This is a genomic window from Bradyrhizobium sp. CCBAU 53421 (assembly GCF_015291625.1).
Taxonomy (GTDB): Bacteria; Pseudomonadota; Alphaproteobacteria; order Rhizobiales; family Xanthobacteraceae; genus Bradyrhizobium.
In genome coordinates, this window is sequence record NZ_CP030047.1 from 5,711,217 (window position 1) to 5,941,902 (window position 230,686).

210 protein-coding genes, 1 tRNA gene and 3 pseudogenes (2 of these 214 only partly in view) are annotated in these 230,686 nt (G+C 64.5%); 83 read left to right on the plus strand and 131 right to left on the minus strand.

Annotated elements, in window-relative coordinates; all coding sequences use genetic code 11:
- From XH92_RS27370 to XH92_RS27420, 11 genes are all read right to left on the minus strand, one after another.
- Positions 1–1,031, minus strand: the 5' portion of a protein-coding gene (locus XH92_RS27370) for a CaiB/BaiF CoA-transferase family protein (RefSeq protein WP_194454889.1). It extends 169 nt beyond the left edge of the window; only the first 1,031 of its 1,200 coding nucleotides appear in the window; its start codon is at positions 1,029–1,031; its stop codon lies off the left edge, out of view.
- 272 nt (positions 1,032–1,303) lie between these two features.
- Positions 1,304–1,504 carry a hypothetical protein gene (locus XH92_RS27375; protein WP_028334995.1) on the minus strand — a complete coding sequence of 67 codons (201 nt, stop codon included), beginning with the start codon at positions 1,502–1,504 and terminating at the stop codon, positions 1,304–1,306.
- A 100-nt stretch (positions 1,505–1,604) separates the two neighbouring features.
- Entirely contained in the window at positions 1,605–3,137 is a 1,533-nt protein-coding gene (locus XH92_RS27380; protein WP_194454890.1) for a class I adenylate-forming enzyme family protein, read from the minus strand.
- Between the two features lies 1 nt (position 3,138).
- Complete coding sequence (locus tag XH92_RS27385) at positions 3,139–4,311, minus strand: acetyl-CoA acetyltransferase (RefSeq protein WP_194454891.1); 1,173 nt, start codon at positions 4,309–4,311, stop codon at positions 3,139–3,141.
- Between the two features lie 160 nt (positions 4,312–4,471).
- Positions 4,472–5,122 carry a bifunctional 4-hydroxy-2-oxoglutarate aldolase/2-dehydro-3-deoxy-phosphogluconate aldolase gene (gene eda / locus XH92_RS27390; RefSeq protein WP_194454892.1) on the minus strand — a complete coding sequence of 217 codons (651 nt, stop codon included), beginning with the start codon at positions 5,120–5,122 and terminating at the stop codon, positions 4,472–4,474.
- Positions 5,119–6,075, minus strand: a complete 957-nt coding sequence (locus XH92_RS27395) for a sugar kinase (RefSeq protein WP_194454893.1) — start codon at positions 6,073–6,075, stop codon at positions 5,119–5,121. The genes eda and XH92_RS27395 overlap by 4 nt, the downstream gene beginning before the upstream one ends.
- 26 nt (positions 6,076–6,101) lie before the next feature.
- Positions 6,102–7,088, minus strand: a complete 987-nt coding sequence (gene denD, locus XH92_RS27400; protein ID WP_194454894.1) for a D-erythronate dehydrogenase — start codon at positions 7,086–7,088, stop codon at positions 6,102–6,104.
- A 52-nt stretch (positions 7,089–7,140) separates the two neighbouring features.
- A complete protein-coding gene (locus tag XH92_RS27405; RefSeq protein ID WP_194454895.1) occupies positions 7,141–8,064 on the minus strand; it encodes a carbohydrate ABC transporter permease in 924 nt (307 codons plus the stop codon).
- Positions 8,065–8,130: 66 nt separating this feature from the next.
- Positions 8,131–9,087, minus strand: coding sequence for a carbohydrate ABC transporter permease (locus tag XH92_RS27410; RefSeq protein WP_194454896.1), 957 nt, complete (start codon positions 9,085–9,087; stop codon positions 8,131–8,133).
- Positions 9,088–9,196: 109 nt separating this feature from the next.
- On the minus strand, positions 9,197–10,516 hold the full coding sequence (locus XH92_RS27415) for an ABC transporter substrate-binding protein (RefSeq protein ID WP_194454897.1): 1,320 nt from the start codon (positions 10,514–10,516) through the stop codon (positions 9,197–9,199).
- Positions 10,517–10,593: 77 nt separating this feature from the next.
- A complete protein-coding gene (locus tag XH92_RS27420; RefSeq protein WP_194454898.1) occupies positions 10,594–11,661 on the minus strand; it encodes an ABC transporter ATP-binding protein in 1,068 nt (355 codons plus the stop codon).
- A 206-nt stretch (positions 11,662–11,867) separates the two neighbouring features.
- On the opposite strand from XH92_RS27420, the gene XH92_RS27425 reads away from it, so the two are divergent.
- The 5 genes from XH92_RS27425 (at position 11,868) to XH92_RS27445 (ending at position 17,535) form a co-directional block, all read left to right on the plus strand.
- Complete coding sequence (locus XH92_RS27425) at positions 11,868–12,896, plus strand: LacI family DNA-binding transcriptional regulator (protein ID WP_194454899.1); 1,029 nt, start codon at positions 11,868–11,870, stop codon at positions 12,894–12,896.
- Positions 12,897–13,109: 213 nt separating this feature from the next.
- Entirely contained in the window at positions 13,110–14,948 is a 1,839-nt protein-coding gene (locus XH92_RS27430; RefSeq protein WP_194454900.1) for an IlvD/Edd family dehydratase, read from the plus strand.
- Between the two features lie 112 nt (positions 14,949–15,060).
- Positions 15,061–15,792: an SDR family oxidoreductase gene (locus tag XH92_RS27435; protein ID WP_194454901.1), complete on the plus strand. Its 732-nt coding sequence runs from the start codon at positions 15,061–15,063 to the stop codon at positions 15,790–15,792.
- Between the two features lie 191 nt (positions 15,793–15,983).
- Positions 15,984–16,730: an SDR family NAD(P)-dependent oxidoreductase gene (locus XH92_RS27440; RefSeq protein WP_194454902.1), complete on the plus strand. Its 747-nt coding sequence runs from the start codon at positions 15,984–15,986 to the stop codon at positions 16,728–16,730.
- Positions 16,731–16,917: 187 nt separating this feature from the next.
- Complete coding sequence (locus tag XH92_RS27445) at positions 16,918–17,535, plus strand: glutathione S-transferase family protein (protein ID WP_194454903.1); 618 nt, start codon at positions 16,918–16,920, stop codon at positions 17,533–17,535.
- A 102-nt stretch (positions 17,536–17,637) separates the two neighbouring features.
- On the opposite strand, the gene XH92_RS27450 is transcribed toward XH92_RS27445, so the two are convergent.
- On the minus strand, positions 17,638–18,507 hold the full coding sequence (locus XH92_RS27450; protein ID WP_194454904.1) for a LysR substrate-binding domain-containing protein: 870 nt from the start codon (positions 18,505–18,507) through the stop codon (positions 17,638–17,640).
- Between the two features lie 93 nt (positions 18,508–18,600).
- Between XH92_RS27450 and XH92_RS27455 the strand changes: the two genes are divergently transcribed.
- The 4 genes from XH92_RS27455 (at position 18,601) to XH92_RS27470 (ending at position 22,186) form a co-directional block, all read left to right on the plus strand.
- Positions 18,601–19,503, plus strand: coding sequence for a DMT family transporter (locus tag XH92_RS27455; RefSeq protein ID WP_194454905.1), 903 nt, complete (start codon positions 18,601–18,603; stop codon positions 19,501–19,503).
- 83 nt (positions 19,504–19,586) lie between these two features.
- Positions 19,587–20,267, plus strand: coding sequence for a site-2 protease family protein (locus XH92_RS27460; RefSeq protein WP_194454906.1), 681 nt, complete (start codon positions 19,587–19,589; stop codon positions 20,265–20,267).
- Between the two features lie 76 nt (positions 20,268–20,343).
- Entirely contained in the window at positions 20,344–20,772 is a 429-nt protein-coding gene (locus XH92_RS27465) for a hypothetical protein (RefSeq protein WP_246787649.1), read from the plus strand.
- A gap of 193 nt (positions 20,773–20,965) precedes the next feature.
- Complete coding sequence (locus XH92_RS27470; protein ID WP_194454907.1) at positions 20,966–22,186, plus strand: ABC transporter substrate-binding protein; 1,221 nt, start codon at positions 20,966–20,968, stop codon at positions 22,184–22,186.
- Between the two features lie 62 nt (positions 22,187–22,248).
- Here the strand turns inward: XH92_RS27470 and XH92_RS27475 are convergent, their stop codons facing one another.
- The 7 genes from XH92_RS27475 to XH92_RS27505 all read right to left on the minus strand — a co-directional run bounded on the left by XH92_RS27475 (position 22,249) and on the right by XH92_RS27505 (position 28,901).
- Positions 22,249–23,043 (minus strand): TonB family protein, encoded by a 795-nt coding sequence (locus tag XH92_RS27475; RefSeq protein ID WP_194454908.1) that lies wholly within the window; start codon positions 23,041–23,043, stop codon positions 22,249–22,251.
- Positions 23,044–23,055: 12 nt separating this feature from the next.
- Positions 23,056–23,520, minus strand: coding sequence for a TonB system transport protein ExbD (gene exbD, locus XH92_RS27480; protein WP_194454909.1), 465 nt, complete (start codon positions 23,518–23,520; stop codon positions 23,056–23,058).
- Positions 23,521–23,523: 3 nt separating this feature from the next.
- A complete protein-coding gene (gene exbB / locus XH92_RS27485) occupies positions 23,524–24,543 on the minus strand; it encodes a tonB-system energizer ExbB (protein WP_194454910.1) in 1,020 nt (339 codons plus the stop codon).
- Positions 24,544–24,546: 3 nt separating this feature from the next.
- Complete coding sequence (locus XH92_RS27490; RefSeq protein WP_194454911.1) at positions 24,547–25,236, minus strand: Fe2+-dependent dioxygenase; 690 nt, start codon at positions 25,234–25,236, stop codon at positions 24,547–24,549.
- 20 nt (positions 25,237–25,256) lie between these two features.
- On the minus strand, positions 25,257–27,812 hold the full coding sequence (locus XH92_RS27495; protein ID WP_194454912.1) for a TonB-dependent siderophore receptor: 2,556 nt from the start codon (positions 27,810–27,812) through the stop codon (positions 25,257–25,259).
- Positions 27,813–28,072: 260 nt separating this feature from the next.
- Positions 28,073–28,312 (minus strand): hypothetical protein, encoded by a 240-nt coding sequence (locus tag XH92_RS27500; RefSeq protein WP_194454913.1) that lies wholly within the window; start codon positions 28,310–28,312, stop codon positions 28,073–28,075.
- A gap of 127 nt (positions 28,313–28,439) precedes the next feature.
- The gene (locus XH92_RS27505) at positions 28,440–28,901 is read right to left on the minus strand and encodes a MarR family winged helix-turn-helix transcriptional regulator (protein WP_097672420.1); all 462 of its coding nucleotides are present in this window, start codon (positions 28,899–28,901) and stop codon (positions 28,440–28,442) included.
- A 181-nt stretch (positions 28,902–29,082) separates the two neighbouring features.
- On the opposite strand from XH92_RS27505, the gene XH92_RS27510 reads away from it, so the two are divergent.
- The 3 genes from XH92_RS27510 to XH92_RS27520 are packed head-to-tail and all read left to right on the plus strand — an operon-like array spanning position 29,083 to position 34,026.
- Entirely contained in the window at positions 29,083–30,252 is a 1,170-nt protein-coding gene (locus tag XH92_RS27510; protein WP_194454914.1) for an efflux RND transporter periplasmic adaptor subunit, read from the plus strand.
- The gene (locus XH92_RS27515; protein WP_194454915.1) at positions 30,249–33,395 is read left to right on the plus strand and encodes an efflux RND transporter permease subunit; all 3,147 of its coding nucleotides are present in this window, start codon (positions 30,249–30,251) and stop codon (positions 33,393–33,395) included. Before XH92_RS27510 ends, XH92_RS27515 begins: the two co-directional genes overlap by 4 nt.
- A gap of 58 nt (positions 33,396–33,453) precedes the next feature.
- On the plus strand, positions 33,454–34,026 hold the full coding sequence (locus tag XH92_RS27520; RefSeq protein WP_194454916.1) for an invasion associated locus B family protein: 573 nt from the start codon (positions 33,454–33,456) through the stop codon (positions 34,024–34,026).
- 216 nt (positions 34,027–34,242) lie between these two features.
- On the opposite strand, the gene XH92_RS27525 is transcribed toward XH92_RS27520, so the two are convergent.
- Together XH92_RS27525 and XH92_RS27530 are read right to left on the minus strand one after the other, a co-directional pair.
- Complete coding sequence (locus tag XH92_RS27525) at positions 34,243–34,650, minus strand: GNAT family N-acetyltransferase (RefSeq protein WP_194454917.1); 408 nt, start codon at positions 34,648–34,650, stop codon at positions 34,243–34,245.
- Between the two features lie 185 nt (positions 34,651–34,835).
- Positions 34,836–34,909, minus strand: a tRNA-Gln gene (locus XH92_RS27530).
- A gap of 532 nt (positions 34,910–35,441) precedes the next feature.
- Between XH92_RS27530 and XH92_RS27535 the strand changes: the two genes are divergently transcribed.
- Entirely contained in the window at positions 35,442–36,662 is a 1,221-nt protein-coding gene (locus tag XH92_RS27535; protein WP_194454918.1) for a glycosyltransferase family 87 protein, read from the plus strand.
- On the opposite strand, the gene XH92_RS27540 is transcribed toward XH92_RS27535, so the two are convergent.
- Positions 36,643–36,846, minus strand: a complete 204-nt coding sequence (locus XH92_RS27540) for a hypothetical protein (RefSeq protein WP_194454919.1) — start codon at positions 36,844–36,846, stop codon at positions 36,643–36,645. The genes XH92_RS27535 and XH92_RS27540 overlap by 20 nt on opposite strands.
- Before the next feature lie 169 nt (positions 36,847–37,015).
- Positions 37,016–39,496, minus strand: coding sequence for a penicillin-binding protein 1A (locus XH92_RS27545; RefSeq protein WP_194454920.1), 2,481 nt, complete (start codon positions 39,494–39,496; stop codon positions 37,016–37,018).
- A 550-nt stretch (positions 39,497–40,046) separates the two neighbouring features.
- Here XH92_RS27545 and XH92_RS27550 point away from each other — a divergent pair.
- A complete protein-coding gene (locus XH92_RS27550) occupies positions 40,047–40,397 on the plus strand; it encodes a hypothetical protein (RefSeq protein WP_028344609.1) in 351 nt (116 codons plus the stop codon).
- A gap of 65 nt (positions 40,398–40,462) precedes the next feature.
- On the opposite strand, the gene ggt is transcribed toward XH92_RS27550, so the two are convergent.
- The 6 genes from ggt to XH92_RS27580 form a co-directional block, all read right to left on the minus strand.
- On the minus strand, positions 40,463–42,199 hold the full coding sequence (ggt, locus tag XH92_RS27555; protein WP_194454921.1) for a gamma-glutamyltransferase: 1,737 nt from the start codon (positions 42,197–42,199) through the stop codon (positions 40,463–40,465).
- A 110-nt stretch (positions 42,200–42,309) separates the two neighbouring features.
- Positions 42,310–43,923: an ABC transporter ATP-binding protein gene (locus XH92_RS27560; RefSeq protein ID WP_194454922.1), complete on the minus strand. Its 1,614-nt coding sequence runs from the start codon at positions 43,921–43,923 to the stop codon at positions 42,310–42,312.
- Positions 43,920–44,732, minus strand: coding sequence for an ABC transporter permease (locus XH92_RS27565; protein ID WP_194454923.1), 813 nt, complete (start codon positions 44,730–44,732; stop codon positions 43,920–43,922). The genes XH92_RS27560 and XH92_RS27565 overlap by 4 nt, the downstream gene beginning before the upstream one ends.
- 16 nt (positions 44,733–44,748) lie before the next feature.
- Entirely contained in the window at positions 44,749–45,693 is a 945-nt protein-coding gene (locus XH92_RS27570; protein ID WP_194454924.1) for an ABC transporter permease, read from the minus strand.
- Between the two features lie 16 nt (positions 45,694–45,709).
- Positions 45,710–47,278: an ABC transporter substrate-binding protein gene (locus XH92_RS27575; protein WP_194454925.1), complete on the minus strand. Its 1,569-nt coding sequence runs from the start codon at positions 47,276–47,278 to the stop codon at positions 45,710–45,712.
- Positions 47,278–48,438, minus strand: a complete 1,161-nt coding sequence (locus tag XH92_RS27580; protein ID WP_194454926.1) for a C45 family peptidase — start codon at positions 48,436–48,438, stop codon at positions 47,278–47,280. The genes XH92_RS27575 and XH92_RS27580 overlap by 1 nt, the downstream gene beginning before the upstream one ends.
- Before the next feature lie 56 nt (positions 48,439–48,494).
- Between XH92_RS27580 and XH92_RS27585 the strand changes: the two genes are divergently transcribed.
- Positions 48,495–49,436 carry a GntR family transcriptional regulator gene (locus XH92_RS27585; protein WP_194454927.1) on the plus strand — a complete coding sequence of 314 codons (942 nt, stop codon included), beginning with the start codon at positions 48,495–48,497 and terminating at the stop codon, positions 49,434–49,436.
- Positions 49,437–49,448: 12 nt separating this feature from the next.
- Positions 49,449–50,798 (plus strand): annotated as a pseudogene (locus XH92_RS27590) (aspartate aminotransferase family protein).
- 261 nt (positions 50,799–51,059) lie between these two features.
- On the opposite strand, the gene XH92_RS27595 reads toward XH92_RS27590, so the two are convergent.
- The 8 genes from XH92_RS27595 to XH92_RS27630 form a co-directional block, all read right to left on the minus strand.
- The gene (locus XH92_RS27595) at positions 51,060–52,547 is read right to left on the minus strand and encodes an amino acid permease (protein WP_194461442.1); all 1,488 of its coding nucleotides are present in this window, start codon (positions 52,545–52,547) and stop codon (positions 51,060–51,062) included.
- Between the two features lie 145 nt (positions 52,548–52,692).
- Entirely contained in the window at positions 52,693–52,998 is a 306-nt protein-coding gene (locus tag XH92_RS27600) for a BA14K family protein (protein WP_194454928.1), read from the minus strand.
- 132 nt (positions 52,999–53,130) lie between these two features.
- Positions 53,131–53,628 carry a c-type cytochrome gene (locus XH92_RS27605; protein ID WP_371818094.1) on the minus strand — a complete coding sequence of 166 codons (498 nt, stop codon included), beginning with the start codon at positions 53,626–53,628 and terminating at the stop codon, positions 53,131–53,133.
- A 34-nt stretch (positions 53,629–53,662) separates the two neighbouring features.
- Positions 53,663–54,940, minus strand: coding sequence for a sulfite dehydrogenase (soxC, locus tag XH92_RS27610; RefSeq protein WP_194454930.1), 1,278 nt, complete (start codon positions 54,938–54,940; stop codon positions 53,663–53,665).
- A 132-nt stretch (positions 54,941–55,072) separates the two neighbouring features.
- Complete coding sequence (locus XH92_RS27615; protein ID WP_194454931.1) at positions 55,073–55,555, minus strand: DUF1801 domain-containing protein; 483 nt, start codon at positions 55,553–55,555, stop codon at positions 55,073–55,075.
- 149 nt (positions 55,556–55,704) lie between these two features.
- Entirely contained in the window at positions 55,705–56,661 is a 957-nt protein-coding gene (locus XH92_RS27620; protein WP_194454932.1) for a catechol 2,3-dioxygenase, read from the minus strand.
- A gap of 156 nt (positions 56,662–56,817) precedes the next feature.
- Positions 56,818–57,003 carry a hypothetical protein gene (locus XH92_RS27625; protein ID WP_194454933.1) on the minus strand — a complete coding sequence of 62 codons (186 nt, stop codon included), beginning with the start codon at positions 57,001–57,003 and terminating at the stop codon, positions 56,818–56,820.
- Between the two features lie 96 nt (positions 57,004–57,099).
- Positions 57,100–58,992 (minus strand): putative bifunctional diguanylate cyclase/phosphodiesterase, encoded by a 1,893-nt coding sequence (locus XH92_RS27630; protein WP_371817827.1) that lies wholly within the window; start codon positions 58,990–58,992, stop codon positions 57,100–57,102.
- 396 nt (positions 58,993–59,388) lie between these two features.
- Between XH92_RS27630 and XH92_RS27635 the strand changes: the two genes are divergently transcribed.
- The 3 genes from XH92_RS27635 (at position 59,389) to XH92_RS27645 (ending at position 62,333) form a co-directional block, all read left to right on the plus strand.
- On the plus strand, positions 59,389–61,137 hold the full coding sequence (locus XH92_RS27635) for an ATP-binding protein (protein ID WP_194454935.1): 1,749 nt from the start codon (positions 59,389–59,391) through the stop codon (positions 61,135–61,137).
- 96 nt (positions 61,138–61,233) lie between these two features.
- A complete protein-coding gene (locus XH92_RS27640) occupies positions 61,234–61,812 on the plus strand; it encodes a peroxidase-related enzyme (protein ID WP_194454936.1) in 579 nt (192 codons plus the stop codon).
- Positions 61,813–61,820: 8 nt separating this feature from the next.
- On the plus strand, positions 61,821–62,333 hold the full coding sequence (locus XH92_RS27645; protein WP_194454937.1) for an MgtC/SapB family protein: 513 nt from the start codon (positions 61,821–61,823) through the stop codon (positions 62,331–62,333).
- Here XH92_RS27645 and XH92_RS27650 read toward each other — a convergent pair.
- Positions 62,294–62,920, minus strand: a complete 627-nt coding sequence (locus XH92_RS27650) for a ParB-like protein (RefSeq protein ID WP_194454938.1) — start codon at positions 62,918–62,920, stop codon at positions 62,294–62,296. The genes XH92_RS27645 and XH92_RS27650 overlap by 40 nt on opposite strands.
- Positions 62,921–63,007: 87 nt before the next feature.
- Here XH92_RS27650 and XH92_RS27655 point away from each other — a divergent pair, with 87 nt between their 5' ends.
- The 7 genes from XH92_RS27655 to XH92_RS27685 all read left to right on the plus strand — a co-directional run bounded on the left by XH92_RS27655 (position 63,008) and on the right by XH92_RS27685 (position 68,739).
- On the plus strand, positions 63,008–63,889 hold the full coding sequence (locus tag XH92_RS27655) for an ion channel (RefSeq protein WP_194454939.1): 882 nt from the start codon (positions 63,008–63,010) through the stop codon (positions 63,887–63,889).
- 87 nt (positions 63,890–63,976) lie between these two features.
- Entirely contained in the window at positions 63,977–64,333 is a 357-nt protein-coding gene (locus tag XH92_RS27660) for a hypothetical protein (protein ID WP_194461443.1), read from the plus strand.
- 181 nt (positions 64,334–64,514) lie between these two features.
- On the plus strand, positions 64,515–64,814 hold the full coding sequence (locus XH92_RS27665; protein WP_194454940.1) for an acyl carrier protein: 300 nt from the start codon (positions 64,515–64,517) through the stop codon (positions 64,812–64,814).
- Positions 64,815–64,823: 9 nt separating this feature from the next.
- Entirely contained in the window at positions 64,824–65,300 is a 477-nt protein-coding gene (locus tag XH92_RS27670; protein ID WP_194454941.1) for a 3-hydroxyacyl-ACP dehydratase FabZ family protein, read from the plus strand.
- Positions 65,293–66,477, plus strand: coding sequence for a beta-ketoacyl-ACP synthase (locus XH92_RS27675; RefSeq protein ID WP_194454942.1), 1,185 nt, complete (start codon positions 65,293–65,295; stop codon positions 66,475–66,477). The genes XH92_RS27670 and XH92_RS27675 overlap by 8 nt, the downstream gene beginning before the upstream one ends.
- Before the next feature lie 27 nt (positions 66,478–66,504).
- Positions 66,505–67,782, plus strand: a complete 1,278-nt coding sequence (locus XH92_RS27680; RefSeq protein ID WP_194454943.1) for a beta-ketoacyl-ACP synthase — start codon at positions 66,505–66,507, stop codon at positions 67,780–67,782.
- Between the two features lie 21 nt (positions 67,783–67,803).
- Positions 67,804–68,739: a lipid A biosynthesis lauroyl acyltransferase gene (locus XH92_RS27685; RefSeq protein WP_194454944.1), complete on the plus strand. Its 936-nt coding sequence runs from the start codon at positions 67,804–67,806 to the stop codon at positions 68,737–68,739.
- A 143-nt stretch (positions 68,740–68,882) separates the two neighbouring features.
- On the opposite strand, the gene XH92_RS27690 is transcribed toward XH92_RS27685, so the two are convergent.
- The 7 genes from XH92_RS27690 to XH92_RS27720 form a co-directional block, all read right to left on the minus strand.
- Entirely contained in the window at positions 68,883–69,953 is a 1,071-nt protein-coding gene (locus XH92_RS27690; RefSeq protein WP_194461444.1) for a polyamine ABC transporter substrate-binding protein, read from the minus strand.
- A 45-nt stretch (positions 69,954–69,998) separates the two neighbouring features.
- Positions 69,999–71,168, minus strand: coding sequence for an aminotransferase (locus XH92_RS27695; protein ID WP_194454945.1), 1,170 nt, complete (start codon positions 71,166–71,168; stop codon positions 69,999–70,001).
- Between the two features lie 8 nt (positions 71,169–71,176).
- Entirely contained in the window at positions 71,177–71,506 is a 330-nt protein-coding gene (locus XH92_RS27700; RefSeq protein WP_194454946.1) for a rhodanese-like domain-containing protein, read from the minus strand.
- Positions 71,507–71,643: 137 nt separating this feature from the next.
- Positions 71,644–73,569, minus strand: coding sequence for a potassium transporter Kup (locus XH92_RS27705; protein ID WP_194454947.1), 1,926 nt, complete (start codon positions 73,567–73,569; stop codon positions 71,644–71,646).
- A gap of 154 nt (positions 73,570–73,723) precedes the next feature.
- A complete protein-coding gene (locus XH92_RS27710) occupies positions 73,724–75,634 on the minus strand; it encodes a potassium transporter Kup (RefSeq protein ID WP_194454948.1) in 1,911 nt (636 codons plus the stop codon).
- A 114-nt stretch (positions 75,635–75,748) separates the two neighbouring features.
- Entirely contained in the window at positions 75,749–76,579 is an 831-nt protein-coding gene (locus tag XH92_RS27715) for a flagellar motor protein MotB (protein WP_194454949.1), read from the minus strand.
- Positions 76,580–76,621: 42 nt separating this feature from the next.
- The gene (locus XH92_RS27720) at positions 76,622–77,395 is read right to left on the minus strand and encodes a motility protein A (protein WP_076860523.1); all 774 of its coding nucleotides are present in this window, start codon (positions 77,393–77,395) and stop codon (positions 76,622–76,624) included.
- Between the two features lie 373 nt (positions 77,396–77,768).
- On the opposite strand from XH92_RS27720, the gene XH92_RS27725 reads away from it, so the two are divergent.
- The 4 genes from XH92_RS27725 to XH92_RS27740 all read left to right on the plus strand — a co-directional run bounded on the left by XH92_RS27725 (position 77,769) and on the right by XH92_RS27740 (position 80,751).
- The gene (locus XH92_RS27725; protein WP_194454950.1) at positions 77,769–78,746 is read left to right on the plus strand and encodes an NADPH:quinone oxidoreductase family protein; all 978 of its coding nucleotides are present in this window, start codon (positions 77,769–77,771) and stop codon (positions 78,744–78,746) included.
- Between the two features lie 294 nt (positions 78,747–79,040).
- Entirely contained in the window at positions 79,041–79,928 is an 888-nt protein-coding gene (locus XH92_RS27730) for a haloalkane dehalogenase (RefSeq protein ID WP_194454951.1), read from the plus strand.
- A gap of 110 nt (positions 79,929–80,038) precedes the next feature.
- The gene (locus tag XH92_RS27735) at positions 80,039–80,227 is read left to right on the plus strand and encodes a hypothetical protein (protein ID WP_194454952.1); all 189 of its coding nucleotides are present in this window, start codon (positions 80,039–80,041) and stop codon (positions 80,225–80,227) included.
- Positions 80,228–80,517: 290 nt separating this feature from the next.
- Positions 80,518–80,751 carry a hypothetical protein gene (locus XH92_RS27740; RefSeq protein WP_194454953.1) on the plus strand — a complete coding sequence of 78 codons (234 nt, stop codon included), beginning with the start codon at positions 80,518–80,520 and terminating at the stop codon, positions 80,749–80,751.
- A gap of 16 nt (positions 80,752–80,767) precedes the next feature.
- Here the strand turns inward: XH92_RS27740 and XH92_RS27745 are convergent, their stop codons facing one another.
- Positions 80,768–82,039 carry an FAD-binding oxidoreductase gene (locus XH92_RS27745; RefSeq protein WP_194454954.1) on the minus strand — a complete coding sequence of 424 codons (1,272 nt, stop codon included), beginning with the start codon at positions 82,037–82,039 and terminating at the stop codon, positions 80,768–80,770.
- Complete coding sequence (locus tag XH92_RS27750) at positions 82,039–83,703, minus strand: thiamine pyrophosphate-binding protein (protein WP_194454955.1); 1,665 nt, start codon at positions 83,701–83,703, stop codon at positions 82,039–82,041. Before XH92_RS27750 ends, XH92_RS27745 begins: the two co-directional genes overlap by 1 nt.
- Before the next feature lie 851 nt (positions 83,704–84,554).
- Here XH92_RS27750 and XH92_RS27755 point away from each other — a divergent pair.
- Complete coding sequence (locus XH92_RS27755) at positions 84,555–86,045, plus strand: methyl-accepting chemotaxis protein (protein ID WP_194454956.1); 1,491 nt, start codon at positions 84,555–84,557, stop codon at positions 86,043–86,045.
- A gap of 23 nt (positions 86,046–86,068) precedes the next feature.
- Here XH92_RS27755 and XH92_RS27760 read toward each other — a convergent pair whose 3' ends face one another.
- From XH92_RS27760 to XH92_RS27780, 5 genes are all read right to left on the minus strand, one after another.
- Positions 86,069–87,214 carry an acyl-CoA dehydrogenase family protein gene (locus XH92_RS27760; RefSeq protein WP_194454957.1) on the minus strand — a complete coding sequence of 382 codons (1,146 nt, stop codon included), beginning with the start codon at positions 87,212–87,214 and terminating at the stop codon, positions 86,069–86,071.
- Between the two features lie 12 nt (positions 87,215–87,226).
- Complete coding sequence (locus XH92_RS27765; protein ID WP_194454958.1) at positions 87,227–88,054, minus strand: SDR family NAD(P)-dependent oxidoreductase; 828 nt, start codon at positions 88,052–88,054, stop codon at positions 87,227–87,229.
- A 189-nt stretch (positions 88,055–88,243) separates the two neighbouring features.
- Positions 88,244–88,648 carry a MaoC family dehydratase gene (locus tag XH92_RS27770; RefSeq protein ID WP_194454959.1) on the minus strand — a complete coding sequence of 135 codons (405 nt, stop codon included), beginning with the start codon at positions 88,646–88,648 and terminating at the stop codon, positions 88,244–88,246.
- Complete coding sequence (locus tag XH92_RS27775; RefSeq protein WP_194454960.1) at positions 88,645–89,076, minus strand: MaoC family dehydratase N-terminal domain-containing protein; 432 nt, start codon at positions 89,074–89,076, stop codon at positions 88,645–88,647. Before XH92_RS27775 ends, XH92_RS27770 begins: the two co-directional genes overlap by 4 nt.
- An 8-nt stretch (positions 89,077–89,084) precedes the next feature.
- On the minus strand, positions 89,085–90,269 hold the full coding sequence (locus XH92_RS27780; protein ID WP_194454961.1) for a lipid-transfer protein: 1,185 nt from the start codon (positions 90,267–90,269) through the stop codon (positions 89,085–89,087).
- 95 nt (positions 90,270–90,364) lie between these two features.
- Here XH92_RS27780 and XH92_RS27785 point away from each other — a divergent pair, with 95 nt between their 5' ends.
- From XH92_RS27785 to XH92_RS27805, 5 genes are all read left to right on the plus strand, one after another.
- Complete coding sequence (locus tag XH92_RS27785) at positions 90,365–91,138, plus strand: TetR/AcrR family transcriptional regulator (protein WP_194454962.1); 774 nt, start codon at positions 90,365–90,367, stop codon at positions 91,136–91,138.
- Positions 91,068–92,624 (plus strand): long-chain fatty acid--CoA ligase, encoded by a 1,557-nt coding sequence (locus tag XH92_RS27790; RefSeq protein WP_194454963.1) that lies wholly within the window; start codon positions 91,068–91,070, stop codon positions 92,622–92,624. Before XH92_RS27785 ends, XH92_RS27790 begins: the two co-directional genes overlap by 71 nt.
- A gap of 225 nt (positions 92,625–92,849) precedes the next feature.
- Positions 92,850–93,446 (plus strand): DUF2889 domain-containing protein, encoded by a 597-nt coding sequence (locus XH92_RS27795; protein WP_194454964.1) that lies wholly within the window; start codon positions 92,850–92,852, stop codon positions 93,444–93,446.
- A 55-nt stretch (positions 93,447–93,501) separates the two neighbouring features.
- On the plus strand, positions 93,502–94,053 hold the full coding sequence (locus XH92_RS27800; protein WP_194454965.1) for a GrpB family protein: 552 nt from the start codon (positions 93,502–93,504) through the stop codon (positions 94,051–94,053).
- Positions 94,054–94,155: 102 nt separating this feature from the next.
- The gene (locus tag XH92_RS27805; RefSeq protein ID WP_194454966.1) at positions 94,156–95,073 is read left to right on the plus strand and encodes a DMT family transporter; all 918 of its coding nucleotides are present in this window, start codon (positions 94,156–94,158) and stop codon (positions 95,071–95,073) included.
- A 31-nt stretch (positions 95,074–95,104) separates the two neighbouring features.
- On the opposite strand, the gene XH92_RS27810 is transcribed toward XH92_RS27805, so the two are convergent.
- Entirely contained in the window at positions 95,105–95,572 is a 468-nt protein-coding gene (locus XH92_RS27810) for a carboxymuconolactone decarboxylase family protein (RefSeq protein ID WP_194454967.1), read from the minus strand.
- Positions 95,569–95,976 carry a cupin domain-containing protein gene (locus tag XH92_RS27815; protein WP_194454968.1) on the minus strand — a complete coding sequence of 136 codons (408 nt, stop codon included), beginning with the start codon at positions 95,974–95,976 and terminating at the stop codon, positions 95,569–95,571. Before XH92_RS27815 ends, XH92_RS27810 begins: the two co-directional genes overlap by 4 nt.
- 88 nt (positions 95,977–96,064) lie before the next feature.
- On the opposite strand from XH92_RS27815, the gene XH92_RS27820 reads away from it, so the two are divergent.
- Entirely contained in the window at positions 96,065–97,507 is a 1,443-nt protein-coding gene (locus XH92_RS27820) for a PLP-dependent aminotransferase family protein (RefSeq protein WP_194454969.1), read from the plus strand.
- Here the strand turns inward: XH92_RS27820 and XH92_RS27825 are convergent.
- A complete protein-coding gene (locus tag XH92_RS27825) occupies positions 97,485–98,312 on the minus strand; it encodes an SDR family NAD(P)-dependent oxidoreductase (protein ID WP_194454970.1) in 828 nt (275 codons plus the stop codon). The genes XH92_RS27820 and XH92_RS27825 overlap by 23 nt on opposite strands.
- Positions 98,313–98,614: 302 nt before the next feature.
- Here XH92_RS27825 and XH92_RS27830 point away from each other — a divergent pair, with 302 nt between their 5' ends.
- Both XH92_RS27830 and XH92_RS27835 read left to right on the plus strand, forming a co-directional pair.
- Positions 98,615–98,899: a hypothetical protein gene (locus XH92_RS27830; protein WP_194454971.1), complete on the plus strand. Its 285-nt coding sequence runs from the start codon at positions 98,615–98,617 to the stop codon at positions 98,897–98,899.
- Positions 98,900–99,177: 278 nt separating this feature from the next.
- On the plus strand, positions 99,178–99,798 hold the full coding sequence (locus XH92_RS27835; RefSeq protein WP_194454972.1) for a TerC family protein: 621 nt from the start codon (positions 99,178–99,180) through the stop codon (positions 99,796–99,798).
- Between the two features lie 64 nt (positions 99,799–99,862).
- On the opposite strand, the gene XH92_RS27840 is transcribed toward XH92_RS27835, so the two are convergent.
- The 4 genes from XH92_RS27840 to XH92_RS27855 all read right to left on the minus strand — a co-directional run bounded on the left by XH92_RS27840 (position 99,863) and on the right by XH92_RS27855 (position 104,628).
- A complete protein-coding gene (locus tag XH92_RS27840) occupies positions 99,863–100,582 on the minus strand; it encodes an RraA family protein (RefSeq protein WP_194454973.1) in 720 nt (239 codons plus the stop codon).
- Between the two features lie 347 nt (positions 100,583–100,929).
- Positions 100,930–101,808: a CDP-diacylglycerol--serine O-phosphatidyltransferase gene (pssA, locus tag XH92_RS27845; RefSeq protein WP_194454974.1), complete on the minus strand. Its 879-nt coding sequence runs from the start codon at positions 101,806–101,808 to the stop codon at positions 100,930–100,932.
- Positions 101,809–101,887: 79 nt separating this feature from the next.
- Positions 101,888–102,586, minus strand: a complete 699-nt coding sequence (locus tag XH92_RS27850) for a phosphatidylserine decarboxylase (protein ID WP_050404685.1) — start codon at positions 102,584–102,586, stop codon at positions 101,888–101,890.
- A 53-nt stretch (positions 102,587–102,639) separates the two neighbouring features.
- On the minus strand, positions 102,640–104,628 hold the full coding sequence (locus XH92_RS27855) for an ABC transporter ATP-binding protein/permease (RefSeq protein ID WP_246787652.1): 1,989 nt from the start codon (positions 104,626–104,628) through the stop codon (positions 102,640–102,642).
- Positions 104,629–104,841: 213 nt separating this feature from the next.
- Here XH92_RS27855 and XH92_RS27860 point away from each other — a divergent pair, with 213 nt between their 5' ends.
- Entirely contained in the window at positions 104,842–105,447 is a 606-nt protein-coding gene (locus XH92_RS27860; protein ID WP_194454975.1) for a TIGR00730 family Rossman fold protein, read from the plus strand.
- 156 nt (positions 105,448–105,603) lie between these two features.
- Here XH92_RS27860 and XH92_RS27865 read toward each other — a convergent pair whose 3' ends face one another.
- The 4 genes from XH92_RS27865 to cysS all read right to left on the minus strand — a co-directional run bounded on the left by XH92_RS27865 (position 105,604) and on the right by cysS (position 109,605).
- Positions 105,604–105,981, minus strand: a complete 378-nt coding sequence (locus XH92_RS27865) for a VOC family protein (protein ID WP_194454976.1) — start codon at positions 105,979–105,981, stop codon at positions 105,604–105,606.
- A gap of 110 nt (positions 105,982–106,091) precedes the next feature.
- The gene (gene cimA / locus XH92_RS27870) at positions 106,092–107,690 is read right to left on the minus strand and encodes a citramalate synthase (protein ID WP_194454977.1); all 1,599 of its coding nucleotides are present in this window, start codon (positions 107,688–107,690) and stop codon (positions 106,092–106,094) included.
- Positions 107,687–108,193, minus strand: coding sequence for a GNAT family N-acetyltransferase (locus XH92_RS27875; protein ID WP_194454978.1), 507 nt, complete (start codon positions 108,191–108,193; stop codon positions 107,687–107,689). The genes cimA and XH92_RS27875 overlap by 4 nt, the downstream gene beginning before the upstream one ends.
- Complete coding sequence (gene cysS / locus XH92_RS27880; RefSeq protein ID WP_194454979.1) at positions 108,190–109,605, minus strand: cysteine--tRNA ligase; 1,416 nt, start codon at positions 109,603–109,605, stop codon at positions 108,190–108,192. Before cysS ends, XH92_RS27875 begins: the two co-directional genes overlap by 4 nt.
- A gap of 293 nt (positions 109,606–109,898) precedes the next feature.
- Here cysS and XH92_RS27885 point away from each other — a divergent pair, with 293 nt between their 5' ends.
- Positions 109,899–110,222, plus strand: coding sequence for a hypothetical protein (locus XH92_RS27885; RefSeq protein WP_194454980.1), 324 nt, complete (start codon positions 109,899–109,901; stop codon positions 110,220–110,222).
- A gap of 143 nt (positions 110,223–110,365) precedes the next feature.
- Positions 110,366–111,541 carry a DUF2865 domain-containing protein gene (locus XH92_RS27890; RefSeq protein WP_194454981.1) on the plus strand — a complete coding sequence of 392 codons (1,176 nt, stop codon included), beginning with the start codon at positions 110,366–110,368 and terminating at the stop codon, positions 111,539–111,541.
- A gap of 3 nt (positions 111,542–111,544) precedes the next feature.
- Here the strand turns inward: XH92_RS27890 and XH92_RS27895 are convergent, their stop codons facing one another.
- From XH92_RS27895 to XH92_RS27910, 4 genes are all read right to left on the minus strand, one after another.
- On the minus strand, positions 111,545–113,296 hold the full coding sequence (locus XH92_RS27895; protein WP_194454982.1) for an NAD+ synthase: 1,752 nt from the start codon (positions 113,294–113,296) through the stop codon (positions 111,545–111,547).
- A gap of 90 nt (positions 113,297–113,386) precedes the next feature.
- A complete protein-coding gene (locus XH92_RS27900; RefSeq protein WP_210345480.1) occupies positions 113,387–114,532 on the minus strand; it encodes an FAD-binding oxidoreductase in 1,146 nt (381 codons plus the stop codon).
- Positions 114,533–114,534: 2 nt separating this feature from the next.
- Positions 114,535–114,888 carry a diacylglycerol kinase gene (locus XH92_RS27905; protein WP_194454983.1) on the minus strand — a complete coding sequence of 118 codons (354 nt, stop codon included), beginning with the start codon at positions 114,886–114,888 and terminating at the stop codon, positions 114,535–114,537.
- A gap of 56 nt (positions 114,889–114,944) precedes the next feature.
- On the minus strand, positions 114,945–116,333 hold the full coding sequence (locus XH92_RS27910; RefSeq protein ID WP_194454984.1) for a class II 3-deoxy-7-phosphoheptulonate synthase: 1,389 nt from the start codon (positions 116,331–116,333) through the stop codon (positions 114,945–114,947).
- A 146-nt stretch (positions 116,334–116,479) separates the two neighbouring features.
- On the opposite strand from XH92_RS27910, the gene XH92_RS27915 reads away from it, so the two are divergent.
- The 3 genes and pseudogenes from XH92_RS27915 (at position 116,480) to XH92_RS27925 (ending at position 119,603) form a co-directional block, all read left to right on the plus strand.
- Positions 116,480–117,406 (plus strand): alpha/beta fold hydrolase, encoded by a 927-nt coding sequence (locus XH92_RS27915; protein ID WP_194454985.1) that lies wholly within the window; start codon positions 116,480–116,482, stop codon positions 117,404–117,406.
- A 167-nt stretch (positions 117,407–117,573) separates the two neighbouring features.
- Complete coding sequence (locus XH92_RS27920; protein WP_246787656.1) at positions 117,574–118,815, plus strand: IS30 family transposase; 1,242 nt, start codon at positions 117,574–117,576, stop codon at positions 118,813–118,815.
- 27 nt (positions 118,816–118,842) lie between these two features.
- Positions 118,843–119,603: pseudogene (locus tag XH92_RS27925) on the plus strand (IS5 family transposase).
- Between the two features lie 205 nt (positions 119,604–119,808).
- Here the strand turns inward: XH92_RS27925 and XH92_RS27930 are convergent.
- From XH92_RS27930 to XH92_RS27955, 6 genes and pseudogenes are all read right to left on the minus strand, one after another.
- Positions 119,809–120,162: a cupin domain-containing protein gene (locus XH92_RS27930; RefSeq protein WP_194454986.1), complete on the minus strand. Its 354-nt coding sequence runs from the start codon at positions 120,160–120,162 to the stop codon at positions 119,809–119,811.
- Positions 120,163–120,219: 57 nt separating this feature from the next.
- Positions 120,220–120,429, minus strand: coding sequence for a DUF2934 domain-containing protein (locus XH92_RS27935; RefSeq protein WP_194454987.1), 210 nt, complete (start codon positions 120,427–120,429; stop codon positions 120,220–120,222).
- A 483-nt stretch (positions 120,430–120,912) separates the two neighbouring features.
- Positions 120,913–122,299, minus strand: a pseudogene (gene gor, locus XH92_RS27940) (glutathione-disulfide reductase).
- A gap of 152 nt (positions 122,300–122,451) precedes the next feature.
- Positions 122,452–122,985 carry a DUF2059 domain-containing protein gene (locus XH92_RS27945; RefSeq protein ID WP_194454988.1) on the minus strand — a complete coding sequence of 178 codons (534 nt, stop codon included), beginning with the start codon at positions 122,983–122,985 and terminating at the stop codon, positions 122,452–122,454.
- A 23-nt stretch (positions 122,986–123,008) separates the two neighbouring features.
- Complete coding sequence (gene rpiA, locus XH92_RS27950; RefSeq protein ID WP_194454989.1) at positions 123,009–123,707, minus strand: ribose-5-phosphate isomerase RpiA; 699 nt, start codon at positions 123,705–123,707, stop codon at positions 123,009–123,011.
- Positions 123,708–123,814: 107 nt separating this feature from the next.
- The gene (locus XH92_RS27955; RefSeq protein WP_194454990.1) at positions 123,815–124,648 is read right to left on the minus strand and encodes an SDR family NAD(P)-dependent oxidoreductase; all 834 of its coding nucleotides are present in this window, start codon (positions 124,646–124,648) and stop codon (positions 123,815–123,817) included.
- A gap of 75 nt (positions 124,649–124,723) precedes the next feature.
- Here XH92_RS27955 and XH92_RS27960 point away from each other — a divergent pair, with 75 nt between their 5' ends.
- The 6 genes from XH92_RS27960 to XH92_RS27985 all read left to right on the plus strand — a co-directional run bounded on the left by XH92_RS27960 (position 124,724) and on the right by XH92_RS27985 (position 131,289).
- Complete coding sequence (locus tag XH92_RS27960) at positions 124,724–125,404, plus strand: HAD hydrolase-like protein (protein ID WP_194454991.1); 681 nt, start codon at positions 124,724–124,726, stop codon at positions 125,402–125,404.
- Between the two features lie 160 nt (positions 125,405–125,564).
- Positions 125,565–126,053, plus strand: coding sequence for a hypothetical protein (locus tag XH92_RS27965; protein WP_194454992.1), 489 nt, complete (start codon positions 125,565–125,567; stop codon positions 126,051–126,053).
- Positions 126,054–126,328: 275 nt separating this feature from the next.
- On the plus strand, positions 126,329–127,363 hold the full coding sequence (moaA, locus tag XH92_RS27970) for a GTP 3',8-cyclase MoaA (protein WP_194454993.1): 1,035 nt from the start codon (positions 126,329–126,331) through the stop codon (positions 127,361–127,363).
- 347 nt (positions 127,364–127,710) lie between these two features.
- Entirely contained in the window at positions 127,711–128,250 is a 540-nt protein-coding gene (locus XH92_RS27975) for a TRAP transporter small permease subunit (RefSeq protein WP_194454994.1), read from the plus strand.
- A complete protein-coding gene (locus XH92_RS27980) occupies positions 128,247–129,848 on the plus strand; it encodes a TRAP transporter large permease subunit (RefSeq protein ID WP_194454995.1) in 1,602 nt (533 codons plus the stop codon). The genes XH92_RS27975 and XH92_RS27980 overlap by 4 nt, the downstream gene beginning before the upstream one ends.
- A 151-nt stretch (positions 129,849–129,999) precedes the next feature.
- The gene (locus XH92_RS27985; RefSeq protein WP_194454996.1) at positions 130,000–131,289 is read left to right on the plus strand and encodes a M20/M25/M40 family metallo-hydrolase; all 1,290 of its coding nucleotides are present in this window, start codon (positions 130,000–130,002) and stop codon (positions 131,287–131,289) included.
- A gap of 41 nt (positions 131,290–131,330) precedes the next feature.
- On the opposite strand, the gene XH92_RS27990 is transcribed toward XH92_RS27985, so the two are convergent.
- Together XH92_RS27990 and XH92_RS27995 are read right to left on the minus strand one after the other, a co-directional pair.
- Entirely contained in the window at positions 131,331–132,665 is a 1,335-nt protein-coding gene (locus tag XH92_RS27990) for a HAMP domain-containing sensor histidine kinase (protein ID WP_194454997.1), read from the minus strand.
- Between the two features lie 2 nt (positions 132,666–132,667).
- Positions 132,668–133,342 carry a response regulator transcription factor gene (locus XH92_RS27995; RefSeq protein WP_194454998.1) on the minus strand — a complete coding sequence of 225 codons (675 nt, stop codon included), beginning with the start codon at positions 133,340–133,342 and terminating at the stop codon, positions 132,668–132,670.
- 388 nt (positions 133,343–133,730) lie between these two features.
- Here XH92_RS27995 and XH92_RS28000 point away from each other — a divergent pair, with 388 nt between their 5' ends.
- The 5 genes from XH92_RS28000 (at position 133,731) to XH92_RS28020 (ending at position 140,475) form a co-directional block, all read left to right on the plus strand.
- A complete protein-coding gene (locus XH92_RS28000; RefSeq protein ID WP_246787658.1) occupies positions 133,731–134,930 on the plus strand; it encodes an efflux RND transporter periplasmic adaptor subunit in 1,200 nt (399 codons plus the stop codon).
- A gap of 44 nt (positions 134,931–134,974) precedes the next feature.
- Complete coding sequence (locus XH92_RS28005) at positions 134,975–138,232, plus strand: efflux RND transporter permease subunit (protein WP_194454999.1); 3,258 nt, start codon at positions 134,975–134,977, stop codon at positions 138,230–138,232.
- Complete coding sequence (locus XH92_RS28010) at positions 138,232–139,827, plus strand: efflux transporter outer membrane subunit (RefSeq protein ID WP_194455000.1); 1,596 nt, start codon at positions 138,232–138,234, stop codon at positions 139,825–139,827. Before XH92_RS28005 ends, XH92_RS28010 begins: the two co-directional genes overlap by 1 nt.
- Before the next feature lie 39 nt (positions 139,828–139,866).
- Positions 139,867–140,079, plus strand: a complete 213-nt coding sequence (locus XH92_RS28015) for a hypothetical protein (RefSeq protein WP_194455001.1) — start codon at positions 139,867–139,869, stop codon at positions 140,077–140,079.
- A gap of 63 nt (positions 140,080–140,142) precedes the next feature.
- On the plus strand, positions 140,143–140,475 hold the full coding sequence (locus XH92_RS28020) for a hypothetical protein (protein ID WP_194455002.1): 333 nt from the start codon (positions 140,143–140,145) through the stop codon (positions 140,473–140,475).
- A 49-nt stretch (positions 140,476–140,524) separates the two neighbouring features.
- Here the strand turns inward: XH92_RS28020 and XH92_RS28025 are convergent, their stop codons facing one another.
- From XH92_RS28025 to XH92_RS28050, 6 genes are all read right to left on the minus strand, one after another.
- Positions 140,525–140,797, minus strand: a complete 273-nt coding sequence (locus tag XH92_RS28025) for a hypothetical protein (RefSeq protein WP_194455003.1) — start codon at positions 140,795–140,797, stop codon at positions 140,525–140,527.
- 142 nt (positions 140,798–140,939) lie between these two features.
- On the minus strand, positions 140,940–142,028 hold the full coding sequence (locus tag XH92_RS28030) for a TRAP transporter substrate-binding protein (RefSeq protein ID WP_194455004.1): 1,089 nt from the start codon (positions 142,026–142,028) through the stop codon (positions 140,940–140,942).
- Between the two features lie 239 nt (positions 142,029–142,267).
- A complete protein-coding gene (locus tag XH92_RS28035; RefSeq protein WP_194455005.1) occupies positions 142,268–143,356 on the minus strand; it encodes a TRAP transporter substrate-binding protein in 1,089 nt (362 codons plus the stop codon).
- Positions 143,357–143,671: 315 nt separating this feature from the next.
- Positions 143,672–143,908, minus strand: a complete 237-nt coding sequence (locus XH92_RS28040; RefSeq protein ID WP_194461448.1) for a hypothetical protein — start codon at positions 143,906–143,908, stop codon at positions 143,672–143,674.
- Between the two features lie 199 nt (positions 143,909–144,107).
- Entirely contained in the window at positions 144,108–145,238 is a 1,131-nt protein-coding gene (locus XH92_RS28045; protein WP_194455006.1) for an Mrp/NBP35 family ATP-binding protein, read from the minus strand.
- A gap of 110 nt (positions 145,239–145,348) precedes the next feature.
- Complete coding sequence (locus tag XH92_RS28050; protein ID WP_050400268.1) at positions 145,349–145,786, minus strand: VOC family protein; 438 nt, start codon at positions 145,784–145,786, stop codon at positions 145,349–145,351.
- 204 nt (positions 145,787–145,990) lie between these two features.
- Between XH92_RS28050 and XH92_RS28055 the strand changes: the two genes are divergently transcribed.
- The 5 genes from XH92_RS28055 to XH92_RS28075 all read left to right on the plus strand — a co-directional run bounded on the left by XH92_RS28055 (position 145,991) and on the right by XH92_RS28075 (position 151,503).
- Positions 145,991–146,863, plus strand: a complete 873-nt coding sequence (locus XH92_RS28055) for an NAD(P)-dependent oxidoreductase (RefSeq protein ID WP_194455007.1) — start codon at positions 145,991–145,993, stop codon at positions 146,861–146,863.
- A gap of 731 nt (positions 146,864–147,594) precedes the next feature.
- On the plus strand, positions 147,595–149,202 hold the full coding sequence (locus tag XH92_RS28060) for a HAMP domain-containing sensor histidine kinase (protein ID WP_194455008.1): 1,608 nt from the start codon (positions 147,595–147,597) through the stop codon (positions 149,200–149,202).
- 154 nt (positions 149,203–149,356) lie between these two features.
- Complete coding sequence (locus tag XH92_RS28065) at positions 149,357–149,560, plus strand: DUF1289 domain-containing protein (RefSeq protein WP_028334232.1); 204 nt, start codon at positions 149,357–149,359, stop codon at positions 149,558–149,560.
- A 25-nt stretch (positions 149,561–149,585) separates the two neighbouring features.
- Entirely contained in the window at positions 149,586–150,170 is a 585-nt protein-coding gene (locus tag XH92_RS28070; RefSeq protein ID WP_194455009.1) for a TIGR02281 family clan AA aspartic protease, read from the plus strand.
- A 349-nt stretch (positions 150,171–150,519) separates the two neighbouring features.
- Entirely contained in the window at positions 150,520–151,503 is a 984-nt protein-coding gene (locus XH92_RS28075) for a cysteine synthase A (protein ID WP_194455010.1), read from the plus strand.
- A 47-nt stretch (positions 151,504–151,550) separates the two neighbouring features.
- Here the strand turns inward: XH92_RS28075 and catC are convergent, their stop codons facing one another.
- On the minus strand, positions 151,551–151,841 hold the full coding sequence (gene catC, locus XH92_RS28080) for a muconolactone Delta-isomerase (protein WP_194455011.1): 291 nt from the start codon (positions 151,839–151,841) through the stop codon (positions 151,551–151,553).
- A 134-nt stretch (positions 151,842–151,975) separates the two neighbouring features.
- The gene (locus XH92_RS28085; RefSeq protein WP_194455012.1) at positions 151,976–153,553 is read right to left on the minus strand and encodes a 4-hydroxyphenylacetate 3-hydroxylase N-terminal domain-containing protein; all 1,578 of its coding nucleotides are present in this window, start codon (positions 153,551–153,553) and stop codon (positions 151,976–151,978) included.
- A gap of 260 nt (positions 153,554–153,813) precedes the next feature.
- Between XH92_RS28085 and XH92_RS28090 the strand changes: the two genes are divergently transcribed.
- From XH92_RS28090 to XH92_RS28110, 5 genes are all read left to right on the plus strand, one after another.
- On the plus strand, positions 153,814–154,443 hold the full coding sequence (locus XH92_RS28090; RefSeq protein ID WP_246787660.1) for an FAD synthetase: 630 nt from the start codon (positions 153,814–153,816) through the stop codon (positions 154,441–154,443).
- Positions 154,440–154,964: a flavin reductase family protein gene (locus XH92_RS28095; RefSeq protein WP_194455013.1), complete on the plus strand. Its 525-nt coding sequence runs from the start codon at positions 154,440–154,442 to the stop codon at positions 154,962–154,964. Before XH92_RS28090 ends, XH92_RS28095 begins: the two co-directional genes overlap by 4 nt.
- Before the next feature lie 72 nt (positions 154,965–155,036).
- The gene (locus XH92_RS28100) at positions 155,037–155,906 is read left to right on the plus strand and encodes an intradiol ring-cleavage dioxygenase (protein ID WP_194455014.1); all 870 of its coding nucleotides are present in this window, start codon (positions 155,037–155,039) and stop codon (positions 155,904–155,906) included.
- Positions 155,907–155,974: 68 nt separating this feature from the next.
- On the plus strand, positions 155,975–157,153 hold the full coding sequence (locus XH92_RS28105; protein WP_194455015.1) for a muconate/chloromuconate family cycloisomerase: 1,179 nt from the start codon (positions 155,975–155,977) through the stop codon (positions 157,151–157,153).
- A 161-nt stretch (positions 157,154–157,314) separates the two neighbouring features.
- The gene (locus XH92_RS28110) at positions 157,315–158,232 is read left to right on the plus strand and encodes a LysR family transcriptional regulator (RefSeq protein ID WP_371817828.1); all 918 of its coding nucleotides are present in this window, start codon (positions 157,315–157,317) and stop codon (positions 158,230–158,232) included.
- 7 nt (positions 158,233–158,239) lie between these two features.
- Here XH92_RS28110 and dusA read toward each other — a convergent pair whose 3' ends face one another.
- Entirely contained in the window at positions 158,240–159,199 is a 960-nt protein-coding gene (gene dusA, locus XH92_RS28115) for a tRNA dihydrouridine(20/20a) synthase DusA (RefSeq protein WP_246788588.1), read from the minus strand.
- Positions 159,200–159,850: 651 nt separating this feature from the next.
- Between dusA and XH92_RS28120 the strand changes: the two genes are divergently transcribed.
- A complete protein-coding gene (locus tag XH92_RS28120) occupies positions 159,851–160,360 on the plus strand; it encodes a ParB N-terminal domain-containing protein (protein WP_194455017.1) in 510 nt (169 codons plus the stop codon).
- A gap of 105 nt (positions 160,361–160,465) precedes the next feature.
- Here XH92_RS28120 and XH92_RS28125 read toward each other — a convergent pair whose 3' ends face one another.
- The 18 genes from XH92_RS28125 to XH92_RS28210 form a co-directional block, all read right to left on the minus strand.
- Entirely contained in the window at positions 160,466–164,815 is a 4,350-nt protein-coding gene (locus tag XH92_RS28125) for a translocation/assembly module TamB domain-containing protein (RefSeq protein ID WP_194455018.1), read from the minus strand.
- Complete coding sequence (locus tag XH92_RS28130; protein ID WP_246787662.1) at positions 164,815–166,836, minus strand: autotransporter assembly complex family protein; 2,022 nt, start codon at positions 166,834–166,836, stop codon at positions 164,815–164,817. The genes XH92_RS28125 and XH92_RS28130 overlap by 1 nt, the downstream gene beginning before the upstream one ends.
- 544 nt (positions 166,837–167,380) lie before the next feature.
- Entirely contained in the window at positions 167,381–167,566 is a 186-nt protein-coding gene (locus XH92_RS28135; RefSeq protein ID WP_028345431.1) for a hypothetical protein, read from the minus strand.
- A gap of 48 nt (positions 167,567–167,614) precedes the next feature.
- Complete coding sequence (locus XH92_RS28140; RefSeq protein ID WP_194455019.1) at positions 167,615–168,724, minus strand: WD40 repeat domain-containing protein; 1,110 nt, start codon at positions 168,722–168,724, stop codon at positions 167,615–167,617.
- A gap of 8 nt (positions 168,725–168,732) precedes the next feature.
- Positions 168,733–169,041 carry a hypothetical protein gene (locus tag XH92_RS28145; protein ID WP_194455020.1) on the minus strand — a complete coding sequence of 103 codons (309 nt, stop codon included), beginning with the start codon at positions 169,039–169,041 and terminating at the stop codon, positions 168,733–168,735.
- Positions 169,038–169,487, minus strand: coding sequence for a hypothetical protein (locus XH92_RS28150; protein ID WP_194455021.1), 450 nt, complete (start codon positions 169,485–169,487; stop codon positions 169,038–169,040). The genes XH92_RS28145 and XH92_RS28150 overlap by 4 nt, the downstream gene beginning before the upstream one ends.
- Before the next feature lie 14 nt (positions 169,488–169,501).
- Positions 169,502–171,541: a sigma-54-dependent Fis family transcriptional regulator gene (locus XH92_RS28155; RefSeq protein ID WP_246787664.1), complete on the minus strand. Its 2,040-nt coding sequence runs from the start codon at positions 171,539–171,541 to the stop codon at positions 169,502–169,504.
- 121 nt (positions 171,542–171,662) lie between these two features.
- Positions 171,663–172,157 (minus strand): hypothetical protein, encoded by a 495-nt coding sequence (locus XH92_RS28160; RefSeq protein WP_194455023.1) that lies wholly within the window; start codon positions 172,155–172,157, stop codon positions 171,663–171,665.
- 140 nt (positions 172,158–172,297) lie between these two features.
- The gene (locus XH92_RS28165; RefSeq protein ID WP_194455024.1) at positions 172,298–172,978 is read right to left on the minus strand and encodes an MIP family channel protein; all 681 of its coding nucleotides are present in this window, start codon (positions 172,976–172,978) and stop codon (positions 172,298–172,300) included.
- A 110-nt stretch (positions 172,979–173,088) separates the two neighbouring features.
- Positions 173,089–174,720, minus strand: coding sequence for a molecular chaperone GroEL (locus XH92_RS28170; protein ID WP_194455025.1), 1,632 nt, complete (start codon positions 174,718–174,720; stop codon positions 173,089–173,091).
- 122 nt (positions 174,721–174,842) lie between these two features.
- Entirely contained in the window at positions 174,843–175,646 is an 804-nt protein-coding gene (locus tag XH92_RS28175) for a metal-sulfur cluster assembly factor (protein ID WP_194455026.1), read from the minus strand.
- A gap of 6 nt (positions 175,647–175,652) precedes the next feature.
- Positions 175,653–176,675, minus strand: a complete 1,023-nt coding sequence (locus tag XH92_RS28180; protein ID WP_194455027.1) for an amidohydrolase family protein — start codon at positions 176,673–176,675, stop codon at positions 175,653–175,655.
- A gap of 117 nt (positions 176,676–176,792) precedes the next feature.
- The gene (locus XH92_RS28185) at positions 176,793–177,164 is read right to left on the minus strand and encodes an MmoB/DmpM family protein (RefSeq protein WP_028345441.1); all 372 of its coding nucleotides are present in this window, start codon (positions 177,162–177,164) and stop codon (positions 176,793–176,795) included.
- Positions 177,165–177,170: 6 nt separating this feature from the next.
- On the minus strand, positions 177,171–178,241 hold the full coding sequence (locus tag XH92_RS28190; RefSeq protein ID WP_194455028.1) for an aromatic/alkene monooxygenase hydroxylase subunit beta: 1,071 nt from the start codon (positions 178,239–178,241) through the stop codon (positions 177,171–177,173).
- Positions 178,242–178,300: 59 nt separating this feature from the next.
- The gene (locus tag XH92_RS28195) at positions 178,301–179,341 is read right to left on the minus strand and encodes a 2Fe-2S iron-sulfur cluster-binding protein (protein WP_194455029.1); all 1,041 of its coding nucleotides are present in this window, start codon (positions 179,339–179,341) and stop codon (positions 178,301–178,303) included.
- A gap of 82 nt (positions 179,342–179,423) precedes the next feature.
- Positions 179,424–181,094 carry an aromatic/alkene/methane monooxygenase hydroxylase/oxygenase subunit alpha gene (locus XH92_RS28200; protein ID WP_194455030.1) on the minus strand — a complete coding sequence of 557 codons (1,671 nt, stop codon included), beginning with the start codon at positions 181,092–181,094 and terminating at the stop codon, positions 179,424–179,426.
- 862 nt (positions 181,095–181,956) lie between these two features.
- The gene (locus XH92_RS28205; protein WP_194455031.1) at positions 181,957–182,133 is read right to left on the minus strand and encodes a hypothetical protein; all 177 of its coding nucleotides are present in this window, start codon (positions 182,131–182,133) and stop codon (positions 181,957–181,959) included.
- A gap of 239 nt (positions 182,134–182,372) precedes the next feature.
- Positions 182,373–183,425, minus strand: a complete 1,053-nt coding sequence (locus XH92_RS28210) for an NAD(P)-dependent alcohol dehydrogenase (RefSeq protein ID WP_194455032.1) — start codon at positions 183,423–183,425, stop codon at positions 182,373–182,375.
- A gap of 588 nt (positions 183,426–184,013) precedes the next feature.
- Here XH92_RS28210 and XH92_RS43675 point away from each other — a divergent pair.
- Complete coding sequence (locus XH92_RS43675; RefSeq protein ID WP_256437485.1) at positions 184,014–184,136, plus strand: hypothetical protein; 123 nt, start codon at positions 184,014–184,016, stop codon at positions 184,134–184,136.
- A 26-nt stretch (positions 184,137–184,162) separates the two neighbouring features.
- On the opposite strand, the gene XH92_RS28215 is transcribed toward XH92_RS43675, so the two are convergent.
- The 10 genes from XH92_RS28215 to XH92_RS28260 all read right to left on the minus strand — a co-directional run bounded on the left by XH92_RS28215 (position 184,163) and on the right by XH92_RS28260 (position 193,520).
- Complete coding sequence (locus tag XH92_RS28215; protein WP_194455033.1) at positions 184,163–185,167, minus strand: formate dehydrogenase subunit gamma; 1,005 nt, start codon at positions 185,165–185,167, stop codon at positions 184,163–184,165.
- 31 nt (positions 185,168–185,198) lie between these two features.
- Entirely contained in the window at positions 185,199–185,795 is a 597-nt protein-coding gene (gene fdh3B / locus XH92_RS28220; protein WP_166204147.1) for a formate dehydrogenase FDH3 subunit beta, read from the minus strand.
- 13 nt (positions 185,796–185,808) lie between these two features.
- Positions 185,809–188,754: a formate dehydrogenase subunit alpha gene (locus XH92_RS28225; protein ID WP_194455034.1), complete on the minus strand. Its 2,946-nt coding sequence runs from the start codon at positions 188,752–188,754 to the stop codon at positions 185,809–185,811.
- Between the two features lie 11 nt (positions 188,755–188,765).
- A complete protein-coding gene (locus XH92_RS28230; protein WP_194455035.1) occupies positions 188,766–188,975 on the minus strand; it encodes a twin-arginine translocation signal domain-containing protein in 210 nt (69 codons plus the stop codon).
- A gap of 27 nt (positions 188,976–189,002) precedes the next feature.
- Positions 189,003–189,779 (minus strand): Cro/CI family transcriptional regulator, encoded by a 777-nt coding sequence (locus XH92_RS28235; RefSeq protein ID WP_194455036.1) that lies wholly within the window; start codon positions 189,777–189,779, stop codon positions 189,003–189,005.
- A gap of 118 nt (positions 189,780–189,897) precedes the next feature.
- Positions 189,898–190,545, minus strand: a complete 648-nt coding sequence (locus XH92_RS28240) for a DUF3306 domain-containing protein (RefSeq protein ID WP_194455037.1) — start codon at positions 190,543–190,545, stop codon at positions 189,898–189,900.
- Positions 190,542–191,057, minus strand: a complete 516-nt coding sequence (locus tag XH92_RS28245; RefSeq protein ID WP_194455038.1) for a DUF3305 domain-containing protein — start codon at positions 191,055–191,057, stop codon at positions 190,542–190,544. The genes XH92_RS28240 and XH92_RS28245 overlap by 4 nt, the downstream gene beginning before the upstream one ends.
- Positions 191,054–192,061 (minus strand): DUF6352 family protein, encoded by a 1,008-nt coding sequence (locus XH92_RS28250; RefSeq protein WP_194461452.1) that lies wholly within the window; start codon positions 192,059–192,061, stop codon positions 191,054–191,056. Before XH92_RS28250 ends, XH92_RS28245 begins: the two co-directional genes overlap by 4 nt.
- An 11-nt stretch (positions 192,062–192,072) precedes the next feature.
- Positions 192,073–192,609: a DUF6505 family protein gene (locus tag XH92_RS28255; protein ID WP_194455039.1), complete on the minus strand. Its 537-nt coding sequence runs from the start codon at positions 192,607–192,609 to the stop codon at positions 192,073–192,075.
- Positions 192,606–193,520, minus strand: a complete 915-nt coding sequence (locus tag XH92_RS28260; RefSeq protein WP_371817829.1) for a biotin/lipoate--protein ligase family protein — start codon at positions 193,518–193,520, stop codon at positions 192,606–192,608. Before XH92_RS28260 ends, XH92_RS28255 begins: the two co-directional genes overlap by 4 nt.
- Position 193,521: 1 nt before the next feature.
- Here XH92_RS28260 and XH92_RS28265 point away from each other — a divergent pair, with 1 nt between their 5' ends.
- On the plus strand, positions 193,522–195,507 hold the full coding sequence (locus XH92_RS28265; protein ID WP_194455040.1) for a 4Fe-4S binding protein: 1,986 nt from the start codon (positions 193,522–193,524) through the stop codon (positions 195,505–195,507).
- A gap of 45 nt (positions 195,508–195,552) precedes the next feature.
- Positions 195,553–195,861 carry a hypothetical protein gene (locus tag XH92_RS28270; protein WP_246787666.1) on the plus strand — a complete coding sequence of 103 codons (309 nt, stop codon included), beginning with the start codon at positions 195,553–195,555 and terminating at the stop codon, positions 195,859–195,861.
- Positions 195,862–195,886: 25 nt separating this feature from the next.
- Here the strand turns inward: XH92_RS28270 and XH92_RS28275 are convergent, their stop codons facing one another.
- Both XH92_RS28275 and XH92_RS28280 read right to left on the minus strand, forming a co-directional pair.
- Positions 195,887–197,179: a c-type cytochrome gene (locus XH92_RS28275; protein WP_194455041.1), complete on the minus strand. Its 1,293-nt coding sequence runs from the start codon at positions 197,177–197,179 to the stop codon at positions 195,887–195,889.
- 542 nt (positions 197,180–197,721) lie between these two features.
- The gene (locus tag XH92_RS28280) at positions 197,722–197,937 is read right to left on the minus strand and encodes a hypothetical protein (protein ID WP_194455042.1); all 216 of its coding nucleotides are present in this window, start codon (positions 197,935–197,937) and stop codon (positions 197,722–197,724) included.
- Positions 197,938–198,400: 463 nt separating this feature from the next.
- On the opposite strand from XH92_RS28280, the gene XH92_RS28285 reads away from it, so the two are divergent.
- Positions 198,401–198,574, plus strand: a complete 174-nt coding sequence (locus XH92_RS28285; protein ID WP_194455043.1) for a hypothetical protein — start codon at positions 198,401–198,403, stop codon at positions 198,572–198,574.
- 393 nt (positions 198,575–198,967) lie between these two features.
- Here the strand turns inward: XH92_RS28285 and XH92_RS28290 are convergent, their stop codons facing one another.
- The 3 genes from XH92_RS28290 to XH92_RS28300 form a co-directional block, all read right to left on the minus strand.
- Positions 198,968–199,447 carry a Crp/Fnr family transcriptional regulator gene (locus tag XH92_RS28290; RefSeq protein WP_194455044.1) on the minus strand — a complete coding sequence of 160 codons (480 nt, stop codon included), beginning with the start codon at positions 199,445–199,447 and terminating at the stop codon, positions 198,968–198,970.
- Positions 199,448–200,409: 962 nt separating this feature from the next.
- Positions 200,410–200,640, minus strand: coding sequence for a Blp family class II bacteriocin (locus XH92_RS28295; RefSeq protein ID WP_194455045.1), 231 nt, complete (start codon positions 200,638–200,640; stop codon positions 200,410–200,412).
- Between the two features lie 378 nt (positions 200,641–201,018).
- Complete coding sequence (locus tag XH92_RS28300; protein ID WP_246787668.1) at positions 201,019–201,546, minus strand: hypothetical protein; 528 nt, start codon at positions 201,544–201,546, stop codon at positions 201,019–201,021.
- A 107-nt stretch (positions 201,547–201,653) separates the two neighbouring features.
- On the opposite strand from XH92_RS28300, the gene XH92_RS28305 reads away from it, so the two are divergent.
- From XH92_RS28305 to XH92_RS28315, 3 genes are read left to right on the plus strand one after another with little or no spacing between them, the layout of a single operon-like run.
- Positions 201,654–202,964 carry an NHLP bacteriocin system secretion protein gene (locus XH92_RS28305; protein ID WP_194455046.1) on the plus strand — a complete coding sequence of 437 codons (1,311 nt, stop codon included), beginning with the start codon at positions 201,654–201,656 and terminating at the stop codon, positions 202,962–202,964.
- On the plus strand, positions 202,957–205,158 hold the full coding sequence (locus tag XH92_RS28310) for an NHLP family bacteriocin export ABC transporter peptidase/permease/ATPase subunit (protein ID WP_194455047.1): 2,202 nt from the start codon (positions 202,957–202,959) through the stop codon (positions 205,156–205,158). Before XH92_RS28305 ends, XH92_RS28310 begins: the two co-directional genes overlap by 8 nt.
- Positions 205,155–208,043, plus strand: a complete 2,889-nt coding sequence (locus tag XH92_RS28315) for an NHLP bacteriocin export ABC transporter permease/ATPase subunit (protein ID WP_194455048.1) — start codon at positions 205,155–205,157, stop codon at positions 208,041–208,043. Before XH92_RS28310 ends, XH92_RS28315 begins: the two co-directional genes overlap by 4 nt.
- 128 nt (positions 208,044–208,171) lie before the next feature.
- Here the strand turns inward: XH92_RS28315 and XH92_RS28320 are convergent, their stop codons facing one another.
- Entirely contained in the window at positions 208,172–208,408 is a 237-nt protein-coding gene (locus XH92_RS28320) for a hypothetical protein (protein WP_194455049.1), read from the minus strand.
- Between the two features lie 369 nt (positions 208,409–208,777).
- On the opposite strand from XH92_RS28320, the gene XH92_RS28325 reads away from it, so the two are divergent.
- A complete protein-coding gene (locus tag XH92_RS28325) occupies positions 208,778–209,284 on the plus strand; it encodes a MarR family winged helix-turn-helix transcriptional regulator (protein WP_194455050.1) in 507 nt (168 codons plus the stop codon).
- Positions 209,285–209,369: 85 nt separating this feature from the next.
- On the opposite strand, the gene XH92_RS28330 is transcribed toward XH92_RS28325, so the two are convergent.
- The 6 genes from XH92_RS28330 to XH92_RS28355 all read right to left on the minus strand — a co-directional run bounded on the left by XH92_RS28330 (position 209,370) and on the right by XH92_RS28355 (position 215,136).
- The gene (locus XH92_RS28330) at positions 209,370–210,527 is read right to left on the minus strand and encodes an ABC transporter substrate-binding protein (protein WP_194455051.1); all 1,158 of its coding nucleotides are present in this window, start codon (positions 210,525–210,527) and stop codon (positions 209,370–209,372) included.
- A gap of 56 nt (positions 210,528–210,583) precedes the next feature.
- Entirely contained in the window at positions 210,584–211,366 is a 783-nt protein-coding gene (locus tag XH92_RS28335) for a cyclase family protein (protein ID WP_194455052.1), read from the minus strand.
- 33 nt (positions 211,367–211,399) lie between these two features.
- Positions 211,400–212,641, minus strand: coding sequence for an SDR family NAD(P)-dependent oxidoreductase (locus XH92_RS28340; RefSeq protein ID WP_194455053.1), 1,242 nt, complete (start codon positions 212,639–212,641; stop codon positions 211,400–211,402).
- Positions 212,638–213,816, minus strand: a complete 1,179-nt coding sequence (locus tag XH92_RS28345; protein WP_210345481.1) for a thiolase family protein — start codon at positions 213,814–213,816, stop codon at positions 212,638–212,640. Before XH92_RS28345 ends, XH92_RS28340 begins: the two co-directional genes overlap by 4 nt.
- A gap of 135 nt (positions 213,817–213,951) precedes the next feature.
- A complete protein-coding gene (locus tag XH92_RS28350; protein ID WP_194455054.1) occupies positions 213,952–214,734 on the minus strand; it encodes an aspartate/glutamate racemase family protein in 783 nt (260 codons plus the stop codon).
- 81 nt (positions 214,735–214,815) lie between these two features.
- Positions 214,816–215,136: a hypothetical protein gene (locus XH92_RS28355; protein WP_194455055.1), complete on the minus strand. Its 321-nt coding sequence runs from the start codon at positions 215,134–215,136 to the stop codon at positions 214,816–214,818.
- A 224-nt stretch (positions 215,137–215,360) separates the two neighbouring features.
- Here XH92_RS28355 and XH92_RS28360 point away from each other — a divergent pair, with 224 nt between their 5' ends.
- From XH92_RS28360 to XH92_RS28375, 4 genes are read left to right on the plus strand one after another with little or no spacing between them, the layout of a single operon-like run.
- Positions 215,361–216,512, plus strand: coding sequence for an ABC transporter substrate-binding protein (locus XH92_RS28360; RefSeq protein ID WP_194455056.1), 1,152 nt, complete (start codon positions 215,361–215,363; stop codon positions 216,510–216,512).
- Between the two features lie 42 nt (positions 216,513–216,554).
- The gene (locus XH92_RS28365) at positions 216,555–217,598 is read left to right on the plus strand and encodes a branched-chain amino acid ABC transporter permease (RefSeq protein ID WP_194455057.1); all 1,044 of its coding nucleotides are present in this window, start codon (positions 216,555–216,557) and stop codon (positions 217,596–217,598) included.
- Positions 217,595–219,364, plus strand: a complete 1,770-nt coding sequence (locus XH92_RS28370) for an ATP-binding cassette domain-containing protein (RefSeq protein ID WP_194455058.1) — start codon at positions 217,595–217,597, stop codon at positions 219,362–219,364. Before XH92_RS28365 ends, XH92_RS28370 begins: the two co-directional genes overlap by 4 nt.
- Positions 219,361–220,074, plus strand: coding sequence for an ABC transporter ATP-binding protein (locus tag XH92_RS28375; protein WP_194455059.1), 714 nt, complete (start codon positions 219,361–219,363; stop codon positions 220,072–220,074). The genes XH92_RS28370 and XH92_RS28375 overlap by 4 nt, the downstream gene beginning before the upstream one ends.
- A 180-nt stretch (positions 220,075–220,254) precedes the next feature.
- Here XH92_RS28375 and XH92_RS28380 read toward each other — a convergent pair whose 3' ends face one another.
- The 5 genes from XH92_RS28380 to XH92_RS28400 all read right to left on the minus strand — a co-directional run bounded on the left by XH92_RS28380 (position 220,255) and on the right by XH92_RS28400 (position 225,015).
- Entirely contained in the window at positions 220,255–220,986 is a 732-nt protein-coding gene (locus XH92_RS28380; protein ID WP_194455060.1) for an EthD family reductase, read from the minus strand.
- On the minus strand, positions 220,983–221,414 hold the full coding sequence (locus XH92_RS28385) for a thioesterase family protein (RefSeq protein WP_194455061.1): 432 nt from the start codon (positions 221,412–221,414) through the stop codon (positions 220,983–220,985). Before XH92_RS28385 ends, XH92_RS28380 begins: the two co-directional genes overlap by 4 nt.
- Entirely contained in the window at positions 221,414–222,322 is a 909-nt protein-coding gene (locus XH92_RS28390; protein ID WP_194455062.1) for a fumarylacetoacetate hydrolase family protein, read from the minus strand. The genes XH92_RS28385 and XH92_RS28390 overlap by 1 nt, the downstream gene beginning before the upstream one ends.
- A gap of 36 nt (positions 222,323–222,358) precedes the next feature.
- Positions 222,359–223,465 carry a cupin domain-containing protein gene (locus XH92_RS28395; RefSeq protein WP_194455063.1) on the minus strand — a complete coding sequence of 369 codons (1,107 nt, stop codon included), beginning with the start codon at positions 223,463–223,465 and terminating at the stop codon, positions 222,359–222,361.
- Between the two features lie 521 nt (positions 223,466–223,986).
- Positions 223,987–225,015, minus strand: coding sequence for a carbon-nitrogen hydrolase family protein (locus tag XH92_RS28400; RefSeq protein WP_194455064.1), 1,029 nt, complete (start codon positions 225,013–225,015; stop codon positions 223,987–223,989).
- A gap of 117 nt (positions 225,016–225,132) precedes the next feature.
- Here XH92_RS28400 and XH92_RS28405 point away from each other — a divergent pair, with 117 nt between their 5' ends.
- From XH92_RS28405 to XH92_RS28420, 4 genes are read left to right on the plus strand one after another with little or no spacing between them, the layout of a single operon-like run.
- Positions 225,133–227,292: an indolepyruvate ferredoxin oxidoreductase subunit alpha gene (locus XH92_RS28405; RefSeq protein ID WP_194455065.1), complete on the plus strand. Its 2,160-nt coding sequence runs from the start codon at positions 225,133–225,135 to the stop codon at positions 227,290–227,292.
- Positions 227,293–227,316: 24 nt separating this feature from the next.
- Positions 227,317–228,882, plus strand: coding sequence for an indolepyruvate oxidoreductase subunit beta family protein (locus tag XH92_RS28410; protein ID WP_194455066.1), 1,566 nt, complete (start codon positions 227,317–227,319; stop codon positions 228,880–228,882).
- Positions 228,879–229,376 carry a MarR family winged helix-turn-helix transcriptional regulator gene (locus XH92_RS28415; RefSeq protein ID WP_246787671.1) on the plus strand — a complete coding sequence of 166 codons (498 nt, stop codon included), beginning with the start codon at positions 228,879–228,881 and terminating at the stop codon, positions 229,374–229,376. Before XH92_RS28410 ends, XH92_RS28415 begins: the two co-directional genes overlap by 4 nt.
- A complete protein-coding gene (locus XH92_RS28420) occupies positions 229,376–229,858 on the plus strand; it encodes a MarR family winged helix-turn-helix transcriptional regulator (RefSeq protein WP_194455067.1) in 483 nt (160 codons plus the stop codon). The genes XH92_RS28415 and XH92_RS28420 overlap by 1 nt, the downstream gene beginning before the upstream one ends.
- A 9-nt stretch (positions 229,859–229,867) precedes the next feature.
- On the opposite strand, the gene XH92_RS28425 is transcribed toward XH92_RS28420, so the two are convergent.
- The gene (locus tag XH92_RS28425) at positions 229,868–230,596 is read right to left on the minus strand and encodes an SDR family NAD(P)-dependent oxidoreductase (protein ID WP_194455068.1); all 729 of its coding nucleotides are present in this window, start codon (positions 230,594–230,596) and stop codon (positions 229,868–229,870) included.
- A gap of 2 nt (positions 230,597–230,598) precedes the next feature.
- A protein-coding gene (locus tag XH92_RS28430) for an ATP-dependent acyl-CoA ligase (RefSeq protein ID WP_194455069.1) crosses the window boundary here: on the minus strand, positions 230,599–230,686 show its final stretch. The gene runs 1,529 nt beyond the window's last position; the window shows 88 of its 1,617 coding nt (coding positions 1,530–1,617); the start codon falls outside the window, past its right edge; the stop codon is at positions 230,599–230,601.

Consider the following 230,686-nt stretch of genomic DNA (forward strand, 5'->3'; position numbering starts at 1 on the left):
ATACGGCCCTCGGTCGGGTGATCGACCACGGGGAACACGCCGGTCGCGACCATGTGCGGATCCTCCAGCAGGCTCTCCAGATCGTGCATCGGCATCACGGGCACGTCGGCCTTCTCGAGGATCGCATTCCACTCGGCCGTGGTCTTGGTCTGCAGGATGCGCGCGAGCTCGGCATAGACGACGTCGATATTGGTGGCGCGGCCGGCGAAGGTCGCAAATTTCGGATCGCTGCGCAGATCGTCGCGGCCGGTCGCCTTGAAGAAATTCTCCCACTGCTTGTCGTTATAGACGATCACGCAGATATAGCCGTCGAGCGTCTTGTACGGTCGCCGGTCCGGCGACAGATGCCGCGCATAGCCGCCCTTGTCGAGCGGCGGATCGTAGGTCAGCCCGCCCATGTGGTCGCCCATGACGAAGCCGGCCATGGTCTCGAACATCGGAATGTCGACGCGCTGGCCCTGCCCGGTGCGGTCGCGATGCACGAGGCTCGCGCAGATCGCGCCGACCGCGGTGAGGCCGACGATGCGATCGACCAGCGCATTCGGCACGTAGCGCGGCACGCCGTCCGAGGTCTGCGCCATCAATGCCGGCAGCGCGGTGGCGCCCTGGATCAGATCGTCATAAGCGGGCTTGGCGGCATAAGGTCCCTCCTGGCCGAAGCCGAACACGCCGGCATAGATCAGCCGCGGATTGACCTTGGCGACGACATCGTAGCCGAGTTGCAGCCGCGCCATCGCTTGCGGCCGCACATTGTAGACCAGCACATCGGCCTGCGCGATCAGCCGCAGCACGGCCTCGCGCCCGGCCGGCTTCTTCAGGTCGAGGCAGACCGAACGCTTGCTGCGGTTGGTATTGAGGAACACCGGCCCCATGCCGGGATGCCGCGTCGGACCGATCTGCCGCGTCACGTCGCCGTCCGGTGATTCCACCTTGACGACGTCGGCGCCGTAGTCGCCAAGCATCTGGGTGGCGTAGGGCCCCATCAGCACGGTCGTCATATCGACGACCTTGATACCTTGCAGTGGTCCCATCGTGCTGTTCGCTCCCGGATGTTCTGGATTGAATCCTGGAGCGCGATGAGACCAGGCTGAAGCGTCATCGCGCTCAAGCTTCTTGTTTGAGCATGATCTTTTCGGAAAACCGCTTCGCACTTTTCCGGATCATGCTCTAGTAACGGGAGGTCTTTGCCGAGATCAAGCTGCGCCGGGCGTATGGGCGTATGCGCGGCGGCGGCCGGATCGTTTCCGCGCGGCGGAACGCTGGGCGGACAAACGAAGCCTGCCCATCGCCGGCCCGATGCCGATTACTGCCCGGTCATCACCTCGCGCGCCTTCAGGAGCTTCTCCAGTTCCGCATTCTGCTGCTCGAGCCGCTCGGCGATGCGCTCCTCGACTTCGGCACCCGCAGCGCCCGCGGCCTGCTCGATCAGCTGCCTGATATTGTCCCGGAGGATTGCGATGCGATCGTTCACTTCCGACAGCGACAGAGACGTCTCGATTCCCATGGTCCGTTCTCCCGTGACAGGCGCTAGCAGCTTAGCGCGGCGGGAGGCCGTGGACTATCCCTTGACGCCTCCCTTGACGGATCCCTTGGCTATTCCTTGGCTATCCTTTGGCCATCATCACCCGCAGCGCGGTCTTCAGCACCTTGCCATAATTGTTCTTCGGCAGGGCATCGAGATAGACATAGCGCTTCGGCCGCTTGAAGCGGGCGATCGAGGCAAGGCAATGCGCGTCGAGCCTGCCGTCGTCGGCGGCGGCCCCCTCCTCCAGCACGACGCAGGCGACGACGATCTCGCCCCATTCCGGATCCGGCACACCAATCGCCGAGACCTCGCGGACGTCGGGATGCGTCAGCAGCGCTTCCTCGACCTCGCGCGGATAGATGTTGGTGCCGCCGGAGATGATCACGTCCTTGGAACGGTCCGACAGTGTCAGGAAGCCGTCGGCATCGAGCCGGCCGACATCGCCGGTGCGCAGCCAGCCGTCCTTCAGCGTCTCGGCATTGGCCTTCGGATTGTTCCAGTAACCGAGCATCACGCTGGCGCCCTTGACCTCGATCTCGCCGGTCTCGCCCGCGGGCAGCGGCTGGCCGTCCTTGCCGGTGATGCGCACGGTGACGACGCTCTGCGCTGACCCGACGGATGCCAGCCGTTCGAGATAGCGCGGATGATCGCTCGCCCGGTGGCAGCCGCGCGAGAGCGCCGTGATCGTCATCGGCGACTCGCCCTGGCCGTAGATCTGCACGAAGCGCTGGCCCATCGTCGCCATCGCATCTCTGATGTCGGCCGTGTACATCGGGCCGCCGCCATAGATGATGGTGCGCAGCCCCTCGCCGTTCTCGCCGCGCCTCTTCGCGGCATCGACCAGGCGGCGCACCATGGTGGGCGCCGCGAACATCACGACGTTGTCGAGCTGGCGGCCGAGGTTGAGCACCTCGTCCGGATCGAACCCGCCGGACTCGGGAACCACGTGGCGGCCGCCCATCCGGACATGCGGGAAATTGTAGAGGCCGGCGCCATGCGAGATCGGCGCGGCATAGAGCGAGGCATCGTTCGGCGTCGCCGGATCGACGTCGGCGAGATAGCACAGCGACATCGCAAGCAGATTGCCGTGGCTCAGCATCACGCCCTTGGGACGGCCGGTGGTGCCGGAGGTATAGAACAGCCAGGCGAGATCATTGCTTTCGCGCGGCAGCGGCGCAGCTGGCCCCTCGCCGCTTCGCATCGCCTTGTAGGCGTCGCCGTCGACCGACAGCATGGTCATGCCGGCGGGGCAATCGTCCTTCGCCTCGGTCAGCGCGCCGATCGTATCATCGGACACGAAGGCCAGTTTGGCGCCGCCATTGCCGCAGATCCACGCCGCCTCGCGGCCGTGCAGCTTGGCGTTGATCGGGATCGCGGCAGCGCCGATCCACCAGATGCCGTAGAGGCATTCGAGATATTGCGTGCAGTTTGACGCAAACAGCGCGATCCGGTCACCGGCGGCAACCCCGTGATCGCGCGCCAGCGCCGCCCCGATCGAGGCGGCGCGGCGGGCGAAGGTTGCGTAGTCGGCGTCGAGGTCGAAGCCGGTCAGCAGCGCCGGCGCGTCGGGACGCGCCCGCGCCGTCGCCGCCAACCATTCGGCAATGTTCAAGCTACTTCGCCGGCTCGAGGATCGAGACGTAGTTGGCGACCGCAGCACCACCCATGTTGAAGATGCCGCCGATCTGCGGGTTCTTGAGCTGCATGCCCTCGGGCGCCTGGCCCGCGAGCTGCATCGCGCTCATCACGTGCATCGAGACGCCGGTGGCGCCGATCGGATGACCCTTGGCCTTGAGGCCGCCAGACGGATTGACCGGCAGCTTGCCGTCCTTCTGGGTCCAGCCTTCCATGATCGCGCGCGCACCCTGCCCCTTCGGCGTCAGGCCCATCGCTTCATATTCGATCAGCTCGGCGACGGTGAAGCAGTCATGGGTTTCGACGAAGGACAGATCGGAAAGCTGCAGCCCGGCCTTCTGCAGCGCGCGCTGCCAGGCGGTGGTGCAGCCTTCGAACTGCAGGATGTCGCGCTTGGACATCGGCAGGAAATCCTGCGCATGGGCGGTGGCGCGGATGTTCACCGCCTTGCCCATGGTCCTGGCGGTCTCGTCATCGGTCAGCACCAGCGCGGCGGCGCCGTCGGAGACCAGCGAGCAATCGGTGCGCTTCAGGGGACCGGCGACGAACGGGTTCTTGTCGCTCTCGGCGCGGCAGAACTCGAAGCCGAAATCCTTGCGCATCTGCGCATAGGGGTTGGCGACGCCGTTCTTGTGGTTCTTGGCGGCGATCATCGCCAGCGCATCCGACTGGTCGCCGTATTTCTGGAAATAGGCCTGCGCGATCTTGCCGAACACGCCGGCGAAGCCGCCGACCGTGTCGCCGTCCTCGGGCAGATACGATGCCTTCAACAGGTTCTTGCCGATCTCCGGACCCGGCGTCTTCGTCATCTGCTCGACGCCGACGACGAGCACGATCTTCGCGGCGCCGGCCTCGATGGCGCGAATGCCCTGGTGCACGGCGGCCGAGCCGGTGGCGCAGGCGTTCTCGACCCGGGTGGTCGGCTTGAAGCGCAGCGCCGGATTGGCCTGCAGCACCAGTGAGGCCGTAAAGTCCTGCGGCGAGAAGCCGGCGTTGAAATGGCCGAGCATGATCTCGTCGACGTCGGAGGCGGCAATGCCGGCATCGGCGAGCGCCTCGTTGGCGACCTTGACGACGAGACCCTCGACGGTCTCCGCGTCAAATTTTCCGAATGGCGTGTGCGCCCAACCGACAATGCTGGCTGCTGTCATGGCCGTATCTCCCTGTTCCTGTTCGGAAGTTATGTAGCGTATCTCGAGAGCGTTTTCGAGCGAAGCCTGTCCCGGACTCGATCCGGGATGGATACCGGTTCGCGTGAAGAAAACGCGTCAAAACCAGAAGCTAGAACCCCGTTCCGATCGGAACGGAGTTCTAGCCGGCTTTCAGGGTTTTCATCGCCTTCGCGCACATGGCAGTTATGCCGGCCCAGTTGCCGGCGCGGATATCGGCCGCCGGGCACAGCCAGGAGCCGCCGACCGCCAGCACATTGGGCTCGGCAAGCCAGGTCGCGGCATTAGCCTCGCCGATCCCACCGGTCGGGCAAACCCTGACATTCGGGAATGGACCGGCCAAGGCTCGCAGTGCCTTGATACCGCCGGCCTGCTCGGCGGGGAAGAATTTGACGACGTCGAAGCCGTGGCTCAGCGCCTGCATCAGCTCGGAGGCGGTCGCGATCCCCGGCGCGAAAGGCAGCCGGCTCTTGGCCACCGCCTTCAGCAGCTCGGGCGTCGCGCCCGGGCTGATGCCGAATTTGGCGCCAAGCGCCTCGGCGCGCGCCAGATCGTCGGCGTTGAGGATCGTGCCGATCCCGACCACCGCATCGGGCACCTCTGATATGATGGCCTTGGCCGCGTCGACCGCGACCGCCGTCCGCAGCGTCACCTCGAGCGTCCGCACGCCGCCGGCGACCAATGCTTTGGCGAGCGGCACCGCGTCCTCAAGCCGCTCGATGGTCAGCACCGGGATCACGGTGGCCTGGCGGATCAGCTCGGCGATCCGGTCCTGTTTCGATGTCGTTGTCATTGCGCGGCCTTGCGGGATGGTGGGGGACGCGGCGCCTTCTTCGGCGGCATGGCGTAGCGTGGAATGATCGCACCGGGATAGCACACCACGACGCCGGCCAGACGATGGCCGGCGCGCGCCGCCTCCTCGGGCTCGGCGCCGCCGAGCCGCGCGGCGAGATAGGCCGCGGCAAAACTGTCGCCGGCCGCCGTGGTATCGACCACCGGCTTGGTCAGCGGCTCGGCCCTCACCTCGCGCGTTCCGCCGGCGGAGCGCACGATGCAGGCGGGCTCGGCAAGCTTCAGCACCACTTCGGGGCTGCTGATGCCGGCGAGCAGTGCCGTGTTGCTTTCACCGGGATAGAGCGGCGCCAGATCCTCGGTCGAGGCAAGCACGATATCGGCGGCCTCGAACGCGCTGCTGAAGACTTTTCGCGCGACGTTCAGGTCCGGCCAGCCGCGGGCGCGGAAATTGGTGTCGAACGCAAAGCGCGTGCCGAGCAGCCGCGCCCGCTTCAACGCCGCCACCAGCCGCTCCCGCCCCTCTTCGCGCAGGATCGAGAGCGTGATCGCCGAGAGATAGACGAGGTCGTAGGTCGCGAGCGAGTTCAGGAGATCTTCCGTATCGGGCAGATCCATCAGCTCACGGGCGGCCGCGCTGTCGCGCCAGTGGAAGAAGCGCCGCTCGCCTTTGTCGTCGGTCTGGATCAGATAGAGCCCGGGCAGCTTGCCGGCCAATCGCACGACATGCTTGGTGCCGATGCCTTCGCTCGCCCAGCCCGCGATCATCTCATCGCTCAGCCCATCATCGCCGAGCGCCGTGATATAATCGATGTGGACACCGAGCCGCGACAGGTAGACGGCGGTGTTGAGCGTGTCGCCGCCATAGGCGCGCGAATACAGACCTCCGGGCTGGCCGCCCGGAGCCTGGCGCAGTTCGATCATGCATTCGCCGATGCTGGCGACCCTGGTCATGCCAAGACCCGCGTGCCTGAGCGGAGCTAGGCGGCGAACTTGCCGCCGAGCTCGTCCTCGATATGGATGCGGATGATGTCGTCGAACGTCTTCTCGGCCGTGGTGAAGCCGAGCTTCAGCGCGCGGTCGGTGGCGAAATCGCGCGGCCAGCCCGAGACGATGCCGATGATGGTCGGATCGGGCACCCGCTTGATCCGCGCGGTGACGTTCTTGCCGGCGACGCGCTCCAGCGAGGCGATCTGCTCGCCGACGCTGACGGACATCCCGGGCATGCTGAGATTGCGCCGCGGTCCGATCGCATCGAGATCCATGGTGCCGGCGTGCACCAGGAAGCCGACCGCCGATTTCGGCGAGGCGTGCCAGTGCCGCACGTCCTCGGAGACCGGCAGGATCGCCTCCTCGCCCGCCAGCGGCTCGCGGATGATGTTGGAGAAGAAGCCCGACGCCGCCTTGTTCGGCTTGCCCGGACGCACGCAGATCGTCGGCAGGCGGATCGAGATCCCCTCGAGCAGGCCCTTGCGGGTGTAGTCGTTGATCAGGAGCTCGCAGATCGACTTCTGCGTGCCGTAGCTGGTCAGCGGCGTATGGAAGAACTCGTCGCCGATCTTCTCCGGGAATGGCGCGCCGAACACCGCGATCGAGGAGGTGAACACCAGCCGCGGCTTGTAGCCGCCGCCGACGGCGCGGATCGCGTCGATCAGATAGCGGGTGCCGTCGAGATTGATCCGGTAGCCCTTGTCGAACTCGGCCTCCGCCTCGCCCGAGACGATCGCGGCGAGATGGAAGATCACGTCCGGGCGCTCGGCGATCAGCGGCGCCGCAGCGCCGGCATCGGCGAAATCGGACGCGACGACATTGACCGGGATCGAGGCATTGGCGGGCTTGGCCGGCGCGACCACGTCCTGCAAGGTCATCTTGCTGATGTCCTGCTTGCCGAGACGGCCCTCACGCAGCAGACGCTCGGTCAGCTTGCGGCCGACCATGCCGGCGGCGCCCAGAATCAGAATATGCACGACCCTGCTCCTTTTCTTGTCTTGTTCGAATTCAGTTGCGGGCCTTGCGCGCTTATTCCTTCACGGCACCCGTCATCGCCGAGACATAATGCTCAACGAAGAAGGCGTAAAGAATAACCAGCGGCAGAGAGCCGCATAGCGCCCCTGCCATCAGGGAACCCCAGCGATAGATGTCACCGTCAACGAATTCGTTGACGATGGCGACCGGCACGGTCTTGTTCGGGGTCGATTGCAGGAACGTCAGCGCGTAGATGAATTCGTTCCAGCACAGCGTGAAGCAGAAGATGAAGGCCGAGATCAGGCCGGGAACGGCGAGCGGCAGCACGATCTTGATCAGGATCTGCCAGCGGCTGGCGCCGTCGATCAGCGCGCACTCCTCGAGCTCGAACGGGATGGTCTTGAAATAGCCCATCAAGAGCCAGGTCGAGAACGGGATCAGGATCGTCGGATAGGTCAGGATCAGCGCCAGCGGCGAGTCGAACAGGCCGTACTGGAACACGACGGTCGCGAGCGGAATGAACAGGATCGACGGCGGCACCAGATAGGCCAGGAAGATCAGGCCGCCGACGAGGTTGGCGCCCTTGTAGCGCAGCCGCACGATCGCATAGGCCGCGAGCACGCTCGCGATGATCGACAGCACGGTGGCGCCGATCGCCACATACATCGTGTTCCAGAGCCAATGCGGATAGTAGCTCTCGAACAGCAGCTTGTGGATGTGCTTGAAGGTCGGATTCCAGGTCCAGAACGGATTGTACTTGTCGAGGTCGAGCAGCTGGTCGTCCGGCTTGATCGCCGTCAGCCCCATCCAATAGAACGGGAACAGCAGGATGATGACGATGATCGACAGCGGGATGTAGAGCGTCACGATCCGCCGCGGCACCGACTGCAGATAGCTCATGCCCTCGCTGTTGTCGACGCGCGCCGACGTCGACAGGATGGACTTGAGATCGACCTTTTGGGCGGGGAGATCAGTCATTGCTCTCTCCTTGGCGCGCGCGGGGCCTGCCCCGTTCGCGCAAAGAAACCGGCCCGGCGGCAGAGATCAGTCATTGCTCTCTCCCTGTTGCCACTTCCTGCGCTGCAAGCCGAACCAGGACACCATGATCGCGGCGAGCAGGAACGGGATCATCGCGCTCGAGATCGCCGCGCCCTCGCCCAGCTGCCCCGCGATGATCGCGCGCTGGTAGGACAGCGTCGCCATCAGATGCGTGGCGTTGACCGGGCCGCCGCGGGTCATTGCCCAGATCAGCTGGAAATCGGTGAAGGTGAACAACACCGAGAAGGTCATCACGACCGCGATGATCGGCGTCAGCAAGGGATAGGTGATGAAGCGGAACATCTGCCAGCGCGAGGCGCCGTCGAGCGTCGCCGCCTCATAGAGCGAAGGTTGCACGGTCTGCAGGCCGGCCAGCAGCGTGATCGCGACGAACGGCACGCCGCGCCAGATGTTGGCGAAGATCACGCAGATGCGGGCCCAGGTGGTGTCGCCGAGGAAATTGATGTTCTGGGTGATCAGGCCGAGGTGCTTCAGCGACCATGAGATGATCGAGAACTGCGAATCGAAGATCCACCAGAACGCCAGCGCCGACAGCACGGTCGGCACGATGAACGGGATCAGCACCGCGGCGCGCAGCAGCGCCTTGAACGGCATGCGCTCGTTCAGCAGCAGCGCGAGATAGAGCCCGACCGCAAATTTTATCGCGCTCGCGATGAAGGTGTAGAGCAGCGTGTTGAACACCGACAGCCAGAAGATTGAATCGTCCCACAGCCACTCATAATTCTCGGTGCCGATGAAATGACCGACGCGGCCAATGCGGGTGTCGGTGAAGGACAGCCAGACCCCGAGCCCCAGCGGATAGGCCAGGAAGAAGATCAGGAACGCCAGCGCCGGCAACATGAACCAGAAGCCGAGCCAGTTCTTGTTGTGGCGCAGCTGATCCCAGGCGGTCGCTTCGCGGATTTCCGTCTTCGCACGCGGCGCAAGGGCGATGTCAGCCATAGGCGATGTCCCGATTGCTCAAAGGATTGAGCATGACTACGCAATATTCCAGTGATGGCATTCCAATGATGGCGCGGGCGGCGGTGCTCCGCCGCCCGCGGCCATCACATCAGCGATAGATGCGCTTCAGCTGCCGCTCGGCCTCCGCCATCGCGGTCTTGCCGTCCTTGGCGCCGGTGCAGTAGTTCGCGAACATGTCGACGACGATGAAGTCGGCGATCGCGGTCGCCGCCTTCTCGCCCGGCGTGCCGATGCCGGAGGCCGGCAGCGCGCGCTTCGAGGCCTGGCCGAACACCGCGTTCTTCGGATCTTCCTTCCAGACCGGCGCCGCGTCATAGGCATTGAGCGTGTGGGTGAGATAACCCCGCGCGCCCGACAGCCACTTCTCGAAATTCTCCTTCTCCAGCATGAAGGCGATGAACGCCTTCGCCGCGTTCGGATATTTGCAGAAGTTGAAGGCGAGGATCGGAACCGCGAGCTGCAGCTCGGTCGGCTTGCCGATCGGCCCGACCGGCCACAGCGCGTGGTCGATGTCTTCGGCGAGCTCCTTCTTGCTCGGGTCGTCCTTGGCCGCGACGTAGATCGAGATGCCGTTCGAGGTCAGGTACAATTCGCCGGACAGGAACGCCTTGTTGTTGGAGGAGTCGTTCCAGGATGCGACACCGGGAATGAAGGTCTCCGACAGCGCCTTGGCGTATTCCAGCGCCTTCATCGTCTCTGGCGAGTTGATGATGACCTTGTCGTCCTTGTCGACGGTCCAGCCGTTGAAGCCCCACAGGATGTTGTGCACCCAGGCATTGGCGTCGCCGGTGGCGTGGCCGAGCGCGAAGCCGGCCGGCGTGTTGTTCGCCTTCAGCGCCTTGCAGAGTTCGAGATAGGCCGGGAAATCGGACGGCACCTGCTTGAAGCCGGCCTTCTCGACCGCCGACTTGCGATAGGTCAGATAGCCGCCGATGGTGGCGACGGGAATGCCGAGCCAGTCGTTGCCTTGCTTGCAGGTCTTGGCCGCGGCCTCGGTCCAGCCGCCGTATTTGTTGCCGAGATAATCGGCAACGTCGTTCATCTTGAGGACCTTGGTCGGGAACAGCTGCGGCAGCGTGTGCAGGCCCCAGGCAAGGTCGAGACCCGAGCCGGTGTTGGCGGCGACCGACGCCTTCGGCTGCACGTCCTCGAAGGATTCGCTGAACACGTTCATCTCGGTGCCGGTCGCCGCCTTGAAGGCCGCCACCATGGCATTGAAGGCATCGTCTTCCGCGGGCACGAAGCGCTTCCAGCGCATCACGGTGAGCTTGGCACCGGGCTCCGCCTTCCAGGGCGCGCTCTGCGCCCAGGCCTTGGCGAAGTCAAACAGCGCCGGACCGGTGAGCATCCCGGATGCGGCCAGCGCGGTGCCGCCCTGAAGTAGCGAGCGGCGAGTCAAATCGTGCATCGTCCTTCCTCCCAATGAATGTGTTCTTATTGTTTTTGATCTGGCCTGTTGGTCGGCCATTAGGATCAATCGGTCCGTCAGCTATTCAGTCGTTTCCCCGTCGAATCGTCGAACAGATGGACCAGCGCCGGATCCGGCTTGAGCCGAACCTTGTCGCCGGGGTTGAACAGATGACGCTCGCGGAATACCGCGACGACCTGCTCGCCGCCGAGCTTGGCGAACACCTGGGTCTCCGAGCCGGTCGGCTCGACTACCACGATCTCCGCCTCGGCGCCGTCATCGGCGATGGTGAAATGCTCGGGCCGCACGCCGTAGACCGCGGGCTTGCCATCGGAATTGGCCGGCGCCGATTTCAGCGGCAGCTTGACGCCGTTCGGTCCCTCGAAATACGCCGAGCCGTTCACCTTCACATTGCCCTTGAGGAAATTCATCGCGGGCGAGCCGATGAAACCGGCCACGAACTGGTTCGCCGGCGTGTCGTAGAGTTCGAGCGGCGAGCCCATCTGCTCGACGATGCCGTCGTGCATCACGACGATCTTGTCGGCCATGGTCATGGCCTCGATCTGGTCGTGGGTGACGTAGACGGTCGTGGTCTTCAGCCGCTGGTGCAGCTCCTTGATCTCGGTGCGCATCGCAACGCGCAGCTTGGCGTCGAGGTTCGACAGCGGCTCGTCGAACAGGAACACCTGCGGATCGCGCACGATGGCGCGGCCCATCGCGACGCGCTGGCGCTGGCCGCCGGAGAGCTGGCGCGGATAGCGCTCGAGCAGCGGCGTCAACGCGAGGATTTCCGCGGCGCGCTTGACGCCGGTCGAGATCTCCTCGGGCTTGGCGCCGCGCAGCTTCAGCGAGAAGCCCATGTTGTCGGCGACCGTCATGTGCGGATAGAGCGCGTAGTTCTGGAACACCATGGCAATGTCGCGCTCTTTGGGCTGGACATTGTTGACGACGCGGTCGCCGATCGAGATCGTGCCGGAGGTGATGTTCTCAAGCCCGGCCAGCATGCGGAGCAGGGTCGACTTGCCGCAGCCGGAGGGGCCGACCAGGACGACGAACTCGCCGTCCTCGATCGGGATCGACACGCCGTGCAGGACCTCAAAATTGCCGAACGATTTCCGCACGTCGCGAATCTGGACCGACGACATCCACTTCCCTCCCTCAAGCTCCCGGCGGCGTACGACGAGTGCCGCCACCGCTCTGTTTTGTTCCGGCCGCGCTGGGAGCGCGGCACTGTTAGACCTGCGTTATTGTCCGCAGTTTATCCGGTTTTGGCAATCGTTCGATTAGCAATCGCTTGGTAGCGCTGTCAATATCGGTTTGTCTGCGACGAACGTCGTGATATGAGCGGCAAATGGCCCGAAAGCGCATCACGCCAGGCAAGATCCGGCTCGCCGAAGTCGCGAAGCTCGCCGGTGTCAGTCCGATTACGGCCTCGCGCTTCTTCAGGAATCCGGAAGCACTGTCGGCCGGCAAACGCGCCCGGGTCGAGAGTGCGGCAAAAGAACTCGGCTACGTGCCCAATCTCGCGGCACGCGCGCTTGCGTCGCAGCGCACCGAGGTGATCGGTGTCCTGATCCCGTCGCTGACCAACAACGTGTTCGCCGACGTGCTGCGCGGCATCTATGACGCGCTCGACGGCAGCCGCTACAGCATCCAGCTCGCCAACACCCGCTACAGCATCCTGCAGGAAGAGCGCCTGCTGCGTCTTTTTCTGGCACAGAAGCCGGCCGGGCTGATCATCACCGGCATCAACCAGACCCCAGATTCCCGCCGCATCATGGAGACGGTCGATTGCCCGATCGTGCAAATCATGGAGATCGGTCCCTCTCCGATCGACATGATGATCGGATTCTCGCATTTTGACGCGGCAAAAGCCGCAATCGCCCACCTGCTCGCGCAGGGCAACCGGCGGATCGGCTTCCTCGGCGCGCGGATGGATCCGCGGGTGCAGCGGCGGCTCGACGGCTATCGCGCCGCGATGACCGAGGCCGCGCTGTTCGACCCGCAGCTCATTGTCACGACCGCTATTCCAACCTCGGTGACATTAGGCGGGACGCTGTTTGCCGACCTGCTCGCCAAGGCGCCCGACATCGACGCGGTGTTCTGCGTCAACGACGACCTTGCGCTCGGCGCGCTGTTCGAATGCAAGCGCCGGCACATGGCGGTGCCGGAGCAACTTGCGATCGTCGGCTTCAACGACCTCGAATTCATGGCGTCGAGCGAGCCGACGCTGAGCAGCGTACGCACCAATCGCTACGAAATGGGCAGAAACGCTGCCCTGATGGTGATCGAAACGCTCGAAGGACGCCGGCCGGCCGAGCCTGTCGTCGATCTCGGCTTCAGCGTCATGGAACGCCAAAGCTCGGCGCGACGCAGCTGACATCCACCTGACACCAACCCGTCACAACGGACGCGAAAGATGACAAAATGATAGCGCAACCAAGCCTCTTCAACTAAGGTCCAATCCATCCACCGAAACACCTGTGCGTGATCGCTTCGGTTTGTAAAGCGCGGCGATTTGCGCAAGGTAGAACGACGTTGAACCAGAGCCCTTGAATGGGCCCATCAAGAGTTTGCATTGCGGGAGAAACCAATGACAAAACCCCACACCAACGGGCACAGCGCCGCAGGCGAGACCAGCAAGGGCAAGGGCCGCAGGCTCCGCTCCCAGGAATGGTTCGATAACCCGCACAATCCGGGCATGACCGCGCTCTATCTCGAGCGCTACCTCAATTACGGCCTGACCCGCGAGGAATTGCAGTCGGGCAAGCCGATCATCGGCATCGCCCAGACCGGCAACGACCTGTCGCCGTGCAACCGGCATCACCTCGAGCTTGCGCACCGCGTCCGCGAGGGTATCCGCGCCGCCGGCGGCATCGCGATGGAATTTCCGACCCATCCGATCCAGGAGACCGGCAAGCGCCCGACCGCGGCGCTCGACCGCAACCTCGCCTATCTCGGCCTGGTCGAGGTGCTGTTCGGCTATCCGCTCGACGGCGTGGTGCTGACCACCGGCTGCGACAAGACCACCCCGGCCTGCATGATGGCGGCGGCGACCGTCAACCTGCCGGCGATCGTGCTGTCGGGCGGGCCGATGCTGAACGGCTGGCACGAGGGCCAACGCACCGGCTCCGGCACGGTGGTCTGGAAGGCGCGCGAGCGGCTCGCCGCCGGCGAGATCGATTATGAACAGTTCATCGAGATCGTGGCCTCCTCGGCACCGTCGGTCGGCCATTGCAACACGATGGGCACCGCCTCGACGATGAATTCTCTAGCGGAGGCGCTCGGCTTCTCGCTGCCGGGCTGCGCGGCGATCCCGGCGCCGTATCGCGAGCGCGGCCAGATCGCCTACGAGACCGGCAAACGGATCGTCGACATGGTCTGGGAAGATCTGAAGCCGTCGGACTTCCTGACCCGCGAGGCGTTCGAGAACTGCATCGTGGTCAACTCCGCGATCGGCGGCTCGACCAATGCGCCGATCCACATCAATGCGCTGGCGCGCCATGTCGGCGTCGAGCTGTCGATCGACGACTGGCAGAAATACGGCCACGACGTGCCGCTCTTGGTGAACATGCAGCCGGCCGGCTTCTATCTCGGCGAGGAATATCACCGCGCCGGCGGCGTGCCCTCGGTGGTGCGCGAATTGATCAAGCACAAGCGCATCCATGAAGGCGCCCTCACCGTCAACGGCCGCACCATGGGCGAGAACTGCAAGGAAGCGCCGAAGCCCGACGGCGACGTGATCTGGAGCTTCGACAAGCCGCTGGTGAAGGATGCCGGCTTCATCGTGCTGCGCGGCAATCTGTTTGATTCCGCGATCATGAAGACCAGCGTGATCTCCAAGGAATTCCGCGACCGCTATCTGTCCAACCCGAGGGACCTCAACGCCTTCGAGGGCCGCGCCATCGTGTTCGAGGGTCCGGAGGACTATCATGCGCGGATCGAGGATCCCGCGCTCGACATCGACGAGCACTGCGTGCTGTTCGTTCGCGGCACCGGCCCGATCGGCTATCCCGGCGGCGCCGAGGTCGTGAACATGCAGCCGCCGGCGGCGCTGATCAAACGCGGCATCCTGTCCCTGCCCTGCATCGGCGATGGTCGGCAGTCCGGCACCTCGGGATCGCCCTCGATCCTCAACGCCTCGCCGGAAGCCGCCGCCGACGGCGGGCTCGCGATCCTCAAGACCGGCGACAAGGTGCGCATCGACCTCAACAAGGGCAGCGCCAACATCATGATCTCGGAGGATGAGCTGCGCACCCGCCGCGCCGAGCTGAAGGCCAAGGGCGGCTTCCCGCACCCGGCCAACCAGACGCCGTGGCAGGAGCTCTACCGGCAGACCGTCGGCCAGCACGCCACCGGCGCCTGCCTCGAGCTCGCCACGCGCTACCACGATATCGCGGGCAAGGTCGGCGTGGCGCGGGATAATCACTGAAGCATCACCGTCATTCCGGGATGGTGCGATAGCACCAGACCCGGAATCTCGAGATTCCGGGTTCGCGCTGCGCGCGCCGCAGAATGACAGGCAAGAGAAAAGGAAGAATTGCATGTCCAATCGACTGAAGGGCAAACGCGCCGTCGTAACCGCCGCGGCGGCGGGTATCGGGCGCGCATGCGCGATCGCATTCGCGCGTGAAGGCGCGACCGTGATCGCCACCGACATCAACGAGAGCGGCATCGCCACGCTGGGCAAGGACGGCATCGCCGAGACCGCGCGGCTCGACGTACGCAGCACCGCTGAGGTCAACAGCTTCGCCAAGCGCGTCGGCAAGATCGACATCCTGCTCAATGCGGCGGGCTTCGTGCATCACGGCACCATTCTGGAGTGCTCCGACGAGGACTTCGACTTCTCGTTCGATCTCAACGTCAAATCCATGCACCGGACCATCAAGGCGTTCCTGCCTGCGATGCTGGCGGGCGGCGGCGGCAGCATCGTCAACATCTCGTCCTGCGCGGCGTTGCGGCCGCCGGCCAATCGCTACGTCTACAGCGCATCGAAGGCGGCGGTTTCGCTGCTGACGCGCGCGGTCGCGCTGGACTTCATCACCCAGGGCATCCGCTGCAACGCGATCTGCCCCGGTACCGTGGAGACGCCCTCGATGCTGGACCGCGCAGCTGCCGCAGGCCCGGACGGACGCGAGAAATTCGTCGCCCGCCAGAAGATGGGCCGGCTCGGCACCGCCGAGGAGATCGCTGCCATGGCGGTCTACCTTGCGAGCGACGAAGCCGCTTTCACCACCGGCGTCGACATGGTCGTCGACGGCGGCTTCATGCTCTGACCTTCAAACCTCTCCCCGCTCTTTGCGGGGAGAGGTCGGAAGCGAAGCTTCCGGGTGAGGGGCGAGGCACAATACCTCCGCACCAGTATGTGGAGACAACCCCTCACCCCACCCTCTCCCCGTAAGAACGGGGCGAGGGAGCAGATTTCCGCCGCGGCTGCACCTGAGGCAAACGTCAAAGGACTGAAACAATGAACAAGATCGATCTCGACGGCCGCTGCGCCGTCGTCACCGGCGGCGCGCAAGGGTTCGGCCGGGCCATCACCGAGCGCTTCGTCGCCTCCGGCGCCAGGGTCGCGATCTGGGATTTCGATCAGCCGCTGGCGGAGAAGACCGCCAAGGCGATCGGCGAGAACGTGATCGCGATCAAGACCGACGTCACCGATCCCGCCGCGGTCGACGCCGCGCGCGACCAGACGCTGCGGGCATTCGGCAAGATCGACATCCTCGTCAACAACGCCGGCATCACCGGAGCCAACAAGCCGGTCTGGGAAACCGATCTCGAAGACTGGCGCAGGGTGATCCGCCTCAATCTCGAGGGTCCCTTCATCTGCTGCAAGGCGATCGTGCCGACCATGATCGGCCAGAAATACGGCCGCATCGTCAACATCGCCTCGATCGCCGGCAAGGAAGGCAACCCGAACGCCGCGCATTATTCCTCGTCGAAGGCCGGCCTGATCGCGCTCACCAAGTCGCTCGGCAAGGAGCTCGCGCAGCACGACATCCTGGTCAACGCGGTGACGCCGGCCGCAGCGAAGACCGCGATCTTCGACCAGATGACGCAAGCGCACATCGACTTCATGCTGTCGAAGATTCCCAAAGCCCGCTTCGTGCTGGTCGAGGAGCTCGCCGCGATGGTGGCCTGGCTGGCCTCGGAGGATTGCGCGTTCTCGACCGGCGCGGTGTTCGACATTTCCGGCGGACGGGCGACGTACTAGGCCGTGTACCTGTAAACCCAGCGGCGTCATGTGACTGGTGACTACGTCCGCTTTGCTCCAATAGCGATCCGGCAGCGCAATATGTCGCGGCAGACAATGGTGCGCGCCTGCATAGTGGTTGTCGCCCCGGATGGCGCAAGGTATCGTTTCGGTTTGCAGAGTGGTCCTATCCGGCGGAGAAGATCGCATGCTCAAGATTTTTGGAGCCCCTCATTCCCGCGCGTTTCGCGTCATTTGGCTCGCAAACGAGATCGGCATTCCCTACGAACACATCCCCGTAACATTCAGCGTACCGAACGCCCAATGCAAGGAACCCTGGTATCTCGAGCTGAACCCGAACGGGCTTGTGCCCACTATCGATGACAGCGGCTTTGTCATGTGGGAGACTGCCGCGATCAACCTCTATCTCGCCGAGACTTACAAGAATTCGCTTTATCCGTCGACGCCGCAAAGCCGAGGCCGGATTCTCCAGTGGTCGTTCTTCGCGACCACCGAAGTTGAACCGGCGCTGATAACGCTGTTCCGAAATCGGGTTTTCTATCCGCCCGAGCAGCGGAACGAGACCTTGGCCGTTCAGGCAGAACAAACTCTGCGCGTGAAGCTGGCGGTCCTCGAGGATCAGCTCGCCAAAACCCCGTTTCTCGGCGGCGATACGTGGAACATGGCTGACTTTATGGTTGCGTGCGTGCTGTATGTCCTCACCCGTTTAAAGTTAGACCTCACGGCTTACCCGAAACTTGAGGTTTGGCTGGCTGCCAGTCTCGATAGACCGGCCGCGCAGGTGGCCCGCAAACTTCGAGAATAGAATTGTCGCGCCACTGCAGATGCTTGATCCGCTCCAGCGCCCTACCTTGCCTTCACCCCGCATTATCCGGCCATGGCTGGCCGCGCGTTATGGGTCCACGCCCTAACTCCCTCGCCTTGCCGGTTGCCGAAGCGCCGTAACGAGATGATCCGCAAGCAATGATGCTGCCCGCGAAAGATTTTGCGCGCGATGCAACCGGATCTCGGCTCGCGGCAGTCGCGGCATGCCGTCGCGTGCGGAGAGGCGCCGCAACGTCGGCGGAAAGGTCCCTGACTTCACGACGGTCACGGCAAGGCCCTGCGCCGCGATCGCCTCGACCGCGGACAGGCTGTGGCTGACAAAGGCGAGCCGCCACGGCCGGTCCGCCGCGTCGAGCGCCTGCATCGCCCAGCTCCGGAACAGACAGCCCTGCGGATAGAGCGCAACCGGCAGCGGATCGAGCTCCTCGACACGATGCGTGGCGCTCGCAGCCCATACCGCCTGCTCGGTGCGCAGCAACTCGCCCTCGCCGCGCCCTTCGGGGTGCATCGCGATCACGAGGTCATAGGCTTCCCCGAGCCGGTCGGTCATCCCTGACGTCAGCCCGGTCTCCATCTCGACATGGATCAGCGGATAGTTGCCGACAAATTCCTTGAGCAGCGGCGGGACGACCAGCGTCCCGTAGTCGTCCATCACGCCAAGGCGCACCCGCCCGTCGATGCCGTGCTCGCGCACCCGGCCGACCGCCTCCGCATTGAGGCTCAGAATGCGACGCGCGTAACCGAGCAGTCCCTCGCCGGCCGCGCTCAGATCGACGCTGGACGTGCTGCGGTGAAACAGCTCGGCCTGCAGCCGCTCCTCCAACCGCTTCACCTGCATGCTGATCGCGGATTGGGTCCGGTTCAGTGCCGCGGCGGCGCGGGTGAAGGAGCGATGGTCCGCCACTGCGACAAAGGCCTGCAACAGATCCGGGTCGAGGACGGGCGCACTCATAACGATCCGTGATTTGATGGATCAAATCTATTCCATTCCCTGATTATGTCGCGTTCCCTAGATTGCGCAAGCAAAACAGGGGGATCGAGGCGGATGGGCGAAATCTGGGGGGTATTGGCCGCGGTCGCGTCGAGCGCGATCGGCGGAACCTCGATCGGGGCGACGCGGTACCTGGTCGGGGCGATCGATCCGCTGGCGATCGGCGCGTTTCGTTTCGGCATCGGCGTCCTGCTGCTGCTGCCGCCGGCGCTGCTGCAACGTGGCAGCTGGCCGCCGCGGCGCGACTGGCCTGGCGTTGCCGGCCTCGGCCTGCTGTTCTTCGCGGCGTTCCCGATCCTGTTCAACGCTTCCCTGATCTTCACCACGGCGGCGCGCGGCGCGCTCGCGCTCTCGACGCTGCCGCTGCTGACCATGCTGATCGGTGCGGCGCTTGGCGCCGAACCGCTGACTGCGCGAAAGACAACAGGCGTATTGGTCACCATCCTCGGCGTCTCGATGGCGCTGCTCTCCGGCCTCGCCACAGCGCCGGCGGGCGCCTGGCGCGGCGATCTGTTGATGGTCGCAGCCGCGCTCTGCATGGCGCTCTACAGCATCTGGTCGAAGCCTTATATCCGCCGCTCCGGCCCGATCCCCTTCACCACGCTCGCGATGGCTGCCGGAGCTGCGGTCCTCATAACAGGCTCGCTGCTGCGCGGCAGTTTCGCGCGGGTCGCCGGGTTCGGTGCGCCGCAATGGTTCGGCGCGATCTATCTCGGCGCGTTCGGCGCAGCACTCACCTTCTACCTCTGGGCCTTCGCGCTGGAGCGGACGACGCCGACCCGGGTAGCGATCTCGGTCACGGTCAATCCGATCGCCGCCTCGCTGGTCGGCGCGGCGCTGCTCGGCGAGCCCTTGAGCTGGAATCTGATGGCCGGCATCGTCACGGTGTTCGCCGGGATCTGGATCGCGACCACCCAGCCCCACCAGGCCCGCGTCGTCGCGCCGGATGCACGCTGACGCGCGGCCGCTCACCGGCAAAGCCGTGAGCGAATCCGTGCTAGCCTGACGTCCGGTCCCAAGCGAACCCGAGGCGGCAGGCATTGAACATCTCCCTCTACGACGTCTCCGTCTGGGTGCTGCCGCTGGTGATCGCCATCACGTTTCACGAAGCAGCGCACGGCTTCGTCGCGCACAGGCTTGGCGACGACACCGCGTGGAAGCTCGGCCGCGTCAGCTTCAACCCGCTGAAGCACATCGATCCGTTCGGCACGCTGATCCTGCCCGCGGTGCTGCTGTTCGCGCATTCGCCGTTCCTGTTCGGCTACGCCAAGCCGGTGCCGGTGAACTTCCGCAAGCTCAACCATCCCAAGCTCGACATGGTGTGGGTGGCCCTGGCCGGCCCGGTCACCAACATCATCCTGGCGACTGCGGCGGCCCTGGCATTCCACGCGCTGCCACTGGTTCCCGCCGATGCGGCAAAATGGACCGCTGACAATTTGAAAAACGCCTTCCTGATCAACATCGTGCTCGCGATCTTCAACATGATGCCGATCCCGCCGCTGGACGGCGGCCGGGTCGCGGTCGGGCTACTGCCGCGGCCGCTGGCGATCCCGCTCGCCCGGCTGGAGCCCTACGGCATGCTGATCCTGATCGGGCTGTTGATCCTGCTGCCCGTGATCGGCAGGCAGGTCGGCCTAAATCTTGATGTTATTTCAATGATACTGCGAACTCTGACCGGCTATGTAATCAACGCCCTTCTCCTCATTACCGGAAACACATAGCCTTGATTTGCGCATGACCCGATTGGAAGATCAGAACCCAATCTTTCATGCTCAGGGACGGGAATGCTTCGAGGCCATGGTGATCAAAGCTGCCGACATGCTGATTGCACGACGCGCCGACACCCGCGCGCGGGCTGACTTTGCAACCTGGAAGATGATGGCGAAGCTGAACGGCGCCTCCGCCCTGCCGCCGGAGGCGCAGAATTTCCTGGCCATCTACAAGAAGCTGCTGGAACAGATGAGCGATGCCGACGCCAGCGAGGCGACGATCCAGGAGATGTACCGCACCTACTATGCGGAGATGGGCGGCGCCGGCAAAGCGCCCGAGGTTCCGGCGCGCACGCGCGAACCGGTTGCCGACACCGGCAATGTCACCGCGTTCCGCCGCCTGCCTGCCAAGAAGGCGGCGACCTCCGCTCCGAACGCCAAGCGTCCGATGCCGGTGGCGCTGATCTTCGCCTGCCTCGTCGTGGTCTACGTCGCGATCCGCTACTACTGGAAATAGCGCGACCGCGCTTCAAGCCATTCCCGCTTTCATCATCGACGCGCGTGCCGCGGCATCGCGTCGCGCGCGACTAGCCGCTCAATCGCCGCAGCGTGGAATATCGCGCGCGATCGATCGCGCCTGTGCCCTAGGCGATGCGCCCGATGCCGGGCATAATGAGGAACTCAAGAACAAAAATCATACTGGAGGACAGATGAAGCGTTCCATTGCAGCCTTGATCATGACGACAAGCCTCGTTTTCGCGGGCGGTGCATCGGCGCAGACGATGGACAAGGTCGCCAAGGTCGGCGCCCTCGGCGATCAGTCCGGTCTCTATCAGGATATCGGCGGTCCCGGTTCGACGGTGGCGGCGCAGATGGCGATCGAGGATTCCGGGCTGCTGGCCAAGGGCTGGAAGATCGACCTGGTCTCGGCCGATCACCAGAACAAGCCCGATGTCGCCGTCAACATCGGCAAGCAGTGGATCGATGTCGAGAAGGTCGACGTGTTCGTCGATCTCGCAGCTTCCAATGTCGGGCTTGCGATTGCGAACCTCGCCAAGGAGAAGAACGTCGTCAACCTGAACTCGGGCTCCGCCTCGTCCGACCTCACCGGGGCGCAATGCTCGCCGAATACGGTGCATTGGGTCTACGACACCTACATGCTCGCCAACGGCACCGGCAAGGCGCTGGTGAAATCCGGCGGCGACAGCTGGTTCTTCCTCACCGCCGACTATGCGTTCGGCCAGGCGCTCGAGCGCGACACCTCGGCGGTCGTCACCGCGAATGGCGGCAAGGTGCTCGGCAGCGTCAAGCATCCGCTCAACAACGCGGATTTCTCGTCGTTCCTGCTGCAGGCGCAAAGCTCGAAGGCCAAGATCGTCGGTCTCGCCAATGCCGGCGGCGATACCACCAACGCGATCAAGCAGGCCGCCGAATTCGGTATCGTCTCGGGCGGCCAGCGGCTTGCGGGCATGCTGCTGTTCATCACCGACATCAACGCGCTCGGCCTCAACGTCGCGCAGGGCCTCAACTTCACCGAGACGTTCTACTGGGACATGAACGACCAGACCCGCGCCTTCACCAAGCGCTTCATGGAGCGGTTCAAGAAGAACCCGCCGACCATGGTGCAGGCCGGCGTCTATTCGTCGCTGATCCACTATTTCAAGGCACTGGAAGCGCTCGGTGGCAATCCGCATGACGGCCGCGTCGTCGTCGCCAAGATGAAGGAGTTGCCGACCGACGATCCGCTGTTCGGCAAGGGTTCGATCCGCATCGACGGCCGCAAGATCCACCCCGCCTATCTGTTCGAGGTGAAGAAGCCACAGGAATCGAAATATCCGTGGGACTATTACAAGCTGGTGGCAACCATCCCGGCGGATGAAGCCTTCCTGCCGCTCGAGAAGAGCGTCTGCCCGCTGGTGAAGAAGAGCTGAGACGACCTCATTCCGGGGCTCGCCAACGGGTCCGCGCAAAGCGCGGCCCGGAATGACAGCGGCTACTTCTTCGGCTTGTTGAAGGTGACGGGAAGCGTGAAGGAGAACTGGTCCTGCGTCAGTCCGGCCGGCGGCGCGGGAACCGGATCGGAACGGTGGACCATCGAGACCGCGGCATCGTCGAACGCGGCATCTCCGGAGGTTTCCATCACGGCGACCGACAGGACCTTGCCGAGGCGATTGAGCACCAGGGCAAGCTTGACCTTGCCCTCCTTGGCCTTGACGTTCTCCGGGAATTTCTTGTGCTGGTCGAGATAGGCGCTGATCTTCTTGCCCCAGTTGGCCGTCAGCGCGAGCTTGTCCTTGCCGATCCCGGGATTGGGCGCCTTGGTGGTCTCCGACTGACGCGTTGCGTCCTCCAGCTTGGTTGGCGATTGGTCTTGGTGCCTCTCGGCGGCCTCGCTGGTCTCGGTCTGCACCTTGGCGACCTGGGCATCCTCCTCCTTCGGCTTCTTGCTGTTGTCTTCCGTGACGATGCGGTCGGCGTCCTCGGTCTCGGTCGGCTTGGCCTGCGGAAGGTCGGTCTCCTTGACCTCCGCCTTCTGCTGGGTCATTTCCGGCGAAGCTTCCTGTGCGCGGTCCTCCGGTCCGGGGGGCGCCGAGTTATCCTCGTCGGTTGCTGAGGCAAGCTCGATGGCGTACTCCGCGCCGGCAGCGCCAAGCCCCTCGTCGCCGTCGTCGCGCAAATTCGTCAGCGCCAGCGCCGCGCCGCCGAGATGCAGCCCGACCGCCGTCACCGCGGCAATCACCCAGAGCCGCTTCGACGTCCGCAGATCGAGATCGGGGTTGGTGGACATCGCTGCTCGCCGTCAGGGTTTGGCCGGCTCGGCCTGCGCCGCCGCGGGCGCGCCCGGCACGCCCTCGAGCGCGACCAACTTGACATGCGTGTAGCCACCGGCGCGCAACAGCTCCATCACGCCCATCAGCTCGCCATAGGGCACCATGCGATCGGCGCGCAGGAAGACGTATTTGTCCCTGGTCATGTCGGGCACCGCATCGAGCGAATTGACGAGGTCGGCCCGCTTCACCGCGTTCTCGCCGATCGCCAGCGTCAGGTCGGGCTTGATGCTGACATAAGTCGGCTTGTCCGGCTTCTTCTGCGGCGTCGCGCTGGAGGTCGGCAGATCGATCGGCAGGTCGACGGTCGAGAGCGGCGCCGCCACCATGAAGATGATCAGCAGCACCAGCATCACGTCGATGAACGGCGTGACGTTGATCTCGTGGGATTCCGCGAAATCGTCGTCGCCGTCGTTCTCGGAGATCGAGACTGCCATCGCCTACTCCGCCGCCGCGGCACGCGGATGTGCGGCGCGCGGAACGTCACCATGGGTGCGGTCGAGATCGCGCGACAAGAGCCGTCCCGCCGCGCCCGAGGCGCGGTTGACGAGCTCGAGATAGACCTTCGTGACGCGCGAGAAATGGTTGTAGATGATGACCGCGGGGATCGCCGCGACGAGGCCGATCGCGGTGGCGAGCAGCGCTTCCGCGATGCCCGGCGCCACCACGGCAAGGTTCGTCGTCTGCGACTTCGAAATGCCGATGAAGCTGTTCATGATGCCCCAGACCGTGCCGAACAGGCCGACGAACGGCGACGTCGCACCGATGGTCGCGAGCAGGCCCATGCCGACGCGGATCTTGCGGGCCTCGGCGCGCACGATCTCGGCAAAGCTCGACGCGGCACGCTCCTTGATGCCGGCATCGCTGGAGATGCCCGCCGACAGCCGTCCCTCGCGCATCGCCGCCGCAATGAACGACGACAGCACGCTGCCCTTGGCACCGAGCGCGAACTGCGCCTCCGCCAGCGACCGCGATTCAGCGATCTTGGCGAGCGCGCCGCGCAGCTTGCTCTGCGCCACGGTCAGCTCGACCATCTTGGCGATGAACACCGTCCAGGTCACGAGCGAGGCGAACGCAAGACCGAGCATCACCGCCTTCACGATGATGTCGGCGTTCAGAAACATGTTCCACGGCGACAATTCGTGCAGGCCGGTCGAGGTCGACTTCAGCACCTTGCCATCGCCGCTCGCCGGCGCGGCCGGCGACGCATCGATCGCGGTCGGTGCCGGAGCCGCCGCGGCAGGTGCCGGCGCGGCCTGAGCTTGCGGGGCCGCGGGCGCGGTCGAGGCAGCCGCCACTGGAGCGGCAGCCGGTGGTTGCGCCACGGGGACCGACTGAGCCCGGGTCACGGGCTGCCCGGCAGGCGCCGTTTGCTGCTGCGCCGAAGACGGCGCGGCCAGCATCAGCATCGCCAGCGAGGCGATCAGGGCGGATGCGGCGGGGAACTTGAATGTCATCATCAGTTACACTTCAGCCCAGTGACGGATCAGGTTGTGATAAATCCCGGTCAATTTGACCGTTTCAGGGTCGTCGCGGCCCAGCCGCTCCACCAGAGCCTGGATCGCTGTATCGAGATCGAAGATCAGGCTGCGCGCGTGGGCATCCCGTACCATGCTCTGTAGCCAGAAAAAAGACGCTACCCGCGTCCCCCGCGTGACCGGCGTGACCAGATGCAAGCTGGACGCAGGATAAACCACGAGATCGCCTGCCGGCAGCTTGATTTCATGCGACCCGTAGAGGTCTTCGATGACGAGCTCGCCGCCATCATAGTCCTCCGGCTCCGATAAAAACAGCGTGACCGACAGGTCGGTGCGGATCCGCATGCCCGTCAGCCTGTCGCCCCGCACCGCATTGTCGACATGCAGGCCGAAATGGTGCCCGTCGCTTGCGGCATAGCGGTTGAACAAGGGTGGAAAGATTTGAAGCGGAATCGCCGCCGAGATGAAGCGCGGGCTCGCCGACAGCGCCGACAGGATCCGGTTGCCGAGCAGCCTGGCGACCTCGCTGTCGGGCGGCAACTGCTCGTTGCGCTTGACCATCGCGGACGCAGCCCCCGCGGTCGAGCGGCCGTCCTCCCAATCGCTGGCGTCCATGATGCGGCGGAAGTCCGCCACATCAGCCTTGTCCAATACGTTGGGAATACAGACCAGCATCTTGTGCCGCGAAGCCTCCGTCAGTAACGCGCAGAAACGACCAGATACGCCGCGCGTCCCGGCGCTTCGAGCACGAACGGCGCCGCGCTCTGGTACAGCGCGTCATAGTAGCGCTTGTCGAAGATGTTGTTGACGAACAGCTTCATGGTCCAGTGCTTGTCGATCTTGGCCTCGGCAAAGGCGTCGAAGCGCCAGTAGCTCGGGATCGACGTGCCCTGGTTGGCCGCGAGCAGCGTGCCGCCATAGACCTTGGAGCGATACACCGCCTGCCCGCCGAGCTCCCACATGTCGGTGAGCTGGTACTTCGTCAACATGCTGAATGACTGATGCGCGACGTTGGCGAGCGGCAGTCCGACGTTGCTGGAATACAGGATCGTATTGGCCGGCGGTGCCAGCGACCGCGTCACCTCCGACTGCATCAGCACGAGGCCGCCGAACACGCTCCACTTGTCGGTGATCTTGCCGCCGACGCCGAGATCGATACCGCGGATGCGGTATGCGGCACCCGCCGTGATGCAGGATACGTTGCCGGTCGTTCCGGCCGGATAGACGCATCCCGGGATCGCAACAGCTGCAGTGGTGCTGTTGACGTTTTGCGCTTCGCGGGCGTTTTCCTTCTCGGTCTGGAACAACGCCGCGGTCACCAGAAGATGGCGGTCGAACAGCTCCCACTTGGTGCCGACCTCGATCGCCTTGTTCTTCTCCGGCCCGAAGATCTGGTTGTTGCCGCCGTTGAGAACCGGATTGATGCCGCCATAGGCGGTGCTGGTGCCGTCGAACTCGGCGCCGACCGGATTGGACGAGGTCGCGTAGGCCGCATAGACGCTGCCGTTCGGCAGCGGCTTCAACGTCAGGCCGACGTTGAAGTTCGGCATTCCGAACTCGGCCGACTGCTGACCGAAGGCGCCACTCGATGCGTAGCCGGACGTGTTGATCTTGTAGTCGTCGTAACGGACGCCGCCATTGAGGATGACGAAGTCGTTGTAGTTGGCGGAATCCATCACGTATCCGCTCACGGTGTCGATCCCGATCCTGGTCGGCCTGCCGCTGAGGCTCGCGCTGTTCGTAAACGGGATGTTCGTGTATTGCGGGTTGAAGACGCTGACGCCGGAGAGCGAGCCGTTTCCGCTGAAAGTCGACGTGCCGGTCGTGATTTCGGAGGCCAGACCGGAATAACTGTCGATCGAAGACCGCTCGTTGTCGTATTCGACGCCGGCCGTTGTGGTGTGCTTGAAGCCGAGCCCGTCGACCGACTTGTAGGTCGCCTCGGTCTGGTTGGCGAACACGTCCGTGACCTGATAGCGGCTCTGCGGGTTGGCGTTGAGGGTCGAGGCCGAGAGCGGGTTGGTCAGCGTCGGCTGTTCCGGTAGCGTGCCGATGTAGTTCTGGGTCGAACGCGATTCCCGGATCTTGTTGCTGATCACGAGGTCCGGCGTGATCTGCACTTCGGCATTGATCGTGCCGATATCCTGCCCGGTCCTGAAGAAGTCGCGATTGACGAAGCCGTAGAAGTTATTGCGGTTGACGCCGAAGTCCGGGAACGGCCCGCCGGCCGTGCTGGCAGTGCTCGGCCGGTAGTAAGGCACGCCGAAGTCCGGGATGCCGGTGAGCTCGGTGTGGATGTAGTTGCCGGTGATCTTCACCGCATCGACCGGCTTCCACGTTCCGGCCACGAACGCACCGTCGCGATTGTCGGTGACATAGCTGCGGCCGGCGACGCCGGCATCCTGGAACAGGCCGCCGGCGCGGATCGCCAGCGTCGGGCTGATCACCTGGTTGACGTCGAGCGTCACCCGCTTGGTGCGATCGGTGCCGAACGTCGTGTCCATGTTGTAGAAGCTGTTCTCCGTCGTCGCCTGCTTGGTGACGATGTTGATCGCGCCGCCTGTGGTGCCGCGGCCTGCAAAGGACGAGCCCGGGCCGCGCAGGATCTCGACCTGCTCGGTGAAGAAGTTCTCGCGGACGCTGACGCCGGCGTCGCGCACGCCGTCGATGAAGATGTCGTTGCGCGCGTCGAAGCCGCGGATGAAGAAGCGGTCGCCGAACGCATTGCCGCCCTCGCCCGTGCCGAGCGTGACGCCGGCCGTCGACAGGATCGCCGATTTCAGCGAGGTGGCGTTCTTGTCTTCGAGCACGTCCTTGGTCAGCACCGTGACCGACTTCGGCGTGTTCAGAATCGGCTCGGGATACTTCCCGGAGGCCTGCAAACGGTCGCCCTTGTACGGCGCGGCCGGATCCGCGTAGCGGTCGCGATCGGCGGGAAGGCCGCCGGCGTTGGGGAACGGCACCGGCGCCTGCTGGGCCTGCTGATTGGTGCGACGCGCGGCGCGGCGCAGCGCGTTACGGGCGCGGACCTGATCCGAGGTGGGCTTTGACGTGACGGGGCGCGGGCGCGCGACCGGGGCATCCACATTCACCGGCGGCAGGCTGGATTGTTGCGCTTCAGCCCCCGAGAACGACGCCACCGCGATCAGGCTCGCGACAGCCGAGACCTTCGTGGTGGAGTAACCCGTATCGTCAGCCGAACCAATCGCCGCATCGAAGCGCAGCGATCTCGGCGCCTTCACATTGCTCATGTCTTGCACGCCCCCAGAAAAGCCAGTCCGTTCGCGATATCACGATGCGACGAACTGTCTCTTTCGGTTATCGAGCGTGACCTTTTTTATCAATGCGATGAGCGCCACAGTCCGCTTGAATCGCCCCAATTCAAAGCGATTCTAATTTGTGATTTGAAATCGTTCTAAGCTCTAGTTTTTAAGCGTTCTAATAATCGTTCTAAACTCATCCGACACAACGCGGGCCGCGCCTTTCGGGCGCCAGACAATTCTCTCCACGGTCACCCGGCGCTTGGTGGCTTCATCAGCGAGAACAGCTCGTCGATGGTCCGCTGCGCGACCTGCCGCACGCGGTCGCTGTTCTCGAGGCCGGCGATGTTGACGCCGTTGACGACGGCTTTGATCTCGTCGCGGAAGTCGGTGAGAAAACGCAGCGGATCACGCTGCTCGTTGGCGACGCGTGCGATCAATCCGGTGACCAGGATTTGACATGCCATCATGCGCCCGTTCAACTCATCCATCGCTGCCCTCATCCTCTCGCATCGTCGCTGCGCGATATGAACGACATCCCGCGGCGTTTCAACCGCGTCGCGCAAACTGCATCGGGTGAGCGGATGGAGAGCCGGTCCGGACGCGAGGAGACCCGCGCTATTTCGCGGCGATGTGCTCGGCATCCTCGCCGAGCGCCTTGATGCGATCCTTGACCTCGCGAAGCGTGGCGAGACCGCTCTCGACATGCTTGTCGGATACGTCGCGGAGCACGTCGCCGGCGATCTCATCGCGCAAGCTGTCGAGATCGTCGACGAGGCGGCGCCCGCTTTTCGTCAGGAACAGGCGATTGGCGCGGCGATCCCTGGGATCGGGACGGCGCTCGAGCAGGCCGTGTTCGACGAGGCGGTCAAGCAGCCGCACCAGCGAGATCGGCTGCAGCTCGAGCACGTCGGCAAGGTCGACCTGGGACAGCCCTTCCTGCTCGCGCAGGCGGAACAGCACGATCCATTGGGCGCGCGTGGTGCCTCGCGCCTTGGCGCGATGATCGATATAGTTGCGCAGCAGCCTGGAACTCTCGACGAGCTGCGCAATGAACTGGCGTTTGAGATCGCGCGACATGGGGTCCTCGGTGCGTTTCCCGGGCGAAATGTTTCTGCTCGTTTCTGGCCTAAACCTTTCCAAATGTTTAGGATTCTCAAGCCTTGGTGTGTTTACACATTAAGTGCACGCATATTATATCCGCAAGCTCTGTGAACCGTTTCGATCACCCATTATTGTTACGTCGAACCCAAGAGTCCGCATGTCAAAGTCACGCACCATCGGTTGGGTTTTAGTGATCGCTGCGGTCGGCGCCGCCGGTTATTTCGGCTGGCAAAAATACACCAGCAACCAGCTGACGGCCGAAGCCGCGCAGAAGCGTTCCGCCCAGCGCCCGGCCGTCCCGGTCAAAATATCGCCGGTCGAGAAGGCCGACTTCCCGGTCTATCTGACCGGTCTCGGCACGGTGCAGGCGTTCAACACCGTCCAGGTCCGCACCCGGGTCGACGGCCAGATCACCAAGATCGCGTTCAAGGAAGGCCAGTTCGTCAAGGCGGGCGACACGCTGGTCGAGATCGATCCCCGGCCCTATCAGGCAACGCTCGACCAGGCCAAGGCCAAGAAGGCCCAGGACGAGGCCAACCTCGCCAACGCCAATCTCGACCTGCAGCGCTACACCAAGCTCGGCGAATTCGCGACGCGCCAGCAACTCGATACCCAGCGCTCCACCGTGGCCCAGCTGACGGCCCAGATCGCCGCCGACGAGGCGGCCATCTTCAACGCCCAGACCCAGGTCGACTACGCCACCGTGAAGTCCCCGATCGACGGCATCGTCGGCCTGCGGCTGGTCGATATCGGCAACATCGTCAACGCCTCGGCCCAGACCGGCATCGTGACGATCACCCAGATCGAGCCGATCACGGTGATCTTCACCGCACCGGAAGACCAGCTGCCCGATATCAAGGCGGCACTGGCGGCGGCACCGCCCAAGACCATTGCCCTGACCACCGACGCCAAGCGGGTGCTGTCCACCGGAGCTCTGGCGCTGATCAACAACCAAGTCGACACCACCAGCGGGACTGTCCGGCTGAAGGCGGTGTTTGATAACAAGGACCATGCGCTGTGGCCGGGCCAGTCGGTCTCGACCCGGCTTCTGGTCAAAATCTTGAAGGATGCCACCGTCGTCCCGGATGACGCGGTGCAACATGGCACCGAAGGCCTCTACGCGTATTCAGTCAATCAGGAGAACAAGGCCGAGCTTCGCAAGCTAAAGGTCAGCCAGTCGATCGACGGCAAGTCGGTGATCGATGAGGGCCTGTCGCCGGGACAGCAGGTGATCACCGCGGGCCAGTACAAGGTCTCGCCGGGAACCCTGGTGACGACGGCGGTGGCGAGCTCGGACCAGTCACAGTCGAAGGTTACGCAGGAATGAGCGACGGAATTTCCGCACCATTCATTCGCTTCCCCATCGGCACCTCGCTGCTGATGGCCGGCATCCTGTTCGTCGGCCTGGTCGCCTATCCCCTGCTGCCGGTCGCGCCGCTGCCGCAAGTCGACTTCCCGACCATCCAGATCACCGCGACGCTGCCGGGCGGCAGCCCGGAGACCATGGCAAGTTCGGTTGCCCAGCCGCTGGAGCGCCAGTTCGCGCAGATCCCCGGCATCGCGCAGATGACGTCGACAAGCTATCTGGGCACGGCGTCGGTGACGATCCAGTTCGACCTCAACCGCTCGATCGACGGCGCCGCCAACGACGTGCAGGCTGCCATCAACGCCGCCAGCGGCCAGTTGCCGAAGAACCTCCCCTCGCCGCCGACCTATCGCAAGGTCAATCCGGCGGACGCGCCGATCATGCTGCTGTCGGCGACATCGGACACGCTGCCGCTGACTACGGTCAGCGATTCCGTCGACGCCCAGCTCGCCCAGCAGATCAGCCAGATTTCCGGCGTCGCGCAGGTCATCATCGGCGGCCAGCAGAAGCCGTCGGTCCGCGTCCAGATCGACCCGGCCAAGCTGGTCGCGAAGGGCGTGCAGCTGGAGGACGTCCGCGCCGCGATCAACATCGCAACCGTCGACAGCCCGAAGGGCAATATCGACGGCGCCACCCGCGCCTACACCATCTACGCCAACGACCAGCTGCTCACGGCGGATCCGTGGAACGACGTCATCATCGCCTACCGCAACGGCGGGCCGCTGCGCATCCGCGACATCGGCCAGGCGGTGACCGGGCCTGAGGACGCCAAGCAGGCGGCCTGGGCCAACGGCAAGCGCGGCGTGTTCCTCGTCGTCTTCAAGCAGCCCGGCGCCAACGTCATCGACACCGTCGACAAGATCAAGGCGGCGCTGCCGCGCCTGGTCGCGGCCATTCCGCCGGCGGTCAAGATCGAGGTCATCTCCGACCGCACCACCACGATCCGCGCCGCGGTGGAGGACGTCCAGTTCACCCTGCTGCTGACCATCTTCCTGGTCGTGATGGTGATCTTTGTCTTCCTGCGCAGCTTCTGGGCCACCGTCATCCCGGCCGTCACCGTGCCGTTGGCATTGCTGGGCGCCTGCGCGCTGATGTGGGTGTTCGGCTATACGCTCGACAACCTGTCGCTGATGGCGCTGACGATCGCGGTCGGCTTCGTCGTCGACGACGCCATCGTGATGCTGGAGAACATCAGCCGCTACATCGAGGAAGGCGAGAGGCCGATGGCCGCCGCCTTCAAGGGTTCCAAGGAGATCGGCTTCACCATCGTCTCGATCAGCATCTCGCTGGTCGCGGTGCTGATCCCGCTGCTGCTGATGGGCGGCATCATCGGCCGCCTGTTCCGCGAATTCGCGGTCGTGCTGGCGATGACCATCTTCGTCTCGATGTTCGTGTCGCTGACGCTGACGCCGATGATGGCCTCGCGCTTCCTGCGCGCCCACAATGAGGAACGGCACGGTCGTCTCTACAAGCTCAGCGAGCGCGGCTTCGACGCGATGCTGCGCGGCTATCAGAGCGGGCTCGACCTCGCCCTGCGCTGGAAGTTCACGACCCTGATGATCTTCTTCGCGACGCTGGCGCTGTCGGTCTACATGTTCGTCATCATCCCGAAGGGCTTCTTCCCCCAGCAGGACGTCGGCCTGATCACCGCGACCTCGGAGGCCAGCCAGGACATTTCGTTCGCTGAAATGAAGGGCAAGCAGGAAGAGCTCAGCAAGATCGTCATGCAGGATCCCGGCGTGGCGACGGTGGCGATGGCGATCGGCGGCAGCGGCCGGGCCGGCAACAACGGCAACATGTTCATCACGCTCAAGCCGCTGAACGAGCGCGATGCCAACGCGCAGCAGATCATCGCCCGCCTGCGGCCGAAGCTGGAGAAGGTGCTCGGCGCCCGGCTGTTCATGCAGGCCGCGCAGGACGTCCGCCTCGGCGGCCGCCCGACCCGCACCCAGTTCGAGTTCACGCTACAGGATGCCGACCTTTCCGAGTTGAACCAGTGGGCGCCGAAGATCCTCTCGAAGATGCAGACGCTGCCGCAGCTGCGCGACGTCGCGACCGACCAGCAGACCAACGGCACCACGGTCGAGCTGAAGATCAACCGCGACACCGCCTCGCGCTATGGCATCCAGCCGCAGCTGATCGACGACACGCTCTATGACGCGTTCGGCCAGCGCCAGGTGACGCAGTATTTCACCCAGCTCAACAGCTACCACGTCATCCTCGAGGTGCTGCCGGAGCTGCAGGGCTCGGTCGACACGCTGAACAACATCTACATCAAGTCGCCGCTGACCGGCGAACAGGTGCCGCTGTCGACCTTTGCGAAGTGGACCACCGTTCCGGTGCGGCCGCTGTCGATCAGCCACCAGGGCCAGTTCCCGGCGATCACCATCTCGTTCAACCTGGCGCAGGGCACAGCGCTCGGCCAGGCGACGGACGCGGTGCAGAAGGCGATGATCGACCTTGGCGCGCCGCCGACCCTGAGCTCAAGCTTCCAGGGCACCGCGCAGGCGTTCCAGCAATCGCTGTCGACCGTGCCGCTGCTGATCCTGGCGGCGCTCGTGGTCGTCTACCTGATCCTCGGCATTCTCTACGAGAGCTACATCCATCCGATCACCATTCTGTCGACCTTGCCCTCGGCCGGCGTCGGCGCGCTGGCGATCCTGATGGCGGCCGGCTTCGACTTCTCGCTGATCGCGCTGATCGGCATCATCCTCTTGATCGGCATCGTGAAGAAGAACGGCATCATGATGGTCGACTTCGCGATCGCCGCCGAGCGCGACCAGCACATGGAGCCGGTGGCGGCGATCCGCCAGGCCGCCCTGCTCCGCTTCCGCCCGATCATGATGACGACGATGGCCGCGATGCTCGGCGGCGTGCCGCTGATGCTCGGCACCGGCACCGGCTCCGAGATCCGCCAGCCGCTCGGCTACGCGATGGTCGGCGGCCTGATCGTCAGCCAGGCGCTGACGCTGTTCACGACGCCCGTGGTCTATCTCTATCTCGACAGGCTCTCCAACGCGTTTGCGAACTGGGGCCGCTCGCCGCGCGCCGACCACGACGCCGACGATGGCGAGGACGGATCGGTCAAGCAGGCCGCCGAGTGACTTGACTTTTGCCCGCATACCGGCACACCCGAAAGGTGTTCATTTCGGAGCCGGTATCGTGAAGATTGTCGCAAAGTCGCTCATCGCCCTGTTGATCGCGCTTGGCACGGCGGGCCTTGGCATTGGTCCTGGCCACGCCGAGGCCCCCAAGGGCAAGAATGCGCCCGCGCCGGTTCCGGCAGCGGCTCCCGCCGCCCCTCAAGGTGATGCCGCATCTGGCAACAATTCCGGCTGGGTCGCGCGCTGCACCAGCGCCAGCCGCGACGCCCCGCTGGAATGCGCGATGGAGCAGACCGCGGTTCTCACCAAGACCGGCCAGCTGATCGTGCTGGTCAATATCCGCGTTCCCGGCGACACCCGCACGCCGGTTGCGCTGATCCAGCTTCCGCTCGGGCTGAACCTGCCCGTCGGCGCCAAGCTGCAGGTCGACGACGGCAAGGCCGTCGACGTACCGATCCAGACCTGCGAGGCGCGCGGCTGCTATATCAACGCGCCGGTCGCGGCCGATGTCCTGAGCCAGCTGAAGTCGGGCAAGCAGCTCAAGGTGTCGTTCCAGAATCTCGGCAAGGAAACCATCTCGATCCCGATGCCGCTCGCTGATTTCGCGACCGTGTACGACAAGATCAAGTAAGGCGCGTAATTCTCCCCGTCATTGCGAGAAGTTCGCGACAAAATTGCAAAGCAATCTTGCGCTGAAGCGACGAAGCAATCCATGCTTCCGTTGCGGCGCCGTGGATTGCTTCGCTCCGCTCGCAATGACGCCGGGAGGGACCCGACTACTGGCGCGCCATCTGCGCATTGCCTCGCGCTGCTGCTGAAGGCGGAGACCAGGCAGCACGGCCGGCCGCTAGCGCTCGCGCTTGTAGAGAAATGCGTTGTCCGGCTGCGGCATGCCGATCGCTTTATAGAAACTGACCGAGTCAGGCGCCGACAGCAACAGGCACATCGATTCAGGTCCTGCGTGGCGCCGCGTTTCCGCGATCAGGCGCTTGCCGATGCCGTGGCCCTGATGTTGGCGATCAACCGCGAGATCGGACAGATAGCAGCAATAGGCGAAATCGGTCAGCGCGCGCGAGACGCCGACCAGCGTACCCGCCTTCCGCGCCGTCACGATCAGGTTCGCATTGGCGATCATGCGCGCCATCCGCTCGGTATCCGCCAGCGGCCGCCGCTCGCCGAGCCCCGACTGGCGCAGCACCTCGATGAACTCATCGACGCCGATCGACGGCTCGCGGGCATAAAGAATCTCGTTCATCGCCTTCAACCTCTGTCTCAACAGGCCGCGCCACAGGCGCGAGACCATGGTGGATTACGCCGGGCCAATCCACCCCCGATGCCGTAATGGCACAAGCGTGTTTCGCCCCGGCCTGTCACAGCCACAGCAGGCCGCAACGGGCAATATCGTGATTTCAGAGGATGTTCAGGGCCACTGAGGCGGATTGGCTGGGGAACCTGGATTCGAACCAAGACAAACAGAGTCAGAGTCTGTTGTGCTACCGTTACACCATTCCCCACCGAAGTAGCTGAAAACACTTTGCTTTCTTCGGAAGTTCTGCAATCGCGGCAGGGGGTTTTGCAAACCCGGGCGATCACTGGCGCCCATATAGCCGCCTCGGCGTTCGCGGTCCAGCCCATATTCACCGGCTCTCAACAGCGGGCATTGACCGACGCGTTGCCTTGCGGGCTCGACGGTCGCCCCACCCCAAGCGGCTTCCAGCGGCTCGATTCCGTGAGGCCGACGACCTGCTCTGCCAGAGTTGGACCAAAGGGATGCGGGCCGACGGCCCCCCGATCGACCCCTCGCCCTCGATCGACCAGGCTATCAACGCCGGCTTGGCTCGACATCAGGCGTTCGTGTTCCCCGCGGGCACCATGCGCAAGACAACCACGGCTAACCATGTGAGAAAGCCCGCAATCCCCCGCATTGATCGCGCGCAAGTCGGGCTGTTAGGCTGCTGCCATTTCAAGAAGTGACGGCTTCCGTCTGTTTGGCGTCCAGCACGTGGGCGGGTGAATCGGTTCATTGTGGCAGCGATTTTTCCCAAAATGACTTGGCTGATTTCGGGCTCGTGGCTGACGGCAAAACGAGCGAAACTATATCCAGCCATATTCCTGATAGTTGCCGCGCTGGTCTTCGTGGCCAATCTTTTGACTGCGCACGGCAGCCTCGGTTTCTTCGACAAGCCGATAGGCACGGACTTCCCGAGTTTCTGGACCGCTTCAAGATTCGTCCTGACCGGAAATGCCGCGGACGCGTATCATCCGCTTCAGCATCATGCCGCCCAGACAAGGCTGTTTGGCAAAGAGATCGAATACTTCGCCTGGCTGTACCCGCCGACGGCCCTTTTGATCGTGGCGCCATTGGGTCTGCTATCCTATTTGCCGTCCCTCTTCTTGTGGCTCGCCGCAACAGGAACGGCCTACGTCATTACAGTCAGGAAATTCATTCCCGCATCATCCGAAACGCTTGTCCCGATCTTGGGATTTCCAGCCGCGCTTCTCAACGCAACCCAGGGGCAAAACGGCTTTCTTTCGGTCGCGATCATTGGATCCGGCCTGCTGCTATCCGATCGACGCAGCTTTCTGGCGGGAGTCATTCTGGGATGCATGCTCTACAAGCCGCAATTCGCGCCGATGCTGGCCGTCGTCGTGCTTGCGCGCAGAAACTGGAAAATGGCGCTAGGCGCGGCGCTCAGCGTCGCAGCGCAGATTGCAGCCGCCACGCTGCTGTTCGGATCCGACATTTGGTCCGACTTCCAATCCATTCTTCCGATGACCAAGGCCATACTGGAAGAACAGATGATCGGCCTCGGCAAGATGCAGAGCGTGTTTGCCGCCGTGCGGCTGCTTGGTGGAGGGATCGGCCTGGCATACGCTGCGCAAGCTGCGGTCGCAATTGTCGCGGCGGCGCTGCTGTGGCTCATCTGGCGCAGCGAAGCTTCGCTACCGTTGCGAGCGGGAGCTGCGGCCACCGCAATGCTGTTGAGCACCCCATTCGTGTTGGACTATGACTTCGTGCTTCTCGCACTGCCCATCGCGGCGCTGACAAATGAGGGATTGAAAACCGGCTTCCAGCCCTTTGAAAAGTCCGCACTCGCTGCGGCCTGGATGCTGCCCGCGGTCGCCAGGGTAGCCGGCATGTATTGTGGCGTCCCGCTAAGCCCGGAAATCATCTTGCTGCTGCTGGTATTGATTTGGAGGAGGTCTTCCGCCGACTCCAGCGCGCTCGTCGAGCCGACCGGCTGCATCACGAGATCAATTCCATGAAGTCGATGACCCCAAGAGGATCGGCCGCCACCAAGACCCCGAGCAGAAAGCCCACGGCACCGAGCGCAACGGCGCCGCCCCATCCGTAATGCACCAATCCCTGATGCGCCCCCACCAGCGTGCCGAGCGCAATCACCGTCCCTCTCCAGACGACCCGCGCTGCAACCTTCAAAACCTTGATCATTGGCGATCCAACGGCGAAAGGCCCGCCAGCCTCCTGATCAATAGGTCGATCTCGCAAGCGGCGCGTTCAAGCGCGGCTGACCGGAAGCGCCCTGACAAAGCGCCGCACCGCCGCGTTGCCGCGGCGGCGCAAGAGACTGAACAGAAGGCGTATTACTTGCGGCCGCGCGTCAGTACAGCCCGCCCGTCCCCGACCGCATCACGGCGCGATCCGCGTCCGGCGGGATTGCCTGTTGCTGGGTGCCGTCGATCACGTCGGTGCCGGCGACCAGCGTCGGATCATAGTATGGCGGCGCCTGGCCCGGCTTGAAGGCTTCGAGCACCGCGCCCCGGTTCTGACCGGGCGTCGCGCGCAGGCCGGTCTTGGCATCGACCAGCACCAGGCGGATGCCGACCGGCTGCTTGAACGGGGTGGCGGGCTTGTCGGCCAGCGCGAGCTTCAGGAAGTCGCGCGCGATCGGCGCTGCGGTGTGGCCGGCCTGCGCGTTGCGGCCGAGCGAGCGCGGCTTGTCGTAGCCGACATAGAGACCGACCACGAGGTCCGGCGAGAAGCCGACGAACCAGAGGTCCTTGGCCTCGTTCGAGGTGCCGGTCTTGCCGGCGAGCGGCTTGCCGACCTCCTTCAGCGCGGTGCCGGTACCGGCCTGAATGACGCCTTCCATCAGCGAGGTGATCTGGTAGGCGGTCATCGCGTCGAGCACCCTTTCGCGGCGGTCGACGAGCTGCGGCTCGGGCTGGTTCTTCCAGCCCTCCGGCGCGTCGCAGCCGCGGCATTCGCGCTGGTCGTGCCTGAAGATGGTGTGGCCGTAGCGGTCCTGGATGCGGTCGATCAGGGTCGGCTTCACGCGGACGCCGCCATTGGCGATCATCGAATAGGCCGTGGCCATCCGCATCACCGTGGTCTCGCCGGCGCCGAGCGCATAGGCGAGGTAGTTCGGCAGCTCGTCATAGACGCCGAAGCGCTTGGCATACTCGCCGATCACGGGCATGCCGATTTCCTGCGCCAGCCGCACCGTCACGGTGTTGAGCGACAGGCGGAGCGCGTTGCGCAGCGTGACCTGGCCCTGATACTTGCCGGTGGAGAAGTTTTCCGGCCGCCAGATGTTGCCCTGCCCCTGGTCGATCTCGATCGGCCCGTCGATCATCACGGTCGATCCGGTGTAGCCGTTGTCGAGCGCCGTCGAATAGACGATCGGCTTGAAGGTCGAGCCGGGCTGCCGATAGGCCTGCGTCGCGCGGTTGAACTGGCTCTGGTCGAACGAGAAGCCGCCGACCATCGCGAGCACGCGGCCGGTGTGCGGATCCATCGCCACCATCGCGCCCGACAGTTCGGGAATCTGGCGCAGCCGGTACTGGCCCTCGACGGCCTTGCCGTCCCTGAACAGCGGATCGGCGTAGATCACGTCGCCCGGCTGCAGCACCTGCGAGACCGCGGTCGGCGTCCTGCCCTTGGTCCTGGCCCAGCGCACGCCGTCCATCGTGATGATGCCGGTCTCGCGCTGCTTACTGACGGCGCCGCCGAGCTCGCGACCGGGCTGGAAGCCGATCCGCGCCGACTGGTCGTTGCTCTCCAGCACCACCGCCATCCGCCACGGCGAGATGTCCGACAGCGACTTGATTTCGGCGAGCGGAACGCCCCAGTCGCTGGTGAGGTCGAGCTTCTGGATCGCGCCGCGATAGCCCTGCTGCTCGTCATAGTTCACGAGCCCGGCCACCATGGCCTTGCGCGCCATCACCTGGACCTTGGGATCGAGTGTGGTGCGCACCGACAGGCCGCCCTCATAGAGCTTCTTCTCGCCATAGCGCTCGAAAATGTCGCGGCGGACCTCCTCGGAGAAATATTCGCCGGCGAAGGTGTGTGCGCCGTTGCTGCGGTTGGTGACGGCCAGCGGATCCTTGCGCGCCTTGTCGGCGTCGGCAGCGGTGATCCAGCCGTTCTCTTGCAGGCGGTCGATCACGTAGTTGCGCCGCTCGATGGCGCGCGCACGGTTGCGCACCGGATGCAGGCTGGCCGGCATTTTCGGCAGCGCCGCCAGATAGGCCGCTTCCGAGACCGTCAGTTCATTGACCGACTTGTCGAAATAGACCAGCGAGGCCGCCGCGATGCCGTAGGCGCCGAGGCCGAGGTAGATCTCGTTGAGATAGAGCTCGAGGATCTTGTCCTTGGAATAGGCCCGCTCGATTCGCATCGCCAGCAGGGCTTCCTTGATCTTGCGGCTGAACGAGACCTCGTTGGTCAGAAGGAAGTTCTTGGCGACCTGTTGGGTGATCGTGGAAGCACCCTGCGGACGGCGGTTGGAACCGAAGTTCTGGATGTAGGCGACGCCGGCGCGCGCCATGCCGGTGTAGTCGACGCCGCCGTGCTCGTAGAAATTCTTGTCCTCGGCGGCGAGAAACGCGTTGATCACGAGCTTCGGCACGGCCTGGATCGGCAGATAGAGCCGGCGCTCCTTGGCGAACTCGCCCAGCAGCGATCCATCCGCCGCATGAACGCGGGTCATCACCGGCGGCTCGTAGTTCTGGAGCTGCGAATAGTCGGGCAGGTCCTTGGAAAAATGCCAGAACAGCCCTGCGACCGCGGCGAGACCAGCCAGGAACAGGATGGTTCCTGCGGTGAACAGGAACCCGAAGAACCGCAACAGAAATTTCATCGACCAGATTTTCCGTGGCGAATACGTCGCTCGTTCTGAGGGCGCTACGTGCCACTTAGGCCGCCCGGTATATCGGTCGCACCATGGACCTGCAATTCAACACGGGAGAATTAAAGCGCGCCAGGCGTCAAACTTATGCCATAGAGCCCGGCTCCCGCGCGCAGCCAAATCAGCGCCTGCCCGACCTTGGGACGCTCGGAAGGATTGCATCGATCTCGAGTCCCCCTCCCCGATTCGCCCGCGCGCCCGGCGGACGGCACTCCGCTCTCCAAGCGCGGCACTTGCGGGGTGAGCTGGTAAACGAAAGAAAAGCGCAGGCCGGACCGACCGCTTGCACTACCGGGCTGCCGTTCCAGGACCGTGTCGGCAGAAACCGGTGGACAGTCCCGGCGGGCCGACGGGATTAGTGGTTTGTTAACCATAACCACCGCAAGTTGTTCTCATACACGCGACTCGCGACGGGCTGGTTTGCATGGCACTGCGCGGATTTAGACGGCCTTTTGCGGCCGACCCGAATGTCCTCGGATTTCCGAGACCTCCCACATCGGCGATGGGCACCGAAGCCTTGGACCTCGTCTATCAGGCGGCGGATCTGTTCCGCAGCATCGAGGACAGGGCCCGGGCCGGCGAAGCCCGCGCCGAGGCCGCCGAGCAGGCGCAGCTCGAAATCATCGCCGCCACCGAGCGCAAGTTGAGGGACGCGTCCCGGGCACTCGAGGAGGCCCGACGGCGCATCGAGTCCCAGCAGGAGCAGCTCGATGCCGCCGAATTCCGGGCCCAGGCCGCCGAAGCCGAGGCGCGTGAGGCCAAGCAATCGCTCGCCCTGGTCGAGGATGCGATCCGGAGGCGCCTGCTGCTGACCAGCGGGCACGACGACGGCAGGTCGACGGCGGTCGCCTGACGCGAGATCGATCGCACGGCCGAGCCCCTGCCCGGCGGCCGCCATCACGTTATCGCAAGCGACAATCAGTAGCCGCCGGCGAGCCCCGAATTGCGGCGCGGATCGTTCGCCCCATAGAAGCGGTTGTTGCCGACCGGCTTGCCGTCCAGCGACGCCGCCCCGACGATGATGACCGCGAGGTGATTGGCAGGCTGCGGCGGCCCGAACTTGTGACCCATGCCTTCCAAAATCTTCCGCGTGTCCGGCGATAGCGTGAAGTCCTCGAGGTTGGTCGCCTCCGGAAGCCATTGCTGGTGGAAGCGCGGCATGTCCACGGCCTCCTGCGCGTTCATGCCGTAGTCGATCGCGTTGATCATCGTCAGCAGCACGGCGGTGATGATGCGGCTGCCGCCCGGCGTCCCCACCACCATGACCGGCTTGCCGTCCCTGGTGACGATGGTCGGGCTCATCGAGGACAGCGGACGCTTGCCGGGGACGATGGAATTGGCCTCCCCCTGCACCAGGCCGTAGAGGTTCGGCACGCCGACCTTGGCGGTGAAGTCGTCCATCTCGTCGTTGAGCAGCACGCCGGTCTTGGCCGCGGTCACCTTGGCGCCGAACCAGTCGTTGAGCGTGTAGGTGACCGACACCGCGTTGCCGTCCTTGTCGGCGATCGAATAATGCGTGGTGTTGCTGCCTTCATGCGGCGGAACGCCGGGCTTGATCTCCTTGGACACGCCGGCCTTGGCCGGGTCGATCACGGCGCGGATCTTCGCGGCGTAGTTCTTGTCGAGCAGGCGCTCGAGCGGATTCTTCACGAAATCAGGATCGCCGAGATAGCTGTTGCGATCGACATAGGCGTGGCGCATCGCCTCGACCTGGTAGTGCACCGCCTGCGCGGAATGATACCCGAGATCCTTCAGCGGATAGCCCTCGAGGATGTTCAATATCTCGCAGATCACCACGCCCCCCGAGCTCGGCGGCGGCGCGGAGACCACGTGATAGCCGCGATAGTCGCACTCGACCGGCGCGAGCTCGCGAACCTTGTAATTGTCGAGATCCTCCTGCGTCAGCAGGCCCTTGCCGGCCTGGCTCGAGGCGACGATGGCCGCCCCCACCCAACCCTTGTAGAAGCCGTCGGTGCCGCGCTTGCTGATCTCGCGCAGCGTTTCGGCGAGCTCATGCTGCGTCAGCCGCTCGCCGACCTGGAACGGCTTGCCGTTGTTGAGGAAGATCGCAGCCGACGCCGGATCCTCCTGAAAATCCTTGGTCGAGGTCTGCAGCATGCTGACGTCGCCCTGGTCCAGCACGAAGCCGTCCTCGGCGAGTTGCAGCGCCGGCGCGATGACGTCGGCGCGCTTCATCGTGCCGTATTTCTCGCGCGCATATTCCATGCCAGCGACCGAGCCCGGCACGCCGACCGCGAGATGCCCCTTGGTCGACAGGTCGGGAATGACGTTGCCGTCCTTGTCGAGATACATGTTGGCGGTGGCGCCCTTCGGCGCGGTCTCGCGGAAATCCAGGAAGGTCTTGCGGCCATCGGCCAACTGGATGGTCATGAACCCGCCGCCACCGAGATTGCCAGCGGCGGGATAGGCCACCGCCAGCGCGTAACCGACCGCAACCGCAGCGTCGACCGCGTTGCCGCCACGCTTCAACACCTCGACGCCGACCTGCGTTGCGAGATGCTGCGCGGAGACGACCATGCCGTTCTCGGCGGCGACCGGCGCAACCGACGCGGCGCGGCCAGGGGCCGACGCCATGACGCCGATCGCGACAATGGCCGCGACGATCCATCGCGCGCCCGTTCGTGGATTTTGCATTGGAGCTCCCCGACGCCGTCTGGGTGCGGCGTATGTTGCTTCTATCGGAGCGAGCAAGTGTAGCAGGCCGCGCACCCGCGCACTATAGCCGCATCGGCCTTGACTTTCCGTCAGCCCGACGCGCGCGCGGCGGCTTGCCCGGCAAAATCCAGCACCGGCGTCGCAGCGAGCAGCGCTCTTGTGTACTCATGCTGCGGACGGTCGAACACGTCGTCTCGCGTACCCTGCTCGACGATGCGGCCGCCCTGCATCACCACCACGCGGTCGGCAACCTGCTCGACCGCGGCAAGGTCATGGCTGATGAACAGGCAGGCAAAGCCGTATTGCGCCTGCAACCGCTCGAACAGCTTCAGGACCTGGGCCTGGATCGTCATGTCGAGCGCGGAGACCGGCTCGTCGGCGACCACGAAGGACGGGTGTCGCACGATCGCGCGCGCGATCGCGATGCGCTGGCGCTGACCGCCGGAGAGCTCATGCGGCCAGCGCAGCGCGAATCCTGCCAGCCCGACCTCCTCGAGCATGCTGGCAACGCGACGATCGCGCTCGGCGGACGACAGCTCCGGGACATGCCGCAGCGGCTCGGCGACGATCTGGCCGACCCGCATGCGCGGGTCGAGCGACGAATACGGATCCTGGAACACGAGCTGCGAGGCCAGACGGAACGCGCGGTCGCGTGTCGCGATCACGTCCCTGCCCTGAAAGCGGATTTCGCCGGCGGCCGCCGGGATCAGCCGCAGCATGGCGCGGCCGAGCGTGGTCTTGCCCGAGCCGCTGCCGCCGACCACGGCGACGGTCTCGCCCGCACCGATTTCGAGATCGACGCCGTTGACCGCCGCAACATCGGCATCCCTGCGGAACAGGCGCTGCCGCTCGCCGAACGCGACCTTCAGGCCGCGCACGCTGATCAGCGGCTCGCCGGTCGCGCGGCGCCCGGTCGCGGCGCGCCGCCGCGGCAGCGCATCGACGAGTTGCCGCGTATAGGCCTCGCGCGGCGCGGAGAGGATCTGCCGGACGCTGCCGGTCTCCACCAGCCGGCCCTGCCGCAGCACGACGGCGCGCTGCGCATAGCGCGACACCAGGCCGAGATTGTGGGTGATCAGCATCACCGCGGTGCCGTGATCGCGCGCCAGCTCGACCATCAGGTCGAGCACCTCGCGCTGGCTGAGCGTATCGAGCGCCGTGGTCGGCTCGTCGGCCAGCAGCAGCTTCGGCTTCAACAGCATCACCGAGGCCAGCATGATGCGCTGACGCATCCCGCCGGAGAATTCATGCGGATAGGCATCGAAGGTGCGCGCGGGATCGCGGATCTGCACTCGCGCCAGCATGTCGAGGCAGCGTTGCCGGATCCCGCCCCGCGTCAGCCTCTCGTGCAGCGCGAGCCCTTCGGCCATCTGCGCGCCGACGCTGATCGCCGGATTGAGCGAGACCATCGGCTCCTGGAACACCATGCCGACCGAGCGGCCGCGCAGCGCGCGCATGCGCCTTGGCGTGATCTCGGCGAGATCCTCGCCGTCGAGCCGGATCGCGCCGCCGACCCGCCGCAGGCCCGGCGGCAGCAGCCCGAGAATGGCGCGCGCCGCGGCGGTCTTGCCGCTGCCGGATTCGCCGACCACGGCGAGGAATTCGCCGCGCTCGATCGCGAACGACAGGTCGTCGACGACAACAGCGCCGGTCCTCGCGGCCTCGATGCGCAGATGATCGACCGTGAGCAGCGGCGCGGTCATCCGTGCGCCATCCTGGGATCGAGGCGATCGCGCAGGGAATCGCCGAGCAGGTTGATGCCGAGCAGGGTCAGCGCGATGCACAGTCCCGGCGCGATGCTGAGCCAGGCCGCGGTCTCCATATAGGGCCGGCTCGCCGCCAGCATGTTGCCCCAGGTCGGTGCCGGCGGCGGCACGCCGAGGCCGAGGAAACTCAGCGCGCTCTCGGCCAGCAGCACCCAGCCGAACATGCTGGTCGCCAGCACCGCGACCGGCGCGATCGCATTGGGCAGCACGTGGCGGAGCATCGAATAGAGCTCGGAGTTGCCGATCACGCGCGAGGCCTCGATATACTCCTTTTCGCGGATCGACAGCACGGTGCCGCGGACGACGCGCGCGACCGAGGGGATGTAGGCGAGCCCCAGCGCCAGCACGAGGCCGGACTTGTTGGCGCCTACCACGATCATCACCGCCAGCGCCAGCAGGATGCCGGGAAAGGCCAGCAGCGCGTCGTTGACGGCCATGATGACGCGGTCGGTCCAGCCGCGCAGATAGCCGGCGACGCCGCCGACCAGCACGCCGATGCTGACGGCGATCAGGACGGTGGCGAGCGCCACCACCACGCTGGCGGCGGCCCCGGCCATCAGCCGGCTCAGCACGTCGCGCCCGAATTCATCGGTGCCGAACCAGTGCAGCAAGGACGGCGCCTGCAGCCGCGCCTTCAGGTTGATGCGCAGCGGATCAAACGGCGTCCAGAACGCGGCTGTTACGGCAGTGCCGAGCAGCAGGGCGATCAGCGCGCCGCCGATCACGGTGTTGATGCGCCATTTCATGCCACGGCCACCCTTCTCATGCCACGGCCACCCTCGGATCGAACAGCGGATAGCAGAGGTCAACGATCAGATTGACGACGACATAGATCACCGCGGTGAACAGCAAACAGCCCTGCACCACCGGATAGTCGCGCGCGAAGATCGAATCGACCAGCAGCCGGCCGAGCCCCGGCAGCGTGAACACGGTCTCGATCACGGCGATGCCGCCGAGCAGATGGCCGAGCACGAGGCCAATCAGCGTCCAGGTCGGGGCAAAGGCGTTCGGCAGCACGTGGCGGCCGAGTACCAGCCATTCCGGGACGCCCTTGGCGCGCGCATGGGTGACGTATTCGAGGCGCAGCACCTCGATCGAGGCCGCCCGCGCCATCCGCGTCAGCACGCCGATCTCGACCGCGGTCAGCGTCACGATCGGCAGCACCATGAACAAGGTTGCCTGCCAGACGTTCTCCGAGAATGGCACGTAGCCGATCACCGGCAGCCATTTCAGCTTCAAGCCGAACAGCAGGAGCAGCAGGAGGCCGAGCCAGAAGCTCGGGATCGACAGCAGCAGCGTGGCGCCGCCGACGATCGCAAGATCGAGTGTGCTGTTCTGTTTCCACGCCGCGATCAGGCCGGCCACGACGGCGATGCAGGCGGCAAGGCCGACCGCCACCAGCACGATGGTGGCCGAGACCTGGAAGCGCTCCAGGATCAGCGGCAGCACCGGAAGGTTGTTGGTGATGGAATGGCCGAGGTCGCCGGTCGCAAGCTTGCCGAGCCAGTACAGGAATTGCAGCGGCACCGGCTGGTCGAGCCCGAGCTGCGCGCGCAGTTGCGCGGCCTGCGCCGGATCGGCGCTGTCGCCGAGCATCACCTGCACCGGATCACCCGGGATCAGGCGCACCAGCGTGAACACCGCGACCGCCACCAGCAGCAGCGTCGGGATCGTCATGGCCAGCCGTCGTGCGAGGTAGCCCAGCATCGCCGTGGTCCCTCCTCTACTCTACGCTCACGCCCCAGAAGCGCGGTTGTCCGAACAGCCAGCCGGCAAATCCTTTGACGTTGTTGCGCAACGCGGCGATCTCGGCGCCGTTGAACAGCACGATCATCGGCACGTCGTCGATGAAGCGGCGATGCAGTTCGTCGAATAGCTGTTGCCGCTTCGCCTTGTCGTCGATCATCATCGATTCCTGCAGCAGCCTCTGCGCCTCCGGATCGTCCCAGACCTTGCGCGGCTGCGCAGCCTTCGGCCCCATCAGCATCTCGAAAGAGAGCGACGGATCGAGCCGCGGCGAGTAGACGAAGGCCATCGACTGGTAATCGCCGCGGTTGTAGCGATCGAGTTGGGCGGCCCAGTCCAGCACCTCGATCTCGATATTGATGCCCGCGGCCTGTGCCATCGCTTGCACCAGCACCGCGGAATCGAACACGTAGCTGTAGCGCTTGTTGGCAATCATCTTGATCGGCTGGCCATGATAGCCGGTCTGCGCCAGCAGCTTCTTGGCTTCCGCGACGTTCTGGGTGTAGCCGTGGGCCTCGACCTCTCCATAGAACGGACTTCCGATCGGCAACGCCGAATTGTTGGCGCGCGCGATGCCTTCCATCACAGCGTCGATGATCTGCGGCGTATCGAGGCTGAGCGCGATCGCCCGCCGGATCCGCACGTCCTTGAGTAGGGGATCGCGGGTCTGGAACAGGATGCCGGTGAGACCGAGCGCGGGCGTGATGCTGAGCTGCACGTCCGGCCGCGTCTTGAGGTCCTCGACATCGGGGATCGCCAGATTGCTGACCGCATCGAGCGAGCCAGACAACAGGCCTGCCTTGGCCGCCGAGCCATCGGGAACGACGTTGAACCTGATCCGGTCGACTTGCGCGATCTTGGCGCCAGCATAGCCGGTGCGCGGCTCGCTGCGCGCGGCGTAGCCGTCGAAGCGCACCAGGTCGACATACTGGCCGCGCTTCCATTCGCCGAGCTTGAACGGTCCGGTCCCGACAGGCGCGATCCACTTGCCGTCAGGCCCGACCGAGTCGCGGTGGATGATGGCAGTCTGCCCGCAATCGGGCCGCGCCAATGTCGACAGGAACAGCGCGGTCGGCCGGTCGAGGGTGATCGCGACGGTCTGCGCGTCGGGCGCCTCGATCTTCTGGATCTGGGCGATGCCGGTGGCGCTGAGTTCGGACAGGCAGCGCCATTGGGTGGCGGGATCGAGCCAGCGCTTCAGCGACCAGATAACGTCATCCGCGGTCATGCCGGCGCCGTTGTGGAACTTGACGCCCTGCCTGAGGCGGAAGGTGTAGGTCTTGCCGTCGTCCGAGATGGCCCAGCTGTCCGCCAGCATCGGCCCGATCGAGGTATCGTCGCGGAACGCTACCAGGCCCTCGACGATATGCGCCATCACGCCGTCGGTGTTGGCGTCGCGGTTGGTGCCGGGATCGGTGGAGCGGATGTCGGCATTCAGCCGCGTCCGCAGCAGCGTCTCGGCGTCCGCGCGCAGCGGCAGCGCCGTCAGCATCGCCGACAGCGCCAGCAGGCCGACCATCCCGCGTGATGGCCGACACAGGACCATCAGGACGCCCTCGCGGTCGCCGATGGCGCGACCTCATTGCGCGGGCTGGCGGCCACGTCGAGCCGATAGGACGTGAACTGCCGGTTGAGTGCCGGCAGCGGCGCGACTTCCATCAGCCCGCTCGCCGGCTCCATCAGGATCATCGCGACGGTGGCGCTGAGGTTGTTGCCGAGGTTGCGGCGCGGCGGCCGGCACACCGACCACGGATAGGCGAAGTCGTCGAACAGCGCCGTCTTCACGGTCTCGAAGCTGATGGCGCCAAGATGCGGCTGCAACAGATCGCGGACCCGGATGTCGCGATAGAGGCTGTCCGGCGTGCTGGCGATGCCGGTATCCTTGAGCTTGCCGAGCGCAACCGGGCTGACGAAGTGATTGGCGTGCACCAATAGCCCGCGATCGGGATGCACCTGGAAGGTCTCGTCCGGCGCGCATTCGAAGTCGATCGCGACACCGTCGCGATGGCTGACGATCATGTTGTTGGCGGCGGACTTCCTGGTGCAATAGACCGTGCGCATCGACAGCGCGACATGCTCGCTCTCCAGCACCTTGCGCCGGATCAGCGCCAGCGGCGCGCCGATCTGACGATAGTCGCGGTCGCACTGCAGATAGTTCGCGGTGATGGCGATGCCGGCCGCGTTGAAGCCGCAGCGGCCGAGCGCGCCGGCTTCGGTGAAGGTCATGAGATCGGGACCATCGTCGCGGCGCACCTTCAGCACGACGGCGGTCTCGGCGCATTCCCGCTTCCAGTCCCAGTTCTGGGCGTGGATCAGCCGCCCCGACGCGGTTGCCTGCGGCAGCACGACGACGCCGGTGCAGCCATCGGGCTCGTCGGACGCCTTCAGCCGCGCCCGAACCGACGGCTCGGCAAGCTTGAGGATCTCGGTGCGGGCGTTGAGCAGCACGATATCCTCGAACGGAACGCCGGCGCCCTCGGCGATGCCGTGCATCTCTTCGATATAGGCAGGTTCGAACGCCTCGATCACAGGAAGATAGTCGCGCACCAGCCCGGCGACGCCGGCAGCATCGAGCGAGAGCTCCTTGAGCTGCGAGAAATAGTGCGAAGTGCCCTTGCGGATGCGGTCGGCCGCCTGGCGGCCATACTGCTTGCCGCGCTCATGCGGCGGGCCGGAAATCTCGATCAGGGGAAAGGGTTCGACCATCGTTTGCACCAACTTCCTTTTGCGTTTCCGCGAAGGCTAATGTATTTTGTGAGTACATGAAACAAAAATCTGCGCCCATTGCGAAGGCAGCCCCGAGCCGCCTGCAACGCGAACTGTCGGCGGGCATCCTGGAGCTGATCCGGGCGGAAAACCTCGCGCCCGGCACGCGACTTGCGGAGGTGGCGCTGGCGGAACGGCTGCAGGTTTCGCGCACGCCGGTGCGCGCGGCGCTGAAATTATTGGCAGGCCGCCGCCTGATACGGGTCGGCGCAAGCCGCGGCTTCTTCGTCGCCGACAAGGCTCCGCCAGCACCGAAGACAACTGTCAGGCCCGGACCTGCGGATACCGACCGGCTGTTCGTCGCGATCGCGCGCGACCGGCGCAGCGGCCGCCTTCCGGTCGACGTCTCCGAGCGCGACCTGATGCAGCGCTACGGCGCCTCGCGTCCGGTGGTGCAGCGCGTGCTGGCCAAGCTTGCGGAGGTCTCAGCGGTGCAGCGCAAGCCCGGACATGGCTGGCGATTTCAGCCGATCATCGCCGACGCGCAAGCGCGCGAGGAGAGCTACCGCTACCGGATGCTGATCGAGCCGGCCGCCCTGCTGGAGCCGGGCTTTCGACTCGATCCGGTCTGGGCCGCCGAGATGCGCCGGCGCCATCAGGAGGCGACCAAGCAGACCTGGAGCGAGACCGCGAGCATCGCCTTCTTCGAGATGAACGCTGCCTTCCACGAGGGATTGGCGGCGGCCTCCGGCAACCGCTTCCTGCTGGTCGCCGTGCAGCAGCAGAACCGGCTGCGCAGCTTTGCGAACTACGACTGGACCTTCGGCTATGAGCGCGTGCTGGTGAACTGCCGCGAGCATCTTGCGATCCTCGACCGGCTCGAGGCCGGTGAGCGCGAGGCCGCTTCCGCGCTGATGCTTAAACACCTCGAAGGCGCCTCAAAGGTCAAGCGCATCACCGACGATCCGGCCAATAGCCGCAGCAACACCGGCAAATAACAGGAGGCCTCCATGCATTCACCGCACGCCGCGGCAACCAACACGCCCCTCACCCGCGAGGCGATGGAGCCGTTCTGGATGCCGATGACGCCCAACCGCCAGTTCAAAGCCACCCGCGACTGTTCACCGGCGCCGAGGGCATGCACTACATCACGCAGGACGGCCGGCGCATTCTCGACGGCATGGCGGGGCTGTGGTGCGTCAACGCCGGACACGGCCAGAAGCGGATCGTCGAGGCGATCCAGGCGCAGGCCGCGAAGCTCGATTTCGTCTCCTCGTTCCAGATGAGCCACCCGGCCGCATTCGAGCTCGCCGGACGCATCACCGAGATCACGCCTGAAGGGTCTCGACCATGTGTTCTTCACCAACTCCGGATCGGAATCGGTCGACACCGCGCTCAAGATCGCGCGCGGCTATCATCGCGCCCGCGGCGAAGCCAGCCGCATTCGCTTCATCTCGCGCGCCAAGGCCTATCACGGCATGGGCTGGGGCGGATTGTCGGTAAGCGGCCTGTACCGTCACCGCCGCGATTTCGGCCCGCTGCTGCCCGAGGTCGACCATCTGTCGCTGCCGCACGATCCCGAGCACACTGCATTCTCGCGCGGGCAGCCGGCATGGGGCGCGCATTTCGCCGATGAGCTCGACAAGCTCCTGCTGATCCACGATCCCTCGACCGTCGCGGCCGTGATCGTCGAGCCCGTGACCGGCTCGGGCGGCGTCTACCCGCCTCCATCAGGCTATCTCGAGCGGCTGCGCCAGATCTGCGACCAGCACGGCATCCTCCTGATCTTCGACGAGGTGATCACCGGCTTTGGCCGGCTCGGCGCGCCGTTCGCGGCGAATGCGCTCGGCGTGACACCCGATCTCATCACCTGCGCCAAGGGCATGACCAATGCCGCCGTGCCGATGGGCGGCGTCATTGTCAGTGACAAGGTTTATGCCGCGCTGATGAACGGCCCGGAAAACACCGTCGAGCTGTTCCACGGCTATACCTACTCGGCGCATCCGCTCGCCTGCGCGGCCGGGCTCGCCGCGCTCGACGTCTATCAGGACCTCGGCCTGTTCGAGCGCGCCCGGCGCATCGCACCGGTGTGGGAGGCGGCTGCGCATGCGCTGAGGGACACGCCGCACGTCATCGATGTCAGGAACATCGGCCTGCTGGCCGCGATCGATCTGAAGCCGCGCGACGGGGCGGCCGGCACGCGCGGTCCCGAATGCGCCAGGCGATGCTACGACGAGGACGGCATCCTGATCCGCGCCGCCGCCGATACGTTGATGATCTCTCCGCCCCTGATCATCACCGAAGACCAGGTCGAGGCGATTTTTGCGGCGATCCGCCGCACGTTGCACGCGATCGAGTAATCGGAGGCGAAAACCTATCGCCACGGATCGAGCGCAACTGCGGACATCTGACTTTCGATACCGCAACAAATCCGATGTCGTCCCTGCGAAAGCAGGGACCCAAAACCACGAATCTTGATTGGTTTGCCGCGCTGGAACGACGAATCCCGTCCGCAACACCCGCCGCGGCGTATGGGTCCCTGCTTTCGCAGGGACGACAATCTCTTCGCGGAAGCGGGCTCGCAATGACACCAGCAAAGCGAAGCGCCACAGGCGCCTCGCCTACACCCCGCCCCTCGCTCGCAGCCGGCTGTGGTGTCTGCCGTAGGCGGCATAGATCGCAAGCCCGATCACGAGCCACACCGCGAGCCTGATCCAGGTGTCGAGCGGCAGGCCGAACATCAGGAACAGCGACGTTGCCGCGGCCGCCGGGGCGACCAGCCAGATCGCCGGCGCCTTGAAGGGACGCGGCAAGTCCGGATCGCGCAGGCGTAGCACCAGCGTTCCGATCGAGACCACGGTGAATGCGAACAGCGTGCCGATCGAGACCAGTTCGCCGACCAGCCCGATCGGCAGCAACCCGCCGAGCACGGCGGCGACGGTGCCGGAGAAGATGGTCGAGACATAGGGGGTCCGGAAGCGCGGATGGATCCTGGCGGCAAAGCCCGGCAGCAGCCCGTCATGCGCCATGGCGCGGAAGATGCGCGGCTGCGCCAGCAGCATGATCAGGATCACCGAGGTCAGCCCGAACAGGATGCCGAGCTTGATGAAGGGACCGAGCCAGCCGATCCCGACCGCATCGATGCCGACCGCGATCGGATCGGGCACGCTGAGCTTGTCGTACGGCACGATGCCGGTCAGGACGAAACCGACCGCGACATAGAGCGCGGCGCAGATCACGAGCGAGCCGAGAATGCCGATCGGCATGTCGCGCTCCGGCGTCTTCGCTTCCTGCGCCGCGGTCGAGATCGCATCGAAGCCGATATAGGCGAAGAACACCACCGCCGCGCCACGGACCACGCCGGACCAGCCGAATGCGCCGGGACCGGCATTCGGCGGGATCAGCGCCCCCTGCGGATTGCCCGCCGTCACCCAGTTCGCCAGCGAGACCGAGGAGGCCGCGGCGGCGAGAAACAATGCGATGACCACGAGCTTGACCACGACGACGAAGCCTGTGAAGCGCGCGGACTCGCGAATGCCGACCACCAGCAGCGTGGTGACGAACGCGATGATCGCCATCGCCGGGATGTTGATGACCGCGCCGGTCGACGACCACGCACCGGTGTTGACGTCATAGGCGAGCGGCGCCGAGGTGAATTGCTGCGGCAGGTTGATGCCGAAATCGCGCATCAAGCTGACGAAATAGCCGGACCATCCGACCGAGACCGCGATCGCGCCGACCGCATATTCGAGGATCAGGTCCCAGCCGATGATCCAGGCGATCAATTCGCCGAGTGTCGCGTAAGCATATGTGTAGGCGCTGCCGCAGATTGGTACCGTCGACGCCATCTCGGCGTAGCACAGGCCGGCGAACGCGCAGGCGACGGCGCCAAGCATGAAGGAGAGCGTAACGGCGGGTCCGGCATTGGCGGCCGCCGCATGGCCCGTCAGCACGAAGATGCCGGCGCCGATGATGCCGCCGATGCCGAGCGTGACCAATTGCAACGCCGAGAGCGAGCGCCTGAAGACCGGCGTCTCGGCGTCGCCGTCGGCACGCGCCGCTTCCCGCAACAGCTCCGCGGTCGACTTTCGGTCCCAGAAACCGGCCAAGGTGTCTGTCACGCCAATTGCCTCCGCCGCTCGGGTCCGGCGGGACCCGACAGGATCAGCGTACTATAGCGCAGCCGACGTCCGGTGGTTGGCGCACCGGGCGATAACCGGCGCGCTTATCCACCGCGAAGCGGGATGCCTGGCCCTATTGGCAGGGATGGCGGCGGCCGTCGCGGCCAAGGAAGGTGCCGGATGCCGGATCGAACGAACGATAGCGTGCGCAAGACGAGGACGGTGCCGCCAGCATGGCGCCATAGGCATTCGCCGGATTGCCGCCGCGTTGCAGCGCCTGCTGGGCCTCACCCCATGGCGTCAGGGCGCCGCCGTTGATGGCGCTCCGCCCCGGATTTTGCGCGTCGAAAAGCGCCGGCTCCGAAATCTGGGCCGAGACCGGCGTGAACGTCATTCCCACCAGCAGCATGGCGGCTGCGACTGCCCGCGACCTCGTCATACGGCCTCTCCTATCGATCAAATGAACGCGTGCGGAAGACGGCTGGGCCGCCCCTGAAGCCGAGATAGGGGCGGCAATCGCTAGCGCACAGGGTCACGACGTCACGATGCTGCGAGCCATCCGGCTCGCCGCTCAGCGATTACGCACGTCGGGCCGCGGGTCGGAGACGAACCCGTCGCGGTTCGGCATTTTTACTGCCGCGAGCGACTTTGCATCGAGCACCGCATTGGCCGGCACGATGCCGTTGAGGCTGAGGATGTAGGCGGACACCGCGTAGACGTCCTCATTGCTCAGCGACTGCGGCGCGTTCTGCGGCATCGCGCGGCGGATATAGTCGAACAGTGTCGGGGCGTAAGGCCAGTAGCTGCCGACGGTGCGGATCGGCTTTGGGCTCGCGAGCGTGCCCTGCCCGCCGACCAGGCGGTCGCCGACAGCGCCCTGCCCGTTGTCGCCGTGGCACGCCGCGCACTGCTCGGCGAACACGGTGCGGCCGCGATCGACGGTGCCGCTGCCCGGTGGAAGGTTGGAGCCATCGCGACCGATGTCGATGTTCCAGCCCGCGATCTCGGCGGGCGTTGCCGGACGCCCAATGCCGAAGCGATCCTCGGCCTGCGCCGCTGCGGCAAGCATCGCAATCGCGCCCACGACAAGCGCCGCCTTGAGCTTACGCCTGGCCATTGGTCACCTCACCATTCGCATCGATGCGCCAGGGCCAGATCGCGTTGTTATGGTAGAACGAGTTGAGACCGCGCACCGCCACCAATTCGGCCAGCGTGGGCTGCACGTATCCGGTCTCGTCGATGGCGCGGCTCTGGATCACGGCGGGGGAGCCGTCCCAGTGCCAAGGCAAGCGGAAGCGCGTGAGCGCGCGCGTCAGCACCGGCTCCTGCAGCTCCGCCTGCTGCCAGCTCTTGCCCTCGTCGAGCGAGACCTCGACGCTCTTGATCTTGCCGTGGCCGCTCCAGGCGATCCCGGTGATCTCGTGAAAGCCGTGCGTCGTCAGCTTCTGACCGCCGGACGGCCGCGTGATGATCGACTTGGCCTCCATGTAGAAGGTGAATTCGCGCGACGTGCCGTCCGGCATCAGGTCGGTGTATTTCGAGGTCTCCTCGCGCGAATAGGCCGGCTCGGCGACCACCTTGAGCCGGCGCAACCATTTCACATTCATGTTGCCCTCGAAGCCCGGCAGCAACAGCCGCAGCGGATAGCCCTGCTGCGGACGCAGCCGCTCGCCGTTCTGGCTGTAGACCAGCATGGCATCGTCGAGGCACTTCTCGATCGGGATCGAGCGCGTCAGTGCTGCGGCATCGGCGCCTTCGGCGACGATCCATTTGGCGCCCGCCTGCACGCCGGCTTCGTCCAGCACCGTCTTCAGCGGCACGCCGGTCCATTCCGCGCAGCTCAGCAAGCCGACGAGATCGGAGGCCGTCTTGCCGTAGGGCTTGGTGTAGACCGGATTGCCGGAGCATTCGAGGAAGTGGATGCGCGATTGCGACGGAAAGCGGCGGATATCCTCCATCGTGAACACCAGCGGGCGATCGACCATGCCGTGCAGCATCAGCCGGTGCTCGGCCGGATCGATGGTCGGCACGCCGCCATGGTGGCGTTCGTAGAACAGGCCGTTCGGCGTGATGATGCCGTCGAGCTCCTGCAACGGCGTGCGGCCCGACGCGGAGATGTATTGCGGCAGCGTCTTGGAGATGTTCTTGACGACGCCCTTCTCGTGAACCGACGGCGTGCCATAGGGCTGGCTTCCCATCGGATCGCCGGGCGCTTTCATCCATTCCGGCACGTTGGGCGGAAGATTATTCCCCTGTTCGGCAAGCGCGGTAGAACCGGCCACTCCCGCCATCGCGGAGCCACCGGCCAGTGCTGCGCCCGCCTGAAGGAATCGCCTGCGAGACGCCTCTCGCACGCGCTTGTCCGTCGTGTGTTCGCTCATCGACGTTTTCCTCTGACGTTACGAGACGCAGCCTAACACCAAACGTCCGAGGCGAGGCAAGGCCTGGACGCGCAGAGCTGCATCGACGGCGCGTCGTGGCCGTTGCTCGCCGGCCCCGACTTGCGCGGCCACTCACATCCGTTCGCCGGGCAATTGGCTGGCCTGCTTCACCCAGGCGGTGAACTGGGCTTCGTCGATCTCGTCGTTCTCGTGAAGGTGGAGATAACGCGTGTGCTGCTGCTTGGACTCACCCGGCGGCACCGGATGCAGCGAGGCGCCGCGAAAGAACGCCACCTTGACGTAGCGCGTCAAGACATGGATGCCGAGGAACCAGCCTTGCCCATCCATGCCATACAGTGGCGAATTCCACTTCACCGCCTTGTGCACACCGGGAATGGTGCGCACGATGAGGCCGTCAAGCTTGCGTCCGATATCGCGCTTCCACCCCGGCATCGCCGCGATATAGGCTTGCACGGGCGAGTCACCATACCCTTTCGCGATCTGCGGATTGCCACCCGAAAGCAGGCGCGGCTTTGCTGCACCGCGCTTCGTCGCGCTCTTCTTGACACTCTTCTTCGCACGCTTCGCTGACGTCTTGGGCGTCTTGCCGGCCATTGTGCCTATTCCCATCAGTTCACTATCGCGCCCAGCGTCGACCGCTCGAGCCGGATCATATCGACTATGCGTGCATGTTGTCGTCATCCACTTTAGATGTGCGCGGCGGCGGATCGACGCGCTTGATCTTGCGCCGTACGACCCGACGCCTAGCCGGCCACCGGCGGCGTGCCGTGGGTGTGGAACGACTCGATCGTCTTCAATCCCCAGGCCTGGCCCTTCTTGCGTTCCTCCTCGGTCCACACGATCGGCTTCCAGTCCGGCGCGAGGATCAGCCGGGCGCCGGCATTGGCGACCTCGACGCGGTTGCCGCCGGGTTCATAGACATAGAGGAAGAAGGTCTGCTGGATCGCGTGCTTGTGCGGCCCGGTCTCGATATGCACGCCGTGCTCGAGGAAGATGTCCGCGGCCCGCAGGATCTCCTCGCGGCTGTCGAGCGCGTAGGTCACATGATGGAAACGGCCGCTCTTGCCGTAGTGGTCGCGCGTATAGGCGAAGTCGTAGCTCTTGTTCGACATCGTCATCCACATCGCCGCTTCCGTGCCGTCGTTGAGCACGATCTGCTCGGTGGTCCGGCACCCCAGGTAGGTCTCGAAGAACAGGCGATTGGCCTTGATGTCGACCGCGAGGCAGTTGAGATGGTCGAGCCGGCGGACGTTGACGCCGCGCGCCGGAAAGCGTTGCGCCTGGTTCTTCAACGCGGGCTTCAGCTCGGCCGGCGCCTCATACCATTCGGTCTCGTAATAGAGCTCGATGACGTGGCCGTCGGGATCGCGGCAGCGGAATGCCGGTCCCTGCCCCATGTCGCCTTCAATCCAGCCGATGTCGAAGCCGGATCCTTTCAGCGCGGCAACGCGGCGCTCGAGCGCCTGCGGGCTGCGGGCCCGCAGCGCCATGTGCTCCATGCCTGATGTCTTCGACGCGGTCAGCTTCAGCGAGTAGCGCTCGTAATCGTCCCAGCCGCGCAGATAAACCGACTCGCCCTTCCGGCCACTGACGGTCATGCCCATGACATCGACGAAGAACGACAAACTCTCGTCCGGCTTCGGCGTCAGCAGCTCCATGTGCCCGAGATGCGCGAGATCGAAGATCGGTTCCGGCTGCATGGGCGGTCTCCCTCCGCGGCAACGCCGGACCGACCTCTTTCAGCTCGGAGGGCAGCTGCGGCGCGTCGATTTGTACTAGTGTACAAAGGATTAGGTCTCGTCAACAAAATGTTGAGACCGGAAGATTGCAGCATCCGCCGAAGCCATCGTCCGTGCCTAGCCCTTGGACGCCATCACCGCTGCGGGTCCGTGCGGCCGGAAGATGGTCGCCGACACAGTCAGCGCAACGGCGAGCGCGCACACCATGCAGAGCTTCATCCGCGCAGTGCGGCGATCGGTCATCGGCAGGAAGAAGAAGAACGCGATTGCCAGAACGAGAAGCGCATTCACGAGAATGTACATGGCGAGGCCCTCTTGTTGCGTATCAACAAGATGGACCGCCGCTCCCGCGGCCTTCCGTGGCTGAAATCACATATTGAAAACGGCCGAGGCCGGCGGTCAGGCGACCGAGACCGCCTTCTCGCGATGCGACGACAGCAGCTTGCGGATTTCGACATCCGGCACCGGCCTGCTGAACAGGTAGCCCTGCATCTCGGTGCAGCCGAGGATGCGAAGCAGATTGCGCTGCTGCTCGGTCTCGACGCCCTCCGCGGTCGTCGTCATGTCGCTGGCGGCGGCGATGTTCACGACGGCCTGGACGATCGTGGACGATGCGCCGGTCCCCGCGAGATCCCTGATGAAGGCGCGGTCGATCTTGATCTTGTCGAACGGGAAGCGCTGCAGATAGCTCAGCGACGAATAGCCGGTGCCGAAATCGTCGAGCGCGATGCGGACGCCGAGGTCGCGCAGCTGATGCAGGATGTCGAGCGCGACCTCGTCGTCGCGGATCAGCACCGCCTCGGTGATCTCGAGCTCGAGCCGCGAGGGCGCGAGCCCCGACGCCGCCAGCGCGGCGGCGACGTTCAGCGCCAGCGTCTGGCTCTTGAACTGGATCGGCGACACGTTGACGGCGACATGGATGTGATCCGGCCAGTTCACGGCTTCCCGGCACGCGGTGTTGAGCACCCAGTGCCCGAGATCGTTGATCAGGCCGGTATCCTCGGCGACCGGGATGAAATCGGCCGGCGAGATGGTGCCGCGCTCGGGATGACGCCAGCGCACCAGCGCCTCGCAGCAGCTGACGCGGCCGTCCTCGAGATGAAGCAGCGGTTGATAGTGCAGCTCGAAGCTGCCGTCAGCGATGGCCTGGCGCAATTCCAGTTCGAGGCTGCGCCGCGCCTTGGCGCGCGCGTCCATGCCGGCTTCGAAGAACCGGTAGGTGCGGCGGCCGTCGCTCTTGGCGCCATAGAGCGCAAGGTCGGCGTTGCGCAGCAATTGATCGAGCTCGAGCCCGTCGGCAGGCGCAACGGCGATACCGATGCTGGCATCGGTGGTGATCAGATGTCCGCTGCAATCGATCGGCCGGCGGATCGCCTGATAGATCGCTGCGAGGAGTTGCATGGTCTCGGTCTGGTCGCGGACCGCGGTCTGGATCACCGCAAACTCGTCACCGCCGAGCCGCGCCGCGACATCGGTTTCACCGACGCAGCTGCGCAGCCGATCGGCAATCGCGCTGAGCAGCTCGTCGCCGATCTGATGGCCGAGCGCGTCGTTGACGCTCTTGAACTCGTCGATGTCGATATACATGACCGCGAGCTGCTGATCCGGCCTGATCGCCTTCAGCGCCTGCTCCAGGCGCTGGCGGAACAGCACGCGGTTGGGCAGATCGGTGAGCGCATCGTAGTGCGCCATGTGGGCGATCTTGTTCTCGGTGCGCGTGCGATCGGTGACGTCCTCGATGGTCGCCACCCAGCCGCCTTCCGGCAGCGGCGTGTTGACGATCTCGATCGCGCGCCCACCCGGCGCCTGGGTCAGCTGGCGCGTAGCCCGGCCGAGCTTCACGTTGCCGATGATGGCATCGCAGAAATCGTCGACGTCGCCATCGAACGAGCCGGTCTCCTGCCGGTGCGCGATCAGCCGCTGCATGGTGCTGCCCGGTTTCGCCACATCTGGCGAGAGCCCGAACATCTCGATGTAGGGACGATTGCAGATGATGATGCGCGCCGAGGCATCGTACAGCACGAGGCCCTGCGGGATGTTGTTCACGGCGGTCATCAGATTGCGACGTTCGGTGGCAAGCCGTGCGTCGGAGATTTCGTGCCGCTTCAGCAACAGGAAGACGATCACGGCCATGATCGCGAACGCCGCCATCAGCAGGCCTTCGCGCTCGCTCCACTGAGCCGTCGCGGTTCCGAACAGGCTGCCGACCAGCAGGCCGGCACAGAACGCCAGCCCCTTGGTCGAGCGGGTGTCGGCATTCCCTGACGTTGAATTGCGGTCTTCGTTGCGCACGCTGATCTCTCCCGGGCGCGGCATCGTTACGCGGCACTGATGGAAAGGTCGTTACAAGTCGCAGTTAGCAATCGGTTACGCGATACCTGGAGGCAGGGTGCCACAAATCGCGCCGACACCCCCGTAAAGATACGGAGCTGCCGCTCACTCCGCGGAGATGGTGAATCCCGCCTTAACGGCAAAACCGCGAAACAGACCCGGCTGTGCCGGAAAGCGACGATTTCGCCGCCGATGCGCGCGACGAAGCGCAATGTCGCGGCACGATAGAAACAAATCGTCACCGGGAAGGTGTAGATTTAGCCGATGCGCAACCCCGGCGACTTAACGGTTTTTCCAATCCCGGGCGGGCATATTGGTCCGGACATTTAGATTTTGAGAACGAGCCAGGCTGGAACTGTGACATCCTTCGGACGTGTGATCTCTGTGCGCGGCTCGCAGGCCCGGGTTGGGCTGCTGGCTGGCGGCCAAATGCAGCTTTCAGAGATGCGCGCAACCGTCGGCCGGTTCGTCAGCATCCGCTGCGCGAGCTCGATCATCGTCGCCATGATCACCGAGGTGACGTGCGAGAACCTGCCGCCGTCCGACGAATACATGGCGACCGCCTCGGTCGACCTGCTCGGCGAAATCCTCGGCGGCGACCGCCCGAAATTCCAGCGCGGCGTCACCCACTATCCGACCATCGGCGACAGCACCGACCTGATCACGAACCAGGAGCTGCGCACGGTCTATGCGCCGAGCGGCTCGGACCAGATCAATGTCGGCACGCTGCAGCAGGATCGCTCTGTCATCGCCTATGTCGACGTCGAGGAAATGCTGTCCAAGCACTTCGCGGTGCTCGGCTCGACCGGCGTCGGCAAATCCACCGGCGTGTCGCTGCTGCTCAACGAGATCCTGAAGTCGCGGCCGAACCTGCGCATCTTCCTGCTCGACGTGCACAACGAATACGGCCGCTGCTTCGGCGAGCGCGCGCAGGTGCTCAACCCGCGAAACCTGAAGCTGCCGTTCTGGCTGTTCAACTTCGAAGAGATCGTCGACGTGCTGTTCGGCGGCCGGCCCGGCGTGCCCGAAGAGCTCGACATCCTCGCCGAAGTGATCCCGATGGCGAAGGGCATCTACACCCAGTACCAGAACTCCGACCGGGTCGGTCTCGGGCTGAAGCGGGTCGACCCCAAGCAGGTCGGCTACACCGTCGATACCCCGGTGCCCTACCGCCTCGTCGACCTGATCTCGCTGATCGACGAGCGCATGGGCAAGCTCGAGAACCGCTCCTCGCGCATCATCTATCACAAGCTGATCTCGCGCATCGACGCGGTGCGCAACGATCCGCGCTACGCCTTCATGTTCGACAATGCCAATGTCGGCGGCGACACCATGGCCGAGGTGATCAGCCATCTGTTCCGCCTGCCCGCCAACGGCAAGCCGATGACCATCATGCAGCTCGCGGGCTTCCCCGCCGAAGTCGTCGATTCCGTGGTGTCGGTCTTGTGCCGCATGGCGTTCGATTTCGGGCTGTGGAGCGACGGCGTCTCGCCGATGCTGTTCGTCTGCGAGGAAGCGCACCGCTACGCCTCCGCCGACCGCAACATCGGGTTCGGGCCAACCCGCAAGGCGGTGTCGCGCATCGCCAAGGAAGGCCGCAAATACGGCGTCTATCTCGGCCTGATCACCCAGCGCCCGGCCGAGCTCGACGCCACCATCATCTCCCAGTGCAACACGCTGTTCACGATGCGCCTCGCCAACGACCGCGACCAGGCGTTGCTGCGCTCCGCGGTGTCGGACGCCGCCGCCAATTTGCTGTCGTTCGTGCCCTCGCTCGGCACCCGCGAGGTGCTGGCGTTCGGCGAAGGCGTGGCGCTGCCGACCCGGCTGCGCTTCAAGGAGGTGCCGCCGCACCAGCTGCCGCGCGGCGAGGCCACCATCGCAACGGTGCCGTCGGTCACCGCCGGCCACGACATGCATTTCGTCAGCGCCGTGCTGGAGCGCTGGCGCGGCGCCACCTCGCATCGCGATTCGCCGAGCGGCGACGCCAGCTTCAACGCGCCGCCACCGGCGCGCACCATGGCGCCCGCCGAGGCGCCGATGCTGCAGCCGTCACTGGGCCTCGATCCCGACCGCTTCTCGCTCCTGAAGAAGCCGCTGCGTTGACGTCATCGTGGCGGGGCGCCGATGCGGCTTGCGCCCAAGCCGTCATCCACTATGGTTTCGCGTGACGCCGCATATGCGGCATGCCGGAACCATGTCATGACGCAGCCGACCGCAAAGCGCTTCCCGACGCCCGCTCTCGACAAGCTCCCCGAGGACGTCCGCGCCCGCATCCTGGCGGTGCAGGAGAAGTCCGGCTTCGTGCCGAACGTTTTCCTCACGCTGGCCTACCGCCCCGACGAGTTTCGCGCCTTCTTTGCCTATCACGACGCGCTGATGGAGAAGGACTCCGGCCTCTCAAAGGCCGAGCGCGAGATGATCGTGGTGGCAACCAGTGCCGCCAACCAGTGCCAGTATTGCGTGATCGCCCACGGTGCGATCCTGCGCATCCGCGCCAAGAACCCCGAGATCGCCGACCAGATCGCGGTCAACTACCGCAAGGCCGATATCACGCCGCGGCAGCGCGCGATGCTCGACTTCGCGATGAAGGTCAGCCGTGCGGCCGAGGAGGTCTCGGAGGCGGACTTTACCGCGCTCGCCGCCCATGGCTTCAGCGACGACGACGTCTGGGACATCGCCGCTGTCGCGGCCTTCTTCGCGCTCTCGAACCGGCTCGCGAACGTCACCGGGATGCGGCCGAACAGCGAGTTCTACCTGCTCGGCCGGCAGCCGAAATAGAGGACGCCTTGACAGACTGGAGCGAGATCATCCTGCGTCTCGGCGCGGCCACGCTTGCCGGCAGCGCGATCGGGCTCGACCGCGACCTGCGCGGCAAGCCGATCGGCCTGAAGACGCTGGGTCTCGTCAGCCTCTCGACGGCCACGGTTGTGCTGCTGGCCTTGCATGGGGTCGATCCCGGGAAATTCACCGATGCGGTCAGTCGCGTGATCCAGGGCGTGCTGACCGGCATCGGCTTTCTCGGCGCCGGCGTGATCGTCCGGCGGGGCGACCGCGATCAGGTGCACGGCCTGACCAGCGCGGCCTGCGCGTTCTTCGCCGCGTGCGTCGGGATCGTCTGCGGCGCCGGGCATTGGCCGATCGTCCTCACCGCGCTCGCGCTGGCATTCCTGCTGCTGACTTTCGGCAAGCGAACCGAGCGGTGGCTGCACCACGCGCTCGGCGGCAGGGAAGATCCACCCAAACCGGAGGCCGCGCCCGGTCAGTCGTCGGATGCCGGTCCGCACCAGCCGGGCAAGTAGACCGCGTCCTTGCTGCGGCCGAGCGCCAGGCCCTTCTCCAGCGCCTTGGCGAAATTGTTCTCCACCGTCTTGCGCGGGATGTGGCGGCGCAGGAAATCGGCCCACAGGAATTCGCTGAATGGCGTCGTGTCCTTGGCGAAGCCGCCGGCCCGGCGCATTTCGCCGGCAAGGCTGCGGAACGGATCGTCCTTGAGATCCTTGATCGACTTCGGAATGTCCCTGAAGTGGCAGCGCTCGCCCTTGGAATTGTAGGGATAGACCCAGCGCTTGTTGTCCATCACGCCCCAGAACACGTCACGCTCGACCATGGTGAGATCGCCGATCACCGTGACCAGGATGTCCTTGACGCCCTCCTCGTGCAGCGCCCGCGCCATGTGATGATGATCGACCACGTAGTAGCGATCGTCGGGACCGTGGACGACCGGGATCATGTGCTTGCCCAGCAGCTCGGCGCGCTTCTTCTCCGAGGCGTGCTCGCGCCAGCGCTTCCGCTTCTCCTTCACCTCCTGCATGCCGACCGTCATCTGGGTCGGCCGCAGCGACATGATCGGGACCGGTTTGACGTAAGGCTCGCGCGTATGGGCCATGATTTGCACTCCCGTTTGACCGGCACTCCGGAATGGGTTCCATTATGACATGATGTCAGAGGCAGGCGGAAGAGCCGGTTCGGCGGAATGGCTTTGAGAGCAAGCGAACGCGCGAAAGCGCGCACGGTCCGTCTCGGCAACCGCGAGGTCGTGACCGAGGGGTTGGAGCTCAGTTTCTGGGCAGACATCAGCCATCGCTGCATGACCGCATCCTGGCCCGCCTTTATTGGCGGTGCAGCATTGGTGTTCATCGCCTTCAACGCCGTCTTCGCGTTGTTGTATTGGCTCGGCGATCATCCGATCGCCAACGTGCCTGACGGCCAATACATCGACTACCTCTATTTCAGCATCGAGACGCTCTCGACCGCGGGCTATGGCGACATGCACCCGCAGACACACTACGGGCACTTCATCGCCACCATCGAGCTCTTTACCGGCATCTTCTCGATGTCGCTGATGACCGGACTGATCTTCGCCCGCTTCTCGCGGCCGAGCGCGCGCCTGTTGTTCGCCGACAATCCCGTGATCTCGGATCATGAGGGCCAGCGGACGCTGATGATCCGCCTTGCCAACGAGCGGCACAACATCATCGCCAATGCCACCGCGCGGCTGTGGCTGTTCAAGAGCGGCGTCAGCAAGGAAGGCATGCCCTATCGCCGGTTCTACGAACTGCCGCTGCTGCGCAGCGAGAGCCCGGCGCTCGCGCTGAGCTGGACCCTGTTTCATGTGATCGACCAGGACAGCCCGCTTTACGGTCTCGACGCCGCGGGCCTTGAGGCCGTCAACGCCGGTCTCGGCCTCATCGTGTCAGGCTATGACGACGTTGCAGCGCAAAACGTGCACGCGCGAAAATCCTACGAACATTTCGACATCCGCTTCGGCCATCGCTATGCCGAGATCCTGCAGGCGACCGACGACGGCCGTCTGCGGATCGACTACAGTCGGTTCCACGAGACCATCGAAGGATAAATACCACCTCTGCGCGCATCAAGATTTTAGGTGTGAAGCGCGGCGAACATGCTAAACATGAGCGGCGACGCGACCGGACTGACAGCAGTGAAGACGCAGCGGCCAATTTCCTCGGATGACGAGCACGTGGTGCTCAAATTCCGGCCGCGTACTTCGGCGCAGCCGCCCGGCAAGCGCGAGAACCCGGTCCGATCGACCCGCCCGGCTTCCGTCGCTCCCGTTTCCGTCGCCAACGATCTCTCCCGCTATGAGAAGCCGCGCGAGGAGCCGGATGATTTCCGCCAGCGCATGCTTGCCAATATCGCCGCCTTCGCCTTCACCGTGGCACTCACCGCGATCGGCATCTGGCTCGCCATGAGCATCGCCGATTTGCGCAAGACCCAGGATTGCGTCCTGATGGGACGCCGGGATTGCGCGAAGATTACGGTGATGCCGCGCACCTAGGCAGGCCGGAACCGTACCCGAAAACCGTCCTTGCCAGGCCGGCCAAGCTCCATTGAACTAACGGCCCTGCTCCGATATACGGGCACACGACTCCGGCAGCAGCAATAGGGCAATCCGGGGCACCGCGCCCGCCTCCTCCGAGCCGACCCGGAATTACCTTCAATATATCAAAGGCTTAATGATGTCTTCCACATTCGAGCAGATCGCCAACATTATCGCGGAGACCTGCGACATCCCGCGCGATACGATCAAGCCGGAGAGCCACGCGATCGACGATCTGGGGATCGACAGCCTCGACTTCCTCGACATCGCCTTTGCCATCGACAAGGCTTTCGGGATCAAGATGCCGCTCGAGAAGTGGACCCAGGAGGTCAACGACGGCAAGGCCACGACGGAGCAGTACTTCGTGTTGCAGAATCTCGCCGACCGCATCGACGAGCTGGTTGCGGCCAAGAACGCGGGCACGGGCTCGGCCACGTAATCGCCCGTCATGCAGCTTGAAACTTTTCAGCTGATCGATCGGATCGTCGACCTCAACCTCGACGCAAGGACCATTGTCGTCGAGGCGGATGTGCCGCCGGACAGCCATTCCGTGTTCGCGGGGCATTTCCCGGGCTACCCGATCATGCCCGGCGTGCTGCTCACCGAAGCGATGGCCCAGAGCTCGGGCTGGCTGATCCTCGGTCTGACCAAGTTCGAGCGCATGCCCTTCCTGGCGATGGTCAAGGAAGCCAAGATGCGTGGCTTCGTAAGCCCCGGCTCGACATTGACGATCGACGCCAAGATCGAACACGAAGGTTCAGGCTTCACCGTGACCTCGGCGAAAGTCCGCGTCGGCAAGGAGCTCAAGTGCAATGCCGAGCTGACCTTCCGTCACATCCCCTTCCCCAGCCCGGACTTGCGTGTGCACATGGATGCGATGGCCACCAAGATCGGGTTTCCGCAGCAGGCAATGAGTAATGGCTGAGAAGGAAGTCTGGATCACCGGTGTCGGCCTGCTCTCTTCGCTCGGCGAAGGGCTGGATGCGCATTGGGAGGCGCTCGGCGAAAGGCGCGTCAATGCCGACGACAAGCGTCTCGCGCCGTATGTGATCCATCCGATTGCCCCCGTCAGCTTCGACGCCCAGATCCCCAAGAAGGGCGATCAGCGTCAGATGGAGACGTGGCAGCGCATCGGCACCTACGCCGCCGGGCTGGCGCTCGATTCCGCCGGCGTCAAAGGCAATCAGGAAATCCTGTCGCGAATGGACATGATCATCGCAGCCGGCGGCGGCGAGCGTGACCTCAATGTCGACCTCGCGATCATGAATGCCGATGCGCAGGGCAAGCTGCCGCCCGCCCTGCTCAACGAAAAGCTGATGAACGAGCTGCGCCCGACGCTGTTCCTGGCGCAGCTCTCCAACCTGCTCGCCGGCAACATCGCGATCGTTCACGGCGTGTGCGGGACCTCGCGCACCTTCATGGGCGAGGAAGCCTCAAGCATCGACGCCGCGCGGATCGCGGTCGCGCGCATCGGCGCCGGACAGAGCGACATCGCGCTGGTCGGCGCGGCCCATAATGGCGATCGCGGCGACCTCTTGATGCTCTATTCGTTCGGCGACTTCGCACTCAAGAATCAATACGCGTCGGTTTGGGCCCGCCGAAACAATCCGGGCTTCGCCATCGGCTCCGCCGGCGCCTTCCTGGTGATGGAATCGCGCGAGCACGCCGAGGCGCGCGGCGCCAAGCCCTACGCCAGGCTGACCAAGGTGGTCGCCGATCTTGCCAAGCGCAAGGAGCCCGGCGCAGTGACCAAGTCGCTGCAGGCGATGTGGCCGCAGCTCGGGGTCAGCAACGACAACGCCATGCTGATCACGGGCGCCACCGGCGCCGAGCCCGCGACCGCCGAGGAGCGCGAATTCCTCGGCCAGCATCCCGGCCTTGCCGTGCGCGCCACCGGAACGACCTTCGGGCACACCATGGAGGCGCAGTTCCCGCTTGGGCTGGCGCTGGCCGCGCTGTCGATTTCCCGCGGCGCGCTCTATCCGGCCAACGACCCGACCGGGCTGGAGGTTGAAAAGACCGAAGCGCCAACCCAGATTGTCGTGTTGGGGGTCGGCCATTGGCAGGGCGAAGGCATGGCACTGGTCGAGGCCGTCAAGTAACTCGACGCAAGCACCGACGGGGACACCATGACAGCACCACGCGATAAATTCGGCCGACCGATCGTCGTCGTGACCGGCATGGGAATCGTGACGTCGCTCGGCGGCGGCAAGGCCGACAATTGGAAGCGCCTCACCGCCGGCGAGTCCGGCATCAAGACCGTGACGCGCTTCCCGCTCGACAGTCTGAAGACGACGATGGCCGGCGCCGTCGATTTCGTCACCGTCGATCCGTTCTCCTCGACCAGCCTGTCGCAACGTCTCGCTGAGATCGCGACCGAGGAGGCGCTGGAGCAGTCCGGCATCGGCAGCAAGGGCGACTTCCCAGGCCCGCTGTTTCTCGCGGTCGCGCCGATCGAAACCGAATGGCCGCAGCGGCTCGAGGTCGCGCGGGAGGTTCCGACCAAGGACTTCGGCATCATCGATTATCTGGCGACCTGCAGCGGCGGCAAGTTTGCGCACTTCCACCGGCGCTTCACCTTCGGCTCGGTCGCGCTCAACCTCGCCGAGACCTTCGGCACCAAGGGGTCGCCGATCTCGCTCTCGACCGCCTGCGCATCCGGCGCGACCGCGATCCAGCTCGGCGTCGAGGCGATCCGCCGCGGCGAGACCGATGCAACGCTGTGCGTTGCGACCGACGGTTCGGTCAATCCCGAAGCCATGGTGCGCTTCTCGCTGCTCTCGGCTCTCTCGACCCAGAACGATCCGCCGCAGGGCGCCTCGAAGCCGTTCTCGAAGAACCGCGACGGTTTCGTGATGGCCGAAGGCGCCGGCGCGCTGGTGCTGGAGAGCTATGAGGCCGCGATGGCGCGCGGCGCCCGCATCCTCGGCGTCGTCGCCGGTTGCGGCGAGCTCACCGACTCCTTCCATCGCACCCGCTCTGCTCCGGACGGCAAGCCGGCGATCGGCTGCGTGCGCAAGACGCTCGCCGATGCCGGGATGGAGCCCGAGCAGATCGATCACATCAACGCGCACGGCACCTCGACGCCGGAGAACGACAAGATGGAATATCTTGCGACCTCCGCGGTGTTCGGCGAGCACACCAAGAACATCCCGGTGTCGTCGAACAAGTCGATGGTCGGCCACACCATCTCGGCAGCCGGCGCGGTCGAGGCGATCTTCTCGCTGCTCACGCTCGAGCATCAGAGGATTCCGCCGACGATCAATTACGAGGTGCCGGATCCCGCGATCCCGTTCGACGTGGTCGGCAACAAGGCGCGTGACGCCAAGGTGACCGCCGTGATGTCGAACTCGTTCGGGTTCGGCGGGCAGAACGCTTCGCTGATTCTGACGCGCGAGCCGGCCTAAGACAGCGCCCTCGCCCGTCAGATGAAACGCCTGCTCCTTCGTACCAGGGCGCACCTGCGTGACGCCGCAAAGCCCGTGACCGATGCGGCGATCGGCGGGCTGACGATCGGCCTGCTGCGCACCGCACGCTATTTCGATCCGGAGAAGTCCGCACGGTTCTTCGGCCGCGCCGCGCATTTCATCGGCCGCCGGTTGCGCGAGGATCGCATCGGCCGCGAGAACCTCAAGGCCGCCTTCCCGGAAAAGTCACCGCAGGAGATCGAAGAGATCCTGACGGGCGTCTGGCACAACCTCGGACGCATCGGCGCCGAGTTCGCGCACATCGACCGTATCTGGGACCACGATCCGCAGAACCCCGACAAGCCGGGTCGCGTCGAATTCTCGGCGCGCAGCAAGCAGCTGTTCGACCAATTGCGCGACGACGGCAAGCCGGCCTTGTTCTTCGCCGCACATCTGGGGAACTGGGAGCTCTCGCCAATTGCTGCGGCGGCACATGGGCTCGATGCGACGATCCTGTTCCGGCGGCCGAACATCGAAGCCGCCGACCGCGCCATCGAACGCATCCGCGCGGTCAATCTGGGCACGCTGGTGCCGGCAGGCCGCGACGCGCCGCTCAAGCTGGCGCAGGCGCTCAAGAACGGCCAGCACGTCGCGATGCTGGTCGACCAGTATTTGACCAACGGCGTTCCCGTCACCTTCTTCGGCCGCAAGACCACCGCCAATCCGCTGCTGGCGCGCCTGCGCCGGCAGATCGACTGCCCGATCCACGGCACACGGATCATCCGCCTGCCCGACGGCCGTTTCCGCGGCGAGGTCACCGAGGAAGTGAAGCCGGTGTTCGACGCATCCGGCGAGATCGATGTCCAGGGCACGATGCAGGCGATCACCGACATCGTCGAGGGCTGGGTCCGCGAATATCCGGATCAATGGCTCTGGCTGCACCGGCGCTGGCGGTAGGCTGGCAGTAGCGCTTCCTCGTCATTGCGAGGAGCGAAGCGACGAACCAATCCATGCTTCAGCAAGCGCGCGATGGATTGCTTCGCGGAGCCTGTCATCGGGCGCGCGTTCGCGCGACCCGTTGGCTCGCAAGCACGGAGAGGCTATTTGCCCGTCTTCACCCGCGTCCACAGCCGGTTGATGATCCGCTGCGTCGCCGGATCGCGCGCCGTGATCACGAACAGCTTCTTCTGCATCGCCTCGTCGGGATAGATGTTCTTGTCGTTGAGGATCTTCGGATCGATCAGCTTCTGGCTCGCCAGATTGCCGTTGGCGTAGGACAGGAAGTTCGAGTTCTTCGCCGCGACCTCGGGACGGTAGAGGTAGTTGATCAGCTCATAGGCTTCAGTGACGTTCTTGGCGTCCGCCGGAATCGCGAGATTGTCGAAGAACATCTGCGCGCCCTCCTTCGGGATCGTGTAGCCGATCTCGACGCCGGTGTTGGCTTCCGCCGCCCGGCTGCGCGCCTGCATGATGTCGCCCGACCACCCGACCACGAAGCAGATCTCGCCCGAGGCCAGCGCGCTGAGATATTCGGACGAGTGGAATTTGCGCACATAGGGCCGGATCTTGATGACGAGATCGGCGGCCTTCTCGAGGTCGGCCTGCTTGGTCGAGTTCGGATCGAGCCCGAGATAGCTCAGCGCCGCCGGCAGGATGTCGTCGGCGGAATCCAGCATGTGGATGCCGCAGTCCTTGAACTTGGCGAGGTTCTCCGGCTTGAACACCATGTCCCAGCTGTCGATCTTCGCATCAGGCCCAAGGATCTTCTCCGCGATCTTGACGTTGTAGCCGATGCCGGTGGTGCCCCACATGTAGTTGGCGCCGTAATTGTTGCCGGGATCGTAGGTCGCAAGCTGGCCGGTCACCACGGGCCATGCATTGGCAAGGTTGGGCAGCTTCGACTTGTCGAGCTTGAGGAACACCTTCGCGGTGATCTGGCGCTGCAGGAAATAGCCGGTCGGCACCACGACGTCGTAGCCCGACTTGCCCGCGAGCAGCCGCGTCTCCAGCGTCTCGTTGGCGTCGAACGTGTCGTAGACCACCTTGATGCCGGTTTCCTTGGTGAAGTCCTCGAGGACTCCCGGCGCCATGTAGTTCGACCAGTTGTAGAAATTGACCGTGCGCTCCTCGGCGCCGGCGGAGGCAGCGAACAACAGAGCCGTGGCGATCATACCTGCGAGGCTGACGAGACGACGGCTCTGCTTCTGCATTCTGGTCTACCTCTTGCGACGATGCACGGCGTCGGACAACCGCTCCAGCGCGGTGTCGAGCGTCGAGTCCTTTTTGGCGAAACAGAAACGCACCACCGACGTCACCGCATCCTGCTCGTAAAACGCCGACACCGGAATAGCCGCGACCTTGTAATCCTGCACAATTCGCCAGCAGAACTCCGCATCGGTCTCATTCAAACCAAGCGGCGACAGGTCGACGGTGAGGAAATAAGTCCCCTGCGACCTCAGCACCGGAAAGCCGATGCTCTCCAGCCCCTTGGTCAGTCGGTCGCGGCTCCGCGCCATGTCTTTGCGCATCTCGAGGAAATAGTCGTCCGGCTTGCTGAGGCCGTACGCCACCGCCGCCTGCAGATTGGGCGCCGTCGTGAAGGTGAGGAACTGGTGCACCTTCGCCGCGACGCGCAGCAGCGGCGGCGCGGCGCAGACGAAACCAATCTTCCAGCCGGTCAGCGAGAAGATCTTGCCGGCGCTGCCGACCTTGATGGTGCGATCGCGCATGCCGGGGATTGTGATCAGCGGGATGTGCTCGCGGCCGTCGAACACGACGTGCTCCCAAACCTCGTCGCAGATCGCGACCACGTCGAACTCCTGGCAGAACCGTGCCAGCAGTTCGAGGTCCTCGCGCGGATAGACCACCGCCGCGGGGTTGAGCGGATTGTTGAACAGCACCGCCTTGGTCTTGTGGTTGAAGACGCTGCGCAGCATCTCCTCGCTCAGCCGCCACTCCGGCGGCTCGAGCCGCAATAGCCGCGGAATGCCGCCGGCCTGGCGGATGATCGGCAGATAGGAATCATAGACCGGCTGGAAGCACACCACTTCGTCGCCCGGCTCGACCACGGACAGGATCGAGGAGGTCAGCGCCTCGGTGCCGCCGGAGGTGACCATCACCTCGGTCATCGGATCGAGCTTGAGCCCGTGCCAATGGCCGTAATGCGAAGCGATCGCCTGACGGAGTTCCGGAATGCCCATCATCGACGGATACTGGTTGTAGCCGTTGATGGACGCGTCCGCGGCGGCGCGGCGGATGTCCTCCGGTCCCGGATCGTCGGGAAAGCCCTGGCCGAGATTGATGGCGGCATTGTCGCGCGCAGCCTGCGACATCGCCTCGAAGATGGTGACGGGAAGGTCCGCGAAGACCTTGTTCATGGAGGTCATGTCAGGGATCAGCCGCCCGCCTTGGTCGGCAGTCCCGCCGCCTTCCAGCCGATGATCCCGCCCGCGAGGTGCTTATCGTAGGGCAGGCCCGCGGCCTGGGCGGCCAGCGAGGCCGTCACCGAGCGCTTGCCGGAGCGGCAGGCGAACACCACCTGCTTGCCCTGCGGATCCGGAATCGCTGATGGATCGAACGTCGACAGCGGCACCACGACGCTGTCGGGATAGGCCTCTGCTGCGACCTCATTGGGCTCGCGGACGTCGACGAGCAGATAGCGGCCTTCCGCTATGCCCTTCGACACCTCGTCCGGAAACAAATCTTCCACCTTGTGGTCCGCCACGGAAATATCCTCCCGACTATCCGATTGGCGAGCGTCTCGCGGCTCGCCGGTCCGGGCCGCAAAGTCGCCTCTCGCGGGAAGAAAATCAAGCGCTCGAAACGGGTTAGATGCCGCGCGGAAACGCGGGATCGCGGGCCCTAGATCGTAACCTGGGTGCCGACCTCGACCACCCGCCCGGTCGGGATCTGGAAATAGTCGGTGGCATCGTTCGAGGAGCGGCTCAGCGCGATGAACAGATGGTCCTGCCAGCTCGGCATGCCCGAATGCGCCGCCGGCTTCAGCGCACGGCGGGACAGGAAGAACGAGGTCGACATGATGTCGAATTGCCAGCCGAGCTTGCGGGCGATCGCAAGCGTCTTCGGCACGTTCGGCTGCTCCATGAAGCCGAACTTCAGCGTCACCTTGGAGAAGGTCTCGGTCAGCTGCTCCATCCGCACCCGCTCGGACGGATCGATGCGCGGCGTCGGCGCGGTCTCGATGGTCAGGATGACGTTCTTCTCGTGCAGCACCTTGTAGTGCTTGAGGCTGTGCATCAGCGCGGTCGGCGCGCTGACGGGATCGCTGGTCAGGAACACCGCGGTCCCGGAGACGCGCTGCGGCGGCCGCTTCTCAAGCATCGCGACGAGATCGGCGAGCGGGAATTCCAGCTTGCGCGACTTCTCGAACAGCAGCCGGCTGCCGCGCCGCCAGGTGTACATCACCACGATCATGGCTCCGCCCAGCGCCAGCGGCACCCAACCGCCCTCGAACACCTTGAGCAGGTTGGCGGCGAGGAACGTGATGTCCAGGAACAGGAACGGCGCCACCAGCGCAGCCGCAGCGAGCGGCGACCAGCGCCAGACCTTCCAGATCACCACAAAGCCCATCATCGCCGTCACCACCATGGTGCCGGTTACCGAGATGCCGTAGGCCGACGCCAGCGCGCTCGACGAGCGGAACATCAGCACCAGCACGATGACCGCGATGAACAGGAAGCGGTTGATGCGCGGCATGTAGATCTGGCCGGAATGCGCTTCCGAAGTGTGGCGGATCTCGAACCGCGGCATCAGGCCGAGCTGGATCGCCTGTCGCGTCAGCGAATAGGCGCCGGTAATGACGGCCTGGCTCGCGATCACCGTTGCGAGCGTTGCGAGCGCGACCATCGGGATCAACGCCCAGTCGGGGAACATCAGGAAGAACGGGTTCTCGACGCCCTTGGGATCGCCGATCAGCAGCGCACCCTGCCCGAGATAGTTCAGCGCCAGCGACGGCAGCACGATGAACAGCCACGCGGTCTGGATCGGTCGTTTGCCGAAATGGCCGAGGTCGGCGTAGAGCGCCTCCGCGCCGGTCACGGCGAGGAACACGGCACCGAGGGTGATGAATCCGATCACGCCGTGATGCAGCATGAACGACACCGCAAGCATCGGGTTGAACGCGAAGAACACCTCGGGATGCCGCGCGATCTGCGGCAGCGCCGCGATCGCGATCACAGCGAACCACACGCACATCACCGGCCCGAAGAAAGCCGCGACGCGCGCGGTGCCGCGCGACTGCACCGCGAACAGGGCAACCAGGATCACCACCGTGAGCGGGACGACATAGGGATCGAATGTCGAGGTGACGAGCTTGATGCCTTCGATCGCCGACAGCACCGACAACGCCGGCGTGATCACGGCATCGCCATAGAACAGCGCACCGCTGATGATGCCGAGCAGCACGATCGCGGCTCCGCCCTTGGTCACCGCGCGCTGCGCCAGCGCCATCAGCGCCAGCGTCCCGCCCTCGCCGTTGTTGTCGGCACGTAGCAGGATCACGACATATTTCAGCGTGACGACGACGATCAGCGCCCACAGGATCAGGCTGAGCACGCCGAGCACCGCATGCGTCGTCACGGCGCCCTCGCCGCCGGCAGCAGCGACGACGGCCTCGCGCAGCGCGTAGAGCGGGCTGGTGCCGATGTCGCCATAGACGACACCGATGCTGCCGAGCATCAATGCTTTGAAGGTGGCGGTCGAATGCGCCTCGCCATGGCCGTTTGCCGCGGGCGTTTCCGCCGCGGTGATCGCACTCTCGGATGACATGGGAAGTTGCGCCTCTGTCTTCTGCCGCACTGCACAATGCCGGGTTGCAGGCCTATACTCCCGGCAGGAATGCATAGGTTAGCACGGATTCAGGCCTCCACTATGCGTATCACGCATAGATCACGGCTTTTCAACGCCGGAATTTGCTGTCAGCTCAAATAGTTACCTGAGTACCCACTTCAACCACCCGACCGGTTGGGATCTGGAAATAGTCGGTGGCATCGTTAGCCGACCGGCTCATGGCGATGAATAGGTGGTCCTGCCACTGCGGCATCCCGGACTGGGCGGACGGCTTCAGCGACCGCCGCGACACGAAGAACGAGGTCGACATGATGTCGAACTGCCAGCCGAGCTTGCGCGCGACCGCGAGCGCCTTCGGCACGTTCGGCGATTCCATATAGCCGAACCGCAGCCGCACCGCGGTGAACTTGTCGCTGACCTTCTCCATGTTGACGCGCTCCGACACGTCGACGCGCGGCGTTGGAGCAGTCTCGATGGTCAGGATCACATTGTGCTCGTGCAGCACCTTGTTGTGCTTGAGATTGTGCAAGAGCGCGGTCGGCACGAAGCTCGGGTCGCTGGTCAGGAACACCGCGGTGCCCTTGACGATATGCGGCGGCCGCTTCTCCAGACTGTGGATCAGATCGCGCAGCGGCACCTCGATGCGGCGGGTCTTCGCGATGAGGATCGCGGCGCCGCGACGCCAGGTCCAGATCATCGTCGCCATCACGACGCCGAACAACAGCGGCACCCAGGCGCCCTCGAACAGCTTCAGCAAATTCGCGCTGAAGAAGGTCATGTCGACGATCACGAACGGCAGGATCAATGCCGCGGCCGACGCCACGCGCCAGTTCCACAGCCTCCAGATCACGATGAAGCCCATGATGCCGTCGGCAACCATGGTGGTGGAAACGGCGATGCCGTAGGCCGAGGCGAGCCCGCTCGAGGTGCGGAACAGCAGCACCAGCAGCAGCACGCCGATCAGCAGCAGCCGGTTGACCCGCGGCAGATAGATCTGGCCGGCATGGGTCTCCGAGGTGTAGCGGACCTCGAAGCGCGGCAAGAGCCCGAGCTGCACCGCCTGGCTGATCAGCGAATAGGCGCCGGTGATGACGGCTTGGCTCGCGATCACGGTCGCGGCGGTGGCGAGCCCGACCAGCGGCAGCAGCAGCACGTCGGGCACCATGCGGTAGAACGAGTTCTCGATCGCGGCGGGATCGGACAGCACCAGCGCGCCCTGCCCGAAATAATTCAGCAGCAGCGAGGGCAGCACGAAGAACAGCCAGCCGGACTGGATCGGCTTGCGGCCGAAATGCCCGAGGTCGGCGTACAGCGCCTCGCCGCCGGTGACCGCGAGGAACACCGCGCCCAAGGTCACCAGGCCGACGGTGCCGTGAGTCAGCAGGAATTGGATCGCGTAATAGGGATTGATCGCCGCCAGCACCGACGGATCGTCCATGATGTGGACGACGCCCATCACCGCGAGCGAGGCGAACCACGTGACCATCACCGGCCCGAACGCGGAGGCGACGCGCGCGGTGCCGGAGCTCTGCACCGAGAACAGCAGCACGAGGATCAGGATCGTCAGCGGCACCACATAGTGCTCGAGATGCGGCGTGGCGAGCTTGAGGCCCTCGACCGCCGACAGCACCGAGATCGCCGGCGTAATCATGGAATCGCCGATGAACATCGAGGCGCCGACCACGCCGAGTGCGAGCAGCGGCCAGCTGCGCCGCCCGATCGCGCGCTGGCCGAGCGCCATCAGCGACAGCGTGCCGCCCTCGCCATTGTTGTCGGCGCGCAGCAGCAGCAGCACGTATTTGGCGGTGACGACGGTGAACAGCGCCCACAGGATCAGGCTGAGCACGCCCAGCACCATGATCCGGGTCACCGGCTGGCCGTGCGCGGCGCCGCCGACCGCCTCGCGGAATGCGTAGAGCGGCGAGGTTCCGATATCGCCGAACACGACGCCGATACTGCCCAGTGTCAGCGCCCAGAAGCCGGCGGCGCCTTGGCCTTTGCCGTGAGTTTCCTGGGCTTCGGTGGAAGAGACGCTGACAGCCATGGCGAGGTTGGAACGCCCGATCGGTTGATTTTGATCCGCGCGGCTATCGACGCTTCCGCCCCGCCTGTCAACCAACCAACTGGGCTAGCTTGACGGTAGCATGGTAACCCGAAGCTACGGCTTCAGGTCCGGCGGCAGCGGCGGATTTTCCCGCATCAACGTGATGGTCACGCGACGGTTCGCCGGCAGCGTCGGATCGTCGGGAAACAGCGGCTGGCCGTCCGCCTTGCCGGAAACCGCGAAGACGTGGGACGGCGGCAGCCCTTCCCGCTCCAGGATCTGCCGCACCGCATTGGCGCGGTCGGCGGAGAGGTCGAAGGCGTCGTAATCGCTGCGCGCCGGCACGAAGCCTGCGGCTGTATGCCCCACGATCGCGACCCTGAGCGGCGTCGCCTTCAGGGGCGCTGCGAGTTTCTGGATCAGCCGGCGGGTGCGCTCATACGGCTCCCTGGAACCGTCGGCGAACATCGAGCGGCCGTCCTGGTCGACGATCTCGAGGTTGAGCCCCTCCTTCGTCTCCTCGAACATGATGTTCTTGGAGACCTCGGTCAGCTCCGGCATGTCCTGCAGCGCCTGGCGGAGCGAGGCGGAGGCGAGCGCGAATTCGCGATCGATCTTCAGCCGCGCGCCGTTGATCTGGCTGCGCTCCTGCTCGTCCGGCGTCGGATTGGCGGAGGATTCCTCCGGCGAGATGTGCTCGACATTCTTGAGCTTCGGCCGGGTCGGCAGACCGTCGGACTCGACGATCCCTGAATAGCGCACATTGGTCTGCACGCCGAAGGCGTCGCGCATCGAGCCGGCGACGATCTTCAGCTTGTTGTTGTCCATGGTCGAGAACGCGACGAGCATCACGAAGAAGCTCATCATCAGGCCCATCAGGTCGGCGAAGGTCACGAACCAGCCGTGACCTCCACCGTGGGCGTCGCCGCGCTTTTTCTTGGCCATTGTCGCGTTTTTCCGGCTGCGTTTCCCGAACCCGCCGGCCGGTTAGGCCGGGACCGGCTCGCCTTCCTCGTGGCGATGCTTCTCCGGCAGATAGGCCAGCAGCATCTCGCGCACCAGCGCGGGGCTCTTGGAATCGCGGATCATCAGGATGCCGTCGATGATCAGCGTGCGGTTGGTCTCCTCGTCGAGCAGCTTGCCGTGCAGCTTGTCGGCGATCGGCAGACAGAACAGGTTGGCGACCAGCGCGCCGTACAAGGTCGCGAGCAGCGCGGTCGCCATGAACGGGCCGAGCTTGGAGGGATCGGTCATGTTGGCGAACATCTGCACCATGCCGATCAGCGTGCCGATCATGCCGAAGGCCGGGGCGCAGTCGCCGATCGCGCGGTAGATCTTGCTGCCCTCGTCGAGGTGCATCAGGAAATTGTCGCGATCGCGCTCCATGTTGTCGCGGATGAATTCGAGATCGTAGCCGTCGGCGACGTAGCGGATGCCCTTGGCGAGGAACGGCTCGTCGGTCTCGACCTTCTCGAGGCCGACCGGGCCCTGCTTGCGGGCGATCTCGGCGATGCGGGCGAGCTCGTCGACGAGGTCGCGGGCCGACAGCCGGCTCATGGTGAAAGCGAACTTGGCGCCGAGCGGCAGGCCGTGCAGCATCACGCCGAGTGGAAAGCGGATCATCGTCGCGGCGATCGAGCCGCCGAAGATGATGATCATGGCGTGTTCGGAGATGAACATGTGCAGGTCGCCGCCCATGAACATCATCACCGCGATGACGATGATGCCAGCTAACAGCCCGGCGCCAGTCATGATATCCATAGGAGACTCCAACGCGTACGCAACCTGCCCGTCCTGGACGGCGCGCAGCCCAAGGCGGGCCGCGTGGAAAACCCTAACGTTAACGCCATTAAGGACGCGTTACCGAATTTGGTAGGGATAACAACGGGTAAACGGTCGCCTTTTCGCGATGTCGTTGAAGATGCTGGCTTTCCGCATGGGGCGCCGTCGCCGCATGCGCAAAAGCCCTCCCCGTAGAACAACGGACATGAGATAGGTTCAACCAGAGCGTTTTCGAGCGAAGTGGGTACCGGTTCGCGTAAAGAAACGCGTCAACACAAGAATCTGGAGCCCCGTTCCGATTCAATCGGAACGGAAAAGGCTCCAGAGGAAACGAACAAGCGAGCAGCACAGGATGAAGGCGGTCGTCGTCGAGCAATATGCGCCCATCGATCAGATCGGGCTGAAGGAGATCGCCACGCCCGAATCCGGCCCCGGACAGATCCGTATCCGGGTCCACGCCGCGAGCATCGGCTTCGTCGACGGCCTGAAGGTCGAGGGCCGCTACCAGACCAAGGATACCCTGCCCTTTACGCCCGGTGCGGAATTCGCCGGCGTGGTCGACGCGGTCGCGGACGATGTCGCCGGCATCAGGCCGGGCATGCGGGTGATGGGCGCGGCGCGCTCGGGCGCGCTGGCCGAGTACATCGTGGTGCCCCCTGCCGCCGTCGAGGTGATGCCTGACGGCCTGTCGATGGAGGCCGCCGCGGCCTTCCGCACCAATTACCTCACCGCGCTCTATGCGCTCGCCGAGCGCGGCTCGCTCAAGGCCGGCGAGCAGCTGCTGGTGCTTGGTGCCGCCGGCGGTACCGGCATCGCCGCCATTCAGGTCGGCAAGCTGCTCGGTGCGCGCGTCATTGCGGCCGCCTCGACCGACGAGAAGCGCAGCTTCGCCGCCGGCTTCGGCGCCGACGCCACCGTCGACTATACGAAGCCGGATTGGCGCGACGCGCTGAAGGACGCGACCGGCGGCCATGGTCCGGACGTAATCTTCGATCCGGTCGGCGGCGAGGTCTCGCTGCAGGCCTTCCGCTCGATCGCCTGGAACGGCCGCCATGTCGTGGTCGGCTTCGCGGCCGGTCGCATCCCCGCTTTGCCGTTCAACCTGCCGCTCCTGAAGGGCGGCATTCTGGTCGGCGTCGATGCCGCGCAGATCGCGCGCCGCGAGCCCGAAGCGCAGGCGCGCGTGATGACGCAATTGTCGACCTGGCTGAACGAGGGCCACTTGACGCCTGTCGTCGGCAAGGTGTTCGAGCTTGAAGATTTCCGTGCGGCGTTCACGACCATGCAGACCCGCGCGGCGCTCGGCAAGATGGTGGTGCGGATCGGTTAGCGGGAGAGGCGAAGGAACGTCGATCGCACGTCCCCTGCCGCAGAACTGCCGCGGCCGCGATCAGCCGAACAGCGCCGGAAACGCATCCTGCCCGGTCAGGGCGAGGCGCTCGAGCCGCTCGGCCAGTCCGCCGCGGATTTGCCGCTTCACCGCGCGGAATCCCGGCTGCGCAGCGAGGCTCCTTGCGGCCGCGATCGATTTGGATTGCAGATCCGCGCCCGCGCACAGCGCATCGAGTAAAAAGCCTGCCCGACGTTCTCGCATGGCCGAACGACGAACCGAAAAGGGAGAGACATGCAGACGCTTCGAACAGCGGACGAGCGCTTCGCGGAGTTGCCGGGATTTGGCTTCGCACCGCGTTACATCGAGATCGGCCCGTTGCGCATGCACTATCTCGACGAGGGACCGAAGACCGCGCCGGTGGCGCTTTGCCTGCATGGCCAGCCGACCTGGGCCTATCTCTATCGCAAGATGATCCCGGCGCTGCTCGCCGCGGGATTCCGCGTCGTGGCACCGGACCTGTTCGGCTTCGGCCGGTCCGACAAGCCGGTGGACGAGGACATCTACACTTTCGACTTCCATCGATCCTCGGTGATGTCCCTGATCGAGGCGCTCGACCTGCGCCGCATCATGCTGGTGTGCCAGGATTGGGGCGGATTGATCGGACTGACGGTGCCCATGGACATGACGGATCGCTTCGATCGACTGCTCGTGATGAACACGATGCTGGGCACGGGAGACGCGCCGCTCGGCGAAGGCTTTCTCGCCTGGCGCGCCTTCTCCAATCGCAGCCCGGACATGGACATCGCGGCACTGATGCAGCGCGCGGTCCCTGGTCTCACGGACAAGGAAGCCGCCGCCTACGCCGCGCCCTATCCGGACCAGCGATACAAGGCCGGCGTCCGACGCTTCCCCAATCTGGTGCCGGACCGGCCCGACGCCGGCGGCGCCGCGCTGTCGCGCCGCGCACGGGACTTCTGGTCGCAGCAATGGGCTGGACAGAGCTTCATGGCTGTCGGCATGAAGGACCCGGTGCTCGGGCCGCCCGTGATGAACGCGCTGCGACAGGTGATCCGGAATTGTCCGCTGCCGCTCGAACTGCAAGACGCCGGGCATTTCGTACAGGAGGCCGGCGAGATCATCGTCGTAGAGGCGATGAAGGCGTTCGGTCCGGCACGCTGACGCGCGTGATGACACCATTGTCGTCCCGGCGAAAGGCAAATTATCACACGTTATTGTCGCCCGGTTTCACGCCTCCTACCGTTTGCCGAAAACGGCAGTGGGGTGAGAAAATGCAGGACATGCTGACGCATCTGGAGAAGCTTCGCACCGACGCTGCGGAGTGCGCTTTGATCCGCGACCTGGCCACTGACATCCAGAAGCGCGAATTGTTCACCAAGCTCGCCGCGCATCTTGCGGCCCTCGCCGCGGAAGTCGAGAAGGCGATCGCCGCGGCCGGCAAGCAAGGCGAAGCCGTCTAGTACGCGGCAGGGACCGGTTTGGGTCACGCGAGCGCGCGATCTCCCACACTGCAATCGGATCGCGGGAACCAACGCCGCGGCGGCGCATTGTCGCTTCACTCATCGGTTGAGAGGTCACATGCTGCCAGTATCGGTATGCGCGCCGATAATGTAGCATTCCTTGTCCGACGAAGAGCCAATTTGCCGCCGTCTGTTTTATTTCAGGATTCCCCCTTGGCAGTTTTCTTGGCACTTTTTGCATATCGAGCGTCCCGGTCGCGCGAGCGGATCTCCTCCGCCAGAGCCGCGCGATGAAGACGGACAAGGCCATATGGTATGTCTCGTTCGCCATGAGGACGCCTGACGCCGGACATCACCGCTTCGCGCGCCAGACCCGTACCTTCACGACCGAGCAGGACGCCAAGGCGTTCGCGCGCACCCTGCTCGATCAGACCCAGGACGTCAGCGCCGGAACGATCAATCCGCATGTGCCGAGACGCGTGGTCGCACCGGCTGCGATCACCGCTTGGGCCGGCGAGAGTTGAGGCTTGCGTTTCGTCCCTACAGAAACCGCGACGGCGCAAACGGTTGCAGCGAAATCTCCGGCGGCTTGCCGCTGAGCAATTGCGCGACCAGCCGGCCGGTGCGAGCCGAGCCGACCAGCCCGACATGGCCGTGGCCGAACGCATACACCACGTCGCGCGAAGCACGGCTGTGGCCGATGCAGGGCCGCCCGTCGGGCATGCTCGGGCGGTGGCCGAACCAGGTCTTGATGCGCGAGGCTGGAATGTCCTTCGGCAGCTTCGGGAACATGCTGAGGAGATGCTCGCGCAGGATCTCGGCGCGCTTCCAGTTCGGTGCGGCGTCGAGCCCGGCGATCTCCACCGTGCCGGCGGCACGCAGGCCCTTGTCGGTCCAGTTGACCACCATCTTGGCGTCGGAGGCCATCATCGAATTGCGCGGTCCGGTCTCCGGATTCTCGATCATGACGTGATAGCCGCGCTCGGTTTCGAGCGGCAGCGGATCGCCGATCGACGCGGTCAGCTGCTTCGAGCGCGCGCCGGCGGCAACCACCGCCGCATCGCAGGCGATCTCGCCGGTTTCGGTGACCACGGCTACGAGCCTGTCACCCGCAAGCCTGAGGCCTGTGGCCTTGGCGGCGATGCGCTCCGCGCCGTTCGCGACCGCGTGCGCGGCGAGCGCTGCGACGTAGGCGCCGGGATCGCGGCAGCGGCCGGCCTCCTCCACCACGACGCCGAACTTGTAGCGCGGATGCAGATCGGGCTCGCGCTGGCGCATCTCGTCTTCATCGAGCTCCAGCCATGCGATGCCGACGCGCTTGCGGATGCGCCAGCCGAGGTCGCGGTCGAACGGCGCGCGCGACGGAAACACGTGCATCACCCCGCGCCGCTCGATCAGCTCGGGCACGCCGGCCTCCTCGGCGAGTTGCCGGTGCAGCAGCGGCGCGTCCTTCAGCAGATCGCGCATCGCCCGCGCAGTGGCTTCGACCTGCGGCTCGGTCCAGCTCGACAGCAGATACTTGACCAGCCACGGCAGAGCCTTCGGCAAATACGACCAGCGGATCGCGAGCGGCCCGAGCGGGTCCATCAGATAGCCCGGCACCTTCTTCCAGGTGCCAGGCTCGGCCGGCGGAATCACCGAATGCGACGACAGCCAGCCAGCATTGCCATAGCTCGCCGCCTGGGTGCCACCGGGCTCGCCCGGATCGATCAGCGTGACACGATGTCCCTCGCGCAGCGCCTCGATGGCGCTGATCACGCCGACCGCGCCGGCGCCGATGATCGCGACGTGACGGCGAGCCGGCTCGGACATCAACGCGCGGCCTGCTCGGGTACGAAATCCTTTCCGACCGACAGCGCGCGCTGATCGACCAGGCAGTGCACGATCGCCGGCTTGCCGGAGGCCAGCGCCCGCTCGAACGCCGGCGCGAAGTCTTCGGTGCGCTCGACCCGCTCGCCATGGCCACCGAACGCCTTGGCATAGAGCGCAAAGTCCGGGTTCTTGAGCTGGGTGCCGACGACACGGCCGGGATAATCGCGCTCCTGATGCATGCGGATGGTGCCGTATTGCGCGTTGTCGATGACAACGACGATCAGCGGCGCGTCGTACTGCACGGCGGTGGCGAATTCCTGCCCGTTCATCAGGAAGCAACCGTCGCCGGCAAAGGCGACGACGACGCGATCCGGATGATGCCGCTTGGCCATCACGGCCGCCGGCACGCCATAGCCCATCGAGCCCGAGGTCGGCGCGAGCTGCGCGGCGAAGGCGTGGAATCGATGGTGGCGATGGATCCAACCGGCGTAATTGCCGGCGCCGTTGCAGACGATCGCATCCTTCGGCAGCCGGTCGCGCAGCCACGTCATGACCTCGCCGTATTGGAAATGGCCCGGCAGCTCGCGCGGCTTGTCGGTCCAGGCGAGATAGTCCGCGTGCGCCTTAGCCGCCTCGCCCTTCCAGGCCGGAGTGGCTGACGGCTTCATACTTTCGACTGCAGCTGCGAAGGCCGCAGGCGTCGCCTGGATCGCCAGCGCCGGCTGGTAGACGCGGCCGAGCTCTTCGGAGCCTGGATGCACGTGAATGAGCTTCTGGCTCGGTACGGGAATGTCGAGCAGCGTGTAGGATGACGACGGCATTTCCGACATGCGGCCGCCGATCAACAGAATGACGTCGGCGCCGGTGATGCGATCCTTCAGCTTCGGGCTCGGGCCGATGCCGAGATCGCCGGCATAATGCGAGTGGTCGGCGTCGAACAGCGAGGCGCGGCGGAACGAGGTCGCGACCGGCAGGTCGAAGCGCTCGGCAAAGCGCGCGATGCCCTTGGCGGCCTCTGCGGTCCAGGCCGAACCGCCGAGCACCACGATCGGCGCCGTGGCGCCGGCGAGCATGGTTCCGAGGCGTTCGAGATCCGACGGTGCCGGCCAGGTCGCCGCGGGCTCGACCTTCGGCGCGTCGGCGACCGCTGCGGTCTCGGTCAGCATGTTCTCCGGCAGCGAGATCACGACCGGACCGGGGCGGCCCTGCAGCGCGACGCGGAAGGCGCGCGCGACCAGCTCCGGAATGCGGTCCGGACGATCGATCTCGACGGCCCATTTCGCCATGGTGCCGAACACCGCCTTGTAGTCGAGCTCCTGGAACGCCTCGCGCTCGCGCATGCCGGTGTCGACCTGGCCGACGAACAGGATCATCGGCGTCGAATCCTGCATCGCGATGTGCACGCCATGAGCGGCGTTGGTCGAACCCGGGCCACGGGTCACGAAGCAGATGCCGGGACGCCCGGTGAGCTTGCCATAGGCCTCCGCCATCATCGCAGCACCGCCCTCGGCGCGGCAGATCACCACATCGATCGGGCTGTCATGCAGGGCGTCGAGCGCCGCCAGGTAGCTCTCACCCGGCACGCAGGTGACGCGCTCCACCCCTTGCGCGACCAGCTGGTCGATCAGGATCTGGCCTCCGGTGCGGGCATTGCTTTTGGTCATGAGGGCTCCCTGCGGCACTGGCGCGCGCTTGCGGCTCGCGCGGAATTTGGTCCGACCGGGGTATGATAGACGGGAATATGGTGCAAGGCCGAAGCCGGGTCTCGCCGGCGAAGCGGGGTCAAGCCATGCGGTAGGCAACGGGCATCGTCGTTTCACCGTCGATTTCCGCAGGGCGGACGGCAGCCGGTGCAATCGTCGCAGCCCAGCCGGCGGGCACGCTGGTGACCCTCCGCCGATTTCAGCGCCCCCTCGCCGTCAACTTTCGGACGGCATCGTCACCGGTCGGCAGGTCGATCCGATCCTGTGCCGCGCCATGATCAACCTGTGCGCGTTTCTTTCAACGGCACGCCGAGCGGCGATGCGGCAGCCTCGCGCTCATCACGCGGCACCGATCGCCGCAGCAGCGCGCATGCGGAGAGATGATCCGCCAGGATCGCAAAGACCGACAGCGCGCGAGACGACAGCGTGGCACAAACTGCATGCACATCGCGCTATATGCACGACAACAATCATTCGAAATGCGTGTGCGCGTTTCCGTAAGACTACGGTGCAGCGATCGGTCGCTTCCCGCCTTTCATTCAGGATCGTGCGGATTTTGCGGCAAATCACCGTCGTAAACGTCGATTTCGGTGCACTTATCACTCGCATCGCGCGTTGGGCTTTGCGCGACCACGCACGGCGCACTGCATGCACTTCTTGATGGAACTCGAATCGCCTACGGTTTCATGCAGTCAGAGATTGCAAATCGTGTATCGCACCTGCCCGCCACCCGGCGGCAGAAGGTTTTCTGCTACCGATCAGGTGCATCGCTTTTGAATTCAACAATCGATTACCAATGCTGGAGGCAATGCATGTTGGGGATGAAGAGCGTCGCAAGCATGGTCGGCTCGGACAGTTCATACCGGCTGTTCGACGACATGCCGATCAGTGTCATGCTCTGCGAGCTGGACAATTTCAGGATCACCTACATCAACGAGTCGACGCGGCACAATCTGAAGAAGATCGAGCATGTGCTGCCGGTGAAGGTCGACGCGCTGATCGGACAATCGATCGACATCTTTCACAAGAATCCGCAGCATCAGCGCCGGCTGTTGTCCGATCCGAAGAACCTGCCGCACAAGGCGCGCATCACCATCGGCGGCGAGACGCTCGATCTCACCGTGACGGCGATGACCAATTCGCGCGGCCGCTACTCGGGGCCGATGCTGACCTGGGAACTCGCCACCGAGAAGGCGCGGCTCGAAACCCAGACCGAGCGGCTGTTGCAGATGCTCGACAACATGCCGATCAACATCATGATGTGCGATACCGATTTCAACATCACCTACATCAACCAGACCAGCCTCAAGACACTCGACACCGTGAAGCATTTGCTTCCGGTGCCGCCGGACAAGATCCTCGGCAACTCGTTCGACATCTTCCACAAGAACCCGGCGCACCAGCGCCGGATCGTCGGCGATCCCAAGAACCTGCCGCACGCGGCCAAGATCAAGCTCGGTCCGGAAACGCTCGACTTGCGGGTGTCCGGCCTGACCGACAAGCGCGGCAACTATACCGGCGCGATGCTGAGCTGGTCGGTAGTCACAGGCAACGTGAAGCTGGCCGACGATTTCGAGAAGGACGTGAAGGGCCTTGCGGGCATGCTGGCGTCGGCTTCGACGCAAATGCAGGGCACCGCACGATCGCTGACCACGACAGCCGAATTCGTCAATCAGCGCTCGGCGAGTGCCGCGTCGGCCTCCGAAGAGCTGTCGTCCTCGGTTAACGAGATCAGCCGCCAGGTGTCCGAAGCGAGCCGCATCGCCCGCATGGCAGTCGAGGAAGCCGAGAAGTCCGACAAGCTGGTCGCGGGTCTCGTGACCATGGCGCAGAAGATCGGCGACGTCGTCGCACTGATCAGCCAGATCGCCGGTCAGACCAATTTGCTCGCGCTCAACGCCACGATCGAGTCCGCGCGCGCCGGCGAGGCGGGCCGCGGCTTTGCCGTCGTCGCCTCCGAGGTGAAGGCACTGGCCAACCAGACCGCCAAGGCAACCGAGGACATTTCGGCGCAGATCAACGAGATGCAGGCCGCGACAGGCAACACCGCCACGGCGCTGAAGGCGATCTCACAGGTCATCATCCAGATCAGCGAGATCTCGACCGTGATCGCCAGCGCCGTCGAGGAACAGGCCGCGGCCACCAAGGAGGTCACCGCCAACATCAACGGCACGACCAAGGCGATCGACGACGCCACCAAGGCCGCCGAGAACGTGCTGGCCGCCTCCGGCGAGCTCGCCAGCAACGCCTCCGAGCTGGAAGTCCAGGTCGACAAGTTCCTCAAGAACGTGCGGGCGATGTAGGCGCCGCCGGATCGCGCGCTTGCCTAGAGCGAGCGCGCGATCACGAGCTTCATGATCTCGTTGGTGCCGCCGTAGATCTTCTGGATGCGGGAATCGATGAACATGCGCGAGATCGGATATTCCTGCATGTAGCCGTAGCCGCCATGCAGCTGCAGGCATTCGTCGGCGGTCTCGACCTGCTTCTGCGAGCACCACCATTTCGCCATCGACGCCGTCACGGTGTCGAGGTCGCCGGCGACCAGGCGTTCGACGCACCAGTCGACGAACACGCGGGCGATCATCGCCTCGGTCTTGCGCTCGGCCAGCTTGAACGCGGTGTTCTGGAATTCGATTAGCGGCTTGCCGAACGCGGTACGCTGTTTGGTGTAGTCGGCGGTGATCCTCACCGCGCGCTCCATCGAGGCGACCGCGCCGATCGCCAGCGACAGCCGCTCCTGCGGCAGTTGCTGCATCAGCTGCACGAAGCCGTTGCCCTCCTCATTGCCGAGCAGGTTCTCCGGCGGGACCGTGACATTGTCGAAGAACAGCTCCGACGTATCAGAGGCGTGGAGGCCGATCTTGTCGAGGTTGCGCCCGCGCCGGTATCCCTCGGCGCCAGCGGTTTCAACGACGATCAGCGAGATGCCTTTCGCGCCCGGCGCTCCGGTGCGCGCCACCACGATCACGAGGTCCGCGGCCTGGCCGTTGGTGATGAAGGTCTTCTGGCCGTTGATGACGTAGGAATTGCCCTGCTTCTTCGCCGTGGTCTTGACGGCTTGCAGGTCGGAGCCGGTGCCGGGCTCGGTCATCGCGATGGCGCCGACCATCTCGCCGGACGCCATCTTCGGCAGCCAGCGCTTTTTCTGCTCCTCGGAGCCGTAGTTGACGATGTAGTGCGCGACGATCGCGCTGTGCACGGAGACGCCGGTGGTCAGCTCCGGCACCGTGCTCTCGAGGTCATCGAGCACGGCAGCGTCATAGGCGAAGCTGGCTCCCAAGCCGCCATAGGCTTCCGGGACGCTCGGCAGCAACGCGCCCATCTCGCCGAGCGCGCGCCAGGCAGAGCGGTCGACCAGCTTCTGCTCGCGCCATTTTTCGGCGCGCGGCGCCAGGTCTTTGGCGAGGAATTTCCGGAACTGGTCACGGAACGTGTCCAGCTCCTCGGTCATCCAGGACGATCGGTAGTGCATTCTGCCCTCGTGTTAAATCAGCAGACCGCCGCCGGCGACGATCACTTGACCACTGATGTAGTTCGATTCCGGAGCGCAGAACAGATAAACCGCGTCCGCCGCCTCTTCCGGCGTGCCGCCGCGGCCGAGCGGGATCATGCGGCCCATCGCCTCCAGCATCTGCGGCTGGACGCCGACCTTGATGTCGCGGCCGGCGACGTCGATGGTCTTCTGCTGTGCTTCGATCGGCTGAGTCAGGCGGGTGTTGATCAGACCGAACGCCACGCAATTGACGTTGACCTTGTAGCGGCCCCACTCCTTGCACATCGTGCGCGTCAGCCCGATCAGCGACGCCTTGGCCGACGAATAGCTCGCCTGCCCGGCATTACCGTAGAGGCCGGCGATCGAGGAGATGTTGACGACCTTGCGGAACACCTCGCGCCCCGCCTCGGCTTCCTTCTTCGCCATCACCCGGATCGGCTCCGACGCCGCGCGCAGGACCCGGAACGGGGCGACCAGATGGACATCCAGCATGGCCTGGAACTGCTCGTCCGACATCTTCTGGATCGTCGAGTCCCAAGTGTAGCCGGCATTGTTGACGATGACGTCGAGGCCGCCGAATTTTTCGATGGCACCGCCGACGAAGCGATCGGCAAAGCCTGCTTCCGTCACGCTGCCATTGACGGCGATCGCCTCGCCGCCCATGGCCGTGATCTCGGCGACGACCGCATTGCCCGGCTCGGCATCGAGGTCGTTGACCACAACACGCGCGCCCTCGCTCGCGAGCTTCAGCGCAATCGCTCGCCCGATGCCGCGGCCCGATCCGGAGACGAGCGCAACTTTACCTTGCAGCTTCGACATGATTTCTCCCTCAAACGAGATGATTTCTTCCTCACCTCTCCCGCTTGCGGGGGAGGTCGGAGCGCATCGTCAGATGCGTTCCGGGTGGGGGCTCTCTCTGCGATGCAACTCGTGGAGAGAGCCCCCACCCCAGCCCTTCCCCGCAAGCGGGAGAGGGAGCACAAGTCCGTGCTCGGCGAGACCTTCTCCCTACACCGCGATAATGGCTTCGCCGGCGAGCTTGATCTCGCCGTTCTGATCCTTGGTCGTGAGCGCGATCTTGGCCCGCTTCTCGCCGCCTTGCTCGATCAGCTCCGTCACCGTGCCCTCGCAGGTCAGCTGAGCGCCGAGCTGGGTAATCGCGGCAAAGCGCGTCGAGAACGAGCGGATGCGCGACGGCGCGACCGTGTCCGTCAGAGCCTGGCCGAGATAGCCCATGACCAGCATGCCGTGCGCGAACACGTCGGGAAACCCGGCCGCCTTCGCGAAGTCGATGTCGACATGGATCGGATTGTGATCGCCGGAAGCACCGCAATACAGTGCGAGGCGATGCCGGGTGATCGGCGGAAACGCCTTGTGGACGATGCGGTCGCCGATCGACGGGGTGCTGCTCATGACGGTCTCGCATTGCGCACCACGATGGTGCGCGAGGTATCGGCGACATGGACGCCGGCCTGGTTGGTGACCGCGGTCTCGACCACGATCAGCGTCATCGCGCCGCCCTTCTTGTCGGTCACGCTGGCGACGCGCGGCCGGAACGTCAGCGTATCGCCGACCACCACAGGAGCGTGATAATCGAAACGCTGCTCGCCGTGCAGCACCCGGGCCAGATCGATGCCGAGCGCGGTCAGGAACTCGAACGGATCGAGCGCATCCATCATCTCGAGACAGAACAGATAGGTCGGCGGCACCGGAGCCGCCGGCCCTTCCCGATAGACCGGGTTCTTCTCGCCGAGCGTGTCGAGGAAGAAGCGCAGGCGCCCCGGCTCGACGCGCGCGGTCACGGGCGTGAATTCACGCCCGATGGCAGATTGATCGACCATGGGTGACCTCAGGCGCGTTCGTAGAGCGTCACCACGCAGGCGCCGCCGAGACCGAGATTGTGCTGGAGCCCGAGCCGCGCGCCGTCCACTTGCGTCGCAGCTGCCGTGCCGCGCAGCTGCCGCGTCAGCTCGTAGCACTGCGCCAGGCCGGTGGCGCCGAGCGGATGACCCTTCGACAGCAGCCCGCCTGACGGGTTGGTGACGATCCTGCCGCCATAGGTGTTGTCGCCGTCGTCGATGAACTTCGCGGCCTCGCCCTCGCCGCACAGGCCGAGCCCCTCATAGGTGATCAGCTCGTTATGGGCGAAGCAGTCATGCAGCTCGACGACGTCGATATCTTTCGGTCCGATGCCGGCGGCTTCATAGACCTTCTTCGCGGCGTCGCGCGCCATGTCGTAGCCGACCACCTGCATCATGTCGTCGGCACCGAACGTCGACGGCGTGTCGGTCGTCATCGCCTGCGCGGCGATGCGAACGCTCTTGTTGAGGCCGTACTGGTCGGCGAACTTCTCCGAGACCAGGATCGCAGCGGCACCGCCGCAGGTCGGCGGGCACGCCATCAGCCGTGTCATCACGCCGGGCCAGATCACCTGGTCGTTCATCACGTCGTCAGCGGTGACCTCCTTGCGGAACAGCGCCAGCGGGTTGTTCTTGGCGTGACGGCTCGCCTTGGCCCGCACCTTGGCAAACGCGGACAGCGGCGTGCCGTATTTCTTCATGTGGCTGAGGCCGGCGCCGCCGAAATAGCGCAGCGCCAGCGGCACGCCGGGCGCGTCGACCAGCTTGTCCGCCGCGGCGTCGAAATCGTCGAACGCGCTGGGGCGATCGGTGAACACGGCGCCTAATGCGCCGGGCTTCATCTGCTCGAAGCCGAGCGCCATCACACAGTCGGCCGCACCCGACTCGATCGCCTGACGCGCCAGGAACAGCGCGGTCGAGCCGGTCGAGCAGTTGTTGTTGACGTTGACGATCGGGATGCCGGTCATGCCCACCGGATAGAGCGCGCGCTGCCCGCAGGTGGAGTCGCCATAGACATAACCGACATATGCCTGCTGGACCTTGCCGTAGTCGAGCCCGGCATCAGTCAGCGCGAGCTTCGCCGCCTCGGCGCCCATCACGTGATACGGCGCATTGGCGCCGGGCTTGACGAACGGGATCATGCCGACCCCGGCAACATAGGTGCGTGACGTCATCGCGTGTCCTCCCGGAAATTACCCACTGGACTATTTATTACCCATGGGTAATATACGGGCCATCTCCCGGAGTCAATGCGACAACAACCGACGCGATGGACGCCAGCTCTCCCTCCTCCAACAACGAGTCGCCCTGGCTGCCGTTCGAGAGCCGGCGCCGCGCCCGCGACGAGAAGCGCGAGGCGGTGCTGCGCACGGCGGTCGCGCTGTTCCTCGAACAGGGCTATCACCGCGCCACGCTGAACGAGGTCGCCAAGCGGCTCAACATCACCAAGCCTGCGCTCTACAACTACTTCCGCGGCAAGGACGAGATTCTCTACGAGTGCTGGTCGCTCGGCAACGAGCTGGTCGACGAATGCATCGCCGAAACCAGCGCCGGCGGCGGCAGCGGGCTTGCCAAGCTGCGCAAGCTGATCGTCCGCTATGCCGAGTTGATGACCGAGGACTACGGCAAGAGCCTGGTCCGCTTCGACATCCGTGACCTCAGCGAAGACAATCGCAAGATCGTGCAAACCGCCAAGCGGCGGATCGACCGCGCCTTCCGCGACTATATCGCAGATGGCATCAAGGACGGTTCGGTGAGGCAGTGCGATCCGAAGCTCTCGGCTTTCGCAATTGCGGGCTCGCTGAACTGGATTGGACACTGGTTCCAGCCCGGCGGCGAGATGACCGGACGCGCCGTCGCCGAGGAATTCGCGATCCGCCTCACCGAGGGGATTACCACAACATCAACGCTCAAGAAGGCGGACAAGCCGCCTCGCAAGGCAAACGCGGGAAACGCATCAAGGGAGGACGGGAGTGAACATCACACACGGACTGCGGCGCGCACTGCAGGTCAATCCAAACGGGCTCGCGGTCGTCTGCGGTGAGCGGCGGCGCACCTGGCGCGAGGTCGGCAGCCGCGTCGCCCACCTCGCCTCGGCGATCTGCTCGCTCGGCGCCGGCAATGGCGACCGCGTCGCGATCCTGTCGCTGAACTCCGACCGCTATCTCGAACTCTATCTGGCCGTCGGTTGGGCCGGCGCGGTGATCGTGCCGCTCAACATCCGCTGGTCTCCCATCGAGAATGAGGACGCACTGCGCGACTGCCGTGCGACAATCCTGTTCGTCGACAAGGCGTTCGCGGCGGTCGGCGCGACGCTGGCGGGCGCCATCCCCGGGCTCAAGCTGGTGTATGCCGACGAAGGCGAGACACCCGCCGGCATGGAGAATTACGAGACGCTGATCGCGCGCAGCGAGTCGATCCCGGACGCGATGCGCACGCGCGACGATCTCGCCGGCATCTTCTACACCGGCGGCACCACCGGCCGCTCCAAGGGCGTGATGCTGAGCCACGGCAATCTGATGGCCAATGCGCTGAACGCGCTCGGCGAAGGCCTGTGGCCGGGCACCTCGATCTACCTGCACGCCGCACCGATGTTTCACCTCGCCAACGGCGCGGCGATGTATTCGGTGCTGCTGTCCGGCGGCTCCAATGTCGTGATCCAGGGCTTTACGCCGGACGGAGTTGCCGCTGCGGTGCAGAAGGAGCGCATCACCGACGTGCTGCTGGTGCCGACCATGATCCAGATGTTCGTCGATCATCCAACGCTCGGCTCTTATGACCTTTCGTCCTTGAAGCGCATCTCCTACGGCGCCTCCGTCATCAGCGATGCCGTGCTGATGCGCGCCATGAAGGCGCTGCCGCATGTCGAGTTCACCCAGGCCTATGGCATGACCGAGCTGTCGCCGATCGCGACGCTGCTGCACTGGAAGGAGCATATCGGCGACGGCCGCGCCAAGGGCCGGCATCGCGGCGCCGGCCGCGCCACGCTTGGCGCCGAGGTCAAGATCGTCGATGCCGAGGACAAGGTGGTGCCGACGGGCACCGTCGGCGAGATCGCGGTGCGCGGCGATATGGTGATGATGGGCTATTGGGAGCGGCCCGAGGAGACCGCACGCGCCGTGATCGACGGCTGGATGCACACCGGAGACGGCGGCTACATGGACGAGGATGGCTTCGTCTATGTGGTCGACCGCGTCAAGGACATGATCATCTCCGGCGGCGAGAACGTCTATTCCGCAGAGGTCGAGAACGCCCTCGCCCAGCATCCGGCGGTGGCGCAGTGCGCCGTGATCGGCATCCCGAGCGAGCGCTGGGGCGAGCAGGTCCACGCCGTGGTGGTGATGAAGAGCGGCGCCAGCGCCACGCCGGAGGAGCTGATGGAGCACTGCAAGGCGCTGATCGCCGGCTACAAATGCCCGCGCAGCGTCGACATCACCGCGACCCCGCTGCCGCTCTCCGGCGCTGGCAAGATTTTGAAGCGCGAGCTGCGCAAGCCGTATTGGGAGAACCGGGAGCGGCGGGTGAGCTGACGGCGCTGCTCAGACTTAGTTCCAGTCATTCCGGGGCATGCGAAGCATGAACCCGGAATCTCGAGATTCCGCGATGCGCAATTGCGCATCTGAGGTTCGATGCTGAAGCATCGCCCCGGAATGACGATGTCCCTTAGGCCGTCGCATGGCGCCGCGCGAACGGCCGATGTTGACATCGCAGCTTGCTGCCGATTGGATTGACTCATTTCAATCCAGCGAGTTCCGATGTCCGCACCCGATACCAACGCCGACGGCAAGTCCCGCCGCCTGATGCACCGCCGCTCCGTCGAATGTCTCGGTTATCTCCGTGACGACGGGCTGTGGGAAGTCGAGGCGCAGCTGGTCGACACCAAGCCTTATGCGCGGCAGGACAAGCATCGCGGCCTGCAGCAGCCTGAGGATCCCGTGCACGACATCAGGCTGCGGCTCGCGGTCGACGATAGTTTCACGATCCGCGAGACCGGCACCACGATGGCCTCGACGCCCTACCCGTCCTGCCTCGACGTCGAAGGCATTCTGCAGCGCCTGGTCGGCGAGCGCATCGGCAAGGGCTGGCGCGAGCTGGTCCGCCACAAGATCGGCAAGCTCGAGACCTGCACCCATCTCGCCGAGTTGCTGGGCCCCGCGGTGACGACGCTGTTCCAGACCGCGACCTCGGGCAAGGACCCGCAGGGCCGCGGCGCGCTCGATCATCAGCGCGATGTCACCGAGCCGCCGTTCTTCGTCGGCGGCTGCTACTCGTGGCGGCTGGACGGGCCGGTCGTGGCCGAGACCTTCCCGCAGTTCGCGAAGCGGCCTGTCGAGGTGAAGCAGGGTTCGTGAGTGACGCCCGGCCGCCGCTCGCGGATACTCTGCGAGAAGCAATCAGGGGGTGAATGTGGAGAAATACGGCGCCGGATCGATCGTGGTCTCCGACTATGACCCCAACTGGCCCGCACTGTTCGCGCAGGAGCGCGTGCGGATCGAGCGAGCGCTCGGCGCGTCCGCCTTGGCCATCGAGCATATCGGCAGCACGGCCGTTTCAGGTCTCCCGTCGAAACCCATCATCGACCTGCTGGTTGGCGTTCGCAGCCTCGAAGAGGCCCGGCAACAATGCATCAAGCCGCTCGCGCCACTTGGCTACATCTACATGCCGGAATACGCGCAATGGCTCCCCGGCGAGTTGTTCTTCCGCAAGGGGCCGCCGGGTCCATGGACCCATCATCTGCATATGATGGAGCCGTCCCATCCGCGCTGGGAAGCACGCCTAGTGTTTCGCGATTATCTGCGCGCACATCCCGGGGCCGCCCGCACCTACGCCGACATCAAACGGGCCCTCGCCGCCTCCTCAAATGAGGACATCGAAGCCTATCGAACCGGCAAGGATGCTTTCGTCCAGGAGACAACGGCCAAGGCGCGCGCATGGCGCGCGGCTGCACGAGATCAATAGCGCAATCGGCTGCCGGCAAGCGAGCACGTTCGTCGCCGAGGCCAGTCAGCCCTGCATCGCGATGGGTTGATCCATTCCGGAAGCTCACGTAGTCGTCCGGGCATGAGCGAACACAAGGCCGGCGCCAAGACCAAGACCCTTCCTGATACAAAAGCCATACTGCTCGGGATCGCATGCGGTCTTGGCGCGGCGCTTTGCTGGGCTCTCGGCTTCGTCGCGACCCGGCACGGCCTGAAAGTCGGGTTCACGCCGGTCGACCTCTTGATGCACCGCTTCCTGTGGTCGGGCCTCGTGTTCATCCCGCTCGTCGTGCGCGCCGGCTTGAGAAATCTCTGCGGCATCGGATGGGGCCGCGGCATGGCATTGATGGTGCTGGGCGGGCCGGTGATGTCGCTCATCAGCTATACCGGCTTCATGTTCGTGCCCCTCGGGCATGGCAGCGTGATCCAGCCTTTCTGCGCGACCCTGGGCGGACTGTTTCTCGCGGTCGTCCTGCTCAAGGAATCGATCTCCCTCTCCCGGGTCGCCGGCGCCGTCGTCATCGTGGTCGGCCTTGCCGTGATCGGCAGCGAGTCGATCGGACATATGGGATTGAGCGCCGTGATGGGCGATTTGATCTTCGTGACGACCGGATTGATGTTTGTAGGCTTCGCCACCTTGGTCCGCTATTGGCGCGTGTCTGCGTTCTCGGTGGCGACGGTCATCAGCGTGCTGTCGCTCTCGCTGTTTCCACTGTATGTCGCCTCGGGCGGGCTGGCGCGCGATGCGGCCATCGGCCTGCACGAGAATGCGCTGCAAGCCGTCAGCCAGGGCATCCTCGCCGGCCCCGCGGCCATGTATTTGTTCGCGCTGTCGATCCAGCAGCTCGGGGTTGCCCGCGCCGCGGTCTTTCCTGCGACCGTGCCGGTGCGGACCTTGCTGTTGGGATGGCTCCTGATCGGCGAGCCGCCGACGACGCTGCAGGCGGCCGGATTGGTCACGGTACTGGCTGGGTTCTATCTCGCGCAGCGTCAGAGCTAGTTCTTAGGGTGGGCTAACCCACCCTACGAGATCACGCCGCAGCGGAATGCCCGGCTACGGCCTGCGGCGGGTTGCGGAAGCCGATCGCGATCCGATTGTAGGTGTTCATCAGGCCGATCGCGATGGTCAGGTCGACCAGCTGCTTCTCGCTGAACACCGCGCGGGCCGCCTGGTAATCCGCATCCGGGATTGCGGTGTCTGCGACGCGGGTGACGGTTTCGGCCCAGGCCAGCGCGGCGCGCTCCTCGGCGTCGAACAGTACCTCGGCCTCGCGCCAGACCTGCAGCAGCGCCAGCTTCTCAATCGCAACGCCCATTTTTCGCAACGAGCGCGTATGCATGTCGAGACAGTAGGCGCAGCCGTTGATCTGCGAGATGCGCAGATAGACGAGCTCGATCAGCGTCGCCGAAAGGCCGCACTGCGTGAGGTAACCATAGACGCCACCGAGCGCCTTGATGCCCGCAGGCGCGACCTTGTTGTAATCGATCCGCGTGCTCACTGCTTGTGTCCTTCCTTGTCATAGACGGTCAGCGCCTTGTCGCTGCTGTCGACGACAAACACCGCGAGGATCTTCGCCGGCTCGGTCGCGCTGGCATTTCGTCCGAGCATATGATGCGCGCCGGGTGGCTCGAAGAAACTTTCCCCGGCCCGATAGGTGTGCGCGGCCTCGCCCTCCAGCTGGCTCTCGATCGCGCCCTGCAGAACGTAGACGTAGAGAAAAGCCGACTTGGCGTGGTGATGCGGCGCCGAGGGCTCGCCCGGCGGGAAGTTGACCTCGACCGCGATCAGCGACTTGCCGGGAATGTTGGTGATGCCGTGCTCGAACTTCGGCGTCACCGATTGCGCTTTTGCAGGGCTCGCAAGCGCGGCGCAGGCCAGCAACGCCATCCATAAGGTCTTCATCTCGTGCCTCCATTGCTGTCGGATAGATGCGGAAGCGCGAGCCTGAAAAGAAGCACCAAGAATGAACCGAATTGGTGTACCACGGGCCATGCCCAACCCGCTTTCCATCGCGCTCGACCGCTCGGCCAGGACGCCGCTCTCCGAGCAGATCCGCAAGGCGATTGCGGCAGCGATCGACAATGGCGTGCTGGTGCCGGGTGCGCGGCTCCCCTCGTGGCTCGACCTCGCCGCCCAGCTCGGCGTTGCGCGCGGCACGGTGCGGGCGGCGTATGACAAACTGGCGGACGCCCAGCACATCGTGTCGTCGAAGGCGAACGGCACCACCGTCGCCAGGCGGCCAGGGAAAGCGGCCAAGCCGGACACACCGGTTGCGCCCGGATCGGTCGTGGAGATGTTTCAGGACCTGAGCGGTCAGGGGCACTTCCGGATGGGTGTGCCCGCGCAGGACACTCTTCCCGCAAAGTTGCTCGCCCGCATCCGCGCCCGCGCCGTTCGGGCGGAACTGAGCGCAGTGAACCGCTATACCGATCCGCGCGGCGAGATCGAACTCCGGCGCGAGATCGCGGCGCACCTCGCGATTGCGCGCGGGCTCGAATGCTCGCCCGCGCAGATCGTCATCACGTCAGGCTTCAGCGGCGGACTTGGCCTCGCGCTGCGCGTGCTCGGGCTCGAAGGCCGCCGCGCATGGATGGAAGAGCCGGGATTTCCATTGACCCGAAGGGGGCTCGAGCTCGCCCGGCTGGAGCTCGTCCCGATCCCCGTCGATGGCGACGGCATCGATGTCGACCATGGTCTCGAGCACGGCCCCGACGCGGCACTCGCGGTCGTGACACCGGGCCAGCAGGCGCCGCTCGGGCCGCCGCTGTCAGCCAAGCGTCGCGGGCAGCTGCTCGACTGGGCCGCGCAAACCGGCGCCTGGATCATCGAGGACGACTATCTCGGCGAGCTGCAGCTCGACGGCCGCGCCGCGCCCGCCCTTGCCTCGCTCGACCGGGCCGGCCGCGTGATCCATCTCGGCTCCTTCAGCAAGACGATCTCGCCGACGCTTCGGCTCGGCTTCCTGGTTGCGCCCGAACAATTGGCGGCGCAGTTCGCCGATGTCGCGACATGCCTTGCCCCCGCTCCCGGACCAGCGGTGCAGCTCTCCACCGCGGAGTTCATGCGCGACGGGCACTACATCCGCCATCTCAGGCGAACCAAGCGCGCCTATTGCGACAGCCGCGACGCATTGACGGCTGCGCTGCGGCCATGGAGCAACGACGTGCGGGTTGCCGGCCTCGCGGTCATGCTGACGCTGCCGGGCAACGCCGATGATGTCGCGATCGTGCGGCAGGTATTGGCGCATGGGCTAGCACCCGCGCCGCTCTCGCCATGGTATCTTGAATCGAGACGCGCGCAGCCGGGCTTGCTGCTCGGCATCGCGACGGTACCCGATCGCGGTGTTCAAGCCGCCTGCAAGCGCCTGTTCGACACGATCCGAACCGAAAGCGCGCCGGCCGCGCGCCGCGTCAGGAAGCCCGCAGCCCGGTGAGCGCAAGGCTCAACGCCTTGAGCCGCTTGCGCGCCTCGGCGTCATAGGCCTGGGCATGGGCGCGGGCCTCGCGCTTGCCGTCGAAGAACAGCCCGCTCCGACCCGCGACGTCATCGTCCTGGACCAGACGCAGGATGGCGTCGCCGCCCTGCTCGACGGTCGAGATCGGCGTCGCGCCGCTGGCGCGCACCATCGTGGTGTTCATGTAGGTCGCCGGATGCAGCGAATTGACGGTCACGCCCGAGCCTTCGAGCTCGGCGGCGAGGTCGATGGTGAACATGATCTGCGACAGCTTGCTCTGCGCATAGGCGCGAGCACCGCTGTAGTTCCTGGTGATCATCACGTCCCCGAAATCGATCGGGTGCTGGCCGAGCGAGGCGACATTGACGATGCGCGCCGGGGTGCTCGCCTTGAGCCGCGGCAGCAGCAGATGCACGAGCAAGAAGCCGGCGAGATAATTCACCGCAAAACGCAGCTCGTGGCCGTCCTTGCTGGTCTGCCGCGCCGGCCCCTCGTTCTGCGAGCCGATGCCGGCGTTGCTGACGAACACGTCGAGGCGCTCCTGGTCGTCGAGCACAAGCTGGGCGAACTCGCGGACCTCGGCGAGCGAGGACAGATCGGCCTGGTAGAACATCGGTTCACGGCCGGAGACCCGCTTGATCTCGTCGGCAAGCACCTGCGCCCGCTTGGTGTCGCGGCCATGGATCAGGACCCGGGCGCCGGCGGACGCCAGCTTCATTGCCACGTAGCGGCCGACGCCATCGGTGGAACCGGTGATCAGCACGGTCTTGCCTGCCATATTCATCGACATCGCCCTTCGTCGTTCTCCCAGCGCTGCCCCAAAGATAAAGGCGCCGGTTGGACTTTGCCATGGCGTGTCGCGGCGCGATCACCCCAAAACGGCGCCGAAATGGCCCGCCTCCAGGGTCGCGGGTGTACAGCCTGTCGCGCGGCCTGCGGTCGCGCGGCGCCGCGTCGCGCGTCAAGGCGGATGCGTTCTGATAACGTCGAGATGAACGACAAGGCCGGGATCGGCAAAGGACCGGAATGTCCACGACCATTCCAGACAGGTTCTCGCGGAAGGCTCCCTCGCTGGAGCCGTCCGGCATGCTCCTGTTGTTCGCAACGCTCACCGCGCTGCCGATCGTCCTGACCGTTCGTCTGGTTGAGCCCGCACTCGTGCTGCCCGCGCTCAGCCTGGTGTTGTTCGCAGAGGCAGCCATTGCCGCGCTTGCGGCGCGCGTGATCCACATGCGTGCAAGCGTGGCGAACCTCACGCTGTGGGATTTTGCCGGCGCATTCACCTTCATGGGGTGTGCGGCGGCGATCCTCGGCGAGCCGGATCAGGCGGCGCTGTTCTTCGAGGAACAGGCCGCGCTGCGTCCGGTGTAGAGCATGATCCGGAAAAGTGTGACGCGGTTTTCCGAACAGATCATGCTCAAGCAAGAAGCGAAAGCGCGATGACGATTCATCGCGCTTGAGCGACCGTAATCCCAGGCCGGGCCCCTCTGGCAGCCACAAGCTGCGATGTCGGACTGGAACTCAGTTGGAGTGGCCCTGCTTCGACCCGCGACGCTGACCGGCGTCGCGGCGGGTTTGCCGTCCGCATGACGGCAACGACCGGTTTCGTCGAAACAGTCCACTCCCCGACCTCAAGGGGAGCATTGCTCATGTCCGAACTGTTTACACTCGACGCCCTCAGCGCGTTGCTGCAGGTCGTCGTCATCGACCTCGTGCTGGCCGGCGACAACGCAGTCGTGATCGGCCTCGCCGCGGCCGGCCTGCCGGCGAAGCAACGCGGCAAGGCGATCCTGATCGGCATCGGTGCCGCGACGCTGCTGCGCATCCTGTTCGCGCTGCTCACCACGCAATTGATGCAGATCGTCGGCCTGCTATTGGCCGGCGGCATCCTGCTGCTGTGGGTGTGCTGGAAGATGTGGCGCGAGCTGCGTTCGACCATGCATGAGACCACGGCGGCAGATGGCACCGATGGCGCCGAGGGCCAGCGCAAGACGCTGTGGCAAGCGACGACGCAGATCATCGTCGCCGACGTCTCGATGTCGCTCGACAACGTGCTCGCGGTTGCCGGCGCGGCGCGCGAGCAGCCGATCGTGCTGGTGTTCGGCCTCGCGCTCTCGATCGCGATGATGGGCGCCGCCGCCACCTTCATCGCAAAGCTCTTACAGAACCACCGCTGGATCGCCTATGTCGGCCTTGCCGTGATCCTCTATGTCGCCGTCGACATGACCATTCGCGGCGCGTCCGAGATCGCGAAGGTCGCGCCGGTCTGACGGCCGCAAGCAAAACGGCGGGCCTGAAGGCCCGCCGCTCCGCAAATAGACAGTGCGCGTAGCGTCAGTGGATTTCCGCCGAACGCTTCAGGGCTTCCTTCAGCTTCTCGAGCGAGAAGTCCTTGGAGCGCGCGATGTCCAGGATCGGGGTCTCGCGGCGGCCGCACAACTCGGCAGCCTCGGGCAGCTTGGCCGCGACATCATAGGGGATCACGATCGCGCCGTGGCTGTCGGCGTGGATCAGGTCGTCGGAGCGCACCGTCATGCCGGCAACGCGGACCTCGCCGCCAAAACTTTCGGCATGCACCCAGGCATGCGACGGGCCGATCGAGCCGGCCAGCGCCTGGAAGCCCGGCGCCCATTGCGGAATGTCGCGGATCGAGCCGTCGGTGATGACGCCGAGGCAGCCCAGCGCCTTGTGCACGGCGCTCTGCACCTCACCCCAGAACGCACCGTAGCCGACGTCGGGACCGTCGATGTCCTGGATGACGGAGATGCGCGGACCGAAGCCGGTGCCGACATATTCGTAATAGTCGATGCGGCGCTTCGATTGCTCCTCGGCCGAGAGGCCGGACTTCAGCACCGAGCGGATCGCGACCGTGCGCGCATAGCCGACGATCGGCGGCAAGGTCGGGAACGGGCAGACCAGCGGCTTCACGGTGTAGCCGATCAGACGGCGCTCCGGCGCCACGATCTCCATCGCGTTGCAGATCGTCGGCGTATCATAGCGCGCCAACGCCTCGAGGACGGAAGCAGGCAGCGGGGCGGAAGCGGATGTCGTCACGGCGTTTCTCTCCTGATTTTTGGTGTCAGATCATGATGCGTTTCCACGGAAACGCATCATGATCTCATTTCCTTGTTTGAGCATGATCTTGCCGGAAAACCGGTCTCCACTTTTCCGGATCATGCTCGAGCGGGCCGTCTCAGCCTATAGCCGAGATCGCAGGCGAACCCAACCGAGCCACGCTCATGGCTGATATTTGGGAGAGGAGGACGCACGCAGCTCCATCACCGTCACCCTGAGGTGGCCGCTTCTTCAGCGGCCCTCGAAGGGTCGACGGCCCCGCTGGTGGCCGTCCATCCTTCGAGACGCGCTACGCGCTCCTCAGGATGACGGGGCCGGCAGGTGTGTCAGTGCAGATGCGTCGGACGATCGTCGCGGTCCGTGTCAGTGCCCTGCGGCGTGTAGGGAGCCGCAGGCGACGCCGCCACCGGCGCACTCGCACCCTGCGTCTGCGCCGCGAGCTGGCGCTCCTGGTCGCGATAGGACTTCCAGCCCCAGGGCAGGCTGATCAAATAGGCGACCGAGCCCGCCGACAGGATGTGCCAGGGATAGCCGATCAGCAGCGCGACGAAGAACACCACGGCAACGAACACCGGCAGCACCATCTCCGGCGGCACGCGCATCTTCACGGTCTTGCCGGAGAACACCGGCAGTCGCGACACCATCAGGAAGGCGATCAAGAGCGTGTAGAACGCCGTCAGCGTCGCCGGCGGCATCGGCACGCCGAGGAAGGCGAGATAGATCGGCAGCAGCACAGTGATCGCACCGGCCGGCGCCGGCACGCCGGTGAAATAGTTGGCGGCGAAGGCCGGCTTGTTGGGGTCGTCGATCGAGGCGTTGAAGCGCGCTAGCCGCAGGCCGCCCGAGATCGCGAACACCATCGCGGCGATCCAGCCGCCATTGTTCAGCTCATGCAGCTGCCAGAAGTACAGGATCAGGCCCGGCGCGACGCCGAAATTGACGAAATCGGCGAGGCTGTCGAGCTCGGCGCCGAATTTCGACTGGCCCTTGATCATGCGGGCGACGCGGCCATCGATGCCGTCGAGGATCGCGGCGAACACGATGGCGGCGACCGCAAGCTCCATCCGCCCTTCCGTCGATAGCCGGATCGCGGTGAGGCCGGCGCAGATCGCCAGCAGCGTGATCATGTTCGGCACCAGCATCCGCACCGGGATCGGGCGGAACCGGCGGCGGCGCAACTCGCTGGAATTGGGATCGAATGGCATCATGGTTCTGCAATATAGCAAGCATGGCCCGGCTCCGCCATTGCGACGGGAACCGGCTGATCAAGCTGGCGGAACAGAGTTAATCGGCGCGGTAGGTGCGGCCCGGATCGGCGTTGCGGAAATCCGCCAGGATGGTCTCGCCGGCGACCGCGGTCTGCCCCTCGGAGACCAGGGCCTTGGTGCCTTCGGGCAGGTAAACGTCGAGCCGCGAGCCGAACCGGATCAGGCCGAAGCGTTCGCCGGCGCCGATCGACTGGCCCTCCTTGACGAAGCAGACGATGCGGCGCGCCACGAGGCCGGCGATCTGGACCACGCCGATGCGGCCGTTGGCGCTCGAGATCACTAGCGAGTTGCGCTCATTGTCCTCGCTCGCCTTGTCGAGCTCGGCATTGATGAAGGCGCCGGGCCGGTAGGCGATGCGGTCGATGCGGCCTGCCACCGGGCTGCGGTTCACGTGGCAGTTGAACACGCTCATGAACACCGAGACCCGCGGCAGCGGCTTGTCGCCGAGACCGAGTTCGGCCGGGGGCAGCGCCTGCACCACCATGGAGACGCGCCCATCGGCCGGCGACACCACAATGCCGTCGCGCAATGGCGTCACGCGGACGGGATCGCGGAAGAACAGCGCACACCAGACCGTGAGCAGCGTCCCGATCCAGCCCAGCGGGGTCCAGATCCAGAACAGGATCAGGCTCGCCAGAGCGAAGCCGCCAATGAAGGGATAGCCCTCCGGGTGGATCGGCGGGATCTGCGCGCGGATGGAATTGGCGATCGACATCAGAGCTCGCTTGCGTTTCCCCACCCCGTTTGGCGGGAGAGGCCCTAAATCGACTATTCCGCGGCGGTCGGCAAGGGCTTCTCGCCGCCAACCGGGGCGGAATCCTCCGACGATTCAGTGACTGCCGGCGGCAGCCGATTCGGCGCGGAGCCATCGTCGCCGACCTGGGCGAGCCGTTCGCGGGCCTCCTCAGCTTCGCGCTGCCGGTTCCACATGCTGGCATAGAGGCCGTCGGCCGCCAAAAGCCGCGCGTGGGTGCCGCGCTCGGCGATCCGGCCCTGATCCAGCACGATGATCTCGTCGGCGCCGACGATGGTCGACAGCCGGTGCGCGATCACCAGCGAGGTGCGGTTGCGCGAAACCCGCTCCAGCGCGCCCTGAATCTCGTGCTCGGTGTGGCTGTCGAGCGCGGAGGTCGCCTCGTCCAGCACCAGGATCGGCGGCGCCTTCAACACCGTGCGCGCGATCGCGACACGCTGCTTCTCGCCGCCCGAGAGTTTCAGGCCGCGTTCGCCGACCTGGGTCTCGTAACCCTGCGGCGACATCCGGATGAAGCCGTCGATCTGCGCCAGCCGCGCCGCCTCCTCCACCTCGTCGTCGCCGGCATCCCAGCGGCCATAGCGGATGTTGTAACGGATGGTGTCGTTGAACAGCACGGTGTCCTGCGGCACCATGCCGATCGCCGAGCGCAGCGAGGCCTGGGTCACGGTCTTGATGTCCTGGCCGTCGATCAGGATGCGGCCGCTCGATACATCATAGAGCCGGAACAACAGCCGCGAGATCGTCGACTTGCCGGCACCGGACGGACCGACGATCGCGACCGTCTTGCCGGCCGGCACCTCGAAGCTCAGGCCCTTGAGGATCTGCCGGTCCGCCTCATAGGCGAAGCGGACGTCCTCGAAGCGCACGCTACCGGACGACACCACGAGCGGCTTGGCGCCCGGCACGTCCTTCACCTCGGGATCGCGCGCCAGCACGTCGAACATCTTCTCGATGTCGATGATCGCCTGCTTGATCTCGCGGTAGACCATGCCCATGAAGTTCAGCGGCTGGTAGAGCTGGATCATCATCGAATTGATCAGCACGAAATCGCCGATGGTGTGGGTGCCGTTGCGGATACCGAACGCGCACATCAGCATGGTCGCGGTCAGCCCCGCGGTGAAGATGATCGCCTGCCCGGTATTGAGCACGGCGAGCGAGGTATAGGTCTTCACGCTGGCCTGCTCGTAGCGCTCCATCGAGCGATCGTAGCGCCGCGCCTCGCGCTCCTCGGCGCCGAAATACTTCACTGTCTCGTAGTTGAGCAGCGAGTCGATTGCCTTGGTGTTCGCCTCGGTGTCGGAATCGTTCATCTTGCGGCGGATCTCGATCCGCCACTCGGTCGCGATGTAGGTGTAGTACATGAACACGACGACCGTGATCAGCACCGCGAGCACGTAGCGCCAGTCGAACTGCCACAGCAGCACCGCCGCCAGCAGCGTGACCTCCACGATGGTCGGGATCAGCTGCAGGATCACCATCCGCACGATGGTCTCGATGCCGGAGCGGCCGCGCTCCAGCACGCGGGTCAGGCCGCCGGTCTTGCGCTCGAGGTGGAAACGCAGCGACAGCTCGTGCATGTGCACGAAGGTGATGTAGGCGAGCCGCCGCACCGCGTGCATTGCGACGCGGGCGAAGATGCCGTCGCGCCACTGCGTCAGCACCGCCATGATGATGCGCACCGCGCCGTAGCTGATCGTCATCAGCACCGGCGAGGCGATCAGCCAGACCACCCAGTTCGAGGTCGCGACCGGCGCCGATCCCGTGCCGTTCAGCGCATCGATCGCCCATTTGAAGGTGAACGGAACCGACAGCGTCGCGAGCTTGGCGAACAGCAGCAGCACCACCGACCAGATCACGCGCATCTTCAGATCAGCGCGATCGCCGGGCCAGATGTGGGGCCAGAGATGTACGAGGGTGCCGAGCAGCGTCCCCTTCTCGGCCGCCGGCGTCGTGGCCGTCGGCTGACCGGCAGCGGTCACAGTCTGTTGCGGTGGCACCATCAGGAGCCCGCTCTCGCCGTCATGGCGCGGCGGTCCGCTGCCACATCTTGTCCACGATTTGCCATTGTGCCCGTCATATAGATCGTTTGAACGCGGCGTACAGGCTTATGACGAAAATTGTTCCCGATTCGCGGGAATTTACGGGATTTTATGGCCCTCAATCCCCATATGCGAGTCTTGACCCTGTTTACGCTGCAGTGCCACAAGGATCGTATGAACCAAATCAAGACTGTCTGTGTTTATTGCGGCTCCGGCCCCGGTAACAATCCCCGCTTCGTTGAAGCTGCCATCGCACTCGGCAAGGCCTTTGCCGACAACAACGTGCGCCTGGTCTATGGCGGCGGCTCGATCGGCCTGATGGGCGCGGTCGCGAAATCCACCCTCGATCATGGCGGCTCCGTCACCGGCATCATTCCGGAATTCCTGCGGGCGCGCGAGAATGCGCTGACCTCGATTCAGGAAATGATCGTCACCCCCGACATGCATGAGCGCAAGCGGCTGATGTTCGAGCGCTCCGATGCGTTCGTGGCACTGCCCGGCGGCATCGGCACGCTGGAGGAACTGGTCGAGCAATTGACCTGGCAGCAGCTCGGCCGTCACTCCAAGCCGATCCTGCTCGCCAACATCGACAACTTCTGGGAGCCCCTGCTCTCGCTGTTGAACCATATGTGCACGACCGAGTTCATCCGCCCGACGCTGCCGATCAACGTACTGATGGCCGACCGCGTCGACGACATCCTGCCGCGGCTGCGTTCCGCAGTGGCCGGCAAGCCGGCGGCCGCGAAGGAGCTCGCCCCCGAAGTGGCGCGGCGGCTCTGACCATCCGAGCGCGAATTCGATCCGTCATGCTGAGGAGGCCGCGCAGCGGCCGTCTCGAAGCATGCACGGCCCGGCTGGTGGCCGTTCGCCCTTCGAGGCTCGCTCCGCTCGCACCTCAGGACGACGGGGTGAGATGAGTGCTCGTCACAGCCCAAATCATGCACTCGGAAACGTCACGGCCTCGATGCGGTTGCCGTCGGGATCGAGGACGAAGGCGGCGTAGTAGCGCACGCGGTCGTGCGGGCGCAGGCCCGGGGGACCATCGGAGAGACCGCCTGACGCCAGCGCGGCGGCGTGGAAGGCATCGACCTCGGCGGTGGTTTTCGCGCGCAGGCAGATATGGCTGCCGCTCTCATGCGCGACATGCGCCATCGTGGCGCGCAGATTGATCCAGAACTCGGGATAGGCCTTGCCGAAACCGATCGTCGCCGGCCGCGTGACGAGACGGCTCAGGCCGAGCGCGGCCAGCGTCGGTTCATAGAACCGCGCCGCGCGCTCGAGATCGCGGACGCCGACGGAGACGTGGTCGATCATGGGCCTCCCCTTCCCGGTTGTCATTCCGGGATGGTCCGCAGGACCAGACCCGGAATCTCGAGATTCCGGGTTCGATGCTTCGCATCGCCCCGGAATGACGGATCAATCACTCACGGCTGCGCGCCCGACTTCACCAACTTGTAAAACACCGAATCCATCAGCGCCTGGAACGAGGCGTCGATGATGTTGGGCGAGACGCCGACCGTGGTCCAGCTCTCGCCGGTCTCGTCCTCGCTTTCGATCAGCACGCGCGTGACCGCCTCGGTGCCGCCATTGAGGATACGCACGCGGTAGTCGATCAGCTTCAGGCCATCGATGTATTTCTGGTACTTGCCGAGGTCCTTGCGCAGCGCCACGTCGAGCGCGTTGACCGGACCGTTGCCTTCGGCGGCCGAGATCAGCCGCTCGCCGTCGACGTCGACCTTCACCACCGCGAGCGCCACCGTGACACGCTGGCCGTTGGCGTTGTAGCGCTGCTCGACATTGACGTCGAACTGCTCGACCTTGAAATATTCCGGCACCTTGCCGAGCGTGCGGCGCGCCAAGAGGTCGAACGACGCATTGGCGGATTCATAGGCAAAGCCTGCGGCCTCGCGCTCCTTCAACTCCTCGACCAGCCGCGTCAGCCGCGGGTCGCTCTTGTCATAGGCGATGCCGGCGCGGTCGAGCTCGGCCATCACGTTGGAACGGCCGGCCTGATCGGAGACCAGCACCTTGCGATGGTTGCCGACGGAATCCGGCAGCACGTGCTCATAAGTCTGCGGATCCTTCATCACGGCCGAGGCATGGATGCCGGTTTTGGTGACGAAGGCGCTCTCGCCGACATAAGCGGCATGCCGGTTCGGCGCGCGGTTCAGCATGTCGTCGAGCGTGCGCGACACCTTCACCAGCGTCGCCAGCTTCTCCGTGGTGACGCCGATCTCGAATTTTTCGGCAAATTCCCGCTTCAGCTTGAGGGTCGGGATCAGCGAGCAGAGATTGGCGTTGCCGCAGCGCTCGCCGAGGCCGTTGAGCGTGCCCTGGATCTGCCGCGCGCCGGCGCGCACCGCAGCCAGCGAATTGGCCACCGCCTGCTCGGTGTCGTTATGGGCGTGGATGCCGACATGGGCGCCGGGCACCTGCTTGACGACATCGGCGACGATGGTCTCGATCTCATGCGGCATGGTGCCGCCATTGGTGTCGCACAGCACCACCCAGCGCGCGCCGGCCTCATGGGCGGCTTTGGCGCAGGCGAGCGCGTAGTCGCGGTTCTCCTTGTAGCCGTCGAAGAAATGCTCGCAGTCGACCATCACCTCGCGGCCGAGCGCCTTGGCGGCCGCGACGCTGTCGCGGATCGAGGCGAGGTTCTCCTCGTTGGTGGTCTCGAGCGCGACGCGGACCTGATAGGCGGAGGACTTTGCGACGAAGCAGATCGCGTCCGCTTTGGCCTCGAGGATGCCGGCGAGCCCCGGATCGTTCGAGGCCGAGCGGCCCGGCCGCCGCGTCATCCCGAACGCGGTGAAGCGCGCATGGTCGAACGCCGGCTTTTTGCTGAAGAATTCGGTGTCGGTCGGATTGGCGCCGGGATAACCGCCCTCGACATAGTCGATGCCGAGCGCGTCGAGCATGCCCGCGATCACCTGCTTGTCCTGCAACGTGAAGTCGACGCCATTGGTCTGTGCGCCGTCGCGCAGCGTGGTGTCGAACAGATAGAGGCGCTCGCGGCTCATGCGTGGCCTCCAGGCGTCGCAACGCCGTCGAGCTGCTTCTGCATCGTGGTGTTGGCGAGCCATTCGTCGCCGATAGTGACCGAATTGCGCTGCTGCGCGGCGTAGCCGCGCTTGCGGAAGAATTCGAGCGCGGTGTCGCTGGCATCGACCTTAAGGATCTTGGTGCCGCGGGCACTCGCGATCTTCTCCAGCGCATCGCACAGCGCGGCGCCGACGCCCTGCCCCACGGCGCTCGGATGCACATAGAGCATGTCGATGTGATCGGCTCCCTTCAGCGAGGCGAAACCGACCGGCGCGCCCTGCAAGGTCGCGATCAGCGTGAGCTGCCCGGCGAGCTTCTTGCCGAAGGCCTCCTCGTCATCGGCGGCCATCGCCCATGCTTCCTGCTGCGCCTCGCTGTAATCGTCGCCGGTCAGGTCCATGATCGACGCCGCGAAGATCGCCGCCAGCAGCGGCGCATCGTCGGGAAGATACGGGCGCAATGCGGGTGCGGATCGGCTCATCGCGCAACCTCCCAGGTCGTGATCGGCTTTCCTTCGGCATCCTTGCCGTCCTTGATCGCCACGCCCATCGCGGCGAGCTGATCGCGGATCCGGTCGGATTCCTTGAAGTCCTTCCTCGCACGCGCCGCGGTGCGCTCGGCGATCAGCGCCTCGACGGCGGCGACATCGACGCCGCTGGCCTGCTCCTTGCGGCCCTTCCACGATGCCGCGCTCTCCGACAGGAAGCCGAGCAGCCGCAGCGAACCGGCAAACTCCTTGCGGGCGGCTTCACTGCTCGCGGCAGCGTTGCGCAAGCCGTGCAGCACGGCCATCGCCTGCGCGGTGTTGAGGTCGTCGTAGAGCGCCTCGACCATCGACGGCGACGGCGCGCCGGACTCGGCGTCGGCCGCGACCGCATACCAGTCGTCGAGCGTCCTTGCAGCTTCTTCCGCACTCTTCAGCGTCCAGTCGAGCGGCGAACGGTAATGCGTCCGCAGCATGCTGAGCCGCAGCACCTCACCCGGCCAATCGGCCAGGAGATCGCGGATCGTGAAGAAGTTGCCGAGCGACTTCGACATCTTCTCGCTCTCGATCTGCAGAAAGCCGTTGTGCATCCAGACATTGGCCATGCGGTCGGTGTGGAACGCGCAGCAGGTCTGCGCGAGCTCGTTCTCATGGTGCGGGAACACCAGGTCGATGCCGCCGCCATGGATGTCGAACTTTTCGCCGAGATGCTTCCAGGCCATCGCCGAGCACTCGATATGCCAGCCGGGCCGCCCTTCCACCGCAATGCCTGCGGGCGACGGCCAGGACGGCTCACCCGGCTTCGACGGCTTCCACAGCACGAAGTCGGTGTTGTCGCGCTTGTAGGGCGCGACATCGACGCGGGCGCCCGCGATCATCTCGTCGAGCGAGCGCTTCGACAGCGCGCCGTAGCGCGGCAGCACCGAATTGGCCGCGTTCATCGCCTGCGGCGAGAACAGCACGTGATCCTCGGCGACATAGGCAAAGCCGCCGCCGACCAGCTTCTCGATGATCGCGCGCATCTCCGGGATGTGCTCTGTGGCGCGCGGCTGCACGGTCGGGGCTAAGCAGCCGAGCGCCGTGACGTCGTCCTGGTACTGCTGATAGGTCTGCTCGGTGACCTTGCGGATCGCCTCATTCAGGGGGACGCCGGGATAGTCCCGCGCGGCGCGGACGTTGATCTTGTCGTCGACGTCGGTGATGTTGCGAACGTACTTCACGTGGCCCGCGCCATAGCGATGGCGCAGCACGCGAAACAGCACGTCGAAGACAATAGCCGCCCGGCCGTTGCCAATATGGGCGAAGTCGTAGACCGTCGGTCCGCAGGCATACATGCCGACATTGTCGGCATCGAGCGGCACGAAGGGCCGCTTCTCCCGGGTCAACGTATCGTAGAGGCGCAAATCCATGGGTACCGTTCCCTTGCGGCCGGGCGGTCCAATGCTCTCATGTGTTGAGAAAAGACGGCCTCAGCCAGCGAATCGCTAGCTCATAATCTCGCGGCAAATGCTGCAGATGGCGAGGTGGCCGTTCATGGTTCCTCCTGTCTCACGGCCCCTTTATTGCGTCAAGGGGCTGTTTTCGGGTGTTTTGCTGCCCGCCCTGCACCGAATTCACGCCAACGCCTTCATGGTTAATCATTATTAAGGAATTGGGCGTATCCGGACGCCAGCGGATCCCCCGCCATTTTGACCGGTGCACCATGCGGCCCATTTCAGCATTGATTGCCTGCACGTTCGTCCTTGTCCCGCCCGTCCTGGTCTCTTCGGCCGCCCTGGCCGACAGCCGCGTTTTCATCGTCGCCAATCAGGCCGACGGCTACGGCATCGACCAGTGCCTGGCGCGCGGCGACCGCTGCGGCGCATCCGCCGCCCGCGCCTATTGCCGGTCACGCGATTTCGCGCAGGCCACCAATTACCGCCGCGTCGATCCCGACGAGATCACCGGCGCGGTTCCGCACGCCACGGGCGAGACATGCCGCGGCAGTAGCTGCGGCGAATACGTCGCCATCACCTGCCAGCGCTGAGCCAAGCCGCTGGACGAACGGGGTTATTGCCACACCGGCGCCCCGGAAACGACGTGACGCTGCCCCGAGAAACGGCTATTGCAGCGGCCTTGCCCGCGCGCTTTGGCGTTGATCGCCGCGCGGCGTCGTTTTAATGGCCGGATATGCCCGATAGCTCTCGTTCTCGCTTCTTCCGCTGGCTCCTGACTTGCGCCGTGTTGGCCGGCATCGCCGTGCCCGCCACACATGCCCTCGCGCAGGTGCCTCCGGGCCCGCCCGGGCCGGCGCCCCAGGGCGCGCCGCCCAATCCGCAGGCCAATCCGATGTGCGTGCGGCTCGAAGGCCAGCTGGCGGCGATCGATCGCGGCGGCGGCTCTGGCGATCCGGCCAAGGACGAGCAGATCCGCCGCTATCAGGATGCGGCAACAAGGCAGCAGGGCGAGCTCGATCGCGTGACCGCGCAGGCCCGGCGCATGGGCTGCGACAGCTCCGGCTTCTTCTCGCTGTTCAACAACAACTCGGCGCAGTGCGGACCGGTCAACAACCAGATCCAGCAGATGCGCGCCAATCTCGACCAGATGACCGCCAATCTCGAGCGGCTGCGCACCGGCGGGCTCGGCGGCGCCGACCGCGAGAACCAGCGCCGCTCGGTCTTGACCGCACTGGCGCAGAACAATTGCGGCCCGCAATACGCGGCAGCCGCCGCGCGCGGCCCCGGCAATTTCATCGAGAACCTGTTCGGCGGCGGCGGTGGTGCCAATCCCAACAATCCGCTGCCCCCGCCCGACGCGCAATATGGCGGGCAGTCCGGCACCTTCCGCACCGTCTGCGTCCGCACCTGCGACGGCGCCTATTTCCCGATCTCGTTCGCGACCACGCAGGCGCGCTTTGCCGCCGACGAGCAGATCTGCAAGGCGCAGTGCCCGGCGGCGGAGGCCAGCCTGTTCGCCTACCGCAATCCCGGCGAGGACATCAACCAGGCGGTCTCGATCAGCGGCCAGTCCTACTCGTCGCTGCCGAACGCCTTCAAGTACCGCACCGAATTCAATCCGTCCTGCTCCTGCAAGGCGGCCGGCCAGAGCTGGGCGGAGGCGCTGAAGGCCGTCGACGACCAGGCGTCCGCCGCGCAGCAGGGCGACATCATCGTCACCGAGGAGAGCGCACGGAAGATGCAGCAGCGCGCGCAGACCAAGGCTGCCACCGGCAAGAAGGGTGCGCCTGCGGCAGCTGCCCAGCCGCAGCAGCCCGCCGCCGCTGACGCCACCACCGCGCCGGCCGCGCCCGCAAGCGACGGCCAGATCCGCACGGTCGGCCCGACCTTCATTCCGAAGAAGCAGTAGGGTTCACCCCTCGAACGCTTCCGCCGACGCGCGCGAGGTGCGCGTCACCAGCGTCTCGTCCGGCTCCGGCAGCGCCTTGCCAAAGTCGCGGAAGCGGTTGGTGATGGGATAGCGGCGGTCGCGGCCGAAATTCTTCCGCGTCACCTTCACCCCCGGCGCGGCCTGCCGCCGCTTGTATTCGGCGATGTTGAGCAGGCGATCGACGCGGGTCACCACATCGCGGTCGAAGCCGGCCTCGATGATGGTCGCAAGCGGTTCCTCGCGCTCCACCAGCCGTTCGAGGATCGCATCCAGCACCTCATAGGGCGGCAGCGAATCCTGGTCGGTCTGGTTCTCGCGCAGCTCCGCGGTCGGCGGCCGGATGATGATGTTGACCGGGATCACCTCGCCCGACGGCCCGAGCGCGCCGTCCGGCTTCCATTCATTGCGCAGGCTCGACAGGCGGAACACCTCGGTCTTATAGATGTCCTTGATCGGGTTGAAGCCGCCGTTCATGTCGCCGTACAGCGTGGCGTAACCGACCGACATTTCCGACTTGTTGCCTGTGGTCACCACCATGGCGCCGGTCTTGTTGGAGATCGCCATCAGCAGCGTGCCGCGGGCGCGCGCCTGCAAATTCTCCTCGGTGATGTCGCGCTCCAGCCCCTTGAACACCGGTGCCAGAATTGTCTCGAACCCGTTGACGGCATCCGCGATCGGCAGGATCTCGTAGCGGATGCCGAGTGCGGCGGCGAGCTTGGCGGCATCGTCGAGCGACACTTGCGCGGTGTAGCGGAACGGCAGCATCACGCCGCGCACCTTGTCGGCGCCGAGCGCATCGACCGCGATCGCGGCGCACAGCGCCGAGTCGATGCCGCCGGAGACGCCGAGCAGCACGCCGGGAAAACCGTTCTTGCGGACGTAGTCGCGCAGGCCGAGCACACAGGCCGCGTAATCCGCCTTGTCGCCCTCGAGCTGCGCCGTGATCGGCCCGTTGCAGCGCCAGCCATCCGCGGTCTTGCGCCAGACGAGCGTCGTGATGTTCTCCTCGAACGCCGGCAGCTGCGCCGCGACCGAGAGATCGGCATTCAGCGCGAACGAGGCGCCGTCGAAGATCAGCTCGTCCTGGCCGCCAATTTCATTCAAATAGACCAGCGGCAGCCCGCTCTCGGTGACGCGCGCCACCACGATCGAGAGCCGAAGGTCGGCCTTGTCGCGGGCATAGGGCGAGCCGTTCGGCACGATCAGGATCTCGGCGCCGGTCTCGGCCAGGCACTCGACGACGTTCTCGTACTCCTCGGATTCCTCGAGCCAGATGTCCTCGCAGATCGGCACGCCGATGCGCACGCCGCGCACCGTCACCGGGCCCGAGGCCGGGCCGCGCGCGAACAGCCGCTTCTCGTCGAACACGCCGTAGTTCGGCAGGTTGGCCTTGAACCGCAGCGCGGCGATGCGACCGTCGTCGAGCAGCGCGCAGGCATTGTAGAGCTTGCCGTCCTCGACCCAGGGCGTGCCGATCAGCATCGCCGGGCCGCCATCCTTGGTCTCGCGCGCCAATTCCTCGACCGCGGCGCGGCAGGCCGACTGGAACGCCGGCTTGAGCACCAGATCCTCCGGCGGATAGCCGGCGATGAACAGCTCCGACAGCACCACGAGATCGGCCCCGTCGGCCTTGGCTTTCTCGCGCGCCGCACGCGCTTTCGCGGCGTTACCGGTGACGTCACCGACCGTCGGATTGAGTTGCGCCAGGGTGATCTTGATCTGTTGTTCGCTCATACCGTTATGTTGTCCCGCACAATGGCAAACTTCAATGGTCGTCCGATCATGGTGCGCTTGCAGAAATCGCACCGGGACGACAGGCGCCCGTCAGGGCGCAAGCTCCGCCCTCACCTCGCCAAGCAGCGCCATGCCGCCCAACCGGCCCAATTCGTCCGAACATTTCGCGCTCTTGCCATAGCAGCCGAATGCAACCGTGACCCGTTCGGAAAGAGGTCCGATCGACGGCAGCCCCGTGGTGCCGAAGGTGGTCATGCAGGGCACGACGCGGCGTTCCTCGAATTTGAAGTCGCGGATCCGGTCAAGGATCTGACTTTGCAGCCGATCGGCCACGTCGACCGATCCGCCCGACCGGAACCAGTCCTTGATCTCGGCCTCGCCGTCGAGCCGATGGTCGACGGGATCGCCGCCGAGCTTCAGCCAGCTCTGGCCGTCCGGATATGGGATCGGTGGCAGAATGTAGGGATTGTCGCCCTTGGGACCGAGACAGCGCATCGACGGCATACCGGCCAGCCGTTGCACCTCCGACGCATCCAGCCGGAACAGCGCCACCGTGCGCCCATAGACGGTCAAGCCCAGCGATCGGCCGAGCAGTGGTTGGGTGTGCCCGCCGGCCGCAACCAGCACACGCTCGGCCTCGACATCGCCCGATCGCGTCCGGATCGTCACACCGGAGCCGCTTTCCGAAATTCCCAGCGCAGGCTCGTCAATGATCCGCGCGCCGGCGCGCTCCGCCGCGATGGTCTGCGCCCGGACCAGGCGGCGCGGTGAGATGTAGCCGGCATTGCCCGGCTCGAAATAGCCAAGCATTCCCACTGTTGATTTCAGGAACGGAAATCGCTCCGCGAGCGCGGCATCCTGATAGGCCTCACACGCGATCGCCTCGTCGGCGCAGACCTTGCCGACCGAGGCGACGTCGGTGGTTTCGCGATCGCCGATGTGGAGCGCACCGGCTTCGCGGTAGAACTCGACACCGCTTTCCGTGGCAATCTCGCCATAGCGCGCAATCGCGGCGCGGTTCATCTGGCGCCAGAATACGTGCGGATCGTAGGTCCGCGTGATGCGGCCCTCGTCATAGTGACTGCCGAACACGCCCTCATGGCGCGCGAAATCGGCCGGCTCGTCGGGCCCGATCAGCGCGACGTCGTGGCCCATTTTGCTCAGGTGGCGCGCGGCGGCCGACCCGATCAGACCGCGTCCGACAACCGCAAGCTTGATCGGCTTGCTGCCACCCATATTCAGAACGCGCCCATCCGTTCGGCGAGGGCGAACAGCCAGAACAGCCCGGCCATCACGAGCGCGACGCCGACGGCGGCGGAGCCCATGTCCTTGACCCGGCCGATCTGCGGGTCGTGATCCATGGTCAGGCGGTCGGCGAGCTTCTCGATCGCGGTGTTGAGCAGCTCGATCACCAGCACCAGCACCACGGTCGCGACCAGCTCGACCCGGCGCATCACGGTGGCGCCGATCAGCCAGGCCAGCGGCAGCGACAGCACCAGTGCCACCACCTCCTCGCGAATCGCCTGCTCCGAGCGAATGGCAAACGCCAGCCCGTTGCGCGAGTTGATGGTGGCTCGCCAGAACCTCAGCAAGTCACTGCCCTCAAGTCACGGCCCCCAAATCACTGCACCAAGTCACCTGCCCCAAATCACAGCCCTGCAGCGGCCGGCATCGGTTTGACCTTGCCGGCGCGCTCCTGCTTCAGCAGCTCGGCGATCAGGAAGGCCATGTCGATCGACTGTTCGGCGTTGAGGCGGGGATCGCAAACCGTGTGGTAGCGGTCGTTGAGATCCTCGTCGGTGATGGCGCGGGCGCCGCCGATGCACTCGGTGACGTCCTGCCCGGTCATCTCCAGATGCACGCCGCCGGCATGGGTGCCTTCGGCGGCATTGATCTGGAAGAACGACTTCACCTCAGCCAGCACGCGGTCGAACGGCCGCGTCTTGTAGCCCGTGGTCGAGGTGATGGTGTTGCCGTGCATCGGATCGCACGACCACACCACCTTGCGCCCTTCCCGCTGCACGGCGCGGATCAGGCCCGGCAGATGCTCGCCGACCTTGTCGGCGCCGAAGCGGTTGATCAGCGTCAGGCGTCCCGGCTCGTTGTCGGGGCTGAGCACGTCGATCAACTTCAAGAGCTCGTCCGGCTTCAGCGACGGGCCGCATTTCAGGCCGATCGGGTTCTTGATACCGCGGAAATATTCGACATGGCCGTGATCGAGCTGGCGGGTGCGGTCGCCGATCCAGATCATGTGGCCCGAGGTCGCGTACCAGTCGCCGGTGGTGGAATCGACCCGCGTCATCGCCTGCTCGTAGCCGAGCAGCAGCGCCTCGTGGCTGGTGTAGAAATCGGTGGCGCGCAGCTCGGGATGGCTCTCGAGGTCGAGGCCGCAGGCGCGCATGAAGTTCAGCGCATCCGAGATCCGGTCGGCCAGCTCCTTGTAGCGGCGGGACTGCGGCGAATCCTTCAGGAAGCCGAGCATCCACTGATGCACGCTGCCGAGATTGGCGAAGCCGCCGGTCGCGAACGCGCGCAGCAGGTTCAGCGTCGCGGCGGATTGGCGATAAGCCATCAGCTGGCGCTGCGGATCCGGGATGCGCGCTTCCGGCGTGAAAGCGATGTCGTTGACGATGTCGCCGCGATAGCTCGGCAGCTCGACATCACCCTGCTTCTCGGTCGGCGACGAGCGCGGTTTGGCGAACTGGCCTGCGATGCGGCCGACCTTCACCACCGGCAGCGCGCCGGCATAGGTCATGACCACGGCCATCTGCAGCAGCACGCGGAAGAAGTCGCGGATATTGTTGGCGCCGTGCTCGGCAAAGCTCTCGGCGCAGTCGCCGCCCTGCAGCAGGAAGGCCTCGCCGTTGGCAACCCGCCCCAGCGCCTTCTTCAGGTTGCGCGCCTCGCCCGCGAACACCAGCGGCGGAAAGGTCGCGAGCTGGGCCTCGACATCGGCCAATGCCTTGGCATCGGGATAATCGGGCACCTGCAGCACCTTCTTGGCGCGCCAGCTATCGGGTGTCCACCGCTCGGACATGAGGTCAACTCCTGAGCAAAAACCGCGACTTAATCGACGGGAAAGGTCGGCTTATACACAGCCGCCCGCTCCCCCGCTAGAAGGATTCCTGCAATCCCGTCAAACTCTTGCAGGAAAATGCGAATTCGCATTTGCTGGACCATACCATGAATGCCAGCCAAATTGCCGTGGCCCAGGCCACGCCGGACGACGTTTTTAGCGACGACATCGTCGTGCCGGCCGCGGACGGCTATCCGCTTGCCGCGACGCTGTTCCTGCCGCGCGGCAGGAAGCGCCACGCCGTCCTGATCAACTCGGCGACCGCCGTGCCCCGCAAGGTCTATCGCGGCTTCGCCGGCTACCTCGCCCGCCGCGGCTCGGCGGTGCTGACCTACGACTACCGCGGCACCGGCGACAGCCGGCCGATGGCGGCGACCGGCCTCAACAAGCCGAAGTCGCTGGCCGGCTTCAAGGCCACGATGGCCGACTGGGCCGCGCTCGACACCACCGCGGCCGTGAGCTGGATGCGCTATCGCTATCGCGACCTGCCGTTCGCCTATGTCGGGCACTCCTTCGGCGGCCAGGCGCTTGGGCTCCTCGCCAACAACGCCGAGATCCCGCGCGCGCTGCTGGTCGCCTCGCAGGCCGCCACCTGGAAGCTGATGGCTTCGCCCGAGCGCTACCGCGTCGTCGCCTTCATGAACGGCATCGGCCTGCCGCTGGCGCGTACGCTCGGCTATGTGCCCGGCTGGGCCGGCCTCGGCATGGACCTGCCGCGCGGCGTGTTCGAGCAATGGCGCGGCTGGGTGATGCGCGAGCGCTACCTGCTCGACGACACGACGCTTGCGGCGCGCGAGAATTTTCCGAAGTTCAAGGGCAAGCTCCGCGCGCTTGCCATCACCGACGACACCTGGGCGACGCGGCCGGCGGTCGAATTGCTGTGCTCCGCCTTCACCTCGATCACCCCGGAGATCATCTCGATCCGGCCCGCCGATGCCGGCGCGAAAGCGATCGGCCATTTCGGCTTCTTCCGCAGCGAACACCGCGACGCCCTCTGGCGCGGCGCCGCGGAATGGCTCGAGGCGGAAGGGTAAACGCACTCGGCCGCCTCCGTCGTCCTGGCGAAAGCCAGGACCCATGACCACCGAATTTGCTTGTGAACAGGAACGCGGTCCCAGCGTCGCGCCACAACGAACACGTGGGGTTATGGGTCCCCTGAGTTCACAAACGAAGTGCAACACTTCCGACAGGAGGTGTTGCCATGGGGCGGAGTTACAAGCAGCTCTCGTTGGAAGATCGATGCGAGATTGCCCGGCTTTCGGCCAATGGCCACTCGGTCCGGCAAATCGCGGCAGCTTTGGATCGCCCGCCATCAACGATCTCTCGAGAGATGAACCGCAATCGCGGCGTTCAGGTTGGCTACAAGCCAAGCTACGCCCAGCAACAGACGCCGGCACGGCGCTGGAAGGGCTCTCGCCTCGAACGAGAGGCCGAACTGCGCCGCACCGTCCTGGCGGGCCTCGGCCGCGGCTGGTCGCCCGAGCAGGTTGCCGGCCGGCTGGCCCGCCAGCACCGGCGCAAGGTGATCTCTCACGAGAGCATCTATCGCTTCATCTATGCCCAGATCGCCCGCACCTCGGACTTCAGTTGGCGGAACTATCTGCCCCGTCGCAAGGCCAAGCGCGGTCGTCGCGGCAAGCGAGGGGGCAGTCCCGCAAGCTTCATCGCGGGCCGTGTTTCGCTGGATCAGCGCCCGATCGAGGTCGCCGATCGCAAGACCCCGGGCCATTGGGAGGCCGACCTCATGATGTTCTCCAAGTACGGCCAGCAGATCCTGGCCGTGCATGAGCGCACCTCCCGTATCCTGCTCGGCGACCGCCTCGACAGCAAACTCGCGTCCGGGGTCGCCAGCCATCTCGTGCGCCTGTTCGCGGCCCTGCCGCAGCCGATGCGCCGCACCGTGACCTTCGACAACGGCACCGAGTTCGCATCGCACCTTTCCTTGCAAAGCCTCTTGATCCAGACGTTCTTCTGCGATCCCCACTCGCCCTGGCAAAAAGGCGGCATCGAGAATGCCATCGGCCGGATGCGCCGCTTCACCCCGCGCAAAACTGACCTCGAAACCCTCCCAACCCGACGCCTCCGCCAGGCCTTCGGCGCCTACAACAACACCCCGCGCAAGTGCCCTGACTTCAGGACCCCCGCTGAGGCCTTTGCTGCTCAAGTGTTGCACTTCGAGTGTGAATCCACCTCCTGGCTTTCGCCAGGACGACGCCGAGTGTGTGGCGCAGTTGTGAGGCACGCTGCGCGTCTCAAATTCAGTCGTCGTCCCGGCGCAGGCCGGGACCCATACGCCGCGGCGGATATTGTTGACGGGACTCGTCGTTCTAGCGTTGCAAAACAATGGGCAATTGTGGTTATGGGTCCCGGCCCCCGTGCGCAATTGCGCACTAGGACCGATCGACATTCAGGATTCCCAAGCGGTTTGATCGCTGATTCATAGAGTTCCGTGATTCGAGACACGGAGCAGATGGTGGCGGCGAAACGATATGAGCTGACGGAGGCGCAATGGGCGAGGGTTGCGCCACTGCTGCCGGGGAAAGCTGGCGACCCGGGACGGACGGCTGCGGACAATCGACTGTTCGTCAACGGATGTTTGTGGGTCTTGCGATCGGGCGCACACTGGAGCGACCTGCCGGAACGGTACGGCAAGTGGAAAACGGTGCATCAGCGCTTCAGCCGCTGGTGCCATGCCGGCGTCTGGGAGCGCGTGTTCGCTGCTCTGACCGCCGATCGCGACAACCAGTATCTGATGATCGACAGCACCATCGTTCGCGCCCACCAGCAGGCGACGAGCGGAAAAGGGGGGCCAAAGATCAGGCGCTGGGGCGTTCCCGAGGCGGACTGACCACCAAGATCCACATGCTGGCTGATGCGCTCGGCCGTCCGCTCCGCTTCATCGTCACGGCTGGGCAAGTTAATGACATCACCCAGGCGCCCGCACTGCTCCACGGCCAGAGCGGCGATGCCGTGCTCGCCGACAAGGCCTATGACAGCAACGCCTTGCGTGCGATCATCGCGGAAATCGGCGCAACGGCGGTGATCCCGTCAAACCGCACCCGCAAGATCATCATTCCGCACGACGCCGACGCCTACAAACAGCGCAACCGCATCGAGCGCTGCTTTTGCCAGCTCAAACACTTCCGACGCTTGGCAACCCGTTATGACAGGCGATCTGGCAACTTTACTGGCTTCATCCATCTCGCAGCCGCAATGATCTGGATGCAATGAATGTCGATCGGCCCTAGGCCGGGACGACACCGAATATGTGGCCTGGCCGGTCAGTCATACGTTCGCATTCTCGCGACATGATCTGGTCGGTCTTGCGGGTTGTTCGGCCGCGTGCGGTGCAAAGCCGCAGTAGAAGCGAAACCCATCAACCCGGATTAGCGGTCAAAATGATGGGTATCGCTTCGCTCCAACCGTCCTACCGATCTCACACCGCCTTCCGCGGCGCCGCCGTCGCCTTATCCCCCGTGTTCGGCGTGCCCGTCGGCTCGATCAGCAGCAGATGCACCTCTTCGCGTGCGACGGGGCGGTGCTCGACGCCCTTGGGCACAATGTACATCTGGCCGGGGTGCAGCGTGACGGTGCGGTCGCGCAGCTCGATGTCGAGCACGCCTTTCAGCACGAGGAAGAAGTCGTCGGTGTCGTCGTGTTTGTGCCAGACGAACTCGCCCTGCACCTTCACCACCATGACGTCGCAGGCGTTGAATTGCGCGACGGTGCGCGGCGACCAGTGATCGCTGAATGTCGAGAGTTTCTCGGAAAGATCGATCGCGTCGCGCATCATGCCTCCGGGTCCGGACCAGCTTGCCGGGCTCGTTAGCTCAGCCGCGCGATATGCTCAATGCACGCCCCTCAACTTCGCCGGATACGGTGTCGGCCCGTCCTGCCCGTTGATATCGCAATGCGCCTCGCCGTTGGCCGCCTTGCGCGCCAGCAATTCCCGCTCGGCCTTGTACCAGAGTTGATCCATCTGCCCGGGCGGTTCGCCGGCGTCCTTCCACAATTCGTAGGCGCGGGTCCGAATCTCCTGCTCGGTTGGGCCTCTCATGGGCGGCTCCCTCAATTTGAGACATCAAACTGTTTGAGAGTGGAACTGCCAGCATAGCGCATGGTTCCAAGGCGCGCGAGATGGCCGCGGCACTGATCACGCGGCCCCTGTGCACAAACGCCGTTGCGCGGGCCATTCGGCGGAAAAAGCGGATTGGATTTGCACGCGCGGTGAACGGTCTCGAGGAAAAATCCCCGGTGGATATGCAGGTCAACAAGGGTGCCCTAATCGCCGGCACCAAGCGCGGACGCCGACCATGCGCCGGTCTTGCGGAGGCCAGCTACCCCTTCAGAGGTATGAAACCTTTGCCCGCTTCCGCAGACTTAAACTCATCAGGATTTTGCCACGACCTTCCTGGGGCTAGAGACAGCGCCGCTCGCATGTATTTTAAGCGGGCGGCGTTGCGCTGTCGGGCAGGGCTCGTTCTCCGCTTCCCATCGCCAGGAGAGCACCAGGACGGCAGCACCGGCCTGCGGGCTACCGCTACTCCGCCGCCTGGCGCACGTGGCGCGCGGATGGCGTCCGCATCGTCACCAGCTCTTCGGAGGCGGTCGGATGCAGCGCGACGGTGGCGTCGAAATCGGCCTTGGTCGCCTTCATCTTCACCGCGATCGCGATCGCTTGCGTGATCTCGGCGGCGCAATCGCCGACGATGTGGCAGCCGAGCACGCGGTCGCTCGAACCGTCGACCACGAGCTTCATCAGCACGCGGGTGTCGCGGCCGGACATCGTCGCCTTGATCGGGCGGAAATCGGTCTTGTAGATGTCGACGTGGCTATACTGCGCCCGCGCCTCTTCTTCCGTCAGGCCGACGGTGCCGACCTCCGGCTGCGAGAACACCGCGGTCGGGATCGTGGCGTGGTCGACCTGGACCGGGCGCTTGCCGAAACACGGTGTCGGCGAAGGCATGGCCCTCGCGGATCGCGACCGGGGTCAGGTTGGTGCGATGGGTGACGTCGCCGATCGCGTAGATGTTGTCGACCGAGGTCTTCGACCAGCCGTCGACCTGGATGCCGCCATTGGCGGGATTGATGGCGACGCCGGCGGTCTCCAGCCCGAGATTGGCGACGTTGGGATGCCGGCCGATCGCGAACATCACCTGGTCGGAGGCGATGCTGGAGCCGCTCGACAGATGTGTGGTGTAGTCGCGGCCGTGCTTGTCGACCTTCGCCACCGTGGAGCCGGTGATGATGGTGATGCCGCGCTTCTCCATCTCGGCGCGGACATGCTTGCGCACGTCCTCGTCGAAGCCGCGCAGGATGTTGTCGCCGCGATAGACCACTGACACGTCGGAGCCGTAGCCGGCGAAGATGCCGGCGAATTCTAGCGCGATGTAGCCGCCGCCCTGGATCACGATCCGCTTCGGCAGCTCCTTGAGGTGAAACGCCTCGTTGGAGGAGATCACGTGCTCGATGCCGGGCACGACGGGGCCGTGATTGGGCGCGCCGCCGGTCGCGATCAGGATGTACTTCGCGGTCACCTTCTCGCCGGTAGCGAGGCGCAGCGTATGCGCGTCCTCGAGCACCGCCCGGGTCTTCACGATCTTCGCGCCCGATTTCTCGACATTGGTGGTGTAGGCGCCCTCGAGCCGGGCGATCTCCTTGTCCTTGTTGGCGACGAGCGTCGCCCAGTCGAACGAGACCTGGCCGATGCTCCAGCCGAAGCCGGCCGCGTCCTCGATCTCCTGGTGGACGTGGCTGCCGATCACGAACAGCTTCTTCGGCACGCAGCCGCGGATCACGCAGGTGCCGCCCATCCGGTACTCTTCGGCCACCATGACCTTGGCGCCATAATTGGCGGCGATGCGGGCGGCACGAACGCCGCCCGAACCACCACCGATGACAAACAGGTCGACGTCAAACTCGGCCATGGCAACCCTCTTTCTTCCTGCTCCCTCGCCCCGCTCTTGCGGGGGGAGGGTTGGGGTGAGGGCATCTCCGCGAGTCAGACCAGCGGAGAGTCCCCCTCACCCGGCACTACGTGCCGACCCCTCCCCGCAAGCGGGGCGAGGTAAGAAGCGCGTCAGATATCCTTGCCGCGCTTCTTCATCTCGGCCTTGAACTGGCCGTTGACGATCACGCCGAACTGCTGCGCCCACTGTTGCATATATTGCAGCGATCCGTTGATTGCCGTGGGCTCCGCGGTCAAAAGTTTCTGACCGAGCGGCGTCTTGTAGAACGTCACGAGATCCTTCAGCTCCTGCTCGGTGAACTCGGCGGCGTAGATCTGCGCCATGCCTTCGCCGATCTCCTTCTCGCCGCCCGCGAACTGCTTGGCGACGACCAGCGCCACCTCGTCGAGGTCCTTCTGGTAGTTCAGATACTGCTGCAGCAGACCGGTCTTGGTCTTCTCGATGATTCCCGGAACGGCGCCGGAATACATCACCGCCACGTTCTTCATGGTCAGGATTTCCTTGGCGTACCCGATCGCCGCGGGGGTCGACTGCTTGACCTTGGGCATCGGCGGCAGCTGTTGCTGCGCCATCGCCGGTGCGGCCGCGAGCGCGAGGCCGGCCGCCAGAGCCGCCGCCGACAAAAGTCCCGAAAAACGCTTCATTCCAAGTCTCCTTGCTTGCGGCGCTATCGCCGTTCAACAACCCGAATTCCCTGTGCGCCGGCCAGCACGGCGACGCTGCCGAGCCCGATGAACAGGCCGTGTTCGACCACGCCCGGAATCACGCTGAGCAAACCGGCAAGACGCGGCGGGTCGCCGATCCGGCCGAGATGCGCATCGACGATCCAGTGGCCGCCATCGGTGACAAAAACGTGACCGTCCTTGCCCTTGCGGACGATCATCTGGCCGGACACGCCGGCCTGTGCGAACGCCCGCGCCATCGCGGCCTGGGTCGCGGCGAGCCCGAACGGGATCACCTCGACCGGCAGCGGGAAGCGGCCGAGCACGTCGACCCATTTGCTGTCGTCGGCGATCACGATCATGCGGTCGCTGGCCGCCGCCACGATCTTCTCGCGCAGCAGCGCGCCGCCGCCGCCCTTGATCAGATTGAGCGCTGGGTCGATCTCGTCGGCGCCGTCGATGGTGAGGTCGAGATGATCGATGTCGTCCAGCGTGGTCAGCGGAATGCCGCAGCGGATCGCGTCCGCCCGGGTCGCCTCCGAGGTCGGCACGCCGATCACCTTCATGCCTGACCGGACCTTCTCGCCGAGCAGCTCGACGAAGTGCTTGGCGGTCGATCCGGTGCCGAGCCCGAGCTTCATGCCGTCGCGCACCTCTTCGAGCGCGCGCGCCGCCGCCTGGCGTTTCAGTGCGTCCATGTCCACGGCCGATAGCCCCTCGGTTGTCCGTTACGGGCGCGCCATCGGGCGGCCCGGCGGGCGCATATCTAGCCTCGATTCACTGGCAGGAATAGCGCCATCCGGGCCCGTCTTTAGGCCGAAACGGCATCCATCGCGGCCAAAATCGCCGCAAAACGGTCCTCGACCTCGGCCCGCATCCCCGGGTGGGTGAAAACATAGAGCCGGTCGTCGTGAATCGCGCTCACTACGCGGGCCGCGACCGCGGCCGGATCGAGACCGGCCTCGAGGCGCCGCGCGATCTCGGCGACGAGCGCGGCTGCCGGGCTGTCAGGCGCAAGCTGGCGGGCCGGGCCGTACTGCGCCGGGCGGTTGCGCCCGCTCTCGCCGATCCGGGTCCGCACATAGCTCGGACAGAGCACGCTGACGCCGATCCCGAGCGGCTTCAGTTGCGCCGAAAGCCCTTCGGACAGGCTGACGACGGCGAATTTGGACGCCGAATACGGGCTGACGCCGAGCCCGGCATTCATGCCGGCCATCGACGCTGTGTTGACGATATGGCCGCCCTCGCCATGGCCGCGGATGTGCGGCAGGAAGCTCCTGACGCCGTGCACGACGCCCATCAGGTTGACGTCGATCACCCAGCGCCAGTCGTCGACGGAGATCGGGTCGATGCCGCCACCACCGGCGACACCGGCATTGTTGCAGACGACATGGACTTTGCCGAAGGCGCTGAACGATGTCTCTGCCGCGCGGTCGACGCTTGCGGGATCGGCGACGTCGCAGACCACGCCATGGACATCGGCGCCGCCGGCCCGTAGCCCATCGACGGCCTTGTCGAGCGCGCCGGTTTCAATGTCGGCGAGCATCACCTTCATGCCTTCCCGCGCGAACGCGGTTGCCATGGCAAGGCCAATTCCGCTGGCCGCACCGGTGACAAACGCGGCTTTTCCGGCAAGTTCCCGCATCCGAGCCTCCCTTTTTTGCACCACGCTAGCATCTTCGCTTGCATCGCGCCGCGCTGCCCTGATAGCCAGAAACAGATGTCCGCCTCTTCTCCCCCCATCATCGTGTTCGATCTCGACGGCACGCTGGTCGACACCGCGCCTGACCTGATCAGCGCGCTGAATTTTGTGCTCGACCGCGAAGGCCTGCGGCCGGTTCCGCTGTCGGCGGCCCGCAGCATGATCGGCGCCGGCGCGCGCAAGCTGCTTGAGCGCGGGCTCGAGGTGGACGGACGCGTGGTCAGCCTCGCCGACCTCGATCGCCTGACCGCGGATTTCATCGACTATTACGCCGAGCACATCGCCGACGGGTCGCGCCCGTTCGACGGGCTCGAGCCCGCGCTCGACCGGCTTGCGGCCAAGGGCCATCTCCTTGCGGTCTGCACCAACAAGCTGGAGTGGCTGTCGAAGCTGCTGCTCGACCGGCTCGGATTGACCCCGCGCTTTGCCGCGATCTGCGGCCAGGACACGTTCGGGGTCGCGAAACCCGATCCGGCGTTCCTGCGCGAGACGGTCGCGCGCGCAGGCGGAAAGCTGCCCGGGGCCATCATGGTCGGCGATGCCGGTCCCGATGTCGGGGTCGCCCGGCGCGCCAGCGTCCCGGTGATCGGGGTCGATTTCGGCTATACTGACGTCCCGATGACCGAGCTGAAGCCGGACCGGCTGATCAGCCATATGCGCGATCTGCCGGACGCCGTCGCCAGCCTCGGCGCCGCATAAGTTTTCCGTAACACGCTGATATCACTTGGCAATATTTTGCCATGCGAATTTGCCATTAACCATCCTTTAACGAACAGGCCTCCTCCTGTTGCGCCTCTGTTCCGACGCACCTATGGTCGGGCCGGGGATTGTGGCTGATTGCCGCAGTAGAGTGTGGATCATGCGTCGTATCATCGTGATTGCGGCCGCCGGGCTGAGCCTGGCCGGCTGCTCCTCCTTCTCATTGGATTCGTTCAAGTCGGCACCGCCGCCAATGCAGGTGCAGCTGGATTCTGCACCGCAAGGCGCTGACGCCGTGACCTCGATTGGACCGGGTTGCAAGACGCCCTGCACGGTGTCGATCCCGGCGCCGGAGGCCAACTTCACCGTCACTTTCAACATGCCGAAGTTCCAGCCGGCGACGGTGCCGGTGACCGTGACCCGCTCGCCGGGCGACTTCACGAGCCCGGCCACCACCACGCTCGATCCGAGCCCGGTGTTCGCCGAGCTGCAACCCGCCGGCCCGCCGCCGCGCGCGCACAAGGCGATGCGGCCGAAGAAGAAGAAGCCGAAGCCGGCTGCCGCTGCGGCTCCCGCCGCCGCGCCGGACGCGGCGTTCCCTGCTCCCGCTGCGGCACCGCCGCCGGCGGCCGCAGCGCCAACGCGCTAGCACGCAGGATTGCGCACTGCACAAGAGCCCGGCCCAAAGCCGGGTTTTTGGTTTTGGTGGAGACACATCGGCGATTGCGATCATGCATCGCGCGATCTGTCTCACCTATCGCGCACAATCAGCTTTGCATGTTGCGGATCATCCTTACGGACGCATTGTGACGGCGCGCCAACATGCATAGATTGCGCGTGCTGGGTCCGTCACGGTCCGGCACTGAAGGGAACGCCTTGGTTCGAAGGCTCTGGTTGAAGGCTCTGGTTGAAGGCTTGGGTTGAATGAACGGATCCACGCAGGCGCATTCCGACACGCTGTTCCGTCCGATGACCGATCCGTTCGGCCGGACGATCCGTTACCTGCGCGTCTCCGTCACCGACCGCTGCGACCTGCGCTGCTTCTACTGCATGTCGGAAGACATGACCTTCCTGCCGAAGGCCGATCTCCTGACGCTGGAGGAACTCGACCGCCTGTGCTCGGCCTTCGTAGCCAAGGGCGTGCGCAAGATCCGCCTCACCGGCGGCGAGCCGCTGGTCCGCCGCAATGTGATGAGCCTGGTGCGTTCGCTGTCGCGCCACCTTTCGACCGGCGCACTCGACGAATTGACGCTGACCACCAACGGTTCGCAGCTCGCGCGCTTCGCACAGGAGCTGGCCGATTGCGGCGTGCGCCGGGTCAACGTCTCGCTCGACACGCTCGACCCCGTAAAATTCCGGGCCATCACCCGCTGGGGCGACATCGACAAGGTGCTGTCGGGCATCGAGGCGGCACGATCGGCGGGGCTTGCGGTCAAGATCAACGCGGTCGCGCTGAAGAACATGAACGAGGACGAGATTCCCGCGCTGATGCAATGGGCGCATGCCAAGGGCATGGGCCTGACCTTGATCGAGGTGATGCCGATGGGCGACATCGGCGAGGGCCGCATCGATCAGTACGTTCCGCTATCGCTGCTGCGCGCGCGGCTCGAAAAGCACTACACGCTGACCGATCTCGCCGACGACACCGGCGGCCCTGCCCGCTATGTCCGGGTCGCCGAGACCGGCGGCAAGCTCGGCTTCATCACGCCGATGACCCACAATTTCTGCGAATCCTGCAACCGGGTGCGGATCACCTGCACCGGCACGCTGCACACCTGCCTCGGCCATGAGGACGCTTCCGACCTGCGCCGGCCGCTGCGCGCCTCCGCCGACAACGACCTGCTGGCGGCGGCCATCGACCGGGCCATCGGGCTGAAGCCGAAGGGGCACGACTTCATCATCGACCGCCGCCACAACCGCCCGAGCGTCAGCCGCCACATGAGCGTGACCGGCGGCTAGTATAGCCCACTGCCGACGCCTGCTCCGTCTCCCGATTACCAAGGCGGGACAACGATTTGCCGTGGCGTCAATTTGCCCATTTTCCGATTGACGGCGTTCCACGGCGCTGATTTGGTGCCCCGGCTTTCACGCTCGCCAGGCCGGATAGGCCGCTGCCCCCAGTCGGCATCTGCCGACGATCCGGCAGCCAAGAGCAGCTAACAACGGCGGAAGCGGATTTTCGGGGGAGGACGATCGCTTGCAACTGCTCCTGAAGGTGAGCCGTGGCTCCGTGCGCATGCGCGCGGCGGCCAGATGATGCTTGAGAAGATATTCGGCGCGCGACTGGCGCGGCCGCGGAGATCGTGATGCGCCCAATGTTGGCACTGAGTCAGGCCATCGACCGACTCAACGAGAAGATCGGCACCATCTGCAATCTGCTCGTGCTGATCGCCTGCCTGGTCAGCGCCGGCAATGCCATGATCCGCTACGCGTTCAGCTACTCCTCGAACGGCTGGCTCGAGGCGCAGTGGTACATGTTCGCGATCCTCGTGATGTTCGGCGCCTCCTACACCTTCAAGCGCAACGAGCATGTCCGCGTCGAGATCCTCTATCTGATGCTGTCCGAACGCGGCCAGCTCTGGCTCGACATGATCGGCACATTGTTCTTCCTGATCCCGGCCTGCCTGCTGCTCGCCTATTTGTCCTGGCCGTTCTTCCACCAGGCCTATGCGGTCGGCGAGATGAGCGGCAATGCCGGCGGCCTCTTACGCTGGCCGATCAAGTTCGTTATCCCGTCCGGCTTCGTGATGCTTGCGTTGCAAGGCGTCTCCGAGGTGATCAAGCGGATCGCCGCGCTGCAGGGCTATGTGACCATCGACGCGAAGTATGAGAGGCCGACGCAATGATCACGCTGGAGATGATGCCGCCGCTGATGTTCGGCGGCCTGATCATTGCAATGCTGATCGGCTATCCGGTGGCGTTCACGCTCGCCGCGGTCGGCCTGTCGTTCGGGTTCCTCTCGATCTATCTCGGCTTCTTCGACCTCAACTTCCTGCAGGCGATCCCGGGCCGCATCTTCGGCAGCGTGCTGTCCAACGAGCTGCTGCTCGCGATCCCGTTCTTCACCTTCATGGGCGCGATATTGGAGCGATGCGGGCTCGCCGAGGACATGCTGGATTCGATGGGCCAGCTGTTCGGCCCGATCCGCGGCGGCCTCGGCTATTCCGTGATCATCGTCGGCTTCATCCTCGGCGCCATCACCGGCACGGTGGCGGCGCAGGTGATCGCGATGGCGCTGATCTCGATGCCGGTGATGATCCGCTACGGCTACAACATCCGCTACATCACGGGCGTGCTTGCCGCCTCCGGCACCATCACGCAGCTTGTCCCTCCCTCTCTCGTCCTGATCGTGCTCGCCGACCAGCTCGGCAAGTCGGTCGGCGACATGTATCTCGGCGCCTGGGGCCCGTCGGTGTTCCAGATCCTGCTGTTCGCCGGCTACACCTTCCTGCTTGGCATCTTCAAGCCGAGCCATGTGCCTGCGGTGCCGATCGAGGCGCGCACGCTGACCGGCTGGGCGCTGTGGAAGAAGTGCCTGCTCGGCATCATCCCCTCCGCGGTGTTGATCTTCGTCGTGCTCGGCACCATGATGATGGGCCTTGCGACCCCGACGGAAGCCGGCGCCATGGGCGCGGTCGGCGCCATCGTGCTCGCCGCGATCCACCACAAGGATTTCAGCGCGACCGGCCGCAAGGTGCTCATCATCGGCGTGATCGCCGGCGGCATCGGCACCATCATCGCGATGCTCTACAGCGAGAACCTGATCTTCAGGCTCGCGTTTGCGATCACCTATCTCGCGGTGGTCTGGATCTGCCTCGAAGCGGTCAAGATCCCGGACCTGCGCGACCTGATCAAGCAGGGCTACGAGACCACCATGCGCATCACCTGCATGGTCACCTTCATCCTGATCGGGTCGACCTGCTTCTCGGTGGTGTTCCTCGGCGTGTCCGGCGGCACCTGGCTGGAGCACCATCTGACCTCGCTGCCCGGCGGCGTCTGGGGCTTCCTGATCTTCATCAACATCTTCATCTTCTTCCTGGCGTTCTTCCTCGATTTCTTCGAGATCGCCTTCATCATCCTGCCGATGATCGCGCCGATCGCGCAGAAGGTGCTGGCGCCGGTGGTCGGCCCCGACGCCGCGCTGATCTGGTTCGGCGTGATGCTCTGCGTCAACATGCAGACCTCGTTCCTTCATCCGCCGTTCGGCTTCGCGCTGTTCTACCTGCGCGGTGTGGCGCCAAAGGAAGTGAAGAGCTCCGACATCTACTGGGGCGCGATGCCCTGGATCGGGTTGCAGGCGATCATGGTGGCGCTGGTGATCGCGTTCCCGGTCGTCGTCACCGGACTGCTCGACAAGCCGCTCGACGTCGACCTCAACAAGGTCAAGATCGAGGTGCCGCAGATCGAGCTGCCGCCGCTCGATTTCGGGCAACCCAAGCAGTAGCCGGCGTCAGCGCACTCGGCACGCCTGAAGCATTTTCGGTTCTGATTGCATCAGGACCAAAGCTCGAGGTGCGCCACGGCTGTTGACGGCAGCGGCAAGGCCTGTGAAGACGCGGGGTACGGATCGTCCTCCAACTCACAGATCGCCGCCCATGCCCCAGAAGCGTCCCGCCCGCTCGTTCGTTCGCCCGCTGATCATATCGTTTGGTTTGGCGCTTGCCGCAGCTGTCGCGCACGCGGCACCGGCGGCCGACATTCGCGCACTGGCACAACAGGAGCAGCAGCCGCTGCTCGACACCCTTCGCGACCTCGTGCAGATCGAATCCGGCAGCAAGGATATCGACGGCCTCAACCAGATCGCCGCGCGCATCGCCGGCCAGCTCAAAGAGCTCGGCGGCACAGTGGATATCCTGCAGACCACCGACATCTACCGGCTGGACGACACGCCCGAGAAGATCGGCCCGGCCGTGCAGGCCGTCTTCAAGGGCACCGGCAGCGCGAAGATCATGCTGATCGCGCACATGGACACGGTGTATCTCAAGGGCATGCTGAAGGACCAACCCTTCCGCGTCGATGGCGACAAGGCCTACGGCCTCGGCATCGCCGACGACAAGCAGGGCATCGCCACCATCCTCCACAGCGTGGCGCTGCTGCAGAAGCTGAACTTCAAGGATTACGGCACGCTCACGGTGCTGATCAACGGCGACGAGGAGATCTCTTCGCCCGGCTGGCGCAGCACCATCACCCGCGTCGCCTCAGAGCAGGATGCCGTGTTCTCGTTCGAAGGCAGCGACGCCAGCGGTACGCTCCGCCTCGCCACCAGCGGCATCGGTTCGGCTTATCTCACTGTGCACGGCAAGTCGTCGCATGCGGGCGCGAGGCCCGAAGGCGGCGTGAATGCGCTCTATGAGCTGTCGCACCAGGTGCTGCAGATGAAGGACCTGTCGAAGCTCGAGCAGGGCCTGAAGCTGAACTGGACGGTTTCCAAGTCCGGCACCAACCGCAACGTGATCCCCGCCGAAGCCACCGCCCAGGCCGATGCGCGTGCGCTCAAGGTGTCCGACTTCGACGAACTCGAGACGGCGCTGCAGGACAAGATCAAGAACCGTCTGCTGCCCGACTCCAAGGTGGAGGTGAAGTTCGAGGTACGCCGCCCGCCACTCGAAGCCAGCGACGCCGCGCGCCGCGTGGCCGGCCACGGCAAGACGATCTATCAGGAACTCGGCATGCCGCTGAACGTCGCCGAGCGGGCCACCGGCGGCGGCACCGACGCCGCGTTTGCCGCCCTCAAGACCAAGGGAGCCGTGGTTGAAGGCATGGGCCTCTCCGGCTTCGGCGCGCACTCCAACGATGCCGAGTATGTGCAGATCAACAGCATAGTGCCGCGGCTGTATCTGACCACGCGCATGATCATGGACCTGTCCGACGGCAAGGTGAAGTAAGCCGGCCGGCCCGCGGAACGACAGGTGCCACGGGCGGCCTCTCAGGCCGTCGCCGGCTCCGTCTTGGCGAGGCGGAAGCTCAGCGTGAACTGGGCTCCGCCGGACGGCAGGTTCTCGACCTTGATCGTCGCGTCGTGATCGTCGACGACGCCGCGGACGATCGAGAGCCCGAGCCCTGCCCCGTCGGTGCGGTGGCGCTGGCGATCGCCTCGCCAGAAGCGCTGGAACACCAGGCCCTGCTCGGCGGGCGCAATCCCGGGCCCGCAGTCGCGCACCTGCACCGAACCGTCCTCATGCACCTCGACATCGACCGAGGTCGCGTCTGCCGTGTACTTGATGGCGTTCTCCGCCAGATTGAAGATCGCGCGCTGCAGCATCTCGGCATTGCCCTTGACCCGCACCGGACCGTCGGTGCCGCGCAGCGCGATGTCCTTCCGCTGCGCCAGTGCGTACGGCGCGATCGAGCCGACCACCTCGGCGCACACCGCGCGAAGATCCGCGGTCTCGCCGGGGTCGAGCACCAGCGTGTCGAGCTCGGCGATCTCGAGCAGCTGGCTGACGATACGGCTCATGCTCTCGATGTCGGCATGCAGCTCCCTGGTCCCCTTCGCGACATCGAGCGTCTCGATCCGCGTCCTCAGGATCGCGAGCGGAGTGCGCAGCTGATGCGCGGCATCGGCGGTGAACTGGCGTTGCACGTGAAACCCCTCCTCCAGACGATCGAAGGCCTGGTTGACGGCGGTCACCAGCGGCAGGATCTCGCTCGGAATCCCGTCCGTGGGGAGGCGGATGTCGGTCCTGGCCGGCCCGATGCTCCTGGCCTCCTCCGAAGCCTGCAGCAGTGGAATCACGGCGCGGCGGAAGATCAGGATGTCGGTCGCCAGCAGGATCAGCAGGATCGGGATGGTGATCCAGCCAACCCGCCGGAAGAAATTGGAGACGATGTCATCGATGATGACGTCGCGATGCGACAGGTCCTCGGCGACCTGGATGCGCAGCGTCTGGCCGCCGACAAGCTGGGTGACGCTGGCGCCGGAAATCCGGTCGGCCAAGGCCGGCAGTCGCGGCGCTCCACGATGCGACGAGAACAGCAGATTGTCGTCCGCATCGTAGATGTCGTAGCGGTAGCGGCCATAAGCGTCGGAATAGAGCCCCTTCAGGCTGTCTGGCAGGTTGAGCTGCACCTTGCCCGCCGAATCGACCGCGAGGTTCTGGCCGAGATCGGCGGCCTGATCGCGCATCGCCTCGCGATGCAGCTGGTTGATCTCCGAATTCAACAGCCACAGCAGCAGCAGCGGTAGGAAGATCGCAGCGACCGCGACCGCCACGATGTGCAGGAACACGATCCGCGAGGTCAGCGACGTGAAGCGGAACACCGCTATTTCTCCTCCGCCATCAGATAGCCGACGCCCCGAATAGTGTGGATGATGACCTTGGCGCGGTGCTCGCTGAGCAGCTTGCGCAGCCGCGACACGTAAACCTCGACCGCATTCGAGGCGACCTCGCCCGACAGACCGAAGATGTGATCCTCGACATTCTTCTTCGGCACAACCCGCCCCTGGCGCCGCAGCAGGATCTCCAGCACCGACGTCTCACGCGCGGAAAAGACATGCGGCGCGCCGTCGACGAACACCTGCTTGCTCTCGGTGTCGTAGACGAGATTGGCGAGCTTCAGCGACGAGCCGAGCAGCTGGCCGGGCCGGCGCAGGATGGCTTCGAGCCGCGCCACCAGCTCTTCCAGCGCGAACGGCTTCGCCAGATAATCGTCCGCGCCGCTGCGCAGCCCGCTGACCCGATCCTGCAGACCGTTGCGCGCGGTCAGCACCAGGACCGGCAACGGGTCGTTCCTGCGACGAAGCTCCGACAGCACCGACAGGCCATCACCGTCGGGCAGACTGAGGTCGAGGATCATGGCGGCATAGCTGACGCTGCGCAGCGCATCGCGCGCTTCGGCAACGCTGTTGACGATATCGGACTCGTATCCCGCCGCCATCAGCCCGCTGGCGAGCAGTCTCGATAGCTCCGCATTGTCCTCGACGATCAGAAGGCGCATCGCAGCAATCCTGTTCTCATTCGATCGGTCTTCCGATTGCACACCCTGTTGCGATGCGCCAGCCAGGCAACAATTCCGCAACAGATCCCGGTTGAGCAATTCGATGTGCCAACGATCCGCATTCGAGCACAATGCCCGATTGCCGCTCACAGCGCTATGATTTGGCTGTGCGCGGCCGCTCCCATTCACCCGCAAGATAGATAAACCGGCTCCCGCCGCAATCAAATTCGCGCGCCGCGCGTGCCCTCGAAGAGGGCAAATGTAAGGCTGGCGTCAGCTAGCCCTGATAATCGTTCATCCGTTCTCACCGGGAGATCGGACGACGGCCAGCCATGCGGCAAGACCTCGTCTCTCGCGCGAGGCTTTCATGCAGTATTGGCGGCGGGCGATGTCATTTCGAATGAAGTATATGGGCTTTGCGGCGATGCCGGTGCTGGCGGCGCTTCTCGCCGGCGCGTGGCTCACGACCCGCGCCGATGGCGTCGTGAATGCCAAGGCGGCCCAGGAGAGCGCGCCGCAGGACGTCAATGTCGAGCAGCAATACGTCGCGCTGAGCGACAAGCAGGCCGCCTCCGTGAAGCTGATGGCCGTGGAGCAACGTTCGTTCCGGACCCTGAAGAACGCGGTCGGCTCGATCGACTTCAACCAGAACATGCTGGTGCAGGCGTTCACCTCAAATCCCGGCAGGATCGTCGACACGCCGCTCAATGTCGGTGACGAGGTTGCGAAGGGCGACCGGCTGTTCACGATCGACAGCCCCGATCTGCTGCAGGCCGAGTCGTCGCTGCTCGCCGCGGCCGGCGTGCTCGAACTGCAGACCAGGACGCTGGCGCGGGTCCGGCAGCTCTTGAAGACCGGCGGCGGCGCGCAGAAGGACGTCGACCAGGCGACGTCGGATCAGCAGACCGCCGAGGGCAACTACAAGGCCGGGCGCGACGCAGTGCGCATCTTCGGCAAGACCGACGCCGAGATCGACCGCATCGTCGCCGACCGCAAGGTCGATTCGATCCTGGTGGTGCCGAGCCCGATCTCGGGCCGGATCATCGCGCGCAATGCCGCGCCGGGTCTCTTCGTGCAGCCCGGCAATGCCCCGGCGCCCTATTCGCTGGCCGACATCTCGACGATGTGGATGGTCGCCAATGTGATCGAGACCGATGCGCCGTCCTACCGGATCGGCCAGCCGGTCGAGGTGCGGGTGCCGGCCTATCCGAACGAGGTGTTTCGCGGCCGCGTGACGACGCTTGGACTCAACATCGATCCGAACTCGCACCGCCAGCTGGTGCGTTCGGTGATCGACGATCCCCAGCACAAGCTGCGCGCTGGCATGCTGGCGAGCTTCACCATCGAGACCGAGCCGCCAAAACTGTCGGTCAGCGTGCCCCTGGACGCCATCGTGCGCGAGGGCGACGGAACGATGACGGTTTGGGTCACGACCGACGGCCGCAAGTTCGACCGCCGCACGGTGACAACAGGCATGGAGCAGGATGGCTGGCGGCAGATCCTCAGCGGCCTCGGCGCCGGCGAGAAGGTCGCCTCCACCGGCGCGATCTTCCTCAGCAACAAGTTCGCCAATGCGGCGACCGGCTAGCCCGCGCCAACGCGCCCCGTCCGCTCAAGAGTAAGTGCAGCACCTTGATCAAGAGCCTCCTCCAATTCGGTCTGACCCGAAGCGCCGTCATCGTGCTCGGCCTCGCCGTGTTCTGCGCCGCCGGATTCGCCGCGTTCACCAAGCTGAACATCGAGGCCTATCCGAACCCGGCGCCGGTCATCCTCGAAATCACGGCGCAGGCCGCCGGCCTTTCCGCCGAGGAGATGGAGAAGTACTATACGATCCCGATGGAGGTCGGGCTGTACTCGACGCCGGGCGTGGTCAACATCCGCTCGACCTCGTTCTACGGCCTGTCGTTCGTGCGGGTCACCTTCAGATACGGCGTCGACTATTACTTCGCGCTGTCGCAGGCCACCAACAACCTCACGCAGAACGTCCAGCTTCCCGGCAATCAGATCCCGCAGATCCAGCAGTCCAGCCTAGTCGGCGAGATCTACCGCTACCAGCTGGTCGGTCCGCCGAATTTCGGTCTGACCAATCTCCGGACGTTGCAGGATTACGTCGTCGCCCGGCGGCTGATGACGATACCGGGCGTCGTGCAGATCAACTCCTGGGGCGGCACCACCAAGCAGTTCAACGTCGACGCCGACCTTGCCAGGCTCGAAGCCTACAACATCACCGTGCCGCAACTGATCAGCGCGCTCGGCAACGCGAACATCAACGTCGGCGGCCGCGAAATCGCGATCGGCCAGCAATCCGTCAACATTCGCGGCATCGGCCTGATCAACTCCGGCGGCGATGACGATATCACCAAGGGCTACAGGGTCCGGGACATCGAGAACGTCGTCCTGACCCAATCCAACGGACTGCCGATCCAGATCAAGGACGTCGCGAAGGTCTCGGTCGGCTATGTGCCGCGGCTCGGCATCGCCGGCAAGGACAGGAACGACGACGTCGCCGCGGCGATCGTCGTGATGGGACGCACCCAGCACACCAACGACATCGTGCCGAAGGTCGAGGAGGAAGTCGCCAAGATCAACAGCGACGGCACCCTGCCGCCCGGCGTCAAGGTGGTCCCCTATTACGACCGCACCTCGCTGGTCAGCGTCACGACCCACACGGTGCTGCACAATCTGATGTTCGGCTGCCTATTGGTGTTCGTGATCCAGTGGGTCTTCCTCGGCGACCTCAGAAGCGCGCTGATCGTCAGCGCCAACATCCCGTTCGCGCTGTTCTTCGCCATCATCATCCTGGTGCTGCAGGGCGAGGACGCCAATCTGCTGTCACTTGGCGCCGTCGATTTCGGAATCATCGTCGATTCCGCCGTCATCATGATGGAGAACATCTTCCGCAACTTCCAGTCCAGCCCCGAGAACCGGCTGCGGGTGCTGCAGAACCTCGCCGAGGGCTACTGGGGCGGCGATCCCACGACGCGAAACGGCCAGCCCGCGCCGGGCTGGACCGAGCGGCTGCGGATGATCTTCGTCAGCGCATTGCAGGTCGACAAGGCGGTGTTCTTCACCGCGGCGATCACCGTCACCGCATTCGTGCCGCTGTTCACCATGCAGGGCGTCGAAGGCCAGATCTTCGGCCCGATGGCGCGAACCTACGGCTACGCGCTCGCCGGCGCGCTGCTCGCGACATTCACGGTGACGCCGGTGCTGGCATCGCTGCTGCTGCCGCGGCATATCGAGGAAACCGAGACGGTCATCGTACGCTCGCTGCGCAAGGCCTACACGCCCGTGCTGCGCTGGTCGCTGACGCATCTGAGGGTCGCGGTCGCAGCCGGCATCGTCTTCCTCGGACTGAGCGGCCTTGCCGCGAGCCGGCTCGGCAGCGAATTCCTGCCCGCGCTCGAGGAAGGCAATTTCTGGATCCGCGCCTCGATGCCGTCGACCATGTCGCTCGACGCAGGCACCGAGCCGACCCGCAAGATGCGCGAGATCCTGCTGCGTCACCCCGAGATCATCACGGTGGTGTCGCAGCATGGCCGTCCCGACAATGGCAGCGACGCCTCGCCGTTCTCGAATGTCGAGCTGTTCGCGCCGATCAAGCCGTTCGACCAGTGGCCGCCCGGCCTGACCAAGGAGAAGCTCACCGAGGAGCTGCAGCGGGAGTTCGACGAGGAGCTGCCCGGCGTCACCTTCAACTTCTCGCAATACATCCAGGACAACGTCGAGGAGGCGCTGTCGGGTGTCAAGGGCGCGAACTCGGTCAAGATCATCGGCCCCAACCTCGCCGTGCTCGAACAGCTCGCGACCAAGGTCTCGCAGGAGATGGCCAAGATCCGCGGCGTCGCTGATCTCGGCATCTTCCATCTGGTCGGGCAGCCCAACCTCAACATCAAGGTCAACCGCGAGAAGACCGCGCGCTACGGTCTCAATACCGGCGACGTGACGACCGTAGTGCAGGCCGCGCTCGGCGGCACCAGTGCGACGACGGTGCTGGAAGGCGACCGGCAGTTCGGCGTGGTGGTGCGGCTCGATCCGAAATTTCGCCAGAGCATCGACGAGGTGCGCGAGATCAAGGTGGCCTACCAGACGCCATCCGGCACCAACGCCTACATCCCGCTGAGCGAGCTTGCCGACATCTCGCTCGATACCGGCGCATCGTTCATCTATCGCGAGCGCAGCCAGCGCTATATCCCGATCAAGTTCAGCGTGCGCGGCCGCGATCTCGGCAGCACGGTGGCGGAAGCGCAGACGCGCGTCGCCGAGGCCGTGCAGCTTCCGGCCGGCTACCGGATGATCTGGTCCGGCGAATTCGACAATCTCGAATCCGCCAAGGCGCGCCTGATGATCGTGGTGCCGGTGACGCTGCTGTTGATCTTCGTGCTGCTCTACAGTCTGTTCAACTCGCTGCGCGACAGCCTGCTGGCGCTGGCCGGCATACCGTTCGCGGTCGGCGGCGGCCTGATCGCGCTGTACCTTGCCGGGCTCGATTTCTCGATCTCGGCCGCGATCGGCTTCATTTCGCTGTTCGGCGTCGCGGTCATGGACGGCATCCTCAACATCACCTATTTCCGCGAATTGCGAGCCTCGGGCATGAGCATCGCGGAGGCGGTGTTCAACGGCGCCGAGCAGCGCATGCGGCCGATGCTGATGACCGCGCTGTCCGCAGGCGTCGGCCTGTTCCCGGCGGCGCTGTCGCATGGCATCGGCAGCCAGGTGCAGCGGCCGCTCGCCACCGTGGTGGTCGGCGGCATGTTCATCGGCCCGCTGCTGCTCCTGATCGTGGCGCCTGCGCTGCGCAAGATCTTCCTGTCGCGCGAGCCTGTCGCCGCTCCCGAAGAGGCGGCAGCCGCGGCACCGCCCGAAGCGGCGCATGAAGGGGGCGCCTGATGTCCGGGATCGTCGCACGGATTGTCGCCACGCTCGTGCTGTGCGGAAGGCGCCCGCTGCGTCCAGTGCTTGGCGCCGCGACCGCCGGGCTGTTGCTGACAAGCTGCGCGGTCGGCCCGAATTTCGTGCCGCCGCCCGCCCCTGACGTCGATCGCTACACGCCGGAAAAGCTTGCTTCCCCCAGCACGAGCCCCGGCGGTCCGAGCGTGCCCAAGCAGCACTTCGTCAGCGGTGAGGACGTATCGCTGCGCTGGTGGACGGCATTTCGGTCTAAGCCACTCGACGAGCTGATCAAGATGTCGGTCGAGCACAACCCGTCTTTGCAGGCGGCGGAAGCATCGATCAGGATTGCGCAATACAACGCGCTGGCCCAGCGCGGGCTGTTCTTCCCGCAGATCGGCGCCAACTACACGCCCTCCCAGCAGCAGATTTCCGGCGCATCGGGTTCGGGCCCCGGTGGCCAATCCCCTTCGGTGTTTTCGCTTCATACCGCGCAGTTGAACGTCAGCTTCGTGCCTGACATCTGGGGCCAGAACGTTCGCGCGGTCGAGAGCCTCGATGCGATCTCCGAGCAGCAGCTGTTCCAGCTGGAAGCGGCCTACCTCACGCTGACGGCCAACGTCGTCACCGCCGCGATCCAGGAGGCATCGCTACGCGGCCAGATTGCGGCGATCCAGCGCGTCGTGAAGATCGAACGCGGCATTCTGGAGATCGTGAAGAACCAGTTCAACGCGGGCGGCGCCGCCCAGGTCGACGTGCTGGCGCAGGAGGCCGCGCTGGCCCAGTCCGAGCAGCTGCTGCCACCGCTCGAAAAGCAGCTCGCGGTTCAGCGCGACCTCCTGACCTCGCTGGCCGGGCAATTCTCGGCGGACGAGATCCTGCAGAAGTTCACGCTCGATCGCCTGGCGCTCCCCGTCAATTTGCCGGTGAGCCTGCCGAGCAAGATGATCGCCCAGCGACCGGACGTCAGGGCCGCGGAGGCGCTGCTGCACTCGGCGAACGCCCAGCTCGGCGTGTCGATCGCGGCGCGGCTGCCCAACGTCACGATCACCGGCAATGCCGGGGCCGCGGCCTTCAGCCTCGCCGAGTTGTTCACGCCGGGAACCAGCTTCTACGTCATCGCCGCGAGCGCAACCCAGCCGCTGTTCGATGGCCTGACGCTCTACCACAAGCAGAAGGCCGCGGAGGCGGCGGTGGATCAGGCAGACGCGCTCTATCGCCAGGCCGTCGTCACGGCAATGCAGAACGTCGCCGACGCCTTGCGGAGCCTGCAGGCCGACGCGCGCGCCTTGCAGGCCGCGGTCAAGGCCGAGCTCGCCGCGAAGGCCAGCCTCGACATCATCCAGAAGCAGCTTGCCCTCGGGCAGGTCAATCAGGTGGTCGTGCTCAATGCGCAGCAAGTCTATCTGACGGCGGCAGTGGTCCGCGTTCAGGCCCAGGCGACGCGCCTGTCGGACAGCGCCGCGCTGTTCATGGCGCTTGGCGGCGGCTGGCCGGCGAACTGCGCATCCGACGACTGGCGCAAATGTGCCCTGGAGAATTTGCCCCCCGCTGCGCCGCAGCGGGTCAGCGAAATCGGGCCGCCTGCCCGCTGACCAGCGCGGCATGAGGCTACTGACTGGAGGAACCGGCGAATGAAGAACATGCTCAGTTTGGCGGCAATTCTGCTTGCGATCTCGGCGGGGTCCGCGGCCGCACAGAGCGCGGTCGGCGGTCCGAAGAAGCAAAGCAATGTCGGCGGACCCACCGTGCAGCAGAACCCGGTGGTTCGCCCGACGCAGGGTGCCGGAGCAACGCCTCCAGCATCGCCGCCAAGGCAAGCGCCAAAGCAATCACCGAGGAAATAGCGACACGCTCGCGCGATCGAATTGGCTTTCGCGATTCACGCTGATCGGCTCGATGAGAACCACATGAAAAACACGACGCGCCTGCTTCTCATCGCCGTAGCCGGTGTCATGATGGCATCGGAGGCCTGCGCGGCGCCGGTTCAGGTGATGCGGCTGTCGCCGCAGCATCCCGCAAGTGTCGTTCGGGTACGGCTCGCATGTGACCAGAACTGCCATTGCTGGCAGACGCGCTATCAGCAGCGAAGCTATCGCCGGAAGATCGACGATCAGGAGCGTCAGGACCCGAATTCTTGCCCAGGCGGCGGGCACTATAACGGCCATTGCCGCAGCGGGCCGGCCACAGGGCTCGGCTTCGAAAGCCGCCTTCCCGTGCGCTCATTGCCGTTTCCGTTTTGATCGACGGAGCCTGGTTGCCCTTCCGGGCCGACGCGATCAGCGCGCGCGGCTACCAGATGACGACCGCGCAGACCAGCGCCAGCGGCACCGCGGCGCCGCCGATGACGACCCACCTGCGCATGTCAGCCGGATCTCTGGAATATCTGAAGATCTGGACCGCGACGAAGAGGCAGACCGCGGCGCCCAGGATGATGCGAAACAAATCCGATGGCGTCTCGTAGGCGGACCAGATGGTTTCGTTTTGCGGGCTTGCGACGCGAGCGGTTATGACCACCACAAGGGTCAGAAACAACGTCCGCAGGATAAGACCGAGGAAACGCATTTGGCGCCCTGATTCATGCTCCTGGGTAACGCTAGCATGAATCGTGCCGAAAGGCATTCATTTGGCTGGCCCCTCGCGGGCTCCAGACAACAATCCCGGAGCCTTGCCCCGGGATTGTTGGTTGCGCTGACGGTCAGTGCCGTCAAACCTGAGAGTGGCGCGCCATGAAGTTGTCATAGCCGACTTCGGCGACCTGGAACCATTGATAGCCGTTGTTGGAGAACGACGTCAGCGATTCATACACCTTCTTGAAGTTGGCATTGGTCGCCGAAACTTCGCTGTGCAGTTCCTTGGCGGCCTTGAAGGAGGCTTCCATCACCGGCGCTGGGAACGGATGCAGCTTGGTGCCGGCGGCAAGCAGCTTTTTCAGCGCGATCGGGTTGGCCTGATCGTAGCGCGCCATCATCCAGTTGTTGGCGAGATGGCCGGCCTGCTCCAGCACGTTCTGATAGAACTTCGGCAGCGCATTCCACTTGTCGAGATTGACAATCGCAAGCAGCATCGGGCCGCCTTCCCACCAGCCTGGGAAGTAGTAGTGCGGCGCGACCTTGTAGAAGCCGAGTTTCTCGTCGTCATAGGGACCAACCCACTCCGCGCCATCGATCGTGCCCTTCTCCAGCGCGGGATAGATGTCGCCGCCCGCGAGCTGCTGCGGTACGCAACCAAGCTTCTGCATCACGCGCCCGGCGAAGCCGCCGATGCGGAATTTCAGGCCCTTGAGATCGTCGACGCTGTTGATCTCCTTGCGGAACCAGCCACCCATCTGGCAGCCGGTATTGCCGGCAAGCAGCGAGGTGACGTTGTAGCTCTTGTAGAACTCGTTGAGCAGCTCCTTGCCGCCGCCGAGCATGTACCATGCCTGATTGAGCCGCGAGTTCGGGCCGAACGGCACCGACGAGCCGAAGGTGAAGGTCGGATCCTTGCCGAAGTAGTAATAGGACGCGGTGTGGCCCATCTCGACGGTTGCGCTTTGCACGGCGTCGAGCACCTGCAGGCCGGGCACGATCTCACCGGCGGCAAAGGTCTGGATCTGGAACTTGTTGTCAGTGGCTTCACCCACCGCCTTGGCCATCAGCTCGGCGCCGCCATGCAGCGTGTCGAGCGACTTCGGCCAGCTCGTCGTCATGCGCCATTTGAGCTCCGGCATCGACTGCGCGATCGCGGGAGCTGCGACCGTTGCCGCGCCTGCGACGCCGAGGCCCGTGACCTTGATGAAATCTCTGCGCTTCATGTCAATCCTCCCCTGTATGATTGTGTTGTCCGAGCGTCGACTGCTTGCGATCGTCGCGCTGCTTTTCTTTGCCATCATGACCGGTGACCGATCATGCGCCGCCTTCGTGCCGAGGCTTCGGGCGCGAGCATGGAACATCCCCTCTCCGAACGCCAGACGCAAAAAACCCGGCCTCCTTGCGGAGGCCGGGCTACTTAAGTCGAAGCTTCGTTCTCTTCTCGCGAACGCTCGAAGCGCCGTTAGCCGCGGGTGCGCGAGCGGATCATGAAGCTGTCGAAGGTGTACTCGGCGACCTGCCACCACAGATACTGGTCGGAGCGGTACGCCTGCATGGCGTCGATCGACTTCTTGAAGTCGGCATTCTTGGCCGAGATTTCAGCCCACAGCTCGTTGGTCGCCTTGAGGCAGGCCTCGAGCACTTCGTTGGTGAACGGACGCAGCTGCGTGCCGCCGGCCACCAGCCGCTTCAGCGCCGAGGGATTCTGCATGTCGTAGCGTGCGGCCATCCAGGTGTTGGCATTGGCGGTCGCGTTGGTCAGGATCGCCTGGTAGTTCTTCGGCAGCGCGTTCCACTTTTCGAGGTTGCAGTAGGCGTGCACGGTCGGGCCGCCTTCCCAGAAGCCCGGATAGTAGTAGTACTTGGCGACCTTCTGGAAGCCGAGCTTCTCATCGTCATAGGGACCGACCCACTCGGCGGCGTCGATGGTGCCCTTTTCCAGCGCCGGATAGATGTCGCCGCCGGCGAGCTGCTGCGGCACCACGCCGACCTTCTGCAGCACCTGACCGGCGATGCCGCCGATCCGGAATTTGAGGCCGGAGAGATCGGCGACCGTCTTGATCTCCTTGCGGAACCAGCCGCCCATCTGGGTGCCGGTGTTGCCGCACGGGAAGCCGATCACGCCGAACTTCTTGAAGAACTCGTTGCCGAGCGCCTCGCCGCCGCCCTGGTACCACCAGGAGTTCTGCATGCGGGCATTGAGGCCGAACGGCACCGACGCGTAGATCGCAAAGGTCGGGTCCTTGCCGACATAGTAATAGGACACGGTGTGGCACATCTCGACCGTGCCGTTGGAGGTCGCGTCCAGCGCCTGCAGGCCCGGGACGATCTCACCCGCCGCGAACACCTGGATCTGGAACTTGTTGTCGGTCATTTCGGCGACATACTTCGCCACCTGATCGGCACCGCCGTAGATGGTGTCCAGCGACTTCGGGAAGCTCGAGGTCAGGCGCCACTTGATTTCAGGCGAGGACTGCGCGATCGCCGGCGCGGCAACCGCCGTCGCGGCAGCACCGGCCGCAGACACTTTCAAAAAATCACGACGCTTCATCGTAAGGCTTCTCCTTGAGGGGCGTTTCCCGGTGACCGCAAGCAATTCTCCGGCGGGACGCTTGCAAAAAGGCCAGCCGAGGCGCTCTGGGTCGGCCCTTTAACACGGAAGGCGGCCTCACGGAAACGCGACAATGGCATGACCGCACCAATTAAACGAAAGTCTGATGACGCGGGAGATCTGCTGGAAAACGCAGCCTCCTGCCGCTGCCGGGACCGCCTGCAGGGGCTCGCTGGCTTGTCGTCCATCGCGCGGTAAATCGCCGCGTACGGGCCGCCGCCCGGTCGGCGCTCAACCACCGGGCCGCCGTGGCCATCAGCGCCGCGTCGCCTCTCGCGCCTTCTTGGCTTTGTCGGCCAGATGCCGCCCGCGCCGGATCCAGCTTTGCGCAGTCGTCTTGCTCACACCATACGTTTTGGCGATCGCGGTGGCGGCCTCGCCGATCGAGTCGGATTTCTTCGCAAGGTTGAACGCCATCCGGGAGGCCTCTTCGCGCTTCTCCCGCGTCAGATGCTTGCGGCGTTCCTTGCTTCCTTCGCGCGATGCTGCCATGTCGCCGGTCGCCTCACGGCCCCTTCCCGCATTTCGGCTACCCGTGCCCGCCTTCAAGCGACGGAACGGTGGTACGATTCGGCCAGTGCCGGACAAACATACAGGCCGGACGCGATTCAGCAATCGTCCAGCGGCGACAGGCCTGTGAAGAAAGGCCACCGGGAGCCGGCCCTCGAGGGCCGTCGGCCATCGCGCCGGCTCAGGCGGCGGCGATCACGCCTTGCAGCTGCTCGCGAACCTTGCTGCCGATCGCGCGGTAGATCGCCGCGTGCGGGCCATCCGGCTCGCTCTCGACCACCGGGTTGCCGGCATCGGAGGCGGTGCGGATGGCGATGTGCAGGGGGATCTCGCCGAGGAACGGCACCCCGAGCTTCTCGGCCTCGTGGCGGGCGCCGCCATGGCCGAAGATGTCCGAGCGCGTGCCGCAATGCGGGCACTGGAAATAGCTCATGTTCTCGACGATGCCGAGCACCGGCACATTGACCTTCTTGAACATCGCCAGCCCGCGCCGGGCATCGATCAGCGAGAGGTCCTGCGGCGTCGAGATGATGACGGCGCCCTTGAGCGGGACGTTCTGCGCCAGCGTGAGCTGCGCATCGCCGGTGCCGGGCGGCATATCGACGACCAGCACGTCGAGCGTGCCCCAGGCGACGTCGCGCAGCATCTGGGTGATCGCCGACATCACCATCGGCCCGCGCCAGATCATCGCGGTGTCTTCCTCGACCAAAAAGCCGATCGACATGATCGACAGGCCGAAGCGCTGCAGCGGGACCATCTTCTTGTCGTCGTTGAGCTGCGGCTTCTCGCGGATGCCGGTCAGCCGCGGCACCGACGGTCCGTAGATGTCGGCGTCGAGCAGCCCGACGCGCAGGCCGATGTCGCGCAGACCGAGCGCGAGGTTGAGTGCCGTGGTCGACTTGCCGACCCCGCCCTTGCCGGAGGCAACCGCGATGACGGCGGAGATGCCGGGGATCTCGGCCTGGCGGGCCATCGGCGATTGCGCACCGGGCGGGTGCGGATGACGGTGCGCGGACGCAGGCTGGACACCGCCGGCCGGCCGCGGCGTCGGCGCCGCAGCACCCGCCTTGCGCTCCGCGGTCAGCGCGATCATCGCGACGCTGACGCCGGGAATGGCGCGCACGGCGTTCTCGGCCTGCGCACGCACGCTCTCCCAGGCGCGGGCTTCGGCGGCATCGACGTTGATCGAGAAAAAGACCTTGCCGTCGGTGACCGTGATCGCCGACAGCACGTTGGCGTTGGTCAAGGCGGTGCCGCGAGGCGACATCACCTTGGCAAGACAATCGAGAACCTGTTGCTGCGTCACGCTCACCGCGCATCTCCCGGCCGTTTTAGTCGGCATGATCTTGTTCGGAAAACCGCTTCGCACTTTTCCGGATCATGCCCCAAGAGAGCACCCATAGAGCGTTGCAGCGCAAAAGGCTACCTCGCTCCGACGTCGTCCCGCCGCTCGGCCGGAGCAGCCGCGCCGCCTTCCTTGGCGGCCTCGTAGTTCAGCTCGATCATGACCCCGTTGGGGTCGTTGACGAAGATCTGCCAGAGGTCGCCGCCGGGAACCTGGCGCGAGTCGAATTCCATGCCCTTGGACTGCAGCCGCTGCCGCATCCCGTCAAAGCCCTGGCTGGCAAAGGCGACGTGATGGACGACGCCCGAGTCAGGCTTTTGTGCCTCGTCGGTCGCGGAAATATCGACCAGATGCACGACCGCCTTGCCCTCGCTGTACATCCACGCACCGGGGAACGCGAAGTTCGGCCGCGCGCCCTTTTCCAGGCCCAGAATGTCCTCGTAGAACCGCACCGTGGCGGCGAGATTCCGGGTCCGGATATTGAAATGATCGAGCACACCGACGCTCATGCCCATGCGAGACACTCCCTTTTTTGTGAGGTTCTTTTGGTGGGCCGATCCTAGCACAAAACCGGGGTCTGCCATCCAACGAAGCCGTTGCCCTCCGCTGCGCAGGGGGTATGGTGCGGCTCCTTCCATGGACGAAAATGCCCTGCCCGCCGCGACGTTTTCCGGCGGTCTCAAGGGGCGGTCACCACGGCAAATCACAAGGTATCAGACATGGCTAAAGTCGCTTTCCTCGGTCTCGGCGTAATGGGTTTCCCGATGGCGGGACACCTCGTGAAAAAGGGCGGCCATGAGGTCACCGTTTACAACCGGACCGCGGCGAAGGCGAAGGAATGGGCCGACAAGTTCGGCGGCAAGACCGCACCGACCCCGAAGGCCGCCGCCGAAGGCCAGGATTTCGTGATGTGCTGCGTCGGCAACGACAACGACCTGCGCGCCGTCACCATCGGCCCCGACGGCGCCTTCGCCGGCATGAAGAAGGGCGCGACCTTCGTCGACCACACCACCGCCTCCGCCGAAGTCGCCCGCGAGCTCGATGCCGCCGCCACCAAGGCCGGCTTCAAATTCGTCGATGCGCCGGTGTCCGGCGGCCAGGCCGGCGCCGAGAACGGCGTGCTGACGGTGATGTGCGGCGGCAGCGAAGCCGCCTATGCCGGCGCCGAGCCGATCATCTCCGGTGCCTATGCGCGGATGTGCAAGCTGCTCGGACCGGCAGGCGCCGGCCAGCTGACCAAGATGGTCAACCAGATCTGCATCGCAGGCCTCGTGCAGGGCCTGTCCGAGGGCATCCACTTCGCCAAGAAGAGTGGCCTCGACGTCACCGCCGTGATCGAGACCATCTCCAAGGGCGCGGCGCAGTCCTGGCAGATGGAGAACCGCTACAAGACCATGAACGAGGGCAAGTACGATTTCGGCTTCGCGGTCGAATGGATGCGCAAGGACCTCTCGATCGCGCTGGCGGAAGCCCGCCGCAACGGCGCGACGCTGCCGGCGACCGCGCTTGTCGACCAGTTCTATGCCGAGGTCGAGAAGATGGGTGGCAAGCGCTGGGATACGTCGAGCCTGCTGGCGCGGTTGCAGAGGTAACTCATCAACCTCCCCCTTGCGAGACAGGGCTATCGCAGATGGCACTCGCGGCTTCTGTGACAGCCTGTCTCCGCATGGGCGCACTGCCAAAATATCGAAAACAACCCCATGCAAAGTAACCGGCAGCTGCCGGCGTTCGACACGACGACTTGACACGTCGGGCAACTCAGCGGCACAATTCCATTATTCCGAAATCGTGCCGGGAATTGCGGTGACAGTGCACTTGACTTAATCGAGGTTGACTGTGCTTCTGCTGGCAGAATGAGAGTCCGTTAAGTGCACCGTAGTTCCCCAGCGGTAAGCCGGAGGGGGCCTTCTGACAGGTGAGAGCAGGACTCACATCAGTTGGGATACTTGTTGGGCTCGCGCTTCTCACGGCGCGGGCCACCGCCGCTGAGCCGGGCGCCTGGTGGCCCCGACGGCCTGTTGCGGGATAGGCCTGTCTGCAAGACGCAACACTATCCGATCAGATGGACCCATTCAGTGCCCGAACGGTTCGACCAGGATCCATTCGAGAACAGCGTGCTGTGGTCGCGCGCCTATCTCGAATACCGCGCGGGCCGACGAGCCAGTGCCCCGCGATGGGTCTCGGACGGGATGCGCTGAAAAGGTTAATTTAACCTCCGGTTAACGCCTTTCTTTAGCTCTTTAAGGTAACGCTTAATGAATTGGCGTCACAGATAGACAATGCAAAAAGCCCGCGCGGTTCGTGGGCAGGACTTGTGTTGTTGATGAGTAATCCCGCAGAAAAGCCTGAAGTTGTAGCGCTTCCGGCAGGACCTCAAGTGGCAGCGCCGGTGAACAGCCGGCGCGTCGCTGCGCAGCGGGTGCGCGAGGCACGGGATCGGTTAACGTCGTCAAGTGGAACCCGCCCGGCATTCGACGCCGAACTGCTGCGCCAATACGCCCAGACCCGGATCTCGGCCTCCTACGTCGTGATGCTGCTCGTGGTGGCAACCGGCGTCCTGTTTGGCCTCTGGATGAAGCCGATCGTGGCGGGCGCCTGGACGGTCGGCATCCTCGGTGTCCATCTCGCGATCATCCGCAGCTGCTACCGCTTCCTCGCCGAGCCGACCTCGGTCGCGGTGACCCGCAAATGGCGGACTCGCTTCGTGCTGCTCGACCTGCTCTACGGCCTGTGCTGGACCGCGATCCTGATCCACCCCGCCGGACGCGATCTCTCCTCCAACACGCTGATGATGTTCCTGATGCTGCTGGTGATCGCGGTCTCCAGCATGCTGGCGGCGAGCCTGCCGATCGCAGCACTCGCGGCGACCGTTCCGGTGACGGTCGGGATCGCGCTCGACCTCGTGCTCAACGGTGCGTTCGACAATTACGTGCTGGCGCTGCTCGCGCTTGCCGCCGAGGGCTATTTCGCGCTGCTGGCGCATCGCCTGCATTCGACCACGCTGGCGACGCTGGAAGCCCGCGCCGAAAAGGACGCGCTGATCGGCGAGCTGGAACAGGCCAAGGCGATCTCCGACGAGGCGCGGCACCGCGCCGAATCCGCCAACGTCGCCAAGTCGCGCTTCCTGGCCCAGATGAGCCACGAGCTGCGCACGCCGCTCAACGCCATCCTCGGCTTCTCCGAGGTGATGAAGAGCGAGATCTTCGGCGCGCACGCGGTGCCGGTCTACAAGGAATATTCCGCCGACATCCATAATTCCGGCGTGCACCTGCTCAACCTCATCAACGAGATCCTCGATCTGTCGCGCATCGAGGCCGGCCGTTACGAGCTGAACGAAGAGGCCGTCGCGCTGGTGCATGTCGTCGCCGACTGCCACCATCTCCTGAAGCTGCGCGCCTCCAGCCGCGGCATCACCATCCACGAGGTGTTCGAGCACGGCATGCCGAGGATCTGGGGCGACGAGCGCGCCATCCGCCAGGTCGTGCTCAACCTGCTCTCCAACTCGATCAAGTTCACCCCGCAGGGCGGCGAGATCTGGCTGAAGGTCGGTTGGACCGCATCGGGCGGGCAATATCTGAGCGTCAAGGACACCGGAAGCGGCATCGCCGAGGACGAGATCCCGGTCGTGCTGGCCTCGTTCGGCCAGGGCTCCAACTCGATCAAGTCGGCGGAACAGGGCGCGGGCCTTGGCCTGCCGATCGCGAAGAGCCTGATCGACATGCATGGCGGCACCTTCACGCTGAAATCGAAGCTGCGCATCGGCACCGAGGTGATCGTGACCTTGCCGCCGGAGCGGGTGATGAGCGCGCTGGCGCCGATGACGGAAGAGGCGCCGCCGATGCAGCCGCCTGAGCCCGCCGAGCCCGCGATGGGCGCCGACCGGAAACGCGTGCGTCGCAAGTCGATCATGAGTGCCGGCACCGGATTGTAGAGCATGTCGCGGAAGATCGTGACGCGGAATTCGCTACCAACGAACGCAAGGCGTTCGCGCCAGGACCATGCTCACGACAAAAGGCCGGGGCGTGATGGTGCATCCCGATTCGACCGGCTTGCACTGGCGGGTGAAACGGTTCAACAGTTGAAGCATGAGCTCAGAAACGCCGTGTATCGCAGTCTGCATGATGGACCCCAGGACGAAGCTCTGCTTCGGCTGTGGTCGCACGCTTCCGGAGATCGCGCGCTGGCACAAGATGGACCGCGCGGAGCGGCTGTCCGTGATGGCGACGCTGCCGGCGCGGATGGCCGAGGCTGGGCTCGAGCGCATGGAGCCGCGTCCGAAGCGCGCGTGACCACCGCCGCGACCGGAGTCGCACCGTGACCCGTATCCTCCTCGTCATCCTGCTCTTGATGGCAACCGCCGGCGCGGTTGTCGCCTATGGCGATCCCGATCAGATCGCGCTCGCCAGACAGAACCTGACCCAGCTCTTCGGTCGCAGCATCGCCGCGCCGGCCTCCGCCCCTGCCCCGGCGGTGCAGATTGCGCGCAGCCAGGGCGGTGAATTCGCGTTCCGCGCCAAGATCAACGGCGTCAGCGCACCGATGGTGATCGACACCGGCGCGACCTCGGTCGTACTGACCTGGGAAACCGCCAAGGCGATCGGGCTCCCGACCGACATGCTCGAATACAATGTCGACCTGGAGACCGCCGGCGGTCACACCAAGGCGGCGCGGCTCGTGCTCGATCGTCTAGCGGTCGGCAAGCTGGTCGAGAAATCGGTGCCGGCGCTGGTGGTGCAGCGTGGTCAGATGAAGACCAACCTGCTCGGCATGAGCTTCCTCGACCGGCTGGAAAGCTGGGGCGTCCGCTCCGACACGCTGAGCCTGACCGGTTACCCCGACGTCACCGGCAGCATCAACGCCTCCAGCCGTCACCGTCGCCCGCGCACGGTCGTCGACTAGGCTGCGCCAACCATCAACGCAACGAAAGCCAGGAGCGGCTTGATGCCGTCTCCTCTGCTTGCATGCCCGACGCGTGCACGATGCGGATCAATTTCCGCAGTGAAACGACGCAACGCACCGAGCGCATGAATAATCTGCAGTCGTACTGTCGAAAAGCTATGATTGTAGCGCGCACGAAAAGTGGCTCTACTGAGCTTCGCTTTGTGCTCCGGCATGTCGGAGCGCTACAAGTCTGATAGCGACGCGGTCAGAGACAAGTATTTCCAATCTCGCACGCCGCGCGGAAAAGAAATTTCCGAGATCAAGACAAAGACAGCATCAAGCTACTGTTTGGCCAGGCGGGGCAACCATGAATGTTCGATCCGGTTTTCTGGACTCCATTGGCAACACTCCGTTGATCAGGCTGCGCGCGGCATCGCAGATCACCGGCTGCAACATTTACGGCAAGGCCGAATTCCTTAATCCGGGCGGCTCGATCAAGGATCGTGCGGCGCTCGCCATCATCGACGATGCCGAGCAGCGCGGCCGGCTCGAGCCGGGCGGCGTCATCGTGGAAGGCACGGCCGGTAACGTCGGCATCGGCATTGCGCTCGTGGCCAATGCGCGCGGCTATCGATCCGTGATCGTGATGCCCGATACGCAAAGTCAGGAAAAGCAGGACATGCTGCGGCTGTGCGGCGCCGATCTGCGCCTGATGCCCGCCGTGCCATCTTCCCATCCGGACCACTATGCGCGCTATTCCGGCCGCCTCGCCGAGGAGCTCGGCGCGTTCTGGGCCGATCAGTTCGACAACGTCGCCAACCGCGACGGCCACTACCGCACGACCGGCCCCGAGATCTGGCAACAGACGGATGGCAAGGTCGATGGCTTCACCTGCGCCGTCGGCAGCGGCGGGACGCTGGGTGGCATTGCGCGCGCCCTCAAGGAGCGAAACCCCGATGTGAAGATTGCGCTCAGCGACCCCATGGGCGCCGCGCTCTACAACTGGTTCACGAAGGGCGAGCTGACGACGGAGGGTGAGTCGATCACGGAAGGCATCGGCCAGGTGCGTGTGACGAAGAACCTCGAGGGCACCCCAATCGACATGGCCTACCGGATCACCGATGAGGAGGCGCTACCCGTCCTGTTCGACCTGGTCGCCCATGAGGGCTTGGTGCTGGGCGGATCCAGCGCGATCAACGTTGTCGGAGCCATGCGGCTTGCACGCGACCTTGGTCCGGGCAAGACCATCGTCACCATCCTTGCGGACGGTGGCCAGCGCTACCAGTCCAAACTCTTCAATCCGGACTTCCTCCGCAAGAAGAACCTCCCGCTCCCGCCCTGGATGACGTGATCGGGAACCAACCTCGCGCAATCGCTGCGCAACGCCACCACCCGCCGCTAGCGGTCGTCGTCGTGGATCGACGACGGATGCCGGCACAGCGGCGTGACGCGGATCTCCATGAACGGAAACAGCGGCAGGCCGGACAGGATGTCGTGCAATTCCTGCGCACCCGACACGTCGAAGATGCTGACATTGGCGTAGCGCCCGGCCACCCGCCACAGATGGCGCCAGGCTCCCGTGCGCTGCAGCTCCATGGCGCGCGCGCGTTCGGCGTGCTTCAGCGCATCGACCTTCTCGGCCGGGAGATCGTGCGGAATCCGCACGTCCATTTCGACGTGAAACAGCATGGTGGTCAACTCTCCCTGCAAGCGACGAAGCGCGGTACGAAAATGGACTGGAGCCGCTGCGCGATTGCGGCGGCTCCAGTACTCCGTCTACCAGATCGTCAGCCCTGTCGTCAGCCTTGTCATCAGCCTTGTCATCAGCCTTGCACCAGGCCGCGGCTGACGAGGTTGATGTCGTCGGGATTGACGAGGTCCTTCGCCGTCCAGCCGGAGACGTCGTAGTCGCTCATGCAGTTGCGCACGAAGTCCTGCATGGCACCGAGGTCGCCGGTGGCGCTCGCGGCCATCAGCGTCTCGACCCGCAGGTTCTCATAATTGCCCGCGTAGTTGCGCTCGTAGAGCTCGTGGCGGCCGCCGAACTCGGAGCCGACCGCGTCCCACAGCAGCTTGAGCAGCTTGATCCGGTCGATCGCGGCATAGCCGTTGGAGCCGCGCACGAAGCGGTCGAGATAAGGCCGGATCGCCTCGCTCTCGAGGTCGGCCGAGCTCGACGGCAGATAGATCAGGCCGCTTGCGACATGGCGCTCGATCAATTCCTTGATCCGCGGATAGGCCATCGGTGCGAACACGCGATAGGCCAGCCCGTAATTCAGATTGGGCAGATTGTAACCATCGGTCCCCTGCCAGGCGATCGGCGATTTCACCATCGCATCGGCAATGCCGTGGAACAGATTGCGCCAGGCGATCACCTCACCCACCGCCGTCTGCACGCCGCGGAAATCCTTCGATCCGGTCGCCTCGACAGCCATCGAGAACAGGCCGGCAATGAAGTCGAGCTTGACGGCAAGCCGCGTCACGCCGTGCAGCGTGAAGCGCGGGATGAAGCCCGACGCCGGGAAGAACTGGTTGATCTTGTCGACGTCGCCATAGATGAAGACGTTCTCCCAGGGCACGAGCACCTTGTCGAACACGAGGATCGAGTCGTTCTCATCGAAGCGGCTGGACAGCGGATAGTCGAACGGCGAGCCGGTCGCAGCCGCGGTGAATTCGTATGACGAACGGGCAATCAGCTTGATGCCCTTGGCATCCATCGGCGCCGTGAAGATCAGCGCGAACGACTTGTCCTTGATCGGAATGCCGTAATGGGCGATGAAATTGTAGTGCGTCAGCGCCGAGCCGGTGGCAACCACCTTGGCGCCCGAGACGATCAGGCCGGCGTCGGTCTCCTTCTCGACGTGCATGAAGACGTCGCGCACCTCCTCGATGGCACGATCGCGATCGATCGGCGGATTGACGATGGCGTGATTCCAGAAGTCGAGCCGCTCCTGGGTCCGGGCATACCACTTCTTCGCGTTGCCGGCGTATTCGCCGTAGAAGCCCGAGTTCGCGCCGAGGGTGCCGAGGAACGCCGCCTTGTAGTCGGGCGAGCGGCCCATCCAGCCATACGCGACCTTCTGCAATTCGGCGATCGCGTCGCGGCCCCTGACGAGATCGTCTGCCGTCTTCGAGCCGAGGAAGAACGGATGGGTCAGCTGTCCCGAGCCGGTGTCGGTCAGGACGCCGATCTGATCCTTCTTCTCATGAAAGCGGTCGTACCAGCGCGCCACCATCCGCGCCGAATTGCGAAAGGCGGGATGCGCGGTGACGTTCTTGACGCGCTCGCCGTAGATGTAGATCTCGCGGCCGTCCTGGATGCTGTCCAGGAATTCGGCGCCGGTGTAGACGCTGGTGGTGGACGCAGGCAAATCGGCCCGCAGGGCAGCTGCTGTAGTCATGGGTTTCTCCTCCGCTTGTGTCGTTGGACCGGCGGGCGTTGCCGGCCCGGACCATCCCGTCACGCTCTTGGTCGGCGTGACATCGGAGGAAAAGCTACGCGCTCAGCCTGAGCGGACGAAAGGTATCACACCATACCGCGCGGACCGTCGCCGCTCGGGCTATGACTCAGGTGGCACGGACCGGACGGCAAACGATCGTCAGGCCGACGCAATGCCGCAGCTGACGCAGTAATCGCACAGCACGGCAAAGGGAGCGAACCGTGGACAAGAATCCGGGCAAGGGTTTTGACAGCGCTGCTGTCGCTTTCCATCGCGACGGGGAATTGGCCCTCGCGGCCTGCGTCGTGACCATCGGCGCGTTCGACGGCGTCCATCGCGGCCACCAGGAACTGCTCCGGCAGACCATTGCGGCAGCGCGACGCCGCGGCGTTCCGGCCGTGGTCTATACCTTCGATCCGCCGCCAAAGGTGTATTTCGGCCAGGCCGAGGCGTTGATACCGCTGCGCGAAAAGCTCCAGCGCATCGCAACATTCGCGCCTGACCACGTCGTGGTCGCCGATTTCAACCAGATCTACGCCCGCCGCGGCGCGGCCCAGTTCCTCACCGAATTGCAGCTCCTGCAACCGCGCGAAGTGATCGTCGGCGAGGATTTCCGCTTCGGGTCCTGCAAGGGCGGCACCGCGCAGCTGCTGCGGCAGCATTTCAACACGCGGATCCTGCCTCCGGTGCGCTGCGGCAATGGCGAGATCGTCTCCAGCAGCCGGATCCGCGCGCTTCGGCGATCCGGCCTTGCGGCCGCAGCATCAGCGCTGGAAAACTGGCGAGACATCGTGACCGCGCCACCTGTCAATCGATCCAGCCTGATCCAACTCGAGGTCATCAGCCCATGACCGCCATCGATCCGCGCGAGCTGCGCAATGCCTGCGGCCAGTTCGGCACCGGCGTCACCATCATCACCACCCATTGCGGGGGACGCGACCACGGCATGACGGCCAATGCCTTCATGTCTGTCTCGCTCGATCCGCCGCTGGTCGCGATCTCGATCGCGAAAAGCGCGAAGATGCTTTGCAACATCCAGGACACCGGCCGCTTCGCGGTCAGCGTGCTCGCCGAGGGCATGGAGGATCTGGCCTGGCATTTTGCAGGCAAGCCCAAGCTCGACCTCCGCGACGTCTTCGAGCGCCGCAACGAGCTGCCCGTCATCGCCAACGCGGCGGCGTATTTCGTGACCGATCTTGCCGATGAGGTCGTGGCCGGCGACCACACCATTTTTCTCGGCCGCGTCCGCGAGATGGCGCTGGAGCCCGGCAAGAAGCCGCTGCTGTTCTGCCGCGGCCGCTTCGGCGGCCTTGCCGATCCGCACCCGGCGCCCGCGATGCTGGAGAATGCCGCTTACGAATTTGTCTGGTGAAACCGCCAACCTAAATTCCCGAAAACGGGGATGCAAGTTTGATCCAAACTGCAAGAAAAGGAGGAAACGACCATGCTGAACGTCAACAAGGACACCATCACCGACCACGTGATCGCCGCGCTCTCGAGCGACATTCCGGATCGCAACCGTCAGATCATGACGAGCCTGATCCGCCACATGCACGCGTTCTGCAAGGAGGTCGACCTGACCTTCGCCGAATGGTTTGCGGCTTGCGAATTCCTGCGCCGCGCCGGCGACATCTCGGACGAGAAGCGCAACGAGTTCATCCTGATCGCCGACATCCTCGGCGTCGAGGTGCTGGTCGACATGCTCGACCACCGCGTCACCGACGGTGAGAGCGAATCCACCGTGCTCGGGCCGTTCTACCGGGAGAACCCGCCAGTGCTTCCCAAGGGCGCTTCCATCATCAAGAAGACGTTCGACAACGCGCAGACCGTCAAGGTCTCGGGCCGCATCAGCGACACCGCGGGCCGGCCGATCGAGGGCGTCACCATCGACGTCTGGGAAGACGCGCCGAACGGGCTCTATGACCTGCAAGACCCCGAGCAGCCGGCGTATAATCTGCGCGGCCGGTTCACCACCGATGCCAATGGCGAATATGCCTTCGTGGCGCTGCGTCCCGAGCCCTACCCGATCCCCTATGACGGCGCCGGCGGCGAGCTGCTGAAGTACATGGGTCACCATCCCTGGCGCCCGGGCCACATCCACTTCATGCTCTCGAAGGACGGCTATCAGTCGCTGATCTCGCAGATCTACGATTCCGAAACCAAGTATCTCGACAACGACTCGGTGTTCGCCGTGAAGCAGAGCTTGATCGGCAAGTTCGCCAAGGCACCGGCCGGCGCCGACACCGATCTCGTTCTCGATTTCGATTTCAAGCTCAAGAAGGCAGCGGTCGAGCGCCTCGTCGCGGCCGAATAATACGCACCATGCCCTGCCAGGCGCGCAAAGCCTGGCAGGGTTCACCTGGAACTGACCTGCGAGGACAAATGAGCCGTGCCGTGATCGAAATCGCCGAGCCCGTGGAGCAAGTGCGGAGTGTCGCGAGAGACACTGCAATCCGCAGCATCCGCGCCACCATCGTCGAGGCGCCGACCCGCCGGCGGCACAAGCTCTCGAACACCGAAGTCACGCATCAGGGCTACGTGCTGGTGCGCGTCCTGCTGGATAACGGCATAACCGGAATCGGCGAAGCCTCGACGCTCGGTGGACCGCGCTGGGCCGAGGAGAGCGTGGAATCGATCAAGGCTGCGGTCACGAACTATCTGGCGCCGGCGCTGCTCGGACAGCCTGCCCTCGCCTTCGAAGCCAATGCCTTGCGCATGAGCAAGGCCGCGACCCGCAATTTCGCGGCCAAGGGCGCGATCGAATCCGCCCTGCTCGACGCCGCCGGCAAGACGCTCGGCCTCCCGGCCAGCGCCTTGCTCGGCGGCGCGGTGCGCCAGCGCATGGAGGTGATCTGGGCGCTGGCCTCGGGCGACAGCGGCCAGGAGCTCGAGGAAGCCAAGGAGAAGCTGCGCCGCCGCGAGCACCGCCAGTTCAAGATCAAGTTCGGCTTCAACCGCCCGCAGGCCGATCTGAAGCGGCTGCAGACGTTGCGCACAGGGCTCGGCGACGACGTCCGCCTGATCGTCGATGTCAACCAGGCCTGGACCGAGGCCGAATGCATCCGCTTCATGCCCGCGCTGGAGGAGCTGGACGTCGCGCTGGTCGAACAGCCGGTGTCGGCGCTGCAGCTGGACACCATGGCGCGTGTCGCGGCGCGCACATCCATCCCGTTGCTTGTCGACGAAGCGGCCTTCACCAAGGAGGAGATCGCCCGCGTCGCCACGATGGGGTGCGGCAGCGTCTATTCGCTGAAGCTCGTGAAGAGCGGCGGCCTGTTTGAAATGAAGCGAGCCGCCGCAGTCGCCGGTGCGCACGGCCTCGAGCTCTATGGCGGCTGCCTGCTGGAGAGCAGCATCGGCGCGGCCGCGCACCTCGCCGCATTCGCCACCCTGCCGAGGCTCGAATGGGGCACCGAACATTTCGGCCCGCGAATCCTCGTGGAGGACCTCGTCGTCAACCCGATCAGATTCGACGAGTTCGAGATCTGCCTGCCCGACGGCCCAGGTCTCGGCGTCGAGATCGACGAGGACAAGATCCGCGCCTTCACCCGGAAGGACTAGCAGACGGCGTCGTTCCCGCGGACAATTGACAATCCCGGGACCCACGCCCAGTCTTTGCGCTGCAACCATCTCGATCGTGCGCCGATGACCACGCGATATCAAATCCGGCCAGCCGTCCCGGCCGCTTCCCCGGAAGCGCGCAAACAAGCGTCCGGTCGATCGTGACCGATCGCGACGACGTCATGGACCTCAGGCGACTGGTCTACTTCGTCGCCGTCGCCGAGGAATTGCATTTCGGCCGTGCCGCATCGCGGCTCGCGATCGCCCAGCCGCCGCTCAGCCGGCAGATTGCGCAGCTGGAGAGCGATCTCGGGGTCATGCTGATCGACCGGAGCCGGAGCCAGATCCGGCTGACCCAGGCCGGCAACGTTCTGCTGGAACGTGCACGCGACGTGCTGGAGCGGCTCGACCGGACGCACCGCGAGATCAAGCGGATCGGAGAGGGCTTTTCGGGGCACCTGCGCGTCGCCTTCGTCGGATCGGCAACCTATGGCGTGCTGCCCAACGTGATCAAGGCGTTTCGCTCGGCCTATCCCGACGTCGAGCTCGCGCTGTCGGCGATGAACAACGCCGAGCAGAAGCGCGCGGTGATCCAGCGCGAGATCGATATCGCGGTCGCCCGGCCCTCGCTCGACGACGAGGAATTGAAGTCGGAGCCGCTGCTGCAGGAGCCGCTGATCCTCGCGCTGTCCGACACCTCGCCGCTGCTCGAACAGCAGGTCACGCTTCTGTCGGCGCTCAAGGCCGAGACATTCATCCTCTATCCGCGCAAGCCGCGCCCGAGCTTCGCCGACCACATCCTCAATATCTGCCTCGAAGAAGGCTTCATTCCGAAATCGCAGGTGCTGGCGCAGGATTATCAGACCGCGATCAGCCTGGTGTCGGTTGGCGTCGGCATCGCGCTGGTGCCGAAATCAGTCTCGCAGGCGGAACGCCCCGGCGTCGCCTATCGCGCCTATGAGGGACACAACCCGGGCACCGCGCTGTCGCTGAACTACCGGCGCGACAACCGGATGCCGCATTTGTTCAATTTCCTGAAGGTCGCGCAGGACGTCACGCGGCGGCAGCGCAAGCAATAACCCGCTATCAGGCCGCGACCGACGCCAGCGGGCGATCGTCAACGCGTGCGACCGCATCGCGCAGCACGTCGATCCCGGCGCCCGGCCGCACGCCGTTCTCCGCAAGGTGCCTGCGGAACGCGCGCGCACCGGGGACGCCGTGGAAGGCGCCGACGAAGTGGCGCGTGATCGAATGCAGCCGCGTGCCCTCGGCCAGTTGCCGCTCGATATAGGGCAGCATCGCCGCGAACACGTCCTTCATCGTGGCGTACGGCTGCGTTTCACCGAACAGCTCGGAATCGACTGTGAGCAGCCGCCACGGCTCCTGATAGGCCGCCCGCCCCAACATCACGCCGTCGACACGCGTCAGATGCTGCTTCGCTTCGGCGAGGCTCGTGATCCCGCCGTTGATGATGATGGGCACGTCCGGCAGCGCCGCCTTGAGGCGATAGACCCGATCATAGTCGAGCGGCGGGATGTCACGGTTCTCCTTCGGCGACAATCCGTTGAGCCAGGCCTTGCGCGCATGCACCACGAGCACATCCGCGCCGGCGGCAATCACGCCGCGCGCCAGCGTATCAAGCGCGACCTCCGGATCCTGGTCGTCGATGCCGATCCGGCACTTCACGGTGACGGGAATCTTCACCGCGCGCTTCATCGCCGCAACGCCTTCGGCGACCAGCGCGGGCTCCGCCATCAGGCAGGCGCCGAAGCGGCCGTCCTTCACCCGATCGGAAGGACAGCCGACATTGAGATTGATCTCGTCATAGCGGCAATCCTCGCCGATCTGCGCAGCGGTCGCGAGATCGCGCGGATCGGAACCGCCGAGTTGCAACGCCACCGGATGCTCGCTGGCATCGAAGCCGAGCAGCCGCGCCCGATCGCCGTGGATCACCGCGCCCGTCGTCAGCATCTCCGTATAAAGCCGCGCCCGCCGCGACATCAGGCGATGGAAGACCCGGCAATGCCGGTCAGTCCAGTCCATCATCGGGGCCACGGAAAAGCGATAGTCTTGCGATTCCAATGATTTACTCTATTGTCTCAATGGGGTGGAACAAGAACGCGTGCCTCCCAAACTAGCCAAAATTGCACACGCTTGTAACCGCTTTGACCTGTCGGTGCACACATAGCGCACACGATTTGGGGAGTGCACACGACCGTTGCCACCGCCAAGAGCGCGGCAAACAGAATGACGCGCATTGCTGGAAACGAACGCATCGAAGCCCGCCATTAGAAATTATCGGCCAATGCAGAAAATTTACATGCGAGCGACATGACGTAAACAAAGAAATCGCGGCCAGCGAATAGCGGAGGTTGCAATCGCATCCGTCAGCGCGTGGAAACCAGGTGGTCAATGACCAGGCGACGGCGGAGCGCGAGGCGCTCCGCACTCAATCGCGTCAGCAGCCTCAGAGAGCTCTTCAACGCCGTAGTGACGGATGAAAATGCCAGGTATGACCCTCACCACGACGGCTCGCCGGACAGTTACGCGTCGACTGTGCACGTCCAGAATGCGCTCGGGCCCTGGGTCGATCAAAACCTGGAGCGCCAATATTGCCATTGCAGCCGAGCGGATCAGCCCTAAACTGGTGCTTCCCCGGCATGCGTTTCCGACGGGTAGTACGGCGGAGTAGGAACTATGCCCAAACCGCAAAGCTTCCCAATCGAGAAGATCTACGTTCCCGTGAAAAGGAAGAAGGAAATCAAGCCTCAAGTCGTCGAGGAGATCGCCGGGAGTATTCTGGAAATCGGACAACAAGCTCCCATTCTCGTCAGGCCCGACGAAGACCGCTTCGTTCTGGTCGAGGGGCTTCAGCGGCTCGAAGCTTGCAAGGCGCTCGGAGAGACGACGATTGTCGGTATCGTGGTCTCGGCAGAGCTTGCTCAGCAAAGAACACTGTTGCCCGAGGGACCCGAAGCAGATGCAGTACGCGACAACATGGCGCGGCTGAAAAAGCTGCGTCTTGAGAAGGAAGCTGCAGAGACATCGATTGGCAACTTGAGCAAGACGGAACCGGAGCGAACCCGTTCGGCAAGGAGTGCGCGTGACAATCCAGGGACCGCGCCAAGCCGGGCCTCAGGACCTACACCGAAAAAGACGCTGTCAGAATGGATCACGCAGCAAAAGCGCGACGGCGGCCGTTATTAACCGCCCCGGTCCTGCATCCAAACGTCATCTTTCCGACCATGGATTTTTCTTGATCTCTCGTGCACACGCCGGGCCTTCGCCACGGCAATGAACATCGCTCTGGCGTTACCATTCGAATCGCGTGCCGACCCCGACGGATGTCGAGCCCTTCGCATCCACATCCGACTCGACGCGGATGTGGCGCGTCACGTCGACATTGGCCGACACTCCTGACTGGCTGGCGCTGGCGCCCGTCCGCACCCCTACGCTTAACCTGTCGCCGATCGCGCGCGAGGCGCCGACCATCGGACCACCCGCCCCGGCGCCCACGTCCAGATTGTCGACCCCAAGCGAGCGACGCATACGGTCCACCGTTCCCTCGCCACCGCTTGCGAACTGAGCTGCGGCCCCTGCGAGCTGCACGGCCTGCGAGGTCGTCAGGCTGCCCGAAGCTTTCTGAAAGAGAATGCGCGACAGGATCTCGTCCTGTGGCAACTCGGGCTGCGAGTGGAAGGCGAACACCGGCGCGGCCGCCGGGCCCGAGATTGCGACCTGCGCGGTGATGTCAGAAGCCTGTATCTCCGCAGCAAAATCGAGCTCAGGCGCGAGATCTCCGTTGAAGGAGAGATTGCCTTTGGTGAAGGTCAACGTCTTTCCGAGCACCGCCAGCTTGCCCTGATAGAGCGAGAAGGCGCCCTTCGGCACCGGCGCGTTGCTCGTGCCGCCGACACGCACGGAGCCGCCGAGCTCCGCAGCAACGCCGCGACCATGGATGAAGACGTGGTTCGGCGCCGAGACCGTCACGTCGAGCGAGGCGTTGAAGAGCGCCGACCGCCCCTTGCTGCCTTTCGGCGTCTCGGCCTTGCGTGCAGCCGCAAGGCGTGCCGCGGCCTGGCCCGAGGCGTTCACATGGGTGATGCCATCGATCGGCTTGAGCGTCGTAGGTAAGCGGTCCGGAATATCGACATTGACGCGGATCAAGTCGATGCGACCGGCGATCCGCGGATCGCGCGCCAGGGCGCCTGTGACATCGAGAGCGAGATTGGCCTGAGCGGTTGCCAGCGCGCTGGACGCAAGCGTCGCCCGCTGGCCACGAATCGACACCGTGCCTGGAAAGCCTGCATCGGGGGCGACCCGCACCTGGCCGGAGCCGGACAACGTGCCGCCGTTGGGCGTCACCGCGGCCAAGCGCTCCACGACAATCCGCTCGCCGTCGGCGGTGATCTTCGCCTCGATGCCATCGAGCCGCGTGCCGAGCATGCTGTCGCGGAAGGTCCCTCCACTCATGGTGGCAACACCGCCGATCTGGGGCTTGGCGCGCGTGCCGCCGACACGGGCATCGAGCACGACGCTGCCGGAGACCGTGCGGCCGGAGGCGGAGAGCATCGCGTTGGCGACGGCGGCATCGAGGCGGCCCTTCGCGGTCAGCGCGATCGGACCCCCAGCGTCGAGCGGCAGCGTGCCCGACGCCGTGATCGTGCCGGCTTTTCCCGCGGCAATTGTGGTGTTCAGGCTCGCACGGCTTCCATCGAGCCGTCCGTCCGCAGCGACGTCGATCGGCGGCAGGCCGGCGCTCCTAGTCTGCGGCGCCGTCAGCTGCTTGACGGCCACCTTGTATTGCCCGACCGGCGCGGCCGCGGAGCCGGCGATCGTGGCTGAGGCGTCAAGCGTCCCGGCGAGCCCCAGACCAGGCATCGCGACATCGGCCTCACCGAGCGGGATCGCGCTTGCCACCGCCTTGAGGTCGAGCGTCTTGCCGGCCTTGCCGTCGGCCGTGAAGCGGCCACTTCCAATGCCGAGCACCAGGTGCTCGATCAGTACCGTTCCATCATCGAGCGTAAAGCCCGCGGCGCCCTGCAGCGCGATCGCCTTGGCGCCGCGCCGCGCAGTGAAGCGATTGAGATCAAACCGCTTCCGCTCCCTGGACGTCAACGCACCCGCGGCATCGAGGTCGAAACCCGCAGCCTTGGCGGAAAGGCCGATCGTGGTCGCATCGACATTGCCTCTGGCCGTCAGCGCGATGCTCGAGACGGTTTGACCGCCGAACTCGGCATCGTTGACCCTGACATCGGCATTGAGCACCGGATGGCTGTAGAGATCGGCGCCATCGGCGTGCAGATCGAAACTACGGATGGCCGTACCGGTGGCCCGAATTCCGGCGCCCTTGCCGACGAGCCGAACCGACTGCCGACCGTCATCGGCCGAAGCGGCAAGGTCGAGCGAGGCCGAACCGGCGAGTTCAGTGAGAACGAGCGGCGAGAGGTCGGCGAGCGCCCCGGCCGCGACGCCAATCTGCCCACGTGCGAAGCTCTGCGCGTCGACTGTCCCTGCCCCCTTCAGGGATACCGAGCCGATCGCAATGTCGAGGGTCTTTGCATTCCATCCGGCAAAGCCGGGAGCTGTGCTATCGTTACCTTCCGACGATCGGCGGCTCACCTGAACAAGCCCGCGCGCCGGCTTGCCGTCGACGGAGCCGTTGAGCCTGGCGTCGACGGCGCAGAGCCCGTTGATGTCGTTGATCGTCGCGGCGAGTTCCAGATGCGGAATCGGGCGCCGCATCGCCGTGGCGCGATCCACCGAAGCGACGAACGAAATGCCGGGATGCGCAAGCCCGCCGGTCAGGCCGACATCGAGAGCTCCCGCGCCGGTGAGGCGCGCATCGGCCGCCGATAGATCTGGCAGGTCCATATGCGCTGACAGGTCGCTCGAGTCGCGCATCACCGTTCCCTTGACGCGAGCCGCGACATGGGCTCCGTCGAGAGACGCGCTGCGGACTGTAAAGCTGTCGTCGCCATCGGCCGAGAGATCGGCGGTGATTGCGAGCCGCGGCCCCACGAGCCCATCGAGCGCCGCAAGTCCCGTCGCGAGCTTTACGCCGGTACCTGACGTTTTGATATCAAGGCTGCCGCGCTGGAGGTTCCCATCGAGATCGAGGCCAAGCGCCACCGAACCCTTGAGCTTCAGCCCCGCGAGGCCGGCGAAGGAGCCGAGGTCGGGCACCGTTGCGGTGGCACGGCCATGCAGGCGATCGGCGCTGACATCACCTGCATAGGTGGCCTGAACCGTGGATGTGCCGATCTCGAATCGCTCGATCCTGACATGGCCGCCCAGGTCGGTGTCGCCGTGCAGCACAAGCGATGCAGTGTCGCCGATCGCGGCCGCCAAACCCGCGTCGCGTGGCGCAATGCCGGAGGCGCGCAGCTTCGCGTCAAGCACGATACGCGTTGCGGGATCGCTGGCTTCGGCACGAGGGACGGCTGTGATGGAAGCATCAAGCGTCTCGACGTCTCCGTCCGGCAGATGAGCCCCCGACAGCGCGAGCTTGACTGATGCCGTGGGCGCCTTGATCGGGCCGCTGACCCGGCTGTCGAAAACGAGGCTACGGATCGAGCCGTGGTCGGTTTCGGTCACGTCGCCGTTGCTCGGCAGGGCGCGGATGGACGCCGCGAAATCCACCACCCTGTCGGCCCCGAGCAGGCCTTTCGCGTCGAGCCGCGCGAGATGGCTCGTGAGCGTCAGCCCATCCAGGGCGACGCTGCCGTCGTCACCAATACGCGTTGTGCTGTCGAGATTGGTTTCACCTGCAAAGACCGGCGCGGCAATCGCCGGGAATAGCGGCCCGAGATGGCTGACGAGGCGCGTTGCCAACACCCGGCCCGCCCCGTTTCGGTCCAGCGTAATCGTGCCGGTCGCATCGATCGTGGGGCCGGCTTGCAACTTCAGAGCACCACGAAAGCTGTCGAGCGTGCCCTGACCACCTAGCGCGAATGTGACTGGCGGCTCGCCTGGCAGATGGCCGAGCTTCGACATGAGTCCGTGGGCTGGCTCGTCAAGCCTGACGTCGAGGTTGAGCGCATTTCCCTGCGGCACGTAGGCGAGAGCGGCCTTGAAGCGGCCCGGGAAATCCCTGCGGATCGCGTCGAGATTGAAGACGAGTCCTTCCGACGGCGAGCCGAGCTCGGTATTGCCGGTCGCCGCGACGCTCAGGGCTTCACCCAGAATGGATTGTCCCAGCGTCATGGCTCGCAGGTCGAAAGCCTTCACCTGCACCTTCACCGGAAGGTCCGGCAGGATCGGCTGGTCGGACTCGGCGACAGGCTGGTCGGACGACAGCGGCTTTCGCTTGATTTCAAGCGTGCCGATCTCGAGACGCTCGATCTCCAGTCGTCCCAGCAGCAGTGCAGTGCGTCGCCAGACGAGCCGTGCCTTGTCAAGCGTCAGCCAGACTCCGTCCTTGTCGGTGATGCTGACGTCGCGGACCGTGGCATCCGAGGACAGCACGCCATCGACGGCGCCGATATGAACCTGGGTTGCCGGGGTTGAGAGCGCTCGCGAGACGAGGCTGGCCAACACGTCCTGCTGGTTCTCCCCGCCTCGGACCGCCATTCCGTAAAGCACGACGCCGAGCACCGCGACAGCGACGAGGCCGAAGGCCGCGACGACGGAACCGACGATGAGCGGTCGTCGGATGCGCATCAGAAAGCTTGCCCAATGCTGACATAGATCGCGTAACGGCTGTCGCCGGGGCGAGGGTTCAGCGGTGTCGCAACATCGAGGCGAATCGGACCGACCGGCGTGAGATAGCGCAAGCCAAGTCCCGCCCCGTAGCCGACATAGTCGTCGAAGCCTGGCAGGGACGATCGGGAGGCGGTGCCAAAGTCGAAGAACGGCACGAGGCCGATGGTGGGCGTGATCCTCACCCGCACTTCGGCGGAGCCCTCGATCAGGCTGCGACCGCCGGTGATTTGACCGAACATCATCGGCGAAATGGTGTTGAAGCCGTAACCGCGCACGGATCCGCCGCCGCCGGCGAAGAAGCGATGCGCATCCGGAATCTCGGCAAGCGGCGCGCCCGCAAGCGAGCCAGCGGCCAACCGGCCCGCCAGAACGTAGTCCGCCTGCTCGTCGAGCGCATAGTAGGCCGATCCCGCGACCCGCGCTTCGAACAGATCGATCGTGGAACCCATCAGCTTCGGATACGCATTGACGGTCGCCGCGAGGCGGACACCACGCGTGGGGTCGAGCGGATTGTCTGTCGTGTCGTACCGCCCGGTTGCGGTGAGGCCGATCAGCGTCGCATCGACCCGCCCCAACACGTCCTGCGATTTTGATTGCTCGACCTGAAGACCGGCCTGCAGCGATGCCGCCTCCGAAAAGCGATGGATCACGCCGAACGTGCCGCGCACCGTATCGTCGGTGTACCCCCCGAGGTCGTTGTTGCCGACACGCTCGCGGAACGCAGTGGCCTCGATCAAAAGATCGTTGGCCGTGCCGAACAGACCCGGCTTGATGAACGTGCCGGTAAATCGTGCGCCGAAATCCGAGGCGCGGAGATTATTGAAGCCGGTGAAGGACGTGCCGTCGATCCGTTGCAGGAGCGAAGCGGACGCTTCGAGCCTCAGGCGCTCGCCGCCGCCGAATATGTTCCGATCCTCGTAATAGCCTGCAATGCCGGGACCATCGACGGTGGAATATTTTGCCGAGAGGCCCACCGCGTGCCGCGGCCTTTCCGTCAAATCGATGAAGACCGGCAGATTGCCATTGGCATCGAGCTTGTCGGCCTCGCGGACGCGAACTCCCCCGATGGCCGGGATCTTTGCGATCGAGGTTTTCGCCAAGGCGAGCCGCTCTGGCGAATAGGGCTCGCCTTCTCTCAGATAGACATGCGTGGCCACCACTCGCGGATCGACGTCTCCGCCCGAGACCGTGACGGCGCCGATACCGGCCTTGGGGCCCGCATCGACCCGCAGCCGAAGGTCCATCGCGGCGGCCGCATGATCGACGGTGGCCTTGACGTCGGCGATCTTCGCAAGCGGATGTCCGTTACTGCGGAACCAGTCAACAAGCTTCACCTGCGCGGCGCGCAGGTCGGCCGAGATCGCCGGCTCGCCGGACCGCAGCGCAAAGGCGCGGCGCGGCAACCCATGCGGCGCCTGGTCGCGCGGGTAGTCCACATCGACGGTGCGCAGCTTGAACAACGGGCCGAGACGCGCAATGACCTTGATGGGAACGACCGCCCGATTGCGAAAGCTATCGGCCCGGCGCGCCGCGGCGGCGAGCCCCACCTCGTCGGGAGACACTGGAACTCCGTCCACCGTGAGATCGATCTGGGCGTTGTAGCGGCCAAGCCCCCAGAGGGCGTCGAGCAGCGGATTGATATCGGCCTGAAGGCGGCGCACGAGACCTTCGCCGTCCGGCGGCGGTTCCTGTCGAAGGCGATAGGTGCCGGAGGCATCGCGCAACATCTGCTCGGCATCGCTCTCGTCCTTGCCATCCGGCGTCTTGGCTTCGATCTCCAGCCGATAGGACAGTGTCGTGGCGCTGACCGGCGGCGGATCGTCGGAACCGAACAGGCCAAAGAAATCCAGCGCGTGAGCCTGTTCGCACAGCGAGCAACCGACCACGGCGACGCAAGCCGAACGCAGAATGCGGCGCGTCGCCGCGATGAAATGCCTTCGCCTCGCCCGCCCCGGCAAAGGTGGCAGACGTCGTCGCACCACGATCTGCTTGATTGTTCCGCTCCGCGCTCGCCTGTTGACACAACCCGAGCCTTTGCAACTCAGATCCGGCGATCCCCTGTCTCCGCGTTCAACAGGCACCACACGCGAAATTGATAGCCATCATGATGGACAATGTAGGGCATTGCCGAAATTGCCTTCGTAGTCCTCAATTGATTGAGCAAAGACCACGACGTTCAAGAAAGCTCCGCGATTCAAATGCACTCCACGAAACATTTTTCTTCACGCTGTGTGCCGCATCCGTTGAGCACCGCGCACGCGTCCTGCGATTGTGGCGTTTGAACGGCATTCCGTACCGAGTTCCCGCTTGCGGCGGAGCATCTACGTCGGAACACGATCGAGAAACTTCAAAGATCGGCGATGCTGGGTACTGACTTTTCGCTGCACAAAGCTGCGCGTCTGCACCAAGCCGCTGGAAATCATCGGCGGGCGTCGGTTGCCATCGAGGTTTCGCCCCCTCACACAGTTCGTTCTTCAGCTCGGCACAATACCGGTAGCAACGGCAATGAATCGTTGGCTTCGTTCAGCTCGTCGTTGCCGCACTTCGCTCGAAGGGTTTGTTTTCTGCGATGAACCTTGCCGCCAGCACGAGAGCGCCCATCGAGAACTCCTTGCCATGCGCGGCGATCATCCGCTCGGAAAGCTCGGCCAGCTCCTTGAAGTACTGATCTTTGCTGTCGGCTTCATTTAGCGATCGAGTAGACGTCATGGTTTCCCTCCTAATGACGCGGAAGACTTTCGCTCCGGCGCGGACCCGCTATTTGAAAATGTGGGAGGGAAACGTAATGATCGCCGCCTCCCCGTTGTCCGAGCCGAATGCAAGATGCTGGCCATCGGCCGACCATCGAAGTGCGTGGACAGCGCCCCCGCCAGGTGGCTTGACGACCAGTTCGTCCGATACCCCGATCTTGGCGACAACCACCATGCCGTCCCCGTAACCTGCCGCGATGAGCCGACCCCCGGCGTGCATATCCACCGTCTCGACGAGTACGAGCCTGGCACGGCCTGTCGCAATGCTGGCCGGCCGCTCGCTGTCGTCCCTGAGACTGGAAATGTCCCACGCGATTATTCGATAAGCTCCGCTCGTGACGAGGACACGGGAGTCCGCGCTCCACGCCAGGGATGAAGTGCTCCCAGGATAGCTGGAAATCCGGACGATCCGGGCATCGGCAAGGCGGATCAAAACGACGCCTGCCCCCAAGATGGATGCGGCCAACCAGCTTCCATCAGGACTCCACGCCAAATTGGAGATTGGGCCGAGCTCGAATGAAGCCACCGGCTCTGGTCGTGCCCCGAAGGCACGAACAAGCAGGCAATCGTCGACTCCCATCGCAAAGCGCCGACCGTCCCTTGATACAGCCAGTGCCGATGCATTCCCGCCAGCGCGCTCCTGGAGCCAGCCAACTTCGCCATTGGGATCGTAAAATACGACCGATCCGCCGGAAGCGGCCAGAATGCCCCCGGCCTGCACCGGGGCGACGAGATCGATTGCGGACCCATGATCCGCTATCAGATGCGTGACGCCGGGTGGCGACACGCCAAGCAGCCGGCCGCGCTCATTTGCGACAAAGCCCGACGGCCCGATCGAGGCGAGATGAAGCGGCGCGTCGCTGATGACCACCTTCGTCAATGGGGGCACCGGTTTCCGCCGCGGCGAGATTGTGGCGCGGCCTCCGTCCAGCGCGATACGACAGCGATCCTCCGGCGGGTCGGTATCGGTCAACGGAGCGATTGCCAGCGCGCCATCGGTGAGCGCAAATGCGACTCCGTCTCCGGCGAAGGCCGTACCGGTGACGGGCGCTCCCACCATCCAGTGCCGTCCGAGCAAATCATAAAGCGCTGCAGTCTCTGCTTCCATCGTGTCCATCGAACGTCTCACCTGCCGGCGGCAATCCGCCTGTCAAGATCTTCAAGGCGTCGTTCCAGTACGGCGCATTGAGCGTCGCATGCTGCCATCCCGGCAGTTGCGTTTTTCAGGCGCGAGCGTGCTTCATCAAGCGCCTCGGCGAGCGCATGCGAGGCGCCTGTCGTGGCAATCTCACGCTCAATCTCCTGAATCTCGAACTCCGCCCCACCGCCAAGCTGAAGGTTCAGAAGATTGCGCGATTGAACGGCCGATATCTCCTGAACGACGGCCAATCGTTCCTTCAGCACTTCGATCAGGATCGGAGGATCGTCGCTCATGCGTCCGCCTCGATCTGAGTCAGGATCCGCTGCAGGCCTCCGACACCGGATACAAAGCGTTGCTGCGCGTCATTGATGTGAGATTGCAGGGAGTCCCACAGATCGACCCTTAGCAACCGCGCCGGATCGCCGGCCATCGTCTCGATGGCCTGAAGGCCGAACTGGTGCCGTAAGCCGATTCCCTTCAAGACGAATTCCGAAAGCTCGCGTGCATGCGTTTCGACGAAGGGACGCAATAACGGATGCGCGCCGTAACTGATGTCGCGCTTTGCAAGTTCGACCTCGATGAACGCGATGAAATGCCTAACCAGCAGATTCTGGCTTTCGCCGAGCAGTTGCACCACGAAAGTGACGTCGCGGTCTGCGCGCGCAAGGATCTGCGATGCGATTGCCGCAGCCCTGGTCGTCCCCTCCCCGCCGCTCTGCTCTTCCCAGATAGCCGCCATGCCTCATCCCGCCTTCAGGTCCGGGAACGGTATTGGTGCAATTTTCGATACAGTGTGGCGCGCGAAAGCCCGAGCTTCTCGGCAGCGGCGGCAATGTTACCACCAGCATTCGCGACCGCCCTCTCGATGGCACGCCGTTCCACTTCGTCGAAACGCGCAATCTCGTCGCCTTCCGATCCCGTTGCGCTATGCGCCGCCTGCACGGACACCGAGGAAGGTTCAGCCGACGCCGCTTCCGCGAAATCCTCCGGCAAATCTCTGGGAGCGACGATGCCGGTGATCGTCATCAGCACGAGGTTCTCGACCAGATTGCGCAGTTCGCGAACATTCCCCGGCCAGCTATAGCGCCGCAGCAACTCCATCGTCGTTGCCTCGAAATGTAGCGGTTGGGTGCTGTAGGTCTCGGCAAATTGCCTGTTGAAATGATCGATCAAAATATCGATATCGCCCAGCCGCTCACGAAGTGGCGGGATGGTGAACTTGACGACACCGATCCGGAAGTACAGGTCCTTGCGAAAACGTCCCTCCGCCACTTCCTGCTTCAGATTCCGATTGGTCGACGCTACGAGTCGGACGTCCACAGGTCGCGCCTTGCTGTCACCAAGCCTGTACACCGCGCGCTCCTCCAGCACACGGAGCAGGTAAGGCTGCAAGTCCATCGGCATCTCGCCGATCTCGTCAAGGCTGAGCACGCCGCCATTGGCGAACTCAAACCGCCCGGGCCTGCCCTCGCGCGTAGCGCCGGTATAAGCGCCCGGCGCATGCCCGAACAATTCGCCGCCGAGAAGCTCCTTGGAGACTGCACCGCAATTGAAGGCAATGAACGGCTCCTTGCCCGTATTCTGACTTGCGGCGTGAACCAGACGGGCGAAGAGTTCCTTGCCGACGCCAGTCTCACCCTCGAGCAGGATTGCCGTTCGTCCAAGTGCCGCCCGCTCAATCTTTTCGATCGTTTGCACCAACGCGTCACTGCATCCAACGATCGCTTCCTTGGCCGAGACAAGTGCGGCGCGGGCTGCTGGCGACATCTGGGACCGGGCAAGACTGGCGCGTGGCTTCGCCACGAGCACAAGCATCGCCCCCTTCACCACGCCGTCGACCACCAACGGCTCGATCCGCTGCTCGCGCAGTTCCTCGGGCAGCCCTTTGGCGAGGTCTCTCGCCAGAAAGCCCTCGTCACTTGGGAGAAGCCGCTGGCCGATGCTCAAGTCGTGCGACTGCGCAATCCGGTGCCAGCGCACGGATGCCATGTCGTTGTGGTGAATGACGCGGCCGAACCGGTCGAGAATGACGACCCCGTCAGCACTGTTCATTCCCGGCATTCGGGAAATGCTCGCCTCGAGAAGCCGCATTCTCTCGATGCGGACCTTTTCCGAGAGCGCCAGTTCGATGTGATGGGCCGCGACCACCGCCAAGGCCACATTGTGCCGGTGAAAGATTGCCTGAGGTCCGGAAAAGTCTACGATGCCGATGATGCTGCCGTCTATCGGACTACGAATGGGGCTACCGACACAAGTCCATGCCTTGATACCCTCGGAGAAATGCTCGGCCGCATGGACATGAACCGGCTTTCCCGTGACCAGCGCCGTGCCAATGCCATTGGTGCCGGTGACCGCTTCACCCCAGGCCGCGCCGGCTTCCAGGCGAATATCGTGCCCTGCGTCAATGGTCCGCCGATCGCCCCCGACCTCCAGCACGACGCCGTTCCTGTCGGTGATGACGACCATCGTCGCGGCATCACCAAGCACCTCGGCAATGCGGCGGAAGGTCTCGGCGCTCGAACCAAGCAGGTCATCGTTCTTCAAACGCAGTTCATAGAGATCGTCCGGCGAGGCGAGGAGATTACTGCCCTTACCACGAGCATCGACCCCGGACTTGACACTGCGTTGCCATGACTCTTCGATGAGGCCGCGCACCGGAGCGTTTTCGCGCCTCAGGTCTCCGAAGGTCAGGAAATTTTCCCATGCCTTGTTGGTTTCGCCCTCATCGTATGGCCGCCCCTGCTCCGCGTCCGAAGGTTTGTAGCCTTCCAGGGAAAACGGCGGCTTGGCCATGAGCGTTTCCGTCAGCATTGGAGCACCATACGTCCGTTGGCAAACAGCAACCCGATCGGCAAACACGAACTGAGCCGGATCCCAGCAGGGCCGTTCTCCCTGCAGGCTCCGCTCACGCAGATCATTCGACGCTTCTGGCGATCGCGTCCAGGCCGAGGCGGCCTGAGATGATCTGTTCCAAGTGGGCTTCCGACGTCTCGTCGGGCACACTCACTCCCTCAAGGTCGGCCAGGACCTTGTGCAATTCGTCGTCCAGCGGCTCGAAGATCCCGTTCTCCCGTGTCGCCAGAGCGAAGTATCGCGATTGGCCGTTGCCGCGCAGTTCGCCGACAAAATCGAGCTGCCGCCCCGATGCGAGATCGGCGATCACGACGCGACCGTTATGGCTGATCCGCACATAAGGCTCGACCTCTTTTGGGCGAGCCGGCGGCGTGGACCAGAGCTTGCCCGACGGCTGGGGCTGCGGAGGCGGCGTCGGGTTGCGCAATTGCTGCCAACGCCCGAGTGTCAGATGATTGGCGAGCGCGTTGATCGTCGTGCGGTTCTTCTGAAGGAAGTCTTTGGCCGCCACCTCTTCCCGGTGCGGACCGTCGCGCTTGGAGATGATGTAGACCATGTGCCTTTTCCTCCCGCCCGGCTGATCGGATGAGCCTGGAGGCTTGTTACACTGCCTCCTTCGGCTCATGCCGGGACTTTCAAGATTGTAACTCGTTCCGGATCGTTGTCACGGTGCAATCAATCACGCGATCGCGAACGTCACGCCGTCGCCACCATCTGGCGCGTCACCCCCGCCTTGAAGACGTAACCGGACAGTGCGGCCCCCAGGCACGGCGCCACAAAATAGAGCCACACCTGTGACAGCGCATCGGAGCCAGCAAACAATGCGGGCCCCAGCGAGCGCGCCGGATTGACCGATGAGCCCGACACGGCAATGCCGGCGAGATGGATCGCGACCAACGTCAGACCGATCACCAACCCGGCATAAGCAGACGCCGCTCCGTTTTGCGTCGCACCAAGGATCACCGTCAGAAACAGGAACGTTGCCGACGCTTCGAACACGAACGCGGACAGAACACCGTACTGGCCCCAGCCATTCTGGCCAAAGCCGTTCGCCGCGACGTCGTAGCCTCCGACCTTGCCTTCGGCGATGAGGTACAGCACGGCCGCAGCCGCGATTCCCCCGACGAACTGCGCAACGATATAGCCGGAGAAATCCCGCGGCGACATCCGCCCGGCGACGAGCATCCCGAGGCTGACCGCCGGATTGAGATGAGCACCGGAGATATGTCCGATCGAATAGGCCATTGCCACCACGGACAGGCCGAATGCGAACGCCACGCCCAGCAAGCCGACCTCGGCCCGCATGAAGATCACGGTCGCGCAGCCAAAGAACACCAGCGTGAACGTACCGATGAATTCCGCGACATACTTATGCATAACTCCCCCTCCCTGGTGATGAACTCGATATCGAGATTTCTGTCCGCCTGGTCGCGGCGCACGCCGTCTCCTGAGACGGCTCGGTGGAACGCGGGCCGCGTACGCGTGCCTCAAGCGCGGCCAAGCTTCTCCGCTCCGCCGCCCAATGCCGGCCCCTGTGTCGGATCGATATACTCCGGCACATCGGCAATCAGGGTATTGGTGGTCAGCACCAGCGTGGCGACGGAAGCGGCGTTTCGAAGCGCCGTATAGGTCACCCGGACGGGGTCGACGATGCCGGCCGACACCATGTCGATGAATACGCCGTTGGCGGCATCGAACCCGACGCCCGACCGGGAGCTCTGCAGATCGGCCACGACCTTCTCCGCATCATGGCCGGCATTCCGTGCAATGAAAGCGGCGGGACGCGACAGGGTTTCACGCACCAGCTTGATGCCCTCTCCCAGATCGCCATTGATGTTGCCGAGCGCGCGCGTCACCACCGGCGCGCACTGCGCCAACGCGGTGCCGCCACCGGGCACGATGCCCTCCTCGGCCGCGGCCCGCGCCGCACTGAGCGCATCGTCGATCAACTGGATCGTCCGCTTCTGCTCCACCGGAGTGACGCCGCCTGCCAGGATCACGGCGGTCCCGCCCGACAGCTTCGCCAGCCGCTCCTTGAGCTTGTCCTGTTCGATGTTCGGCGGTGCCAGATCGTGCTGCTTGGCCACCTGCTGGCGCCGCGCCGCGATCGCCGCATCGTCGCCGCCGCCCCGAATGATCACCGTTTCCCGCGCGCTGGCCCGCACCTGCCGTGCGGTGCCGAGATCGTCAAGGCTGGTCTCTTCCAGTCTGCCGCCAAGCTCGCGCGCGATGACCCGGCCACCGGTGATGATGGCGAGATCGTCCATCATTGCCTTGCGCCAATGACCATAATCAGGCGGATTGACCACGAGGATCTTGCCGCGATTGTCATCGCCGAGCAGCGTGACGACCACTTCCGGCGCGATCTCCTCGGCGACGATGACAAGCGGTCGCCCGGTCGCGGCGACCGTCGCACGCACCGCCGCCAGCTCGGCCGGCGTTTTGATCTTCAAGTCGGTCAGGAGGATGTAGGGCTGATCGAGCACCACCTCCATCTTTTCGACATCCGTCACCATGTGATGGGAGATGTAACCGCGATCGAACGACATGCCTTCGACGACTTCGAGCGTCGTACTGGTCGTCAGCCCGTAGTCGGAGCTGATGATGCCATCCTTTCCGACGCGCTGGACTGCCTCCGCAATCAGTCCGCCCAGATGGGCGTCGGTTGACGCAATCGTGGCCACCGCCTCCAGCGTCTTGCGGTCCGAAACCGCAATTGCCGAGCTCTTCAGGGTTTCGACGACAACCTCGACGGCCCGGTCGATCCCTTTGCAGAGATCGACGGCCTTGGCGCCGCGCTCCAGTGCTGCGACGCCTCCCTGGATGAGGCCATTTGCAAGCACCATGGCGGTGGTCGTGCCGTCGCCGGCGACCTCGTTGGTCTGCATCGAGACCTCGCGCACCACCTGCGCACCCATGTTCTCGAAGCGATCAGGCAGCTCGATCTCAGAGGCAATGGTGACGCCATCGCGGGAGACGATGGGCGTGCCGATCGGCCTGTCGACCATCGCGTTCATGCCCTTGGGACCGAGGGTCGATTCGACCGCTGCTGCAAGCTTCTGGACCCCGCGCGCGAGAGCACGGCGGGCTTCGGTATGATGTAGTAATACTTTCGGCATTGGCTTCACTCCCAGGCGGTCGGATCTTGTTGTCTGATTGGGCGGACTTGCTGACCGCTCCGGTTCTTGGCGCTTCCGGGCAGCGCGCTAAGCGCGCTCCCACGCTTCTAGCTTCTCAAGGGTCAGGGGCTGCCGGACGGAGCAGCACATCGGCTGCCGCAGCCCCCGCACGGTGACGGCGTCGGTCCAGGCTTGCCGTCGTCGAATTCGCGATTGCGGACGGCAAGCAGGCCTCTGCACAATGAGCTGTTGAACTCCATATTGATGCGCACTCCCCGCAACCGCTGCAGATAGGACGCCAGTTCGTGCCGTTTGATAGGAGCTCCCTCGTAGGCCACAAACGCACGATCCTCCGGGAGGCAGGCGAGGCCTGCTTCAATCAAAAGCTCGCGATAGCGCGGCTTCTGGCGCGCAACGTCCGGCGAAGCGAACTCGACCTCGTCAAAGCTACGCAGACTCATCCGGCAGATCTCCGGATCCTCATAGCCCAGCCCCCGCAAGGCCAGTATCATGACCTCCTGGCGCCGCTCGAACGCCTTGCGGCGGAACTTATCCCGCAATTCGTCAAGCGAGCCTCCAGGCGCAAACTCCCTGAGTGCATCGGCGAATGACCTGCCTTCGCGGACACCACGGTTGATCTCGTCTGCGACCATATGGTCCCGAAGCCGCGGCCGCGCCTCGCGAACCCACGGCAGCGACGACACCGCCCGACGCATGTCGTCGGCCATGAGGAACGCGAAGTTCGCCGAACACCAGTAGGTCGGCAACCGAAACACGATATCGACATCGCCATCGTCATGGACGGTAACATACTCGACGAATCCGAGATCGGTCACCGACTCGTCGAGTTCGGGGTCTGTGACCAACGCGAGGCGCTGCCACACCTCGCTGGTCCTTCGGTCATGCTTCAAGAGCGGCGCATTCATGTGATGTCATCCCGCCGCGGTCGCGTAAGCACCCTTGGCGAGCTTTGCCTTCTGCGCCTCGACATCCACGCCATAGAGGCGCGCGGCGTTGAGACCGAGGATCTTCTTCTTGGCTTGCGGCGTCAGATCGACACCGTGCTCCTGCTTCAGATCCTCCGGCAGCTCGAAGTTCCAGAACTTCTCGACCAGCCAGCGGGGCGTCCAGATGGCGTAGTCGCTGCCGAACAGAATCTTGTCCTCGCCGACCCAGAACAGCAATTCGCTGATCACTTCGGCGAAATACCGTGGACGTCCGTGAATGAACGGAAGCGCGACCGCCAGGCCGCCATAGACGTTGGTCTCCTGGACGGCAATCCAGCAGAAGTCGTCCAGCCGGGGCAGCCCGCAATGCTCGATGATGAAGTTCAGGCCCTGGAAGTCGGTCGCCGCGTGATCGACGTCGTGAACATCGAACGCATCCTTGTCCAGCGGGATGATGGTCGGCCCCTTGTGGACGTGGATGTTGGTGATACCGAGCTTCTGGCAAAGCTCGAAGCAACGATAAGCGTTCGGATCGGTGAGCTTCCAGCCCCGCGACTCGCCCTTCCATTCGGCGGTGTATAGCTTGACGCCCTTGATGCCGAACGTTTCCTTCATGTAGTGAATATATTCCAGTGCCCGCTCGCCATCACGCGGATCAAACGCGCCGTTGACGATGAAGCGGTCCTTGTGCTTCTTCGCCATCTCGGCGTTGCGGTCGATGGTATTGAAGCCGTTCTTGTAGAATTCCGTGAGATAGGTCGATTGCACGATGGCCATGTCGTCCGGGCCGTCGACGAACAGATCGCGGTACATCTGCTCCGCGCTGTATTTCTCGAATTGCTCCTTGGGCCAGAGCTTGTCCTTTGGACTGAGCGAGCTGTGGTAGGCGTAGAAGCAATCAATGAACTGCTTGCCGTGAATGTTGAGTTGGTTCGCCGGACTGCCGTCCCAGAAGTGGGTGTGACCGTCGATGACGAAGATTTCCTCGCCCGTGGGAGTTATGAACATGATGGTCTCCAGGAATTTGATAAGCTCTGTTCGATCAATCCACGCGTCGTAGCTGCGCGAACACTTTGGAAGCAGCGGGGCCACACCGTTGAGGATGCGGCCCCCAGTCAGGGAGCTTCACTCAATGTATTCGAAGACCTCATCCATGTTTCCGAACAGTGTCACCGTGTTGTCGTCGATGCGCACCATCCGGCCGTAATGGGTCGAGGTATTCACTTCGAATATCTCGGCCGTCATGTCCTTTCCGAGGATGTCGCTGATCTCGTCCATCTTGAAGATCAGCTTGCCCTCGCCGTCGATGCGGATCAGGGCCGGCTGGTAGGTCACGGTCACGTTCGGCTTCTTGCCCATGAATTCAGCGATGGCGCGCGCCTCGACGCTGTCGTTCATGGTGACGCCGCACTGATGGGAAATCGTCTGTTCGAAACGGAGATCTCCCATCTTCTGGAAGATGTTCTGGTTGGTCGCACTTCGTGAAGCAACGGACATTGCAATTTACTCCTTGGGAAGGACGAGACCGAGCTCGCCGAGAATCTTCTTGATGCGCTCGACCGACTGCGCGCGGACGTCGGCGTACTGCACCGGTTTCGAATGTGGCTGCGACCAGATCGGCTGCAGTCCGGCGGCCGCCTTGCTGGCCAGCGCCACGTGCTTGTTCACCCAGCCCTGGAACAGCTTCTTGTTATACGCGGCATGCTGATTGTCGGTCACCAGCAGATGCATCAGGTCGATCGTGTTCGCGAGATTGCGCTCATAGTCGGCCTCGGCCGCCGAAATGACCGCCGGCGTGATGAAATCGCCGTTCGGCGAGCCGACCTGCATCAGGAAGCCGCTGCGGAACAGCTCGCCGACCAGTGGCTCGAACACGATGTTGGTGGCGAAGTACTGCTCCAGATAGTCGGCCGACCCCATGATCGATTCGATCGATTCGCGGGTGCCCTGCCAGCCCTTGTCCTCCAGCCATGCCCGCTTGCCCGCGGCGTCGTCGAAGCCCGGAATGTCCATTCCGATCTCGGCGAGATAGAGCGTGATGTCCTGGGCCAGACGAAGCTTGTAGGACGAGTTCGTCAGGGTCGCGTTGTTGATCATCTGGGTGTAGCCGTAGCGCTGAGCCTGCATCAGCGACGTGCCGAGCCCGAACTCGGCATGTTTCCACGCGCCGAGATGGTTTTGCAGGATCTTGACCCAGGCCTTGTCGAAGCCCTTCGGCGCGCCGGACTTGCGGCCGTTGGCGATCACCGATTGGACCATGGTCTCGATCTTGGATTGGCGCTGGTAGTGGGTGCGCTCCCACTCCTGGTCGGGCGCACGGAAGGCGTGCCAATTCGAGCTCAGCGCGGCCGTGTTGTCCTTGGTGTAGGCGCCTTTCCCGTTGGGGAAGGAGATGATCCAGTCCTGCAGCAGGTAGCGCTCCGGGTCCGGCTGAACATCTACGGTCACATCCTCATAGTGCGTCGCCCGCTTGCTGCGGGGCTCGAAATACCGGTACTTGCGGCTGTCCGAATCCGGAAACACCGCAGCGCCTGCTGCACCGGATTTCGCTGGAACACTTTGAACGGCAGTCATGGTCGTCTTCCTCCTCCCTTGGTGGGCTCTACAAAAGGCACGGTCGCGATTTGAAACTCTCAGCTGGTGGCTGGTGTGAACTTGTCGAAGAAGATGCGATCCGACTCGACGTCGTTCATCTGCAGCACCGGCACCAGCGCCTCGATCATCGGCGACGGTCCGCACGCATAGACATCGACGTCTTCGCCATATCCCGCGCTGCGAAGGTGCGCTCCGACGGCCTCGTGCACGAAGCCCTTTGCCCCACCCCAGGACGTATCGTCGGCCGCATGCGAGAGTACCGGGACGAAGCTGAACTCCGGATGCCTGGCGGCGAGTTCTGCGAAGCGATCGAGATAGAAGAGATCGTTGCGCGTCCGCGCTCCATAGAAGAAGTGCACCGGCCGTGCTTCGCCGGACTCGATGTGATCGTGCAGGATCGACCACAGCGGCGACATTCCCGATCCGCCGCCGACCAGGACTATGGCTCCGGCCCGGTTTTCTCGCCGGAAGCAGGTCCCGTAGGGTCCGCGGAGTCCGACCGAGGTTCCGACGGCGAGCTCTCCGTCGAGCCGGGAGGAGAAGCGTCCGTTCGGATACTTTTTGATGATGAATGCGAGCTTTTCGCCCTCGATCGGCGAATTTGCCATGGAAAACGAGCGCGTAATCGTCTCTGCCCCCGGAAGCGTGATGTCGACATATTGACCCGCCCAGAACTTCAGAGGTTGCGCGAGCGATATCTCGAGGAGCCGGATGTCGTGGGTCAGCGCGGAGACGCTCGTGACTGTGCCCGTGAAGTCCCTGACCGGGATCGATTTCGACAGCACCTCCTCGTCATAGTTGAGGAGCTCCACTTCGAGATCCGAATAGGCCAGAGTCCGGCACAGCAGGATGTAGTCCTGACCTCGCTCCATCTCGTTGAGGGCGAACGTCGAATATTTCTTGAGCTCTACTTCGCCTCCGGTAAGGACGCATTTGCACGCCGAGCACTGTCCCTCCTTGCAACCATGCGGCAGTGCGATGCCTTGGCGGAAGGCGGCGTCAAGAACGGTCTCGTTCTCCTCGACCTCGAATTCTATGCCTACCGGTTGCAGGCGAACGACATTAGCGGGCGTGCCCATAGGGCCTCCTCAAACCAAGGCTTGCGTATCTTCCGGAGATTGATCGGGAGGGAGCCGGCCGGAGCCGGCCCCTCCGTCACGGTTAGTTGCAGGGATTGATGGTGAATCCCTTGCGATACTCAGCGAGGTGCTTCTCCCGGTCGGCCGGGCTCATCTCCCGCAGCGTGAGCAGCGGGCTCTTCAGGATGTGGCCGCGGACGTCGTTGAGCGTCCACATTTCCTTCTCGTCGAAGCGCAGGTGCGGCTGGGCGACCAGGGTCTTGCCATCTGTGCGCACGAAGCCGAGATCCTTGATGGCGTCGGCGATATCCACGTTGTGGTAGACGCTTTCCCATTCGCGACGGCCGCTGAACCGTCCCATCGCCGGGGTCGGACGCCCCTGGTATTCGCCGGCGAACGCTTCGACGGCCGTCCACCGGTCGAGCTCATGGGCGAACGTGTAGAGCTTGCCGTCGATCTCGCCCGTGACCATGTCCTCGCGGATCAGGCAGGGCACCAGGCACGACCAGCAACGATGCGGATAGACGTAGCCGACATCGCTGTTGAAGAGGATGTTGGTCTGGCCGCGATGCGACAGCTTCTCGTACCATTTCCAGAAGTCGCCGAACTGCGCATACCAGCCGGGATACTTGTGCTCGAACCACTCGAAGTCCTTGTCGGTCTGGGCCTCGATGCGCCAGAAGTTGGCCGACCAGCCAACCGCGAAGAACTGCGCGACCTTGTGGACGTAGTGCTTCTCGGTCAGTCGCTTCCAGGCAGTCTGGACGTCGTCATGATGGATCTTGATGCCGTACTTCTCGAGCGGCAGCATGTAGGTGCGATAATAATCCTCGAAGATCCAGCGGTGCCACATCTCCGCATAGGACTCCTTGGTCTTGTCGCGGTTCGTGGTGCCGTATTCAATGAAGGTTCCGATCGCCGCGTCGACGATTGCGTGGTTCTGCCAGAATGCATAGCGCATGTCGCGCTCCAGCAGCAGGTGGTTCTCCGGCTCCTTCAGCATCGACATCAGCATCGAGTGGCCGTTGCCGATGTGCCGGCTCTCATCCGACTGAACTGACAGGAACACCGTCGGCAATGCATAGTCACCGTTGCGCGCGGCTTCCGACGGCATGGCGACGAACAACGTGTTGGTGAACGCGGTTTCGGCGACCACGGTCAGATACACGTTCGCGGAGGTGATTGCGTCGCCGGTGATGAAGCCTTCACCGAACTGCCTGCCGATCGTGGTGGCGTAGCACTTTCCGAATGCCTCCTCCGTGATATCGAAGCCGGCCGGATCGATGTAGTTCTCCATGTACCACTTCTTGAGATTCATCTGGATCGTCGAGTGACGGAACTCGTCGACCATCTGCATCGTGAAGCCGGTGCGAAGATCTTCACCAGGAGCGAGGCGGCCGACCATCGCCATGGATCGCGCGGCCGAAATTTCCGGAAACGGGATGATCGCCAGGAACAGCTTCATCCACTCGACCCAACGCGGCTCGACGTTGCGGAACATGTCGCCGCGCAGCGCAGCGTCGAGCGCACCGTAAACGCGGTTGTCCTTCTCCTCCTGCATCGGAAAGTAGGAGCGGAGGACCTGCTTCATCGGATCCTTCGGCGCCTTCGCGATCTTGTAGTCCGTGGGAAAGGTCATCGCTTCCTGGACGTAGGAAGGGTTCCATCCGAGATCTGCAATCTTCTTTGCAGCGTCACCGACGGATATGCCGCGCTGGGCGGTGATCTTGTTGAGTGTTAAAGTTCCAGACATCTCGTCTTTCCTCCTGATCGGGTCAGAAACCACATCGATATTCCGCCTGCCTGGACCTTCGCGGACCGGGCAGTGCTTACCCGCGCGTTACGGGCCACCTCGCGGCCGCTTGCACGGCCGGACGCTTGATATCGGCAAGGGTCTCGGGAACGACTGTGGTGCACCGCAGCGATGATCAGGAGCGATCTTCCGCGAACCACGGTCCTTCGATCGCAATGTTTCATCCCACCCATGATGCGCCCTCAGCTAAGCGTCCCCTTCCCTCGTTCTTGTCGCGGCTCACCCCAGACGGAGCAGTCGGCGTTGTTGTGATCAGGAGCTTTGCAATGGGCGTGCCAGCGCGTCTGAACCGCTCGCCAGCTCGCTTTCCGAGGTCTCGACGCGGGCATGGCGTCGACGCAGCCGTTACACTGGCGCGGCTTGCTGCTGGAGGCGATGCAGATTGCGACGGAAATTGCAGAATGAGAATTTCGACAGCGCAGAGGGATCGGGGTGAGCAACAGCGTTTGCGCTGCAAAATCGGAAAGCGAGCCCGGAGCACACTGCATGCAGCGACATTGCTGGACCGTCTGTATCTTGGCGCCAAAACACCGCGCCGAAGCGCTTTCCCTACAAACACGCGCGCATTAGCGGGAGGTCTCCGCAGCCGCGGTGCACTTGGTCTGCCCCGCCCTGGAGATCCAGCGGTCGCAATAAACCGCGTAACAGTCATGACCGCAGAACGAAAGACCGGTGCTGAATTCCTTGAGATAGCTTGCGCCGATTGGCTCACAGCAAAGCATGCAGAGGGCTCTCGGGCGCAGCGTCATGCCATTCACCAGAATGAACCTGACGTGGCGCATCTCAATTCGAAGAAACGATGTCACTGGCGATCGCTCCCCAATTCAGCCCGCTCGGAAGCAACGACGAATCTGCAATCGGCGCCCGGCGCTTCTTTGAAGCAGTCAATGCGTGCTTCGCCGATGCCCGCGCATCGTTCGAGCAACGGCCGTGCCAGATCGCCTGGAACCTCAGACCACCGCTTGAACGAGGTGATCACCGGCGATCCTGGATGACCGGGCCCCTCGACTTGCGATCGTCCGCGACGCAAATTGCGACAAAGACGCAAATTGAGACTCGCGACGAACGGCCTTGATGTTCGTCATCTTCGGCGTTTGCAATGCAACATGAGCGGTCTGTTTACTGACCGCTTCCGGCTGATCTGCAAATGCGCCGTCTCAGGTTGACGGGTCGTGAAATCCACCACGAGCAGATGCTCGCGGTGGACCAATTTCGGGATCAGGGAATCAAAACCGCACGTCCATGAATCTTGCCGGCATTGAGATCATGCAAGGCCTTGTTTGCGTCCGCGAGACGGTACTCGGCGGTCGCCAGTTCAACCAGACCGCGGTCTGCGAGCGCCATCAACTCCGTCAACTCGGCCCAAGTGCCGACGAGATTGCCGATGATGTTCTTCTCGGTAATCACCATGTCGACGGTCGGGATGCGGATGTCCTCACCGTAGCCGACAACGTAGTAGCTGCCCATCGAACGGGTCATCGCCAGCCCCTTGGACGTCGTGCCCTTCTCGCCTACGAAATCGATGACCGCTTCCGCGCCGTTTCCGGCAGTCAGAGCCAGAACGGCAGCCACTTCGTCGCCGTCGGCCTTCACCAGGTGGTCCGCGCCTGACTTTTCGGCCAACTTCAGCGACGCGTCGGACTTGTCGACCACAACAATATCGGCGGCGCACATTGCTTTGAGGCACTGGATCGCGATGTGGCCTAATCCGCCCGCGCCGATAACGACGCAGAATTCGCCCGGCAAAAGATGGCGCGTGGCCTTTTTGACCGCGCGGTAGGCCGTGAGGCCCGCATCCGCGTAAGGCGCCACCTCCTTGGGTGCAAGCGTCCGCGGCAGAGGCACGATATTCCGTTCCGACGTGCAGAGGAATTCTGCATAACCGCCGTTGCAATCCAGACCAGGAAATGTGCCGGGACCATGCATGTCGAAGCCGCGCCGACAGGCCAGACACGTCCCTCCCGTGATCTTCGGATGAACGATGACGGGATCTCCCTTTTTCAGTCCCTCGACTTCCTTGCCGACCTCCTCGATCCAGCCGGCATTTTCGTGTCCCATGATGATCGGAAGAAGCTTGTCGCCGGACGGATCCATGTGCGGCTTCCAGACTCCTTCGATGATATGCAGATCAGTTCTGCATACGCCCGCACCGCCGATTCGGACGATAACGTCAGTTGACTTCGTCAGCCTGGGATCAGGTACGTTTTCTTCGACGACCCAGCGGTCGTTGGACAGCTTCTCGTCATACGCTCTCAATACTTGGGCTCTCATGTTCTCCTCCGTCTGCCCAGCGAACCTTCCGTTCGCCGTCGCGGAGCCGCCTCAGCATTTTTCGTGCCAGCAAAATTGCTATGGCAGCGCGATGCAAGATGCGGGGAACTGTCGCGAAACTTGCCCCGATTGCCCACCGACTGAAGAGAAGAACTTTCGCGTCGAGGGCCTGCGGTTTGCCTCAATGCCGCCCTCGCTGCCGTGCACCGGCTCTCCGTGTGCGGCGAGCATGGCCAGCTTCCACGTCTGCGAGATCCGGCTTCTTGCAGCTCAAGTCTCCAAGTGATCCAGAGCTTCACGAACCCGGCATCACCGTAGAGACGACCAAACACACCTTCCCTCTATCGATTTTTCTTGATCTCCCGATGCACACGTCGCGCACATGCGGCCATCCAACCAGTTGAAAAACTGAACTCTCGCTCCAGTCCATCATATGCAAGTTTGAGCTAGCTCCAGCTATCGAGATCTAACGAGATTGCTTCTTGCCGATCGGAATGCAGCGCTTCGACGCTCCGGGGGAACGGGCTGTCCCTGACGACCCATTTTGTGTTATCTCCCACTGCACTCGACCTCTTTGGGAGGATTGCCATGAGAGCCTTCCTGCTCGCCTGCGTGGCCGCCGTCGCCGTGGCGGGAATAGGCGCCGCGGTCCTTGACCGCGTGCAGGAGCCGGTCGCAGAGGCCTTTGCAACGACGGGCGTGCGGCTTTAGCGATCTCGCCTCCTGGGGCGTTGCTCCTACTCCGCTGCCGTGGCGGCCGGCTTCGAGCGCCCATCATTGGCCGCGGCGCGCGCCTCCTCGTCCTCCAGCCACAGGCTGTGGTGCTCCTTCGCCCAATTAACGTCCACGGTGCCGCTGCCCATCGCCTCGAAGGCGCCTTGCATGCCGATGGTGCCGATGTAGATGTGGGCCAGCATCACCGCGACGAACAGCACCGCCACGATCGAGTGGACGACCTGGGCGATTTGCATTCCTTCGATGCCGGACAGGTAGAACGGGAACATCAGCTCATATCCGGTGATCGCAACCGCGCCGCCGCCGATGACGACGATCCAGTAGACCGCCTTCTGGCCGGCGTTGAAGCGATAGGCCGGCGGATGATCGTGACCCACGATGCCGCCGCCACGCTTGATCCACTCCACATCGGCCTTGTTCGGGATATTGCCGCCAAGCCACATCAGGAAGATCAACACCACTCCGACGGTAAACGGGAAGCTCAGATAGTTATGCGCGTATTTCGCCCATTGCGACCATTCGGAGAATGCTTCGTGGCCGATCAGCGGCAACAGCAGCGGACGGCCGAAGGTGATGTTCAGTCCGGAGATTGCCAGGATGATGAAGCAGGTCGCCGTCATCCAGTGCACGAAGCGCTCGAAGGCGCCAAAGCGCACGATCGTGCGTCCCGACCTCCCGTCCTGGAGCCGAACCATGCCGCGGGTGAGATAGAAGGCGACGAGCGTCACGAGCATGCCGAGGATGGCAATTCCGCCGACCCAGCGCAGGGTGACGTTGCGGAATTCCCGCCACTCGCGACCCGCCGGCTGCTCCAGCACGCCTGACCGCTGATCCGGAATGCTGACGCGTCCCTGGATCCGGTCGAGCTCCTGCAGAAGCTGTTGCTCCTTCACCGCGCTGGCAGTCGGGTTGACCTGCTGGGCCGTGGACGGCTCCGATGCAGTGATCATCAAAGCGAGCGCCCATGCGCCGAGGGCGAGACGGACGTACTTTGCAAGAGACGCCATGAGCTCCTCCGGTATTTGCGCGAACCCGCCTTCAGGATTCGATCGTCTCGCGATAGGCGGTCTTCCAGCCCCAGGCGCCTGAGCCGTAGCCGCGCTTCATCACACGTTCCTTGTAGATCTGGGCAATGATCTCGCCATCGCCGGCGAGCAGCGATTTGGTGGAGCACATCTCGGCGCAGAGCGGCAATTTGCCCTCGGCGAGGCGATTGGCGCCGTACTTCTCGTACTCCTCCTTGCTGCCATCGGCCTCGGGGCCGCCGGCGCAGAACGTGCACTTGTCCATTTTTCCGCGGGAGCCGAAATTGCCGATCTTCGGGTATTGCGGCGCGCCGAATGGACACGCGTAAAAGCAGTAGCCGCAGCCAATGCACAGATCCTTGGAATGAAGTACGACGCCATCGGCGGTGGTGTAGAAGCAGTTCACCGGGCAGACCGCCGCGCAGGGTGCGTCGGTGCAGTGCATGCAGGCCATGGAGATCGATCGCTCGCCGGGCTTGCCGTCGTTGATGGTGACGACGCGGCGCCGGTTGATGCCCCAGGGCACCTCGTGCTCGTTCTTGCAGGCGGTGACGCAGGCATTGCACTCGATGCAGCGGTCGGCGTCGCAGAGGAATTTCATCCGAGCCATGTGCGTTGCTCCTCTAGGCTGCGACGATCTGGCAAAGGGTGACCTTGGTCTCCTGCATATTGGTTGCAGGATCATAGCCGTAGGTCGTGATCGTATTGGCGCTTTCGCCAAGCACGATCGGATCGGTCCCCTTTGGGTAATTGCCGCGAAGGTCCTTGCCTGCGAGCCAGCCGCCGAAGTGGAAGGGCATCCAGGCAACGCCCTTGCCGACCCGTTCGGTCACCAGCGCCTTCATTCTGGCACGCGAGTTGTTTTCAGCGCCGCTGACCCAGACCCAGCCGCCATCCTTGATGCCGCGATCGGCGGCATCGGCGGGGCTGATCTCGATGAACATGTCCTGCTGGAGTTCGGCGAGCCAGGGATTGGTTCGCGTCTCTTCGCCGCCGCCCTCATACTCGACCAGGCGGCCCGAGGAGAGGATGAGCGGGAATTGCTTGGCGATCCCTTTCTCCACCGCGGCCTTCTGCACGGAGAACCCGATGTTGGGCATACGGAACTGCTTGGCGTCCGGCAGCGTCGGATATTTCGCGACCAGATCGACGCGCGGCGTGTAGATCGGCTCGCGGTGAACCGGAATGGGGTCCGGCAGACCGAACGCGTTCATGCGCGCCTTGCCGTTGCCGTAAGGCACGCAGCCATGCATCAGCGCGACGCGCTGAATGCCGCCCGACAGGTCGAGCGACCACGACACCGCGTCGGGAGTCGCCGGATTGATCCTGTTGATCGTGGCCATCTCAGCTTCCGTCAAATCCTTGTCCCAGCCGAGCTTCTTCAGGCTCGCCAGCGTGAATTCCGGATAGCCGTCCTTGATCTCCGAATCCTTCGAATAGGAACCGTCGGCGAGCAGGCTGACCTTCCGCGTCGTGCCGTCGGCCAACTTCTCCTCGCGTTCGATGCCAAAGCGCGGCCGGAACGTGCCGCCGCCGTCCATCACGCCGAGATTTGTATTGTAGAGCAGCGGTGTGCCCGGATGCCGGACCTCCGGCGAGCCCCAGCACGGCCAGGGCAGGCCGTAATAATCGCCGCCGACTTCCGGATCATCCTTCGGCGCCCGCATCGTCAGCATGTCGAACTTCGCCTGGTTCTTCATATGCGCCTTGAGTCGCTCGGGCGACTGCCCGCAATAGCCGGTCGACCAGCTGCCGCGATTCATTTCGCGCAGGATGTCCTCGGCCTCGGGCAGATTATTCTCGACCTTGATGTTCTTGAACATCTTGTCGGCAAAGCCGAACTTCTTTGCCAGCAGATAGGTGATCTCGAGGTCGTCCTTGGATTCGAAGATCGGCTTCACGATCTGCTCGCCCCACTGCAGCGAGCGGTTCGAGGCGACACGGGATCCCTTGCACTCGAATTGGGTGGCGACCGGGAGAATGTAGAGACCGTCCTTGCGTCCGGCCTCCACCGCGAGCGAGGTCCAGGTGGTCGGATGCGGATCAGCGACGACGAGCAGGTCGAGCGCCTTCAGACCCTTCAGGGATTCCGGAATGCGGGTGATGCTGTTAGAGGCGTGCCCCTGCACGAACACCGCCCGCACATTGTCTTTCTGCCCGACCTCGTCTTTCGGCAGCGTCACCGCCTCGAACCAGCGGGTCAGCGGGATGCCGGGCGCTTCCATGATCTGCTTGGAGTCGAAGCGCGACTTCAGGAAGTCATAGTCGACTTCCCAAACGCGCGACCAGTGCTTCCACGCGCCCTCGGCGAGCCCATAGTAGAACGGCAGCGTGACGATATCGAGCCCGACGTCGGTCGCGCCCTGAACGTTGTCATGGCCGCGGAAGATGTTGGCGCCCATGCCCGGTCCGCCGACATTTCCGGTCATCAGGAGCAGGATGCAACTCGCCCGCACATTGGCGGTGCCGACCGTCTTCTGGGTCTGACCCATTGCCCAGATCAGCGTCGACGGCTTTTCGGTCGCGAACATCTTCGCGACACGCTTGAGCTGTTCACCGGGAATGCCGGTCACGCGCTCGACCTCCTCCGGATTCCATTTTTCGACTTCCTTGCGAAGATCGTCGAAACCATAGACGCGCTGCCGAATGAATTCCTTATCCTCCCAGCCGTTCTGCAGGATGTGCCACATCATACCGTAGAGCACCGGAATATCGGTGCCTGGCCGCATGCGGACGTACTCGGTCGCGTGCGCCGCGGTTCGCGTCAGACGCGGGTCGATGACGATGAAGTTGGCCTTCTGAAGTTCCTTGCCCTCAAGCAGATGCTGCAGCGAGACCGGATGCGCCTCGGCCGGATTGCCGCCCATGATCATCTGGGTCTTGGCATTGCGAATGTCGTTGTAGCTGTTGGTCATCGCGCCGTAGCCCCATGTATTGGCCACGCCGGTGACGGTCGTCGAATGGCAGATGCGCGCCTGATGGTCGGTGTTGTTGGTGCCCCAGAACGCGCCAAGCTTGCGGAACAGATAGGATCCCTCGTTGGTCATCTTGGCCGATCCGAGCCAATAGACGGAATCGGGTCCCGACTTCTCGCGGACCTCCAGCAGCTTGTCGCCGATCTCGTTGATCGCGGTCTCCCAGGAGACCCGGGTCCACTGTCCGCCCACGAGCTTCATCGGGTAGCGCAGCCGCCGCTCGCTGTGCACAAGCTCGCGCACCGAGGCGCCCTTGGCACAATGCGATCCGCGATTGATTGGGGAATCCCAGCTCGGCTCCTGGCCGATCCATACGCCGTTCAGCACCTCCGCGGTAACAGTGCATCCAACCGAGCAATGCGTGCAAATGCTCTTGCGCGCCGTCGCTCCCGAGGTGAGCGGCCCCGCGGCGGCAGCTTCCGCCTTGCGGACGCTGCCGATAGGCAGCGTGCTGAGCGCAGCAAGCGCGCCGCCGGCAAGACCGGACCGACGCAGGAAGGTGCGGCGGTCGAGGCCGCCGGTCTGCCCGGACAGGAGGGCCGCGACGGATCCGCGTCGGTCGGCATCGGAACGCGGTGTTCTCCTGATCAGCATGGCCGCCTCCCTCAGCGCGGATAGCGATTGACGCGATAATACGCCTTCACGTGGTCGGTTTCCCGGTAACGCGCCTTGCGCTTCTCAACCTCGGTCTCGCTGTCCGCGTGCGCCGGCGCGATCAAGGGGGTTGCCAGCGTGGCGCCGGCGCCGAGCGTGCCGATGCCGACCTTGCGAAGGAAGTCGCGGCGGCCTGCCGTCATTTTCTTCTCGTCGCTCATTGCACCTCTCCTTGCGCGGGCAGCTGGTCAATTGGCGAACTTGAAGGCCTCGGTCTCAATCTCCAAGAATACGGATCCGAGCGTCCCGACCGCGCGATAGAACCTGGCGCTTTCGGCCTTCGTCATGTCGGCGAACAAACGTCCGATCCAGCGGGATACGTGCTTCTCGAAGAAGGCGCGCTGTGCCGTGAGCGACGCTGGAAAGCGGCCGGCCACAAGGCCCGCCATGATCTCGCATAGCGTCGCCGCATGGTCCTCGGGTTCTGGATTGCCCTCAATCCGCTCGATACCGAGCGCGGCCAGATCGTCACGAAGCCGCGACAGCGGGCGCTCGTTGAGGAACCCGGTGAGATAGTAGGACGCGTAGGGCAGCAGCTCGCTGCGCCCGACGCCGACGAACAGATCAAAATATTCGCGATCGACCTCGGTCGCGACTGCAATCGATGCGGCCTCCGCAAGCGCGGCGTGAGCGCACCCGAGCGGCGTCGCATCGCCGTTCAGCTGCGCGATCTGCTCAAGCAAGGCTTGCGACGGCGCCGACGAGAGCAGAGTGGCAAGCAGTGTGTATTCCTGCACGCGTCCGGCTTCGATCGGATCAAGCGTGTCCGACATCGCAAGCTCGCTATAGAGATCGGGACGAAGGATCTTTCGCGAGACGCCTGTCGCGACTTCAACTGCAATCACGCGTTGCGCCGGCACCCGGTTCCAGTTCGACACCGACGGCTGGGCAATACCGATTTTCCGGGCTAGCTGGGCTACGCCTCCGGCAACATCGATGGCACGTTCAAGGCCCGCATCGCGCACACCGCCCTCCATCCTAGGGGCCAAGCGCTTGATTGCGTTTGCTTAAGAAAGACTAGTCGGGTGCCGGAGGGCGGTCAATCGACGCCCATAGCCTATAGCTATAGCATTTGGTCGCACCCTATCGAGGCAGCGCGCCGCCATGCGTGCGGCGCCGAACCGCGGTCTCTGCGCTCGCGCCCTGCAGTTGCGGTGCAGCACAGTTTGGCGAAGGTGCTGCGGTTGCGGACTTGTCGGGCAACGGGCGATCCGCGTGCGCCCGCACCGGATTTGGTTGCGCCAAATTGTCGATGACAGCAGCAGGCGGTTGGATGGCGTCTTCGACCGTGTCTCCGATCACCTCGGTCGCGTTCTCGGCCGCCTGCACGAGGTCCCCGACAACGCGGCGGACGAGTGCATCAACCTGCGCAGCCGAATAGTCCAGCGGACCGAAGCCGGGCATCGCCGACGGGTCGTTGAAGTCCCAGGCATTTTCCGCCAACCCAATGAAATCGCGAATGGCAGGATCGGCGCTCCAGGCCCGACGCAGCGCCGCGCGGCTCAACTCCAGAGGAATGCCCTTGCGAAGGAAGGCCGAGACGTCGGTCGCAGCATCAATCGAGTCGACGGATGGCAGGCGCGACAAGTCCAGTTCGGCGGGACAAGGCTCCTCCACGTCGGAAGTGGCCACCGCTGGCGTCTTGGCCTCGGCGGGTCCGGGTACAGCATCGCCGTCCCTGGCCGCCTGCTTGCGTCGCGACCAACGCGCCAGAAAGTCGTCTTTGCTCATTCGTGGCCACCGTCGTGGCGACGCTGCGCCAACGCCTCCGGATCGGCGCGGCTCAGCTCGCGCTTGAAGAACTCTTTCTCGACGTGGTGCTTGGCGATGAAATCTTCAATCGCCCGGCGCAGCGCCTCGGGCATCGGTACTGCTTCGACCAGATTGGCGCCAGCCCCCGTGAACGCCTCCCCCTCGGCGGGATCCGCCGTGACCGCAGAAAGGAGGTAGGGCGAGGCCCCCTCGGCAGGGCTCAACACGACCCAGATGCTGGGCGCACCGGAGGCGAGATTGTCGCGGTAGCGATCGGTTTCCGAGCGGTAGAGATCGACCGGCGCGCTGCCGGCATAAAACTGCGTCACGCCATCCTGCTCGCGGATCACCGTCCACGGCGTCATGTCCGGCTCGTCGGGCAGCACGGCGACGCCGCGCCAGACGACGTCGATCCACGGCGAATCCGCCCTGCGGCGCTCGACCACGACGCCGACGGAGATACGAACCAGCGGCTCGGCGACCGGGCTCATGTCACAGCCTCGAGATGCTTGATTGGCAGTCCCGTCAGCAAGTTCTGCGGCTTCATCCGGACGCCCCGATCGGACGTCATTGCAAGGATCAGATAGGCCGGCGCGCGCCCCGCGATGTCAACGATCAGGCCGGGATCCACAAAGCTCAGCCGAAACAGCGCCAGCACGCGCCCCGCGGTGCCGTCGTCGAGGGATTCGCCCTGCCAAAGCCGGTCACCGATGCGGGTCGCCTCGGAATCCAGGCCCACATACCAGGTGAGGTCTGTATTGCGCATTTCCGTCAACGGCTCGATTGCCACATCGGTCCCGAGCAGATGCGAGATCCAGCGCCGCATCACGTCGGCCAGCGAGGCCTGCCCCCGCCCTCCGCCGGTCAGATCAAGCGCCATATCGAACTGGTCACTGCGCTGCCAATAGCTGTCGGCGTTTTCCTCGCTGAGAACGTCGAGTTGGGTGTCGCTGGTCGCGCCCAGCATGGACATCAGCGAGAGCACCGGCGTCGGGCTGCGCCCGCCAAGGATTTCCTCGTCGCCCAGGAGCAGCAAATACTCGTGCGGCAAGATCCGTTGCGGCCGAAAGAACAGCTCGGCGGCGCGCAGCTGAAACGGATCCTCGCAGCGATCAAGCGCATTGCGCAGGATCACATGCACCAGCTGGTTCATGAACAGCGGCGGCAGATTGACCGAACCTGAGCGAACCGTCGCGAGATAAGCGGCCTCCAGCGTCGGATGACGCAGCAGGACGTCGCGAAATGCCAGCACGAACTGCCAATTTTCCCGCGCATCGGCATCGCCGATCGCGGCCACCTCCTTGTCCCCGACGGTAAGGCGCGGATCGGCCAGCAATTGCCGGTGCAAGCGACGCTCGACCGCGCAGGCGTCATCCGGCGGCATCAGCTCGGGGCGCGCGAAATAGGCCTTCAGATACTCATCCGTGACAACGAGCCCGCCGCTCGCGTTGCGATCGAGCAGATGATGGCCGCAGGCGATCCAGAAATCCTTCATCGCCAAATCTTTCATCGCCGCGGCTCCCTGCTCATGTCGGCAAGATCGAGATCACCTTCGGGCTCGACGTCATCCTCCACTTCCATGAACGAGAACGCCTTGCCGTGCCCCTGCCCCTCGCGCAGCCGCAAGCTTCGGAAGGACTCGCGAACCTCGCCATCGCGCACCACGCGATGGACGGCAATCAGCGTGCTGATCGGACGGGCACAGAGCGATTGCGCAAAGGCAACTTCCTCTTCCGCCGCCACAAGCGCAGTCGCAAGATCCGGCGCACCGAACCGTTCGACCAGCCGCTGTGCCACGAGCTCCACCAGCGCGCGGCGATCGTCCGGGGTTGCGGGAACGATCTGCACCAGCGTCGACCAGCCCCAGGATTGCACGCCGAGAAAACCGCTGCGGAACGCGGAACGGTCCTTACCGTCCAGTTGCGCCAAATCCCGGTCAAGGAAGCGGAACGCCCCCGACACCGCCCATTCGCCCGGCTCCGCGGGCACGTCGAAGACGAACGTATCGGACGGATCGAGCGCAATGGTGCGCAAGAGCTTCACCGGCGCGGCCCTCCGAGCTTTGGATCGAGCCACGAGGACGATCGCAGGCATTTCCTCAAATCGCGCCGCTCGGTCCCATCTGCTCCAAGCCGGCGCACCAGAAGATCGCCGTTGTCGGCGATCGTGCGAGAGATCTGCGGTTCGTCCGTCAGCCGGCCGAGGAATTCGCGTGCGACGGCGTCGAAACCATCGACTTGCCAGGTCTCGGTCGTGAGCATCAGGTGCCGCGCGAAGCTTTCCGTGATGTGAACCGCGCCGGCCTCGCCGAAACCCTCCTGGTCGAGCGCCGAAGCAATTGGATGGACGCCCGCCTCCGCATCGGTCATCGCAACCGTCCGGATCATGGCGCCGAACACCAACCAGCGCGGCGGCTCATCCTCCTGCGCGGACGATGGCCAGCCAAGCCGGCCGCCGCCGACGAGCCCGCCGTCGACACGAACGGCATCCGGCCAGTCTATAGTGACCTGCTTGTTCGGCGGCGCGTAGGCGCGCAATGCGTCGGTCAATGCCAGCATCGCCGCATAGAAGGCGCGGCGCGCGGTGCGCAAGGGCTCGCCGGGTTCGAGCACGACCGCGAACTCGGCAAGATCGAATCGCCCCACATAAGTCAGCGTACCTGCCCCACTCTCTTCCGCGATTTCGATCGCACGGGCGAAGGCGTCGCGGCTCTCGCGCAGCCTCACCAGCCTGAACGGCGGAGGCAGGTCAACGGGCTCCAAGATCGATGAGCGCGTGCGGACGGTCGGCGACAGACGGACCTCCAGCTTCCATTTCTTCCCATGTGATAATAGCTTATCCGAGCAAAGGGATCGGCGCGAGTCCGCTCCCCGTCCCCCGACGGCGTTGGGAGGTGAATAGCTGCGTATGCCGGATTCGCCGAAGACGATCCTGATCTGCTCGTGCGAAGACACGATGCATCTCGACACCGCTACGATCAAGCGAGGATGCCGCAACAGCGAGGTTGCCGAATTCCGACACCTCTGCCGGGCCGAACTGGATCGGTTTCGCGATGCGGCGAAGGTTGCGGGACCGATGATCGTCGGCTGCACCCAGGAGGCGCCGCTGTTCGCCGATGCGATCGAGGGCCGCCCGGAACCGATGGAGTTCGTCAACATCCGGGAGACCGCAGGATGGTCCCTGGAAGGGCGGCAGGCGGGACCGAAAATGGCAGGGCTGCTCGCTGCAGCGTCCGAGCCGATGCCGGCCTACCCGTTTGTCACCTTGTCAAGCGAGGGCGTGATCCTGATCTATGGCCGCGACGACGTCGCGGTTGAAGCTGGCAGGCTGCTGGCAGATCACCTCGACGTGACGGTCATGATCACGGGGCAGGCGCAGATTGCACCGCCGGCGACGACGTCGTTCCCGATCGTCAGGGGAACTGTTCGCAACGCCAAGGGACATCTGGGCGTCTTCGAGCTTTTGATCGACGACTATGCTGCGCCTCGTCCCTCCTCGCGCGACACGCTGCTGTTCGAGACTCCGAGCAACGGCCTGACGTCGCGCTGCGACCTTATCCTGGATCTTTCCGGCGGGATGCCGCTTTTTCCCGCGCATGACTTGCGCGAAGGTTATCTCCGCGCCGACCCGGGCGATCCGTCCGCGATGCTGCGCGCGGTTCTCAGGGCTCGCGATCTCGTCGGCAGCTTCGACAAGCCGCAATACGTCAATTTCACAGCAGAGCTCTGCGTGCATTCGCGGTCGAAGCTAACGGGGTGCCATCGCTGCCTCGACCTCTGTCCGACCGGGGCGATCACACCGGATGGCGATCACGTCAGGATCAATGCGGAGGTCTGCGCCGGATGCGGCCAATGCGCCGCGGCCTGTCCGACCGGTGCGGCAACCTATGCCCTGCCGCCGGCCGACGCGCTGTTGCACAAGTTGCGCGCGATGCTTTTGTCCTATCACGCAGCCGGTGGCGCCAATGCCGTCGTCCTGTTCCATGATGGCCAGCACGGCAACGCGTTGATCGATGCGCTCGCCCGCCATGGCGACGGGCTTCCGGCCAGCGTGCTGCCGCTCGCGGTGAACGAGGTGACGCAGGTTGGACTCGAGGCCGTCGTCGCCTCCTTCGCCTATGGTGCGGCCGGGATACGCTTTCTGCTTCGCGCAAAGCCGCGGCATGACGTCGCCGGCCTGTTCAAGACGATCGCGATGGCCGACGCAATTATCTCCGGACTTGGGTTCGAAGGACCTAGGTTCGAAGGACACAGGGTCGACGCAATCGAAACCGACGATCCGGACGCACTCGGCAAGGCGCTCTGGTCGATCGAGCCGGCGCCGACCGTCGCGCATCCTGCGACGTTCCGGTCGGTCGGCAAGCGGCGCGAATTGCTTCGCCTCGCGCTTCACGAGTTGCACCGCCGCGCGCCTGCGCCGGTCGACGTCATTGCGCTGCCTGAAGGCGCGCCACTTGGCGCGATCAGCGTCAATGTGGAGGGATGCACCTTATGCCTGTCGTGCGTGTCGGCCTGCCCGACCGGTGCGCTGCGTGACGATCCCGAACGCCCGGTGCTCAAATTCGTCGAAGATGCCTGCGTGCAATGCGGATTGTGCCAGAGCACCTGCCCTGAAAAGGTGATCACGCTCATACCGCAAATCGACTTCCGTGCCGCCAGGGCCCCGGCGACGATCATCAAGGAGGAAGATCCGGCGCTTTGCATCCGCTGCAACAAGCCGTTTGGCGTGAAGAGCACGATTGAGAAGATCGCGGCGAAGCTCGAGGGCCGGCACTGGATGTATCCCACCGGGGACAAGCGGCTCGATACGGTACGAATGTGCGCGGATTGCCGCGTGATCACCATGAGCGAGCAGCAGTTCGACCCGTTTTCCGGCGTGCCACAACGCGCGGCGCCCCGCACGACCGACGATTATCTGCGCGAACGCGAAACCAAGAACTAGAACCAATTCGATTGTGGGGAGCAGCCCGCTTTAGGAAGGTGCACCATGTCTCATCTCATCAAAGCTCATTTTGCATTCATCGCCGTTGGGGTTGCCCTTGGCGCAGCGATGACCGCGGCGCCCGTAGAAGCCGCGCGCCTGTCGAACGCCGACAAGGTCGCCCTGAAGCAGGCGATTGTTGCCTGCAAGGCGGAGGCCAAGGGCAAGAAGGTCAAATGGCTCGCGCGCCGGAAATACGTGAACAATTGCGTCACCGAGGCCCTGAAGGAGCACCCAAACGTCGACGTCGTTAGACTGATCAAGGAGTATCCGAACATAACGGCCCTCCCGGTAGAGAAATGGCCCGGCTTCTAGCAATTTAACGCCGCGCAACGGGCCGCTACCGTGGCCCTGATGTCGCACGCCCCAGGAAACCCGTGAGTGCCTTGCGGTCCTCAACCGACCCGATCCGCTGCTCCGGCATTTTTGTGCCCGGCGTATAGGTATTCGGGCCGAGCTCGAACAGTCTTGCCACCGTTTCAGGAGTCCAGATGATATCCAGCTTCGTCAGCGCGTCGGAGAAGCGATATCCCGGCAGCGACGCAATCCTGCGACCATACAGGCCGTCGAGGGTGGGGCCGGCGCGCGGCGGCTCCCGCGCGGACAGCGTGTGACACGCAACACACGCCTTGAACACCTCCGCGCCACGATCTCCCGCATAGGAAGCCAGCGGATCGCCCTGCACAGCCTGCGGCGACGAGCCGACGGGATCGCCCGTCCGCGCGTTCCAGCGCCGGATCCCGCCGTCCGCGCCACCTGTCAGCAGCGTTGCATTGTCGGGCAGGAATGCCACCGACCAAATCGGCGCTCCCTGAACGGCCAGCGATTGCACGATGCTCCGCGCCTTCCGGTCAATAACGGAAACCCCTCCACCAATTGCCGTCACCGCGATCAACGTACCGTCGGAGGAAATCGCCAACGCGACGATCGGAGTCGACCCGACCTGAACTTCACCGGTCTCACGACCATCCGATGTCAGAAGCCGCATTTTCCCATCGCCTCCGCCCGTAATGATCTCGCCGTCGGGCGCGACTGCCACGGCATTGAGAGGCGACGGAAGCAGGACGACATCCGGCACTCCCGCCACCATCGGCCAAATCCTCAACTCGCGATCGTAGCCGACGCTGACCAGCGATTGCCCATCCGCAGAGAAGGCGACTCCGTTGACGTTCTGCGTGTGTCCTTTCAGCATCTGCGGCACGCCGCCTGTGAGTGACCAGACACCTACCATATGATCCCACGACGCTGAGGCGAGTCTGGTTCCGTCCGGCGAGACGGCGAGCGAGACGATTGGCGCGTGATGGCCCTCGAAAACCTGATCCGGCTGGTCCCGGCCGGATGTCCAGATCGCGATCCGCGCGTCGGCGCCGGCTGTCGCCATGCGGCCATCCCTGAGGAAGACAACCGCATTCACCGCATCAGAGTGAAAGCGAAGGACCTGTTCCGCGGATTCGATCTTGAGCGACCATCGAACTGCCGATGTATCGAAGCTGCCTGACAGCGCACTGTCGCCGTCACTCGAGATCGCGATCGCGCGCACGGGGCCGCCATGACCCGCGAGTTGTCCTCGCGCCGGCGTTGAATCAAATGCCCACAGGGCAGCAACGACATACAAATTTGAGAGCCAGTTCATCGGCGGCTCGCGGGTCGGCTCCGGCAGGTTTCCGTTGCCTTGCGAGATAGTTTGCGCGCGCTTGGCCGGGTCAACAACTGGAGCCGTTGCTGGGTTTCCATGCTGCGCCGCGGGAGGGGAGCCCCTCCGCTACTCAATGCCGCAATGGCGTCTTGTCGGCTTGAACCGAGCGTCACCGGCTCCTATCCTGAACCTGAAGCGTCAGGGATGACGGCATGCAAATACGATCTAAAACGTATCTGCATTTCATTTCGCTGTGGCGATCGCTCCGCAATTCGATTCCGCCGCTCCACGGCGATGCGCCTCGTCAAGCGTCACCATCGCTCGTTTACGTCGCGGTCGTGCTGACGTTTCTCCTAGCGATCCTGGAGGTCGATCTTCATCGAGGCGAATTGGAATCGCTTGGTCTCCTCGCAAACCGCGACCCTCCTCCAGCAGCCTTCTTGGGCCCCTAGGCGTTCGTCGCCCGCTCAGGCTTCATTCTGAAGCGCTCCTTGAGCGTGATCCCGACTGCGATCCGCTTCGCCTGACAAGCGGCCCGTTCAGCGCGTCGTCTCTCTTGGGAAGACCAGGGACCGGTCGTCAAAATCCTCGGCTGGCAAGGTGGCTGCACTGCGGGCGCCTTGCGGTTCTTGCAGTATCGAACTGCTTGCGATCCCGGCCTGCCCGACCGTCGGGACCGAGTGTGAGCGCGGGACACCGAGCAACACGGTAACGAACGCGAAAACCACGACGGCCGCTACCACCAGACCTTTCATGCGAAATCTCCGTTCGGTTGGAGCTGTCCCCGAAGAAGTTTGCAGTGATCTGATTAGTGCTGACCGCAGCATCACGATGTGAACCGCCTCACATGCCCTGGAAATTTTCGGGTGAGCGCGTGAAAACCGCGGCTTCGATCTGCTCATTGAGTGATTCGTCTTTGACCGCATCACGTCCAAGTTCGAGAAGAGGTCGGTCCTTCCAGTTTCGCCCGCTCGGCGGCAAGCCGGGATGCCAGGTCGTCCAGCATGGTCCGGCAGTCGTCTGCCCTACCTGCCGCGGACCTTTGCCACACCCGAGGCGCGGCAAGTACGGCACTCACTCTGCCGCTTCACTGGCGAAACCAGCAGGCGCTGGCTTGGTCGATTGTGACGCACGTCACAGCGACCCTCGCTTGGAGTTCGTATCTTTCCCACACCGGTCGCAATGGAGCCGCCGGCAACAGAGGGAAGGCAGATGAAGATGACGAGCATTCGTGAACTGTCGGCCGACGAACTGGGAGTAGTTTCGGGAGGCAAGCCGACCAGCCCGGTCAGTGTTCCTGCAAATGCGTTCGACAAGCTGCTGGCGGCGATCGACAAGAATCTTGCGACGGTGAAGCAGCTGCAGCCCGGCGGTTACCTTCCGCCCGGCTAAGGCAACGAGGCACATTGTGGCCCCAACGCCCATGGCTGTAGTGGTTACGTTTCGGTTCGGTTCTCTAGAGGGCCGATACCGACGTAACCACCCGTGCCCTCCTCCGCGGCTTGTGCCCTAGCGTTGGAGTATTGCTGCGTGTCGGCGGACAATCTTCGGAAAGCCATCGAGAAGATCGGCGACTCCGCTACGTCCGAAAGGAATTGGATTTACTCGACAAATTTCACGAATGACCAAACCTGACTGTCGAATCTGCTTCGGCCCGGGAATGATACTGCTCGGCGTCGGAACGTTCTTTGCACAAGCTCTGACGACCGGACTCGTCAGTCGGGCCGCCGCAACAATGTCAGGACTCTCGGGCCTGATCTTTCGAACGACTCTCAAGACAAGAAGCTATTGCTCCGCCTGATGCACCAACAGCTCGGCAATTCGATCATCGGCCCGGCGGAGCCTCCGACAAAGCTCGCGGCTGATATTCTGCATCACCAGGACATACGCGCGGATGTCTGCCTTGCAATACATGTAGAGGTTCCGAGCCGTGAGCTCATACAGGATGGTTGGGCTTTGCGCGGCGACGGAGGCCGATCGATTTTGCATTTCGATGAGGGTCATTTCGCCAAAAAAATCACCGGGTTCAAGACTTGCCATCCGAATTGGGCGTCCCGAATGCCCAAGCTTGCTCACTACGAGGTCGCCGGAGTGAACAACAAACATTGAACGCCCCGGCTCTCCCTCTGCTACGATCGTCGCGCCGACGTCGAAGCGGCGCTCGACGAGCATTGAGATCAGAAGATCGAGGCTTGCATCTGACAGCCCTCCGAAAAAAGGCGTCGCGAGCAGGAAGGCTTTCAATTCGGGAGAGCTGGCAGCCATCGCGCCACTATACTGCCGCTCCCGGCGGCAGCAAGCCTAAGGTCCGAACGACTACAGCGTCCGCCCGTTCGGATAAATCGGAAACCCTCGGATAGCCAGCGCTATCGCGCTGAGCTGCTTCGCCGTCCGGCTCATGCGCGACTTCAGAGCCGGCGTTGTTGGCAGTGCCGGCTCTGACATCCAGCCCCCCGTTGATTAGGCCGGAAACGGCCCGAACGGACCACCCGTAGGGAAGGTCGGTCGGGTGCCGCCGGTCGGAAGCCATGGACCACGCCCGATAGTCGGAGAGACATAGATGACCCCTCCATGACCGTCGGAAACCGGAATTCCGAAGCAACCGCCGGTCACGGACTCAAATTCCTCATCGGACAGCGGACGGACCGTCTGATGCTCATTCTGGTATGCACTCATCATCAACTCCATCTGTCTAGGGTGAACGGATGATCCTTGCCATCCAGGTGCAGCTTGCCGCATCGACGAACAGCTCGCTGTGACCTTGATCACGCAGCCCGCACGGGCGATGCAAACCCGCACTTTCAACGGTATCGTCGATGCTGTTGCCGATTGAGGTACAGCGGTGAACGATCGACTTGCCGCACTACCACTGAAAAACAATGCGAGGTCCTCGCTTCTGAGACCTCGCATCCATTGATCCCTTTCCGCTAGCCCAAGGCACGAGCCAGGCTTGAGCTAGCTCCGAATGGGTCCTCCCGACGAGGTGGGAATGTGAAGTTGGCCCAAAAGCCAATTTATGAAATCGGAAACAGCCGAGCCGCCGGTTCCGCCATTACTGCGGCTTCCACCGCACACGGACTCGAGCTCCTCTCCAGTCAACTCACGAATTTTCTGCATGGTATGCTCCTCTCATCTGTTGGGCTTCTGCCTGCTGAGCTCATGCCCGCCGCCAAAGCGAAACCCGTGATGCGGGCGCGCCCAGGTCTCGCTTTGGTCGAACGGGATGCTCAGAAGATCTGGCTGATGCAGTACCCGATCCCGCCGAGGAGACCGCCGCCAATGGCACCGGGTACGGCGCCGATGCCGCCAACCGCCGCGCCACCCATGCCGCCCGTCACTCCTCCGCCCAACAGCGACTTGGCGAAATCTCCCCAGCTCCACTTGCCGCCGGCCACCGCGTCGAGTTCGTCGATGGAAAGCTCGCGGGTGTCTGCATTGTCGTTCACGTTACGCGTCATCTCAGTCCTCCTTGCTATGTTCATGGTGCGGGACCATCCCGTGACCAGTGCGCAGCATGTCTCTGCTGCCCGGAGGCTTCCGTGAGGATTGTCACTTCAGCTGAACCCCACTGCAATCAAGCCGGCTGTTCTGGGCCGCGCGGGCTCCAGGGGGCGAAACAAACGTCGCGCGTCGAAACCCGGCCCGTCATCGCGCACAATCCCGCCTCGTGATGCAGATCACGCCCGATCTGAATGGCAGATCTATTGTGCTGCGCGGAGTTCACGAAGGGACGGTCCGTCCCGAACATTTGGCGGAAAACACGAAGGAGCGCGCACATGAGGGACCACGGACCCGCCGGCAGATCCCGCTTTCGGCGTCAGCAAACGCGCGACGCGTTACAGGCGCTCGCGAATGGAATTCAGGATTCCGGTCGTCGTGTCGATGACCCTCAACGCCTCCTGCGCCTTTCCAAACCCGACCGGATTCTTGTTGCATTGCTCGGACAACTGAACCAGCCGCCTTCTCTCGCCGGTCAGAATGACGTTGGTTTTATCGACCGCAAACTTGACGACACCTCGCAACGGATTGTCGTCACCGACGTCGGTCAAATCCTTCTCCATCGTGATCAGATATTCGTAACTGGCGAGTTCGTCGGAAATCTGCAGCAGCTCACGGATCGTGGAGTTGACGCACACGATGTCCCCGTTCGGCACGTCCGAGCGCTTAGCGGTCTCAACGAGATCGGACATCAGATTCGCAAACAACGGCCTCAGGCTTTCCGCCTGCTTGAGGTCGCTCTCGGAAAGGATCCCGGCCCGTGACACGGAAGACCATAGCAAGCCCAGCGCTACACTCGTGACGAGCATGGCCCGCTGCGCGTGCGCTGCAAACAACCGCTTTCTCTTTCCGCTCGGCGTGCCCATTCAAGGCCTGCCGCCGGTTTTCGCGCCGGCCATTGTTGTGACCTCCTCTGATCTATGCGAAGATGCCGGCATATTCATTCAATCAATTCAGTCCTTTGCGTGCTGATATGTCCACCTCGGAAACGCTCGGACAACCGGAGAATAGGAGTGCGACCTCCGAGCCGCAACGGGCATTTCGGGCGACGGCGATCGATCGCGCGGCCTCTCCCGAGCAGCTTGATCAGCTCGTGGTCATCACCAAGCCTGCCGACTGGATTGTCACGGCCGTCGTCCTCGTTGCCGTGCTGGCCACGGTCGTGTGGAGCATTTTCGGGCGCGTGCCGACCCGCGTCTCCGGCGAAGGGATCCTGATCAGCAACGGTGGCAAGGTGGTCGACGCGGTGTCGGCCGCTGCAGGCCGGCTGCAGTCCGTTGCGGTCACGGTGGGCGACCACGTCGACCTTGGTCAGCCGATCGCCCAGATCGTTCAGACCGACATTGAACAGAAGCACAAGGCGGCGGTTGAGGTATTCCGCGAGCGCCAGCGCGAATATACCGACCTCAAGTCGAAGGTCGCGGCCGAGCTCGCCGCCAAGAGCCAGAATTTCGAGAAGCTCGAAGCCGCCCTCGAACAGGTCATCAAGGCGACGGGTCAGCGCGTCGACTATCTCGCAGTTGACGTCAAGAACCTCGAAGGTTTGCTCGCGAAGGGCTACACGACACGACGCAATCTGGAGGACCGGCGGCAAGAACTGAGCGATGCGCAGCAACGCCGCCTCGACGCGCAGAACGAGATTCTCAAGCTCAAGGCGCAGAAGACCGACCTGGAGACACAGCGCGAACGCGACGTTCAGCAATCCGAATTCACCCTGAACGAAGCGCGCCGGCAGGTGAATGCAGCCGCGGAGCAGTTGAGCCAAAACACACAGGTCCTCAGTCCGATGGAAGGCCGTGTCCTCGAAGTGAAGATCTCTCCCGGCTCGGTACTCTCGGTCGGGATGCCCGTGGTCCAGATCGAAAGCGAAGGCAGCAAGCTCCAGGCCATCGTCTATATCCCGGCTGAACATGGCAAGCAGATCAAGCCGGGGATGCAGGTTCATCTCGAGCCTAGCATGGTCAAGCGCGAAGAGTTTGGCATGATGCTGGGCACGGTCTTGAGAGTCTCTGACTTCCCGATGACGCCTCAGGGCATCAGCGCGGCGCTGCACAATGAAAGCCTGGTGTCCCGCTTCTCCCACAACGGCGCGCCATATGCCGCTGAGGTAGCTCTTCAGGAGGATGACTCCACCGCGACGGGCTATCGCTGGGCCGTGGGCAATGGGCCCGCCACTCATTTGACGAGCGGAACCCTGGCGCGCGCGGAAATCACAACTCGGCGGCAACGGCCGCTCGATCTGGTGATCCCCTTGATCAGGCACCTCACGGGAATTGATGGATAAGCCCCCTCCAACGTCGGCAAACGCGCGGCGCGGTCGCCTATCGGGACTGCTGCGCAAGCAGGTGAAGCGGACCCCTGTCGTCCTGCAGATGGAGGCGGTCGAATGCGGCGCTGCGGCGCTCGCGATCATTCTCGCCTATCACGGCGCCTGGATTCCCCTGGAGCAGCTCCGCATTGCCTGCGGCGTATCGCGCGACGGAAGCAAGGCCAGCAATATTGTCAGGGCGGCGCGGCGCTATGGCCTGGTTGCAAGAGGGTACAGTGTCGAGCCGCCCGCGCTGACCACGCTTCCGACACCCTGCATCATCCACTGGAACTTCAATCATTTTGTGGTCCTGGAGGGTATCAAGGCCCGGTACGCCTATATCAACGATCCTGCGAGCGGCCGCAGACGCATCAGCTTGGCCGAGCTCGATCTTGCCTTCACCGGAGTGGTGCTGGTCTTCGAGCGCGGTGAAGAGTTCAAAATGGTCGGCAGCAAGCCCAACGGGATCGCGCTGCTGTTGCAAGAATTGCGTCATTCAAGAGCGGCGGTTGTCCTGCTGGTGATCGTGAGTATCGTGCTCGTCGTTCCCAATATCCTTGCCGCAGGCTTTTCCAAGATTTTTGTCGACGACATTCTGATCCAGCACAACAATCGCTGGCTCATGCCGCTCCTGATCGGAATGGCGCTGACGGCGGCCTGTCGCGCGGTGATGGTCGCGGTTCGTCAGTCCGTGTTGTTACGGTTGCAGGCCAAGCTCTCTGTCGTCATGACCAGCCGCTTCCTTTGGCGTGTGATGGCACTGCCGCTGGAATTCTTTACCCAGCGCCATGCCGGGGACGTTGCAAGCCGCGTCGCATCAAACGAGCAGGTCGCACGCCTGTTGTCCGGCGGAATCACGATGAACGCGCTCAGCTTGACGTCGGTGTTGCTGTTTGCCGGCGCGATGGCGGTCTATGACGTCAGCCTGACGGTGCTGTGCGTCGCGATCGCCTTGCTGAACGTTCTGCTGCTTCGCCTGGTTGGGGCGCGACGCCAGGAGTTCAGCTACCGGCTCGCGGTTGAACGGGGCAAGCTTCTGGGCGCCACGGTGGGCCTGGTGCGCACCATCGAAACCATCAAGGCGAGCGGCCTCGAGGATGATGCATTTGGCAAATGGGCGGGCCTTCAGGCCAACAATCTGAACGCCGAACAGAGGCTCGGTGCGTCGGCCATCGTCTTGGACATGATGCCGACGCTACTCTCCGGGTTGATGGTCGCCGCGATCCTGGGGCTCGGTGGTTTGAGGGTTATCGAAGGCTCGCTGACGCTTGGCAGCCTGGTTGCCTTCCAATCCCTCGCAGCGAACTTCTCGGAACCATTCGAGAATCTCGTCAACTATTTCGGCGGCCTGCAGACCATCAAGGGAGCGCTCGAGCGGCTCGAGGATATTCGCAAATACCCGCTCCGGCCCACGCCACTCGGCAACGTCATCGATAACGTTCCACCAAAGCTTGCCGGCAGGGTCGAGCTTCGCAACATCAGCTTCGGCTATTCGGTTCTGGAACCCCCGCTGCTGGCCGACCTGTCGCTGGCGATCCCTGCGGGATCGCGCGTGGCGCTCGTCGGTGTCTCCGGCAGTGGAAAATCGACGCTAGGTAAACTGATCTGCGGGCTGTACGAGCCATGGGCGGGAGAAATTCGCTTCGATCAATGGAAACTGGCGGACCTTCCATCCCAGGAGTTCGCAAATTCCATCTCCTATGTGGACCAGGACATCTTTCTGTTCGAGGGGACCGCGCGCGACAATCTGACCCTTTGGGATTCGACGGTGGATGAGCGCGACTTGATCGCCGCCGCGCGGGATGCGTTGATCCATCACGACCTGGCCACGCGTCCAGGGAATTACGACTGCCACGTCAATGAGGGCGGTGGCAATTTCAGCGGGGGGCAACGCCAGCGTATCGAGATCGCTCGCGCGTTGGTCTGCAATCCGTCGATTCTCGTCTTGGACGAAGCAATGGCCGCCCTCGATCCGATCACGGAAAAGGCCATCGACGACAACCTGCGACGCCGAGGCTGCACCTGCATCATCATCGCACATCGCCTGAGCACGGTGCGTGATTGCGACGAAATCGTCGTGCTGGAGCATGGGCGGATCGTGGAACGCGGCACCCACGAACAACTTGTCGCGCGCCAGGGCGCCTATGCAAGGCTCGTGACAAGCGAATGAGTAACCCCGACACCAGGAATGAGGTTGTCACCGCGAGGCCAATTGCGGCCCCCGCCCCTCGCCGCGCGGCGATCGATCCGCGGCATCCCATTCTCCTCGACGAGCGCGACCGGGCACTGGAGGTGAGCGCCGGTCATGTCGATATCTTCGCCGTGGAGACGGACGGCGTCCGACATCATCTGCTTCGATGTGAAATTGGCGAAGTGATACTGGACCTGCACACTGCTTTTGAAAGGTCAGCGATTGAGCTGCAGATCATAGCAGTCGGGGGCCCTGACGCGGAGATCATCACAGTCCCGCGAAACGAGATCGCCACCGATCGCATGTCCGGCTGGATCGCCCGGCTGTCGACGCTCGCGGCCGACTCGGCCCGATGGGGCAACGCTTCCGAACTGATCGGCGGCGAAACGAGTGAACTGCGCCCAGGTGAGCGTTGCCGCGGCCCAAAGCGAAGCATCGTGTGGGCCCGCATCGAAGCAGGAGGCGTGAAGATATTGGATCTCGACCTCGAGCTCGAGGCGGGAGGTCCCTTCATTCCGCTCACAGCCGAGGTCTGGCTGGAAGCCGGCGAAAGTGGCGCCATGATCATGGCGGAGCCGACGGCGCCTGAATTGCCTCTGGTCTGGTCGGCCCTCGACCGCTTCCATGTCGCGATTGCCGCCAGTCTGGAGCGGCGGCTTCGACATGAAAGGTCGTCTGAACGGCAGCAACTCGCCCGGCGAGCCGAACTGATCCGTGCGCGGACGCTGGATGCCCTCGAGCGTCTGTCCGAAGTTGTCACCGCACCAACCGGTCGGGCGCAGGTCGAGCTGGATGCCAGCGATCCCCTGCTCGCCAGTTGCCGCCTCGTTGCAGACGCATCGGGAAGCTCCATCATTCATGCGAGCCGAACGCATCCCGCAGGCCAGAGTTTCAGCGACATTCTGCAGGTCGCGCGTGCATCGCGGTTACGAATTCGCCGCGTCCAGCTGCGCGACCGCTGGTGGAACTCCGATGCCGGCCCCCTGCTGGGGTGGCATGGGCCCGAAAGCGACCCGGTCGCTCTGATCCGTGACCGGCGCGGCGGTTACAAGATGATCAATCCGAAGCGGGGATGGCGGCAGTCGGTCAGTAGCTCGATTGCAAACGCTCTCGCACCGGAAGCCGTCAGCTTCTACAAAGCCCTGCCTGCGCACCCGCTTCGCTATCGTGATCTGCTGTCATTCGCGGCCGAAGGCCTGTCCGCCAGCATGGTCCGCATGGCCCTCGCGATCATTGCCATCGGGTTGCTGTCGCTGATACCGCCGCTGCTGACGAATCTGCTGGTCAATTCCGTGATCCCCCGCACGGAGATCGACCAGCTCGTCGTTTGCGCGGCAGCGCTCTCTGTCACCGCGATCGCGATAGCCGGACTGCAGGGAATGCAGGGACTGGTCGCGCTCAGGCTCGAAGGCCTCCTCGATTACAAGCTCCAGGCAGCCCTCATCGATCGACTGCTCAGGTTACCGGCGTCGCTGTTTCGCAACTATACGACCGGGGATCTGGTCGACCGTTCGATGGGTATTGAGGCGATGCGCCAGATCGTTACCGGACGGACCTTACGCGGCTTCACATCGGCCCTGTTCGGAATGTTCAGTATTGGGCTGATGCTCTACTATGACCTCAGGCTCGGCAGCATCGCGCTCCTGCTGATCGCGCTCCGGGCGACCGCAATCGTCGTGACCAGCGCCGTGCGAATCCACTACGAAAGCAAGCACTTTAATCTGCAAGGCAAGGTCAGCGGTTTTGTGCTGCAACTGATCGCCGGCGTCAGCAAGCTTCGCGTGGCGAACGCCGCAAGTCGCGCACTGGCGCGATGGTCGGGACAATTCGCCGTTCAGAAGCGCTACTTCATCGCCTCGCAGCTAGCGGCCAACGTTCTGGTCGTGTTCGAGACGGCCTTCCCCCTTCTAGCCGCGTTGATCATTTTTGCGGTCGCCTCGCGCACCAACAGTCAGCTCCTGGCCAATCTCGGCGCCTTTCTCGGTTTCCTCTCCGCGTTCGGACAGACCACGGCAGCGATCGGCAACTTTGCCTCGAGCATGAGCGAATCGCTGGTGGTCATCCCCCATCTCACCAGGATGAAGCCGATTCTCTCCACTGCCCCCGAGATCGCCGAAGATCGGCGGCCCGCAGGCGAGCTGATAGGCGAGATCGAGTTTTCCGGCGTCACCTTCCGTTATATCGAGGGTGGACCTACGGTTCTTGATGACATTACCTTGCGTGTTTCGAGGGGAGAGTATGTGGCAATTGTCGGCCCTTCGGGCAGCGGAAAATCATCGCTGTTGCGATTGCTGCTGGATTTCGAACGACCGGAGGCCGGGACGATCTTCTATGACGGCAAGGCGCTGAACACGCTTGAGACCAACGACGTGCGCCGCCAGCTTGGCGTTGTACTGCAAGACACCAAGCTGGCAACGGGCAGTCTATACGAAAACATTTGCGGCGGCGTCGACCTGACGCTGGACAAAGCCTGGGAGGCCGCGCGGCTCGCGGCGCTCGATGCCGATATTCGGCAAATGCCGATGGGTATGCACACGCTCGTTGCGGAAGGCATCAATACGCTCTCGGGTGGACAGCGCCAGAGGGTCCTCATCGCACGCGCGCTGGCACGTTCGCCACGCATCCTGCTTTTTGACGAAGCAACGAGCGCGCTCGACAACCAGACCCAGGCGATCGTCGGAGCCTCGCTGGAGCGGCTGAATGTCACGCGGATTGTTATTGCTCATCGGCTGAGCACAATCCGCCACGCGGATAGAATCGTGATGCTGGTCGGTGGCAAGATCGTGCAATCGGGAAGCTATGACGAGCTCACGAGTGGAACCGGCCCATTTGCAGAGTTCGCGCGGAGACAGCTTGTGGTCTAGCCAATTGGCCGATCGGCCTGCTTATCACACCGTGGTCGCAAGAGGCGACCAACTCACAGGTTCTGTGCACGCCGGCTGTGGGGAAGGATGACGCGCGGCAACTTGCTGCGCAACCGCCTCGCAGCAAGTCATTGATTCACCAAACAGCGTCGTGCATCGCCGATCGCGTGACATTGCCGATCCCGGCGAAGATCAGAAGGGCCAAATTGATTTGACGATGCCTTCCAGAGCGCCGATGACCTGCTTGATTCCGCGAACCAGGCCGTGACCCCGTTATCCGTGCCGGTGCCATTGCCGTCACCGTCCGCACCACCGACCACACGATCGAGGGCTTCCATCGACATTTCATGGTCGAACTTGTTCATAGCCATTCTCCCGTTTTCGGGAGGGACCATCCCCTCAAGCCGTGACCACACGCATACGGGGTCATCCGGCTAGCCGCCGTGGTCAACGTCACGCATGGTTTGCGCCGCGGCAGGAGTTTTTCATTCCTGAGTTCGACGATCATATTTATTTTAAGTATAAATCATCTGCGCCGACCAGCGGATCGCCAAGACGCTGTTGGAAAACCGCGGCGATCGCCGTTCGGCGCAACACGCTGCGAATTCCATGCATCGGCAAGCGGGCTCGCGGCTCCTTGAACGAGCCTTGAATTTACTTTTGGCACGAACTATCTTTTCGACGACATCGAGGTCGGCGCCTTCAGCGGGGCCCGGATGCCGCAGGAGGTTGATTTGGCAGTCGCGAAGGAGTCCCCACCTGTTTCGCCCAAGAGCGGGGCTGATCAGGAGGCCGAGTACCGGGCTCAGACACGGCTTTGGCTTCGGCTGCTTGCCTGCACGACCCTGATCGAGGGCGAGCTGCGGCGCCGCTTCCGCGAGGAATTCGACTTCACGATGCCGCGCTTCGACGTTCTGGCCCAGCTTGACCGCGAGCCCAGTGGATTGGTGCTGGGTGAGCTGCCGAAACGCCTGATGGTTTCGGCCGGAAACCTTACCCCTATCGTTGATCGTCTGGTCGAAGACGGCTACATCACCCGCACGCCCTCCACGCTGGATCGGCGCGTGCAGATCGTGTGCATGACCGTCGAGGGCCGCAAGGCGTTCAGGCGCATGGCCAAGAGCCATGGCTCATGGCTGGCCGAGCTGCTGGCGGGATTCCCGGCCGACCGGCTCGATGGATTGACGGGTGAGCTCGACGAGCTCAAGGGCGCCGTCAGGGACGCGATGCAGAAGCCATAGCTGACGTCGGCATCGCACTGCCCCGTTCCATTGTCTTGCCGGTGTTTGCCCGCACATCGCGCTCCGGCGCAATCCCGCCGCTCAATCAGGGCAGCAGCTTGTACTTCCCGTCCTCGATCTGAACCAGGACCCGCGCGCGCGCGTCGACGCCGTGCCTGTCCGCTGGTGTGTAAGTGTAGACGCCCTGCGTCCCCGCCAGTTCCTTGGTGGTGAACAGCGCCTGGCGCAGCGCGGTGCGGAATTCCGGCGTGCCCGGCTTGGCGCCGGTCGCCATTGCGCGCTTGGCCGCATCGGCCAGCACCAGCCAGCCGTCGAAGGAATAAGATGAGAACGAGTCGGTCGGCGCCTCGCCATTCGCCTTCTCGAACGCCGCGCGGAAATCCAAGGCAACCTTCTGGATCGGGTTGCTGGCCGGAAGCTGCTCGGCCGCGGTCACCGGCCCGGTCGGACAGATGATTCCGTTGGCGGCCTTGCCGGCGAGCCGCAGGAAATCGGCACTGATCAGTCCGTGGTTGCCGTAGAGCGGTCCCTTGTATCCACGCTCGGACAAGGCGATCACCGGCAGCGCGCCCGGCGTTCCGGTGCCGCCGAGCATGATGGCATCGGGACGGGCCGCCAACGCGCGCAGCACCTGGGCGGTCACCGACGAATCCGATCGGGCGTATCGTTCGTTGGCGATGACCTTGATGTCGGCCGCCTTGGCGCTTTGCGACAGCGAGTCGTACATGAGGTCGCCGAAGGCATCCGAGAAGCCGATGAACGCGACGGTCTTCAACCCTCGCGCCTTCATATGGTCGACGATGCCCTGAACCAGCAACGGCGTCGGTTGCGGCGTCTGCACCACCCAGGGCCCGCCATCGCCGGGCGGCACCGCCGCGATCGGCGACACCGCGATCATCGGCGTTTTCATCTCGATTGCGGCCGTCGCCATTGCCAGCGTCTGCGGCGCGCCCGACGTGCCGATCAGAATGTCCACCTTCTCCTGCTCGACCAGCTTGCGCGCGTTGCGCGCCGACGCGGTAGGATCGGAGCCGTCGTCGAGCTGAATGACGCGGAGCTTTTCACCGCCGACTTCACCGACATAGGCCTCGCCGGCCGCAAGTCCCTTTGCGTTCGGAATCCCGATCGACGATACCGGCCCGCTGAGGCCGGTGACGAATCCGACGAGGATGTCCGCCTGCCCGACCTGCGGAACGGCGACAAGCAGCGCGGCAGAAGCCAGCACGGTTTTCAGCGAGATCATGGCACCTGTCTTTCTTGATTTGCGTTTCTTCTGTCGGGCAAGCGCCATCGCTCGCTTCAGTTCGCCGAAACCAACGCGATCACGCGCAGCGGGCTGCCGGAGCCGTTCTGGATCTTCAGGGGTGAAGCCACGATGACCGCTCCGGTAGCAGGAAGCTGATCGAGATTGCAGAGACACTGGAGGCCATACCGGCCGGCGCCGTGCAGGAAGTGATGCGCCGGATAAGGCGGCTCGAAATGTCCCGCCTGCCCCGCGTCGGTGCCGATCGTCTCGGTGCCGAAGCCGATGATGCCGCGCTGCTCCACCAGCCATTTCATGACGGCCACGTTCGGGCCCGGCGTGTGCGCCCCATCATCCCTGAGGTTCGCGTAATCGCGCCAGCCCTTCTTTGACCAGTCGGTACGCAGCAGAACCCAGTTGCGTTCGGGAATCCGACCGTGCTTCGCCTCCCAGGCTTCGACCAGCGGAACGGTCAGCAGGAAATCCGGGTCTTGCGCGGCCCCGGCAGAACAGTCGATCACGCACGCTGGAGCGATCATGTCCTTGGCAGGCATCGTGTCGACGGAATTGTTCGGCAGGTCCTTGCCGGTGAACCAGTGAATCGGCGCGTCGAAATGCGTGCCGGTGTGCTCGCCGAACGTCACGTTGTTCCAGTACCAGGCCGGACCGCGGCCGTCATAGCGCGAAATCTCCTGGATCCGGACCGGAGCTGCCTGGCCAAACTCTGGCGGCAGCACGATGACCGGAAAATCCGGACTGAGCGTAAAGGTCAGGTCGACGACGCGCACCGCGCCGGACGAGACCGCAGCTGCGAGCTCCAGGAGATTCTTGCTTTGCATCGTCACGTCCTCCCGCTTGGTTGAATCCTGATCCTATTTGTCGAGCTCGCGCTCGAGCGCTTTCGGATTGGCGGCAAGACGCTGCCTGATTTCCTCGGCGACGTCCCCGACATACATCTCCTCGAGACCGCCGCGGAGCCCGGACACGATCGCCTGCGCAACCGCGCGCGGCGCGACCTTGGGCGGCGGCACGGTCTGGAACCACTCGGTGTCGACCGGCCCCGTGAACAGGTTCAGCACCTTGACGCCGCCGGGCCGCAGTTCCGCGCGAAGACAATGCGACAGCGACAGGCAGGCGGCCTGCGATGCCGAATAGGCGCCGAAAGCAGGCCAGTTCGCCAGCGCATACACCGACAGGATATTCATCCAGGCGGCACTGTTGTTGATGCCATCAGCTCCCCGCATCCGCATTGCGGGACCGAAGGCCTGCGCGAGGTTGATGAAGCCGAGATAGGCCTGGTCGACCTCGTCCCGCGCAATGCTCGTGCCCCTGCGGTCGAGCAGGCCGCCGGGCCGCACATATTCGGTCGTGTTGACGAGGATATCGACCTTGCCAGCGATGTCGGCCGCAAGGTCGGTCGCCGACTTTTCGTCGGACGCGTCGAGCGTCACGACCTCGATCCCTTGCTGACCGCGCAACTGCTGCTCGCCGGCAAACGGCCGCCACGGTTCGGCAATGCCGACGAACACCGTCTTCGCGCCCGCGGCCATCAGCGATGCAACGGCCTCCTGGCCGATCACGCTGCGGCCGTTGGTCACGAGCACCCGCCGGAATTTCGGATCGGCCGTCATTTCCCGCCACTGCCGGTCGTCTGCCATGTTGGGAGTCTCCTCCTCGGGTCGGGCAAAGGCCACCGCCTGACCGCTCTTGTCGAGCTGAAACGACATGACGACGGGCGTGCCCTCGACGCAGTCGGCATGCAGATGCGCCAGCATCGTCGGACCGCAGTCCATCTTGACGAGACCAATGCGCCAGGGCGCCCGCTCGCGGAAATAGACGTCGCTCGGCACCCGCGCCGTCGTCTCGGCCAGCAGCACACCGCGGCGCGGCGCATCGACGAACGCGAGAGCCGCCGACAGGCAGGCGGGGCATGCCTCGCGCGCCGGATAGGCGACGGCGCCGCAGGCCTCGCAGCGCTGCAGCATGAACCGTCCCTCGGCGGCGGCGCGCGTGAACCCATGCGATGTCCTGCTGCGCGGCCGCGGCGGTGACGCCGGCAGCCGCGTCCGCAGCAGCGGGTTCTTGCGCCGGGGCGGCTCAATCGGATCGATCATCGCGCGGGCCCCGCAAAGATCGCGGCGCCCGAGGCGAGGCCGCGGTCGTAGTTGATCATGCCGAAGCCCGAGGCCAGACCGAGCTTTGCATCCTTCACCTGGGTGGGACCGGCTTCTCCCAGGACCTGCCGCAATCCTTCGACCAGCCCGAGATAGGCGCCGGCCGCGCCGGCCTGCCCGGCCGAGAGCTGACCGCCCGAGGTGTTGTGCGGGAAGTCGCCGTCAACCGTCAGATCGTGCTGGCGCACGAAGACCGCGCCCTCGCCCTTGTTGCAGAAGCCGAGATCCTCGAACTGCATCATCGTGATGACCGGATAATCATCATAGGTCTGCACGATATCGAGATCGTCGGGCTTCACGCCGGCCATCGCGTAGAGCTCACCGACATCCATCGCCCAGCCGCCGCGCACCTGCATCGGATCGTCGGCGAAAGCGTTGTGCCGCTCGATCGTCGACAGCAATCGCGCAGCCGGCAGGCCAAGCGAAGCCGCAGTCTCGTCCCGCATCACAAGCAAGGCCTCGGCACCGGCGCACGGCATCACGCAATCGAACAGATGGATGGGATCGGAAATGGGACGAGCCGCCAGATATTGCTCGAGCGTCAGCGGCGTCTTCATCAGCGCATGCGGGTTGCGCAGCGCGTTGGCGCGCTGGGCGACCGCGATCCTGCCGACGTCCTCGCGCGTGACGCCGTACGTCCGCATATAGTTGCGCGCGATCAGCGCGAAGCTCGCATTGGCGCCGCCGGCGCCATATGGGTAGACCGCGTCCTGGTTGAAGCGCGAGAAGTTCTCGAGCGTCAGGCGGAAGGAATCGACGTGGTTGGTATCGCCGGCGACGCAAGCAACGATGTCGGCATCGTGTGCCTGCACCGCGCGCGCCGCCTTCCGCAAAGCCGCGATAGCGCTGGCGCCGCCGAGCGGGATGGTGTCCAGCCATCTGACGCACAGTCCGAAATGCTGCGTCAGTCCGATCCCGCTGTCGGTCCCCATGGTGAAGCTGGAGACGCACAAGCCGTCGATATCGGAGGCCTTGATCCCGGCCTTCGCGACCAGCGCGCTCAGCGCACGGCCGATCCACCATTGCGCGCTCTCGATGGAATAGCGCGCATAGGGGATCGTGACAGGAGCCGCCATCACGATGCCGTCATACGGTGTGCGCAGCGAATTTGTCACCAGCCGCCTGCCTCGCCTGCTCGCCTCAGATCAATGTCAGCTTCACATCGATATTGCCACGAATAGCATTCGAACAGTGTCACCTTCTCGGGTCTCGTCACGTCTGCCTCTCCAGAACTGATCGGCCGTTCGGCACTAACGCTTGTTGCGCGCCAACATCGCCCGGAAATCGTCACGGGCCAGTGCGCTGGCACGCTTGAAGCTCGGCCCGCGGCTCGGCTCGGTGCCATTGAGCTGCCTGAGCTGCACCCACATCTCGGCGCTCTTCAGCGCTACCGCCGCGCAGTTTACGACCGGCGCGTGCCCGACCTTCAGGCCGTGCTCACGCCCGATCAGCAGGCCCGGCAGCACGCCGGCGGGGATCACCACGTCGGCGCCGCGCTGCACCAGCGGCAGGGCACAGGCCAGGAAATCCTCGATCATCCGGGCGTGGGCGGCCTGATCGCCCGCGAACGCATCTGCGAAATCCTCCGGCCTGCAGCCGAGGCCGGTGACGTGGGCGACGCGATCACCGAGGCCGTAACGTTCAGCCTGCTCGTAGTGCCAGACCTCGAAGACCGGATCGAGCGTCACGAGACCGAGGCGTCGGCCGAGTTGCGAGGCCGCGAGCAGTGTCGCCTCGCCGGTCCCGATCACGGGAATGTCGAGCGCCGAGCGAAGCTCGTAGAGCCCCGGATCCTGGAAGTGGCCCATCACGAAGGCGTCGAACCCGCCCTCTTCGGCCGCGAGGCCGTTGTCGATCGCCTGAACCGCGCAGCGCAATTCGGCGAGCCGGCCGAACTCCCGATCCGGCGGCGAAATGCCCTCGACGTGAACCGTCGTGCCGGGCGCGGCGATCGTGTTGAGGTACTCCGACAGCCGCGCCATATAGGGCGCATTCACGCTCGCATCGACGAAACTCTGCCAGAAGATGCGCATCGCCCTTCTCCTCAAACGGTGACGGGAGCATCGGCCGTCGGCTGCCGACGGAGATATTTCAACCATAAACTAAATGACGCGTCAAATGCGCGCGGCGAGGCCAGCCGGAGGGCCTTTGCGATCACGGCGATGAGGCCCATTTTGTGGGACAAAGAGGTGAAGGATTTGGCGCGCTCTGACGGAATTGTATGCAACAACATTTTTTTCTGACAGCCCCGCGACACGTGTTGACGGCGCCACGGAGAATACTTTAGGCTTTAAGTAATCATCCGCCGGCCGCTGCCGGTCAACATGACGATGATGTTGCAGGGCACCGATTTTGAGAAACTCAATCGCGTGGACGATCGTCGGGCCTGAATGGCCGGCAGCAGCATCGCCGGTCGCGCATCGCTGCTGCGGCATTCGTCTCCTTTTGCTTCAACACGTGGTCGCCGGTTGCAACCGGCCCGCCCCCTATTTCAGCCGCATGCCGCACCATGGCGGCTGACGCCCGGCCCAGCGAACTTTCTTCTCGCCGCGCCCGGCGTCTGGCGCTGCAGCAATGCCTTCAGTCGGTTCGTTCACAGCTCGGGCTCCCTGCCCGGCTGCCAGACATTCGTATCCAGCATCATTGGAGGACCACGCAGATGCGGCAGAAGACTTTGGGCCTACTCGCACTTGTCGCCGGCGTCTTCGCAGCATCGGCTGCGCAAGCCGACATCACGATCGGCTTTGTCACCTCGCTGAGCGGCAACGGCGCGTCGATCGGCATCCCCTACGGGCGCGGCATCAATGCCGCCTATGAATACAAGAAGACGATCAACGGCGAGACCATCCGCCTGATCCAGCTCGACGACGGCTCCGATCCATCGGCCGCGACGCGCAACGCGCGCAAGCTCGTGGAAGAAGAGAAGGTCGATTTGCTGATCGGCACCGCGACGACCCCCTCGACCATCGCCATGGCGGCCGTCGCCAGCGAATTGAAGGTGCCGATGATCTCGATCTCGCCGGTCGGCAAGCTTCCGGACTCGCCGGAGCAATGGGTCGTCGCCGTGCCGCAACCGGCTTCGCTTTTGGTGAAGATCGTCGCGGACCGGATGAAGCGCGACGGCATGAAGAACATCGGCTATATCGGCTTCTCCGATGCGTGGGGCGACCTCGTCTATAACGGAGCCAAGGCCGCCGAGCCCACCGACGACATCAAGGTGCAGACCAACGAGCGCTATGCCCGCACCGATACCTCGGTGACCGCGCAGATCCTCAAGGTCATGGCTGCACGTCCCGACGCGGTGTTGATCGGCGGCTCCGGCACGCAGGGCGCGCTGCCTCTCATCACGCTCTCCGAGCGCGGCTTCAAGGGCAATACCTACGGCACCGTGGCGCTGGTCAATCCGGACTTCGTCACCGTCGGTGGCAAGGCCGCCGAGGGCATTCAGGTCTCCGCCGGCCCGGTGATCGTGGCCGAGCAACTTCCGGACGAGCACTTCGCCAAGAAGATCGCGCTCGATTTCCGCGCGGTCTACCAGAAGACCCACAACATTCCGACCACCGACGGGTTCTCCGCCTACTCTTTCGATGCCTGGCTGATCTTTGCCAACGCCGCCGAGCGGGCGCTCAAGACCGCGAAGCCCGGCACGACGGAGTTCCGCACGGCGCTGCGCGACGCCATCCTCAGCACCAAGGAGCTGCCCGGCGTGCATGCCGTCTACAACTTCAAGCCCGGTGCGGTGACCGGCGTCGACGAGCGCGCGCTGGTGGTGGTCCGCCTGACCGGCGGCGCCTGGAAGTACGCGCCATAAGCGGAAGATGGCCGGCGATCAGAACGGGGGAACGGCGTCTCAATGACGAGCGACATCGCGGCCATCCTTGCGATCGACGGGATCGCCACCGGCGCGGTCTACGCGCTGGTTGCGATCGGAACCGTGCTCATCTTCACGGTGACGCGGGTCATCTTCATTCCCTTCGGCGACATCGCCGCCTTCACCGCGCTGACGCTTGCGGCGGTCGATGCCAAGCGCTTTCCGGGGACCGGCGCGCTGGTCGTGGCGCTGGCGTGCCTTGCAACCCTGATCGAGCTCATTTCGCTCCTTCGGAGCGGCGAAATTCGCCTGCTGCCGCGCGCGCTCCTCTTCTATCTCGTCCTCCCTTTGGCAGTGGTCGGCATCGCCTGGCTCGCCATGCGCATGGATCCGCCGCTCGCGGTCCGCCTAGTGCTCGCGCTGATGCTGATCACGCCGATCGCCCCTCTGCTGGACCGGATCGTCTTCCGCCCGATTGCCGACGGCACAGTGCTGCTGCTGCTGACGGTCTCCGTGGCGCTGCATTTCGCCCTCGTCGGTCTTGGCCTGCTGTTCTTCGGCCCCGAAGGCGTTCGCACCGAACCGCTGACGTCGTTCTCGACGGAGTTCGCCGGCGTCCTGATCTCAGGCCAGACCATGCTGATCGTGATCGCCGCACTCGTCTTCAGCGGCCTCCTCTATCTCTTCTTCGACTTCACGCTGGTCGGCAAATCGCTCCGCGCCACCGCAGTGAACCGAACCGGCTCGCGGCTGATGGGAATCCGGCCGGCACGCGCCGGCACCATCGCCTACCTGCTGGGCTCGCTGATGGCCGGCGTCTCCGGCATCCTGATCGCGCCGGTGAATACCGTGTTCTACGATTCCGGCTTCCTGATCGGATTGAAGGCGTTCGTCGGCGCGATCGTCGGCGGCATGACCAGCTATCCCGGCGCCGCGATCGGCGCGGTCGGGGTCGGCATCCTCGAAAGCTTCGCATCGTTCCAGAGCAGCGCGCTGAAAGACGTGATCGTGTTCTCGCTGCTGATCCCTGTCCTGATCTGGCGATCCCTCGCCTCGCTGCATTCCGAGGAGGAGATCGAGGAATGACGCGGCTTCATGTCCAGCTCGCGGCAGTAGCGGCACTGGCGTGCCTCGCACTCGCGCCGCTCGTCCTCAGCCCATTCAGCGTCACGCTGATGAACTATATCGGCATCTATTCGCTCGTCGCCATCGGCCTTGCGCTCCTCACCGGCGTCGGCGGCATCGTGTCGTTCGGACAAGCCGCATTCGTCGGCATCGCGGCCTATGCGACGGCGTGGGTCTCTGCCCTGAACGGGCAATCGCCCTGGCTCGGCCTGCTGTTCGGGGTGGCGCTGACCTGCGGCGTCGCGGCGATCCTCGGCGTCGTCACCCTGCGCCTGCAGGGCCATTTCCTCTCGCTCTCGACCGTCGCGTGGGGCCTTGCGATCGGCTTCCTGTTCGGCAACGTCGAGGGGCTCGGCCGCTTCAACGGCATCTCGTCCATCCCGCCGATCAGTCTCGGCTCGTTCGCGCTCGTCTCCAGCGCACAGATCTATTACCTGATTTGGGGCATCGTCGCCCTGGTGCTGTTGCTCGGCTACAATCTGCTGGACTCGCGGCTCGGCCGCGCCATGCGCGCACTACGCGGCGGCAATACGCTGGTCGAGAGCCTCGGCATCAACGCCTTCCGGATCAAGCTCGTGACCTTCGTGATCGCGGCGTTCCTGGCCTCGCTCTCCGGATGGCTCTACGCGCATATGAGCCGCTTCATCAGCCCGGGTCCGTTCGATGCCAGCATGGGCATCGAATATCTGATGATGACGATGGTCGGCGGCGCCGGCAGCCTGCTCGGCGGTGTCGTCGGCGCCGCCATCGTCACTTTGCTCAAGAACAGCGTGCAGGATTATCTGCCGCTGATCGCCAAGGGCGCATCCGGACAGCTCGAGATCGTCGCCTTCTCCGCGCTGTTCATCCTGTTCCTGCAATGGGCGCGCCAGGGCATCGTTCCATCCATTGCGCGCTATCTGCCGAAGACCAGACGCGAGCGGCCGCAGCCGGCGCCGCCGCTGCCGCGCCGTCCGCAGCCGCTACCTGGCGAGCTTCTGCTGAAGGTCGACGGCGCCGAGCGGAGGTTCGGCGGCCTCGTCGCGGTCAACAATGTCAGCTTCGAGGTGAGATCCGGCGAGATCGTTGCGGTCATCGGCCCGAACGGCGCCGGCAAGAGCACGATGTTCAACTGCCTGACCGGCGCGCTGCGGGTCAACAAGGGCGAGATCGTGTTTGCGGGACGGCTGATCACGCGCGATCCGCAATCCCGCATCGCCAAGGCCGGCGTCGCGAGGACCTTCCAGCATGTGAAGCTGCGGCCGCGCATGAGCCTGCTGGAGAACGTCATGCTCGGCACCTACAGCCGGACCCGCACCGGCCTGTTCGCCGGCGCCTTTCGCCTCAACCGGCGCGAGGAAGCCAGCGCCCGGCACGAGGCGCTGCTGCAGCTCGAGCGCGTCGGGCTCGGCGACAAGCCGTTCGAGCTCGCGGGCAATCTTCCGCTCGGCAACCAGCGCATCCTGGAGATCGCACGCGCGCTCGCCGCCGATCCCGCGCTGCTGGTGCTGGACGAGCCGGCGGCGGGCCTGCGCCGCCAGGAAAAGCTGAGATTGGCGGAGCTGCTCCGCGCGCTGCGGGCGGATCACCTGACCATCCTGATCGTCGAGCACGACATGGAGTTCGTGATGTCGCTGGTCGACCGCATCGTGGTGCTCGATTTCGGCTCCAAGCTCTGCGAGGGCGTCCCGAGCGCGATCCGCAGCGACGAGCGGGTGCAAGAGGCTTATCTCGGGGGCGTCGCATGAGCGCGATGTTCTCGATGACCGATGTTACCGTCTGCTACGACAACGTCGAGGCCGTGCGCAACGTCTCGCTGTCGGTCGACGAGGGACAGATCGTCACCGTGATCGGCCCGAACGGCGCCGGCAAGACCACGCTGCTGATGGCCGCCATCGGGCTGCTCGGATCGCGCGGCCGCATGGCATTCCGCGGCAGCGATCTCCGTAAGATGTCCGTCGAGGATCGCGTCGAGCGCAGGCTCTGCCTGGTTCCGGAGAAGCGCGAGCTGTTCTCCGACATGTCGGTCGCCGACAACCTCCTGCTCGGCTCCTACAGCCAGCGCGACCGCTCTGGCGTCCGGAAGACGCTGGACGAGGTCTATGATCGTTTTCCGCGGCTGCGGGAGCGGCAACGCCAGGCCGCCGGCACGCTGTCCGGCGGCGAGCGCCAGATGCTCGCGCTGGGGCGCGCGCTGATGGCCAAGCCCGTGCTGCTGATGCTGGATGAGCCCAGCCTCGGCCTTGCGCCGCTGATCGTGCGCGAGATCTTCCGCACCATCGCATCCCTGCGCGACCTCGGCGTGTCGATCCTGCTGGTCGAGCAGAACGCCCGTGCCGCGCTCGAGACCGCCGACTATGGCTACGTCCTGGAGACCGGCGAGATCGTGCAGTCCGGCCCTGCCAAGGATCTGATCCACGATCCCGGGCTGATCACGGCCTATCTCGGCGGACACTGAGACCAGTTTGGGGCGGTCCCGGCGAGCCGCACATCAAAAACATCGAAAACGACCCCATGCACAGTAGCCGGTCACAGCAATATCAATGGCTTGTAGACCCGGCGCAGAGCGTGCTGATTTTACGCATGCTGATTTGCAGAACCCGCTTGCTCCGTCGGGCAACTCAGGCGCACAATGCCATCATCGCGGCGTTCCGCCCTTGCCCGTCTCCTTCGCCGGGACGAACCTCGTCAGCATCGGAAAATGCTTGTTACCGCCCGCGAACGGCGGAAACCGGACGAAGTCCGCGCGCATGCGCTTGATCACGTCGGAGCTCAACGCGAGCGCAAGGGCTTGCGGGCTGTCGAACATCAGTCTGTTGCGCTGCATGTACTCGACCCGCGGCGACGGCATCCGGTCGACCCAATCGATGCGCGTGTAAATCTCGATCTGGCGGACGCCGGGGAAGCTCCGCATGATCGAGGGATGATGCTCCAGATAATGCAAATTCCAGGCGTTCATGTCGTCGGCCGGCCCGGGATAATGCACGAGGTAGCTGCACGGCGTGACCGTGCCGTTGGCATGTGTGGCGTCGTCGACCGGAAAGACCCGCGTCACCATCGCCTGATGCGTCACGTCCAATCCGGCAAGGCCCGGCAGTCCGCGACCGGCCGCAAGAGCTGCGAGCTCGCCACCGCGATCCACCGCCGCCTCGCACGCAAACAGGTCCGGAAAACGCAGCTGGAGCGCAAATACCGGCCCGGCTCCGTCGTCCCTGTAGGGATGATCGACCGATTGCTCCAGCGGCGTGAACAGCAGGCCCTCGGCCATCCCCGGAACTGACGCCACGATGGCGGCCGCAGCCGCAAGATCGTCCGCATGAATTCGCCGCCCGCCTTTCGGATCGGAGAACGTCATGAACAGCGAGATCATGATGCCGCCGCCTCCGCGCCGGTTTGCAGATGCGACATGAGAGCCGCACGAACGTCATCGGGCCATGGAATCGCGCGATGATCGACCAGCGACGTCGCGGCGAGGATCTGCCGCGCACGCCAGCGCACGCCATCGGCACCCGTCACGACGTGCGCCAGATCGAGCGAGGCGCGGCCGACCTTGACGATGCGCAGGCCGAACGTCAGGCGGTCGCTGAACTTCGACGGCCGCGAAAAGTCGCAAGCCAGATGCACGGTCGGCGTGCCGATCTTGCGGACCGTGATCAGCTGCGGCCAAGGAAACCCGATCGTGGTCCAGAACTCCTCGACCACGCCATTGAGAATGTTCAGGTAGGACGGGAAATAGGCGATCCCCGAGGGATCGCAGTCGCCGAACCTCAGCTCGCGATCGAACGAGAACGACGTCATCAGATCGCAACGACGGGATGCCGGATGACGCCGACACCATCGACGCCGGCCTCGACCACGTCGCCGGGCCACAGCCATTCCTGCGGGCTCATGCCGGCGCCTACGCCTTCGGGCGTTCCGGTCGCGATGATGTCGCCCGGCTCGAGCGTCATGCCGGACGAGATGTCGGCGATCAGGGCCGGAATGTCGAAGATCATGTATTTGGTGTTGGAGTCCTGCTTCATGACGCCGTTCTTGGTCAGCCAGAGCCTCAGATCATGCGGATCGGGAATCTCGTCCGCAGTCACGATGCAGGGGCCGAACGGCGCGTAGGTGTCCATGCCCTTGGAGAAGATCCACTGCCCGGCGCGGCGATTGTCGCGCGCGGAAATGTCGATCATCACGGAATAGCCGAACACGTGATCCATCGCCTTCTCGACCGGGATTCGCGTCGCGGTCTTGCCGATGATGACGGCGAGCTCGACCTCCCAGTCGAGCTGCTGGGTCATGCTGGCATTGTGCTGGATCGCGGCGCCCGGCCCGATCACGGCGGTCGGCGGCTTGGAGAACACCACCGGCTGTTTCGGCAGATCCTTGTCGGTGTCGAGGCTCTTGGCGGACTCCGCGACATGCGCGCGATAGTTCAGCCCGATGCCGAAGATGTTCTTGCGCGGGCGCGGGATCGGTGCCTGCAGCCTGACGTCCTCGAGCGGAACGGCGGCGCCGACCGGCAGCGCCCCGTTGGCGCTGTCCAGGCATTTCTTCAACGCCGGCAGCAAGGTTATGGCGTTATCGATCAGCGACAGCATATCGCCTGGCCAGACGTGTCCGCGTGACGCACCGAGGCGCTCGACATCGACAACCAATCCATTGACGACGATCCCGAGGCGGGCACCGCTGGAGCCAGAAGTGTAGGTGACGAGACGCATGCAAGCTGATCCGGTTATTCGGGTTGCTGGAAAATATCAGGCCGCGACCGGCTGATGGCCGGCATTGTCGCCATAGGCTTCTTCCCGGTAGAGACCGAGCCCTTCGATGACGGGCAGATCGTTGAAGCAGAACAGGCAGGCATCCTCGCTCTCGGATGCGTTGCCGTGCTCATGCCAGGCCCAGGAGGGTACGCAGAAGATGTCGCGCTCCTGCCACTCGAACCGCTTGCCGCCGATCACGGAGTAGCCGCGCCCCTTGGCGACCTGGTAGACGAAGCTTCCGGTGTGGCGGTGCGACCTGGTCTTCTCGCCCGGCCGCAGCATCTGCATGCTGGCGCCGATGGTCTGCATCACATGGCCGCCGGTGATCGGATTGACGTAGTTCATGAGGATGCCGTCATAGGGCGATCCGTCGGTGGCGGCGGCATATTTCCGCAACGACTCGTAGGTCGGCTCCCACTCATATTTGAACATCGGTGAATAGCCGTTCGACCATCGCGAGCCCGCCGGCCGGAGACCGGGATTGCCCCAGGTCTTGGTCATGTCGTCGACGGGATAGCCCGACTCCTCCTGCTGGACCTTCGGGTGCACGACGAAGAAATTGGCCTCCAGCGCGTTGACGAGCGGAATATCGAGCCCGTCCTGCCAGATGCACACAGAGCCGTTCGCCTCGACGCCATGCTCGTGCCAGGTGCCGTTCGGCGTCAGCACGAAATCCCGCGCGCCGAGTGTCATCTTGTGGCCATCGACGATGGTGTAGGCGCCCTCGCCTTCCATGATGAAGCGCAGGGCGGAGGCCGAATGCGCATGGGCGGAGGCCACTTCGCCCGGGTGCATCACCTGCAAGCCCGAATAGAGCCAGCCGACCGCGGCCGACACGTCACGACGACCGGGATTGTTGAGATAGATCACCCGCCGTCCCGCCTTCTCCGGCGAGACCAGCTCCACCGAGCGCAGCACGTGCTCACGCAGATCGCTGTAGCGCCACAGCACCGGAATGGACGCCGACTGCGGCTGCCACGGCTCGATCTTGTTGGCGACCGTCCACAGCGCGCCGGCCTCGAACTTCTCGAGGTCCTTGTAGTAGGCCTTGAGCTCCGGGGTATCCTCGACATTGGCCCGGCCGATGACGTTCTCGCCCATCCTGTCCTCCAAGTCTTATCTCAGTCTCATGCAGTCTTGTCGCCACGCCCACAACTGTCGTCCTGGCGAAAGCCAGGACGACGATGAGGATGGCTGTCGATTCAGGTTGCCACACCGCGCGGTGTCATCACCCGCGAAAGCGGGTGATCCAGTATTCCAGAGACGGCTGTGCTTGAGCCGAGAGGCCGCGGCGTACTGGATCGCCCGGTCCATGTGCACAATTGCGCACAGGCCGGGCGATGACAGTTGTGGGTGCCTTGCATACCGGCGTCGTCCTGGCTTTCGCCAGGACGACGGTGCGGATGGCTGTCGATTCAGGTTGCCACACCGCGCGGTGTCATCACCCGCGAAAGCGGGTGATCCAGTATTCCAGAGACGACTGTGCTTGAGCCGAGAGGCCGCGGCGTACTGGATCGCCCGGTCGAGCCGGGCGATGACAGCTGTGGGTGCCTTGCGTACCATCGTCGTCTTGGCGAAAGGCAGGACGACGGTGATGATGAGGGATCGCGCTTCGAGTCCCATCATTCCGTCCTGCCTGGAATTGAGACGAAGCTCGCCTGCTCCGCGGCATCGGTCGCCGGGCGTTCGTCGTCCGCAAGGCCGAGCGGTGCCTGCGGACGGCGATTGACCCGCAGATCGAAGATATCGAACCGGTTGTAATGCCCGACGATGTCGTGCATCTGCTTCGGCTGAATGCAGCGTTCGAGGTCGATATCGGCATAGACGATGCCTTCATCGTCGATCAGCGGCGCGCCGACGAGACGGCCGTCCGGTCCGATCACGCCGGAGAATGCGCTCGACTTCCGCTGCAGGCGCGCCCGCGCGTCGGGAACGACGGTCTGCATCGCCGCAATGATCTCCTCCGACACGGTCGAGCACGAAACGATCGTGAAGATCTTTCCCTCGAAGGAATGGGCGATGGCACGTAACTTGATCGCCTCCGCCATGTCGTAATCCGGCGGCGCGACGGGCAGCGAGATGTAGCTTGCGACGTGAACCAGCTCGCCCTGCCCGAGCAGCGCGAAGCGCGCGAGCGTGTTGGTGTTCTCGCCGCAGGCGAGCCCGCCGAGGCGCCCGATCTCGGTGTCATAGACGCGCAGGCTCGACCCGTCGCCGCCGGTCCAGGTCAACTTCTCCGCCCAGGTCGGCACCAGCTTGCGGTGCTTGCCGAGCAGCGTCCCGTCCGGGCCGATGAACACCAGCGTGTTGTAGATCGCGCCGAGCGACACCGGGCTGCGCTCGTTGACGCCAAGCACGACGTAGCAGGCGCTATCGCGCGCCGCCTTGCGGACGATGTCGATCTCGGGACCCGGCACCAGCACCGATGCCTTGACGAGCTTTTCGAACCAGGCGCTTCCGGTGACGGGATCGGTGATCCAGTTCCAATAGGGATAGCCGGGCACGAAGACTTCGGGGAACGCGACCAGCCGCGCGCCGTTCGCCGCCGCCTCACGCACCAGTGAGGCCGCCTTGTCGGCGGTCGCGGTCGCGTCGAGATAGACAGGAGAAGCCTGGACGGCGGCGGCTCGAAAGCGCGGCAGCTTCAGCATTGGCCCTACCCTGTCGCCGGCTCATAATCGCCGCCTGGAGCAAAGCCCATGGCGTGGCGCAGCGTTTGACTTACTTTACATGTAAACGTATGCTATAGCATATTTCTGGAGGGTGCAATGGCTGAACGGTCTTTTGCGCGTGAGGTCGAGGATCTCCGGCTCGGCGACGGCGACACCTTCCGCGGCGAAGGCATCCTCGCCATCACCAAGGCACTCCTGCAATCCGGCGTCGCCTATGTCGGCGGCTATCAGGGCTCGCCGATCTCGCACCTGATGGACGTGCTGGCCGACGCCAAGGATGTGCTCGACGATCTCGGCGTCGTGTTCCAGAGCTCCGCCAATGAAGCGGCAGCGGCGGCGATGCTGTCGGCCTCCGTGATGTATCCGCTGCGCGGCGCGGTGGCGTGGAAGTCGACGGTCGGCACCAATGTCGCCTCCGACGCGCTCGCCAATCTCGCCTCCGGCGGCGTCACCGGCGGCACCATGATCATCGTCGGCGAGGATTACGGCGAAGGCTCCTCGATCATGCAGGAGCGCACCCACGCCTTTGCGATGAAATCGCAGATCTGGCTGCTCGATCCGCGGCCCGACCATGAGTGCATCGTCAATCTGATCGAGAAGGGTTTTGAACTCTCGGAAGTCTCCAACACCCCCGTCATGCTGGAAGTGCGCGTCCGCGCCTGTCACATGCACGGCAGCTTTGCCTGCAAGGACAATGTCAGGCCGGCGCACACCATCAAGGACGCCCTGAACAACCCGAAGCGCGACGTCGGCCGCATCGTGCTGCCGCCGGCGGCCTATGAGCACGAGCAGGAGAAGATCAGGACGCGAATGCCTGCGGCGATCAACTTCATCCGGGACAACAGGTTGAACGAATGGATGGGGCCGAAGCAGGGCAAGGTCGGCATCATCATGCAGGGCGGCATGTACAATAACGTCATCCGCGCGCTGCAATATCTCGGGCTGTCGGATGCCTATGGCAACACCCAGATCCCGCTCTATGTCATGAACGTCACCTACCCCGTGATCGACACCGAGGTCGCCGAGTTCTGCCTCGACAAGGACGCCATCCTGATCGTCGAGGAAGGCCAGCCGGAATATCTGGAGCAGGCGATCAACACGGTGCTGCGGCGCCGGGATATCCAGGCGCGGGTCCACGGCAAGGACGTGCTGCCGATGGGCGGCGACTACACCGCGCAGGTGCTGCTCGGCGGCGTGCGCGAGTTCATCGAAAAGACCGAGCCGCGGCTGCTCGGCAACCGGCCGCCGGCGCCGGACGCAAGCGCCGTGCTCAGCCGTCCCGAGATCGAGAAGCTGAAGCACGCGGTGCCGGCGCGGCCGCCCGGGCTTTGCACCGGCTGTCCGGAGCGCCCGATCTTCGCCGCCATGAAGCTCGTCGAGAGCGAGCTCGGCGAGCACCACGTCTCCGCCGACATCGGCTGTCACCTGTTCTCGATCCTGCCGCCCTTCAACATCGGCGCGACGACGATGGGTTTTGGTCTCGGCCCGGCCTCGACCTCAGCCTTCAACGTCAAGGCCGACAAGCGCTCGATCGCGGTGATGGGTGACGGCGGCTTCTGGCACAACGGGCTGACCAGCGGCATCGGCAACGCCGTCTTCAACAAGCACGACGGCGTGTTCGTCATCGTCGACAATTACTACACCTCGGCGACCGGCGGTCAGGACATCCTGTCGTCGCGCGCGATCAGCAAGCGGCGAAACACCAACAACTCGATCGTGCAGGCCGTGAAGGGCATCGGCGGGCAATGGGTCCGGCAGATCGACCGCACCTACGATGTCGGGAAGATGCGCGACACGTTGAAGGAGGCGCTGACGACCACGGAGCAAGGCCCCAAGGTCATCGTCGCCTCCTCCGAATGCATGTTGAACAAGCAGCGCCGTGTGAAGCCGCAGATCAGCAAGGCGATCAAGGACGGCGTTCGCACCGTGAAGGAACGCTTCGGCGTCGATGAGGACGTCTGCACCGGCGACCACGCCTGCATCCGCCTCTCCGGCTGCCCGTCGCTCTCGGTCAAGCAGCTCGACGATCCCCTGCGCGACGATCCCGTCGCGGCGATCGACAATTCCTGCGTCGGCTGCGGCAATTGCGGCGAGGTGGCGGATGCCGCCGTGCTGTGTCCCTCGTTCTATCGCGCCGACGTCATTCACAATCCGACCGGCTGGGACAGGTTCAAGTCGAAGGTCGCCATGGCCGTGATCGGCTGGCTGCAACGGCGGCGTGATCGCCGGCGTCCGGCGCTCGAGGCTTTGGCATGAGAGCTTGGGCATGAGAGCTTTGGCATGAGAGACGAAACGGTCCAGCTGGCACTCCCTGCCGCGGGTGACGCGACCGAGCGGCCGATCTCGATCGCGATCGTCGCGATGGGTGGTCAGGGCGGCGGCGTCCTCACCGACTGGATCGTCCAGCTCGCCGAGAACCATGGCTGGGTCGCACAGTCGACCTCGGTGCCCGGCGTCGCCCAGCGCACCGGCGCCACGATCTACTACATCGAGGCGATGCCGCCGCTCGACGGCCGCAAGCCGATCCTGTCGCTGATGCCGACGCCGGGCGACGTCGACGTGGTGATGGCGGCGGAGTTCATGGAAGCCGGCCGCTCGATCCTGCGCGGCCTGGTGACACCGGACCGCACCACGCTGATCGCATCCAATCACCGGACGTTCGCAATCGGCGAGAAGATCGCGCCGGGCAACGGCATCGCCGACGGGGGCGCGGTGACCGGTGCCATCGGAATTGCCGCCAAGACCGAGATCATCTTCGACATGAACGCGCTGGCGATCGCCAAGGGAAGCGTCATCTCGGCCGCGATGTTCGGCGCACTGGCGGGCGCCGGCGTGCTCAGCTTCAGCCGCGAGAGCTATCTCGACGTCATCCGCGCCGGCGACAAGGGCGCGCAGGCCAGCGTCCGCGCGTTCGAGGCGGCGTTCGACCGGGCGCAGTCGAAATCGCCGGACCCGGCGACGCCGTCGCAACCGGAGGCGGCAGGCACCGCCCCCGCTCCGGCTGCACTGGATCCGCGTCTTGCCGGCCTCGCCGCGCGACTGACGCAGGAGCTGCCGGAGACCGTGCATGCCATCGGCCGCGCCGGGCTGAAGAAGGTGGTTGATTTCCAGGACGTCGCCTATGGCGGCGAATATCTCGACATCCTCGGCAAGCTCAACGCCGCCGATCGCAGCGCCAGTGGCGCCGAACGAAACTTTGCCTTCACCCAGGCCGCCGCAAAATATCTCGCCAATGCCATGACCTATGATGACGTTATTCGCGTTGCCGACCTCAAGACCAGATCCGGCCGCCGCGCGCGGATCGAGGGCGAGCTCGAATTGTCCGAGGGCCAGGTGCTGCAGACCACCGAGTTCATGCATCCCCGCATGGAAGAGGTGATGGGCATGCTCCCGGTGGGCTTTGGCCGCTGGCTTGAAGCCAGGCCGCGCCTGCTCGGCTGGCTCGATCGCCGCGTCAACAGAGGACGCCGGATACGAACCTACTCGCTGCCCTGGTTCCTCGCACTCTATACGGTCGGCGGACTTCGCGGCATGCGTCGCCGCTCGCTGCGTCACGCGATCGAGACGGCTCATCGGGACGAATGGCTCAAGGCCGCGACAGAAGCAGTACGATCGAACTATCGGCTGGGCGTCGAGATCCTGCAATGCCGGCGCCTTGTCAAAGGCTATTCCGACACTCACAGCCGCGGCCTGTCGAAATTCGACAAGACGCTGGCTGCGATCAAGCTGGTCGCCCAGCGCGACGATGCCGCCGACTGGGCGCGCCGGCTGCGCGAAGCCGCGCTGAAGGACAGCGCGGGCAACGAGCTCGACGGCGTGATCCAGACCATCAAGAGTTTTGCATGATGCCGGCCGCGCTCAAGGAAAGCACCGTTCCCCCGTTCGGGCAGATCGAAACCCGGCTTTGGCTGCAACTGCTGTCGCTGCATGGAGAACTCTTTGCGTCGCTGAATTCGATGCTGAGCTCGGAATTCGGCTTGTCGCTGGCCAAGTTCGACGTGCTGGCTCAGCTCGACCGTTACCGGGACGGACTGGCGCTCGGGCAGCTGTCGCAGAACCTGAAAGTGTCCGGCGGCAACGTCTCGGGCCTGGTGCAGCGCCTGCTGGCCGACGACCTCATCAGCAAGGAGATGTCGAGCGAGGACCGCCGGTCGTTCATCGTGCGCCTGACGCCAAAGGGCGAAGCACTGTTCAGGAAGGCCGCCGACGTGCACAAGAGGCACCTCAGCGAACGGCTTGAAACGATCCCCGCCCGGGAGCTGGAGACCGCACTGTCGGTGTTGCGGTCGCTCTCCTCGAAACTCGGCAGCGAAAGCAAGAAGCAAGGTCGCAGGAAGTAATGGCCAAAGACTCCAGGAGCAAATGGAAATCCGGTCCGCCGCGGACGCGGGACCAGCTGCAAAGCTATATTCCCTATCTCTTCAACCGGCTCGCCAATCGCTGGAACCTGGATCAGAACCGCGATCTCAGCGAGCACAACATCAACAACGTCGTGTTCCGGACCTTGTCGGTGCTGTTCATCTACAAGACCCTGACCGTCAACGAGATCGCCGTTCTCGCCGTCACCGAGCAGTCGACCGCGAGCCGCATGGTCGAGTCGATGGTGTCATCGGGTCTCGTCAAGCGCGAGATCGCGGAAGAAGACCAGCGCCGCCGCGTCGTCGGATTGACGGCGGACGGCGAAGCGCTACTGCGCAAGATCTGGCCGATCATGGAGAACAATTACGACCGGCTGACCGTCGGCATCGATCCCGACGAGATCGAGGTGTGCGCCCGCGTGCTGGCCAAGATGGTCGAGAACATCCGCCAGAACCAGATCTGATCGCCGCGATCATGGACTGAGGCCGGCAAGGCTGGTGCCGCCGCAGACGTAGAGCACCTGTCCGGTCACGAAGTCCGAGCGCTCGTCGAGGAAGAAACCGATCGCGTGCGCCACGTCCTCGCGTGTGCCGAGCCGCCCGACCGGAACGTTGCGCGCCATCTTCTCCTGCTGCTCGGACCCCTTCGGGACGATGCCCCAGAAATTGTCGGTCAGGATCGGGCCCGGTGCGACCACGTTCACCGTGATGCCGCTCGACGCCAGCTCCAGCGCCCATGTCCGCGCCATGCCGTGCACGCCGGCCTTGGTCGCGGAATAGGCCGAGCGCGTCGCCGCGCCCATCGCGGCGCGCGAGCTCACGAACACGATCCGGCCGAACCGCCGCGACCGCATTCCTTCCATCGCTGCCTGGGTCAGCAGCATCGGTGCGCCCAAGTGCAGCTGCGCCAGCGTCAGGATGTCTTCCGGCTTCGCATCGGCCAGCAAATTCGGCAGGATGATTCCGGCATTGTGCACGAGGCAATCGACCGCATGATCCCGGCAGATCTCCTCGGCAATGGCCCTTGTCTCCGCGATGTCGGTCAGGTCCGCGCGATAGGCGGTGAGCAGGTCGTGCGTCCAGCCCGGCTTCTCGAGCCCGACCGAGACGACCCGCTGTCCCTCGCCGACGAGCTTCTTCGCCAACGCCTCGCCGATGCCGGAATTGCCTCCGGTGATGAGTGTGGTGCGGGTCTGGCTCATGATCACTCCTGCCGCCGCTTGAGGTCGCGACAATCGAAGAACGCGCCGTCGCGCATCAGCTGCGCGACGAAGTCCTTCAGTCCGCCGCGC

Coding starts and splice junctions, on each gene's coding strand:
- XH92_RS27375 (WP_028334995.1), bottom strand. CDS start 1,504: ATGGGAATCGAGACGTCTCTGTCGCTGTCGGAAGTGAACGATCGCATC.
- XH92_RS27385 (WP_194454891.1), bottom strand. CDS start 4,311: ATGACAGCAGCCAGCATTGTCGGTTGGGCGCACACGCCATTCGGAAAA.
- eda (WP_194454892.1), bottom strand. CDS start 5,122: ATGACAACGACATCGAAACAGGACCGGATCGCCGAGCTGATCCGCCAG.
- XH92_RS27395 (WP_194454893.1), bottom strand. CDS start 6,075: ATGACCAGGGTCGCCAGCATCGGCGAATGCATGATCGAACTGCGCCAG.
- XH92_RS27405 (WP_194454895.1), bottom strand. CDS start 8,064: ATGACTGATCTCCCCGCCCAAAAGGTCGATCTCAAGTCCATCCTGTCG.
- XH92_RS27410 (WP_194454896.1), bottom strand. CDS start 9,087: ATGGCTGACATCGCCCTTGCGCCGCGTGCGAAGACGGAAATCCGCGAA.
- XH92_RS27415 (WP_194454897.1), bottom strand. CDS start 10,516: ATGCACGATTTGACTCGCCGCTCGCTACTTCAGGGCGGCACCGCGCTG.
- XH92_RS27420 (WP_194454898.1), bottom strand. CDS start 11,661: ATGTCGTCGGTCCAGATTCGCGACGTGCGGAAATCGTTCGGCAATTTT.
- XH92_RS27425 (WP_194454899.1), top strand. CDS start 11,868: ATGGCCCGAAAGCGCATCACGCCAGGCAAGATCCGGCTCGCCGAAGTC.
- XH92_RS27430 (WP_194454900.1), top strand. CDS start 13,110: ATGACAAAACCCCACACCAACGGGCACAGCGCCGCAGGCGAGACCAGC.
- XH92_RS27435 (WP_194454901.1), top strand. CDS start 15,061: ATGTCCAATCGACTGAAGGGCAAACGCGCCGTCGTAACCGCCGCGGCG.
- XH92_RS27440 (WP_194454902.1), top strand. CDS start 15,984: ATGAACAAGATCGATCTCGACGGCCGCTGCGCCGTCGTCACCGGCGGC.
- XH92_RS27445 (WP_194454903.1), top strand. CDS start 16,918: ATGCTCAAGATTTTTGGAGCCCCTCATTCCCGCGCGTTTCGCGTCATT.
- XH92_RS27450 (WP_194454904.1), bottom strand. CDS start 18,507: ATGAGTGCGCCCGTCCTCGACCCGGATCTGTTGCAGGCCTTTGTCGCA.
- XH92_RS27455 (WP_194454905.1), top strand. CDS start 18,601: ATGGGCGAAATCTGGGGGGTATTGGCCGCGGTCGCGTCGAGCGCGATC.
- XH92_RS27465 (WP_246787649.1), top strand. CDS start 20,344: ATGGTGATCAAAGCTGCCGACATGCTGATTGCACGACGCGCCGACACC.
- XH92_RS27470 (WP_194454907.1), top strand. CDS start 20,966: ATGAAGCGTTCCATTGCAGCCTTGATCATGACGACAAGCCTCGTTTTC.
- XH92_RS27475 (WP_194454908.1), bottom strand. CDS start 23,043: ATGTCCACCAACCCCGATCTCGATCTGCGGACGTCGAAGCGGCTCTGG.
- exbD (WP_194454909.1), bottom strand. CDS start 23,520: ATGGCAGTCTCGATCTCCGAGAACGACGGCGACGACGATTTCGCGGAA.
- exbB (WP_194454910.1), bottom strand. CDS start 24,543: ATGATGACATTCAAGTTCCCCGCCGCATCCGCCCTGATCGCCTCGCTG.
- XH92_RS27490 (WP_194454911.1), bottom strand. CDS start 25,236: ATGCTGGTCTGTATTCCCAACGTATTGGACAAGGCTGATGTGGCGGAC.
- XH92_RS27495 (WP_194454912.1), bottom strand. CDS start 27,812: ATGAGCAATGTGAAGGCGCCGAGATCGCTGCGCTTCGATGCGGCGATT.
- XH92_RS27500 (WP_194454913.1), bottom strand. CDS start 28,312: ATGGATGAGTTGAACGGGCGCATGATGGCATGTCAAATCCTGGTCACC.
- XH92_RS27505 (WP_097672420.1), bottom strand. CDS start 28,901: ATGTCGCGCGATCTCAAACGCCAGTTCATTGCGCAGCTCGTCGAGAGT.
- XH92_RS27510 (WP_194454914.1), top strand. CDS start 29,083: ATGTCAAAGTCACGCACCATCGGTTGGGTTTTAGTGATCGCTGCGGTC.
- XH92_RS27515 (WP_194454915.1), top strand. CDS start 30,249: ATGAGCGACGGAATTTCCGCACCATTCATTCGCTTCCCCATCGGCACC.
- XH92_RS27525 (WP_194454917.1), bottom strand. CDS start 34,650: ATGAACGAGATTCTTTATGCCCGCGAGCCGTCGATCGGCGTCGATGAG.
- XH92_RS27535 (WP_194454918.1), top strand. CDS start 35,442: ATGACTTGGCTGATTTCGGGCTCGTGGCTGACGGCAAAACGAGCGAAA.
- XH92_RS27540 (WP_194454919.1), bottom strand. CDS start 36,846: ATGATCAAGGTTTTGAAGGTTGCAGCGCGGGTCGTCTGGAGAGGGACG.
- XH92_RS27545 (WP_194454920.1), bottom strand. CDS start 39,496: ATGAAATTTCTGTTGCGGTTCTTCGGGTTCCTGTTCACCGCAGGAACC.
- XH92_RS27550 (WP_028344609.1), top strand. CDS start 40,047: ATGGGCACCGAAGCCTTGGACCTCGTCTATCAGGCGGCGGATCTGTTC.
- ggt (WP_194454921.1), bottom strand. CDS start 42,199: ATGCAAAATCCACGAACGGGCGCGCGATGGATCGTCGCGGCCATTGTC.
- XH92_RS27560 (WP_194454922.1), bottom strand. CDS start 43,923: ATGACCGCGCCGCTGCTCACGGTCGATCATCTGCGCATCGAGGCCGCG.
- XH92_RS27565 (WP_194454923.1), bottom strand. CDS start 44,732: ATGAAATGGCGCATCAACACCGTGATCGGCGGCGCGCTGATCGCCCTG.
- XH92_RS27570 (WP_194454924.1), bottom strand. CDS start 45,693: ATGCTGGGCTACCTCGCACGACGGCTGGCCATGACGATCCCGACGCTG.
- XH92_RS27575 (WP_194454925.1), bottom strand. CDS start 47,278: ATGGTCCTGTGTCGGCCATCACGCGGGATGGTCGGCCTGCTGGCGCTG.
- XH92_RS27580 (WP_194454926.1), bottom strand. CDS start 48,438: ATGGTCGAACCCTTTCCCCTGATCGAGATTTCCGGCCCGCCGCATGAG.
- XH92_RS27585 (WP_194454927.1), top strand. CDS start 48,495: ATGAAACAAAAATCTGCGCCCATTGCGAAGGCAGCCCCGAGCCGCCTG.
- XH92_RS27600 (WP_194454928.1), bottom strand. CDS start 52,998: ATGACGAGGTCGCGGGCAGTCGCAGCCGCCATGCTGCTGGTGGGAATG.
- XH92_RS27605 (WP_371818094.1), bottom strand. CDS start 53,628: ATGCTTGCCGCAGCGGCGCAGGCCGAGGATCGCTTCGGCATTGGGCGT.
- soxC (WP_194454930.1), bottom strand. CDS start 54,940: ATGAGCGAACACACGACGGACAAGCGCGTGCGAGAGGCGTCTCGCAGG.
- XH92_RS27615 (WP_194454931.1), bottom strand. CDS start 55,555: ATGGCCGGCAAGACGCCCAAGACGTCAGCGAAGCGTGCGAAGAAGAGT.
- XH92_RS27620 (WP_194454932.1), bottom strand. CDS start 56,661: ATGCAGCCGGAACCGATCTTCGATCTCGCGCATCTCGGGCACATGGAG.
- XH92_RS27625 (WP_194454933.1), bottom strand. CDS start 57,003: ATGTACATTCTCGTGAATGCGCTTCTCGTTCTGGCAATCGCGTTCTTC.
- XH92_RS27640 (WP_194454936.1), top strand. CDS start 61,234: ATGACGCAGCCGACCGCAAAGCGCTTCCCGACGCCCGCTCTCGACAAG.
- XH92_RS27650 (WP_194454938.1), bottom strand. CDS start 62,920: ATGGCCCATACGCGCGAGCCTTACGTCAAACCGGTCCCGATCATGTCG.
- XH92_RS27655 (WP_194454939.1), top strand. CDS start 63,008: ATGGCTTTGAGAGCAAGCGAACGCGCGAAAGCGCGCACGGTCCGTCTC.
- XH92_RS27665 (WP_194454940.1), top strand. CDS start 64,515: ATGTCTTCCACATTCGAGCAGATCGCCAACATTATCGCGGAGACCTGC.
- XH92_RS27670 (WP_194454941.1), top strand. CDS start 64,824: ATGCAGCTTGAAACTTTTCAGCTGATCGATCGGATCGTCGACCTCAAC.
- XH92_RS27675 (WP_194454942.1), top strand. CDS start 65,293: ATGGCTGAGAAGGAAGTCTGGATCACCGGTGTCGGCCTGCTCTCTTCG.
- XH92_RS27680 (WP_194454943.1), top strand. CDS start 66,505: ATGACAGCACCACGCGATAAATTCGGCCGACCGATCGTCGTCGTGACC.
- XH92_RS27685 (WP_194454944.1), top strand. CDS start 67,804: ATGAAACGCCTGCTCCTTCGTACCAGGGCGCACCTGCGTGACGCCGCA.
- XH92_RS27690 (WP_194461444.1), bottom strand. CDS start 69,953: ATGATCGCCACGGCTCTGTTGTTCGCTGCCTCCGCCGGCGCCGAGGAG.
- XH92_RS27695 (WP_194454945.1), bottom strand. CDS start 71,168: ATGACCTCCATGAACAAGGTCTTCGCGGACCTTCCCGTCACCATCTTC.
- XH92_RS27705 (WP_194454947.1), bottom strand. CDS start 73,569: ATGTCATCCGAGAGTGCGATCACCGCGGCGGAAACGCCCGCGGCAAAC.
- XH92_RS27710 (WP_194454948.1), bottom strand. CDS start 75,634: ATGGCTGTCAGCGTCTCTTCCACCGAAGCCCAGGAAACTCACGGCAAA.
- XH92_RS27715 (WP_194454949.1), bottom strand. CDS start 76,579: ATGGCCAAGAAAAAGCGCGGCGACGCCCACGGTGGAGGTCACGGCTGG.
- XH92_RS27720 (WP_076860523.1), bottom strand. CDS start 77,395: ATGGATATCATGACTGGCGCCGGGCTGTTAGCTGGCATCATCGTCATC.
- XH92_RS27725 (WP_194454950.1), top strand. CDS start 77,769: ATGAAGGCGGTCGTCGTCGAGCAATATGCGCCCATCGATCAGATCGGG.
- XH92_RS27730 (WP_194454951.1), top strand. CDS start 79,041: ATGCAGACGCTTCGAACAGCGGACGAGCGCTTCGCGGAGTTGCCGGGA.
- XH92_RS27735 (WP_194454952.1), top strand. CDS start 80,039: ATGCAGGACATGCTGACGCATCTGGAGAAGCTTCGCACCGACGCTGCG.
- XH92_RS27740 (WP_194454953.1), top strand. CDS start 80,518: ATGAAGACGGACAAGGCCATATGGTATGTCTCGTTCGCCATGAGGACG.
- XH92_RS27745 (WP_194454954.1), bottom strand. CDS start 82,039: ATGTCCGAGCCGGCTCGCCGTCACGTCGCGATCATCGGCGCCGGCGCG.
- XH92_RS27750 (WP_194454955.1), bottom strand. CDS start 83,703: ATGACCAAAAGCAATGCCCGCACCGGAGGCCAGATCCTGATCGACCAG.
- XH92_RS27755 (WP_194454956.1), top strand. CDS start 84,555: ATGTTGGGGATGAAGAGCGTCGCAAGCATGGTCGGCTCGGACAGTTCA.
- XH92_RS27760 (WP_194454957.1), bottom strand. CDS start 87,214: ATGCACTACCGATCGTCCTGGATGACCGAGGAGCTGGACACGTTCCGT.
- XH92_RS27765 (WP_194454958.1), bottom strand. CDS start 88,054: ATGTCGAAGCTGCAAGGTAAAGTTGCGCTCGTCTCCGGATCGGGCCGC.
- XH92_RS27770 (WP_194454959.1), bottom strand. CDS start 88,648: ATGAGCAGCACCCCGTCGATCGGCGACCGCATCGTCCACAAGGCGTTT.
- XH92_RS27775 (WP_194454960.1), bottom strand. CDS start 89,076: ATGGTCGATCAATCTGCCATCGGGCGTGAATTCACGCCCGTGACCGCG.
- XH92_RS27780 (WP_194454961.1), bottom strand. CDS start 90,269: ATGACGTCACGCACCTATGTTGCCGGGGTCGGCATGATCCCGTTCGTC.
- XH92_RS27785 (WP_194454962.1), top strand. CDS start 90,365: ATGGACGCCAGCTCTCCCTCCTCCAACAACGAGTCGCCCTGGCTGCCG.
- XH92_RS27795 (WP_194454964.1), top strand. CDS start 92,850: ATGTCCGCACCCGATACCAACGCCGACGGCAAGTCCCGCCGCCTGATG.
- XH92_RS27805 (WP_194454966.1), top strand. CDS start 94,156: ATGAGCGAACACAAGGCCGGCGCCAAGACCAAGACCCTTCCTGATACA.
- XH92_RS27815 (WP_194454968.1), bottom strand. CDS start 95,976: ATGAAGACCTTATGGATGGCGTTGCTGGCCTGCGCCGCGCTTGCGAGC.
- XH92_RS27820 (WP_194454969.1), top strand. CDS start 96,065: ATGCCCAACCCGCTTTCCATCGCGCTCGACCGCTCGGCCAGGACGCCG.
- XH92_RS27825 (WP_194454970.1), bottom strand. CDS start 98,312: ATGAATATGGCAGGCAAGACCGTGCTGATCACCGGTTCCACCGATGGC.
- XH92_RS27830 (WP_194454971.1), top strand. CDS start 98,615: ATGCTCCTGTTGTTCGCAACGCTCACCGCGCTGCCGATCGTCCTGACC.
- XH92_RS27835 (WP_194454972.1), top strand. CDS start 99,178: ATGTCCGAACTGTTTACACTCGACGCCCTCAGCGCGTTGCTGCAGGTC.
- pssA (WP_194454974.1), bottom strand. CDS start 101,808: ATGCCATTCGATCCCAATTCCAGCGAGTTGCGCCGCCGCCGGTTCCGC.
- XH92_RS27850 (WP_050404685.1), bottom strand. CDS start 102,586: ATGTCGATCGCCAATTCCATCCGCGCGCAGATCCCGCCGATCCACCCG.
- XH92_RS27855 (WP_246787652.1), bottom strand. CDS start 104,628: ATGGTGCCACCGCAACAGACTGTGACCGCTGCCGGTCAGCCGACGGCC.
- XH92_RS27860 (WP_194454975.1), top strand. CDS start 104,842: ATGAACCAAATCAAGACTGTCTGTGTTTATTGCGGCTCCGGCCCCGGT.
- XH92_RS27865 (WP_194454976.1), bottom strand. CDS start 105,981: ATGATCGACCACGTCTCCGTCGGCGTCCGCGATCTCGAGCGCGCGGCG.
- cimA (WP_194454977.1), bottom strand. CDS start 107,690: ATGAGCCGCGAGCGCCTCTATCTGTTCGACACCACGCTGCGCGACGGC.
- XH92_RS27875 (WP_194454978.1), bottom strand. CDS start 108,193: ATGAGCCGATCCGCACCCGCATTGCGCCCGTATCTTCCCGACGATGCG.
- cysS (WP_194454979.1), bottom strand. CDS start 109,605: ATGGATTTGCGCCTCTACGATACGTTGACCCGGGAGAAGCGGCCCTTC.
- XH92_RS27885 (WP_194454980.1), top strand. CDS start 109,899: ATGCGGCCCATTTCAGCATTGATTGCCTGCACGTTCGTCCTTGTCCCG.
- XH92_RS27890 (WP_194454981.1), top strand. CDS start 110,366: ATGCCCGATAGCTCTCGTTCTCGCTTCTTCCGCTGGCTCCTGACTTGC.
- XH92_RS27895 (WP_194454982.1), bottom strand. CDS start 113,296: ATGAGCGAACAACAGATCAAGATCACCCTGGCGCAACTCAATCCGACG.
- XH92_RS27900 (WP_210345480.1), bottom strand. CDS start 114,532: ATGGGTGGCAGCAAGCCGATCAAGCTTGCGGTTGTCGGACGCGGTCTG.
- XH92_RS27910 (WP_194454984.1), bottom strand. CDS start 116,333: ATGTCCGAGCGGTGGACACCCGATAGCTGGCGCGCCAAGAAGGTGCTG.
- XH92_RS27915 (WP_194454985.1), top strand. CDS start 116,480: ATGAATGCCAGCCAAATTGCCGTGGCCCAGGCCACGCCGGACGACGTT.
- XH92_RS27920 (WP_246787656.1), top strand. CDS start 117,574: ATGGGGCGGAGTTACAAGCAGCTCTCGTTGGAAGATCGATGCGAGATT.
- XH92_RS27930 (WP_194454986.1), bottom strand. CDS start 120,162: ATGCGCGACGCGATCGATCTTTCCGAGAAACTCTCGACATTCAGCGAT.
- XH92_RS27935 (WP_194454987.1), bottom strand. CDS start 120,429: ATGAGAGGCCCAACCGAGCAGGAGATTCGGACCCGCGCCTACGAATTG.
- XH92_RS27945 (WP_194454988.1), bottom strand. CDS start 122,985: ATGAAGCGTTTTTCGGGACTTTTGTCGGCGGCGGCTCTGGCGGCCGGC.
- XH92_RS27955 (WP_194454990.1), bottom strand. CDS start 124,648: ATGCGGGAACTTGCCGGAAAAGCCGCGTTTGTCACCGGTGCGGCCAGC.
- XH92_RS27960 (WP_194454991.1), top strand. CDS start 124,724: ATGTCCGCCTCTTCTCCCCCCATCATCGTGTTCGATCTCGACGGCACG.
- XH92_RS27965 (WP_194454992.1), top strand. CDS start 125,565: ATGCGTCGTATCATCGTGATTGCGGCCGCCGGGCTGAGCCTGGCCGGC.
- moaA (WP_194454993.1), top strand. CDS start 126,329: ATGAACGGATCCACGCAGGCGCATTCCGACACGCTGTTCCGTCCGATG.
- XH92_RS27975 (WP_194454994.1), top strand. CDS start 127,711: ATGCGCCCAATGTTGGCACTGAGTCAGGCCATCGACCGACTCAACGAG.
- XH92_RS27980 (WP_194454995.1), top strand. CDS start 128,247: ATGATCACGCTGGAGATGATGCCGCCGCTGATGTTCGGCGGCCTGATC.
- XH92_RS27985 (WP_194454996.1), top strand. CDS start 130,000: ATGCCCCAGAAGCGTCCCGCCCGCTCGTTCGTTCGCCCGCTGATCATA.
- XH92_RS27995 (WP_194454998.1), bottom strand. CDS start 133,342: ATGCGCCTTCTGATCGTCGAGGACAATGCGGAGCTATCGAGACTGCTC.
- XH92_RS28000 (WP_246787658.1), top strand. CDS start 133,731: ATGTCATTTCGAATGAAGTATATGGGCTTTGCGGCGATGCCGGTGCTG.
- XH92_RS28010 (WP_194455000.1), top strand. CDS start 138,232: ATGTCCGGGATCGTCGCACGGATTGTCGCCACGCTCGTGCTGTGCGGA.
- XH92_RS28015 (WP_194455001.1), top strand. CDS start 139,867: ATGAAGAACATGCTCAGTTTGGCGGCAATTCTGCTTGCGATCTCGGCG.
- XH92_RS28020 (WP_194455002.1), top strand. CDS start 140,143: ATGAAAAACACGACGCGCCTGCTTCTCATCGCCGTAGCCGGTGTCATG.
- XH92_RS28025 (WP_194455003.1), bottom strand. CDS start 140,797: ATGCGTTTCCTCGGTCTTATCCTGCGGACGTTGTTTCTGACCCTTGTG.
- XH92_RS28030 (WP_194455004.1), bottom strand. CDS start 142,028: ATGAAGCGCAGAGATTTCATCAAGGTCACGGGCCTCGGCGTCGCAGGC.
- XH92_RS28035 (WP_194455005.1), bottom strand. CDS start 143,356: ATGAAGCGTCGTGATTTTTTGAAAGTGTCTGCGGCCGGTGCTGCCGCG.
- XH92_RS28040 (WP_194461448.1), bottom strand. CDS start 143,908: ATGGCAGCATCGCGCGAAGGAAGCAAGGAACGCCGCAAGCATCTGACG.
- XH92_RS28050 (WP_050400268.1), bottom strand. CDS start 145,786: ATGGGCATGAGCGTCGGTGTGCTCGATCATTTCAATATCCGGACCCGG.
- XH92_RS28055 (WP_194455007.1), top strand. CDS start 145,991: ATGGCTAAAGTCGCTTTCCTCGGTCTCGGCGTAATGGGTTTCCCGATG.
- XH92_RS28060 (WP_194455008.1), top strand. CDS start 147,595: ATGAGTAATCCCGCAGAAAAGCCTGAAGTTGTAGCGCTTCCGGCAGGA.
- XH92_RS28065 (WP_028334232.1), top strand. CDS start 149,357: ATGAGCTCAGAAACGCCGTGTATCGCAGTCTGCATGATGGACCCCAGG.
- XH92_RS28075 (WP_194455010.1), top strand. CDS start 150,520: ATGAATGTTCGATCCGGTTTTCTGGACTCCATTGGCAACACTCCGTTG.
- catC (WP_194455011.1), bottom strand. CDS start 151,841: ATGCTGTTTCACGTCGAAATGGACGTGCGGATTCCGCACGATCTCCCG.
- XH92_RS28085 (WP_194455012.1), bottom strand. CDS start 153,553: ATGACTACAGCAGCTGCCCTGCGGGCCGATTTGCCTGCGTCCACCACC.
- XH92_RS28095 (WP_194455013.1), top strand. CDS start 154,440: ATGACCGCCATCGATCCGCGCGAGCTGCGCAATGCCTGCGGCCAGTTC.
- XH92_RS28100 (WP_194455014.1), top strand. CDS start 155,037: ATGCTGAACGTCAACAAGGACACCATCACCGACCACGTGATCGCCGCG.
- XH92_RS28105 (WP_194455015.1), top strand. CDS start 155,975: ATGAGCCGTGCCGTGATCGAAATCGCCGAGCCCGTGGAGCAAGTGCGG.
- dusA (WP_246788588.1), bottom strand. CDS start 159,199: ATGATGGACTGGACTGACCGGCATTGCCGGGTCTTCCATCGCCTGATG.
- XH92_RS28120 (WP_194455017.1), top strand. CDS start 159,851: ATGCCCAAACCGCAAAGCTTCCCAATCGAGAAGATCTACGTTCCCGTG.
- XH92_RS28125 (WP_194455018.1), bottom strand. CDS start 164,815: ATGCGCATCCGACGACCGCTCATCGTCGGTTCCGTCGTCGCGGCCTTC.
- XH92_RS28135 (WP_028345431.1), bottom strand. CDS start 167,566: ATGACGTCTACTCGATCGCTAAATGAAGCCGACAGCAAAGATCAGTAC.
- XH92_RS28140 (WP_194455019.1), bottom strand. CDS start 168,724: ATGGACACGATGGAAGCAGAGACTGCAGCGCTTTATGATTTGCTCGGA.
- XH92_RS28145 (WP_194455020.1), bottom strand. CDS start 169,041: ATGAGCGACGATCCTCCGATCCTGATCGAAGTGCTGAAGGAACGATTG.
- XH92_RS28150 (WP_194455021.1), bottom strand. CDS start 169,487: ATGGCGGCTATCTGGGAAGAGCAGAGCGGCGGGGAGGGGACGACCAGG.
- XH92_RS28155 (WP_246787664.1), bottom strand. CDS start 171,541: ATGGCCAAGCCGCCGTTTTCCCTGGAAGGCTACAAACCTTCGGACGCG.
- XH92_RS28160 (WP_194455023.1), bottom strand. CDS start 172,157: ATGGTCTACATCATCTCCAAGCGCGACGGTCCGCACCGGGAAGAGGTG.
- XH92_RS28165 (WP_194455024.1), bottom strand. CDS start 172,978: ATGCATAAGTATGTCGCGGAATTCATCGGTACGTTCACGCTGGTGTTC.
- XH92_RS28170 (WP_194455025.1), bottom strand. CDS start 174,720: ATGCCGAAAGTATTACTACATCATACCGAAGCCCGCCGTGCTCTCGCG.
- XH92_RS28175 (WP_194455026.1), bottom strand. CDS start 175,646: ATGAATGCGCCGCTCTTGAAGCATGACCGAAGGACCAGCGAGGTGTGG.
- XH92_RS28180 (WP_194455027.1), bottom strand. CDS start 176,675: ATGTTCATAACTCCCACGGGCGAGGAAATCTTCGTCATCGACGGTCAC.
- XH92_RS28185 (WP_028345441.1), bottom strand. CDS start 177,164: ATGTCCGTTGCTTCACGAAGTGCGACCAACCAGAACATCTTCCAGAAG.
- XH92_RS28190 (WP_194455028.1), bottom strand. CDS start 178,241: ATGACTGCCGTTCAAAGTGTTCCAGCGAAATCCGGTGCAGCAGGCGCT.
- XH92_RS28195 (WP_194455029.1), bottom strand. CDS start 179,341: ATGGGCACGCCCGCTAATGTCGTTCGCCTGCAACCGGTAGGCATAGAA.
- XH92_RS28200 (WP_194455030.1), bottom strand. CDS start 181,094: ATGTCTGGAACTTTAACACTCAACAAGATCACCGCCCAGCGCGGCATA.
- XH92_RS28210 (WP_194455032.1), bottom strand. CDS start 183,425: ATGAGAGCCCAAGTATTGAGAGCGTATGACGAGAAGCTGTCCAACGAC.
- XH92_RS43675 (WP_256437485.1), top strand. CDS start 184,014: ATGAGAGCCTTCCTGCTCGCCTGCGTGGCCGCCGTCGCCGTGGCGGGA.
- XH92_RS28215 (WP_194455033.1), bottom strand. CDS start 185,167: ATGGCGTCTCTTGCAAAGTACGTCCGTCTCGCCCTCGGCGCATGGGCG.
- fdh3B (WP_166204147.1), bottom strand. CDS start 185,795: ATGGCTCGGATGAAATTCCTCTGCGACGCCGACCGCTGCATCGAGTGC.
- XH92_RS28225 (WP_194455034.1), bottom strand. CDS start 188,754: ATGCTGATCAGGAGAACACCGCGTTCCGATGCCGACCGACGCGGATCC.
- XH92_RS28230 (WP_194455035.1), bottom strand. CDS start 188,975: ATGAGCGACGAGAAGAAAATGACGGCAGGCCGCCGCGACTTCCTTCGC.
- XH92_RS28240 (WP_194455037.1), bottom strand. CDS start 190,545: ATGAGCAAAGACGACTTTCTGGCGCGTTGGTCGCGACGCAAGCAGGCG.
- XH92_RS28245 (WP_194455038.1), bottom strand. CDS start 191,057: ATGAGCCCGGTCGCCGAGCCGCTGGTTCGTATCTCCGTCGGCGTCGTG.
- XH92_RS28250 (WP_194461452.1), bottom strand. CDS start 192,061: ATGAAGGATTTCTGGATCGCCTGCGGCCATCATCTGCTCGATCGCAAC.
- XH92_RS28265 (WP_194455040.1), top strand. CDS start 193,522: ATGCATCTCGACACCGCTACGATCAAGCGAGGATGCCGCAACAGCGAG.
- XH92_RS28270 (WP_246787666.1), top strand. CDS start 195,553: ATGTCTCATCTCATCAAAGCTCATTTTGCATTCATCGCCGTTGGGGTT.
- XH92_RS28275 (WP_194455041.1), bottom strand. CDS start 197,179: ATGAACTGGCTCTCAAATTTGTATGTCGTTGCTGCCCTGTGGGCATTT.
- XH92_RS28280 (WP_194455042.1), bottom strand. CDS start 197,937: ATGAAAGGTCTGGTGGTAGCGGCCGTCGTGGTTTTCGCGTTCGTTACC.
- XH92_RS28285 (WP_194455043.1), top strand. CDS start 198,401: ATGACGAGCATTCGTGAACTGTCGGCCGACGAACTGGGAGTAGTTTCG.
- XH92_RS28290 (WP_194455044.1), bottom strand. CDS start 199,447: ATGGCTGCCAGCTCTCCCGAATTGAAAGCCTTCCTGCTCGCGACGCCT.
- XH92_RS28295 (WP_194455045.1), bottom strand. CDS start 200,640: ATGACGCGTAACGTGAACGACAATGCAGACACCCGCGAGCTTTCCATC.
- XH92_RS28300 (WP_246787668.1), bottom strand. CDS start 201,546: ATGGGCACGCCGAGCGGAAAGAGAAAGCGGTTGTTTGCAGCGCACGCG.
- XH92_RS28305 (WP_194455046.1), top strand. CDS start 201,654: ATGTCCACCTCGGAAACGCTCGGACAACCGGAGAATAGGAGTGCGACC.
- XH92_RS28310 (WP_194455047.1), top strand. CDS start 202,957: ATGGATAAGCCCCCTCCAACGTCGGCAAACGCGCGGCGCGGTCGCCTA.
- XH92_RS28315 (WP_194455048.1), top strand. CDS start 205,155: ATGAGTAACCCCGACACCAGGAATGAGGTTGTCACCGCGAGGCCAATT.
- XH92_RS28320 (WP_194455049.1), bottom strand. CDS start 208,408: ATGAACAAGTTCGACCATGAAATGTCGATGGAAGCCCTCGATCGTGTG.
- XH92_RS28330 (WP_194455051.1), bottom strand. CDS start 210,527: ATGATCTCGCTGAAAACCGTGCTGGCTTCTGCCGCGCTGCTTGTCGCC.
- XH92_RS28335 (WP_194455052.1), bottom strand. CDS start 211,366: ATGCAAAGCAAGAATCTCCTGGAGCTCGCAGCTGCGGTCTCGTCCGGC.
- XH92_RS28340 (WP_194455053.1), bottom strand. CDS start 212,641: ATGATCGATCCGATTGAGCCGCCCCGGCGCAAGAACCCGCTGCTGCGG.
- XH92_RS28350 (WP_194455054.1), bottom strand. CDS start 214,734: ATGCGCATCTTCTGGCAGAGTTTCGTCGATGCGAGCGTGAATGCGCCC.
- XH92_RS28355 (WP_194455055.1), bottom strand. CDS start 215,136: ATGCCGCAGCAGCGATGCGCGACCGGCGATGCTGCTGCCGGCCATTCA.
- XH92_RS28360 (WP_194455056.1), top strand. CDS start 215,361: ATGCGGCAGAAGACTTTGGGCCTACTCGCACTTGTCGCCGGCGTCTTC.
- XH92_RS28365 (WP_194455057.1), top strand. CDS start 216,555: ATGACGAGCGACATCGCGGCCATCCTTGCGATCGACGGGATCGCCACC.
- XH92_RS28370 (WP_194455058.1), top strand. CDS start 217,595: ATGACGCGGCTTCATGTCCAGCTCGCGGCAGTAGCGGCACTGGCGTGC.
- XH92_RS28375 (WP_194455059.1), top strand. CDS start 219,361: ATGAGCGCGATGTTCTCGATGACCGATGTTACCGTCTGCTACGACAAC.
- XH92_RS28380 (WP_194455060.1), bottom strand. CDS start 220,986: ATGATCTCGCTGTTCATGACGTTCTCCGATCCGAAAGGCGGGCGGCGA.
- XH92_RS28385 (WP_194455061.1), bottom strand. CDS start 221,414: ATGACGTCGTTCTCGTTCGATCGCGAGCTGAGGTTCGGCGACTGCGAT.
- XH92_RS28390 (WP_194455062.1), bottom strand. CDS start 222,322: ATGCGTCTCGTCACCTACACTTCTGGCTCCAGCGGTGCCCGCCTCGGG.
- XH92_RS28395 (WP_194455063.1), bottom strand. CDS start 223,465: ATGGGCGAGAACGTCATCGGCCGGGCCAATGTCGAGGATACCCCGGAG.
- XH92_RS28400 (WP_194455064.1), bottom strand. CDS start 225,015: ATGCTGAAGCTGCCGCGCTTTCGAGCCGCCGCCGTCCAGGCTTCTCCT.
- XH92_RS28405 (WP_194455065.1), top strand. CDS start 225,133: ATGGCTGAACGGTCTTTTGCGCGTGAGGTCGAGGATCTCCGGCTCGGC.
- XH92_RS28410 (WP_194455066.1), top strand. CDS start 227,317: ATGAGAGACGAAACGGTCCAGCTGGCACTCCCTGCCGCGGGTGACGCG.
- XH92_RS28415 (WP_246787671.1), top strand. CDS start 228,879: ATGATGCCGGCCGCGCTCAAGGAAAGCACCGTTCCCCCGTTCGGGCAG.
- XH92_RS28420 (WP_194455067.1), top strand. CDS start 229,376: ATGGCCAAAGACTCCAGGAGCAAATGGAAATCCGGTCCGCCGCGGACG.
- XH92_RS28425 (WP_194455068.1), bottom strand. CDS start 230,596: ATGAGCCAGACCCGCACCACACTCATCACCGGAGGCAATTCCGGCATC.